Below are 215,933 nucleotides of genomic sequence, written 5' to 3' on the forward strand. Positions count from 1 at the left end.
TCAATACCACATAATGCAGCGGCTATAGTAATTGTAATGATATCTGTTAGTAGATGTTGCTTTTTTCTGTCAATGCGGAAGTCTTGCATTTCGCTAAAATAAGCGAAAATAGTACTTGTCTTATTTTTTGTATCCATCTGATTGTCAGATAAATATACATAAATACAATCACAAAAACAACATAAATATCTGACTATCAGGTGTTTATTTAATCGCCAATTAGTGAATCATTTTAATGCGTTTGCCCTGAAGAGTTTATGTACCAGGTGGCCCATATGGGTACGCATGTTACCTTCAGCAAAATGGATATCGAAGATAAATCGCTTGATTATCTATCGGCAAAGCTAAAACTCAACAGCCGTAAAGAACTGGTAGATCAGCAAAAGAAAGGAAAGGTAACCATCAAAAATCCGTTGAATGTGTTGCTGTTAAAAGACGATATGGTAGATGGGCAAATTGACAACCTTAAAATAGATGCTGCTGTTAAGTTCAGCGTAATTACCCTTAACTTTTATGAAAGCAATACCATCATCCAGGAAACCATTGCCAATGATGATCCGGCCGCGTATCAGCTTCCCCTTGGCAAACGCATGTTCAATTCGCTGTCAAACGGATGGTTTATGTTTACCGAGGTAATTTTAGCGATCTCCAACCTATGGGTATTTGTTTTAGCCGCTATCGGGTTTTGGCTATTGTTCAGGTATTATAAGCGAAAACACCCGGCATTTTTCGGCACTATAAAATCATAAAATTTTAGTAGCATTTTCGGTAAACATTTCTATTTTTGCGGTACAAAAAATATCGGTATCATGGAGTCAATGGAAAACGCTAACGCAGAGAAACATTACAAACTATTAGTTGTCGCAATCATCATAGGCATTTTTGGTGTATTTATCCGTTTTGCAGGTGATGAAAACTCAGCTTATTTCTCATGGATAGCCAACGCAGCATTGTTAATTGGTACCCTGATAGCTTTAAAAGCTGTTTTCGCAATTATGAAGTAAAGCCCCGGCCCCTGAAGAGGGAGTTGGAAGATATATACAAAGAAGCCCTGTCCATTTTGGTCGGGGCTTTTTTGGTTTTGTATGTTTTTAATTTTTAAAAAGCTGTTATATTCAGTTATAAGATTGTCGAAATACCAAAGCGGAAATGACATTCAAAAAATAAAAACCTGTCATGCTGAGTGGTAAAATTTCGCGAAATTATGAAGGTGAAATGACATTTTTTAAATAAAAGACTGTCATCCTGAGTTGTAAAATTTCGCGAAATTCTGAAGGTGAAATGACATCAAAAATAAAGACTGTCATGCTGAGGAACGAAGCATCTATTCGCGAACTTTTCTATCGGTCATGCAAGGCGTAGAATAGATTCTTCGTGCCTCAGAATGACAGGAAAATTGGATATGTCCTGGGTAGGAACGAAGCATCTATTTGCGAACTTTTCTAACGGTTATGCACAACTGATAGATCCTTCGTACCTCAGGATGACAGGGGAATTGGATTCGTCATGTATCCTATCGAAGCATTGCGGGCAATGGCCTCTCCGCGCGAGTCTTCGACAGGCTCAGACTGACAGGCGCTCTCTTTATCGCATAACACTTTCTTTATCTGCAAATCAAAAACTCCCCTTTCAGGGGGCCGGGGGGCTCGTCTTACTTTGGCCGGTACTTCGATTCGTTCAATATTTTTTGCGCATCCTTATTGGCCATCAACTGTTGCAGGGTAACTTCGGGATGTTTATCCATATAGGCGCGTACAATTTGCCAGCCCGTCCATACGGCAAGTTTTGGGGCCGATTCATTGCGCTCGCCAAGGCCGGGGGTAAAGGGGGCTTCGGTAAGGTATTTCTGAATTTTGGGATAGTCGGTTTCGTACAGCAGGTTTTCTTCCAAAAAGTAGGCCCATATCTTCGGCTCAAAATCGGCACACCATTTTAGCTGGTCGCGGGTATAATTTATTTTCAGGGTGTCGCCGGCATCGGGCAAAATCTTATCCATAAAATACATGATCTTACCATTGTAAATCATTTTTGTTAAAAGCGATTTATCGTCGTCGTTTTCGGGAAACATATCCTCGCGGGCAATGCCTTCAACCACACGCGGTGTAATATTCTCGGGCGTAAAATGCCTTGACAAATAATGCGGAAAAGCGCTGGTAATGGAAGGGTAAAACCGGGAATTGGCGCCGAGGAACAAATCGAGCCCGATTGCAAAATACCCGTCGCCTATAGATGTTTGCGCCTGGAAACCCGAAAAGTAGCTGTAAACCTTAGGTATTCTTTTCTGCGGATAGTAATATTTAATATGCTTGAAGGCATCGGTAAGTTCGGCCTCCTGTTTATCTAGTTTGGGGTATGTGGCTTCTACATCGTGCCTCAGGTCGTTATAGGCTTTGTTGGCAAACACGTTGCGCAGGGTTTTAAAATAGGCGGTATCTCCTATACTGCCTACCGGTAAAATACGCTCAATAAAATCCTGGTAAAATACCTTGTACTTATTATGCAGGTGAATAGCCTGCTGCGCCATGGGGTGGGTGCGCATGGCGTCGAAATCCTGGTCGAAGCGTTCAATCTTCACCTCAAGGTCAATATTACTTACATCAACCTTTTTGTTGCCGCGGCAGGCCGACAATATCATACCGATAAAAAAAATTAAGTAAATTTGTTTTGCTTTATACCGGGTAGTTATCATATTTATCCTTTGAGCAAAAATAATTTTTATTTGCATTAATACGTTACTATACCATCCATGAAAATTGCATTAGCCCAGCTTAACTATCATATAGGTAACTTCGAATCAAACACGGCCAAAATAATTGACCACATATTAAAAGCCAAACAAAACGGCGCCGACCTGGTGGTTTTTGCCGAGTTATGCGTGTGCGGCTATCCGGCGCGCGACTTTTTGGAATTTGACGAGTTTATTGGCCTGTGCGAGGAATCGGCAAAAAAAATAGCCGAAGTGTGTATTGACATCGCCTGTATTATTGGCCTGCCAACAGTTAACAATAAACCCGAAGGCAAGGATTTAAATAATTCGGCCTATTTTATTGAGGATGGTAAGGTTAAAGCTATTGTGAACAAAGCGCTGCTGCCCAACTATGATGTATTTGACGAGTACCGCTACTTTGAACCATCAACCGAGTTTAACTGTATTGAATTTAAAGGCAAAAAAATAGCGCTCACCATTTGTGAAGACTTGTGGAACACGATAGAAAACCCTTTATACATCACCCGCCCTATGGATATCCTGATCCATCAGCAGCCCGATGTAATGATCAATATAGCGGCCTCGCCGTTTGCTTATAATCATGATGAGGCGCGGATTGCTATTTTAAGCGATAACGCCAGCCGTTATAACCTGCCCCTGTTGTATATCAATAATATAGGCGCACAAACCGAACTCATTTTCGATGGCGGATCATTAGTATTTGACAATGCCGGCACATTGATAGATGAAATGCCTTATTTTGAAGAAAGTACGGCGTATTATACTTTAAACGATGATAACAGCATCAGCTTTGAGCACCCATCAACCATGAAAACCGACAGGCCCGGTGATATTGAACAAATTCACCAGGGCATCATATTAGGCATCCGCGATTACTTTTATAAATCGGGCTTTAAACAGGCAATTTTAGGCCTATCCGGCGGTATCGATTCTGCCGTGGTTTGCGCGCTGGCTGCCGAAGCCCTGGGCCCTCAAAATGTAATGGCCGTTTTGTTGCCATCCCGTTTTTCAACCGATCACTCGCTCAAAGATGCCGAAGACCTGGTGGCTAACCTCGGGTGCAAAAGCGAGACTATCGCCATAAAACATATTACCGAAGCCATTGAAACTTCGCTGCATCCGCAGTTTAAAAACCTGCCGTTTAATATTGCCGAAGAAAATATCCAGTCGCGTACCAGGGCGGTGTTGTTAATGGCCATGTGTAACAAGTTTGGCTATATATTACTTAATACCAGCAATAAAAGCGAAGCCGCCGTTGGCTATGGCACCCTATATGGCGATATGTGCGGCGGCATATCTGTTATTGGCGATGTATACAAAACCCAGGTGTTTGAACTGGCCCGCCATATTAATAAAGATAAAGAGATCATCCCGATAAATTCCATTGTAAAACCACCATCAGCCGAGTTAAGGCCCGACCAAAAGGACACCGATTCATTGCCCGAGTATGATGTACTGGATAAGATCCTGGAAGAATATATTGAGTACCGCCGCTCATCTGCCGAGATCATTAAAATGGGATACGATGAAGCAACCGTTCGCCGGGTGATCAAGCTCACCAACTCTGCCGAGCATAAGCGCTACCAAACCCCGCCAATTTTAAGGGTATCCCCCAAAGCGTTTGGCATGGGCCGCAGGATACCGATAGTGGGGAAATATCTTTCTTGAGACAGTATCAAGTAATTCGTTAGTATCAAGTAGCTAGTATCAAGACCGCTGTAGGTTTGCCTGCAAGCCCTTTGCTCAAAAGTCAAAATCTTGATACTTGATACCGGATAAAAAATCTTGATACTTGATACTAAATACTTGATACTAAAAATGCTATATTTCATGCCTATGAATAAGCGATACGCGGCGTTATGTACTTCTTTTTTTTTGCTGTGTATTGCAGTTCAAACATTTGCCCAGCAACCCCTGGTTAGTGATGCAAAAAAAGCCGAATTGAGCAGTTTTTCTTCGCAATTAAGGAACGCTTTCAATGTAAATAAGCAACAGGCCCTTTCATTGGCAGCGCAAAAAGGCTGGCCGGTTACACGCCGGTCGCGCAACGGTAACCACGTATTTTTACAAGGCATAAACAGCCTTGGTTTTCCGGTATACCTTACTACACACAACAATACAACGGCAGCGGCTACAACGGGTACCAACGCCGTGCAGCCAGGCGGCTCATTAGGGCTAAACCTTTCGGGATCGGGCAGCAACCTTGTTGGTAAGCTGGCCATTTGGGATGGTGGTTCGGTGTATGCCGCACACCAGGAATTTGCCGGTAAAGCCATCACCATAAAAGATGGCGCTTCGGTGCTTGACCATACCAGCCATGTGGCCGGCACCATGATTGCCAAGGGCGTTTACGCCCCGGCCAAAGGTATGGCGTTTAATGCCAGCAGCCTGTTGTCATGGGATTTTGATAACGATGTTTCGGAAATGAGCGGCGCAGCAGCGGGCCTATTGCTATCAAACCACTCCTATGGCGACGTTGCGGGCTGGGATTATAACAGCGATGCAAGCCGCTGGGAATGGTATGGCCTGCCGGGCGACACCGTTGATTATACTTTTGGATTTTACGATACCCGCGCCCAATCATGGGATAAAATAGCCTACACGGCCCCCTATTACCTTATTGTGGAATCGGCCGGTAACAGCCGGGCTACCAACGGACCGGCCATAGGAGCAACATACTACGGCTACCGCAGCCGCACCGATCAAACCATAGTTAACAAAGGCGCCCGCCCCTCCACCATAAGCGACAATAGCGGCTACGATATCATCAGCACTACCGGTAACGCTAAAAATACGCTGACGGTTGGCGCGGTAAACCCGCTGCCATCGGGCCCTACCAACAGCAGCGATTTGAGCGTTGCCTATTTCAGCGCCTGGGGGCCTACGGATGACGGCCGAGTAAAACCGGATATTGTGGGTGATGGGGTAAATGTAACTTCGATAGGGATAGATAACAGTTCATCGTACCTTACCTTATCGGGCACCTCGATGGCGGCACCCAATATCACCGGCTCATTATATTTATTGCAGGAGTATTACGCTCAAAAAAACAGCGGTAATTTCATGAAATCGGCCACGCTGAAAGGGCTGGTTTGCCACACCGCTTTTGATGGCGGCAATGTTGGCCCCGATTATATTTATGGCTGGGGATTGCTTAATATGCCAAGGGCGGCGCAAGCCATAACCAATAATGGCATTAAAAGCATGGTAAAGGAAAACTCGCTTGCCCAGGGGCAAACCCAAACTTTTAATGTGCTGGCATCCGGTGCTGATGCTTTGATTGCCACCATAGCCTGGACAGACCCACAAGGAACACCCTCGCCCGATGGTACCATCAACAGCCGCACGCCAAAGCTGGTTAACGACCTGGATATTAAAGTAAGCGATGGCACCACAACTTACAATGCCTGGGTTTTAGACCCCGGCCATCCATCAGCTGCCGCAACTACCGGCAACAACATCAGGGATAACGTGGAGCAGGTTTATATTGCCAATACCGTGCCCGGCAAGGCTTACACCATCACGGTATCGCATAAAGGCACTTTAGCGCCTGGCCCGCAGGCTTACTCGCTTATAGTTACCGGGATAGGTGGCACTGCATATTGCTCTTCGGCCCCCTCAAGCAATGCCGATTCGCGCATTGACAATGTTAAGCTGGCCAACATTGATAACAGCCCGGCAGCGGGTTGCAAAAGCTATTCTGATTATACCAACTTGACCGTTCAGCTGGAGCAGGATAAATCATACCCGCTTAGCCTTACACTGGGCACCTGTGGCAGCAACTTCAATAAAGCCGCCAAAGTTTTTATTGACTATAATGAAAACGGCGTTTTTGAAGATACTGAACTGGTAGCAACCACCGGCATTATAAATGGCACCGGCACCTACAACACAACCATCAAAATACCGGCAACCGTTGCGGCCGGAACCTATAGCCTGATGCGTGTAGTACTTAGCGAAACCACTAGTACCGCAAGCATTACAGCCTGCGGCAGCTATGCCAAAGGCGAAACACAGGACTACCGTGTACAGTTTTTACAAACCAGTATTGATGCCGGTGTATTGTCTATAGTTAATCCCGGTTCAAGCGGCGCGTGTTCGGCAAGTACGCCGGTTACTATAGCTGTTAAAAACTTTGGCAGTGCGGCTATCAGCAATATTCCGCTAACCGTAAAAATAACCGCTGCCGATAATACCGTAACTACATTTACCGGCACTTACACGGGTACCCTTGCCCCCGGCGATCAGGATAACTTTACCTTCGCCCAAAGCTTTAATGCCCTCGCCGGTGCCACTTATACCATCACGGCCATCAGCAATTTAACGGGCGATCCGGTAAAAACCAACGATACGGTTACCACAACTATTGTTATCAACACCCCATCGGCAATAGGCGATTTAAGTGCCTATTATTGCAACGATACCAAACAATACCAGCTATTGGGACAGGGCGATGGCACCATGCTTTGGTATCAAAACATTAATGACGCTGTGCCTATTGCGGCCGGTAGCCCTGCAAATACTACGGCAACACCCGTTAATAATACTTTTTACGCGGGTGTAAATGATTTTAAGGCAGCCGTTGGCCCGGCAACAAAAAATGTTTTTACGGGTGGCGGATATAACCAGTTTACCCCATCGGTAATTGTGAACACTAAAGTCCCGGTGGTTATTCAAACCGCGCGTTTATATATTGGCAATTCGGGCAAAATAACATTTAACGTAAGCAACAGCAGCGGGCAAATAGTGGCCACTACAACTATTAATGCCCAGGCAACCCGCACCACCCCACTGCCCGGCGCACAGGCTGATGACCCCGCCGACCAGGGCAAAGTATACGACCTTAACCTGGAGTTACTGGCAGCGGGTAATTACTTAATATCTATCGCCTATGACAACACAGCCACCATATACCGTAATAATGCTGGCGTAACAAGCTATCCTTTTAGCATCGGCAAAATCTTCAGCATCCTGGGGAATGATGCCACCGGTGATAACGCCGCCGACACCAATTACTACAAAGGCTTTTACTACTATTTTTATGATATGAAGGTACAAAGCCTGGGCTGCGCTTCGGCTGCGCGTAAGGCGGTTACCTTAACCAAACCGGTTATTGTACAAAGTAACAACACCTTAAACTCCAGCTTTACAACGGGTAACCAATGGCTGTTAAACGGCAAACCAATACAGGGCGCCACAGGCAATACCTTTGATCCGTTGCAGAGCGGAAACTACCAGGTGGTGGATACACTGGCCAGCGGCTGCGCGGTGATATCGGATGTGTTTGCCTATGCGCGCACGGCATCCAACGTTGATAAATCCACAGATATTGGCTTAACAGTTTTCCCCATACCGGCAAGCACCAACCTATATGTGGTGTTTAAAGCCGGTGCCGCTACCGATCTTAACCTTTCGCTTGTAAATTCGGTAGGGCAAACCATCGTTTCTGAAAAGCAAAGCATCCCGCAAGGCAATTTCAGTACGGTAATAAATGTAACAGGAGTGCAGCCCGGCGTATATATATTAAGGGCGATGCTGGGAAGCAAGGTGTATGCCAAGAAGGTGATTGTGGCGCATTAAGCCTCCAGCCCCACCCAAACCCTCCCCGGAAGGGAGGGCTTAAAAAATAACATCGTCAAAGTCTCCCCTACCGGGGGAGATTTAGAGGGGGCTTACTGAAAAGTATACTTCACCCCTACACCTGGCGCGATATCAAAAAACGGCCCGGTGGCTATTTCGAGGCGAGGGTTCAGATCAAGACTTACAGCAATGGGGCTGTTGGGTATTACCCATTCCAAACCTGCTACGCCGTCGGCACCAAATAAAAGGTGCCTGTCTTTATAATACTGGTCATCGCTACCAAAACGTTTGTAATAGCCGCTGCCTGTCGAGCCTAAGTGACCGCCAAAGCCATAAAAAAAGTTCAGTTTATCAACATTAAAAGCACGGGTATGAATCTCGTACAAACCGGTAATAACTATGCCATGATCGCGGATGCCCAGGATGCCTTCAATAGCGGTTGTCTGGTTTAAAAAGTATTTTCCCGAAGGGCCTATCTCATAAGCGCCAAACTTTAAGCCGGCTGCAGCTTTGTAATCCTGCGCCTGCGAACGCTGGTTTATCAATAAAAACGAAACCGATAACGACAGGATGTAGATGATTTTTTTCATGTAGTAGTTTTAGTAAATGAATTAAACAGGTAATACAATGACATTGGAATTTAACACAGGTTTAACCAATTTTTGTCCCAAATGTTCAGGTAAATAAACGCTCAAATATGTTTTTTATGCTATTTCAGGTCAAAATCGCCCGTGAATTACGCTCATTCAACTGATTTCCAATCCGAAATATTGAGCTTTCGATGTATTTATACCTTCAAATAGGCTATTTTAGTGAAAATAAATTTTGGTTATAATGACGTTACATTCCTTTAAAATAAAAAACAACAAACGCTTAACTCTTTTTTTGACGACACTTTTTTTTATACCTGCCGGATACGCGCAGGAACAACCCGGTGCAAACAACAATGGTCAATACAGCAACGGGATGGTAGTTTGCGCCTATCCCGATGCTTCGCAGGTGGGGGTTGATATTTTAAAGAAAGGCGGCAACGCTGTTGATGCCGCAGTAGCTGTACAATTCGCGTTAACCGTAACGCATCCACAGGCAGGTAATATTGGCGGCGGCGGCTTTATGGTTTTCAGGTCGGGCAAGGGCAAAACCAAAACGCTTGATTTCAGGGAAAAAGGCCCTGGTGCCGCCAGTGCGAATATGTATCTCGATTCTGCGGGGAATGTAATTCCAGAAATGAGCCTCTATACCCACCAGGCCACGGGAGTTCCCGGGTCGGTAGATGGCATGGTGACCGCTCACAAAAAATACGGCAAATTGAAATGGGCCGATCTGGTGCAACCATCCGTTGATATGGCCCGCAATGGTTTTAAAATAACCAAACACCTGGCCAGCGACCTGAACCACACTCAGGCGCAATTTATAAAACTGAACCCCGGCAAAAACTATCTTTTAAAACAAGGAGGCTGGAATGAAGGCGACGTGCTGGTGCAGGAAGACCTTGCCAAAACGTTCGAGTTTATCCGCGACAAAGGCCGTAAGGGCTTTTACAAGGGCGTAGTAGCCGACCAGATTGTTGCCGAAATGAAAAACGGCAACGGGCTGGTGACCAAAAAAGATCTTAAAAGTTATCATTCGGTTTGGCGCAAAGCCATTGCCGGCAATTACAAAGGCTATAAAATAATTACCATGCCGCCCCCTTCAAGCGGAGGAATTGCCTTATTGCAATTATTACAATCTGTAGAAAAATATCCGTTAAAAAGATGGGGCTATAACCAGGACTCGACTATCAGGTTAATTGTTGAGGCCGAACGCCGGGTGTATGCCGACCGCTCCAAATATCTTGGCGACCCGGATTTTTATAAAGTACCCGTTGATAGCCTGCTTAAACCGGCTTATATCACATCGCGCATGAGCACATTTAGCTGGGATGCAGCCACACCAAGCGCCAGCATACAACCCGGCACTTTTGTTGGGTACGAGAGCGACCAAACTACCCATTACTCGATAGTAGATAAGGATGGCAATGCGGTATCTATCACCACTACGCTAAATGATAGTTTTGGCTCTAAGATTTTTGTAAACGGCGCCGGCTTTTTATTAAATAATGAGATGGACGATTTTAGCTCGAAACCCGGCGTACCCAACATGTACGGCCTGGTTGGCGGTAAAGCCAACAGCATTCAGCCGGGCAAACGCATGCTATCATCCATGACGCCAACCATCATCGAAAAAGACGGCAAACTGTTTATGGTAGTGGGCACCCCGGGCGGATCTACCATTATAACCTCTGTTTTTCAGACAATATTGAATGTGATAGAATTTGATCAAAACATGCAGCAGGCAGTAAGCTCCAAACGCTTCCACTCGCAATGGCTGCCAGACGAGGTTACCATCGAAAAAGATGGGGTTGATAGCGCCACAGTTTTAAAACTGCAAAGTAAAGGCTACAAAATAACCAACCGAGGGGCAATCGGCCGCGTAGATGCCATCCTGAAAACCCAATCGGGTTACTACGAAGGCGGCGCTGATCCAAGGGGAGATGATACGACCGTGGGGTATTAGGTTGTACGTGATACGTTTTAAGTTGTACGTTTGACGTTCGCTAATTTTTGCCGGGGCTGAAACTTATAATCCAGTAGTTTAAAACTTATTACGTACAACGTATCACATACTACGTTTTACGTTCGCTAAACGTTGAAGAAAATAAGATGTACCTTCGTACCATTGTTTACATCTGCAGCCTATATTTGTTGGGCAAAAACTTATAAACCGGCAGCGTGAAGAAACGTATAACTTAAAACGTATCACGTACAACATATTACGTACAACTTATAAAAATGCATAAAAGCGTTAAACACCAGGAAACTATTGATTATTTTTTGAAAATTGTGTGGCAAACGGTGGCCAACAGGTATAACCAGTTGGTTACCGAATTTGGCATTACACAATCAATCGGTTACCTGTTAATCAATATCGACGAAAAAGAAGGTACTACCGTATCGCAGGCGGCGGCCTTGTTGGGCCTTAAATCAACCAGCTTATCAAGAATGCTCAGCCAGTTGGAAAAAACCGGGCTTATTTACCGGGAATCAAACCAGGGCGATAAACGCTCGGTAAAAATTTACCTGACAGATCTTGGTAAAGAAAAACGCCACCAGGCCCGCGCTGTAGTAAAGCAATTTAACAATTATCTCAACGAGCACATCAGCGAAGCTGACAAAGAATACCTCACCGAAATGCTCAAAAAAATCAACAAACTCACCATTAACTATAAGCCTTAATTGGTTCATTGGTTCATTGGTTCATTGTTTCATTGGTTCATTGGTTCATTGGAACGCGGGCATAGCGGGCCAAACAGGCAAATGCCTTTTTGGCTGAGTCCTTCCCATCTGGTAATCCCACCAGAAAAGACCAATGAACTAATGAACCAGTGAACTAAAAGCAGCTACAATGTCGATAATTTTATGAATAGTTAAGCGTTTTAAGTCCGAAATAAGCGTTGTGATACACCTTATTTGTAGCTGCTTTTTATTGATTGTGTTAAAAAATGTTAAGCTGCCGTTTTTCTATTATAAAAGAATAAATTTGCCTTTTGAAAAAATGAACAGGTTAGTGGTTTTGTTATTGGTTTTGATGGCTGGCTTGGGCGCATGTAAAAAAACTGTCGACCCGATGGTGCAGTATAATATTCAAAAGGGTATCGACGATAAGATCATAAGCGATTACATAGCAGCACACCCCGGAGACAGTGCCAAAAGAATTGATACTACGGGGGTATATTATATCATTAAAACAGGTGAAGAGGGTTCGGGTAATGATTTATTTACGAGCTCAACAACTATAACAGTGGGGTTTACCGGGCAAATATTAACTACAGGCTATGTATTTGCGCAAACCAGTAATTTTCACCCTTCATACACATTAGGAAGCGTGATAAAGGGATGGCAGTTAGGTGTGCCGCAAATAAAAAAGGGGGGCAAAGTACGCTTATTGATACCATCGCGCTATGCCTACGGGCCATATGCTCAGGATTCAATACATTTGCCGGCAAATTCGGTGCTCGATTTTAATATACAACTATATAATATAACTAATTAAAAGATACTAATGAAGGTAAAAGCCGCTACAACGGCCATTACCGGTAACAAAAAATATAAATGAGAAAAATTACTTTTGCGCTTCTGTTCCTGATTACCGCGGGCCTATTATCCTGCCGAAAAACTTCCGACGATCCTAATATTGCCCAATACGATAATACCAATATCCAAAACTATATTAAAGCCAATGGGCTTACCGGCATGGTACGCGATACTTCCAACGGCGATACCAGCGGCATTTATTATCAGATACTATCGCAGGGCGCAACTACTAACCCCATAGCCTACTCCGATACTGTGAAGTTTGTATTTACCCTAAAATCGTTTGATGGCAAGTACAACTCAGTAGATTCGCTCACCAATAACCACTTTGATGGTTTTGCCGGGCATATCAATCAAAGCGGCTATCCTAAAGGTTTACAATTAGCTATACACAATATTGTCAAATATAAAGGTACAAGGGCGCGTATATTGATACCATCACGCCTGGCGTATGGTGTTAATGGGTATGGATCAGGTAGCTCAAGTAACACCAATACCCGTATAGCGGGCAACCAATGTCTTGACTACTATGTTAATGTTATATCCGATCAAAATTTATATGACGATCAGATCATCAAAAACTACATGGCCGCCAATAGCCTAACCGGTTTTGCCAAGGCACCCGGCGGTTATTATTACAAGGTAACCATCCCCGGTACTGGCGCCGATCCTATTGATCAATATTCGGCTTTTACGGCAACCTATACCGGTAAATTTTTAACGGGTACACAGTTTGACGAAAGCACGACAGCTGTAAGTTTTGATATGTCGGGCACTACAGGTGGTCAACCAGTTTCTGGCGTAGTGCAAGGGCTACAAGGTCTTACCACTGGCACAGCAGTTACATTGTTATTACCATCAAGATATGCTTACGGCAGAGCTGGAAATACTAGTATTGCGGGGAACACCAGCCTGCGTTTTGATTTTACGATAGTTACCATAACAAATTAATATTATTAAATAGTATAAATTTGCTATAATAACCAAATATGGCGTTTTTAATGGCAAAAGTTAAATATATATCATTATATTTGAAAAAATATACCATGAAAAATATTTATCTAATCTCAGCAATCGCTTTAATTGCGCTATTCGCCTTTAAAGTCGACGTTAAATCAAACAAAATCAATAATAAAACACTTATTGGTAAAGCAAAAATAATAACCACAACTAATAAAAAAACTTTAAGCACATTAGCTTCGTTACCACCGCAGGCAACAGCTAACACCACGCCATTTTTACGATATTGGAACCCAATACTGAAGAGGCATTATTTTACTTCTAACCCGAATGAATTAGGCGCGGGTAAATATGATTGGGTATTTGAAAAAACGGTTGGTTGGCTAAGAATAGTTTCAAATGCCCCTTATGCTTTGAATTCCTTCTATAATCCTTCAACTAGTGGACATTATTTTTCTCTGACTACGGTTGCTCCGCCGGGATTTTCCATAGGAACAGTTCAAGGTGGCACTGCTCATCCACCTGATCTTGGACTAGCTGTTACAGAATACAAAACTCCGGATGGTAAGGATTACATGTATGTAACTACCACGCAAGATGAATTGTTAATCGGATGGGTAAATGATGGAGTTGTATTCAATGTATTGCCTCATTCGTTTTAAGAAAAAATTATCCAGCCAAAGCGGCTTTAAAAGCTTTTAAACAGCGATCGCGCGCAAAGGCGTGGTCGACAATGGGTTTAGGATACTTGCTGAAATCGGCATATTCCGGAACCCATTTTTTTATATATGCTAAATCCGGATCGAACTTTTTTGTTTGCGCATCCGGGTTAAAAATTCTGAAATAGGGTGCTGCATCCGTGCCGCATCCTGCCGCCCATTGCCAGCCGCCAACATTGCTGGCCATTTCATAATCCAACAGTTTACGGGCAAAATAGCGCTCGCCCCAACGCCAGTCAATCAGCAAATCCTTGGTTAAAAAGCTGGCCACTATCATACGTACCCGGTTGTGCATAAAGCCGGTGGCATTTAACTCGCGCATGCCGGCATCAATAACAGGGAAGCCGGTTTGTCCTTCACACCACGCCTTAAACTGCCCTTCATCATTAATCCATGTTATCCTGTCATATTCAGCCCTGAAGGCATGATCTGCGGTATGCGGAAAATGATATAATATCATCATATAAAATTCGCGCCATATCAACTCGTTCAACCAGGTTTTATCAGGGTAGCCATTTGCGGTTTTAGCCAGCTCACGAATGCCTACCGTGCCAAAACGGAGGTGTAAGCCTATACGCGACGTACCTTTAATTGCCGGAAAATCGCGCTTTTGGGCATAATCGCCAATCACATTTTTATATTCCTGTTTTGAAAAATGCGCTTCACTTTTTATGAAGCCCATTTCATTTAATGACGGTAGCGGCAGGTGATGGATTTTTACCAGATTGTCGAGGTATTTTTCGGTAGGGTAGCTTTTTAAATAAAACGGCTTAAGCCTTGCATACCATTTACGCTGATAAGGCGTGTAAACGGTGTAAGGCTTACCATCATCCTTGGTAACCTCATCTTTTTCGAAAATTACCTGGTCTTTAAAAGTATGGAAGACGATTCCGTGCTGTTTTAGCTTTTCCCTTACAACGTCATCGCGTTTCGTCGCGTAGGGTTCATAGTCATGGTTGGTATATACTGCTGCAACGGGATATTCTTTGATGATCTTGTCCCAGGCATTTGTTGCGTTATCATACACCACCAGCAAACTACTGCCGTATTTGTGTAATTGGCTGCGCAGGTTTTCGATGGCATTATAAATGAAAGTTACCTTTGCATCGTTTTTATCGTCCAGGTTGTCCAGTATTTCCTTATCAAAAATAAATATGGGCAAAACCGGGTTACCACTTTTCAACGCCCGGTACATACCGGCATTATTATTCAAACGCAAATCGCGGCGAAACCAGAATATGGTAACACCTGTTTTATTATCCATAAATATCGTTTAAAGCACCGGCCACTTCAGCATATTTAAAGCGGAAACCGGCATCTTCCATTTTTTGTGCCGATACTTTGGTGCTTCCCAAAACCAGTGTACTCATTTCGCCCAATAATAATTTCAGTAAAAAAGCAGGCACCCTTGGCGCCCATAATGGCTGGTGCAACTGGATGGCCACTGCTTTAATCATTTGCGCATTGGTAACCGGGTTGGGGGCTACCATATTGTAAACTCCTTTCAGTTCTTTATTTTCGATGCCAAAAAGATACATATCAATCACGTCCTGCCAATGAATCCAGGGGATCCATTGCTTACCGCTACCTATCGCCGAGCCAACAAATAATTTAACAGGTAAAGCCAGCATTGGTAATGCGCCGGCATCTTTATCCAAAACCACACCGGTACGGAGTTTCAACACCCGCAGGCCAAGTTTCTCGCCTTCATCAACAGCAGCTTCCCAATCAACACAACATTGGGATATAAAATCATGGGTAGGGGCGCTGGTTTCGGTCAAAAGTTCATCGCCACGGTCGCTGTAATAACCAATGCCCGATGCCGATATTACCGATGCAACCTTATTAGCCCGCCCCTTCAACAGGTTATAGATAAGCGCTATCGATTTGGTACGGCTTTCTACTATCTCTTTTTTGCGTTCATCCGTCCAGCGTTTATCGGCGATACCGGCGCCGGCAAGGTGAATAATGGTATCAACCCCATCAATACAATGCTCATCAATAGCGCCCTTATTTACATCCCACAAAAAGGTTTTAATATCCTTGTCTTTCCCCGGCGCCCGGCTCAGCACACTCACCTGGTAACCCTTGCCCAGCAAGTGTTTGCTCAGCTTTTTACCTAAGCCCCCGGATCCTCCTGTTATTAATATGTTCATTGGTTCTGATATGTTCATTGGTTCATTAGTTCATTGGTGAAGAGTTCATTAGATCTTGCATAATCCATTACTCAAATGATTTTGGCAATATAGATTAATTTTGGTTTAATGCCGCCAGTCAAAACAGGTGAACCTATCCACCAATGGCAAAGACCAATGAACTAATGAACCTGTGAACCAATGAACGTACAAGAACTAATGAACTCTTCATAAGTAAGACATTTACGCGGCACAATATCATCAATGTTATCATCGTGTATTATAGTTTGGTTTTTCATGTTGTTCACCAGGCTCCGGGCCAACGCGAAACCGGCAGATGTAACAAAATATAACCAGTATGACGAGACCTTGGGTGATAAAAAAGGGACAATAAATATATACCGCTTAAGTTTATGTACTTTGGCATATACCAGCATCATATCTTTAAATGATAAAGTATCCGGGCCGCCAATATCAAATGTTTTGTTAAAAGTTTTTTCATTCATCATCACGCTCTCCAGGTAACCCAATACATCGTAAATAGCTATGGGCCGGCAACGGGCATTTACCCAGCGGGGAGCCGGTATAACTGGTAATTTCTCGGTAAGGTCGCGAATAATTTCGAACGGTGCGCTGCCTAAACCAATAATAATGGCTGCCCTTAACACAGTAAGCGCGGCTTTACCTTCTTTCAGCACATCCTCTACATGCCTGCTCGGTTCCTGTTGTTTTGAAAGCTTATCATCATCGGTGGCTCCGCTTAAATATATAATTTGCCTGCAGTTGGTTTTATCAAGCGCCCGGATAAAATTATAGGCCGATAAGGCCTCCAACGCGGCAAAATTCGGAGCCTGCAACGTAGAATGCACCAGGTAGTAAGCCGCATCAATATCTTCAGGAAAAGCTTCAATGCCCGATTCTTTGAACAAATCGGCGGTAATTAACGTAACCTGTTTGCCAAAATCGCTATGCTGATGAAAGTGCCGCTTATCACGTACCAGGCAAATTACGTGATGGCCTTTTTCCAGCAAAACAGGGATCAGTCTTGTACCTATGTAACCATTAACACCCGCAAGTAACACTTTCATGTTACTTGCAACAACCAAAAAGGCGGTGTGTTTTACAACGCCGATTTTAAAACCGTGCCATAAGGGATACCGAGTAATCGCCTTAAAAATTACGTGCAAAAAAGGAGGCTTTGCTTTGGAGCCCAGCAGAAGTTTTAGGCTATAAAATCACCATAAGTTAAAAGATGTTAAAAGCACACGTTATATATAAATGGACGCCAAACACGTTATATATTAGCAGCTAAATAAATAATTGACTGATTTACATTAATCACCTATCTTTGCAAAATGTTTAAAAAACAACTAACGTTATTCGCCTGTGTTTTAGCCCTGTTGATTATTACATTGGGAAGTTGTAAAAGCAAATACGAAAAGTTAAAAGCAAGTAACGATTACGCCAAAAAATACCAGGAGGCTATTAAATACTATAATAAACAGGAGTACGAAAAAGCGCTTGGTTTATTTGATGTGCTGGTTGAACGTTACCGTGGCCGCAGCGCTGCCGAAGACCTGTTTTATTACTATGCTTTCACCAACTATAAGCTAAAGGATTATACGTCTGCAAGGTTTCATTTTAAAACATTTGCCGATACTTATCCATCAAGCCCAAGGGCCGAGGAATGCCGCTTCTTTTCGGCCTATTGCTACTACCTGGATTCGCCTACTTACTCGCTTGACCAGGAGAACACTTTAAAGGCTATTGAAACGTTACAGTTGTTTATTAACCTTTACCCTAAAAGCGACCGTGTTACCGAGGCAAGCAAGCTGATACAAAACCTGCGCGATAAACTGGAACAAAAGGCGTATGAAAACGCCAAATTATATTTAACCATCAGCGATTATCAATCGGCAGTTATTGCTTTTAATAATGTGCTGCGCGATTACCCGGATACCAAATATGGCGAAGAGATTGAGTTCCTGATCATAAAGGCACAATATGAATACGCCAGCCATAGTTTTGAAGCCAAACAGGAAGAACGTTTTGAGCAGGCTATAACCTATGCCGATCAGTTTACCGACAAGTTTCCTAAAAGTAAATATAACCACGAAATTGCCGGGCTAAAAAAAGATAGCCAAATAGGTATAGTGGATGCCAAACGCGTAATGGCCGAAGCATTGGCAGATGATAAACTGGCAAAAAAACTGGCAAAAAAAGATACCATCAAAACGCAGCCGCCATCAGAAAAGAATCAGAATCAGAGGATACCATAATTAAAAAAATTAAGATATGACAGCTAACAACACCAACAAACCAGCAGTAGCAAGCAGTACTGTAACCCGCGATTTACGCGAGCTGGACGTTAAAACCGATAACATATATGAGTCGCTTGTGATCATGTCTAAAAGGGCGAACCAGATATCAAACAATATTAAAGAAGAGTTACACCAAAAACTTTCTGAGTTTGCATCGTCGAACGATAACCTGGAAGAAGTTTTTGAAAACCGCGAGCAAATCGAGATCTCTAAATATTACGAAAAACTGCCAAAACCATCATTGGTTGCCGTTCAGGAGTTTTTAGACGATAAGATTTACTACCGTAACCCGGCTAAAGAAGCATAGGCTTCGTTAAGGCAAAATTCAAAAGTCAAAATTCAAAAGTGATCTGTATGGTTACTTTGGGTTTTGACTTTTGTTTTTTTAGCTATATTCACATGGTTATTTAAATTATCTTTTTTGAATTAGCCATATCGATGTCGTTGACTAAGTCATATTTTTTGACTTTTGAATTTTGAATTTTGAATTTAAAAAGTAAAAACATCATCCTGGGGGTTTGCGGTAGCATTGCTGCTTATAAATCGGCTTTGCTGGTTAGGTTATTAGTTAAAGCCGGGGCCAGCGTGCGGGTGGTGATGACACCTGATGCTGTTAATTTTATAACACCGCTTACCCTTTCTACCCTATCTAAAATGCCGGTATTGGTTGATTATTACAAAACAGAAACCGGCGAATGGAACAACCATGTGGAACTTGGCCTTTGGGCCGACATGGTCATTATAGCCCCTGCAACGGCCAATACCCTGGCAAAAATGGCCAATGGGTTTTGCGATAATTTACTAACAGCCGTTTACCTATCGGCCAAATGCCCGGTGTACTTTGCCCCCGCTATGGATCTGGATATGTGGCTGCACCCCGCAACCCGCCAAAATGTTGCCAGACTGCAATCTTTTGGCAACATCATGATAGCCCCCGGCAGCGGTGAGCTGGCCAGCGGGCTCTACGGCGAAGGGCGATTGGCAGAGCCTGACGAAATTGTAGACTTTTTATCGTCGGCAATTAAAAAAAAACTCCTTTTAGCGGGGCATAAAATTATTGTTACCGCCGGCCCCACTTATGAGGCCATTGATCCGGTACGTTTTATAGGCAACCATTCATCGGGCAAAATGGGGTTTGCTATTGCCGATGAACTGGCCGGTATGGGTGCCGATGTTACCCTGGTAAGCGGGCCAAGTGCCGAGGTAAGCAAACAAACATCCGTTAAACGGATAGATGTAACATCAGCAGCCGAAATGCTGGCTGCTTGTTTGTCGCTTTATAAAAATGCCAAAGCTTGTATCATGAGCGCGGCCGTTGCCGATTATACACCAGTTAATATAGCATCGCAAAAAATCAAGAAAAAAGATGCTTCGTTGAACATAGATCTTAAAGCCACCACCGATATTTTAAAAACCCTGGGCGAGCAGAAAGCCGATGGCCAAATACTGGTTGGCTTCGCGCTGGAAACCAACGATGAAGAAATGAATGCAATAACCAAGCTACAAAAGAAGAATTTGGATTTTATTGTATTAAATTCGTTGAATGATGCCGGCGCCGGTTTTAAGCAGGATACCAATAAGATTACCATTATTGACCGTAACCTGCAAAAAACAACCTTCGCGCTGAAAAGTAAGGAGGCTGTGGCGCATGATATTTGCCTTAAAGTTGCACAACTTATAACCGGATGAAACAACTATTCATTTACACCGTCCTGACTTTTTGGGGCTTTAGGTGCGCGGCGCAGGACCTTAATGCACGTGTATCGGTTGTTTCGCCAAAAATACAGGTGAGCAATAAGCGCGTTTTCCAGACACTGGAAACCGCCATGAAGGATTTTTTCAACGGCCGTAAATGGAGCGCCGATCCTATACTACCGCAGGAGCGTATTGATTGTAATTTTGTGTTAAACATTACCAATTGGGATGGCGGCAGCAATTTTAGCGGCGAGCTTCAGGTGCAATCATCAAGGCCGGTTTTTGGGTCATCATACAGCTCAACCCTGATTAATATTAACGACCGCGACGTTGATTTTACCTATAACGAAGGCCAGACCATTGATTACAGCGATCAGAATTTTCAAAGCAACCTAAGCTCGGTAATGGCCTTTTACGCCTATATCATTGTAGGGATGGACTATGACACCTTTTCGCGCTTTGGGGGCAGCCCCTATTTTGCAGCCGCGCAAACGGTGGTAAACAACGCCCAGGCCGGATCATACAAAGGCTGGAAAGCTTTTGACGGCAATACAAACCGCTATTGGTTATCCGAAAACCTGAACAATAAACTTTATACCCAGCTACGCGGCTTTATGTATGATTACCACCGCAACGGGCTCGATCAGATGGCCGATAATGTGAGTAAAGGCCGCAAAGCCATCTCCTCCTTTTTACCCGCCCTGCAACAGGTTGACAGGCAGCGCGTAGGCTCCATGTTCCCGCTTATATTTTATACCGCCAAAAGCGACGAGCTGGTATCGTTATACAGCAAGGCCGATCCGCAGGAACGCGTACAGGCCATGAACTTATTTTTACAAGCTGACCCGGCTAACGGGAATAAGTACCAGGCTTTAAAATAGCCCCCCAGCCCCCTGAAGGGGGAGTTTTTGATTCGTTTCGTCCTTGCCCAGTTCTTCGGTCTCAAATCTCACATCTAATGTCTCAAATCTCAATAATGGTGTTGCCTGCGGCCCGGGCTTTACGCTTATACTGCACGGGCATTAGCCACATGGCCGGTATTCGCTGCAATCCCTAACACATTTGTCTGAACCGGGATTTGTCAGATTAATGGATTATACAGGATTTTCTCTTATCAATTTATTCATCCACCTGCAATCAAAATCCAAAAAATCTGATAAATCTGTTTAATCCGGGTTCAGATAATTCACGCAACTCGCAACCCGATCCTCGCACCTAAAACTTTTTTCACAAATCTCTTGCATATACGAAATCTATCGTAGATCTTTGTACGAAGAAATTCGTATTTAAACAAAATGGATATAAAAGCAACAGAAAGCGAGCTCGAAATTTTACAGGTGATCTGGAGGATGGGGCAATGTACCGTACGTGATGTTCATGAAGAATTGGCCAAAACCAAAGATGCAGGCTATACTACTACCCTTAAATTAATGCAGATAATGCATGACAAGGGTATGGTTGAACGCGACACTACCTCGAAAACGCATTTGTACAAAGCTTTATTTACACAGGAGCAGGCGCAAAGCAACGCTTTGGATAAAATATTGTCTACTGTATTTAAAGGCTCCACATCCGATTTGGTGATACAGGCCCTTGGCCAGCACCGGGCTTCAAAGGATGAGATAGATGCCATTAAAAACTTTTTGAACCAGTTTGATCAGCATAAAAAATAAAACGTTATGGAAAGTGTGTTCTATAATATAAGCCAGGTATTGGGTATCACTATTATCCACTCCTTATGGCAGGGTTTATTGATTTGGTTTGCATTGCGCCTGTTATTTACCTGCGCGCCATCGTTATCAACCATAAAAAGGCATAATGTAGCTATGGCCGCTATGCTTATCATCAGCGTATGGTTTAGTTACACCTTTGTAAGCCAGTTACAGGCCCATGTATGGGTAAACTTATCGGCAGCAAAAGTACCTGCCTTGTTGCCCAATCTTAACCTTCCCCTGGTCAATATCCCTTATACAGCACAACACAACTATTACTATTATGCCATTGAGGGCTATCTGCCATATATATCGGCCATTTACTTTATCGGGTTAACATTCAACCTTTTAAAGATGGGCTTAAACTGGCAAAAAATAAGCCACATTAAACGTACCATGATGCCATCCGACAGGATGCAGGATTATGTGGATACACTTTGCCGCCAAATGAACATCAGCAAATATGTAAGCGTAAATATCAGCCGTTTTGTTGATGGCCCCTGCATGATTGGCTTTTTTAGCCCGATAATATTGCTGCCCATTTCGTTAACTACTTATTTATCTGCCGAAGAGATAAAAGCTATTTTACTGCATGAGCTATCGCACATCAAACGTAACGATTACCTGCTTAACCTGTTGCAGCAGTTTATGAGCGTATTGCTTTTCTTTAACCCCTTTGCCCAATTAATTAATAGGATAATAAACCAGGAACGCGAAAACCGGTGCGATGACCTGGTAGTACAAACAACCGCCCAGCCCTTAGTGTATGCGCATGCACTATTAAAACTGGAGCAAAAAAGGCAGGTAAACCTGCAAATGGCACTTGCCGCCACCGGAAAAAAATATCATTTATTAAACAGAATTGAACGGATCATGAAAACCCAAAAACCAATAGGCAACATACGCCACCTTTTAGTGGCTGTTGCAATACTAACCGCAGGCATCAGCAGTATTGCCTGGCTTAACCCTACCATAGCCGATGGTAAAATAGCCATCAAAAAGGTAAAAATTACCTATCCTGCTGCATTAAAGGAACTACTTGCCGATACCACCCGCAAAAAGGCCGTTAAAGCAAAAAAAGTTGTAGCCAATAAAACCGCCATAAGGAACAAACGGCTTGCCGAAGAACGTTACAGCAACTTTGATGATAAAGAGTTGAACAGGTTAACTGCCGAAGTTGATAAGTACGCAAAACAGATTGATAAGTACTACAACAACGCCGATTTTCAAAAACTGCAAAAGCTGATGGAAGAGAAAGGCGAAGCTATGGAGAAGTTTTACAACAACCCGGAGTTAAAGAAGATACAGGAAGAACAGGAGAAAATAGCCGAAGATTTTCAAAAAAACTGGGCCGAAACCGGTGAAACCACCAAAATGAGCGAGCAGATGGGCAAGCTGGGCGAAAAGGTTGGCGCCTACTATAACAGCCCTGAATTTAAACGGATGAATGCCGAGCTCAGAAAAAAATACGGTATAAAAGGCGAATACCATGACGACCGCAAAGACGAGAACTATCGCAAATACCAGGATGAGCTACAAAGCAAAGTATCGCCCGAGATAAAAGAACAAACCGAACAGCTGAAAAAAATGGGCGAGGAAATGCGCGGTCATTTTGATTCGCCGGAATTCCGCAAAAAACGCGATGAACTAAGGATAATGAGCGATAGTTTAAGAAAAGCCTTCCGCAACCCACAAATGGAAGAACAAAAGCAGGAGATGAGAAAACTGGGCGAACAGATGCGTACTTACCGGGATAATGCCGAAATTAAACAGGCAAAGGCGCAATTGCGTGAAGCCAGCAAGAAACTGCGTGAGTATACCAACAGCCCCGAGTTTAAAAAGCGCATAGCCGAAGCCCAAAAAGAGGCTTACAAAACCGAAGACGATAAAGAATAATTGAAGTCAAGTTATAAGTACTTAGTCTCAAGTCCTAAGTCTGAATTGTATTTTTTGACTTAGGACTTGAGACTTCCGACTAAAGACTATTCCTCATAACACTAAAATATTTAGCAATAATTTATTAAATTTTATTTTAAAGAAGCTTAATGCTTAATTTAGTATCCTTAATAAAATAAGGATACTTTTTTTATGCTTCAAAAGCTAACCATCAATAATTACGCGCTGATTGATAACCTGGAGATAAGTTTTGGCGAAGGCCTTAACATACTCACCGGCGAAACCGGCGCAGGTAAATCGATTATATTAGGTGCACTGTCGCTTATTTTGGGGCAGCGTGCCGAGAGCCGTTATTTTTTCAACCAGCAAAAAAAGTGCGTTATCGAAGGTTCATTTAAAATCAGCGGCTTTCATTTAAGCTCTTTTTTTGAAGAGAACGACCTGGACTACGAGGCAGAAACCGTTTTACGCCGCGAGATCTCGGCCGATGGTAAATCGCGTGCTTTTGTAAATGATACCCCGGTAAATCTTACATCGCTTAAGCAGTTAGGCGAAAAGCTGATTGATATCCATTCGCAACACGCTACGCTGGAAATTAACGACCCTGAATTTCAATTACTGGTGGTTGACTCAGTAGCAAAACATGATGATTTGCTGAACGACTACCGCGCTAAATACCGCGCATTTAAAAAAGACACCGGCAAGCTTACCCAACTGATTGCCGAAAGCGATAAGGCAAAAGCCGACCTTGATTATTACCAGTTTCAGTTTGATGAACTGGAAAAAGCAAGCCTGGCCGCCGACGAGCAGGAGCCGCTTGAAAAAGAACTGTACGCCTTAAATAATGCCGAAGAAATAAAACGCAACCTGTACGGCGCCTATTTCCTGGTACAGGAAAGCGAAACCGCCGCCCTGTCGCAACTACGCGAGGCCGGGCAACAATTAGGCGCGATCGAAAAATTTGATGCACAGATTGAAGAATTGCACCAGCGATTGAACAGCACCATTATCGAACTGAAAGACATTGCCGCCGAAGTAGAAGGCATCGAACAAAAAACGCATACCAACGATGCCAGGGTTGATGAAATTAACGCTCGTTTAAGCCTCATTTACAACCTGCAAAAGAAACACCGGGTGAATAGCAATGAGGAGTTGCTACAGATACAGGATGATTTGTCGGAGAAGATCCAGCAGGCTTTATTTGGTGATGAAACCATCGATAAACTACAAAGGCAACTCGCCGCCGACAAAGCCGAACTGGAACAACTGGCTGCCAAACTAACTACCAACAGGTTAAAAGCCATACCGGCCATTGAAAAACAGGTAATTGATACCCTGGCCGAAATGGGGATGGGAAGCTCGACGCTGAAGATTGAGCAAACGCCCCCCCCGCCCCCTAAAGGGGGAGCTTTTGATTTGCAGGGTGGTGGGGTACTTGGCGAGAATGGGGTTGATCATATACGGTTCCTTTTTTCGGCCAATAAGGGGCATGCTCTGGCCGAAATGAGTAAGGTAGCATCAGGTGGCGAGCTTTCCAGGCTGATGCTGAGCATTAAATCCATCATTGCCAAATACACTGCCTTGCCTACAATTATTTTTGATGAGATAGATACGGGCGTATCCGGCGAAGTTGCCAATAAAGTAGGCACCATTATGGAGCGCCTTGCCGATAATTTACAGGTGATAACCATAACCCACCTGCCACAAATTGCCAGCAAGGGCAAAAACCATTACTTTGTTTACAAGGATGATAGCGCGGCTACCACCTACACCCGCATGAAGCAACTGGATAACCACGAGCGTGTTTTGGAAATTGCCAAAATGCTGAGCGGTGATAAACCGGGTGAAAGCGCGCTGCAGAACGCCAGGGAGTTACTTGGCAGTTTGCAGTAGGCAGTTTGCAGTTTGCAAGCGTCTAACATGTTATGTTAAACGCGATGATCAATTTACTAACTAAAAAACGGGTATTATATACCGAAAACTAAAGTGCTGGAAACTGCCAATTCAAAGCTGCAAACTGATAACTGACAACTGCAAACTGAAAACTTCAAACTGAATAAAAATATTATAACTTTACGCCCAATTGTAAAAAATCAAAACATGGCTTATAATTTATTAAAAGGCAAAAAAGGTATCATATTTGGTGCCCTTAATGAGCAATCCATCGCCTGGAAAGTAGCGCAGCGCGCTGTACAGGAAGGTGCCGAAATAGTATTATCAAACGCGCCTATTGCATTACGCATGGGCGAGCTCAATAAGCTTGCCGAAGAATGCAATGCCCCTATCATAGGTGCCGATGTTACCAGCAATGATGATATCAACAACCTGTTTACCAAAACAAAAGAACATTTTGGCGGCGGTGTGGATTTCATTTTGCACTCGATAGGCATGAGTATCAACGTGCGTAAAAACATTCCTTACTACGAAAACAACTACGATTTCACCCATAAAGGTTTTGATATTTCGGCCTTAAGCCTGCACCGCATTTTACAGGCAGCCATGAAACATGATGCCATTAACGAATGGGGATCTGTAATAGCTTTAAGTTATATCGCCGGCCAGCGTTATTTCCCTGGCTACAATGATATGGCCGATAACAAGGCTGTTTTAGAAAGCATTGCACGTAACTTTGGTTACGAATATGGCGTTAGTAAAAAAGTACGTGTAAATACCATATCGCAATCGCCAACCCGTACCACTGCAGGTTCCGGCGTTAAAGGCTTTGATGGCTTTATTGATTTTGCCGAAAAAATGAGCCCGCTTGGCAATGCCGATGCAGACCAATGTGCTGATTATTGCATCACCCTGTTCAGCGATTTAACCAAAATGGTTACCATGCAAAATCTTTTCCATGATGGCGGTTTCTCCTTTACCGGTGTAACACAAGCTGTTATTGACCAGATGGGAAAATAAGAAATTTCATCAATCAAAAAAAGGAGCTTTGCGTTGCAAGGCTCCTTTTTTGTTAAAAATAAACGATGCTCTTTTAACTACCCTCTACCAACAAAACTTTTATAGTTGCCGCTCCTGGTTTAACCGGCGCTGAACCGGTACTTGTTTGAGCATCTATCTGAATAGATCCTTTTACATAGCTGAAGCTGTAAGCGGTACCGCCATAAACTTCCGGCACCTGCTCATAAGTTGTGCCGCCATCAAATGAGATGTAAACCAATACAGCATCGTGAGCAAGGGCATAACTATCAATTTCAGGAACATCCAACACAACTGAATAAGTTGCACCGTTGTTTCCCAAAGCCCAGCTAAATGTTCCAGAAGTGTTAACGTTGAAAATAATGGTCTGGGTAGTATTTGGCCCAACGATGGTTTCCTTTTTACATGATGTAGCTGCCAACAGTATAGTGCAGCAAATTAAAGTCAAGATTTTTTTCATAATGTTTCGATTGTATATACTGTAAGAACAATATAATTAAAAAAGGTTTAACGGGATTTAATTTATTTCAAAAATAGTATTAACTATTCGGCAATATATTTTTCCAGTTGTTTTTTCCATAAATAATAACCGTAGGGAGTAAGATGAATGCCATCGGTAGTTGCCATAGCATTTAGTTTATTATCAACTAAAAAATGATCATACATATCAATATATACAATATGATTACTTAAGCAGTAGTTTGCTACCCTTGTATTATATGCCCTGATCTTTAAATTAAACTGGTTGTTTAAAGAAGGCAATACCGATTGTACATACAGCTTTGTTGCCGGCGAGGCAGCTTTAGCTACTGTGCACATTTGCACAAAGTTATTATAGGCAGTTTCCATGCTTTTGCCGTTGCGTACATCATTTATCCCACCTTCCAAAAATATCTTTGGCGGCTTACGTACAATTATCCTTTTTAAGTTTTTTAGGATGCCATCCGTCTCCAATCCGCCAAAGCCCATGTTTTTAAGATGGCTGTTGTCGAAGCTGCTTCTTAATGCAAAGCCTTCGGTAAGGCTGGTACCAATAAATATAATTTCCTGGTTATCTGTTTGTGTGCTAAAAAGTGCATCCCATTTTTGCTTTTCAAACTGGTGGCGGCGGATCATCCCAAAAAAAATCTTCCTATCTATAAAATACCCGGCGGTGATAACATTCAGCGCTATTGAACCAATGAAAAGCCATTTATAGATTAACCTTTTATTTACCGGCATATAAATTATAGCTGTGCGTTACTATACGCCCTATCGGTCGTAAAGATACAACTAAGCCCTACGTTCGGGCTCTTACCATGTTCAATTAAAATCATTTTAAAATAACTAAAACTTTAGTTTAATTTGTATTATGCGAACCCTTATTCTTATAATATGGCTATTACTACCTGCCGCAGTTTTGGCGCAGGTAAAAATAACCGGCAAAATTATAAATGCCGGCGATAAAAAACCGGTTGCCAATGCCAGTGTATTTTTAAGCAACGCTATTGTTGGCGATAAAACTGCCGATGATGGCACCTTTACGCTTGGCAATGTAAAACCCGGCCAATATACTTTTATTGTTACCGCAATTGGTTTTGAAACCCATAGCATTACGCTAATGGCTGGGACAGCTAATATTACCTTACCCGAAATTTTGCTGGCCCCAAAAACCATCATGTTGCAGGAGGTGAACATCAAACCCGACCCAAACCGGCAGCGAAATTATGATGACTTTAAAAGGCTTTTCCTTGGCACTTCAGAAAATGCCACATTGTGCAAAATCCTGAATCCCGATGTTGTTGATGTAGATTTTGACCTCAAAACAAGGATCTTATCGGCCTCAAGCGGCGACGATTTTATCGAGGTTGAAAACAAGGCGCTGGGTTATTTGATCAGGTATAAGCTTTCACAATTCAGCTATGATGCTAAAGGGCTTTTTTACTATGAAGGTATCTCGGTGTTCCGGGAAATGACCGGAAGCAAATCGCAGCAACGTAAATGGGCAAAACAGCGACAGGCGGCATATCTTGGCTCATCCATGCATTTTTTACGTTCGGTAATTAGTGGCCAAACCGAAAAGGAAGGTTTTAAGGTATTAAGGTTGGTACGCAAACCCAATCCCGATTATAAAGAAGGACGGTTGGGTAATAACAATTATAAATACAGCCAATCGTTATACACCAAACCGCCGCTGGGTCCGCCAGACTTTGCACACCCTACAGATCAGCCGGGCTTATTTGCTGTTGGCTTTACCGACTGCCTTTATATCATCTATACCAAAAAACGGGAGAATACGGATATGTCGGTTTATCATCCGATTGAAATACCCAACTACCCCGTTACCATCCTTGCTTTTGACGAGCCTTATGCTTTTTTTGACAGCAACGGCATTATAGCCAATCCGCACAGTATTGTTTTTGAAGGCGATTGGGGCAAAAGCAGGATGGCGGAGTTGCTGCCGGTGGACTACGAAACGGAGTCAAATAAATAAGTTAGGCGCACTTAGCCGTCATTGTTGAGGAGCCCAATACTTCTTTATGATGGGATATAGCTCGATATCTATTTTAGGATCTTCCAACCTCAAACGCTGTAAAATACCACAAATCACGTCAACAACCTGGTTAGGATTGTAAAATATTTTTTGCCCATTTATGGGTTTACATATTTCTGAATTATCTATCGAAAAATAAAACGCCAATGAATGCACCTTAGCATCAATCTTTTCTCGAAACTTATATCCTATAATAAAATCAAAATTATATTTCATCGTATCGGGCAAACTACTTATGACTTTATATTTAGTGATTTTATGTTCCTTGTTAATGTCAACTTTCACTACCGCATACATCCACTCACAGTTAAATTTCAGCTTTTCAGGAAGTTTAAACCCTCTACCAACAAGATTACTGAATTCGCTATAATCCGGAGTTGATTGTGCTTTAACTGTTATAGAGCATAATAAGGCAGCTAAAATAAAGTAAACTTTGATTACGGACATGGGATACCTGATTTATCTATTTCTAAATACTTTAACACGCAGTAAAAATAAAGACATCATTGAATAAATATCTCAGTCCACTGAACTGCAACCATTATATGAAAGATTGATTTTGGGTGTTGTATTTTTCATGACGAGGTTAACAGACATTATTCATCTAATGTATTATTAACCAACGATATATACAATAGCAATCTTATATTAAATATTCCTAATAGCCAGCCAATAAAAAACCCCGCCTGCTTTTGCAAACGGGGCTTTATTTTTAAACCAGGCTTTGCTCATTTTGTTTCCTCTTCGGCTGGGGTTTTGCTTTCGCCTTTTTCGTCGATGATGGTAACATCCCGAGCACTATGCTGTTTGAAGGCGATTGAGGCAAAAGCCGGATTACAGAGTTGTTGCCGGTGGATTATGAGTTGGAGATAAAGTAAAACTATGAAATTTGTTTAATTTCATTTAATTTTAATAATGCTTAAGCCCTTATTGCTATTACTATTGTTGGTACCCGCTATGGTTGCGGGCCAGGTTAAAATTTCAGGAAAAATTGTAGCCCAGGCCGATAAAAAACCTATCAGCAGCGCAAGTGTATTTTTAAATAATTCGGTGGTAGGCAGTATAACGGGAAGCGACGGCACTTTTACGCTTGTAAACGTGAGGCCAGGACAGTATACGCTTATTGTTACCGTTGTTGGCTACGAGGCCCACAACCAGGTAGTGTTGATAAATGATAAAGATGTTATACTACCCACTATTGATTTAATACAAAAAACCATCTCGCTACAGGAAGTTGTAATAAAGCCTAACACTCATCACGACTTTGATTTTAGATTGTTTAAAGCTTTATTTTTAGGCCCGTCGGAAAACAGCCAAAAGTGCGACATTTTAAACCCCGAGGTAATTGATGTTGATCGCGAAACCGGCACTAATACATTAACAGCATCTTCCGATGAATTTATTAAGATTGAAAATAAGGCGTTGGGCTATCTTATCAAATATAAGTTGAACACATTTAGTTATACCTCGGCAGGGTTGCTTTATTTCGATGGTATTTCGACATTTGAAGAGCTAAAGGGAAGCGAATCGCAGCAACGACGCTGGAAAAGAAAACGACAGGAAGCCTATTTAGGTTCGACCATGCATTTTTTGCGCTCGGCCATTGCGAATAAACTGTCATCAGAAGGTTACCGGATAGTAAGGCTATCGCGAAAACTTAATCCGGATTATAAGCCAGGCACCAACAGCAAAATGATAGAAACCTTAAATATAAAGGACGATATCCCGCTCGATCAATATATGAATGCTACCGATGTTGACGGATTATTTGCCATGGGCTTTGCCGATTGCCTGTACGTAATGTATACCAAACGTCACGATTTTAATCCCGAATCAGCCATGTTCAGGCCAAAGGGAGCCCCTTCGTATGCGGCTACAATTGTTACGTTTCAGGACCCGCACTTGTTTTTTGATAATAATGGAACTATAGTAAACCCGCACGGTGCTTTACTTGAAGGTGTTTGGGGAGCCCATCGGGTAGCGGATATTCTGCCAGTTGATTATGTTCCGGAGGTACAAAAATGACACTCCGGTATTTAAATTTTCTCCCCAACAAAAAACCCCGCCTGCTTACACAAACGGGATTGTATTTTTAAATAAGGCTTTGCTTATTTGGTTTCCTCTTCGGTTGGGGTTTTGCTTTCGCCTTTTTCATCGATGATGGTGATCTGGCTGGTTTCTTTGTCGAAATCAACTTTCATAATATCACCTTCGCTCATCATCAAAGTTTTTGATTTAATAGTGATGTCTAATAAGGCGTATCGAGACATTTTAAACTGACATTAGTTGGATTTTTGATATCGAACTTCCAGATGCAATTAAGAGTACTTGTTGCAACAATGTATCCGTCTGCTACCGTAACTTTATGAAATGGATTTGATTCGGTAAAAAAAGCCATCCAAAGTAAGTCCTGTGTCATCATTTCAAAAACAGCTATAAATCCATCACTGCCCCAGCTGGCTTCTCCACATATAACTTTTATACCAGTTACAGCATCCATACATTCCCCCATGCTTGCGCAATCTGATATATCCAATTCTCCTTTCGCTTCAAGGTTTTTTATTGTTGTGGAAAGCGAAGGAGTTATAAAGTACTCATAAGGTCTTTCGGAAGTGCTTTCTACTTCAAGTATTTGTATTCTGTTATCAGAAAAAATAATTCCGTCTACTATGGGGCACTCTAAATGGTCGATAAACCTTTTTATATCTTTCATTCTTTAAATTTCGACAACAATATACATCAGTTTCTTTAAACGTTCCAGTAACACCGTGATTTGCATGCGGGAGACGCAAAATATTGCGTCTCTACAAAAGCAAAAAACCCCGCCTGCCTGCGCAAACGGGGTTGTATTTTTAAATAAGCCCTTGCTTATTTGGTTTCCTCTTCGGTTGGGGTTTTGCTTTCGCCTTTTTCGTCGATGATGGTGATCTGGCTGGTTTCCTTGTCGAAATCAACTTTCATAATATCACCTTCGCTCAACTCACCTTTCAGGATCTCTTCGGCAATCGGGTCTTCCAGGTATTTCTGGATAGCGCGTTTTAACGGACGTGCCCCGAATTGCGAGTCGTAACCTTTTTCGGCTATGAATTCCTTAGCGGCTTCAGTAAGCTCAATTTTGTATCCCAGGCCATTTACACGGCTAAACAGGAATGCCAGTTCGATATCGATGATCTTGAATATCTCGTCTTTACCTAATGAGTTAAACACGATAACATCATCGATACGGTTCAAAAATTCAGGGGCGAAAGCACGTTTCAACGCATTTTCTATAACGCCTCTTGAATGTGTGTCGGCCTGTAAGTTTTTAGCATTGGTGCTGAAACCTACACCCTGTCCAAAGTCTTTCAACTGGCGGGCGCCGATGTTCGAGGTCATGATGATGATGGTGTTCCTGAAATCAACCTTGCGGCCCAACGAATCGGTCAGCTGGCCTTCATCCAATACCTGTAACAATATATTAAATACATCGGGGTGAGCTTTTTCAATCTCATCCAGCAATACTACGGCGTATGGTTTACGGCGTACTTTTTCGGTCAGCTGTCCGCCTTCTTCGTAACCTACGTAGCCCGGAGGCGCTCCTACTAAACGAGAGACCGCGAATTTCTCCATGTACTCGCTCATATCAATTTGAATCAGCGCGTCTTCGGTATCAAACATAAAGCGGGCAAGCTCTTTGGCAAGCTCGGTTTTACCAACACCTGTAGGGCCCAGGAAAATAAACGAACCAATTGGCTTTTTAGGATCCTTTAAGCCGGCGCGTGTACGTTGTATAGCACGGGTTAACTTTTTAATAGCATCATCCTGGCCAATAATCTTGCTGGCAACGGTATCGCTCATATGCAATAGCTTTTGGCTATCGGCCTGGCCCACCCTTTGTACAGGGATGCCTGTCATCATGGATACTACTTCGGCAACATTATCCTCGGTTACGGTGTAGCGTTTTGATTTGGTTTCGGCTTCCCAAACGGCTTTGGCCTGGTCAAGCTCGGCAATCAAATTCTTTTCAGTATCACGTAACTGGGCAGCTTCTTCGTATTTCTGGCTGCGTACAACCTTGTTTTTCTCTATCTTGATCTGCTCAATTTTTTGCTCAATATCCAGGATATTTTGAGGAACATGGATGTTGGTTAAGTGCACGCGCGAACCCGATTCGTCCAAAGCATCAATAGCCTTATCCGGTAAAAACCTATCGGTAATGTAACGGGTAGTTAAGTTAACGCAGGCATTAATAGCTTCCGGAGTGTAAGTTACACCATGGTGCTCTTCGTATTTTTCTTTGATGCGGTTCAGTATCTCGATAGTTTCTACCGGGGTAGCCGGCTCAACCATTACCTTTTGGAAACGACGGTCCAACGCGCCATCCTTTTCGATGTATTGGCGGTACTCATCTAAAGTAGTTGCGCCGATGCATTGAATTTCGCCCCTTGCCAAAGCTGGCTTAAACATATTTGATGCATCAAGCGAGCCTGAAGCACCACCTGCGCCAACTATAGTATGAATTTCATCAATAAATAAAATTACGTCAGGTGATTTTTCCAGTTCATTCATCACCGCTTTCATACGCTCTTCAAACTGGCCGCGGTATTTTGTACCGGCAACCAATGAAGCCAGGTCAAGCGTTACCACGCGTTTGTTAAACAATACCCGCGATACTTTGCGCTGAATAATGCGGAGTGCCAGGCCTTCTGCAATGGCAGATTTACCCACACCCGGCTCACCTATTAATATAGGGTTGTTCTTTTTACGGCGCGAAAGAATTTGTGATACTCTTTCAATTTCTTTTTCACGGCCAACAATCGGGTCAAGTTTACCATCCTCGGCAGCGCGGGTTAAGTCGCGGCCAAAGTTGTCAAGCACCGGTGTTTTTGATTTAATGTCGGATACCTTTTTAGGCTGGCTGAATGATTCCTCTTCTTTAAAGTCGTCATCGCCACCGGTTGGCGATCCGGGCATTTCATCGGTTACATCGTTTTTATGTGATTCCACTTCACCTTTAAACACCTCGTAGTTTACGTTAAACTGTACCAATATCTGCGATGCGATATTATCTTCATCGCGTAATATAGATAGCAGCAGGTGCTCGGTTCCAATTACATCACTTTTAAATATTTTGGCTTCCAGATAAGTAATTTTTAATACTTTTTCGGCTTGCTTGGTCAGGGGGATGCTGCCTATGTGTACATTGGTTCCAATGGTACCTTTAACGGCATCTTCCACAGCACGGCGAAGCTTTGCAGTATCAACGTTCAAACCTTTCAGCAATTTAATTGCTACGCCATCACCATCCCTGATGAGGCCCAGTAAAAGATGCTCTGTTCCTATATAGTCGTGCCCAAGGCGTAATGCCTCTTCTCTGCTGTATTGAATGACATCTTTAACCCTCGGCGAAAATTTAGCTTCCATATATACCTTTCAATTATTATGAACGCCGCAATCTATAAATTTTGTTTTTACAAACCCGACGCGTGAATTAACTTTTATCAACAATATTGCCAACATTTAACACTTTGCAGAAACAGACATTGATATGATACGCAAGCTATTAAAGTTTGGGTTTAATCAATAATTTTTATCAAAAAATCCAACAATCACCTAATTTTTTTACAATATACGAACGAAACCCACCAGTTTGATACAAAAAATTCAAAATAGTTTAAACATTGTGTTAATAAATTATAACGATAACAACAAAACAGGCATTTCGTCATAACATATGCCATAAAGGCATTAACATAATATTTACGTTCTGTTCACCTATATGTACGCAAATACAAGCAAAACAGTTGCCATTTTACTGTGTTAAACGCAATTAAATACTTACAAGTATGTATAAATTAATATGGATTTGTATTTGGCAGTAAATAATTTTTCTGCCACCGGTTTTTTAACCGAATCCATCAATTTTACTCATATTTGTTGCGATACTTATTTATCGTGTGGATATAGTTCTTAAAATAAAGAAATGTTATTCGGGCGAGGAATTTTGGGGTGCGCTTCGAGAGCGTTAGCATGGCGGGGCAAACCAAGGAAAGACTCACCCGGCGAGGCTACGCCCGCCACCCTCTCTTCACCTGCGGTGGAAAGAGGGGCTTGAAGAGTTAAAAATTCTCCTGCGTCTTCTTTTCAGCTTTGCTGGAAGGTAGATTATGGTTATTTTTTAATTGCGCTTACCCTCTATGCGGCGAAGCCGGAGAGAGGGTCGACCGGCGAAGCCTGGTCGGGGTGAGTCGTCGCCTGCGTTCGGAATGACAATTCGTTTATTTATAGAGACATGCGCCAACACCATAAGATATTCATCAGCATTTCAAATCAATTATAATGGCAGACGAAAAGATCATTTTTTCAATGGCTGGGGTTAGCAAAGTTTATCCCCCGCAAAAAACAGTATTAAAAAACATTTACCTATCGTTTTTTTATGGCGCCAAAATCGGCGTTATCGGCTTAAATGGTTCGGGTAAATCGTCCTTATTAAAAATTATTGCAGGCATTGATAAAACCAATATAGGCGAGGTTGTTTTCTCGCCCGGTTATACTGTTGGTTACCTGAGCCAGGAGCCCGAGCTTGATCCTGAGAAAACCGTACGCGAAATTGTGGAAGAAGGCGTTGCCGAAACCACGGCCTTATTAAAGGAATACGAAGAGATAAACGAAAAATTTGGCCTGGAAGAATACTACAGCGATGCAGACAAAATGGACAAGCTGATGAACCGCCAGGGCGAATTGCAGGACCAGATTGACGCCGTAAACGCATGGGAGCTTGATACCAAGCTGGAACGCGCAATGGATGCCCTGCGCTGTCCTGAACCTGATACCAAAATTTCGGTACTATCCGGTGGCGAGCGCCGTCGCGTGGCTTTGTGCCGCTTATTATTAAAAGAACCGGACGTATTGCTATTGGATGAGCCTACCAACCACTTAGATGCCGAATCGATAGATTGGCTGGAGCAACACTTACAACAATATAAAGGTACCGTTATAGCCGTAACGCACGACAGGTACTTTTTGGATAACGTGGCGGGATGGATCCTGGAGTTGGACCGTGGAGAAGGTATCCCATGGAAGGGAAATTATTCCTCATGGTTAGATCAAAAAGCGAAGCGTTTGGCACAGGAAGACAAAACCGAGAGCAAACGCCAGAAAACCCTGGAGCGTGAGCTGGAGTGGGTACGCATGGGACCAAAAGGCCGCCACGCCAAATCAAAAGCCCGCTTGGGAAATTACGAGAAACTGGCATCCGAAGAAACCAAGGAACGCGAAGATAAACTGGAGTTGTTTATCCCCCCAGGCCCGCGTTTGGGTAATGTGGTGATTGAAGCCAACGGCGTAAGCAAATCATACGGCGATAAATTATTGTTCGATAACCTGAGCTTCTCGTTACCTCCCGCAGGTATTGTAGGCATCATAGGCCCCAATGGCGCGGGTAAAACCACGTTGTTCCGTTTAATTACCGGGCAGGACCAGCCGGATGCAGGTACCTTCCGCGTAGGCCCAACCGTAGCCTTAGGTTATGTTGACCAGATGCACGACGACCTTGACCCCAACAAATCTGTTTGGGAAAACGTTACCGGCGGTCTGGAAACCATTATGGTGGGCAACAAACCCTTAAATTCCCGTGCATACGTTTCCAAATTTAACTTTAACGGCGCCGATCAGCAGAAAAAAGTAGGCGTACTATCGGGCGGTGAGCGTAACCGGGTACACCTGTCTATCACCCTCAAAAAAGGGTCGAACGTATTGCTGCTGGATGAGCCGACCAACGATATCGACGTAAACACCTTACGTGCGCTGGAAGAAGCCCTTGAAAACTTTGGCGGCTGCGCCGTAGTCATCAGCCACGACCGCTGGTTCCTGGATAGGATTTGTACCCACATCCTGGCATTTGAAGGCAACTCGCAGGTTTACTTCTTTGAAGGTAATTATTCTGATTACGAGGAAAACCGCAAGAAACGTTTGGGTGATGTTGCGCCGAAGAGGATTAAGTATAAGAAGTTGACGGTGTAAGCCCCCTATAAATCTCCCCCGGAAGGGGAGACTTTTATATTGCTCACCGCTATGTCATTGCGAGGAACGAAGCAATCGCGAACTGTGCAGATCAACTTTAAAGGTTCGCAATTATCATATACATCCCAGACTTACGAAGTTTTAAAAACTTCGTAAGTCTTCGTCAAGCCCTAACCTGAATCTTCTACACATCAATGAGCCAGTTAAACTTTTTCATAACCCGTGACGAAACGATAGGTATATTGAATGCCCTTATCGATACAGGTGAAGTTGACGTCTTTATCGGAGGCGCTTTTGAACAAGAAAAGCCAGTCCCTGTTAGCAAGATCACCACGTCAATTGATGCTGACTACTTTACGCTTTGGTTAAAAAATGAATTTAGGGAAGCGAAAGGGGTAAAAATGAATCATGGATTTAATAAGGACCAGTATGTATTCAACAATTACAGAGACCCCATCATACAATTTACCGATTGTAAAAGAACATCATCATTAATTTCCCCTGGTCGTATTTTTTATAAGGCCGGATGGGTAGAACATGAGGCACTAAGGCAAAAGCATAAAAATTGGGGCATAAGAGTATCACGTTTAATTGATAAAAGGCTCCATAAATTGAACAGCATCTGGAGAATATCTGATAATGTAAAAGATTGGGTGATAAATGGCGGGAATTTAGAATTAGGGCCGGGTGGGAAGATTGTTTATAAAGATAACCTTACATCAATTAGGTAGGCACGGGGCAAATCAAGAACGATTAGCGCTGATCTCGATTTGCTATCTACAGAAAGTAAGTCCCTGCGCTTAAAATTAGAACTCTTCAATCAGTACTTATTTGTGAAAAAACACATTGCTCCTCTCAAACAAGTCGACAATCAACATAGTAAAATATTTTTTACTATACTATTTTTTATTGGATTGGCGTCAACCATATTTGAAATACATGTTTATCAAAAAACATTCATTCCAATATACATCCCTGTTTCCTTATATATTATTAGCGGGGTACTTTCAACACCGTTTTTTCTTAACACCCTTCGGCAAACTTTGGACGGAAGTGGATTACTCTGGCAATATGTGTTTAATACAATTTCCTGGGGAGGCGTAGTTGCCGCCCTTTTTATGGCCGTCAATTTTTACTGGGGCAAAGGAGACATATATTCTGTAACCTTGCCTATTTTACATTCAGAGCATTCCTATAGTAATAGAAATGGCTGTTATATCCTTAATATAAAAGTTGAATATGAAGAGGTGCAAAGAGATCTGGTATTTTCATGTGACACCTCAAACCTTAAAAATCTTGACATAGTCATACTCACGCTCGACAAAGGTTTACTTGGATATGATGTTATAAAAAATCAAAAGTTCTTAAAGAAGAATTAATAACTCTTCAACCCTCCGTCAAAAAAACACACTTAGTATCAATTCCTTAACTTAACTCATTAAAAAAATCCCTAACTTGCCGTTTTCTAATAAATAATACTTAAGGCCATGACAGAGACGCTGGACATCAAGATCACCAAGACCACGCATTCCCGTTTAGCAGAAACGGATTTTGACAACTTACCTTTCGGAAAAACATTTTCTGACCACATGTTTGTGGCCGATTATGCTGATGGTGAATGGAAAAACCTGCAGGTCATTCCCTACGGCGAGATTGGTTTAAGCCCTGCAATTTCGGCCCTGCATTATGGCCAGGCGTTTTTTGAAGGTTTAAAAGCCTACAAACATGCCGATGGAAAAGTAACCATTTTCCGTCCTGATAAAAACGCCATCCGTTTAAACAAATCGGCAGAAAGGCTTTGTATGCCTGCCCTGCCCGAAGAAATATTTTTGCAAAGCATGGCCGCCGTTGTCGACCTTGACCGCGAGTGGGTACCGTCAAAACCAAACCATGCTTTATACATCCGCCCGTTCATGTTTGCTACCGACCCTTACCTGGGTGTAACGCCATCGGCAACGTATAAATACATGGTATTGTGCGGCCCGGTTGGCCCGTATTTTTCAAAAACACTGCGCGTAAAAATTGAAACCTACTACACCCGCGCTGCCGAAGGCGGTATGGGCTTTGCAAAAGCAGCCGGTAACTACGGCGGATCGATGCTGCCCGCCCGCAAAGCGGCAGAAGAAGGCTTTGACCAATTGATATGGACAGATGCAAAAGAACATAAATACGTTGAAGAAATGGGCGCTGCAAACGCCATGTTTATGCTGGATGGCAAACTGATAACCGCCGAAGCAAAAGATACCATTTTAGATGGCGTAACCCGCGATACCGTTATCGCGCTGGCCAAAGAGTGGGGCATCCCGGTTGAAACCCGCAAAGTTTCTGTTGCCGAAATTATTGAAGGCGCCAAAACCGGCAAACTAACCGATGCTTTTGGCGCAGGCACTGCCGCAACAATAGCATCAGTTGGCTCGATAAGTGTTGATGGCGAAGAATATTTCCTGAGCGATCCAAAAACGCGCGAATTTTCGCAAAAAGTGTTGGCTACCCTTGATGCCATTAAATACGGCAGGGCCGAAGATACTCATGGATGGAATTATCTGGTTGGGTAAAGACGTTTGACGTGTTACGTTGTACGTTATACGTTTTAAAAAGTAAAAAGGGAGGAGCGCCATGGCGTTCCTCCCTTTTTTATTATATCTAAATTACTTTAATTTCCTCCCATTCCGGCAAACGTACAACGTCAAACGTACCACATACAACGTTAATCGACCGATACAGTCAGCCCTTCCTGCTGAAGAATTTTACGGAAAATCTCCATTTCGGTAAAGGAACCTTCCAGCACTGCGCACTTCCCTTCATTATGTACCTTCCAGGCTATTTTTTCCGCCTGTGGTTCGGAGTAATCGAGGTACTTCATCATACAATGGATCACATGGTCAAACGTGTTGAAATCATCGTTCCATAATATCAGGCGGTGAACTTCCTTAAGTCCTGCCAGTAATTCTTCGAGGGTAAATGTTTCTTCCTGTGTTTCAGTTGGCATACGTAACTACAAAATTACTCAAAAACAATAATAAAAACGGTAAAATCGTGTTCAATTCACTTAAAAATCATACCCCAACGGTGTGCCTGCTACACACCGGACAATCTAAACATCATGAAAAAAATCGCTGTTTACATTATCATCCCATTAGCAGTTCAAGTATTTGCCATGGCCACGGCAAACGCCCAGGCACCAAAAAACGGCCCGGTCAGGTTACAGCCCCCACCTCCAACCATCAAAGTAGATGGTGACGACAAGGACTGGGGCGATAGCCTGCGCTACTTTAACGAAGACAGGAAACTGAACTACGCGTTGGCTAATGACCCAACTACCCTTTACGCTGCCATCAAAATAACCGATAAAATGGACCAGATGCGTGCGCTTAATGCAGGCATTACCCTAAGCATTGATACCAAAGGCAAAAAGAAGGAAAGCTTCTCGCTCACCTTCCCCTTAGCCGAACCAGGCAGTAAACCCGATTTTGGCAAACGCCCCGACGACAATACCGAAGTTACCCAACAAGACCGCGACGATTTGCAGCGCGAGCGCATAACCAAGCTGCGCGATATTAAGGTGGTTGGCTTTAAAGATATTGAAGGCGACATGATCACCACCTCAAATACCTACGGAATTAAAGCTGCCATTGATTACGATACCGAAGGCAACCTCATTTATGAAATGGCCATACCCCTAAGTTTTTTCCATGCCGATGACCAGTTCAAAACCGAGTGGGCGTTCAATTTCAAAATAAATGGCATCCAAAAACCCAAAGGTGACGGAACGGAAAACAATGGTGAACGGCAAGGAGGCAGCATGGGCGGCGGCGGTGGTCGCGGAGGACGTGGCGGTGGTATGGGAGGTAGCGGCGGCGGTATGGGAGGTGGCGGCGGACGTGGCGGCAGGGGCGGTCGCGGAGGCGGCTTCAGTGGCGGCGGCGCAGAAGGCGGCCGCAGCGAGCTATCCAAATCAACCGATTTTTGGGAAAAGTTTTACCTCAATAAAAATTAAGGATTAGTTATCGGGTTTGGGTTTAAGTCGATTAAAACCGACCAAAACCCAGGCCTATTTTTTAAACTGCGCCAGTATCTCGGGTATAAGTTTTAATACCCACTGGTAGTACATTTTGGCAGATGGATGCAACCTGTCGTTAGCCAAAAGGCTGAGGTCAAACGCGGCCTGTTTTGATATGGCAGTAATATCAACGTAAATAACCCCTGCCTTTTTGCTCTCATCCAGGTTAATGGCATTAAACAGGTCTATTTCGGGACCGATAACGGCATCATTGCCATTGGCAAAGGGCGTTACACCGTAATCCGGAATAGATAAAACAAATACATGCTTTTTATTGCCTTTTGCAAACTTGATAGCCGTGTTTAAAACAGCTGCAAATTTTATACGATAGTTATCTTTGCTGTAGCCCCCATACTGGTCGTTAACGCCAATAAGCAGGGTCACAAAATCGTACGTTTTATCGTTAACGGCGCTGCTTTTAATTGCATCTATTAACTGGTCGGTTATCCAACCCGTACGGGCGATGACGGTAGGCTCGGCAATTTTAAACCCTGGCAGGCTGGCTGCAAGCTGATACGGGAATGACTCTGACGCCGTTACAGACTGGCCTATGGTATACGAATCGCCCAAGGCAAGGTAGCTCAGGGTATCTGTTACAGCTCCGGTTACCGGTACCGTATCTGTCGGCGACGGGATGGGGCCGCTATTAATATTTTGCATCGGGTCGGTCTTTTTTGAGCACGCGGTTAGCGCACTTATCGAAAATAAAATTAAAAGTAGTGCTTTCATGACAACATCTCCATATCAAACAATACGGAAATATGGTGCTTAAGGATTTCTTTTACTTCATTTATATTAACCTCGTAGCCAAGCTCCTGCTGCATGGAAGTTACGGCCTTATCATCAATACCGCAAGGCACAATGTTTTTAAAATAACCGAGGTTTGGGTTTACGTTAAATGCCAGCCCATGCATGGTTACCCAACGGCTGCAGCGCACGCCCATAGCGCAAATTTTGCGCGCCTTTTCGTTATCGGCATCAAACCAAACACCGGTGTAACCCGGGTAACGGCCTGCCTTTAAACCATAATCGGCCAGGGTTAATATCACAGCCTCTTCCAGCGTGCGCAGATAGAGGTGAATGTCGGTAAAAAAATTATCCAGGTCCAATATTGGGTACGATACTATTTGTCCCGGACCATGATAGGTAATATCGCCGCCACGGTTAATAGTATAGTAAACGGCCTGCTTTGCTTTCAGCCCGGCTTCATCCAATAGCAAGTGCTCTGGCTTGCCGCTTTTGCCTAAGGTATACACATGGGGGTGTTCGCAAAAAACAAGATAATTGAAGGTTTCATCGGCTTCAAAAGGTTCAAATGTGTTTGTGGGAACCAATACCTTAGCTGCCTCCCCGTAAGCCAGCTCGTTATTGCGGTTATCCAGCTTGGTTTTTACCGTTGCCGAAAAAAGGTCTTCCTGCCTGTCCCAGGCCCGCTGGTAATCTATCAGGCCCCAATCCTGAAAAAATACTTTTTTGTTTTTCATCACCTATCCCCTTTTACGTAGCCAATCATATAATCGGCGTATTGCATATAGCCAACCGTATAATCCAAATTAAGTTCATTTTTATGCAGGTTGGCATTTAGTACACCATGGTGTTCAAAGTTAAAAGGCGCCAAAAAAATATTATCAACAAATGATACCTCTTTTTGCCCGTTACATTTATAAACCGCTTCTTTGGCACACCAGCACACGTACAGATGTTCAATCTTTTTATCCTCGCCAATAAAAGCGAGTTCATCGGCACGCATAAATTTAGTGGCTATCCGTTCCACCTTTTCTTTTATCTGCTCAATGTCAATACCTACTTTATGGGTTTTGCTGATCATCACCGCGGCATAATCAAACGAATGGCTCAGCGAAATATGGTATGGCAGGTTTACCAGGTAAGGTTTACCATGCACGTCTACTTTGCAATCAATATATTCATCGGTGCTCAGCATTTTACGCAACAATACGCGGGTACCAAGCCAATGCAGGTACCGTTTACTGTGGCTTAGCTTTTCAACGTAAGCTTTCTCATCCTCATCCAATTGCAATTGCTTATACAGGTCATCTGCCTGCTCCTCTATTTTCCAGAGTGCAAACTCAGTATCATCATCAATACGCTGCCTGTATGCTATCGCCATAAAAGTAAAATTGCAAAATCGGACGCAAACTTATGCCAAATAAATTTAATTATAATAATTGCCACATCATATTCATAAACGATTGATTGTTAATTAACTGTATGCCAAAACCTATTCAACAATCAATTTCAACAATGTTTGGTTGTTTGTTGTTGCCTGTTGCGGTAATTAGTTATATTTTCGCCCCTCATCAAATATTACTATGATATTATCTGACAAGCGCATCCTCGAAGAGATAGAAAAAGGTACCATTATTATTGAACCGTTTGCCCGTGAGCAACTTGGTACCAATTCCTATGATGTGCATTTGGGTAAACACCTGGCTACTTACCGCGATAGGGTACTTGATGCTAAAAAACATAACGAGATTGATGCCTTTGAAATACCTAAAGAGGGCTTTGTACTACAGCCCAATACCCTTTACCTGGGCGTAACGGTAGAGTATACCGAAACCCATAAACATGTACCCTTTTTGGAAGGAAAATCGAGCACGGGGCGTTTGGGTATTGATATACATGCCACGGCCGGCAAAGGCGATGTTGGATTTTGCAACACCTGGACATTGGAAATATCATGCGCCCAACCCGTACGCGTATACGCCGGCATGCCCATTGGCCAGCTGATTTATTTTGCCGTTGAGGGCGAAATTGAAACCCTGTACAACACCAAAAACAACGCCAAATACAACAACCCCACTACCCGCCCGGTTGAAAGTATGATGTGGAAGAATAAGTTTTGATACGTTGTAGGTTGGACGTGGTACGTTTTACGTTTGTTAATAAAACAATTTAAGTTGGATGTTTACAGAAGCCAGAAAACTGCATTTAATTGAAGAGCTGATCCGTTTAAGAAGCGAAAAGGCATTAGGTCAAATTGAGCATATCTTAACTACCGCGGTAAATACGGAATCGGTTAGCCGTCCGTCTTCACATAATTTTCTTGGTAAAATATCAAAAAAAGATATCTTGCTTATGGAAAACGCAATACAGGCAGGCTGCGGTCAGATTCGTCGTGACTGAAACCAACCGTGGCAGGAATGTATAAAATACATCGAACAGCGACGGCCAATATTTTTTTTCTAAGCAATTAAACCTTTACCTAAACCGGCAGTCTAACTGCCAACCACAAAAACCTCTACCTATGAAAAACAAAAACCGTAACCTTAAGCACCGTTCTTTCAACGTAAAACTTATAACGTAACACGTAAAACCTGAGCCAGCTTTCGGCAATCCCCTCGTAACACACTTGTTATAATACTATTATAATATTTTCTGTAGATTGAAAATTATTTACCTGATGAAAAACAAACATCTTTTTGCCGGTTTATTGATAACTGTTATCGCTACAGCTATTTTGAGTTTCAAAGGCCCTGGCGAAGAACTGCTGCGTAAAATGGTCGACCAGCTCGATAAATGGCGGGCGGAGCATCCGCAGGAAAAAGTTTACCTGCAATTTGATAAGTCCAGCTATGCCATTGGTGATGATATCTGGTTTAAGGCATATGTAACTATCGGCAACAAACACCAGCTCTCGGCATTAAGCGAAATACTCAATGTTGACCTGATTGACGAAAACGACTCTGTAAAGCGAAGTATCAAACTACCATTAATCAGCGGCCTGGCCAATGGCGATTTTGCCCTAGCCGATTCGATGCAGGAAGGCACCTACCGCATCCGCGCCTATACCAACTGGATGCGCAACGAAAGCGAAGCCTATTTTTTTGATAAAACGATCACCATTGTAAATAGCATCAGGAATGATGTTTTTACTAAAACGGCGTTTACCTACACCACCCAAAACGGCAAACAAAAGATAGACGCGGTTATTACTTATAGCAATATCAACGGCGAACCTTACGTGGCTAAAGAAGTAAGTTACCACATACAACTCAATGGCAAAACTGTTTTTAAAGGCAAAGGCATTACCGACGATAAAGGCAATATTAATGCAAGCTTTATAAATACCACTAATGATTTGGCGCCCACCGGTCAAATTTTAACCACCATCAAATACGCCGACAAGAAAACGGCCGATAAAACAATTGCCATAAAGGCGGTATCTGATAAAATCGATATGCAGTTTTTTCCCGAAGGTGGCACCCTGGTTAATGGAGTAAACTCAAAAATTGCATTTAAGGCAATTGGCGCCGATGGTTTGGGGGTAGATATTAAAGGAACCGTAGTAGATGACCAAAACCAAATGGCTACCACCTTTAACAGCACCCACCTGGGCATGGGTGTTTTTAAATTTGTGCCATCTGCAGAAAAAACTTACAAGGCTCATGTTACCTACCCTGATGGCTCCGAAGGGGTATTTGATTTACCCCGGGCCGTTGATAACGGATATTCTTTAGATATAGATAATTCGGCCGATGATGATATAGATGTTACCATATTACCGGGTAAAGAGCTATTAAATAGCGCTATTCCGGCCGGCCGCCTTTTGCTGGTGGCCCAGGTAGGCGGCCAGATTTATTATGCGGGCAACAGTCCCGACGGAGGTAAAACATTTACTGCAACAATACCCAAAAGCAAATTCCCATCGGGCATTGTGCAGTTTACGTTGTTCTCTGACAAAGGCGAACCGCTAAACGAGCGCCTTGTATTTGTAAAAAACAACGATGATTTAAAACTTTCGGTAACCGCCGACAAGCAAAAATACGCGTCGCGCGAAAAGGTGACCATCAACCTGAACGCTAAAAATACAGAAGACAAACCAGTAAGCGCCAGTTTCTCGGCCGCGGTTATCGATCTGTCAAAAGTTTCGGTTGATGAAACGGCCGAAGAAACTATCCTATCAAACATCCTGCTTTCGTCCGATTTGAAAGGATATATCGAAAAACCGGGCTATTATTTTCACAACGCGAACGCAAATGCACAGGCCGATCTGGATATACTGCTCATGACCCAAGGCTATCGCCGTTTTGAATGGAAGAAAATACTGAATGATAATTTTAACCCAATAGTTTATAAACCCGAAAAAACGTTACAGATATCGGGCCATTTAAAAACGGTTTGGGGCAAACCTGTCGTAAGGGGTAAAGTAACGTTATTTACTACAGCGGGTGGCATTTTTATGATTGATACGGTATCTGACGACAAGGGTAACTTTGTTTTTAAAGACCTTGTTTTCAGGGACAGCATCCGTTTTGTGATACAGGCACGTACTGCCAAAGACCGTAAGAACCTTGAAATTGAACTGGATAATATTGCCCCGCAAGTCGCCGGTAAAAACAAAAACGCGCCTGATGTACAGGTAAACATCAGCGATGGCCAGGCCGGCTATCTTAAAAACAGCAAAAGCAAGTTTAACGAGGATATTAAATATGGAATTGGCAACCATACCATTGTGTTGAAAGAAGTGTTTATAAAAGACGTAAAGAGCAAAAAAGACCTTGTTAAAAACTCCAATAACTTAAATGGCCCCGGTAATGCCGACCAGGTGCTTACTTACAAAGATTTTGAAAACATGGGCGGTATGTTTGTCAATGCCTTACAGATGAAAATATTTGGGGTAACTTTTAGGAACGGCGTGCCATACTCAACCCGGAGCCAGGGCCAACCTATGACCGTTATGGTTGATGGGGTACAGATGGAAGGCGATTATTTAAATACCCTATCAGTAAATGACGTAGGAAGCGTTGAGGTTTTACGCTCTATAGGCAATACTGCAATTTATGGTTTTCGTGGCGGCGGCGGCGTTTTGGTTATTACTACTAAACGCGGTGGCGAGGGTTCTGTTTACAACCGTTACGCGCCGGGTGTTGTAACCTACGCGCCAAAGGGCTATTACAAAGCCCGTGAATTTTATTCGCCGGCTTATGACGATCCAAAAACAAACACTCAAATGCAGGACCTACGCTCAACCATATACTGGAAACCGAATATTATCACCGATAAAGACGGCAACGCAACATTCTCGTTTTTTAACGCCGATGCTAAAGCCACCTACCGCATTTTAATTGAAGGGATTGATGTTGACGGTAACCTTGGCCGGCAGGTTTATACTTATAAGGTAGAGTAAGCGGGTTTGTAGTATTTTGTTTATTGCGTATATTAATCCTGATATAGCGCTCATTGCTTTTTTATGAAATTTCGCCTAACCTTCATTTTCCTGGGTACTTTGCTTTACTCCTTAAACAGTTTTGCTCAAACTGATACCAGCATTTTAATCAGAACTGTCAATTCTATCGAAAAATATTCATCTGTAAATCCTATCGAGAAAGTGTACCTGCACCTTGATAAACAGCATTATATGCCCGGCGATACCTTATGGTTTAAGGCCTACGTGGTAACCGGCGAAAACCATGCCTTATCGGCAATCAGCAACGTAGTGCATATTGTATTACTTAACGCAAAAGATTCGGTAATAAGCCGGATGGCATTGCCTTTAAGCTTGGGCATAGGCTGGGGCGATATTGCCTTACCCGCCTTGTTAAAAACGGGTAAATATCAATTACGGGCCTATACTAATTGGATGCGTAACGATGATCCGGCTTATTTCTTTAGCCAACAGATAAGCATAGGTGATTTACAAGTTGTAAAGGCAAAAAAACAAAATATAACGGCTAAGCCCGATGTGCAGTTTTTCCCGGAGGGAGGCCTGCTCATTAACGGCCTGCGATCAAAAGTAGCTGTAAAGTCGGTAGATGAAAAAGGACTGGGCGAAGACCTGGAAGGATTAGTAACAGATAATGACGACAATGAAGTAGCGGAATTTAAAACCCATCATTTGGGGATGGGGGTATTTGCTATTACTCCAACAGCAGGCAAACTTTATAAAGTTAAAATAACGTGTAAAAATGGTAGCCGGTATAGCTTTGATTTACCAAAAGCACGTGACGATGGTTTTGCCATCGCCATTAATAATACCCAGGCAGATAGTTTAAGTGTGCGCATAGTTGTCTCAAATAAATTATTTGAAACTCAAAAAAGCGCAGGTTATTACCTGCTGGCACAGTCGGGTGGTAAAATTTGTTATACAGCCGGATTCAGGCTGGCAGCACAAAGTTTCAACGCGGTTATTGATAAAAAACGTTTTCCAACGGGGATAACACGATTTACACTACTTGCTGCTGACGGCGAGCCGCTTAATGAACGTGTAGTCTTTATCCAAAACAACGATGCGCTCAAACTCAACATAACATCGGCAAGCAAATCCTTAACAGCCAGGCAAAAGGTACAACTTAGCTTAGATGCCAAAACTGCTAATGGTAGCAATATTACCGGAAGCTTTTCGGTATCTGTGATCAGCGAAGATTTTATACCTGTGGATGAATTGTCAGAAAACACGATCCTGAACAATTTGCTACTTACTTCGGATATTAAAGGGTATATCGAGCAGCCCAACTATTACTCTACTGATATAACCGATAAAACCCGGGCCGACCTGGATATATTAATGCTTACGCAGGGTTATCGTCGTTTTGAATGGAAACAGGTATTAGCTAATAAGGATCAACAACCGCTATTTGAAGCCGAAAAATCACTGCAGATTTCCGGATACGTAAAAACCTTAGATGGCAAACCGGTACCTAACGGCAAAGTAAAGCTGTTAACAACCAAAGCGGGCATTTTTATGTTGGATACCGTAACCAATGAAAACGGAAAATTCAGCTTTAACAGGCTTCCCGAGGATAGTGCCCGGTACGTAATACAGGCCCGCACTGATAAGGATAAAAAAAATGTAATGGTTGTGCTTGATACGCCATCTGATTATAAATCATTGCCGTTTAGAAACACATCCGGCGAAAAGGATACGATAAAAGAATTATCTACCTACCAAAAGCAGGTTAAACAACAACTCAAACTAAGCTTAGATAAGCGCACTATACAGCTTAAAGAAGTGGTGATAAAAGACAAAAAGGATGCGCCAAAAGACATTTTTAGCCATGCAGAACACCCCGACCAGGTGATAAACGATTTCCCGAAAGAGCCGACCGGAGAAAGCCTGAGTACTTTTTTGGGCGTACGCCTGCGTGGTATCGAGATGAGGAGTTCGGCAGAAGGCGCTTCCTTTTATACTGCACGTTCCATAGCAAAATATTACCCAAACCCGCCACCGATGCTCGTAAAACTCGACGGCAGTATAATTGATCCTGCTATTTTCAGTACACTTTTATTAACAGATATTGAAAGTGCCGAAGTGATCAGAACAACCGGGCAAATGGATATGACAACAGGCGCAAGGGAAGTACTTTATTTAATTTCAAGGAAACATTCGGGCACCCCAATTAAACCATCAACACCCGATGTTATCACATACCAATCAAACGGATTATACAAGGCAAGGGAATTTTATTCGCCCAAATATGATAAAATCAATGAAAGCAGCTCAAAGCCCGATTTACGTACAACAATTTATTGGAACCCAACCGTTATAGTTGACAAAGCCGTTGCCGAATTTGAGTTTTTTAACGCCGACACCAAAGGCACTTACCGCGTAACCGTAGAAGGAATTGATACCGACGGTAATTTGGGCAGGATAGTTTACCGCTATAATGTTGAGTAACGAACACGCTATCAAAGCTCACGAAAAACCATTTTTTAATTCATCATCTGCATATCTGAAATCTGCACATTATTAGCTAACACTCCGGCAAGCTGATAGGGATATTGATAGCCAGCCCGCCATCGGATGTTTCTTTATACTTGGAATTCATATCCAGCGCGGTTTGCCACATGGTTTTTACTACAGCATCCAGGCTTACTTTGGCTTTCTCGGGATTACTTTGCAGTGCGAGTTGCGATGCGGTAATGGCTTTTATGGCCCCCATCGTGTTACGCTCGATACAAGGGATTTGTACCAGGCCGCCAATTGGGTCGCAGGTTAGACCAAGGTGATGTTCCATGGCTATTTCGGCAGCCATGAGTACCTGTCGCTGCGTCCCCCCCATGCATTCAGTTAAAGCGGCAGCAGCCATGGCAGATGACACGCCGATTTCGGCCTGGCAACCGCCCATGGCTGCGGAAATAGTGGCTCCTTTTTTAAAGATGCTGCCAATCTCGGATGCGGTCAGCAAAAATTGGATGACCTTTTCATCTGTGTTACCATCGCAAAAAACAATATAATATTGCAACACGGCGGGTATAACACCGGCTGCGCCATTGGTTGGCGCGGTAACTACCCTACCAAAAGAGGCATTCTCCTCGTTTACAGCCAACGCGAAACAACTCACCCAATCCAGTATATTTTTAAAGCTGTCGCCTGTTTGCCTTATGGCAGTGACCCATTCCTCGTAATTACTGTAAGGCCGGTTGTTTATTAGTTTTGCATTCAGTTTAAAGGCGCGCCTAGCCACATTTAAACCGCCAGGTAACTGGCCCGTGGTATGGCAGCCGCGGTACATACATTCTTTTAGCGCATTAAAAATATTGAGTACACCGACACGTGTTTCATGTTCGCTACGCCAGGCCAATTCGTTTTCCATTACCACTTCAGAAATTCGAAGGCCTGTTTTTATGCACCAGTGCAATAAATCGGCAGCTGTGTCAATCGGGAACGGCAGGTCGACCTCATGTTTTGATTGGGCGGACGCGCCATCTTTAACCACAAATCCTCCGCCTATGGAGTAGTATGTTTCAGATAAACCCTTGCCATTGCTCAAAAACGACTGGAAGGTTACGGCGTTTGGATGAAAAGGCAGGCTTTCGTTAAACAAAAACAACAGATCGCCAGTTACAGAAAATTCAATTTCTTTAATTCCACCCAAGATCAATTTATGCGACGTGGTGATATAATTAATTTTAGGCGTGATTTGGTCAACCTCAAAAGTTACGGGATCATCTCCGCTCAGGCCGAGCAAAATAGCAATATCGGTACCATGGCCCCGGCCCGTTTTGGCCAAAGAGCCATAAAGCAGTATTTGTACCTGGGATACAAGCGGCAATACATCCTGCTGCTGTAGCGATTGCACAAATTGCTGCGCAGCCCTCCATGGTCCAAGGGTATGCGAGCTTGATGGCCCTATCCCTATCTTAAACATATCAAATACCGAAATTTGCTCCCTTACCATTGGCGTCAAATTTAAAAATAATAAGCTAACCAAGCTTTGTAATAAATATGATGGAGTGCTTAATTTTTATTTAAAAAATTTATATTTTGCAGCAACTAAAACTTATAAAAACACTCAAACCTTAAAAAATGGAAACTTACGACGCTTCTTCCGGCTCACCCGCGGTATTTGCCGCCTTATTTGGAATTATAATGATCCCAGCTATTATCTCATCAGTAATTATAATTGTTGGTATGTGGAAAGTATTTGAAAAGGCCGGCAAACCAGGGTGGGCCTCATTGATTCCTATTTATAGTGCAATTGTATTTTTGGAAATTATTGGCAAGCCGATGTGGTGGCTAATACTATTTATCATACCCTGTACTTTACCCATTTTTGGCATTTGGGCTATTAACTTATTGAGTAAAAGCTTTGGCCAAAGTGAAGGTTTTACTATTGGCTTAGTGATTTTACCTTACATATTTTTCCCGATTTTGGGTTTCGGAAAGTATCAGTATATAGGCCCCGCGGGAGCAGGTTTTGCAGGCTTCCAACCATATGATCCTTCAAAAGATTATCAGGATCCGTTTAACCCTAATACACCACCGCAGGCTTAATGCTGCCAAATTATACCACATTACAAATATTTTGCAGCCGGTTTGTTTTTATCAACTGGCTGCAAAATCATTTAATACCCTGCCCGTTTAAATATTTAACAGGTATTGATTGCCCCGGTTGCGGTTTCCAGCGTTCTGTTATAGCCCTTGTGCAAGGTGATTTATCTAAAAGCTTAGCACTATATCCTCCTTCCATCCCCCTCCTTTTATTTTTTGCGTATGGCATCGCCGATAGTTATTTTAAGCTCGACACCAAAAAGTTCGCAGTAAAAAAAACCTTATTTATGATTGTTGGCAGCATAGTGCTTATTAGCTACTGTATTAAAATGTACAGCCTTTACCGGCATTATAGCACATCTGCCTGAGCTACGATGTGGCTGTAATCTTTTATAATGGTTTGCAAAAACAACATATCGTTCATTTCAGGTGGCGGAGTTATCCCTAAAAGATCTTTAATACGCTGCGCCATATTATATACCAGCACGCTGTTGCGGTTTTTAATGTAACTGTTTATTACTTCGTTTATCAGTTCAATATCTTTGTCGTTAAGGCCGGCTGCTGCTGCAAAAACCGGCTGATAATCATCAGCAGAAGGGCTAAAAGCTATATTATTAATTTTTGTACGCGGCGCGGTACGGATAAGCGTAGTACCGGCTACCATATCACCCAATCGCTGCGATTTATCAGACACCGCAATACAGATCAATCCGCACAAATTTGATGACAGGGCAAAATCAACAATCCTGAACAGCCAGCGTAATAAATATTGGCTAAATCGGGGCCGGGCGCCATCAAGGCTTATCACTTTTATTTTCATGATACGCTTGCCAACACTTTGCCCGTTCATAGCTATTTCGCAAGCTAAATCATAAAATACGTATAGCGATGCATATATAATCACCAAAACGCCGATCAGCGCCCCTTCGGAATTTAGTATGTTTAACATCGACATCACAATCATGGCAGCAATAAATATCACTATAAACATGGCCATGTCAATCAGGTAAGCAACAATACGTTCGCGAAGGCCGGCAACTTCGTAATCAATATCAATGTTTTGTGATGTGGTTATTCTTATAGTTTGCATATCATCAAATATAAACGCTAATTATGTTTTTTTTAGTTGTTATATATCACATTTGTAATTATTTTAACAAAATATTTCAATGTTGGATAACTGATGCGCGAACCCCTTTTTGTAAAACAAAACGCTGCCAAATGGAGCAGCTTTGAACAATCGCCAACGGACGATCCTGATGAGCTTGCCGAAAGGTTTATCCAAATAACCGACGACCTTGCTTATGCCAAAACATTTTACCCGAAATCAAAAACTACTGCCTACCTTAACGGGCTGGCTGCTGGTTTACATCAATCTATCTACAAAAATAAAAGCGAAAAAAGCAACCGTTTTTTAACTTTCTGGAAATACGAATTGCCCATCCTGTTTAAAACCTACCAAAGGCCGCTACTATACTCATTTATATTTTTTATCATTTTTTGTTCGATAGGCGCCTTATCGGCAAAATATGATGAAAACTTTGTGCGCCTTATTTTAGGCGACGGATATGTAGACATGACCAACGCCAACATTGCCAAAGGCGATCCGTTTGGCGTATACAAACAAGGCGGCGAAACCCTGATGTTTTTGGCCATAGCAACCAACAACATCTATGTATCGCTGGTTACGTTTGTAAGCGGCGTCATATTTTCTGTAGGATCTGTTTATTTTCTTTTCCGGAACGGACTGATGCTGGGCTCGTTCCAATACTATTTTTTTAGTAAGGGATTGGGTATAAAATCAATCCTTGTGGTTTGGATTCATGGCACCCTTGAAATTTCGGCCATCATGATAGCAGGTGCGGCAGGCATTATTTTAGGGAACAGCCTTTTATTCCCCAAAACGTATACCCGCATGGTATCCTTAAAAAGAGGAGCCAAAGATGGCATGAAAGTAGCCGTTGGCATAGTACCTGTTTTAATTGTTGCTGCCTTTTTTGAAGGCTTTGTAACCCGCCATACCGAAATGCCGGTTTGGCTTAGCGTTACCATTTTAACATCGTCATTATTGTTTATCATCTGGTATGTAATTATATACCCCAATAAAATTTATAAAACCCTAAACCACAATGCAACCAAAAATTGAATTAGCAAAAACCCGCGATTTTGGCGAAATAATAAGCGACACGTTTCTTTTTATGCGGCAAAACTTTAAACCGCTGCTCAAATACTTTTTCACTTTTGCGGGTATTTTCATAGTTGCCGGTGTTATCAGCAGCACCATATACCAGTTAAAAGTAGTAAATTTTGCCATTGCCGATGGGCAAGCGGTCGCCGGTGGCTTGCAATACAGGCCATCAATATGGAGAATGTTTGGTATAGAGTATTTTGCAGTCCTCATTTGCTCCATGTTAACTGTAATAATTTTACAACTTACAGTACTAAGCTACATGGCTCTTTATAAAGAAAAAGGGAACCAGGTGCCTACCAGCGAAGAAGTTTGGGGTTATATCAAATATTATTTTTTAAGAGGATTTGGAAGTTCCATCCTGCTCAATATATTAATGTGCATTGGCTTTGTATTTTGCTTTCTGCCAGGATTTTACCTGGCGCCAATATTTGCTTTGGTGTTGCCTATTATGGTAATGGAAAATACGTCTTTTGGCTATGCTTTTAACCGCAGTTTTGTACTTGTAAAAGATAACTGGTGGACAAATTTTGGCACCCAGGTGGTTATATGGATCATAGTTTACGTTGGTATTATGTTGTTTAGCTTACCCGCCAGCATTTTCACCATTATAAGTACTTTAACCCACGCGCAAAAAGGCGGCGCCACAACTGCCATAACTTCGGTGCCATTTGCTTTTGCCACCGCGTTGCTCAGGCAAATAGCTCATATACTCGTTATTATTCCCTGCATCGCCATAGGTTTTTGCTATTTCAACCTAACCGAAAGTAAAGATGGCACCAGCCTATTAAACAGGATAAACAAGGTGGGCACTACAACGCCCGACAATGATTTACCGCTTGAAGAATATTAATATGCTGCGCCTGCTCTGCTTTATATTTTTTTCATTTGCTGTTCCCGTTCATTCTGTTAAAGGTGTTGTTTCTGTTAAAAAGAACGCGAAACCTTTGATCCTGAAGCTGGACACCCAGCAAATAAATGTGCGCCAACTGGATAGCACAGCTATTAAAGCCTATAGCAAACTCCCCGAGTTTAAATACGACGAAGAAATACAAAAAGACCCATCATGGTGGACACGTTTTTGGCATTGGTTTTGGACCTGGCTTAAAAACCTGTTTAAACCGGCAAAAATTTCGGATAATAAAGTGAATCCATTTTTCCAGGTTCTGTTATATGTGTTGCAGTATCTTTTCATAGGCGCAGGGCTGGCGGCTTTGGTGTTCCTGGTTCTAAAACTGGCTGGTATCGATTTACTGCACGTTTTCAGGCGCAAATCGATGGGTGCAAATTTACCCTACCAGGAATCATTGGAAAATATCCACGATATCAATTTCGACGACGAGTTGGAGCGGGCTATCGCGCAGCATAATTACCGCCTGGCTGTACGGCTGCTATATTTAAAATGCCTGAAACAGCTTAGCGATGCCGACCTAATTAAATGGCAGATAGATAAAACAAACAATGCCTACATCAATGAACTAACCAACCCCGATCAGCGCCAGGTATTTAAAACCCTCACACTACAGTTTGAATATATTTGGTATGGCGAATTTGGTATTGATGCCTCCGTTTTTAAAAACATCAGCACGTTATTTACAGATTTTAAAAAGGAGATATCATGAAGGATTTTAAAATCTATATTTCAATTGCCAGCATCCTGCTCATAGTATACCTTGTTGCGCAGTACAATAAACCCAATGCTATCAACTGGCAGTCAACGCTTGCAAAAAATGATAAAATTCCGTTTGGTACTTATATTTTGCATAACCAGCTTGATAAACTTTTTCCCGACGCCGAAATTGCCAATACCAACAAATCTATTTACAATGTTTTCCATAATGATAGTCTGCAACAGGGCAATTACATCATTATAGCCAAAAGCATAAAGCTCAATAAATTTGATTTTGACGAAATGATGAAATACGTCAAAGCGGGCAACTCCGTGTTTATGTCGGCATTTAACTGGAGTGGCTACCTTGCCGATTCGCTAAAAATTGAGACCCAGGCCGAGTATGCTAAACATAATGTATCGTTTAATTTTGTTAACAGCAAATTACGGGCTCAAAGTAACTACCTGTTTAACCGTGATATTGCAAACCAATATTTTAGCAGCCTGGATACAGCTAAAGCGACCATTTTGGCGCAAAATTATGCCAATCACTGTACTTTTATGAGTTACAGCTTTGGCAAAGGACATCTGTATTTATGCGCTACGCCCGACTTGTTCACCAACTACAGCCTGTTAACCCGGCAAGGTACCAACTTTGTTGAAAAAGCTTTCTCTTACATGCCGGCTACCGGCCATTTGTATTGGGACCAATTTCAAAATGGCGATATACCCGAAGATCTTTCGCCATTAAGGGTATTTTTTGCTAACCCAGCTTTGCAATGGGCATACTACTTAAGCCTTTGCGGTATTTTAGTTTTCATTTTTTACGAAATGAAACGCCGCCAGCGGGTTATACCAATAGTAGAGCCCTTACAAAATTCGACCCTGGAGTTTGTAACCGTTGTAGGGCAGGTTTATTATGAAAAACGCGACAATGCCGACATAGCCCATAAAAAAGTAATTTATCTGTTAGAGCATTTCAGAGATTATTACCGCCTTAAAACCAACAAGCTTGATAGTGACTTTATAGACACGCTATCGAAAAAAACCGGTGTAGCCAACGCCTTTATTACCGACCTGGTGCATTCGGTAATTTTTGTAGGTGCACAACACCACGTTACCGATCATGAATTAATCAGATTAAATAAACTTATAGAGAAATTTTACAGCCAAACCGGACACAATGGAAAATGATTTTTTTGAACAACGAACTGATATGAGCAGGTTAAGCCTGGCGGTTGACCAGATAAAAGCTACACTGGGTAAAATTATTGTAGGGCAGCACGATTCTATCGATCTGTTGATAGCCGGCATACTGGCCGATGGGCACATCCTTATTGAAGGGGTACCTGGTGTGGCCAAAACACTTACCGCCAAACTTATTTCAAAAGCTATTGATGCCAGATACTCCCGCATTCAGTTTACTCCGGATTTGATGCCATCAGATATATTAGGTACTTCTGTATTTAACCCTAAATCAACCGAGTTTGAATTTAAGCAAGGGCCTATATTTGGCAATATCATCCTTATAGACGAAATTAACCGAGCACCCGCAAAAACACAATCGGCCTTGTTTGAGGTGATGGAAGAAAAGCAGGTTACCATTGACGGGCACACCTATAAAATGCAGGAGCCCTTTACTGTATTGGCTACTCAAAACCCGGTTGAACAGGAAGGCACCTACCGCCTGCCCGAAGCACAATTGGATAGGTTTTTATTTAAGATAGAAATTAAATATCCATCGCTGGAAGAGGAAATAGCTATTATTACCCAACAACATCAGCAAAAAACTACAGATCAATTAAACAACATTGCCTCTGTATTATCAGCTGGCGAGATTATTTCGTTAAGACAACAGGTAAGGGCCTTACATGTTGAGCGTAAGCTGCTGGAGTTTACGGCTAAAATTGTTCATGAAACCCGCAACCATAAATCATTATACCTGGGTGGTTCGCCAAGGGCTACGCTGGCTATGATCAATGCGGCTAAGGCATTGGCAGCTATTAAAGGGCGCGATTTTGTTACGCCCGATGATATTATTTATGCTGCAGCGCCGGTATTAAGGCACCGTGTAATGCTTACGCCCGATAAGGAAATGGAAGGCCTTAGTCCCGATGATGTAATTGGGCAAATTATTCAAAAAATAGAGGTACCACGATAACCCATTTTTTGTGAAAAAAATTTACGGCCTGTTTTATAAAGATCTTTTTTTAACCAACCGCCTGTTTACCGGTTTAGGAGTGAGCGTGGTAGTGTTTGTGCTATCATTCTTTTTTCCCTGGCTTGGCGTTATACCGGCATTGGTTTTCTGGGCGTTGGTATTGCTGTTTTTGATTGATGTGCTGATGCTTTATAAAACGGCTAAAGGTGTATTTGCTAAACGCCATGCCCCCGAAAGATTAAGCAACAGCGACGAAAACGAACTGGGTGTGTATGTTGAAAACTGGTATTCTTTTAATGTCAGCATCGGCATTATTGACGAGATCCCCTTTCAGTTTCAAAAACGCGACATCTGGTTTAAAACAACGCTAAAACCGCATGAGCGTAAATTGATCAGCTATACCTTACGGCCTACCAAACGCGGCGAGTATGAGTTTGGGGATGTACGTGTGTTTGTTAAAAGCGCATTAGGCCTTATCAGGCGACGCTACACTTTTCAGCAGGCCGAGACATTGCCGGTATACCCATCCTTCCTCCAGATGCGTAAATATGAGTTAATGGCTATCTCAAACCGGCTCACGGATATCGGCATCAAAAAAATACGCCGTATTGGTCACAGCCTGGAGTTTGAACAGGTAAAAAACTATGTTGCAGGCGACGATTACCGCACCATTAACTGGAAAGCCACTGCAAGGCAGGGCAACCTGATGGTTAACTCCTATACCGACGAGAAATCGCAACATGTTTATTGTGTGATAGATAAATCAAGGGCCATGAAAATGCCTTTTGAAGGTTTAAGCTTGTTGGATTATGCTATAAATGCCAGCCTGGTACTATCAAGCGTAGCGCTGATAAAAGAGGATAAGGCCGGTTTGATTACCGCATCTGAAAAAATTGGCGCTGTTATTCCTGCCGATAGAAAATCTTCGCAATTGAATAAGATACTGGAGGTTTTGTATAAGGAGCGTACCCGCTACCTGGAAACCAATATGGAGCTGTTATACAGCACCGTACGTACAGTAATAAAGCAGCGCAGCCTGGTGGTATTTTTTACCAATTACGAAAGCATGAACGCCCTTAACCGGCAATTGCCCTACCTGAAAAGAATAGCCAAATTTCACCTGCTGCTGGTTGTTTTTTTCGAAAACACCGAACTTAAAACCCTGAGCGAGAAACAAGCAACCGACCTGGAAGGCATCTACATAAAAACCATCGCCGAAAAATTTGCCTACGATAAAAGACTTATTGTAAAAGAGCTGGCCAAATATGGCATACAATCTATACTGAGCGCGCCACAAAATTTGACGGTTAATACTATTAACAAGTATCTGGAGTTGAAGGCTAAACAAAAGATATAAGACCATGATAGTTCAATTGATTAGATTACTTTTTTTCGGAGTAAGGGTTGCTACAAAGTATGCACAACATAATCAGGACGCTCCCGTTGAACAATTGGACAATGCCTTATTTACCAGAAGATCGACAAGTATTACACAATACATTGATATCGCAACCAAAGCAATGATCAATGATGGAAAAAAAGTAGACGATGTTAAAATTATTTTAATTAGCAGGGGCTTGCATGAAGATCATTTCGATGCGGTATTAAACAGGGCACAACGCAATTATAAAACATGGCTTAATGAAACCAGCGGCAAGTCGGCATTAACCGTTCTTGAAACAGATCAACAATTTGCGCAAACCCCTCCCACACCAAAGTCGTCAATTAAAATAATCACCCACAAGGGAGAAGATCATGCCATGCATTTTTGCGCTTTAACAGATCATCGCAGATACTATGAGTTGATCGGCCGGAGTATTTTACAAGCGGTTGTAGACCGGGCTGTATCTAATACCCCAAATGCGCTATCAAACGGAGAAACTGAAATAAGACAGGCCACTTGTGCAAGGGTGGGTAGGAATGCAGTTAACCCGTATTTACGGGCGGTAACTATTAATCAACAAATAGAAGCTGTTTACCCATACATATATACCGAAATAAAAACAGGTTTTTACACTAAGCAAATTGTGGAGTGGGTTAATGGCGAACCTATTGTGGAAGCCGAAGTAGAAGGTAATCTTAACGGAAGCATTCCGGTAAGCTTCTTTGCTACTGATTACGCGGTTAACAAGCACATTTACCAAACCCAGGCCAACATTGAAGTGCGATTATCTGCCCTGGTCCTGGAACTACTTAAAGCAGATAAAAACACAGATGAAGTAAGCAGGAAACCCCGGGAATTTTGGGCAAATAAGCGTTATAGCAATAAAAGCTATTTTTTGTTTGAAGCGGAAATTTTAGAAATAAAAGAAGCCCCGATAGATCGTTTGTCAACAGGTTGCATAATGACTTTAAAACTTAACCAAAGCAAGAGTGTCGACAATGACTTTATAGTTGACACCTATATCACCACCAATAACATAAAAACCGAAAGTACACACAAAGGAATGCTGGTGAGAGGCACTTTGTGGTTCCAAGGTGAAATAGCAGCAAATTAATCGTCTGCCGTTCTAGGACTCTCGTATCAACAGCGCACATATTCAAATCACTCCAAACAAAAAAGTCTTAAATCTTGATTCTTACATCTTGATTCTTATTCCTATCCGGCCTTCGGGAACGCAACACCATTAGCGCTGAAATCCTTAAATATCTTTTCCTGCAGGGCTATTTTCGCTGTTAAAAAGTTGGCCGGCTCTACCCACACATTTATGGTGATGCGTACCGAATCTATTTCCATACTGATGATTCCCACCCTTGCGGCCGGTTCTGTAAGCAGGTCTTGGGTTGAACTGATGGCCTGGTTAATGATAGTTTTCACTTTATCCAGATCATTGGCGTAGGCTATCTTAATCTCAAAATCCAGCCGGCGTTTACCCTCGCGGGTTACGTTTACAATTACTTCGTTAAAAAGCTTTCCGTTGGGAATAATTACCTGCTTGTTATCGGCAGTAATTAAAACCGTATAAAAAATCTGGATGGATACAACTTTGCCATCCTGACCCTGGGCTACTATGCTGTCATCAACCTCAAATGGCTTTAATAATAAAATGAGTACCCCACCCGCAAAATTTTGAAACGTACCCGAAAGGGCCAAACCGGCGGCAACGCTAAACGCGCCAATTATAGTAGTGAAAATAGTAAGCTGGAAACCAAAAATATTAATTACCGAAATTATCAGCAATATATACAGGCTGGTAATTGTAACACTAAGAAGAAAGGGCTGTAATGATGAGTGGACTTCCCTTTGAAGAAGCCGTTTGCGTATCCGCGACCTTAAAAATTTGATGAACCAGAGGCCGACGAGCAGAACTATTAATCCGAATGTATAGCGAATCCAATTATCTACTATCCATTTGTGCGTATCAAAATAAAAATCTTTTAACTCCATAACTGGAGGCAAAAGTAAAAATTAATTACTTACCGTAAATAGTTATAAATAATTCGGGTCCTTTAAACAGCAACCAATCTACTATGGCACTGTGTATTTGTTTTGATTTTTGTGTTATATTTTTCATATCATCCTATGCTATTCAAATCCTATGCCTAAGAAACTATCTTTCAGGATTGTTACGCAAAAATACTGCTTCGCTGTTAAGATAATTTTAAAAACTAATCAAATGATTAATTAATGACCATCCGTTTACGTTCAAATGACTATAACCGCTCTTTTAAAAAACGAAACCCTGTATACAAAAGCATACAGGGTTTCAAATAGTATATGTTTTAATACGCCCGTTAGCTAACGGGCCGGGGGGCTATTACATCATGCCGCCCATGCCGCCGCCACCCATTGGTGGGCCACCGGCTGGAGCATCTTCAGGATCATCAGCCAATACAACTTCTGTTGTTAACAACATAGCTGCGATAGAAGCTGCGTTCTCTAAAGCTACACGGCCAACTTTAGTTGGATCGATAACTCCTGCTGCAATCAGGTTTTCGTATTTATCAGTACGTGCGTTGTAACCGAAATCGCCTGTACCTTCTTTAACTTTTTGTACCACGATTGAACCTTCGATACCAGCGTTCTGGCAAATTTGACGTAAAGGCTCTTCGATAGCACGACGGATGATCTGGATACCAGTGTTCTCGTCTTCGTTATCACCTTTAAGATCAGCTAAAGCAGCTACTGCACGGATGAAGGCAACGCCACCACCTGCAACAATACCTTCTTCAACAGCGGCACGTGTTGCGTGTAAAGCATCATCAACACGGTCTTTTTTCTCTTTCATTTCAACTTCTGTAGCAGCACCTACGTAAAGTACAGCAACACCGCCAGATAATTTGGCTAAACGCTCCTGTAATTTTTCGCGGTCGTAATCAGATGTCGTTGATTCGATTTGAGATTTGATCTGGCCAACACGACCTTTGATCTCATCGGCAGAACCAGCACCATTGATGATAGTTGTGTTGTCTTTGTCGATAATGATTTTCTCGGCAGTACCTAAGTAAGTCAAGTCAGCATTTTCTAATTTGTAACCTCTTTCTTCAGAGATCAAAGTACCACCAGTAAGGATAGCGATATCCTCTAACATGGCTTTACGACGATCGCCAAAGCCAGGAGCTTTAACGGCAGCCACTTTCAGTGAACCACGGATTTTGTTAACTACCAAAGTAGCCAAAGCTTCGCCATCAAGGTCTTCGGCAATAATTAACAATGGTTTACCTGTTTGTACTTGTTTTTCAAGGATAGGAAGTAATTCTTTCATCGAAGAGATCTTTTTATCGTAGATCAGGATGTAAGGGTTTTCTAACTCAACTTCCATTTTATCAGCATTGGTAACAAAGTAAGGAGAAAGATAACCACGGTCAAACTGCATACCTTCTACAGTTTTAACTTCAGTTTCAGTTCCTTTTGCTTCTTCAACAGTGATAACACCATCTTTACCAACTTTAGCCATAGCCTCGGCAATTAACGAACCGATGATCTCGTCGTTATTTGCCGAAATTGCAGCAACTTGTTTTATTTTGTTATTGTCTTCGCCTACAGTTTGCGATTGAGCTTTTAAATCCTCAACAACAGCTGCAACAGCTTTATCAATACCACGTTTTAAATCCATTGGATTTGCACCGGCAGCTACGTTTTTAATACCTGCGGTTACAATAGCCTGGGCTAAAACGGTAGCAGTAGTAGTACCATCACCTGCAATATCAGCAGTTTTTGATGCAACTTCTTTAACCATTTGGGCACCCATGTTTTCTAAAGCATCTTTCAGTTCGATTTCTTTAGCAACAGTAACACCATCTTTAGTGATTGACGGTGAGCCGAATTTTTTATCAATAATTACGTTTCTGCCTTTAGGGCCTAATGTTACTTTAACCGCATTGGCCAAAATATCAACACCGCGTTTTAAGGCGTCGCGTGCTTCAACATTGTATTTAACTTGTTTTGCCATTTTTTTAGTTATTGAATTATTGAGTTAGTGAATTAGTGAATTAATTTTCACGCTCAATAATTGTTTTTCCGTTTTGTTTTTGATTATTCCAGTGATTTTTTGTTGATCAGCAAGTCAGGCATTCACTAACTCACTAATTCAATAGCTCACTAATTAATTTACAATACCGCGTAAACGTCAGATTCGCGCATGATTAGATACTCTTTTCCTTCGTAAGTAATTTCGGTACCGGCATATTTACCATATAAAACCTGGTCACCAACTTTTACTGTTAAAGGCTCATCTACTTTACCGTTACCTACTGCAACGATAGTTCCACGCTGAGGTTTCTCTTTAGCGGTATCAGGGATAATGATTCCCGAGGCGGTTTTCTCTTCGGCCGCTGCGGCCTCTACAACCACTCTGTCGCCGATTGGTTTAATGTTTAATGACATAGTTATAACTGTTTATTTATTTAAGTTTTTCAACCACCAAATCCTCATCAATTATGCCAAGGCCGGGCAATGGCAAATATTGACATACTTAACTGTTGTAATGGCAGCAAAAACGTTTTTTTATTTTTTACCCTTAACAGTATTTTAACCTTCCCGTGCCATCGTGTCAGTTAAGCAGGAACAAAAAAACGGCTTTGGATTGTTCCAAAGCCGTTTTTTTATTTATTAAGCCTAAACTTATTTTGTTTTATTGGGGGTTGGTGCCGCAGGTATATTCAATGGCGTTGCTGCAGGCGCGGTTGTTGAAGGTTTTGAAGCCTTATCAATCTGGTTTTGCAAAGGGTTTGCAGTACTTGCCGAGCTTCCTTTGGCTACCACGTTAATGGCCAATGCCAATACCATTACAGTGATGGCTAATACCCAGGTACCTTTTTCCAAAAAGTCGCCGGTTTTTTGAACGCCCATTAATTGCGATGAACTTGAAAAATTAGATGACAAACCGCCGCCTTTAGGGTTTTGGATCAACACGATTAGCCCTAACAGAGCGCATACAATAACGGTAAGGATAATTAAAATGATCATTTCTTTATTTTATATTAATTCGTTTTCTTTTCTAACAGTTCAATTTGGTGGGCAAAGTAACGGCTTTTTTCCGGAAATTTCAACATCAATTTTTTATAAGTGGCAATCGCTTTGTGATATAGCATCTGGTCGGCGTAAATCTGCGCCAGGGTTTCGCTCACCAGTTCATTTTTATCTTCCGAACTTTTTTTAGCCTTATTCTCGTTATCTATCTTGTTTATGGATGGTGGCCTTATCTGCGGCTCTTCCTTAATAAATTTTTCAATGATGATGTCTTCTTTGCGTTTCACCTCCGGGGTATCTGGTATTGGCGCATTTTCAAGATCCTGGAGCGATTTATCGTGAAATATATTTTCAAAATATTGCTGTTGAAGTTCGTCGGCAGCATGCTCCCGTTTTTCATCGGCGGTTATTTCATGCGATACCGGCCGCTGTGCTTGTCGCGAATACGGCTGATAGGTCCCGGCGTACTCTTTACGTGTTTTATCAAGCCACCACATAAAGGTATAAGGCATCTTTTCATCGTGATATTTTGATATCGTTTCGGCTTCGTGGGCAATATCTCCCCCTTTGGCAACCACAGGAAGTGCCTCTGCTGCAACCGGTATGGCCTTATCAGCACCTTTTTGATCGGCTATCGAATTATCAAACATAAAGTAATCGGTAGCAGCAATGCTGCCAATGATCCATTTTTCTGTTTCAAAATTGATATCTGCCGGGTTGTTCCTGGGTCCCGCAACAACTTGCTCACCCGCGCCGGGCTTTTCGGCAGAAATTGGCGCCTGTTCGGTTGCAATTTCATCATCAACCTCTTGCCCGGGTTTTATATCCGATGTACTGCCATCAAAGCTAATATTTTCAATGCCTACAATTTCGTCAAAAATCTCATCTTCTATATCATCGTCGGTTTTTTCTTCAGCTGTCGCCGGCTGTTCAGCAGGCCAAACATTTTCGCCGGCAGGTTCTTCCTCTTCAATTACCGCATCAGCTGCGTAATCTGTAGCAGGTTGGGGCTCCGGCGTTTCTGCCAATCCCTCAAATTGATTTACAGCCCCGTCAATATCCACCGGCTCTTCGGCTATTTCGACTACGGCGCCTATATTAAAATAGTTTTCATTTTCCCCGGGAGAAGGCGTAGCAGGTGCCTGCCCATTTTTAAAACCGGCAATTTGTCCGGCAGATACCACCGGCAAACTCTCGGGATCGTTAATAAGCTTGTGCAGCACCCTGGGGCTAAAATAAGCGGCGGCTTGTTTTAAATCGTTCCCGTTACCTGCATGCGCAAGCATAGCCCTTAACAGGCCACTTTGTGGAAATTCATCAACCAACTGCTGCAAATCATAGTTATGCACCTGGCCATTATCGGCCGGGTTGGCCAATAATTCCCATAATATCTCGTTTTGCCTGTTATTTAAATATTGATCCACGTGGTTGAAAGTACGAAATGCCTACCAATTAGAAAAGGCCCGGTTAAAAATATCTTCGGTTAATTGCTTTGTAATTTCCTGGATGAGTTTTTGCTCCTGCGAATTTATATCCCCCCTGTAATTAGCAAACCGCGTCATACTTTCCTCAAAGTTAAGATTTTTATCCTTCTTATCTTTCTCATAAACACATTTTACCCTCACAGTGATACTTAATTTATTGGCATCGGCAATTGGCGCGGTATTGTTATTAGTCGCCTGGATAGATACCGGCGCTATCTGGTAACCAATGATGGCCCCAGACATGATCACATCCCCTTCGTTCCTTACAATACTTAAGCGACTTTGCGTACGGATACGCTCTTTCAGGGCCTCGGTAAACGTTTGGCTCAGGTTGTTAACTACCAGCGGCGCGTTATTTTCAAAAAACTGAACATTGATGGTTTTCAGTTCAAGCGGTATCGCCGTGTTTTTGAGCGTATAACAAGAAGACAGCAAACCTAAACTTAAAACAACAATTGCACCGTATAACCTTTTCATCAACCTTATAAATTTAACTCTTTTATTTTTCTGTACAGTGTACGCTCGGATATACCCAGCTCGTTGGCGGCCAGTTTGCGTTTCCCTTTATGCTTCTTTAAAGCCTTCCGGATCAGGTCCGATTCCTTCTCAATCAGCGATAGCGATTCTTCTACCTCCTCTGCTTCGTGGGTTATATTATACGCATCGTTACTGCCTATATTGCTGCCATTATTATTTGTATTAACGGGCTGCTGCAAAGTAAATTGTCCCTCGGGGCTGCCCGGAATTTCGATATCGCGGTACAACTGGTTTATGGTTTGCGAGTGATTTGCATAATTGGCTGATACGCCGCCGTGTTCAATAATATCGGCCACCAGCTTTTTCAGTTCAACCATATCGCGTTTCATATCAAACAATACCTTGTACAATATATCCCGTTCAGAAAAATCCTCTTTACCCGGGTTACCTACACGCATAGGCAAATTACGGCCGCTGGCTTCATGCGGGATATAAGTTAGCAGTGTAGGGCCGGTAATTATACGGTCACGTTCTAAAACCGCCAGCTGCTCGGCCATGTTTTTAAGCTGACGCACGTTACCCGGCCAGCTGTAATTAATCAACACCTGTTGCGCCTCTTCATCCAACTGGATGGGAGGTGTACGGTATTTATCGGTAAAATCAGATGTAAACTTCCTGAACAGCAGGTAAATATCCTCTTTCCTGTCGCGCAGGGGCGGTATTTTTAATGGCACCGTATTTAAACGATAGTACAGGTCTTCCCTGAACTTCCCGCTTTTTACGGCATCGTAAACATCAACATTGGTTGCGGCTATAACACGCACATTGGTTTTCTCTACCTTTGATGAACCTACTTTAATGTACTGGCCAGATTCAAGTACCCTAAGCAAACGTGCCTGGGTGCCTAAAGGCATCTCGGCAATTTCATCCAAAAATATGGTGCCGCCGTTTACGGTTTCAAAGTAACCTTTACGTTCGCCAACTGCACCGGTGTAGGAACCTTTTTCGTGGCCAAACAGTTCTGAATCGATAGTGCCTTCCGGTATAGCCCCACAGTTTACCGCGATGAAAGGCCCATGCTTACGCGGGCTCATCTGGTGTATAATGTGCGAAAACACTTCCTTACCACTCCCACTCTCGCCGGTAATTAACACGGAGATATCTGTAGGCGCCACCTGGTTGGCTATATTTATTGCCCGGTTAAGCAATGGCGAATTGCCAATGATCCCGAAGCGTTGTTTTATTTCTTGTATTTCCATATTGAAGAAGAGTCAAGAGATTAGAGTCAAGAATTAAGATTTTGTTTCAGGTTTCAGTATGTGCTCTCTGAATGAAAAAATCATCCGCTGAACTTCTGCCACTAATTCCATGCAACTAAATAATTTATCCGTCGACCCATATTTCCGGCGCTCACATATTAATAACTGTGTTTCAAGTTCAAAAGATGATGACATCGAAATTGACAAAAACTCTGCAAAATGTTTACTCGTTGTTTTTCCAGATCCTTCGGCTATGTTTGAAGGAATGGAGCACGAGCATCTATTTATCTGATCAATCAAATTGTAGTGCTCAGTTACCGGTAAATCTTTACTATAATCAAATATCAAATCGGTTAGGTCCATTGCTTTTTGCCATACTTTCAAATTCTTAAAATTATGCCTCATACAAGTTCCTGTCTTATCTCTTGATTCTTATATCTTGGTTCTATTTCACAACCACGCCAATCAACGTAGCCGTAGTAGTTCTTTCAATCAAAACGTTTACGTATTGGCCGGGCTTGTAGTTGTCAGCTACGGGGAATATCACCATGGCGTTTTGATCGGAGCGGCCGCAATAGTCGTTTTTTGATTTTTTGGAGAAGCCCTCTATCAGCACTTTTTCTGTTTTACCAACGCGTGCCTGTGCGCGGTAGTAAGAGTATTCCTGCTGTTTTGCTACTATCTCGGTTAATCGTTTTTGCTTTACTTCCTCGGGGATATCATCAGCATAGCGTTTTGCGGCCAATGTTCCGGGGCGCTCGCTATACTTAAACATGTATGCAAAATCGTATTTTACGTAGTCCATCATGCTTACGGTATCGGCATGTTCCTCGTCAGTCTCGGTACAAAAACCTGTTATTACATCGGTCGAAATCGCGCAATCGCCAACAATCCTGCGAATGGCGTCAATCCTGTTGATATACCAATCGCGGTCATAAGTCCGGTTCATCATATCCAGGATACGGCTGTTACCAGATTGCACTGGAAGATGGATGTAGTTACAAATATTTTCGTATTTGGCAATAGTATATAAAACCTCATCGGTAATATCCTTTGGGTGCGACGTTGAAAAACGCACACGTAAATCGGGGTTAATAAGGGCCACCATCTCTAATAGGTTGGCAAAATTGGTAACAGGAGCCTCACCTAAATCCTCTCCAAAGGAGAGGACTTGCTTAGCATCTTGTCCATCCTGCTCATCAGAACCCTCTCCTTTGGAGAGGGCAGGGTGAGGCGTTTTCCACTTATACGAATCCACATTCTGCCCCAGCAAAGTAACCTCACGATATCCTTTATCAAACAGGTCGGTACATTCGGCTACTATTGATTGAGGATCGCGGCTGCGTTCGCGGCCACGGGTAAACGGTACTACGCAAAACGAACACATGTTATCGCAGCCACGCATAATAGATACAAACGCGTTGATGCCATTACTGTTTAATCGTACCGGACTTATGTCCGCATAAGTTTCCTCGCGGGACAGCAATACGTTCACGGCCTTTTGGCCGCTATCAACCTGGTCTATAAGATTAGGCAGGTCGCGGTATGCATCCGGGCCAACAACAACATCAACCAGTTTTTCTTCTTCTAAAAATTTCGATTTCAGGCGTTCGGCCATACAGCCCAATACACCAACTACCAGTCCTGGATTTTTTACCTTGGTAATAGCAAACTCCTTTAGGCGGTTACGCACACGGGTTTCGGCATTCTCGCGGATAGAACAAGTATTTATAAATATAACATCGGCTAAATTATGATCGCCGGTGGTTTCAAAACCTTGTTCTGATAATATGGATGCAACAATCTCGCTATCGCTAAAATTCATTGCGCAACCATAACTTTCAATATAAAGTTTGCGGCCGTTATTTTTACCCGTCACCGGCTGCTCTAAAACTAAAGCCTCGCCTTGCCTGCTCTCATCATGTACCTTATCCGGAAGAACCAAATCCATCATTCAATTAAAAATTAGTTTGCAAAAATACACAAAATTTAAATACACGGATGACATATTGTCAGTATTTAACAAAATCAAGATTTTATTGTTATATTTCTGATTCTATACGTATAAGCGTACCAGTAACACCATAAAAGTAAACGGATATCTATAAATGAAGCTTAAATTCTTAAGGCACAAATGGCAAAAAATAGCTTTTAGCTTTGTATTGGTACCGGTACTCATTGTATTTATTATAGCGCTTATACTTAACCATTACCTTGCGCCTATTTTGGCCACGCAGGTGCGGGAGGCTGTTTTAACAGGAAGCGATAGCCTGTACCATGCCAATTTTACCAAAGCCGAGCTCCATTTATTAGAAGGAAAAGTTACGATATATAATATCAGCCTTATTCCGGATACCGCGGTGTACAACCGCAAAAAGCAACAGCACGTGGCGCCAAATAACCTGGTAACCCTACATGTAAAGAAACTCATTTTAAGGCATATACACCCCTTCAGCTATTATTTCAGGCATAAACTAAACATCAGCGAAATTATTTTGAATGAGCCTGAATTAAATGTTAGCTACGCGCTTAACCATACACAGGATACCGTTTTAAAGGACCACCGCACAACCTGGCAAAAAATCTCCAAAAGCCTGCGTTCCATAAGCGTAGCGAATATTTACTTTAACGATGTAAAATTTAAGTACGAGGATTACTCGGGCCATAAGGTGGTAATATCTACCCTTAAAGAAATGAACCTGAGCGCTACCGACCTCCTGATCGACTCGGCGACCCAGACTGACAAATCGCGGCTGCTGTACTGCAAGGATATTGTTATGGAGCTTAATAACTATAGCGGCAAAACCGACAACGGGTTATACGATTATAAAATAAATTACCTTAGGCTATCAACTATGTACTCCAGGCTCAACATCAGGGGTCTGCAATTGCAGGCCGCAAAAAACGACCTGTTTTTTAACAAAAGCCAAAGCGACAGCTTTACCCTGGGGGTTGATTCATTAGAGCTCAACAACTTCGATTTTTTGAATTATCATAAATACCGGCGCGTAAGGGCATCAAGCCTTAACCTTGCCAATGGCACACTAAAGGTATTTGGTAACCCCAACAAAAGTAAGCAAGTGGCTATGGATCAAGTATCCACCTTCCCCAATGTACTGGTACGTAACACAGATGCCGACCTGACAATAGATACCATCCGGGTGAAACGCATCAATGTATCCTATTCCGAATTTAATGTAGAGACAAAAAAAACAGGATCGGTGGAATTTGACAATACCAGCGGCGAGTTCCATAATGTTACAACAAATAAAGCGGCTATTGCCAAAAACAACATTACCGATGTGCGGCTTACCAGCTATTTCATGAACCGGGGACGATTGGATGTACAGTTCCTGTTTAATTTAACTGATGCCGACGATACCTTTAGCTATAAAGGATCGTTGGGTAATATGGTGGCCAACAAACTTAACCAGGCTACTGTGCCATTGGCCATGCTGAAGATAACATCGGGCAACATCAGGCAATTTAATTTTGATATTCATGCCAACCGCAAGGCATTTAAGGGCCGGATAGCGTTGTTATATAACGATTTAAAGGTATCCATCCTGGAAGCCGACACAGCCAACAATCGTTTAAAGAAGCAGCAGCTGATATCCATATTTGCCAACCTGTTTGTTATTAAACACAACAACCCCGATGTTGCCGGCAAAGCGCCCCGTTTTGCCAATGTTAATTATTTGCGCCCCAAGGACTCGCCATTTTTTAAAACCGTTTGGCGAACCTTGCTACAGGGCATAAAAGAATGCGCCGGCCTGGATGAAAAATCACAGCAAGCCGCGATGGGGCGGTTAACCGAACATAAAAAAAATAAGCAGGAAAGATTGATAAGGAAAGCCGAACGCAAAAAACGAAGGGCCGATAAAAAAGCGGCAAAGGCGCTAATTTGAAAATTAATGGGGTTAACAATGCATTTTCAAATCTTCAAATCCTCAAATTTTCAAATCGGCTTTAATTTATTGAAGTAATAATTTTAGATTGATGCCAAAATTGGTAAACGCAGTATTAAACGTTTGCGAGGTGTATGGCCGGGTGATGTTTGAATCGTAAAACAGGTTGAGGTTAAAACGCTGGTTTATCACATAATCAATTGATGGTCTCACGGTAATGTTTTGTGCCCCGGATGAAATTTCCGCCGCTTCTACATCGGCACGATAGATGAGCGTTTTGTTATCCCGTAACGAGAAATCGAGCTTAAAGTTAACATCTTTAGGGCTGCCTCCCGGAAGCAATCCAAAGGGGAAGTGGAAGTTTTTGGTATGATAGCCGAAGCCAAAAACAACAATCCTTTCATTCTGCTGCGCCAGCTGGCTATTGAGCAGGCTCAAACTAAGTGTACGGCTCTGCCTGAACTCTATATTGGCGGTCATGCTGTTCTTAAACCGGGCGCTGGCGCCAAGCAAAGGCACAAACTGCTCAAATATGGTAACCTGCGAAAACTGGTAAAGCGGTAAAAAATCGTTATTTAAATCGCGCGCACTACTGGCGCCGGCGGCTTCGCGGTATTGCAGCAGGGTAGTAAAACCGTTTACGTTGTATGATGACCGGTAGCCATGGCTCAAATCAAAGGAATCAAAAACATCGGCAAAGAAAGGGATTTTAGCCAACCCGCTGTACCTGACATCCCAGTTGGGGATAGGTATTTTAGGAAACTGAGATGTGTTGACCTTCGCCGCTTTTTTACCGGTATATGCGGCCAAAAATGCCGGAACCAGTACATTTTGGGAATTTTGCCCATAACCGTCTCTAAGCCCAACCGAATCTACCAATTGCGTTGAATTGGGGTTTTGGGCGGCAAGCCTTTGCGATATAACAGCACGGTTGGCAAGCATTTGCTGAAACAACGGCGATTTGTTATCAATACCTGTAGTTTTTTTGAACGCCGTGCCAATGGTTAAATACGAGATACTATAATTGCCCGTTGTAACAGGGCTTAACGATTGGATGCTATTGGTTTCGGCCAGGTATTTAAAATTTGATTGGTAATTATGATCCTGTGTTTTAAAGGCAATGAGGTCGATCTTGAGGCCTTTAAATGGCTCAATAACACCCCTGAAATGCATATCCTCATTAAGCGATGTGGTATACAATTGATTTTGCAGGGTATCGGTAGTTATCCATCCATTGGCTACAGCTTTGGCCCGAATATCGGTTTGGCTACCCAATAAAAACCCGATGCCCGGAGCATTATAATCGGCGTTTTGCCCAAAAATTCCCGATTGCGGCAGATAACCCGGTAAATAGGTACCCTGCTTGCGCGAGTATGTAGCGCTTACATTTTTAACACTGGTAAGCAGGCCTATCAATACTTTACCTATTCCGTCGGGCGCATTTGGGTTAGCCGCCTTGCGGATGAACGGGAATTTGTTATACAACGATACCATATTAAACGTAGGGTTCACCTGGATTTCGCGCAGGTTGCTGATGCTGTTACCTACATCGTACGATGGGTCATTTATGGCAAACAATGGCTGGGTTTGCCAGTTAAAGTGTGTGCTGTACCGGGTGGTTACCGATGTCCAATCCAACCCCGGAATTTTGTTAATGGGGAGGGTATAATTTATGTTGATGGTATGATTGTAATTGGTGGTACGCCCCAGCTTTTTAAGGTTATCCCAAAGGGTATCGCGTTTTAAACCATTGATGCGTCCGGCAGGCTCATCAACTACCGATAGGTTGGTTGCATCAATATCTAACGATAAGGATTTGGATAAATTCCAGCCTATACCGTATACCCTGGTAATGTTAAAATACTTGTTAAATGTAGTTGTAGGTACAGGGATAAAGTTGTTAGGGTCATTATCCCGTAAGGTATTCTCCGAATAAAAACGATCAAAATTAATACTGAAGTTTAACCTTGATGGCAGTATGCTAAAATTGAAGTCGCGCGCCAGCGCCAATAAATTGCTTTTGATGATTTTGGCAAACGGGTTATAATATTTTGGCGCATTGGTATAGTTGTAAGCCAAGGTAAGGTGATAGGATTTCTCCAAATCACTTTGGGTGGTAAAATCGTGATGGGTAAATTGTGTAAATGCGTAACTGGCACTCAGGTTCTCAATATCCCAAACATGGTTTTTTGCCGTTGGATCAAGCTTTGTTTTATGTACGTTGGTAAAGTTGAAGCTCTTTCTGAAAGTATAATCAACCGACGCGTTCCTTATCGAGTCACGTTCTTTGGAGCTGGTGGCAGCCGCAAGTGATTGCTTCAGCTCAATATCGGGCGAACCCGGGTCATATTGAGGCATACTTGTTTGCGACGACACATTGATGTAGGCCGGAATACTGATCCCGCTTTTAACCGGGAAAAACTTACCTAACTCGGCAGTTGCCGATATATCGTAAACCTGGTTATCGCTCTGGCTCCTGTCATTCAGCCGCGAATCCAGCGTACCGAAACCTATGCTGGTTTTACTGCCCGATACGGTAACGTCGGCAAAATCGGCCAGTTTGGTATTCAGCCTGGCGGTGGCCGCCCAACCGCCGCGCTGGTCAAAATCGGTTAAGCGTAATTCATCAAACCAAGCCGTACCTGTTTTATCCAGCCCATCGTCCGCTCCCGAAGCCTGGCTCCCTTTTAAGGGATTGCGTACGCCTATCATAATGGTACGCAGGCGGCTCAGGTCGGGCTGACCTTTGATATAAACGGTTTGGGTACCTTCGGTATATTTAAAAACCTGGTTAAAGGCTACGTTGCTATGATTGCGGGCAAGCTTAGCACGGGTAAGCAGGCCAAGCTCCAGGTCGATGGCGTTGGCATCGGGCCATATCGCATCAGGACTGCTGGTGCCCGACTGGGTAATTTTCAAAGGCACCTCGTACTCATAATAGTTGTCCTGGTAATCAACGCCAAGGCGTAAAAAAGCGTTTAAATCATCATCTTTTAGCTGTTCGCCTTCTGCATGTACAAACATTTGTACGCGCTTATATTTGCGCAAATCGTTATAAAACGTACGGAAGGCTGCCCTTGAATATCCATCGCGCAAGCTTTTTACATTTAATGACAACGATTGCTCGTTCAGTTTGGTATTGGTTTGCAGGTTGTTGTAATTACGCTGGCGCTGAATACCCGGCGGCACTACATACGGGATAGGCGTACGGTTGCCATTTTCCTCGATATTTACCGCCTGTACATCAATCGTCGAGTTATCTAAAGGTGGGTTACTGATAGATGGATCGGCAATAACGTTAAGCGGATTTCTCTCGATGTTAAAAGCCCGCCATTCGCCGCGCACTAATTCTAATGTCGCAAAACGGAGTATTGCGGTGTCAGCAAAATTGGTCATGAACATCCGCATAAAACGAATGGCTTTAAAATCGCCGATATTGCCAACCTTGCTCTGGTAATCAGTAATCGGGATCCTGAACTGGTACCAGTTGACAGATTGTGTAGTACCATCGGGTAATTTTACATTGGCAGTTACCTTATCGCTGATGTTGTTTTGGCCAACAACCATATCGCCGGGACGGATAGAAACTTTGTATTGAAAATACGAATCTTCCTGGCTCATGTTATTATCGCGGTTAATATCCTCGCCATCGGGCAATGAAGTTGATGCCGAGTTTTGAATACCCAACTCGGCCTGCGATTGCTGCGATGTTTTGGAGTTGCCATCGGTACCATTGTACTTGCTATAGCGGTCAAGTATGCCCAATCTTGCCTGGTCAAGCGCCGAACCCTGGTAATACTGGTAATCATCAGACGATGGGTCATTAGCAAAATTGGTTGCCGCCTGCCCACTCAATTGCCCTTTAACCTGGTTAACTACCGGGGCAAATTTTTTCTGCTCATCGGCATCATTCATTCCATCCAAACCCACATCCTGCAAACGGCGCGCATCCGGGTTATTGTCAAAAGCATTTATAACCGGCTGCAGTTTGGATACCCTGCCCCAGTTGGTTTCATCTACCTGGGTAGCGTCGCCGTTTACAGGCAGGCTGTTCTCTAAACTTTTGCGGCCATCTTTTAATATATCTTCGGATACACTGCCCAGGTTAAAAAACAAATCGCCACCTGACGAGTTGGGTTTGTAAATAAAAGGATCGAGCACCCAAAATTCTATGTACGATACGTTTAACGATTCAAAATCATTTGTCTCCAGTTTCCTGAACATACCTCCCCACCGCGTTTTTGGGCTTTGTAAGGTACCATCGGGATTAAAACCGGTAGTTGCGTAATTGTAAGGCCCGCGAACGTTTGGATAAAAAGCCATGTTTAAGGTGGCCAGGGTTAATGGCTGCCCGGTGCTTGATTGCTTGTAAGGGAATACTTCCTGCTCCAACACCTGCCTTGCGTAGTGGTTGGACAGGTCGGCACGGGAAATGGCAATGTTATTCGAGTTGGTGTAAAATATAGGGTCGATATTATAAAATGCCAGTCGGGCACGGTTGTAGCCATAGCTCAGATCATCAAACCTGCCGGCCTCCTGGAACATTTGCGGCGTACCCGAAATTTGCCAGGCATTGGCGCTTTTAATATCGATGATGGATTGACTGTTTTCAAAATCATCCAGGTACGATGTGCCGTTTTTTGAACCGGCAAAATTCAACGCTCCCGGGCTACCTGGTAACAACTGGGCAAACTCGCCCGAGAAAGTAACCGATGAAGGCGCCTTGGTATGTATCAGCGGGATTTTATCAACCAGGCGTGTAAGCATCCGCGAATCTGAACTGTAATTAACATCAAAACCCCATATGGTGTTCGATATAGATTCTTCGCCGGCTGTTTCATTTTGGGTAATAGGCTGCTCGGTAAGGTGCATCATTGTACCGCCTAAATTCAGCTTATCGTTCACATGGTAATCAAACCTCGATCCGTATAGTGACTTTTGCTGAACGCCAAACAACTCATTATTTTCCAGCTTTACGCTGATGGTTTGGCCCGACGACAGCAGCGCCTGGTTCAATATTCTTATACGACCGGAGTTGTAATCGACAGTATAATCGGCACCCTCTGTCAGTTTAAGCTGACCAGCAGTTACGGTAACTGATCCTTGCGGAATATTCACAGCGTTCAGCTGGTATTCCGAGCCGCCTGTTGAGGTATAAGTGCCTTTGATTACATAGCGGTTTAACGCCGGGAAATATTGTTGCGCTATCGTTTTTGTAGAGTCGTACAACTGTTGGTATACATATCGTTTGGTCAGGTCAGTTTCGCCCGGCGCAAACTTAGCAGCCAGGTCTGATCCGAAAGGTTCAATGGTTGGAAACGAGATACGGCCGTTTTGCGAGTCAATGGTAACCCCTTCTAAAAAGTCAAAATACCCATCGGGCTGTTTAGCGCTTTGCTGGTTAAGATTATCAAGCCCTGCAACCTGCATCCACAATTTACCTTTCAGGCTGGCCCCCTCCTCCATCACCGTTTTTTCGATACCTGATTTGTCATCCAGCCGTGTTACCGTCAGCTTAAAGTTGGTCGGCGCAATCTGGAAGGCTCCCAGTGAATAGATGTTTTTCATCATCAAATCCCAGGATGGCAAATTGGTTTTCAACAGTTCGTTTTTCAGTAATTTTACAAATAATACTTTAGGGGTGTTTGGGTCAACAGCCACGTCGCTGCTAAACTCACCCACCTGGTATTGTACGCCGTTGATGGTGTACTGGTAAGCCACGGCCAAAACTTCATCGTTATTTAAAGGATAATTGAGGGAGATATAACCCAATTGCGGATGCAGCGTATATTCCTTATCTGTAAGCTTGCGCGCATATGTAAGTTTGGAATAGTTATCTGTATTACCGGTTGATTGAAAATAACTGGCTACAGCATTTGAATTAGTTTGCCTTGCATCGGCTGGCAAATTATTCAATAAAGAGTTGGACTGCTGCGCAAAGCCCGGACCTTTAAAACCGGCAGGCAAACCGCTAAAACCGGCCCCACCTTGTATCCTTGATGTGTTGTACGGCTTGTTTTCGCCTAAATCAAGGAAGGCCAAGATATCTCTTGAATCGGTGGTTACGTTGGTACGGTTGGTTGTCCAAACCTCAATTTTTGTGATGTTGATATTGGAGCTGATGATCGGGATATTAGCCAGCGCCTTGTTATAATTATTGCGGAAATACTGCGATAAAAAGAAGTGCTTATTAGCCTCGTAATCCGCAGGTGTTAGTCTGAACTCGCCCTGTTGGGAACCATTGGTTATGGTAATAGTTTTTGACTGCGACCGTTGTTGAGATAAAATACTGGTGATATCCAGCCGGCCAAATTTCAATTTGGTTTTTACACCGAAAAGCGCCTGGCTGCCGGTTATCAGCGTGGTAGGCAGGGGCATACTCACGGTACCTGCTTCTATTTTCTGGATGATCTCGTCGGGCGAGCCAGTGTAATCCAGCTTTACCTGGTTTTCAAACTGGAACTGCGCATCGGTATTGTAATTGGTAGTAATTTTTAATTTATCGCCTATATTACCGGTTACGTTTAATTGAATTTTTTGATCAAAATTAAAATTGAACTGCTTGCGCTGGCGGGTGTTAAATAACGGGTTTTCATTTTTGTTCACCTGCCCGGCCAAAATCATTTCTGCCGATCCCTGCGGACGGATATCAATGTTCTGGCTGCCGAAAATTTGCTCGAAAGTCCGGCTCCTTACTTTAATAACGGGAATAAATCCGGGCTGCTGCGAGTCATAGGCATAGTTGTCTGCCAGCTGCTTGTAGTAATTGCGCTGCTTTGATTTATCTGTAAGCTTTAAATACTCGGCAAAAGTAAGGTACTGTGGCGGACGGTAAAGCAGGTTACCCACACGCTCGTACAAAATATAGCGGTTTGATGCAGCGTCATATTCAACGGTACGCACAAGCCCCGGAGGATCGGAACTAAAAATACCTTCCCTGACCCTAACATTTTTGGGTTGGGCTAAGTCCAGTGGTGCGCTTTTTTGAGTCGTATCGGTCCTTATTTTCGGTATCTGCTGCTGCGCATAAGCGCCATTAAACATACCGAAAGCAAGAATTACCAATACACTTATAATAATATTATAAGTAAATATTCTAATCAAAAGTCAAGTCGAAATTTATACGTAATTATAAGGTTTTTAAAGCGAATTTAATAAGTTGTTCAACAGTTAAATCGCCGCTATTTTTATTCATTTCCTGTTCCAAAACCTTTTCGGCAGCATTGCGTGCAAAACCAAGCATTACCAATGCAGTAAGTGCTTCATCTTTAGCGGTTTTATTTACCGGCACTACAGTTAAGGTGTCAGGCCCTTCTTTACGTAGCTTATCCTGGAGTTCTAAAATGATTCTTTGTGCTGATTTAGGTCCGATCCCTTTTATCCGTTGAATGAGCGAAACATTCCCGCTCACTATGGCTGCCTGGATCTCGGCAGGTGTTATAGACGACAACATCATACGGCCCGTATTTGGCCCGATGCCAGATATCGATATCAGGTGCATAAACAAGCGGCGCTCACCATCATCGGCAAAGCCGTACAGGGTGAGCGCATCTTCTTTTACATGCTGCCATATGTATAGCTTGCAGCTCTCCTCAGCGCCAAGCCTTGAATATGTATTTACCGATATATTAATGTGATAACCTACACCGCCGGCATCAATAACAACATGCGATGGGTTTTTAGAAACCAGTTTACCACTAATATAATCGTACATAAATATTATTTTATTTTTAGTTTATCAAAAAGCTATTGGTTGGCTGCCTTAACCTGCGCAGTAATTACGGCTATGGTAACCATGTTAACAATTTCGCGGACTGAACTACCTAACTGTAATACGTGAACCGGCTTTTTCAAACCTAACAATATAGGCCCAACCGCTTCGGCGCCGCCTATTTCCTGTAACAACTTGTAAGCGATGTTACCCGATTCAAGATTAGGAAATATCAGCGTATTGGCCGGCTTTCCGTTTAACGTGGAGAATGGGAAATTATCGGCCAATAAATCTGAATTCAATGCAAAGTTTGCCTGCATATCGCCATCAACAACCATATCAGGATATTTTTCATGCAGTATCTTTACCGTCTCCCTCGTTTTTTCGGGAATTACGCCCTCGTTCGATCCGAAGTTGGAATAAGATAATAAAGCAACCCTGGGGGTAATGTTAAAGCGTTTTACCGAGCGTTCTATCAGTACGGTAATATCTACCAGTTCCTGCACTGTTGGGTTCACGTTTACCGTGGTATCGCCAAAAAATACCGGGCCCTTTGGTGTTATCATCATGTACATACCCGCCACGCGGTTTACACCTTCTTCGGTACCTATGATTTGTAAAGCCGGTTTTACGGTGCTTACATAATCTTTTGTTAACCCAGAGATCAATGCATCGGCCCGGCCAAACTGAACCATACTGGCACCGTAATAATTACGATCGACCATAAGTTTTTTGGCCTCGTATAGCGTAATACCGCGGCGCTGGCGTTTATTGTATAAATAATTAACGTATTCGTCCATGTTTTCGCAGCCCTCACGTGGATCGATGATCTGTACATCACCCAGGTCAAGCTCGTTTTCACGCATGATCCGTTTTATCTTTTCTATGTTGCCCAATAATATCGGGGTAGCAATGCCCTCATCTTTTACTATCTGGGCCGATCTTAGTATTTTATAGTTATCTGCCTCGGCAAACACCACCCTTTTAGGGCTCTGCTTGGCCTTATTGGTAAGGTTGCGCAGTAGTTTATCATTGTTGCCTAAACGCGACCTCAGCTCTTCTGCATAGGCATCCCAATCGGTAATTACCTTACGGGCCACGCCCGAATCAATGGCTGCTTTGGCAACTGCCATAGATACTTCGGTTATTAACCGCTGATCCATCGGTTTTGGGATAATGTAATCCCTGCCAAATTTAAGGTTGGTGATATTGTAAGCGAGGTTTACGGCTTCGGGTACCGGTTTTTTGGCCATTTCGGCAATAGCGTGAGTGGCGGCTATTTTCATCTCCTCGTTTATTGCGGTAGCCCTTACGTCAAGCGCGCCACGGAAAATGTAAGGAAAACCCAACACGTTATTTACTTGGTTAGGATAATCGGACCGGCCGGTTGCCATAATAATGTCTTCACGGGCGGCAGTTGCCAGGTCATAATCAATTTCTGGAACAGGATTGGCCATAGCGAAAACCACGGGCTTTTTGGCCATTAATTTCAGCATAGCGGGAGTAACCACATTACCTGCCGAAAGGCCGACAAATACATCGGCATCCTTCATGGCGTCTGTTAATGTTTTAACATCGGTGCGGTTGGTAGCAAACTCCATCCTGATATCGTCCAGATCGGTACGTTGCTGATCGAGCACGCCGTTGATATCAAACATCACCAGGTTCTCTTTTTTAACCCCTATGGAAAGGTACATTTTTGAACAGGATACAGCAGCGGCGCCCGCTCCGTTAACAACCAGCTTTATCTTATCCAGTTTTTTGCCCTGAATTTCGCAGGCGTTCATCAAAGCAGCGGCCGATATAATAGCCGTACCATGCTGATCATCATGCATTACAGGGATGTTCATTTCAGCTTTAAGCCTGCGCTCTATTTCAAAGCAGGTTGGGGCCGATATATCTTCCAGGTTTACACCACCAAATGTGGGCTCAAGCGCTTTTACTATCGCCACAAACTCATCTACACTTTTGGCATTCACCTCCAGGTCGAACACGTCAATATCAGCGTAAATTTTAAACAGCAGCCCCTTGCCTTCCATTACCGGTTTACTGGCTTCGGGGCCAATATTGCCTAAGCCCAATACGGCGGTACCATTACTGATAACCGCTACCAGGTTCCCTTTTGCAGTATATTTATATACGTCATCAACGTTTTCGGCTATGCGCAGGCAGGGTTCGGCAACACCTGGCGAGTAGGCCATGGTTAAATCTCTTTGCGAATTGGTAGGCTTGGTGGGCACTACCTGTATCTTACCAGGACGGCCCATGGAGTGGTAATTCAGCGCGTCCTGTTTACGGTTGTTCTTGTTCATCTTCTCAAAATTCAAGCGCTCAAAATTACAATTCTTTTTATGGTAACCTGAAATAAAAAAGCCCGGTTTTGAAACATGTCAAAATCGGGCTATATATTTAGCGGATATTATCCTGTGTTTACAACGTCGGTTTGGTATCGGCAGATACGCTTGCCGAAATATCGCCGCCGGCGGCAACCCTTATTGTTTTACCAACGGGCGCGCGGTTACTTTCCAGGTTGTTCCATACTTTAAGATCATGTACCTCGCAGCCAAACAAGTCGGCTATACCGGCCAGGGTCTCCCCTTTTTTTACTTTATGATAGGTGGTTATCTTACGATCAGACTTGGGAACATCCACATATGCGGGATGGGCCGCTACCGCATAAACCGGGGCAGGTTTGGCAAACTCCATAGGAGCCACCGCATCACCGGCACTATTTAATACATTGTATAAAGCCGCGAATTTTTCTTTTGAGGTTTGTGGCAGGATAAGCCTGCGCGGGGCCTTTGGCGAACCATTTACAATTAATCTGCGATAGGACGGGTTAAGGATGGTTATTTCGCCGATGCCCACATTTAAAGCACGGGCAACGTTACTTAACGACACAAACTTTTTAACCATAACGGTATCCGTTTTCAATGAAAAGTTACAGGCCTGCGCTATAATGTTGTGCTTGCCAAAATAGTTCATTACATAGTTCATGGCTATAAAGGCGGGTACATAGCCGCGTGTTTCGGCAGGCAGGTATTGGCGTATAGTCCAGAAATCGCTGCCGCCACCGGCTTTTTCCATGGCACGTTCCACGTTGCTTTTACCACAGTTGTATGATGCAATGGCCAGCAGCCAATCGCCAAATTCCTGGTAGGCGTCTTTCAAGTATGCGGCAGCCGCATAGCTGGCTTGTATCGGGTCGCGGCGTTCATCCACATACTCATTCATGTTAAGCCCATAAATTTTTGCGGTAGTGCCCATAAACTGCCATAAACCCGTTGCCCCTACCCTTGATACCGCGTTGGGGTCAAGTTTGGATTCAACAATGGATAAAAATTTTATTTCATCCGGGATCCCGGCATCGTGAAAAGCTTTCTCGTAAATTGGGAAGTAATACCTTGCAAGTCCTGCTACCTGGCCCATTTCGTCGCGGTTGTGCATGTACAGGTCAATGTAACTTTGTACATATTCATTATAATCAAGCTGGATATCTTTCCTGACCGAATCAAGCCGGCGCTTATAAACATTACCCTGCGCGCCTATGGGCAGTGGCTGGTTTATAACCGGCAAAACGGTGGTATCGGCATTAATTTCGCCACGAAAAGCAGAAAAATGATTGCTTTGTTTTACAAACGGAAGGGCATTGGCTTGAATAATTTGTAAAAGTGACAGACAGATGGTAAGCGTAAATAATCTCTTCATTAGTGGGATTTGATTAAGTAATGATGCTTCCTGCATCGGTTAATTTTACTAAAATATGGCTTTTTTATAGCTTTAAGAAATATTCAGCAAAATCTAACAGTTGTTGTTCGTTAAAATGTTTTGTTAATAATTGTAATCCTAACGGCAAACCCTGGCTATTATTGCCGGTTGGCAACGAAATGGCGGGCACACCTGTTAAAGATGCTTGTACGGTAAAAATGTCATAAAGATACGTTACCACCGGATCTTTTTCTTCGGCCCCTATCGGGAAGGCCGGTTCGGGGGCGGTTGGGATCAATATAAAATCGTATTCGTTCAGGATCTCGTTCGTCTTTTCCTTTATTAACCTGCGCACTTTTTGGGCCTTAGCGTAGTACGCATCATAGTACCCGGCGCTCAATACAAAGGTGCCCAACATAATCCGGCGCTTAACTTCTTTACCAAAACCTTCGGAGCGCGAACGTTTATAAGTTGATTGCAAATCATCGGCTGCCGGGCTGCGGTAACCATAATGCACGCCATCAAAACGTGCCAGGTTTGATGAGGCCTCGGCCGTGGCCAAAATATAATAAGTAGGCACCAGGTAATCCAATTGCTCAAAAGCGATGGGTTTTACGGTATGGCCTTCGGCACGCAATTTTTCGATGTATTGTACCAGTATGTCCTTGACCTCGGCATCAACGCCAGGGCTTGATAAGGCCTCCTGTAAATAGGCTATTTTTTTAGGGGTTGGCTTTTGGGTATCAACAGATATTGGCGGTACCGGTTGCTGTATCAAGGTGTTATCGTAATCATCGGGGCCTGCCATCACTTCATACAACAATGCAGTATCTTCTACCGAACGGGTAATTGGGCCAACCTGATCAAATGATGAGGCATAGGCTATAATGCCGTGCCTGGAAATACGGCCGTAAGTAGGTTTAAAGCCTATCACCCCGCAAAATGCCGCCGGTTGCCTTACCGAGCCGCCCGTATCAGTACCAATAGCCGCATGGCACATATTGGCCTGTACAGCAACTGCCGAACCGCCCGACGAACCGCCCGATACTCTTTTTTGATCGGCGTAGTTTTTTACCGGGCCATAAAATGAATTTTCGTTGGATCCTCCCATAGCAAACTCATCGCAATTACAGCGGCCTATAATCACGGCATCTTCGGCAAGCAGCCGCTCAACAATAGTTGATGAATATATTGAAGTAAAACCTTTGAGGATTTTGGACGAGGCGGTTACCTGGTGCCCTTTGTAGCAAATGTTATCTTTTATGGCTATCACCATACCTGCCAGCTTACCGGCAGTTCCATTTTTTATCCGTTCATCAACATTTTTTGCATTGATAAGCGCTTCTTTTTCAAATACTTCATTAAAAGCATTTAAATGGGCGTTCTTTTTAATTTCGCCCAAATAGCTTTTTACCAAACCCTGAACAGTAATTTCCGCACGCTGCAACCCGCTCTTTATTTCGGTTAAAGAGGAATAAAATTTAGCCATGGGGCTAAAATAAAAAACTTATCCGTTGAAATAACAAATTAATTCAACAGATAAGTTTATATCGTAAATAAGGTAGTAAAAAACAGCAGTCTAAAGTATTAAACTTTAGGTTTTTCTTCTGCAGAAGACGTGTTGCCTTCGTTGTTCTGTGCGTCTTTAAATTCTTTAACGCCTTTTCCTAAGCCTCTCATTAGTTCGGGTATTTTTTTACCGCCAAATAATAAAAGAATTGCCAGGATGATAAGAATAATTTCTGGTGCCCCTAAACCCATGATTTTTGATTTTTATATAAGTTAATATTATTATTAATGATAGAATGCTCTCTTTATTAAACTGCCAAGGCAGGTTTTTAGTGTTTATTAAGATCTATTTTCGACTCTGTAACCGGTTCCTGATCGTTACCTACGTGAAACTCGGCAGCAGGGATTGTATTTGGAACTTTATTTTCGGCAATCACCGGATTGGGGTGATGCTCTACGCTTTCGGCAACCGGAGTTTCATCAACCAGGGTTTCATCAACCGAATGTTCTTCAATAAGCGGTGTTGTATGTTCTTCAATTACTGGAGTAGTAGTTTTAGTTTCTGTTGGTTTCTCCTGGAAATTATTGATCTGGTTATTAATTTCGCGCTTAACATCTTCCGATGCATCTTTAAAATCGCGCAGGCCTTTGCCCAGCGTGCGCGCCATACCAGGAAGCTTTTCGCCTCCAAATAGCATTAATGCTGCAAAAAGTATCAGTACCATCTCGCCCGTACCAATATTTAAAAATAAAAAAACTGTACTTAGCATCGCATTTTTTTTAAGGTTACAAATATAAACAATTAATATCTTTATAATTAAGAATCAAGAGTTAAGAGTCAAGAATCAAGATAGCTGCAAAAAAGGTTCCAATATAAAATTACTACCTAAACTGCTTATTTAGCCAAGCTGGGCATAATTTGACTTATTATTTTATTGTTTTCTTTCTTGATTCCTGACTCTTAATTCTTGACTCTTATTCACGGTTTACAACTAATTAGGCGCCAGCCAAAACTTAGGGTTCTGCGCGTCCTTAGCTTTATATATATCAAAGTTAACTTCAGTTTCGCCCGTTGACGGATCGGTTGCAACAATACCTAAATTTTGTTTGGTAGTTACCTTTTGGCCGCGTGCCACAGTAACCGACCGTAAGTTTCCATACACTGTAAAGTACTCTCCGTGCTTTATCATCACCAGGTAAGTACCACTCACATCAACCACCCTGATCACTTCACCCTCAAAAACCGCCCTTACCGTGGCGCCTGCGTTCGTCCTGATGTCAACCCCGGTATTTTCGCTCCTGATACCTTCGGAAGTATAAGGACCAAACGGCGTAGTTATTATACCGTTGGCTACCGGCCATGGCAGGCGGCCTTTGTTGCCCAAAAAGTCGTTAGACAGCCTGGCCGCTTCTGGTGTTGCATTCAAATACCCAGAACTTGTTTTAGCAACTGCCTTACGCTCAACAGGTGCGGGCCTGTTTTCAGCTTTGGCTTTCGCAGCTGCTAATCTTGCTGCTTCCCGCGCCTCGGCTTCTGCCTTCCGTTGAGCTTCCTCTATCTCGCGGCGAATAGCGCTTGCAATCTCCCGGTTTGTCTTGGCCAGCTTATTCTGAACGTCTTTTTGCTGTTGTTTTAACAACCCTTCATGCTGCGACAGGTCTTTAACTACTTTAACCTGGTCGTTTTTTTGCGCACCCAGGGTTTTCTTTTCTTTTTCCTGGTCTTCAAGCAAATTGCTTTTTTCCTGCTTGGTTTTATCAAGCTCGTTTATTTTTACGTGCAGTTCCTTTTGCGTTCCTTGTATGTAACCGGCCTGGCGTTCACGGTAGGCGCCAAATTGCTGTAAATATTTTAAGCGTTTATAGGCCTGGTTAAAATCTTTTGATGCAAATAAAAACATCAGCTTATTGTAAGCGCTTTGGTTACGGTAGGCAAAAAGTATCATTCCCGCATACTCCTTTTTTAACTGATCTAACTGGCTTTGCAAGCTGTGTACAGTATTATTGCTTTCGGAGATTTGGCTATCCAGGTTTCTTACTTCGGAGTTAATGTTGCTTATCTTTTCCTCCCTCAGGCTTATCTGCGCCTTTAACAGGCTTAATTGTTTTAAGGTCGCCCTTTTATTACTTGAGGTCTCCTGGTAATCCTTATTCAATTGTTCAAGCTCTTCTGATAATTTATCGCGCCTGCGCTTTAGCTCGGCACTGCTTTGTGCATGTGCATCAACAGCGATAAGTACTGCTATAAAAAAGAGAATTGCTTTTAAAAATTTCATCAAACAAAAATAGGAATTATTTGGCCGGCTCATATCTATCCGGAATACTAAATGGATATTCCAGTTGCTGGTCAAAATCGACCTTAGTATAATGCAGGTTTATGTGTACTTTTTTATCTTTTACTACCGATGCAATATCTATCTGCGATGGCAGGATACGGTTGTTGGCCTGTATAAATGCGTTATTTTTTACTTCCAACGATTGCTCTTGGCTCGGATTAGCTAAGTTGGTTTGTGTAACCTTATTATCAGTCCCAAAAGTTAAGAGATAACGAAGGTCGTCAAGTTCACCTCTTAAAAAAGCATTGCCATTGTTACCAATAGAAATGTCGCTTTTCTCCACAAGCAACTCAGGTATCGCATTACCTATCAGCAATGATTCTAACGTTTTATAATTCACCTGTTTGCTGGCATACGCGTAAACATAGCTAAATGGCTTTTTCATGTAAACCCCCTCCAGCCTGTTTATGAGCAATATGCTATCGGGCGTAATCACGGCGCGGGCAACCTCTACACCCAATATCGCGGTGATAGATACCCAGATTTTTTTACCCTTATTTATACGAATATTAAGCGTAACATCGTTGCTGTTACCGTTAATATCCAGGTTTGTTTTGGCCTTGCCCGAAAATGTATTAAAATTTACCTGCTGCGCTTTTATGGCAACAAGTTTCGTATTTATTTTATTATCAGTCGTAGCAACAGTATCTGGTTTGCGGGTTACCATTACCTGCTTGCGCGCTTTACAACTTACTATTACAAGCAAACCGCAAACTATCAGTAACCTATTCAACGTATTTCTTTTCATTTATCTTTCGATCTAAAACCGGCGATTGCTCACCGTAGCCTTTAGCCTTTTTCCAGCTATCTACCGCTTCATCTGTTTTACCAAGATAAAACAAAATATCGCCGTAATGTTCATACTTAACCCCACTTTTATCTTTATCGTGCGTCAAGGCCTTTTCCATCCATACCTTAGCATCGGGATATTTCTTCTGCATAAACAATATCCATGCATAAGTATCTTCAAATGATGCCGTATTGGGCTGTAGCTGGGTTGACCGCGCCGACATTTGCGCCGCTTTATCCAAAGCTTCATTTCTTAACGATAAATAATAAGCATAATTGTTTAAGGTATATGCATTATCCGGATTAATGGCCAGGGCCTTATCATAAGCTTCGTCTGAACTTTTGTTGTTCTTCATATCATGATAACAATCGCCTAATAACGAAAAGCTTAGCGAAAGTAGTTCCTTATCCTGAATTTCTAATGAAGTTGCATTTTTAACATAACCCAGCGCTTTGTTAAAATCCTTTTTTTGCGCCCATGCCACGCCCACCAGGTAATTCATCCAGGCCTGGTTTGGGAACAGGGACAGCGCGTTCTCCCCGTCTTTAACAGCTCCGTCAATATCGTTCATACTTAATTCAATACGCACCAATTGTTCATGTACCTGGTATGTCTGCCCGTCCAGCTCTATTGATTTTCTGTAGGCTTCTTTTCCTTCCTTCAATTTATCGTTTTGCAGCAGCATATCGCCATACATGGCAAAAGCCTTGCTATCCCTGGCATGGGTAACTGTAAGTATCCGGCTCAATTCAAGCGCGCTGGCTCTGGCATTGGGATCCGGAAATTTAGGATAGTAACCGGTTATGATCCTTATTTTTTGATCGATGTTTATTTCGGGTATGGCGAAGGCCAGTGTAAGCTCCTTAAAACTCGCTTCGTTATTTTTCTTATCCCGGTAAATATCGGCAAGCGCCAGGTGCACCATGCCATTGCCAGGGTCAATTTTTTCGGCCTGCAGTAAGGTCTTTAAAGCTTTATCGCCAAATCCGTTCGAGTTATATATTTCTGAAAGTAACAGGTAATAACGTATCTGCCCGGGGTTGGCAGCTATAGCTTTTTCAATATCGGCCGCAGCCTGGTCAACCTTACCTTGCTTAAGGTATATTTTTTGGCGGCTACCTAAAAGGTCGTCGCTGGGGCCGGTAATTTGCTCTAACTGATCGTAAACTTTTAGCGCGTCATCATATCTTTTTAAAATGACCAGCGCATTGGCTTTATCAAAATAATACTCGGGCTTGCTGGGATTAAGGCGGATAAGCTGGTTAAACACATTCTCTAACTTGCCAATGTTGTTACTTTTTTCATAACTATCGGCAAGCGCGCTCCAGTACCATTCGTTATTGGGTTTTACGGCTACAGCACGTTCAAGCAATGGCTGCGCGCCGGTGTAATCATTTTGTATTTTTTTAAGATTGGCCAGTTCATACAGTGAGGCATCATTCGCCGGATCGGCCTGGATCACACGCTCAAACAACTCCGACGCGTGCTTCAGATTTTCGACCGTTTTCTCGCGCAAGGCCGAAAAAAACAACTGCCTGATCTCGCTGCTGTCCAGGGTACCCATTTGTTTCGGGGCCACTGCGGTTTGAGCGGTGAGTTGAAGGGGCAAAAACCAGGAAGCAAGCACCAAGACAGCTGCAATTTGCAAGTGCCATGTCTTGTTTATTGTATTTCCAGATCTTAAATTCCTATCCCTCATATTCAAATCTACACAAAAAAAATGCCCGTCTTTACCTTCCAGCCGATTTTCAAAAGTCTTAATTCTTGACTCTAACCTCTTGATTCTATTTTACCGCAGTGTGCCCAAACCCGCCTTCGCCACGTGTGGTATCATTTAATACCTCCACTTCGTTCCAGCTAACGGTTTCATGTTTGGCTATTACCATTTGCGCTATCCTATCGCCATGGTTAATCTCAAATGGTTCTGCTCCAAAATTAATAAGCAATACTTTTATTTCGCCCCGGTAATCGGCATCAATAGTACCCGGCGAATTAACGATGCCTATGCCATGCTTAAACGCCAAACCACTGCGCGGCCGTATCTGCGCCTCAAAACCTACAGGCAATTCAATATACAAGCCGGTTGGCACAAGCTTACGCTCCATTGGGTTTAACCTGATGGATTGTTCCAGGTTTGCCCTCAAATCCATACCTGCGGCGTGGACGGTTTCATAAGCCGGTAAGCTGTTGTTTGATTTGTTGATGATACGTATGTTCATTATCTTTTTAAAATAGCTAAAAGCGGTTTACGTTCAAAATAAAAAGCTGTGCCCGCAAACAAAAGGACTAAAGCGTTGCCTACAAATATATTTCGTTTAAATATAGTGAACGATATGTACACGAGTATTATTGATGCTACAATGTAAGCCAGATTTTTTTTGATATTATACGGGATAGGATAATTTTTTTGTCCCCATATGTACGATAATATCATCATAGTGGTATATGCCGCAAACGAAATCCAGGCAGAGGCTATATAACTGTATTTGGGTATAAGCAATACATTTAAAACAATAGTTAAAATTGCGCCTACGCCAGAAATATACAAACCATATTTGGTTTGATCGGATAGTTTATACCATACCGAAAGATTCATGTAAATGCCCAGACTTACATACCCGAACAGCAGGGGTGGAACCACCTTTAAACCAGTCCAATACAAATCAGTTTGCGTTTTATCGTGGCCCCTGACAAAGTACTTCAGGATTTCGATATTGGCCACCAGGGCTACAAATATTATACACACAGTAATTACAAAGTAATCCATAATGCGGGCGTAGGTTTGCCCTGCATTTTTATTTTTAGCATGACTAAAAAAGAATGGCTCGGCCCCCAGCCGGAACGCCTGTACAAAAATGCTCAGGAATAAGGATATTTTGGCGCAGGCAGCGTAAATGCCTACCTCGCGCACACTGATGTGCGGGTGCAGCAACTTGCCCAAAAGTATCTTATCTAAATTTTCATTAATCAGGAAAGATAAATTGGCTATAAGCACGGGCCAGCTATATTTAAACATTTCGGCAAACATCTTCCTGTCGAAATCGAAACTAAGCCTCAAAAACTCGGGTAACAGCATCAGCAATGAAAAAACACTGGCTATAAGGTTAGATACGAAAACATACCCTACCCAACCCGGCACATACCACGTATGTATCCAAGCCGCACCAACAAGGTTATGACTTAGCCAAAACGGCAGCACATAAATAAAAAGAAGATTGAAACCGATGAAAATGATGATGTTCAAAAACTTAATAGCCCCGTACCGGCCAGGGCGGCCATCAGCCCGCAATTTGGCAAACGGTACCGTACCCCAGGCATCTAATACCAATATGGCTATGAAGATTTTGATAAAGATTAAAAAATCTTCATGACTGGTAAGTTCGCCAACTTTAATAAAGCCAGTTATAAAATTTAAAAAAGGAAGCGTAATTAATAAAAAGAACAGTGTAACTGCAAAAATGGCTATAAAGGAATTATTGTAAACCCGTTTTTTATTTTCGGGGTACTTATTCAGGTACCTGAAAAAAGTTGTCTCCATCCCGAAAGACAATACCGCATTTAAGATAGAAACCCAGCCAAACATGGTGGTTAATATGCCGTAAACACCGGCGGCATAGGCGTGAGTATAAATTGGGGTGAGGAAAAAACTAAGCACTCGCCCGGCAATGGTGCTTAAACCATAAACGGCGGTTTGCCCTGCAAATTTTTTAGCGGTTGACAATGTTGATGTTCAGTGTAATTAATCTGCTTCCGTTACAATTACGGGCGCCTTTTTACAACTTCAAAATTACGATAGTTTTTTAATTCGCCCTCATGGGTTTCAACAGAAGTTACTTCGCCGTACTCGGGGCCTTCATTGCACCAGTCCATAAACATGCCCATGGCAAAATCATCGCCCTCGGCTTCAATATACACATCGCCGTTGGGCTCATTTAAAATAAAACCACGCACGCCCAACTGATCGGCCGTTGCCTTGGTTGATTTACGAAAGAAAACGCCTTGTACCTTACCTTTTACTGTTATATTGAGATGTTTCATTAGTTGGTGAGTGGTTGATTGAGTTGATTAGGTGAGTGGTTGCTTTTGCACCAGACCAGATGCCTGAATCAATTTTCTACATTGCAAATGTAACCTATTCTAATTTTTTTAACCAAATAAACTACTCACCCAATCAACCATTCACTAATTACTTTAAATCAACTTCTTAACTTTACTCTCAGGTGTTATCTTCAAACCATCAAGACCGGTTATCAGGTTTAGGCCCGGGGTTTTGCCAATTTGCAAGGATCCTTTCTCATCGTCGATGCCTAAAAACTCAGCACCGTTAAGGGTGCCCCATTTTATCAGTCTTTCGGTACTTAAAGCAGGAAATTTTTTTTGAATGACGCGCATTTCGCTCAATATGCATAAGCTATTGTTGGATGCCAGGCTATCGGTACCCAGGGTAATGTTAAAACCCTGATCGACAAAAAGTTCAATTTTAGGCAATTTGTCTTCAATATACACATTGGCATTGGGGCAAAAGCAAAAATTCACCTTGCGGTCAAAACGTTTAATAAAATAGATGTCCTTTAAATTGGTACAGGTATTATGAACCAACAGCACCTTTTGCTTATTGCTGAGCAAAGGAATAATTGATTGTACAGAGTTGCGCGCCTGCGGTTTAAAAAAACCGATATCAATACCAAAATGCTGGTACAGGTCTAAAAATCCACCGAGTTTATAGCGATAAAATTTATTTTCGTCTTCGCACTCCTGGTTGTGAATGCTGATAAGATTATGTCCTTCTTCGCTGTGTTTTCTTACCAGTTTAAATAGTTCTTTGGATACAGAATATGGCGCGTGTGGCGTTATCGAAACCGATTGCGGCTTAAACTCATTTAGCAAGGCTATAGCTTTGTCGAAAACGTCGGCGGCGTTTTGTGGCAAAAAGCCGAAGGTTTCTACAAAAGTGTGGTAATACAGTTTACTTTTAGCTTTGGTGTTTACACTTAAATTGGTATTTGAAATATCGCCAACAGCAACAATGCCATTGTCATACATTTCCTGATCGGCCTTTTCAATGGCCTCTGTCACCACCTGCTCGTCGGAATTTCTGAAAGCCTGAACATCTTTTATAAACGAAACCAGGCCTCCGCCTGTTTTAATTTTGTTTTTTAGATGCGAAAGTTCAATGTGGCAATGGGTGTTTACAAATCCGGGGCAAATAATACCGCTAACATTTTCTATCGGACCGCCTGGCGGGTTGCTTGAATCGGAAACTGAAATTATTTTACCAACATCATCAACGGTAACAATTCCATTCTTAATAGGATCGGCATAAACTGGAAAAACATAATCGGCTCTAAAACTTTTCATTCATCTGTAAAACTTTGGTATCTGTGTAAAAACGTTTTTCTAAAATATGCCCGGTTCAAATTAACACAATTAACTTTTAGTTATCGTTTTTTTACCGTCAAAAAGAATGACTTTAAAAAAAGAAAAACATTTTTTTAAATTAAGTACCTTTGCAACGTGAATATTGCAAAAAACAAAATAGACATCCGCAGCCTGAGTTTGAACGCTTTACAGGAACATTTTATCCGTATGGACGAAAAAAGTTTCAGGGCTAAACAAGTTTATGAATGGCTTTGGAAAAAATCATGTTTCTCATTTAATGAAATGAGCAATATTTCAAAAGAACTACGTGCTAAACTGGATGAAAACTTTGTAATTAACAACGTTAAGATAAATACATCACAGGTTAGTGCTGATAAAACTATAAAAAATTCTTTTATTTTACACGATACTCACCTAATTGAGGGTGTTTTAATTCCAACTCCCGGCCGGATGACGGCTTGTGTATCATCACAGGTGGGTTGCAGTCTTACCTGCAAATTTTGCGCTACAGGCTATATGGAGCGCAAAAGGAACCTTAACCCCGATGAGATTTACGACCAGGTAGTATTGATTGATCAGCAAGCCCGCGAAAATTATGGCATCCCGTTATCAAACATTGTGTACATGGGAATGGGCGAACCATTGCTGAACTACAAAAATGTAATGGATTCGATAGAGCGCATCACTGCCGAAGATGGCTTAAACATGTCGCCAAAGCGCATCACCGTATCAACAGCAGGCATAGCTAAAATGATAAAAAAACTGGGCGATGACGAGGTAAAATTCAACCTGGCGCTTTCATTACATGCCGCTAACGACGAGAAGCGTAACACCATTATGCCCATTAACGAGCAGAACTCATTAAAAGCATTGGCCGAGGCCCTTAAATATTATTACGCCAAAACCAAAAACCCGGTAACATACGAGTATATTATTTTTGACGGTGTAAATGATGGCATCCAGGATGCCATGGAGCTTGCCAAATTTTGCAAGCACCTGCCCTGCAAAGTGAATATTATTGAGTACAACCCCATTTCTTTCGCCAGCTATATTAATGCCGATGAGGATAAGGTAGAAGCTTTTGCCAGCTATTTAACAAAACAAGGCATTAATACACACCTGCGCCGCAGCCGGGGCAAAGATATTGATGCAGCCTGCGGTCAGCTTGCTATTAAAGAAAAAGCAAAAACTGTAGAAGTTTAAAAAAATCTGCCTTACATTAAGGCCATGAAATTACCGGGCGGCTACCTTGCCGATTTTGTTTCGCTGCTTTTCCCCCAATTATGTCCTGCCTGCAATGCCAGCCTGGTAGCCAATGAGCATATTATTTGTTCGGATTGCCGGTATAATTTACCATTTACCAACTTTCATACCCAGGCCGATAATATTGTTGCACAGCAGTTTTATGGCAAAATAAAGATTGAAGCAGCCTACGCCCTTTACTTTTTTAACAAAGGCGGCAATGTGCAAAACCTGATGCACCATTTTAAATACAGCGGCATGAAACAGATTGGTAACCTGGCAGGAAATATTGCCGGCACTCAATTAACGGAGAACCCCGTTTTTAATACAGTTGATTATCTTATTCCCGTACCCCTGCATAAAAAACGTTTAAAAGAGCGCGGTTACAACCAAAGCGCCTGCTTTGCCGAGGGATTGGCAGATAAGCTGTCGGCTACGGTTGAATTGGATAATTTGATACGGAAAGTTGCCACAGTTACCCAAACCCATAAATCGCGCTTTGCCCGTTTTGAAAACATGCAGGAAGTATTTGCAGTTGCCAAACCGGAAAGATTAACAGACAAGCATGTTTTATTGGTAGACGATGTTGTTACCACCGGATCGACGCTGGAAGCTTGCGGGATAGAATTATTAAAAGTGCCGGGGTTGAAGCTGAGCATTGCAACTATTGCGTATGCGGTTTAAAGTAACTGAAAAATAGAATCAAGAGTCAAGAACCAAGACACTTCACATAAGTTAATAGTTCAGCTCAAACTCATAGCGGTGTCAATATGTTAAAGAGCTGATAATCAATTATAAAAGTGTTCCGCGTTCCGTTTTAGCAAAATGCTAATTCATTGACTATCAGGAGCAATGCGTTCCACAGTGTTCCACTGTTCCGGTGGAACACCTCTGTACAGGAGCTCGCCTTTCGGGGTTTGGCACCACTTATTGGTGTTGATACCTGCTCAATTTTTCGAAAAGTATTTTTGGATCAAATGGTTTCAGGATATAATCATTCATACCGGCGTTATCTATTTCGCCCATTTGGTTGCTAAGCATAGATGCGGTTAAAGCGATGATAGGCAATTGCTGAAAATATGGTTCGGGATTTGAACGGATAACCTGGGTAGCTTCTAAACCACCCATTTCGGGCATGTGTATATCCATCAATACCACGTTATAATTTTGATTGGTTACTACCTTGTTTACTGCCTCCAGCCCGTTTTCGGCAAAATCGGCATCCGCACCCCATTTTTTAAGGATTTTATTGATCAACAACCTGTTTATCTGGTTATCATCAACTACTAAAACGTTAATTTTCAGTCCTTCTTCCACTTTGTTATTATTGCTATTTAGTTGCTTATCTGCTTTGTTGAAAGTAATGGTAAACCAAAAAGTTGAACCCTGACCTGGCACGCTATCCACATTAATACGTGAATCGTGTAATTCAATAAGGCGTTTACTGATGGCCAGGCCTAAACCTGTGCCCCCATATTTTCGTGTAGTGTCGGCTTCGGCTTGTTTAAACTGCTCAAATATCACATTTATTTTATCAGGCGCAATACCTATACCGGTATCTGTGATCGAAAACCTGATCCTTACATCCTTATCCGTTTCCTGGATAACTTTCAGATCAACATTAACGCCACCTTTTTCGGTAAACTTAACCGCGTTGCTCACCAGGTTTAAAATTATCTGGCTTAAACGGGTCCGGTCGCCTAAAATAATTGACGGCACATCGTCATCAATGCTTTTGCTAAGATATATATTTTTTTCGACTGCCTTGTATTGCAACGAACTGTTAATGCTCTGAACCATATCGCGCAGGTCCAACCGTACACGCTCAAGCTCCACATTACCTGTTTCCATCTTAGCAAAATCAAGAACATCGTTTATCAGCGTCAATAAATTCTCGGCCGAAAATTTAAGAATGCCCAGGTTTTCTTTCTGCGATTCCAGCGGATCTTCATCCAGCAATAAATGCGACATGCCAATAACCGCGTTCAACGGCGTGCGGATTTCATGGCTCATTACCGATATAAACATATCCTTGGCCCTGCTTAGTTGCAGCGCTTCTTCTTTGGCGGCAATTAATTGAATTTCGGCCTTCTTTTTCTCGGTGATATCAATAATTACCTCAACATATTTGTCAACTTTCCCTTTTGCATCTGATATCACCGAATTGATGACAGAAACCCATAATGGCTGACCGTCTTTACGGTATATAAGTAAATCAACCTCAAAAGACTGTTTATTCCGGGAAAGCTCACGGGCCCGTTCAATAATGGCAACATCAGTTAGCGCACCTTTTAATATATCGCCCAAATGTTTGCCGCTTACCTCTTTTATCCGGTAGCCTGTAATTTTTTCAAAAGCTTCATTAACCCACTCAACCCGGCCTTCGCTATTATTGATTACTATGCCACTGGTAACCTTGCTTGCCACGAGCGACAACAGGGTGAGTTCCTCTTCGGCTTTTTTACGTTCGGTGATGTCAACCATTACCCCTATCTGCCTGTCAACCTTACCGGTTTCGTTAAATATCGGGCTATTTGACAGCCAGGTCCATATCGGCGTGCCGTCTTTTTTGTACACTTTTATTTCAACCTCATACGGCCGGTTTTCTTTAACGGCCTGTACGGCGCCTTCAAAAACACTCAGGTCAGAGTCCTTTCCCAATAACGAGGTTCCAATCGCTTTGCCTTCCAGTTCGGCAAACGAATAACCTATTATATCTTCCAAAGCCTGGTTCATCCATAAAAACCGCCCTTCATTATCGCGAATAAATATCCCTCCGGGTGATTTCCTGGCAGCAAATGATAGTATCTCCAGGTCCTGTTCAATCTTCTTCCTGGCCGATATATCAATAATTACCCTGATGTATTTATCAACATCACCCTCGCTGTTACGTATTACAGAATTGATGACAGTGATCCAAAAAGGTTTGCCGCTTTTTGGCGTTACTAAAAGCTCAACCTCATACGATTCTTTATTTTTTATTGAGGCTATCAATTTAGCCTCGGCGGCAGCATCTGCAACAGTACCTTTGAGTGTAGCGCCCAGCCATTTATTTTCAACATCGGCTAAGGTAAAACCGGTAATGTGCTCAAATGCATCATTCACCCAAACAACCTCATCAGCGGCGTTGCTTATTACAACGCCGTTGCTAACCTTGCTTGCCACTAAGGCCAATTGTTCCAGTTCCTGCGAAATATGTTTCTGGTAGGTGATATCGCGGCCACTGGCAAACCATTTGCCGCCGTTGAATGTAACGGACCAGCTTATCCATTTAACATCCTCTCCGGCCGTTAACACACCAGTTTCGATGTCAAACCTGCGTTGCTGCCTGCTTAACCCTGTTTTAAGTAAATTTAATGATTTGAGCCTTTCTTCTTCAGGGAAAAAATTCCAGATGGGCTGGCCAATAGCCTTATCCGGGGCAACGCCCAAAACCGTGTTAGCCGACCGATTGATCTGTTCGATATTAAAATCCCTGTCCATAATACAATGAACATCGGGCGAGCTATCAAAAAGGTTGTAAAAATCCTGGTGAATTTGAAGGTTCTGTTCCAATTCGCGCCTTTGCCTGCGCAATTCAAGGTGCGAGATAACCTCTTTGGCAAGTGTTTTTAACGCATCTTCCTGTTCGGCGCTTAAATGCTTTACTTTTTGATCGAAGACGCAAAGGGCGCCTATGCGGTAGCCCTGCGGATTAACCAGGGGCGCGCTGGCATAAAACCTGATAGCCATTGGGCCTTTTACCATATCAGTGTCGGCAAACAAGTCGTTTTTAGTGGCATCAGGAACTATGATTGTCTCATCACCCAAAATGGTGTAGCGGCAAAAGGAATCTGTTTTGGGGATATAATCAATCGGCAGGCCTATTTTTGATTTAAACCACTGTCTGTGATCGTCAATAAAGGTAATAAAAGCAAAAGGCGCCTGGCATATATAGGATGCCAGGCGCGCTATAGCGTCATATTCTTCTTCGGGCAATGTATCAAGCACATGGTATGATTGCAGCGCGGCTAATCGCTCTTTCTCATTATCTATAAATCCATGCTGCTTTGTTGCCATTTATTCTGATCCTTCTTCGCGATACAATGGAAAATCGTGCATTAGTTTGTGCACCCTTTTGCGAATTTTCTTTATAGAATGCTCATTTTCAGGATCAGAAAGTACCGCATCTATCAATTCCACAATCTCTTCCATATGTTTCTCTTTCATATGGCGGGTGGTGATGGCCGCTGTACCCACACGAATACCTGATGTTACAAACGGCGACTTATCGTCATAAGGCACCATGTTTTTATTAACCGTAATATCGGCGCTAACCAAAGCATTCTCGGCTGCTTTACCGGTAATATTTTTATTACGAAGATCAATCAGCATCAGGTGGTTATCTGTACCCCCCGAAATGATCTGGTATCCGCGTTTTACAAATGCTTCGGCCATGGCTTCGGCATTCTTTTTAACCTGTACAATATATTTCATGTAGCTATCGCTCAAAGCCTCGCCAAAAGCAATGGCTTTAGCCGCAATGATATGCTCTAACGGACCACCCTGGGTACCAGGAAACACGGCCATATCCAGTAAGGACGACATCATCCTGGTTTCGCCTTTTGGTGTTTTTACACCAAAAGGATTTTCGAAATCTTTACCCAATAAAATTAAACCACCGCGCGGGCCGCGTAAGGTTTTATGCGTGGTTGTAGTAACAATATGGCAATGCGGAAGCGGATCTTTCAGCAAGCCACGGGCAATAAGGCCCGATGGGTGCGAAATATCGGCTAATACCAAAGCGCCAACCTCATCGGCAACTGCACGGATAAACTCATAATCCCAATCGCGTGAATAGGCAGAAGCACCACAGATGATCAGTTTTGGTTTTTGCTCCAAAGCGACTCTTTTAAGCTGCTCGTAGTCAATTAAACCGGTTTCTTTAACCACGCCATAAAAATGTGGCTCGTATAATTTACCCGAAAAATTCACCGGCGAACCATGTGTTAAGTGACCACCATGTGAAAGATCAAAGCCTAATATTTTATCGCCAGCTTGTAAGCAGGCCAGCATTACCGCAGCGTTGGCTTGTGCGCCAGAGTGCGGTTGAACGTTTGCCCACTCGGCATTAAACAATTGTTTAGCACGCTCAATGGCAATGGTTTCAATTTCATCAACCACCTCGCAGCCGCCATAGTAGCGTTTACCCGGTAAACCTTCGGCGTATTTGTTGGTAGCAACAGAACCCGCCGCTTCCATTACCTGACGGCTTACAAAATTTTCAGATGCTATTAGCTCAATGCCTTCCTCCTGGCGTTGCTGCTCTTCATCCAAAAGTTTAAATATCAGTTTATCTCTTTTCATTGTGTGTTTTTAACGCTGCTAAGTTAGCTAAAAAGATAGATTTGAGATGGGAGATATGAGATTTGAGACAGAAGTAATTTGAGATTTTACTTGTAAGGAAATTAGCACAATATAATTTGTTATACAAGCAGTTATAACTAATAAGTTTTTGCGACAAGCCTGTTCCCCATACTAACAATGACGGCGCCTGTATTAAAATAAACCGAAATTATTCCGTTTGCTCACAAGACAATCTTTTACCACCATCACCACCTGATAACCAGGCGCTACTTCGTCCCGGGTACAATAATTTTTAACTCTTTGGCAGCTTGTTTAATTTAGAGGAATAAATCCGTTCAAAAATCTTTATCGGCTACCTTTAATGAATGCATCCAAGCTTTCTTGTATAGCAAATTTTAAGGTTGAAGATGCCGGGTTTGCAAACGTCTTGTGCTCTCTATAGGCAACTTCAATATTTTAACAATGTTTTTGCATTATTTTATTGACAACAAAAAAGGCCCTACGAATTATCGTAAAGCCTTGATTATCTGTGGAGAATATCGGAGTCGAACCGATGACCTCTTGCATGCCATGCAAGCGCTCTAGCCAGCTGAGCTAATCCCCCGTTGCGGGTGGCAAATATATAATTTTAAGTATTAAAAAAGAATTTGATTTTAAAAAATTAGCTGCCGGGCCTAAAATCATTATCTAATATCAATTGCATAAATTTTAAATCGAGCCAACGATCAAACTTATAACCAACCTGCTTAAAAGTACCTATCTCTGTAAAACCAAACTTCTGGTGCAGTTTAATACTCGCCGCATTCCCGGCATCAATGCCCGCAATAATAGTATGTATTGGTTGCTGTTTTACTGTTTCGATGAGTTGGAGTAAAAGTTTTCCAGCTATGCCTTGTTGCCTGTAGGCTTTGTGAACGTATACTGAATGCTCAACGGTATACTGGTAGGCAGGCCACGCCCTGAAGGGCCCATAAGTTGCAAATCCGGCTACAATGCCATCAACCTCGGCCACTAAAACAGGAATATTGTGGTTACGCTTATCTTGCAGCCACTGCAGGCGCATATCTATAGTATGGGGTTCATAACTATACACGGCCGTTGTATTCAATATGGCATCATTGTAAATATCAAGTATACCATGGGCATCTTTGATTGATGCCAGCCGGATGGCCAAATCAGTATTTCTGTTTTCCATAGTATTTTAATCCATTATATAAACATAAACCCTGGAAGCAATCTTCAATAGTTTTAGCCGCTGAAGATTATATTGATTACGCCTCTCAATTTTCGTCAAAATTACTTAAATGATGGTTTAAAACTCAAGTCCTTAAAACAAGTAAAGCCCCTGATGGGCAGGGGCCTTTACTAACCAATTATAAACCTAAATTATGAGAAGACTTTTTTTGTTTTTGTATTACGGTGTAAAAGTAACACTAAGTTTTTATATTCTTTTAAATTATTTTGTAATTTTATTGTAACATTTATCAAAACAACTCAATATCCCTGTTTGATTCTCAAAAATACAAATAAATTATTATTAATGTGATAATTTATTTAAAATTTAATTTACATTTTAATAAAGAAGAAAACACCTATTAAATTATTAGATTTCAGTCATTTTTTTTGATCAAAAATCAAAAATTTAACTAAATTATACATTTATAAACACTCCAAATTCAATAAAAGAATGAATTTATAATGTTTTTTGTTCAAATTCTATTCCAAAAAAGACTTATTGAACAAAAAAAGTGATAAAATTTACTTTTTTATTCACTCGCCAATAAAAAAAGTACTTTTATATTGATGTTAGAACTCCTAATCTTTGCAGATATTGTAACCCGTGTACAAAAATTTACTTAAAATAAGCATGACTTTAAAATTGCTTCAGCATTTTTGCGGCCTATTTATGAATTTTTTTATACATGACAACTACCCTGCCTGCAAACATACACCCACATCTAACATTGTTCACTTTATGGGTCATGACTATTGCTACCTGCCTTGTAGTGGCCAATATTTACTACAATCAACCTTTGCTGGCCGATATTGCGCACACCGTTAAAATCTCTGACAAAAAACCCCGCAGGTTTCGCTATAGCGCTTGCCGCACACTTCATCAACTACCAAAAAAACGTACGGAATTAGAGCAAGTGTTCGGTTATTAAATAACAACCGGACACTTTTTTTGTCTGATTACACCATCAGCAGAAAAAAGCCAAAAATGTTTTATTTATTATAAACAACTTAAAAACAATAAGTTAAAAAGAATTACATACAAAAACCATGACATTAAAATGATTTTTTCTGGGGGATAATGTTTTTTTGGCACAGGATTGGAACTGTACCTACCAAACGTAACTGTTATGGCAACCAAAAAGAAAACGGTTAAGGAAGAAGAGAAGGAATGGGCTAATCCTGTAGAGCCTACAAAAATAACAGACGCACGCGATGAAGAGCAAATTTTAAGGCAATACAAAGAAGCAAAACGTCGCAAAGAAAACCTTACCGAAAACCAGGAAACTGAAAAGAAAGATTAAACTAAAAACATTTTAAACATAAAAGCTAAAAAACTATGAAGACTACAAGAAAACCATCAACCAACAAATTAGTAACACGCTTTGATAATGAATTGAAAATATTATTAATGAACGATCTGAAATCAGTTAAAGCTAAAGCAGCCCGGTTGGCAAGCGCGGCATAATTTACAATTCACCTACTTACCTATAAAACATTTAACTATGAAAGCAGCTAAAACAAACCCAGCCATCAGCAAATTAGTTGACCGCTTTGAAGACGAATTGCTAAATATTTTATTGGAAGATCTTAGGAACTTAAGCGTGAGAAATCAATTTATGCACAACAACAAGAAGGTAGCTTTACCAACAACACGTAAAGCTGCCTGATCATCATATATATCTACATCTACCTATTAAGTACAACATCACACCTATGAAAACGATAGAGCCCTGCTAAAACAGGGCTTTATTTTTTTGCGGCATATTTAACAATCAGACCTGCAGTTTTGGCCGATGCGCCCGGCTGCCCCATCCTTTGGTCAAGAGCATCATAATCTTTTAGCATTGTTTCACGATAAGTACCCTGGCTAACTATGGCAGTAAGTTCGGCAGCTATTTTTATTTCGTTGCAATCGTCCTGGATGAGTTCTTTTACTATCTCCCTGTTTACAATGAGGTTAACCAGCGATATAAATTTAATTTTTATCAGCATGCGGGCTATAGCGATGGTTAATGCGTTGCCTTTATAAACCACAACCTGCGGCACGTTGAACAATGCAGTCTCCAAAGTAGCTGTTCCGGAGGCAACAATGGCAGCATGCGCGTTGGTGAGTAAATCATAAGTAGCGTTAAATATTACCGGAATATTTGTATCCTTCACAAACTGACTGTAAAACTCAGGTTTAAATGATGGCGCCCCTGCTATGACAAACTGGTAATCTGTAAACTGCCCGGCCACGGCAATCATCTCTGGCAATAAATAGTTTATTTCTTGTTTACGGCTACCAGGCAACAGCGCAATTATTTTTTTACCCGATATATTATTCTGCTTTAAAAATTCGGGGTTAGCCTCAAACGCGGTTATGGCATCCAAAAGCGGGTTGCCTACATAATCAACGTCCATTCCCCAGCTTTTATAAAAATCAACCTCAAAAGGCAGTATGCAAAACAGGTGGTCAACTATCCGCTTGATTTTTAAAACCCGTTTTTGATTCCAGGCCCAAACTTTGGGCGAAATGTAGTAGTTAACCGACAGACCAATGGTTTTGGCGTATTCCGCGATCTTCAAATTAAAGCCGGGGAAATCTATCAGCACCAAAACATCGGGTTGGTATCCAGCAATATCATCCTTGCAGGCTTTCAGGTTTTTAAGGATGGTGCGCAGGTTAACAACAACCTCCACAAAACCCATAAAGGCCATATCGGCATAGTGCTTCACCAGGGTTCCGCCTTCGGCCAGCATTAGGTCGCCGCCAAAAAAACGAAATTCAGCCGCCGGGTCAAGCTCCTTTAGTGCCTTCATCAGGTTCGCCCCGTGTAAATCGCCCGAAGCTTCGCCGGCTACCAGGTAGTATTTCATCGGATGGGTTGTAATTTGAGTAAAAACACCGCTGCGGTAAATACAAAGGTGATCAATATCATCCCCGTGCCTGTGTTGTCTTTGCCTTGCTTAAAACAATACCTGATGATAAAAAGATTAAGCGCTATTGCAATCAAATAAGGTATGCCCGGCTTATTTAGTATCAAAAAGTTGCCTTTAAGCAGGTACAAGAAAATGAACAGGCTGATACCGGGCAGTACAGCCCCGGCAAGCAAACCAGTTACTAAACTATTATTTTTAAGCATGTATTTTATTTAGCACAGCAATTTACACATTAAATGCCCAGGTGTTTAAAAATGGAATGGCATGGTGGGCCGTCATATCAAACTGAACAGGTACTACCGATGCGTAATTATGCTCCAGGGCCCATACATCGGTATCCTCGCCGCCATCATTTAACTGAAAAACGCCGGTAAGCCAGTAATAGGGCCGTTTATGCGGATCGACCCTTTCATCAAACTCCTCGGCCCATTTGGCGTTGGCCTGGCGGCAAATTTTTATTCCCTTGATATCATGAGTATTCGGAAAATTTACGTTGAGGAGTGTGTTCGCCGGCAAACCATTAGCTAAAACCTGTAAGGCAAGTTCCTTAACATATTTAATGCAGTGGCTAAAGTTGGCATCCAGGTTATAATCATCTAAAGAAAAACCAATAGACGGAATACTTTCGATAGCACCTTCAACCGCGGCCGACATGGTGCCCGAATACAATACGTTAATGGAATTATTTAAACCATGATTGATGCCCGATACACAAAGATCGGGCTTTTGCCCTTTGAATACTTTATTAACGGCCAGCTTCACACAATCAACCGGCGTACCAGAGCAGCGGTACATTTCAATGCCTTCGTAAATGTCAACCTTATCTAAACGCAAGGGCTTGCCAATAGTAATAGCATGCCCCATACCCGATTGCGGACTATCGGGCGCAACAACCACTACCCTGCCTATACCGCTCATCGCCTCAATTAAAACTTTAATACCGGGAGCGGTTATACCATCATCATTAACAACAAGAATATTTGGTTTCGCTGTTTTCATTGTGCGAAATTAGTTATATTTGATTTATGCTCACTGCTGATAAGAAAAAGAAATACACCGTTGATGATTACCTGCTGCTGGAAGAAGGTGCACCTTTTCAGTTGATAAACTATGATTTGATTATGTCGCCATCGCCTCTTGCCATCCATCAACAAATATTATATGAATTATCAGAAATAGCGGTATTGCACCGCATAAGTCAGGGCCGAAAGGGTCAATGGCTTTATTCATCCATGGATGTGAAATTTGATGATGGAAATATTCTACAGCCAGATATGCTATACATTAGCGAAGAGCGAAAATCTGAGTTAATTAAAGATCGTATTGAAGGCGCTCCCGACCTTGTTATCGAGATCCTCTCTCCTTCAAATGCGTATTATGATTTAAGGCAGAAGAAAGACATATACGAAAAATACGGCGTAAAAGAATACATCATTATTGACCCGATAGCGCAAAACGCCGACCTTTACGCGTTGAGGGATGGCGCTTATTACCTTCATCAAAAAGCACAAAAAAGCGAAACACTCAACTCTTTAATCTTGCCCGGTTTTGCAATAGAACTTGCAAAGATTTTCAAATAAAAAGGCCCCGTTCCCGGAGCCTTTTCAATATTATAAACTGTTTATCCATTTCACCAGCTCATCGCGCGTTTTACCCGTTTTTTGCTGGAGTTTTCCTAATGTCTCATCGTCTTTGCCTTCTTCGTAGGCTAAGTCGTCATCCGTCAGGTCGCCATATGCTTGTTTTATCTTACCCTTCAATTCATTCCAGCTACCCTTAATTTGTAATTTGTCCATTATGTTTTTTATTTAGATGTATTTGTACAACACCCGGGGAACAATATGGTTTTTGAGGAAGAATCAAGAGTTAAGAATCAAGAATTAAGACAAAGCGCACATGGCTGATTAACATCAGCTGACAGAAAAAATCTTAACTCTTGATTCTTGCATCTTGACTCTATTGTACCACAAATTGCTTCAGCACCTTTCGTTCAAAATCATGGGATGGCCACAGCTCTATTTTGTAATGATCTGTACCCTCATCCGCTTCAGGGTCATTGTTGGCCAAATCGTACGAATAAACCCTGATGCGGTAGTAGCCCGGCGTTACTATAGCCTTTAACTGAATTTTGCTGTCGGGGTAATCAAGAACTTCCAATATCCCCGAACTTATCCTTACCCCGGCCTCAACTACGTGATCGTATTTTTTAAAATCCTTTTCCCTGCTTGCAGCATCCAGTATATCAAGCTGTGCTTTTACATGGCCAAAACTTTCAATGCTGATGCCCACTATATCCCTGTCCTTTGCAGTCGCCATTCTATCGGCATATGCCGACGACGTCCAAAAACCAGGGTCGCCGGTTTCGCCGGTAAAAGCCGAATCGCAAAGGTAAAACTGGTTCTCTTTGGTAAAAAAATCGAGCCTGTATCGTGCAGAAGGGCGGCCCGTAAAAGAAAAAAATGCCGTTGACACCGTTAAAAAAAGAAGCAATAATGTACGATGTAACTGTAGTTTATTGATGCAATAAGATAGCATGACGCAAGGTACTAAAAAAGCGCAAAGGGATAATCGTCATTATATAAAAGCAAAAAGCCAAGAACCAAAGATTTAACTATCTTGATTCTTGACTCTTAATTTTTGACTCTCTTCCCTACAAAGCTCCCGCCTTAATTTCTTCAACCACTGCTGGGTCAAGCAAGGTGGAGGTATCGCCTAAGTTGGATGTTTCCCCCTCGGCTATTTTGCGCAAAATACGGCGCATAATTTTTCCTGATCGGGTTTTTGGCAGTCCGGTCACAAACTGGATTTTATCCGGTTTGGCTATGGCGCCTATAATGCGGGCAACAGTCATGGTAATATCCTTACGTGCAAGTTCCGCATCGCCATGCTGGTTAGGGCATACCACAAAAGCATAAACGCCCTGCCCCTTAATGTCATGCGGATAACCCACAACTGCCGATTCCACCACGCTACTGTGCATATTGATAGCATTCTCTACCTCGGCGGTGCCAATGCGGTGACCAGATACGTTCAATACATCGTCAACCCGACCTGTAATGCGGTAGTAGCCATCATCGTCCCTTAAACAGCCGTCGCCGGTAAAGTACATGTTTTCGTAGGTAGCAAAGTAAGTTGTACGGCAGCGCTCATGGTCGCCATAAGTAGTGCGCAGCATACCCGGCCATGGAAATTTGATGCAAAGGTTACCGCTTACGCCATTACCTTCTATTACTTTGCCATTTTCGTCAACCAGAACCGGCTGTACGCCTGGCAAAGGTAAAGTTGCGTAACCTGGTTTAGTTGGGGTAATACCGGCAATAGGCGATATCATAATACCTCCGTTTTCTGTTTGCCACCAGGTATCAACGATGGGGCTTTTGCCGTGGCCGATCTTTTCATCGTACCAATGCCAGGCTTCCTCGTTTATCGGCTCCCCTACCGAACCCAATTTAGTTAACGAGCTCAGGTCTTTACCTTTCAGCGGCTCTTCGCCAAAACTCATTAATGAGCGGATAGCGGTTGGCGCGGTATATAATATATTTACTTTAAACTTATCTACAATATCCCAAAAACGGCCGGCATCCGGATAGGTTGGCACACCTTCAAACATCAAGGTTGTTGCGCCTTGCGATAACGGGCCATATACAATATATGAGTGCCCGGTTATCCAGCCGATATCGGCAGTACAAAAATATACCTCGCCTTTGTTGTACTGAAATACGTTGGCAAAAGTATAGCCGGTATAAACCATATACCCACCGGTAGTATGCACCACACCTTTAGGCTTACCTGTTGATCCGGACGTATACAAAATAAATAACATATCCTCGGCATCCATTACCTCGGCAGGGCAATCCGGGTTACCCTGGGTTTCTACCTTTTTAACTTCATCTTCCCACCAAACATCACGGCCTTTTATCATGGATACCGGTGTGCGGCTGCGGGTTAAAACGATTACTCTTTTGACCGACCGGCATTGCACCAACGCATCGTCAATAACGCTTTTTAATGGAATGGCTTTATTGGCCCGGAAACCACCATCGGCAGTAATAACTATATTACACTCAGCATCGTTTATCCTATCGGCGATGGATTGTGCCGAGAAACCGCCGAATACCACGGAATGGACAGCGCCAATACGGGCGCAGGCCAAAACAGCAATAGCCAGTTCGGGAATCATAGGCATGTAAATACAAATACGGTCGCCTTTTTTTGCGCCATTGTTTTTTAAAACATTGGCAAACTGGCAAACTTTATCGTGCAGCTGGCGATAGGTTAATATCCGGTGATCTTCCTGCGGATCATTAGGCTCCCAAATGATGGCCGGTTTATCGCCAATAGTATCGAGGTGACGGTCGAGGCAGTTTTCGGTTATATTAAGCTTAGCCCCTTGGAACCATTTTATTTTAGGCTCTTTAAAGTTCCAATCCAGCACTTTATCCCACTTTTTTTGCCATAAAAAGTTCTCGGCTATACCGGCCCAAAATTCTTCGGGCTGCTCAATACTTTGCTGGTATACCTGCTTGTATTCGTCAAATGATGTAATCTTCATAGTGTTTATAATGGAGGGCCTAATTTAATAATTTATATATGATGTAAATATTAATTCTGTAACTTTTTAAAATTATTTAAAAAGTACATAAAAGATTAACTTCTATGTTTTTCTGTATTCAATAAAAAAGTTATTTTTATAAGCGCTGCTGACTACACAAAACGAAGTATTAAAGAATTTCTTTCGTTTTAGGTAATGCGTAACAAACCTTAATCATGACATCCAAAATAACACTACCAATAATAGCAATTAGCCTACTAATATTTGCTTGTAAAAAACCAGCTCCAACACAAGTAAAGATTTACAGCAGCAGCGGGATAGAGACTTTGAACGGCCACGTGAAAGAAATATATTCCTCATCGTCATCTTCAAAACACAATTTCTCCAGACTGACATTTGATAATGAGGGCCGTATGTCTGCCTTGAGTATTAGCTGGTTGAATGTTGTTACAACAGACGATAAAACGGATTCCACAGTAGAAAAAGAAAATACTGTTTATAATTATCATTACGAAGGTGATAAGGTAACGTCAATAATTTGTGAAGTAGGTTCCGCCGGTTCGAATTTCTCATCAACATTGAAAATCGATGCTTTAGGCCGGTTAATGAATAACAAGGGGGATACAACAGCAGAGAGTTATGACGTAAACAGTTACAAATATGATAAGAAAAATAATCTAACAGAGTATGCAAACTATCAATCGGGAATAAAAGTTGAACCTACTATATTTAGATTCAAGTACGACAAGCAAGGTCGCGTTATTGAAGAGAGCTTATGTTCACCTTATGGTGGCACTTATCAAAGAAAAACCTATGAATACACAACCTTAGATTCAAAGAAAAACTGGATTAAGGCAATAGTTCGTTTTAAAAATTACATGACCTCAGAATCTGATTCAAGAACAGACACCATAACCCGTAAAATCACCTATTATTGAGACAATTAATGTCCCGAAAATCTTTTTGAATTATTTTTAATACCGCTATTGAATATTTGATTAAAAAGTCTGATATTTGCAAACTCTTTTTGAATAAAGGGTTGATAATTAAAAATATTTGTCATGTCAAGAATTTGTGATCTAACAGGAAAAGCATCTATAGTTGGTAACAACGTTTCTAACTCAAACGTTAAAACTAAACGCAGATTTCATCCTAACTTAAAACTTAAAAAGTTTTATATCCCTGAAGAGGATAAATGGATTACCTTAAAGGTATCTACTTCAGCAGTAAAAACTATCACCAAAAATGGTATTACTGCCTGTATCAATAAATTTGTAAAAAAAGGATACATTTAGTAGTTGTACGTTAACGGTTTTACGAATTGTAAAATTGACAACGTACAAGGTATAATTTGAAAAAATTACGTAAGCCGTGACGGTGACGCGTACAACATAAAAAGAAAATGGCAAAAAAAGGCAACAGGGTTCAGGTTATATTAGAGTGTACTGAACACAAAACAAGCGGTATGCCAGGCATGTCTCGCTATATTACCACCAAGAACAAAAAAAATACCACTGAAAGACTGGAAATGAAAAAATTCAACCCGGTTTTAAGGAAAGTAACTGTTCATAAAGAGATTAAGTAATTGGTTGATTAAGTTGATTGGTTGATTAGGTTTAGATCCCTGACCATCAGTTAACTCACTAATTCAATGATTCACTAATTCAATAATTAAAAGAAATGGCAAAGAAAGTAGTTGCAACACTGAAAGTAGCAGGTAAAGGCAAAGAATATTCAAAAGTTATCACAATGAACAAATCACCAAAAACAGGTGCTTATTCATTCAAAGAGCAAATTGTTCCTAACGACGCTGTTAAGGACATCATTGCGGGCAAATAATATTTGCTTAAACTTTTGATCAAAATATCGAAGCCGTCTTGTTTTTACGAGAGGGCTTTTTGTTTTGATATGCAAATTATACAGATGTGCAAATTTCAAATGTGCAAATATGCAGATGAGAAAAATATATCACTTATTACAGCATAGTGATTAATCTGCACATCTAAAATCTGCACATTTGCATATCAATTATCTGCACATCTGTAATCTAAAATCTGCACATCTAAAATGGGATTATTTGATTTTTTTAAGAAAAAGGAAAATACACAGCAAGAGCAGCAAGCCCTTGATACCGGTTTAGAAAAAACCAAGGATAATTTTTTTTCAAAGATAACCAAGGCCGTCGCAGGTAAATCAACCGTTGATGATGATGTGCTGGATGATTTGGAAGAGATCCTGGTAACATCAGACGTAGGTGTAAAAACCACGCTCAAGATCATCGAACGCATACAGGAACGTGTGGCCCGCGATAAATACATCGGCACCGGCGAACTGAATGTACTGCTCAAAGACGAGATCCAAAAACTCCTGGCCGAAAATAACAGTAACGATTTCCGCAATTTTGAATATGGCGATCATAAGCCCTATGTAATTATGGTGGTTGGTGTTAACGGTGTAGGTAAAACTACTACTATTGGCAAATTGGCCCATAAGCTAAAGCAGGCCGGCAATAAAGTAGTGCTTGGCGCTGCTGATACCTTCCGTGCCGCGGCCGTTGATCAATTGCAGCTTTGGGGCAAACGGGTTGACGTTAAAGTTGTTGCCCAGCCGATGGGGTCTGATCCGGCTTCTGTAGCTTATGATACCCTTCGCTCGGCTGTAGCTAATGGTGATGATGTAGCTATAATAGATACTGCCGGCCGTCTGCACAATAAAGTAGGCCTGATGAACGAGCTTACCAAAATTAAAAATGTGATGCAAAAGGTAATTCCCGGCGCACCACACGAAATATTATTGGTACTGGATGCATCAACAGGCCAAAACGCCATTGAACAATGCAAACAATTTACCGAAGCCACCAATGTAAATGCCCTGGCTTTAACTAAGCTTGATGGCACAGCCAAAGGTGGTGTGGTAATAGGGATATCAGATCAGTTTAAAATCCCGGTAAAATATATAGGTGTAGGTGAAGGTGTGGAGCACTTGCAATTATTTGACAGGCAGGCGTTCGTCGATTCCTTATTCAAACAGTAAAAATCATGTCATTGCGAAGAGGAACAACGAAGCAATCTCTTCTCTTGCAATTCAATCCTTTATAGTTCGCGATTGCTTCGTTCCTCGCAATGACAATTTTTTCATTGCAATGATTAGTGTGTTATGAAGACAAAAGAAATTTCCCGGCCAATTGCCAAACCCGTTAAACAACGTGTTAACGTGGTTACTTTAGGCTGTTCAAAAAACATATACGATTCTGAGATATTGATGGGCCAGCTGAAAGGCAACCAGTTTGATGTGGTGCACGAGGCCGAAAAAGTAGGTAAAAACGATATCATCGTTATCAATACCTGCGGCTTTATCGATAACGCTAAACAGGAATCCATTGATACCATCCTCCAATATAGCGAACTTAAAGAGCAAGGCAAAGTTGGCAAAGTAATAGTTACCGGTTGCTTAAGCGAACGTTACAAACCTGAACTGGAGGCCGAAATAACCAATGTTGATGCCTATTTTGGCACCAATGACCTGCAAAACCTGCTGGCTTCTGTAGGTGCAAACTACAAACACGAACTGATTGGCGAACGTTTATTAACCACGCCATCGCATTTTGCTTATTTTAAAATAGCCGAAGGTTGTAACCGCCCATGTTCTTTCTGCGCCATCCCTTTGATGCGTGGTAAACACCTGAGCACTCCTATTGATCAATTGGTTAAGGACGCTCAAAACCTGGTTAAAAACGGCACCAAAGAGTTAATTCTTATTGCGCAAGACCTTACCTATTACGGTTTGGATCTGTACGGTAAACGTAACCTGGATGAGTTACTACGCCGCCTGAGCGATGTTAACGGTGTAGAGTGGATCAGGCTGCAATACGCTTACCCATCCGGCTTCCCGATGGAGGTTTTGGATGTAATGAACGAACGTGATAACATTTGCAAATACATGGATATGCCCTTGCAGCACATCAGCGATGATATGCTTAAATCTATGCGCCGTGGTATCACCAAACAAAAAACAATCGATCTGGTAAACCAGATTCGTGATAAAGTACCCGGCATAGCCATGCGTACTACCCTCATCACCGGCTACCCGGGCGAAACCCAACAAGATTTTGAAGAAATGGCCCAATGGGTCGAGGATACTAAATTCGATCGTTTAGGTTGCTTCACTTACTCGCACGAGGAAAAAACACATGCCCATTCATTGGTTGATGATGTACCCGACGAAGTAAAACAAGAACGTGCCGACGCCATTATGGAGATTCAGCAGGGTATTTCTTTTGATAAGAACCAGGAAAAAATTGGCCACACATTTAAGGTTTTGGTTGATAAAAAAGACGGCAATTACTTTGTTGGCCGCACAGAATTTGATTCGCCCGAGGTTGATAACGAGGTTTTAATTGATGCCAGCATTGATTATGCGACCGTTGGCAGCTTTGTTAACGTGAAGATAGACAGCGCCGAAGACTTTGACCTTTATGGACAAATTGTAAAATAATATTAATTTGCGGCTTGCTGTTGAGTGATTTGAGATTAAAAATCTAATTTCGGCATCAGCATTTAATAATTGGTGCTGGCCTGGTGTTCGACATTTGATTTTTCTTAAATCCGAAATCGAACATCCGAAATCGCAAATCAAAATGGAAGCCTCCTGTATAAGTTATAAAGAAACCGGATTTTTTTCGCCCACTGTTATTGACTACATCGAAAACCGGGCCGATCTGCAACCTTTTTACGGCTACCGGCCCAATATGGACGGATTTGCCGAACTACTGAAAAACAAAAAAGTTGTTGCTGACCGCAAAATCTTACACCGCATTTTATCTAAACAATACGCGGAGAAGTCGGAAAGTCAGGAAGTCCGGAAGTCAGAAAGTGAAGCTAACGTAAAACGTATAACCTATAACGTTCAACCACTTACTGCTCAAAATTTAGAACTGTTAAAGCTTGACAATACGTATACCATTACAACCGGGCATCAACTTAACATTTTTGCCGGTCCGCTTTATTTTCTTTATAAAATTGCAACAGCTATTAAATTAGCACAACAGTTAAAGGCTGCCCACCCTGGTAAAAACTTTGTACCCGTTTACTGGATGGCCAGTGAGGATCATGATTTTGCCGAGATTAATTATACCAACATCGGCGGCAAAAAAGTACATTGGTGGTACGAGGCTTCAGGGGCAACCGGCCGTATCAATCCCGATACGATGCGGCAGGCGCTTAACCAGTACAAAGGTGTTTTAGGAATGGAAGGCCATGCCGTGGAGGTTGCCGAAATTGTAGAAACCGCCTATACCAAATTTGATAAACTGGCCGATGCTACCCGCTACCTGGTAAACGCGCTGTTTGGCCAATATGGTTTAGTGATCATCGATGCCGATGACCATGAATTTAAAAAGCAGTTTGCCCCAATTATGGAGCAGGATATCATCAATCAAAACAGCTTTAAAAACATCACGGCCACTAATGAGCAATTGCACAAACTTGGTGTGCACATCCAGGTTAATCCCCGCGAAATCAATTTTTTTTACCTGAAGGATAGCCTGCGCGAACGCGTAATATTTGAGCACGACAGCTACCAGGTAATGAATACCGAAATCCGTTTTACCGAGGCGGAATTGCAAAAAGAAATTGCTGATTATCCCGAACGCTTTAGTCCCAACGTGGTGATGCGTCCCTTGTACCAGGAATGCATTTTGCCAAACATAGCCTACATTGGCGGCGGTGCCGAGGTGGTTTACTGGCTGGAACTGAAAGCTAACTTCGATTTTTACAAAGTTGATTTTCCTATACTCATCCTGCGTAACTCGGCACTGGTTGTGAAGAAAGACCAGGCAGCAAAGGTTAAACACATGGACCTTACAGCTGCCGATTTATTTAAACCAAACGATACCCTTAAAACCGACTGGGTAAAAAAACATAGCAACCACAACCTGAGTTTGGAAGGTGAATGGCGCGAAATGAGTGCCCTGTTCGAAAAGATAAAACTGCGCTCTTATAAAATAGATCCCACCCTATCGCCATCGGCATCTGCTGTACAGGCAAGGTTAAAACACGCCATAGATAACCTGGAGAAAAAACTGATTAAAGCAGAAAAACGCAACTATGCTACCAGGCTTGAACAATTAGCTGTAGTTAAAGCCGAACTTTTCCCTAAAGACAGTTTGCAGGAGCGTACCGAAAATTTTGGTTTGATGTATGTAAGATGGGGGCAAACATTTATTGACGAACTCATCCGCCATTTTGAACCACTTGATTTTGAGTTTACAGTTTTAACAGAAGAATAATTCTGCAACAGAGCGATAAACTTCCGGATGAGCGTGTTTTTAATACCTCACTTTAAAATGTTCTTTTTCTTTCCTGTCTTGCTTAAAAAACACCAGGCCTATCCAAAACAGGTTGATAGTGAGGGTAACTTTGGGGTTTAGCTTAATTTTGTTCCAGGTTTGCTTCAGTTGATTATCCAGGTACATGCCGGTAAAAAGCATAATGGTATCCGGATGTATTTCGGGCAGATATTGATCGAAGTATCTTACTGTTTCCTGCCGTAAATTATCGCCATGAAGAATCACAAGAGCCGGTTGTGTTTTATCAAGGCACGCAAATTCAGCATCATTTTTTGGCAGAAAAAAATTAGCGTGGGGGGCTGCTTGTTGCAAATAAACACTTGCAGCACTCCCTTTTGTTCCTAACTCAACAATATTGGCCGGATTAAAATGCTTTGCCAGCCGGTAAATTAACCGGGCTACTTTGGGCTTTGCACCTAAACCTCTCTCTCCTGCTTTCTGCACAAATCCGGGTTCGTGGTATGCCTTTTGGTTGGTGTAATCATAAATTACGTGGTCAATCAGTTTGTATACAAATGGCGAGTGAATGCCATGCCGGTTGTTGGCCGTAAACCGGTGTTGTAAATAATCTTGAACAAATCTGAGATTCCACATCCCCGCAAAAGTAAAAAAGTTTAGTATTTTAGCATGATAGCATATGATAAATCCGACAGAAGTAAACTCTTTGATCCGATTGCTGGACGATCCCGATAACGAGATCTATGATCACGTGCACGAAAAACTGCTTGGTTACGGCAGCGAAGTGATAGCCTACCTGGAAACCGCTTTTGAGCAGGCTTTTGATGCTGTACAGCAGGAACGGATAGCCAACCTGGTACACGAAATTCAATTTGGATCGTTAAAAACCGACCTGCAGTTATGGCACCAAAGCGGCGCGTTTGACCTGTTACAAGGCATCCTGATCATCAACCGCTATCAATACCCCGACCTGGATGAGCAAAGGGTTATTAACCAGGTAGAATCCATTAAACGCGATATCTGGATCCAGATGATGAACGAGGCCAGCCCTAAGGAACAGATTAAGCTCATCAATCATGTACTTTATAATATCTATGGTTTCAGCGGCAATACCTCCAACCACCTCGACCCGCAAAACAGCTACCTGAGCCAGGTTCTGGAAACAAAAAAAGGTAACCAGATCTCGCTGGCCATCATCTACTCCATCATAGCCCAAAAACTGGATATCCCGGTATACGGCGTAAACCTGCCCCAACATTTTATATTGGCCTATGTTGACGAAAGCATGGAAACTAATTTTGAAGGCGGTATCCTGTTTTATATCAATGCCTTTAACAAAGGCTTTATTTTTGGCCGCCGCGATGTAGATATGTTTTTAAAACAGCTTAACCTTAAATTCGATAAGCAGTTTTATGAGCCCTGCTCCAACACCGATATCATTAAACGCGTTATCCGCAACCTGATAAGTGCCTACGAAAACTTAGGCTCGGCCGAGAAAGTAGGGGAGTTGAATGAACTGCTGGGGATATTGGGATAGGAAAGATCGCAGGGCTGCAAATCCAGTTAGATGTGAAGCCAATATTACAACCACCTGGCTAATCTTGAAGCTACCCAGCTCACAATAATCACAGCTATATTAAGCAATACACTTATTGAAACAAATATGCCATATAAGCTGGTTATACCAATTAAGTTTTCAATTCCAAAAGAAACCAAAGTGACCATTATACATAAAATTAATAAGGAGGCCATAGAAGCAAATAGCAATCGGATCCGGATATTTACTTCTTTATAAAAAAGCCAGGAATAAGGTAAAAGGCAAAATACGATAACAAAAATAATCCCTAATATTTCCATTGTTTTTTAAAAATTCAACTATAACCAAAATCTAAAGATCATAACCTCGCCCCTTCAACAGCCAATGCCGGCTCACTTTCATTTTTGAGTCTGTCAATAGCAGTAACCACATAAATATACGTTTTTCCTTTCTCAGCCGAAAGATCAAAATACATAGTATCGTGGTTATAGGCTATATGCAGGATATTTTCGGCATTATTGATATTTATCCCTGCGCCTGCCGCAAAACGATAAATTACATAGCCATAAATCGGTTCATTATCTTTTGCCATCAATGGCGTTTGCCACATCAGCTTAACCCCGTTGGCTTCCGGCTTCGCGATAAGCCCGACCGGCGCATTCGGCGCTATCGAATCGCGCCAGAGCATCACCGGTGGCAGGGCCAGGTAGTGGTAATAATTTGCCCGCAACGAATCTGTAAAGCCCAGGGGATTATTCATCAACGAGTTGGAACTAAAATATACGCTGCCCTGCACCCTTGTATTTTTACGCAGGTATTGTATTTGCCCCGGAAGTTCGCCCGGCAGCCGGAAGCCCGGCAATTTGTTTTCGATAATGCGGTACGGTGCCTGCCCAATGTACAAATGCCGGCCATAGGCATTATTACCCCACCAGTCAATCATGGTTTTAAAGGGCACCAGTTTGTCATCAATGGGGCGGTATAGCTGTGGGTTGATATAATCTACCCAGCCCTCCTGCACCCACCTGCGCGAATCGGCATAAAGGGCGAAATACGAATCGCCGCCATGGGTATCAGAGCCATCGGCCAACTGGGTTTTGTTGGCCCAGATGCTGAACGGGCTGATGCCAAACTTCATATGCGGGTTATGCCGGTGAATGCTATCGTTCAGCATTTTTATCAGGGTGTTTACATTGTCGCGGCGCCAATCGTCAATATTGGTAAAGCCCTTACCATATTGTTGATAAGCTTGTTGATCGTTTATTTGCTGACCGGCTACGCGGTAAGGGTAAAAATAATCGTCCATGTGGATACCGTCCAGGTCGTAGTTATCAATCAGGTCTAACACTACCTGTACAATGTATTCCCGTACCTCGGGCAGGCCGGGGTTGAACAATTTCATACCACCATAAGTAAAAAACCATTCGGGTTTAATGCGGGTAATATGCTGCGGACTAAGCTGGGAGTAGGCGCTATCTTTAGTTGCCCTGTATGGGTTTATCCAGGCGTGCAACTCCATGCCGCGTTTATGCGCTTCGGTAGCGGCAAATTCCAGTGGATCGTACAATGGGTTGGGAGCCAAGCCTTGCTTCCCGGTAAGCCATTTTGACCATGGTTCGCGGCTTTTGGCATAAAAAGCATCAGCCGCCGGCCGAATCTGGAACATAATAGCATTGATACCCGTTTTTTGATGAGCATCTAAAATGGTTATTAATTCCTGTTGCTGTTGGGCTGTAGTTTCATTGGGCGTAGCCGGCCAATCGATATTTTCGACAGTAGCTACCCAAACGCCGCGGAACTCGCGTTTGGGGTGAGTTATCGAAGTGCTATCAACAAGTTGTTGAGCGTTTGATTTAAGAAAAGCGAGAAGAAGGAGAGTTATAAAAGGTAGTTTGTTGGTCATGGTAGTTAAACCTGTCCAGACTTACGAAGTTTTAAAAACTTCGTAAGTCTTCGTTATCTTTATTTATTTCCCGTTCAAAAAGCCATTTTCTTCCAGCCAGTTTGCAGCCCAGTCAAACCATTTGCCTTTGTTTTTGGAATTATTCATGCCAAAACCATGGCCACCTTCCTGAAAAATATGCATTTCGGCCTTTACTTTGTTTTTCAATAAGCCTTCATAAAACATCAGGCTGTTTTGTACAGGTACTACGTTATCATCTTCGGCATGTACCAAAAATGTGGGTGGGGTGTTGGCGCTAATTTGTTTTTCATTGGAGTACAGATCAACCTGCGCCTGAGATGGCGTTTTGCCTATCAAATTTTCGCGCGAACCTACGTGGGCCTGCTCACCAAAGCTGATCACCGGGTATATCAGCATCATAAAATCGGGACGCAGGCTGATGTTGTCTTTATCCTCAATTACGGGTTTATCAAAATGCGTTCCTTCTGTTGATACCAGGTGACCGCCGGCCGAAAAGCCGATGATACCAATCTTAGCAGGGTTAATGCCCCATTCCTTAGCGTTTTTACGTACAGTATATATGGCCATCTGCGCATCCTGCAAAGGCCCAATCGACCTATCAACCATAATCTCATCGCTTGGCAAACGGTATTTCAGCAAAAACGCTGTAACGCCGATTTTATTAAACTCCTGGCATACGGCCATGCCCTCGTGTCCGTTGGCCAAACCGCCATAGCCGCCGCCCGGGCAAACTACTACTGCTGCACCATTAGCTTTACCTTTTTCGGGCAGATAGGCGGTTAGGGTTGGTACACTTACACCGGTAATCCAGTCGCCATTGGTTTTCTCCACGTATGTTGCCGGGGTTGGTTTTGAGTTGGGTATGCCCTTTGGATATAAAGGCATCGGTTTTTCCTGGCCGTAGGCTATAGTTGCTGCGATGGTCAAAATAAAGGCTGATAAAATGGTTTTCATAATTTGTTAGGTTTATGCAATTATAGGTTTTTTATTATAAACTTTTACCTAAGGCATCTTTTACCAATTCGCGGTTTTGGCGGGAGATGGGGATTTTGGTCTGATCATTCAGCAATAAGGTTCCGCCATCTTCTTTTAAATAACTTTTTACAAATTGAACGTTCACTAAATGTGATTGATGGGTACGTACAAAATGATGAGGTTTTAAAATATCAGCAAACTCCTTCAGTGTTTTACACACCAATACCAGTTCGCCGCTTTGCAGGTAAAATGTGGTATAGTTGTTTGATGCCTCACACCTGACGATGTCGGTAATTTTTACGTACCTGATCTCGGTTAGCGTGGGAAGCGTTATTTTGGGCGTTTCTTTTTGGCCGGCCTTAATGTACTCCAACAGGTTTTCGATGCTGTGATTTTGCTGCCTGCTGTTTATTTTTCGCGTCGCCTTTTCAATGGCCAGTTTAAATTCGGCAATGTCTATCGGTTTCAGCAAGTAATCCAGCGCCGAAAATTTAATGGCCTGGATGCCATATTTATCATAGGCAGTGATGAATATCACTTCAAAATCTATTTTTTCAAAGGCCTTCAACACATCAAAACCCGATTGTCCCGGCATCTGGATATCAAGGAACAGCAAAGCGGGTTGGTTGGCTTTAATGGCGGCTATCGCATCGCCTGCATTTGAAGCAGTTGCCACAACATCAATTTGAGGGCACCAGGTTTGGATGATCTGCTGTAAATTTTCGATATTGTTGGGTTCATCATCAACAATAATACTTTTGATACTCATCGGCATAAATTTTATATCCAGTTTGATAAACGGATACTGACAACAGTTCCCGGCCCTTGCTTATCAATATGTAAACTCACCGGCTGATCTTTATATAACTGGTTTAATAAAGCTACACGTTCCCGGCTTAATTTCAGGCCATATCCACTTATTTCGCCAGCATTGTTAACCTCTATCCATTCGCCGTTGTCTTTTATAGTTAAAATGATGTCCTGGCCTTGCCGGCTCACTGATACTTCAATCCGACCTTGCTCCTTTAAAATGGCTACGCCATGCTTAACCGCGTTTTCTACAAAGGGCTGCAGCAACATGGCCGGGATATCGATATTGGCTTTGTTCAAATCCGGATCTGCTATTATCTCATACTTAAAGCCAAAACGCAACTGTTCCATTTGCAGGTAATCATCTAAAATAGCAAGTTCTTGTTCCAGGCTTAATAATTCCTCGCTGCCGGTATCCAACACCTGGCGTGTCAAGCCCGCAAATTTAGACAGGTAATGATTTGCACCTGCAATATCATTTTTATTTACCAGGTTTTGGATAGATGTTAAAGCGTTAAACATAAAGTGCGGGTTAAGCTGGGCCCGGATGGATTGCAGCTTTAAGCCGGCCGTTTGCTTTTCCTGCGCGGCACGTAACAACTTTACCTGGTTGCGCCTATAGTAGCCCCCAAACAGCAAAACAACACCCGTGAGTGTTGCTATGATGTAAGGTAAGGCTTGTTTTAGGGAGACTTTTTTATCTGATACCGGGGGAGGCTCAACGTTAAACGGGATGCGCAACATTTGTTCTTCGGGCCACTTGCCAAGATCATTTGCTCGCTGAATAATTATTTCATATTTGCCGGGTTTGTTGTAAAACTTACTATCTATATCATAATAATTTTCCCGGTTGTAATATCCCATTTCGGTGGTGTCTTTTTTCCCATTCACATCTTTAACCAGGTACACCACATAGGGTATAGTTTCATGATGTTTATAGTACAAGCGTATACTGACAACGCTATCGGCCGGAAAGCTAAAATCTAACGGCACCCCGGTGTACTCTTTAAACTTTTTAGCATACCCATGATTAAGCTTTACATTATCCAGGTCAAAATAGTCTTTTAACCGGTTAATTTCCATCCGTGTTACAAAGGGTTTAAAGTTAGGTTTCCAGTCAAATACCACTCCCTGCCGTATATCGTAATTTTGGGTATTAAGCACCTCTACCAATAGTTGCTTACCGGGAGCTTTAAACTTGCCCAAAAAACCATAAGGTTCACTTGCCCCATATTTTTGCTGGAGCATTGGTATTGTTGACCATGGAACTAATTCAACACTATCATTTTCCACTACATGATAGCGATAGTCGTTAACGTTAGCCTTTGTAATGCCGTACGCTATTAAAATTGCTGCTGAAGTATCTGAAATGATATAACTTGGATACTCTTTAGACATCGATTTTACACTTGATGCAAAAAAATCAACAAGGTTGGGATTAAGCTTCACGCCCAGCCAAATAGGGTGTTTGTCATTTATCAATTTAAAGGATTTAACCATGGCCAAATCGGTGTCTTTAACGCCATAATACGCCCCTTTGTACTCGAAGGTAAAATGATTACCAAAGGATAGGTCCTGCTTTGGCTGCGCAGAGGAACGTAACGGGGAGATGAAACTAAGGATTAGCCCGGTTAATAATACTAAAATTCTCTTTTTCATGATGTGTGTTTAAGTTTACAATTATTATTTACATCACAAAAATGTATTTACGTGCCGGGGTTAACAACGCCCAATGAGTATGTGGTATTTTCGGGTGAGAATTTGGCGAAATATGCTTGAAAACAACAATAGCGATAGAATTGCCCCATCGCTATTGTTGTTTTCAAGATTGAGTGATTAACTATTCCAAAATAAAATGGAAAGCCATATGAGCATGGCCGTCAAATTAATGATGAGGAAATATTTATTTTGCCGGCTCTTTATTAACATTACTATTCCCACGAGGGTCAGTACAATTGATATCAACAATGCCAAAAAGAAACCTAAAACATCTAAATCTGGGGTACAAGGACCACTTTTAAAGTTTCCCGATTTCATAAAATAAACTACGGCTATGGCAGAAAACAAGTGGTATGCCACCAGTAACAAATCTCTTTTTTTAATACCCGTAATCGCTAGCATTCATCCTTAACTCTTCGGCCCGCCAAACTCCATCAGGTAAGCTTTTAAAAATTCATTAAGCTCGCCATCAAGTACGGCGGCGGCGTTCGAGGTTTCATGGTCGGTACGCAAATCTTTAACCAGCTTGTAAGGGTGCAAAACATAGTTGCGGATCTGCGATCCCCATTCTATTTTCTTTTTATTGCCCTCAATGGCGTTACTTATTTCCATACGTTTGCGCATCTCAATCTCGTACAACTGCGATTTCAGCAAGCGGATAGCATTATCCTTATTTTGCAACTGTGAGCGCGACTCCTGGTTTTTGATAATAATGCCCGATGGTTTGTGGTATAAACGCACGGCGGTTTCTACCTTGTTCACGTTTTGCCCGCCGGCGCCGCCCGAGCGGAAAGTCTCAAACTCGATATCAGCCGGGTTAATGTCAATCTCGATGGTATCATCAACCAGCGGATAAACATAAACCGATGCAAACGAAGTATGGCGCTTTGCATTGGCATCAAATGGCGATACGCGGACCAAACGGTGTACGCCGTTTTCGCCTTTAAGGTAGCCGTAGGCAAAATCGCCCTCCAATTGCAGCGTTACGGTTTTTACACCGGCCACATCGCCGGGCTGGTAATCCTGCTCGGTAACTTTGTAGCCGTTCTTTTCGCCCCACATAATGTACATGCGCATGAGCATACCGGCCCAGTCGCAGCTTTCGGTACCGCCTGCGCCTGCTGTAATTTGCAGTACGGCATTAAACTGGTCTTCCTCGGCCGAGAGCATGTTTTTAAATTCAAGCTCTTCTACGGCCTTTATAGCCATGTTATACTGCTCCAGCATTTCGGCCTCGGTAGCATCACCGCCCTGGTAAAATTCAAACAGCACACCGGTATCTTCAATTACCGCCAATACTTTTTGAAATTCGTCTGTCCAAACTTTTTTTACTTTGATGGATGCCAGCACCTTTTCGGCCTCTTTCGGGTGGTCCCAAAAATGCGGGCCAATAGTTATTTCCTGTTCAGCTTTTAGTAGCTCTAATTTCTTGTCGATGTCAAAGATGCCTCCTCAGGGAAGCTGCTCTATCCCTTAAATCCTGAATCTGTTCTTTAGTCATGTGGCAAATATATGCAATTAGATTATCGGCATAAATAAAAAAAGGCCTGCAAATTGTATTATCAATCTGCAGACCTTTTTTACAAGGTAGATGAATATTTTAAGCAACCATAGCGCGGTCAAGCAGCAAGCTTAAGTCGGCACGGTCACCATTTAGCTTGGTAAGCATATTTTTAAGGCCAAATTCTTTAACCTGCTCGCTTTTTGAAGCTTTTACCAGCTCGGTCATCACAGCCGGGATCAATGCCTTTGAGGCGATCATCGCCTGTTCAGGGTCGATATGATAAAAAGTATTGAGCCTGTTGGCAAACCTGCTAACCATACTGGATACCAATGATTGATTGTAAATACCCGACGAGCGAAAATACTTCACTAAATCTTTCAATTTACCGTTTTCCATTTGTCCTTTTAATACCTCGATGATAGCGCTCGATGCTTCAATAAGCACGCTTTCGTGGTGTTTTACAGGAATTGAGGGGTTGTTAATAACTGCCGTCCCGGCGTTATTTTTTACAAGCAAAAAAAGTTTTCCAAACATAGTAGCAACAATTTTATACTGAAATTTACAAATTGATGATAAATCACTCATTTGATTATCAACAATACAAAGATATCAAATAATAATTTTAAATCTCCAAACAATTTGCAAATATTTTTTAAAAATTCGCAATTTTAAGGTGTAAAATAAACACTATGTACGTAGTGTTAAAATAACACAGAGAATAGTAAGTTTGATAAATAATATCCATCTAACAATTAACTTGTTACTTTTGTCAAAAACACTTCAACTATGTTGCCAAATATAGATTTCACAACTACCCAGAGCTATAAATATTTAGCCGACCATTACATTGATATTGTATCAAAAAGCCTGAAAGAATTATTCGATGCTGACGATCAGCGATTTAATAAATTCTCTATCCAGTTTGAAGAGATCCTGTTGGATTACTCCAAAAACCGCATCGATGATGAAACTATAGCGTTATTGATACAGCTGGCAAAAGAATGCTCTGTAAATAAGGCAATAGAAGCTATGTTTGCCGGCGAAACTATCAACGTAACCGAAGGACGCCCTGTGCTGCACATTGCCCTGCGTAACCGCAGCAATACACCTATATATGTAGATGGCAAGGATGTAATGCCCGATGTGAACAAAGTGCTTGACCATATGAAAGAATTCAGCGAAGCCATTATATCTGGCAACTGGAAAGGCTACACCGGCAAACCTATTACCGATGTGGTAAACATAGGTATCGGGGGCTCTGATTTAGGTCCCGTAATGGTTACCGAAGCATTAAAAGCGTACAAAAACCACCTTAACCTGCATTTTGTAAGCAATGTAGACGGCACACATATAGCAGAAACGCTAAAGATTGTTGACCCCGAAACCACTTTATTCCTGATAGCATCCAAAACTTTCACCACCCAGGAAACTATGGGCAATGCACACAGCGCCCGCGACTGGTTCTTAGCAGCCGGCGCTACCGAGGCAGATGTGGCCAAGCACTTCGCTGCCTTATCAACCAATGCTGCCGCTGTCGAAAAATTTGGTATCGATACAAAAAATATGTTTGAGTTTTGGGATTGGGTTGGCGGCCGTTACTCGTTATGGAGCGCCATTGGCTTGTCAATTGCCTTAAGCATCGGCTTTGATAATTTTGCCGAATTGCTGGATGGCGCGCATGCTACCGACAATCATTTTAAAACAGCGCCGTTTGAAGAAAACATCCCGGTAACACTCGCTCTTTTAGGTATCTGGTACAACAACTTCTTCGAAGCCGAAACCAATGCCATTTTACCTTACGACCAATATATGCACCGCTTTGCAGCGTACTTTCAGCAAGGCGATATGGAGAGTAACGGTAAACATGTTGACCGTAATGGCAAACATGTGGAGTACTCAACCGGTCCAATCATTTGGGGCGAGCCAGGCACCAACGGCCAGCACGCTTTTTACCAATTGATACACCAGGGTACCAAACTAATCCCCTGCGATTTTATAGCTCCTGCGCAATCGCACAACCCGCTTGGCGAGCATCATAACATGTTGCTATCAAACTTCTTCGCCCAAACAGAGGCATTGATGAACGGCAAAACCGAAGAGGTAGTTATTGAAGAGTTAAAAGCCGCCGGCAAAACAGAAGCTGAAATTGCAGCTATTGCGCCATTTAAAGTGTTTGAAGGCAACCGTCCAACCAACTCATTCCTGCTTAAAAAGATCACCCCACACAGCCTGGGTTCGTTAATTGCCATGTATGAGCACAAGATCTTCGTTCAAGGCATTATCTGGAACATTTACAGCTTTGACCAATGGGGTGTTGAATTAGGTAAGCAACTTGCAGGCAAAATTCTACCTGAATTGAAGGACGATAGTGAAATAAGCAGCCATGATTCATCAACTAATGGTTTGATTAATTTGTATAAGGCGTGGCGGTAAGCCCCCCAGCCCCCTGAAGGGGGAGTTTTTGATTTAGCAACAAAGGCCCGTTTTTTTGATACCGACCTTTGTTGCTAATCTTTTTAAATTATTGGGCATAACTATGGAAGAAATTAATCTTTGTGCTCCTGGGTATGTGAATAGCCATCGTTAATTGTTGGCTTTTCCGGGAATGGGTTTTCATATTGCCGCGAATCATATAAACCATTATTTTTAGGGTTATCGCCATAGTCATTATCGTCAGCGTCACCTTCCTGGAATATTAACCAAAGAAAATAAAATGGAATTATTTGCCACCAGCCACTTTTCCCAATATCGTGGCAACGCTTTGCTCCCTGCGACCACATAAACCACAACAGGGGTATAAACCCGAGTAAAATCATTTTAGAGCCACCTGCGCCATCAGCTGAAAGCCTGATGATTACATAACAGATAACATAGACGATAAAGCTAATTCCGTATTCAGTTCTTCGGATACGGCCTTCAAATGAGAATAGATTTTTAAACATGATATTAGATTAGGTTAGCCCAAGGTACAAATTGTACAACTATTCCCGCCTATTTATTTGTTAAATCTTTTCTTAATCAGCTTTCTTCCTTTACATTCAACAAGTCACGGAACCTTCACAAACTTTACCTGGTACATTTTCGGCCATCTTTTCCCCGTTACAAAAATACGTTTGGTTGGAGCATCGTAAGCTATACCGTTAAGTACATTATTTCCCCAATCACGGCCAGCGGGCCTTTCCGAATCCGGGTATAGGTTTTTCATGTTGATCTTTTGCTCAACGGCTCCTGTTTTGGGGTTGATCACCAGTATATCATCAGTTTCGTAAACATTGGCGTATATTTTCCCCTCTATATACTCCAGTTCGTTGATCGAATCTATCTGGCCTTTGTCATCACAAACATTAATGGAACCCATTTCCTGGTAGGTGTCCTTGTTTAGGAACCATATTTTATTGGTGCTATCGTCCATGTACAGCTTATTGCCGTCAAAGCACATACCCCAGCCTTCAACACCAACGTTATTTGTAAAGGTATTAAGCAGTTTTAAGGTATTTTTATCGTAAACCAGACCCACCTTATTTTTCCAGGTAAGCTGGATAATCCTATCACCAACAACCGAAAGGCCTTCACCAAAATAGGTGCTGTCCTTTAACCTTACTAACTTTAAAATTTTACCAGTCTGCAAATCGGCTTTCAGCAAGGCCGAGCGTTGGTAATCGCCTGTACTTTCATACATTACGCCATCGGCATATTGCAAGCCTTCGGTGTATGAACTGGTATCATGCGGAAAGGTTTTCTCTACTTTAAAAGTAAACGCTTCGGGGGCTTTAGCAGCTAACAGCAATATATTGGTGCTTACATCCTGGCTTTTACCTCCCTGGTAAACTTTGGCAGTTATCAGTTTTATACCGAGGGGGATAGTGTCTGTTTTTACGCTGATAGCAGATGAATCTTTAGCCACACCTAAACGTAGGTTTTCCATCATGTACACTACCGAATCGGGTTTGGTATCTGCCGGCAGGCCTACCTTTACTTTTACCACATCACCTGCTTTATAAGTAGTACCAGCTTCCGGGCTGATGGTGTAATCGGCGCCGTTATCAGCCGGTTTTTGACGGCATCCATTACAGCCAAGCGCCAGTAATAAACCGGCAGCAAAAAATATCTTTAATGTGTTATTCATGTTTTTCATAATGTGCCCGACGGCCAAAACGCGTCTTCGATATGGTTTAGTATATAGTTTTTATCCCTGTCGAACAAAATAGCGATGATATCAAACCGCACTTCGCCCTGGTGGTTCATCAAATAAATATATTCATCAGCAGCATCGGCCAATAATTTTTGTTTGCGCGCATCTACAAAATCTTCTGGCATGCCAAAGCCGGTACCGGTGCGCGTTTTTACTTCGGTAAATATAATAACCTTGTCTTTATATGCAATCAGGTCAATTTCGGCTTTGCCGTGTGTCCAGTTTTCGTCAAGTATCTCGTAACCGGCATTTTCCAGGTGTGTTTTGGCTAAAGCTTCGCCCGCGCGACCAAGATCAAGGTGTTGGGCCATTATTTGATAATTACTGAACCTAAAAAGTCGGAGATACTTTTTTCAACCTTTTTCATGCGCATGTACTGGTTAAGCAGTATTTCCTGGTCGGCTTCAGACGCTGCATTTTTGAGTTCCAGCCGCAGATTGTCCAACATGCCTTCCACTTTATGTTTTTTAAGATGAAAAATAGCGCCCAGGATGGTAGCCTTCATATTATGCTGCTCGTCATGAATCATGATCTTGTGCATATCGTACCAGTTTTCGCTCAGGGTGTATTTGGAGCTCAGCAAATCAATGCTGATATCAACAATGCCTTTATCCTTGTGATGGATAAAATAGCTATCCTCTGGCAGTACACCATTCTCTACTTCCTGCCGGTATAGTTCAACAAAAAGTTTACAGGTTTCATCTTCAAAGGTAACATCGCCCAGCTCGGCTATCATAAAAGGACCAATGTAGGTATTGGCAATGCCATCCCAATCAATCATTTTACTTCCGTATAACAACAGCAGCCGGATGACCTCTTTTTCCTGGAAATATTCTTTTTTAGGGGCGCTTGGTGCCAGATCAGCCTCGTCGAAAAAATGAGGCTCGTCAGGCGGCATTTCCGGCTGGTACCGGTTATGATTTTGCTGCTGCTGGCCATCCTTTTTGGATTTGGCCTGCCGCATTTTGTTAAGCTCGGATAACAGCGCACGTTCATCAATCTGCAAAATGTAACTGCACTCTTTAATGAACACCGACGCCTTGATTGAATCGGGAATTTTGGCAATACTTTCTACAATCTCGCGGATAACACCGGCTTTTTTTATGGGGTCGTTCCCTGCATCTTTTAGCAGTGTATTGGCCTTAAAAAGGATAAAATCCTTTTTGTTTTCCTCGATATACTTTTTAAAAGCACTTGAGCCATTGGCCTGTACGTACGAGTCCGGATCGTGCCCGTCCAGGAACGTAACTACTTTTACGTTAAGGCCTTCCTCCAGGATCATATCCAACCCGCGGATGGCCGCTTTTATGCCCGCTGCATCGCCATCATATAAAATGGTAATGTTTTTGGTAAACCGGCTGATGAGCTTGATCTGCTCGACGGTTAACGATGTACCGGATGATGCCACCACGTTTTCGATACCGGCCTGCACTACCGAAAGCACATCGGCATAGCCTTCAACCAGGTAGCAATTATCTTCCTCGCGGATGGACTTTTTGGCAAAGTACAAGCCGTAAAGTACGTTTGATTTATGGTAGATCTCGCTCTCGGGCGAGTTTACATACTTGGGTACGTTTTTATCTTTTTTTAAGGTACGGCCACCAAACGCGATAACCCTACCGGTAAAATTATGTATCGGGAACATTACCCGGCCACGGTAACGGTCATACAAGGTGCCGTTATCCCGTTTTACAGACAGGCCGCTATCTACCAAAAATTGCTCTTTGTAACCCTCTTTTATGGCGCTCCCGGTAAAAGCCTCCCATTGATCGGGCGAGTAGCCCAGCTCAAATTTTTTGATGATATCGTTACTAAAGCCACGCTCTTTAAAATAGCTTAAGCCGATGCTTTTACCTTCATCAGTTTCAAGCAAACTTTCGTGAAAGAATTTAGCGGCATAGCCCGATACAATCATCAGGCTTTCGCGCCGCAGATCCTCTTCCCGGTTTTCAGGAGCTTCTACGGTTTCCTCTACCTCAATTCCGTACTTTTTGGCCAGCCATTTCAAGGCTTCGGGATAGCTGAATTTTTCCAGCTCCATTAAAAAAGTAACTGCCGAGCCGCCTTTACCAGTAGAGAAATCTTTAAAAATGCCTTTAGCGGGCGATACCGTGAACGATGGTGTACGCTCATTGGCAAATGGCGAAAGGCCCACATAGTTGGCACCGCGCTTTTTTAACTGCACAAATTCCCCTATCACCTCCACAATGTCGGTGGCTTCCATAATACGGTCGATGGTGGATTTTATGATCATGCGCTAAAATGCAAATGTAGGGCAAATCATCAATTGATGATTAACAAACGTTAAGATACAATTTTATTTGGTTGGTTATGTGGCTTTAAAAATGTTACTGCTATCCCTGCAAGCACAATGATGCTACCAATTATCTCGTTCAGCTGAAGCTTTTCGCCCAACAAAACTGCGGCAAGGAGGGCCGCAAAAACGGTTTGGCTCAGCAGGGTAATAGCCACTTTTGTCGATTCCAGGTAGCGTAACGAATAGTTGATGGTTAGCCAGCCCAACAGCTGGCAAATAATGCCCATACCAATAAAACACAGCCAAACCTTTAAAGGGAACACCAACAGGCTTCCGCCAACAAAGCTGTTTACTATAATCAGGAAAACACTCGCGCTCAGCATGCTGTAAAACATAAATGTAAAAACATCTATGCCTGCCATAATATTTTTGGTAATCATAATATAAGTGGCATAAAACAAACTGGCCAACACCGCCAATAATATCCCCGCGTTAAGTTCCAGGTGCAAAATATGCTGGTACCCTACCAATACCACCATCCCGCCTATGGCCACTAATGTGCCTGCCCAGAATAAAAGGCCACCACTTTTTTTGAAAAGTAAAAAGCTAAACAAGCCCACCCAAACAGGAGCCAGGTTGGCAATTAAAGTTGATACCGTGGCGCTGATTTTTAACAATGATAAGTTCCATACCGATACATCTGCCGCAAAAACAATCCCTGCTATAATGGCAATGATCAATTGCTTGCGCTCTACCTTAAGTTTCTTTTTGATGATGCAATAAGGCAGCAGGCACAGCCAGGCAAAAAACACCCGGTAAAACGCGCAGCCAATTGGCGATACCCCTGCAAGCTTCACAAATATTGGCGAAAACGAGATGCATAAAATGCCAATAACCAGGCTTACTTTTGGATTCATGATGGCGTATTTTGTTGAGCGGCAAACTTACACAAATAGCTTTTGAATAGGCCGGAGATATATGTTTTTGACACGGAATGTATCATATGGTAATTTGGCGCCGTAATGTATTTAAACCTCTTCCCTCATGAAAAAATATATCCTGCCCTTTATTATTTTAACAACGCTTTTAACTGCCTGCGGTAAAAAAATGTGCTGCGTTTTACCCAATATAGCGTATATGGTAGCCGATAAAAACAACGCCCAATGGAGTGCCGACCCATCAAGCAGTAATATAAGACAAGATACCATCGCTTTATTTGGCACCAATTTTAGCACACAGCTTGAAGAAACCCTTACCATGCAATTTAAAGCATCGGCACCGGGAACTTATAGCCTGAAAGGCAACCAGGCGTTATACTACAACACCGTAGGGCGCGATGTAATAACCAGCGAATATGGCTTAGACGATACTTATGCAAATACAGTTATTATTGCATCGTATGACAAAGTTGGCAAAGTTGTAACAGGCACGTTCAATTTAAAATTCAAACATACTTATCCTGCAGATAAACCCGCCTCGCTACAGTTTTTAAATGGACAATTTAAAGTAGCGCTACACTAATTTAAATTTGTAACTTGTTAAGCACCCGGTTTAATCAGGAATTTATTATTGTATCACGTCCGGGCTTTCACTGTATAATTACAAACCACTTATCTATATGAAAAAGGCAGTCCTGCTTTTGCTAAGCACCATTACCATATACTGTACGTCCTGTAGTCAAAAATGCTGCGTTATGCCTGTTTACAATTACTATATCAACGCGCAAAAAGACGGCGCCGCATGGCGTGCCAACCCGGCAAACAGCAAAATAAGCGCGGCAGGCGATACCGTAACCGTTATGGGCACTTCTGACGATATACCCCAAAAAGTAATGGGCTTCAGATTTAAATACACAGGTACCGGCAAATATGTACTTAAAGGCGAAAACGGCTTTTACTACTATTCCATTGGCCCATCCTCCTTCATGAATAATTTTACCATCGATAGCGCAGCCGCCGAAAGCTACGCCATAGTCGAAAAATTTGACAGGGCGGGCAATTCTGTTAGCGGTACTTTCAGTTTACGGCTGATCAGATCGCCGGATACCTTAGCCAATACCCTTAACCATGTAAGTTTTTTAAACGGCAAATTCAAAGTCACATTACATAATTAATTGTATTTTTGCGGCTCAAAAAAATACACACTTTTACACATAATTATACATTATGAGCCAGCGCACAAAGATCAAAGCATTGCTGCAAAGCCAGCAAACGGATATTGATGTAACAGTTAAAGGATGGGTTCGCGCCTTCCGGTCTAATCGTTTTATCGCTTTGAATGATGGCTCAACCAATAATAACATCCAGATTGTTGTTGACTTTGAAAACACCGATCCTGCGCTGCTAAAACGCATTACAGTTGGCGCCGCACTAAGCGTATCAGGAAAACTCATCGCTTCATTGGGCAAAGGCCAAACGGTTGAAGTTATAGCTCAGGATATCGAAATTTTAGGCGACAGCGATCCCGAAAAATATCCTATCCAGCCTAAAAAACACAGTTTGGAATTTTTGAGGGAAAACGCCCACCTGCGTTTCCGTACCAGTACTTTTGGGTCGATATTTCGCCTGCGTAACAGCCTGGCATTCGCGGTACACCAGTTTTTTCAGGAGCGTGGCTTTATTTACCTGCATACCCCGGTTATTACACAATCGGATGCCGAAGGCGCGGGCGAAGCTTTCCACGTTACCAACTTCGACCTGAACAATGTACCTAAAACCGATACCGGCGAGGTAGATTACAAACAGGACTTTTTTGGCAAATCAACCAACCTAACCGTATCCGGCCAGTTGGAAGGCGAACTGGGAGCAATGGCCCTGAGCGATATTTATACCTTCGGACCAACATTCCGTGCCGAAAACTCAAACACCACCCGCCACCTGGCCGAGTTTTGGATGATTGAGCCGGAAGTGGCCTTTAACGACCTGCACGACAACATGGACCTTGCCGAGGACATGCTGAAATATGTGATCAAATTCGCCCTTGATAAAAACCCGGATGATATTGAGTTTTTAACCCAGCGTTTACAGGAAGAAGAAAAACAAAAACCGCAAAACGAACGCTCTGACATGACCTTGTTAGAGAAGCTGAACTTTTGTTTAGATAACAATTTTGAGCGTCTTACCTATACCGAGGCTATTGAGATACTGAAAGAATCGACCCCGAACAAAAAGAAAAAATTTGTTTACCCGATTGAAGGCTGGGGTACCGATTTGCAAAGCGAGCATGAACGTTATTTGGTGGAGAAGCATTTTAAAAAACCGGTGATCCTGACCGATTATCCTAAAGAGATCAAATCGTTTTACATGCGACTGAATGACGATGGTAAAACCGTGCGCGCTATGGATATCCTTTTCCCGGGCATAGGCGAAATTGTAGGCGGTTCGCAACGTGAAGAGCGTTTGGATTTGTTAGAAAAACGCATGGACGAAATGGGCATCCCTAAAGACGAACTTTGGTGGTACCTGGATACCCGCCGCTTTGGCTCGTGCCCTCATTCAGGTTTTGGCTTAGGCTTTGAGCGCCTGGTGCTGTTTGTTACCGGCATGGGCAACATCCGCGATGTGATCCCTTTCCCAAGGTTCCCGAAGAATGCAGAATTTTAATTGAAGGATTCTGTCGAAAAACCCATGTCATTGCGAGGAGGTACGACGTGGCAATCGCAAACTTTGCATTTCCGCTTTGCAAATTCGCGATTGCTTCGTACCTCGCAATGACATGATGGTTTAAAGCTATTTACCATGCCCATTATCGAATTAGCCACCCACATTAATGCCCCCGTTGCCCGGTGTTTCGATCTGGCCAGGAGTATTGATATGCATTTAGATTCGATGCAGCAGAGCGGCGAAACTGCCGTAGCCGGGCGCACCAGCGGCCTGATTGAACTGGGTGAAACTGTTACCTGGCGGGCAAAGCATTTCGGCATCTGGCAAACCTTAACCTCGAAGGTTACCGAAATGGAATATCCCAATTACTTCACCGACGAAATGGTTCAGGGTGCATTTAAAGCCTTCCGCCACGAACATTATTTTTATCCCATCAACAACCAAACCCTGATGAAGGATATTTTTATGTTTGATGCTCCCTTGGGATTTTTAGGAATTATAGCTAACTTCCTGTTTTTGGAACGGTATATGACCCGCTTGCTGGAGCAACGCAACCAGGAAATTAAAAAAGCGGCGGAAGCCCCCCGGCCCCCTGAAGGGGGTGCTGGAACGCGGCATTAAATTTCAAAAAAAAGCAAAAATCCTGTTAATCCTGTAAAATCGTTAAATCGTGTTCAAATCAACTATCCTCATCATCCCCGGCCTTGGCAATTCCGGGCCGCAACATTGGCAATCGCTTTGGGAAAAGCAATTTGGTTTTACCCGTGTTGAGCAACAGGATTGGGAAACACCCGTTTGTGCCGACTGGATAACTACCTTGCAGGCTTATGTAGACAAACATGACCCTAAAGATGTGATACTGGTAGGCCATAGCCTGGCCTGCGCCACCATTGCCTACTGGGCAAAGGAATATAACGTAGCCATTAAAGCAGCCCTGCTGGTTGCCCCAAGCGATACCGAAGCCGAAAGCTACCCAACCGGAACAACCGGCTTTGCGCCTGTGCCGCTGATAAAGCTGCCGTTTAAAAGCACCACGGTAATGAGCACCAACGATTTTTATGTAACACCCGAACGTGCTCAACTATTTGCTGATGCCTGGGGCAGCAAACTGGTCAGCATAGGCGATGCCAGCCATATTAACGCGGCATCGGGCTTAGGACCCTGGGAAGCAGGCCTCGAGTTATTGCGTGAACTGGACGGGTAATTTTTAGGTGAAAGGTAAAGGGTAAAAGGCCAAACCTATTTAACATAACACCTTTCACCTTTCACCTTATCTAATAACGTTAAACAACCTGCTCCACCTGATTTTGTGCAGGAAGCCGGCCTGATCATCAATACTCATCCAGATAAACAGCGCTTTGCCCACAATATGATCTTCAGGAACAAATCCCCAGAAACGCGAATCTTCGGAGTTGTGGCGGTTATCGCCCATCATGAAATAGTAGTTCATTTTAAAGGTGTAGCTATCGGCCTTTTTACCATTAATCAGGATATCCTTGCCAACTACTTCAACTTTATTGCCTTCGTAAATTTCAATAGCGCGGCCGTATACCGGGAATGTTAAGCTATCCAGCTTTACTGTCCAGCCTTTTTTAGGCACGATGATAGGTCCGTAGTTGTCCTGGTTCCAGGTAAAAACGGGGAAACTTGGTGTAATTTTATAGTAAGGATACTTCAACGGGAAAACAGTGTAGCCATCTGTAGCGCCGGGCTTAGCCAAATCGGCGGTAACCGATTTAATATTTGCGTATCCTTTTAATGCATTGGCCGATGCTACCGTAGTGTTTGTTACAAATTCATTAGGCCTATCGGTTGTGGCAATATCAGCCAGGTGCAGCTCGCTTATCAGGTCGGGGTTAATTGGCGTCCCGTCGTATTGTACACGGTAAGTAATTTCGCCGTTTACAGGAGTTGTTTTGGCTTTACCATTAATAAACACCCGGGCATTTACCACGCTTAGCGTATCGCCTGGGGTGCCCTGGCAGCGTTTTATATAATTCTCGCGTTTATCAACCGGGCGAAAGTACGGCGAATCGGCATCCATGGGATAATTAAATACCACCACATCACCTTTTTTAATATCGCTTAAACCGGGCAGACGGTAATAGGGTAATTCAATACCATCCCAGTAAGCTTTGGTATTAATAAGCGGCATGGTATGATGCGCAAATGGAAAAGCTATGGGCGTCATAGGCAGGCGGGCGCCATAGTTTACTTTGCTCACAAACAGGTAATCGCCAATAAGTAAAGAACTTTCCATAGATGCACTCGGAATTACATAAGCTTCTATAAACAGCGTGCGGATCAATGTTGCGGCTATCACCGCGAAAATAATGGCATCGGCCCACTCGCGTACTGCGGTTTTTTTAAGCGCCTTTTTATATTTTTCCCTAAATTCCGGACTTGCCGATGGGCCTAAATATTTGGTATTTTTATCAAAACCCCATTTGGGCAGGTATATAAACTCCAACGCTACGCCGGCAAAATGTTCGGCAAGGGTAAACTTGCCGTACGATTTTATAAAATCGACCATCAGGCCAATAAACACCAAAAAGTTTACACCAGGAATAAATAGCAGCACCATCCACCATAGTGGCCTACCACTTATTTTTATTATCACGTAAAAATTATAAATTGGTATTATGGCTTCCCATCCCAGCCTATCGGCCTTTTCAAACAATTTCCACAGGCCCACATAAGGCAAAACAAACAGTATTATAAATGCAATTACAAATTCTACAACGTTCACTATAAGTTCTTTTTAGTTATTTTACTTTATACCCCTGAACAACCTGTTCCACCTTATTTTATGTACAAACGATGCCGTACTATCAATACTCATCCAGGTAAACAAGGCTTTGCCAACCACGTGATCTTCGGGCAAAAAGCCCCAATAGCGCGAATCGGTGGAGTTATGGCGGTTATCGCCCATCATCCAGTAGTAGTTCATTTTAAAGGTGTAAGTATCGGCTTTTTTTCCGTTTATAAAAATATCCTTTCCGTTAACTTTAACGGCATTATGCTCATAAACAGCAATGGCGCGGCCATATATCGGGAAGCTGAGGCTATCCAGCTTAACCGTCCAGCCTTTTTTAGGGATGATAACCGGGCCAAAGTTGTCTACATTCCAACCGTAGCGCGGCATGGAGCCTATTTTATAGTCGGGGTGCGATAAAGGGTAAACCGGGTTAAAATCATCAACCAGGTCTTTAATAGCGATATTTGGGGTTACCGATTTTACATTGGAATAGGTTTTTAACTGCTTGATTGATTCAATAGTAGCATTAGCTGTAAAAGTGATGTTGTCAACAGCACCAAAATTTTCTAATTGCAGTTCGTTAACCAAATCAGGATTTATCCCGCTACCATCCGTTTTTATGATATAAGCCATTTTACCGGCTTCAACCGCCGGCCTGGGTTTGCCATTAACATATACCAGTGCATTAACCAAACTCAATGTATCGCCCGGGGTACCCTGGCATCGTTTGATGATATTTTCACGGCGGTCTACCGGCCGGTATAACGGCGAATCTGCTTCCGTGGGCAGGTTAAACACTACAATATCGCCCTTTTTTATATCGCTTAAACCCGGCAGGCGATAATAAGGCAATTGCACATCCAGGTACGATTTGGTTTCGGTAAACGGTATGGTATGGGCTGTAAATGGCACAGCCAATGGCGTTATGGGCATACGTGCGCCATAGTTAACCTTACTTACAAACAGGTAATCGCCAATAAGCAATGAGCCCTCCATCGATCCGCTGGGAATCACGTACGCTTCAATAAAAAGCGTACGAATCAGGGTAGCTGCTATAACTGCAAACAAAATAGCATCGGCCCATTCGCGGACGGCCCCTTTTTTCTTTTTTGGCGTGGTTTTATCTTTTTTCCAGAATTTCCAGTTCATTTTTGATCAGATGTGCAAATTTCAAATTCAGATGTGCAGATGATTAAGGTTAATGCGCACTCTTACTTCACAAATTTGTTTATTTTTTGATGAATATCTTATTAATTATTTCCCTATGACTATCATGTAAGCAATATGTTACCCGCTTGGCGGTGCAAATATGCAATTTCAAAAAGGCAATATGAAGATTAAGTCCGAAAGTCTTTTGTCGGGAAGTCGGAAAGTCGAAAAAAAAATTCAATCGTTTCAAAATCCGGCACTTGGCAGTACTACTCAGGCGAATAGACCCGCACTAAGTCAAGCCGACATGTGGGATACTGAAACAACCATGACATATTTAATAAGCTACGCCTTTTTCATGATTCATTCTGAGTCCCTCCTCCCCTTTGTAACAAAACTTTAACCTATTTTAACTATTATAAGTTTGGTGGTTTGCGTTTGCTTTCTTTATTTTATGAAATTAATGCTGACATTGTTATATCCATCCAAAACCGGTAAGCTATTGCTGCTTACATGCTTTTTAGTTTTCGTGTTTCCCGCGGTTGTTTGCGCGCAAAATCTTTTTTTACAAAAGATTGAGCTATGCAGCGCCGAAAATTACTGTATCGACTGCGGCAGCCCCAAAGCTACCTGCAGTCAGTTTACACTCGACCAGCTGTGCGACCGTATCAACCGTAAATATTCGTTTAAAGATGCCAACGGCTCTCTCACTTTCCAGGTACTGGTTGAGCCTTCGGGTTTTAGCTGTGTGCTAAGCCATACCGACGTTACCAACAGCCCCCTTACGGCCGATATCATTCGCCTGCTGAACGGCAGCCTGTGGAAGGCGGCTGTTGACCATGGCAAACGTGTGGCATCATCGGTAAATGTGCAGTTTAAAATAGCTTTTGGCCGTATTTCGGCCCAGATGCTGCGGATAGACCTGGAGCAGATGAAACCGGCCGGTCCGCCAACAATTTATAATACCAGTACCAAATATACCAACCCATCGCTCAACAGCTATGAGTTTACCAAGTGGACCAAATATGATTCGCCGCTGCCCGATAACGTAAGCCAATCGTGCACTATTGACAACACCGATGTGTTATGGTACGCTACCGCGCACGGGCTCACCCGCTTTGATGGCACCACCTTTAACCCGGTTAATGAGTACAACTCTCCTTTTACATCCGAAACGGCTGTCCAGGAAATTACTGTCGACAAAGAGAACGCCAAATGGGCCTACATTGATAATGGCATTTACAAGTGTACGGATGCAGGCTGGCAGGTGTACGATTTTAAAAAGTTTATAAAAAGCCCGGTTACCCATGTTTTAAAAAGCCGCAACGGCGAATTGCTTTTTACCACCAAAGATGGCATGGTAGTGGTTCGTAAAGACAAAGTGGTGGTGCTCAACAAAAAAACCATCCCGCTGCTGCCCTCAAGCAACGTAACCTATGCTTATGTAGATAGCCGCAAACGTCTGTGGATTGGCACCTCAAAGGGCACCATCCTCATCGAGAAAGACCTGCTGCCAACCACCTTTACCACAGCCGATTCGCCATTGAAAAACGCCAGCATATCAGGCGCTGCCGAAGATGAGCAGGGCAACATCTATTTTTCATTGGTAAGCACCGCCAAAGCCGCTACCGACGATGATAACGAGGGCATTGCAGTACTACGCCCCGACGGCAGCTGGCTGCATTTAACCGACAAAAACTCGGGCATGCCATCAAACCATGTAACCAGCATCATGTACGATAAGTTTGAACGCGTACTATGGCTCGGCACCGATCAATCGGGCCTGGTGCGGTACGATTTAAAAAACAGTTGGGAAAACTACAACAATGCCAACTCGCCCGCCCCCGGCTATAAAATTTACCAGGTGGTGCAGGATTCCAAAGGGGTTATTTATGTTACAACAGCTAACGGTTTGCTAAGGATCAGGAAAAGAGGAACGTTTTGAGGTTCGGGTTGCGAGTCGTTACGGGGAGGCAAAACGGCCGGGCAGCGTATTAAAAGAATAGGGTAATAGGAACGTGAGTGTCAAATACTTGCCCCCCGAACCTCGCAACCCGAACCTCGAACCTCGCAACCCGAACCCTACCCCCGCAGCCTCACCTCATCCGCCACAATCCGCTCAATCATTACACTGCGTGTGCCGGTGGTATTTTCGTCAAAAGCATTTACATCTATAGCGCCGTAATTGTTAAGTGCGTCAACAGCTTCCTGGGCCAGCCGGGCCGAAGGGGCGTGTACAGTTACAATTGTGCCATTACGGCCGGCGGTGGCATGGGCTTCGGCGTCGTGCCTGTTATCAAAAAGGTGGTTAAAAAACGTGGCAATACGGTCAATGGCGCCGGGCTCGTGCGCATCGTGGCCGGGTAGCGATTTGTGGGTGTGCTGGTCTAAACTATCGGCGTCAAACTCGTTGCCCAGCAGGTACTCGCACACATCGTCGGCAAGGTTAATATCTTCAAAAATGCCTATTACTGTAATCATAGGTTAGTAATATGTGGCGGGGCTAAATTGTTTGCGGGGTGAAGTCGGAAAGTCCGGAAGTCGGGAAAGTCCGGAAGTTTGGGATCGAGGTCCGGGGAGCGGGGTTCGGGAGCCGGAAAGTCAGAAAAAGGTTTTTGTCTATGACCGTGTTGGCCCCTATGCAGGCAATTCAAAAGTCTCAAATCTCATATCTAACATCTAACATCTAAAACAGGGCGTTTCCCGCTGGTAGAAGCGGGCCGGGCTTTCCCCTCATACGTGCACATGGCCTTAGCCACGGCCTACCCTTGTGCCTCCCGCTCGGCCGGTATCCGGTACAATCCCTAACGCTGAGGTTGGGGTGGGCGTAAGCTTTATGCTTTATAAATACCTCGTTGGCGCAGTCTTGTGTATTGGGGCTGGTAGTAACCTAACTGCCATGACTTTTTTAAATTGAAAATCACAAGTCATCTATCTACATTTCCGGCCCATATGGCCCGCCTAAGTGCAACTTTACTTCTACCCTTTGAATTTCCATTATTTTTCCGTATATTATAATAAAAGAAGCCGGATGGACCGGTTTCTCAAAACAAATAAAATGAAATAATAAATTATGGAAACAACAAATGAAATTATTATCGTCGACCTCGAGGCCACGTGCTGGGAGGTGGACGGGGATTATCAAAAACAGCAAAGCGAGATCATTGAAATTGGCATTTGTAAATTGAATACAGAAACCGGCAAAATATCCGCGAACGAGGGTATCCTGGTAAAGCCCGTTAAATCCACGATCAGTGAATTTTGTACAAGGCTTACTTCCATTACTCCGCAGATGGTTGAAGAAAGTGGGGTATCATTGAGAGAAGCCTGCAATGCTTTGGAAAAACGATTCAATTCGAAACAGCTTACCTGGGCCAGCTATGGCGCTTATGACAGAAGCATGCTTAAAGAACAATGCGCGAAATTTGGAATAAGTTATCCTATGTCGGGGCAACACATCAATGTGAAGGTACTTTTTTCTGAAGTACATGGACTAACTAAGGGCATAGGCATGGCGCGTGCTTTACGTATGTTAAAGCTGCCTTTAGAAGGAACACACCATCGTGGCGTCGACGATGCCAAAAATATCGCAAAAATCCTCCACAGCCTCGTAGCGGCTTAAACACTCCACTTATACCGCAACACATCTGTTTGCAGGCATTTCCTCATTAATGTATTGATCTTGTATTACTATTAACAGTTCCTAACCTATAGGAATGGTTAATCTTCTTACTTTGTTAAAAAGGCCTTCTAACAGATTTTCTCTAACTCCCCAAATCAAGCACGTACCAAATATGGCGTCATCTTTTGTGGATTCTTTATAGAATTATATTATCGCCTTTAAATAATTGAATTATATTCGGTGTATGCCAAGAACATTTGTTGTAGGAGATATACATGGTTGTTATGACGAACTTATCGGTCTTATCAAAAAGATAGGTTTGGACGCTGAAGACACCCTTGTTTCGGTTGGAGATATAGTTGATCGGGGTAATAAATCGAAGGACGTATATGAATACTTTATTAACCGGCCAAATTCCAAAGTAATAATCGGCAATCACGAGAGAAAACATATAAATGGTGTATTAAGCTATGCCCAGGAAATTGTTAAAGTGCAATTCGGCCAGGATTATCAATCATTTTTAAACTGGCTAAATACGCTTAGTTATTATTATGAAACAGAAGAAGCAATTATTGTTCATGCTGCTTTTGAACATGACAAATCATTGAGGGATCAAAAGGATGAGGTACTTAGCGGATCAACCTCCGGGGAACGCTATTTAGAGAAAAAATACGGAACGGAAACATATTGGAGTGATTATTATAATGGAGAGAAGCCTATTATCTTTGGTCATCATGTAGTGGGCGAATTTCCAATAATAAAAAACAACACTTACGGAATAGACACAGGATCGTGTCACGGCGGTTTTTTAACGGCCATTGAATTGCCCGGCTTTATAATTCACCAGGTAAAATCTAATGGCGATTACTGGAAAAATGAGCAAAAACTTTGGCAAACTACTGTTTTAAAGTCAAAGGATTGGCACAACATGGAATTTACAACAATTAGAAAACAGTTGGAAAAGCTTTCCTTTGTAGAAGATACAGATGCAAGAACCTTTTTAAACAAACTCGAAAATTGGATCACAGAGCTCGAAAATTTACTTACATCGGTAAAAGATAAATTAGATTTATTTACAATAGATTTAATAAGCAGGCATCGGGAAGGATTTAGTATAGCGGCAAGTAAGTACGATTTTAAAACATTTATTTTTAAGAGTAAAGCAGATAATTTAAAATTTGAAGATCTCAAAAAAAGTCTGAATACCCCTCAAAAAATCATCGAAATTGCTAAACAGCTAAATTTAGATCATACAGCTGCGCTATAAAAAAACATTTATAGCCGGTTTGTTGAACATCTTAAATTCTATTATGATTCATTAAAGATATCTTTTATTATATAGAAGCTTAAAGCCAACACATTGATTTTCTATTTGATAAAAGGAATATGTGTAAATCAATTTATAGATTCTATATAAATCAAAAACCCCACTAAGGTGTTCTAATCGGCTCCCGTTCACCCCACCAACATCCTCAAAATAAAAAAGCCCGCAAACAATAATTTACAGGCTTTCTTATTCTCCTTAAATTCTATCGAGCTACCCGTTGTAGGCCTGTTGCAAAGCTGCAACATCAACTTTTTTCATTGTCATAAAAGTTTGCGTAACGCGGGCAACCTGTTCTGGGCTGCCATGCTTAAGCGCCTCAAACATTACGGTTGAGGTAACCTGCCAGGATACACCGTATTTATCCTTCAGCCAGCCGCATTGCCCCGGCTGGCCGTCGGCCGTAAGGGCACTCCAGTAGTAATCAATCTCTTCCTGTGTTTCGCAGGCGATCAGTAATGATACCGCGTCGTTAAAAGCGAACCCGTGCGGATGCGCGCTATCCATAGCCGCCAGCCAGGTATGGTTTACGTAAAAATCAGCAAACATCAGCGTACCTGCCTTGTCGGGTCCCATGTCTTCAGGGCGCGGGGCTGTGATGCCACGTTTGCCATCCTTAAATACCGAGCAATAAAAGTCGATTGCCTCATTGGCTTTACCGGCTACACCGCCCGTATACAACAGCGATGGAACGATCACGGGCCTTTCGTCGCCATCTGGGTTGGTCAGGATCAACTGCCACGATACGCCGTATTTATCGCTTATCCAGCCGTAGCGTTCGCTAAAGGGATAGCGGTCAAGCGGCATCATCACCTTTCCGTTTGGTAACAGCTTGTTCCAAACCTCGTCTATATGTTTGGCAGCATCCGGGTCGCGCGAGGGATCAAAATTGATCATAAAAGATATGGCAGGGCTGATATTTAAGCCAGGCCCTGCACTGATGCCCAGGAAGGGCTGTCCGGCTACAGTAAATTCAACTGTTTCGCATTCGCCGCCGCCGGGCATAGCAAAATGATTGACATAATTTAAGGCCGAACCGGGCAATAATGATGCGTAGAATTCGGCAGCTTCTCTGGCTTTATCCTGGTCGAACCAGATGTGTGGTTTAATGGGGAACATAGGTAAATGGTTTTAGTGTAAATACTAGTCAAAAATAACGCCAAAACGCGGGGAGGCGCAAGGCATACTCCGGACATTTTAGGGGCGTAATTGCGACAAATAACTATTGTTAAGTTTATAGTACTAAAAACCTCATAAATTTGATTTAGATGTTTATGTATCATATAAAAATCATTGCCGTTGACTTTAGTCAACGGAATAATGACTAAAAGCCGGCAATGATGCTTTCTTTTACCGTTGACTAAAGTTAACGGCAATGAATAAATCTCATATTTAGACGGTCTCTGAGAGGCTGTTTAAATTTTGTTTATTAATGTTTTATACTTCTAATGAAGCACATATCCACACGTAATTGATTGTAAGTGATAAAATTCACGAAACTCAGACATTCAAACAGCGGAGGGATGTAGAAATATACCCTGGCCGGCCAACGTTCGAATTACCTGATCCCCCGCTACAACTTACCGCTTCAGCCTGATCACGCGGCACACTTCGACAGGCGAGCGTGGTCGACTTATAAGTTTATCCTAATTCACCCTGATAAACGTTGTGGTGTCAACGAACGTTGAATAGTTAGCTGTTACTTTAGTGGTGTAAGAGCTGTCTGTCGTTTTAATGATCTCGGATGTCAGCACAGCGTACTTGGGGATGTGCGGAGCCTTCTTAAGGGTTTCTTCGGTCGGCGCAAGCGTATAGGTACAGTCGCTAATCCATTTCACATGCAACGTCGAATTCCTGGAATCAGTGGCGCCCAATACCCATTCGCGCTGCAAATCCCCATTACGCTCTATAAAGTAGGGCGCTCCTTTAATTGTTGCTTTAAATTTGCCGTTTCTGAAACGGCTGCAGTCGTTAGGCTGTAGTATACAAAAAAGTAGCGGCCATGCAAGTAAAATCAGTTGTTTCATCGTTTGAGTTTGAAAAACCTAATCTAAAAAAAATTTATGGCCTTAAGCTCTAAGTCAAAAAAAACTAAAAACTTAGTACGCTTAACGCCACTATAAAATGTCATGTGATTCCCGCAGATAAAGAAACAATTGAGGCCGCAGGTCATCCAGCAAGGCAATACGGATGTAGTTTTCAAACTTATTGCCCGAAGCCACACTTTTGAGCACCGGTTTTTCAGGATGGGGAGCTTTCGAGTAAAACTTAATATCCAATTCCTTTTTCATCGGCCGGATTACCAGGAAGGTCAGTCGCCGTGTAAAAACGATACAGTTCGGGGTAGTACCAACCAGCACATCCTCCCAACCGGCTACCTCGGCCAGTATTTTATCAAACACCAGCACAAGTTCAGGCGGGCGGCCATGAAACAAACTGTCGAGGCTAACCCGGGCGCAATAATGCCCCTGTTCAGGTTTCGGCAGTTCGCGTTCACATTTGGGGCAGGTCCAGCTCATTATTCATTTTTTGCCTAAATTTACCAAAATGCGCCCCACATCATGAAAAAAACTGTGCCTTTTGATTTCCTGTTGGGTTACCTTCCGGCCAGTACCATTGTAAAGCCGGCGGTTGGCATGTTCTACATTTATTTTGATCGGAAGATAGTGCTGATCTTCCGGAAAACCGGCAAAAATGCACAGCACAACGGCATTTGGGTTTGTACCAGGCGGGAACATCACGCCGGTTTAAAAGCAGAGATCCCCGCAATTGCCAATTTTCAGTTTGATGAAAACGAGGTATTTGATACCGCCTGGTTGCTGCTGAGCGATAGCCAGGATGATTTTGAAAGCGCTGCGATACAGCTGTGTGAACTGATATCAAACAAAGATGAAAGGATTGGCAAGGTAACACCTAAAAGCGTAGCCTTATTTACCGGCCTTTAAAACAAACCCTTCCGGCGATTTCCCTCTCCGGCAGCGCGTTTTTTTCAGGCGATGTGACTACCAGGCCGGGCTCAGCTAACTAAGCCCGTTTTGCGACGCTGCTGCATTTATTTTAGAAAATCTTACCCTCACGTTGGTACATAATATTATATTTGCGCCCTCAAATAGCTAATGTAGCAATACGGAGAGGTGTCAGAGTGATCGAATGTGCCTGATTCGAAATCAGGTGTACTGTTACAGGTACCGGGGGTTTGAATCCCTCCCTCTCCGCTAAGAAAATGCTGCCCGGCAATTACCGGACGGCATTTTTTATTTTCTACATAAATTAACTCCAACAATCAAAATGGCTATGGCGAATTTACCGCGCCTCCCGGTTTCAGGGATTAAACAGATTCCAGTGTCCCTCGCTAATAACCTCAATGCTGTCGTCAGTTACTTTTATGGCTGTCTGATCGTCAATCGCGTATGAAGGCACTGCTATCGTAGCGGCCAGTTTTTGAATATTTCCCATGGAATTGTCCGGGAACCATTCATGATCTAAATGGGGGTGTAGCGCAAAATCGACCAGGTTCAGCGACTTATCGCTTCCGGCCGGCAAATTATGGTTCCCGTAGGTGGTCCCGAAGCGGGTCATGATCATGCTCCCGGCGCTTAAGCCCACATAAACTATCTTTTGCAACAACGAGGGCAAAAGTTTTGCCAGGCCCGATTGCTGCATCCAGTAACACAAATACTGACAATCGCCCCCTCCAACCAGCAAGGCGTCAGTTTCCTGCAACATGGGCAACCAAAGTTCTTGTTTGATGCTTGGCAGTGCAGTAAGTTCCAGTATTCCTAAGGATTTCCAACCCAGGTCACAGAAAGGGTCGCCTAACTGTCCGCAAATTACTCTGCGTGATATATCGGCACCGCCGGCTATGGCGTATATGGCGGTGGGGATAAAAATGGCACGGGCTTCGGCAACAGGTTTCCCCAGTAATTCAATAAGCGCGTTATGGATACTCGTATTGCTTATACCGGCCGAAGTGAGAAGCAGCTTCATGATGTTTCAAATTAATGGGTTAAAATAATTATATAAAATTAAAATGAAGGAAGTAAACACATGTGGGGCAATCGCGCCAATATAGAGGTGTTTTGCGGCGATGTGCGGTGATTTAGAGCTATTTAATGTACTTTAAAGAATGGCCGGTAATACCTGGCTTAAACCCCGTAGGTTAAATGAGAGAAAATGATTTCGCAGTACTTGTCCAATTCCAAAAACCTCAATTGTTATCGGGTTATAATTCATAAATTCAGTAACAATTAAAGCTTAAGAAAATGAACGAGTACGCATTAATTATGAGACACGAGGATGGCACAAAGATAGCCTCGCCGGAGCAAATGCAAATATGGATGAAACAAACCATGGACTGGATTGGTAGTATTGCCGCCCAAAACAAATTTGTGAGCGGCACGGGCCTGCCTTTTGATGATGCCCGTGTGGTACATTCCAACAAAATGGTTACCAACGGCCCTTTTGGCGAGATCAAAGAAACTATAGGCGGTTTTATTGTGGTGAGGGCCGAATCTGCAGACGAGGCTGCTGAATTTGCTAAAGGCTGCCCGGTTCTGCAAGGCGAAGGCAATACGATGGAAGTGCGCCGCATTGCCAAAAATGATGGAACACACTAAAAGCTAAAAAAGCCTCTGTACATTTACAGGGGCTTTTCAACTTGTATGGAACAACAAGAGTTAATACCACATTTATTCAGGTCGGAATACCGGAAGATCGTCTCGGTATTGTGCAGGCGCTTTGGGTTCGATCGAATGGAGATAGCCGAGGATATTGCCAGCGAAACCTTCCTCACCGCTGCGCAAACCTGGGGGTTTAACGGCCTGCCTCAAAACCCCGTCGCCTGGTTGTATCGCGTTGCCAAAAACAAAGCAAAAAATTACCTGCAGCGCGATTTAACCTTCGAAACTAAGGTTGCGCCGCAAGTCAAAAGCAATTTTTCAGAATGCTACGAAACTGAGATAGATTTATCGCCGCAAAACATCAGCGATAGTCAGTTACAAATGATGTTCGCCATTTGCCACCCGTCCATCCCTCCCGAGGCGCAGGTAGGCCTATCGCTCCGCATCCTTTGCGGGTTTGGTATTGACGAGATATCCGAGGCTTTTTTGAGTAATAAGGAAACTATAAACAAGCGTTTATACCGGGCCCGGGAAAAGTTACGGGAGGAACAAATCAAAATAGAACTTCCTGGCCCGGCGGAGATAAATAAGCGGCTGGACGCTGTACTTACAACCATTTACCTGCTTTTTAACGAGGGGTACTATTCAATCAGCCAAAACCAGGTGCTTCGGCAAGACTTATGTTTTGAGGCCATCAGGCTTTGCCAAATGCTTGCCGACAACGAGCATACCCATAAGCCCCCGGTTGATGCCTTGCTTGCGCTGATGTATTTTCATGCCTCGCGGTTTGATGCGCGGGTAAATAAAACCGGCGAAATTATTTTATATGACGACCAGGACACAATCCTCTGGAACGCGGATATGATCCTCAAAGGCGGATATTATTTAAACAGGTCGGCCGTTGGCAGCACACTTTCAAGATATCACCTGGAGGCCTCCATAGCCTATTGGAGTACGCAGAGTGCGGATACCAAGGAGAAATGGGAAAACATATTACAGCTTTACAACCGGTATTTGCAGGTTGCTTACTCGCCTGTGGCGGCGCTTAACCGTACCTATGCCTTGGCCAAAGCCAACGGTAAAGAGGAAGCCATTGTTGAAGCCGAAAAATTGAACCTGACCGGCAATCAATTTTATTTTGCGCTACTGGGCCAGCTTTATACCGGCATTGATGACCAGAAAGCAAAAACAAATTTTCAAAACGCCCTTGCTATTGCCAGGACCCCGGCAGATAAAAAAATCATTCAGAAAAAAATAGATGAACTTAAGGAGTGACGGGCATACTGCTCCGCTGTCCGAAGTAATTATGTAATAAAGCATAGCGCAGTATGAGCGGTCATTCGCCAAAGGCGAAGCCGCAATTAATTAATTTAGTGGCGATAACTGAAGGTTTCGCAATTATTAACAATTAAAAACTGCACTATGCTTTATTACATAATTACTTCGTACAGCGGAGGTAAAGCAGGGTAATCGCAAAATACCTGCTTAATCCGGCGCATTATTTATGCTATCCGGGCTTTCCAGCTTATGGATTAAATTTCCAGAAATCGCTGAAGTACGCCGGATACGTGGCTCCGCCCGCTATTTTACTACCTGCTCCAAGGCCGAAATATGCGGTGTCGCCAATTACGAATCCAACAGCTGCCGACCTTTCCTGCCCTTTAAAATCTTCGGCTTTAGTCCATTGATCCGTCGCCGTATCATATATCAGTACAGCTTTACGGAATTTCAGATTTTGGCCAATTCCGCCAATAACATAAATTTTGGTACCCTTGGCAAAGGTAACCGGGTTATAAAGCGGCTCAATAACATCGGCCTTTTTTGTCCATTTATCTAAAGCTGGGTCGTATTCCCAAAAATCACCCACAACCTGGTCCATGCTGGTACCAGCCCCCACATAAGCCTTGCCATTAACAGAAGCACTGATCATTTCGGCAATGCCCGTTCCGGGATAATCTGCCATCTGGAGCCATTGATCGGTAGCGGGCGTATATTTCCACAGATCCTGTTTTGTTCGCAAAAGGCTGCCAAGTAAGTATCCATAACCACCTATTGAAAAGGAAATCGAGCCTTGTCTTTTGCCGCCGGGAAAATCTGCTTTTTGTATCCATGTATCGTTGGAAGGATTGTATTCCCAAAAATCGCTGTATAAAAGATTTGTACCATAGTTAAACCCGGTACCCATATACGTTTTGTTGTTTATCGAGAATCCGGCCATCAGCCCCATTCCTTTCCCGGGATAGTCATTTAGCTGATGCCATGTATCAGTCGAAGGATTGTACTGAAATACATTGGCGGTGTTATGGCCAGAAGATTCCTCATATTGCCCACCAACAACATATCCTTTATTAGCGCCGGAAAATCCAAACGTCCAGCGAAGTGCGGTACCCGGATAATCCTTTAACTGAACCCAGCCCTTCGACTCTATTTTTGTTGTATCAACTTGCGTTGTATCCACTTTTGTTGTATCGGAATTATTACCCTTATCCGGCTTAACACTAAGTTTTTTACATGAGGTGATAACGAAAAGCAATGAGATTGCAATTATCGTCAAATTTAATTTCGGCATGGCAATTCAAATAGGTTTACTATATAAAGTTATAAAAAAAAATCATAAAACCAAACGAAAAATTCCCCGCTGTCTGAAGGATCCAACGGACGATTATATCTGTAGTCTGCAACTACTGTAACCACTTCATATCCTTATGTTAAAAGATACGATATCCCCCCTCTATGAGCCTCATATCAAAGCGACATGGCATAGTGTTTACGAGACCTGCTACCGGTTTAATTTGGCAAAACATCCATTTAATCCGGTGCATTATTTATGTTATCTTTAATGATAATATTATTGCTGATGAAAAAAATCACACTCGTCGCTTTATTGTCGGTTGCCTTTTTGCTGGGTTATGGTTTCAATCAATTAACCCGCCCATCTATCACCGGCCCAAGGGTAACAGGGCTTGGCGGAATTTTTTTTAAAGCTAAAAACCCGGCAGCCCTAAAGGCGTGGTACGAAAAAAACCTGGGCATGCGTATGGTGGGCAGCGGCACCAACTTCGAATGGCACCAGGGGATGGACAGTACAAAAAAAGGCTTTACGTTATGGGCGCCATTTAAAGAGACTACCAAATATTTTCAGCCCTCAGAAAAGCAATTTATGATCAATTACCGGGTAGAACAGCTGGATGCGCTGCTTATCAAACTGAAAGCCTCCGGCATCTTACCTACAGATTCGGTGGAAAGAGTCAGTTATGGCAATTTTGTCCATCTAATGGATCCGGAAGGCAACAAGATTGAACTTTGGGAACCCAATGATGTGGAATATGCCAAAATGGGGACGATTACTACGAAATAGCGTTAATGGGTACCAAAATACTCCTAACTTTCTATTTTCCCGGTTTCAGCATGCGCATTCTATAGCAGTTTATGGCGGTTTCGCCCAATTGCGCTATTAGCTGGTAGTTGGCAATAGCGCCTACGGCAGCTCCAATTACGGGTATTAGCTGGGCCATTTTTGCAAGGTCAATATAGTCGCGGTATTCCTGCTGAAAGGTGCGCCAATCAAACTCATCAGCATTGGCAGGCAAAAGAATGCTATAGTCTTCCCAGTTTTGTAATAAATGGTAAATCTCATTTCGCCGTTGCTGACTGGAGTAGGTAAGCTGAAAAATGTAAAGTATGTATAGCCTTTCTTTATAATCCATTACATTAAAACCATACAAAGCCGCAATATTAAAAAGCAATTTCATTTTAATACCAATAAGGATAGGGAACTCGGCAAATCCCATTAGTATACCTCCTGCGCCTGTAACGGCCCCTTCTACCGTGGCCGTTTTCTGATAAAAGCTTATTTGCTGTTTTATATAACTTTCTCTTAATTGAAAAGAAGCATCGGTAGCAAGCTTCTGGGTGGTTGTGTATTTGGCGCCGAAAAGCACTGCCTTAACCATTTTTTCGATGGTTACTGTTATCACCTTGTGTACCTTCTCGGGTATAAAATTATTGACCCTGTTCTGGATACCCTTGGCTATCCGGTTAGTAAAAGATGGCTTCTTTTGCATCTTTTGCTGCCAGTTGTTCAATAGCAAATAAGCGTTTTCTTCGTAGGCGGTCATACAGTTAAAACTACTTTAAATGGTAGATGGTTATTTATAAAAGCTAAAAGCAGAATGCACAAGGCGAAAAGCTAATACTTTGATTATGTGAAGTTATTTAATAGACATCATATAAACGGTTATGTTACTATCAACAATAAAAAGCCGCGTTGTTAGATGAGCGGATTGAATATTATTTATTTAAAGCATTTTTTAATGCTGGTGAGTTGCATAACTTTTAAAAAAAATTACAGATCTGGTTTTGTTCCGTTAATTTTATCACTCCATATGAAAACAGCACAAAAACCAATTCATTCGGGATTTAATGCTAGCAGCACAGCGGCCGAAGTTGCCGCCGGCCACAATTTAACCGGGGAAATAGCTTTAGTAACCGGTGGAAATTCGGGAATAGGTTATGAAACCGTTAAAGCACTTGCCGGTACAGGAGCGCATGTTGTAGTGGGCGCCAGGGATGCGGGCAAGTCAGCAGAGCGGCTTGCCGGTTTTAAAAATGTATCCTTTATCCCTCTTGACCTGGCCGACCCCGCATCTGTGGATGCCTTTGCCAAACGCTTCCTGGCTGAATATAACAGCCTGCATTTACTCATTAACAACGCAGGGCTGTATCGTCCGCCACAATTCATGAAAGACAAGCGGGGCTATGAACTTCAGTTTGGTGTAAACTACCTGGGGCATTTTCAACTAACCGGACGGCTATGGTCAGCCTTGAAAAATGCCGACGGGGCGCGGGTAGTGGCGCTATCTTCCATAGGCCACCGGTATATGGGCCTGCAACTGGATGATCCAAACTTTGAAAAACATCCTTTTGATAAATCGAAAGCCTATGGGCAATCTAAAACCGCCACCTCACTTTTTGCCGTCGAGCTGGACAGGCTTGGGCAGGAACACAACATAAGGACATTTGCCGTACATCCCGGCGCCATACTTACCGATGCTTTCCGCTACATGACTGCAGAAGAAGTGCAGGCCTGGGCCCAACGGGTAAAAGGCATTAAAACCACGCAGCAGGGTGCAGCCACATCCATTTGGTGTGCCCTGAGCCATCAGCTTAACGACATGGGAGGCGTTTATTGCGAAGATTGCGATATCGCAGAACTGGTACCCGACGATTTACAGGCAGGCTACGGCGTACGTTCCTTCGCCATCGATCCGGACCAGGCGACCGCCTTATGGCAGTTTAGCGAAAAAGTTACGGGTGTTATTTATGGCTGAATATCCTCGTTATACCTGCCTGTGCCAATAATAGAGAAAAAGGTTGCCGATGCAAGTACAGGTATGTTGAATTATTATTATTTTTGATTTATGGAAACTTTAATTGTACATCCTAAAGATCAGAAGCAATTAATAGCGATTAAAGCATTTTTAAAGGCATTAGATGTTTCTTTCAAAAAAGAGCCTGCAAGCCCTTATAATCCTGATTTTGTCGCAAAAATTAAAAGAGGCGAGAAAGCGTCTAAAGCCGGCAAAGGAGTAAAGGTTGATGTTGATAATCTATGGAAATAGAACTTTACGGGGATGCCGTCAAGGATTTTACATTTTGGAAGAAGTCGGGAAATATAGCTGTACAGAAAAAAATACAGCAACTCTTTGCTGCAACAATTGCAAATCCATTTGAAGGAATTGGCAAACCAGAGGCCTTAAAATATGATCTTTCTGGAAAGTGGTCCAGGAGAATTAATGAAGAACATCGCATGATTTACGATGTTCAGGGCGAGGTAATCAAGGTTTATTCATTAAAAGGCCACTATTTATAACCCAAGGCCCAATTGGCACATTTTACCTATAACCTTATTAAATTTCCAATCCCAAACCTAAACCCCCACCGCCTTAAAAACATGTATTATCCCTGCCGGGTAGCCTGCAACGGTAAGCGCGTCCAGGTCGGGTTTTAAATTGGGCACCGTAACTTTAAGTGTTTTTTGTTGAAAATGGGTGGCTTTTAAAGAATTTTCCGCATCGCCTGTAAGTATTTTAAGCAGTTTGTTGGTTTCTGATAAGACTATAACAGATTGGCCGATAACAGACTTTTCGCCCAGGTTTAACATTCTTTTTGCCTCCTGGTTTACAAACAAAATCTCCTGGTTTTCGCTGATGCCGATTACTGCATCGGGCATCTCTTCTACCAATGTTTTTATCCGTAATTCGGCCGCTATGAGTTTGGTAAGGCCCGCATTTTCCTGTTCGGAAAGTTTGGTTGCCATGGTATTAAATGTTTCGGCCAGGCTGGCAAACTCGTCACTTGTTTTAAAATACAGCCGGGTATCATAATTTTTTACACTAACCTGCTGCAGGCCGTCGGCCAGTTCCTCCAATGGGTTGAGTATAAACCCCGGGAAGTTAACAATTAATACAAAAAGGATCAAAAAGGTGATAAATACCATACCGCCAAGGTACAGGGTAGATTTGTTGACGGTGTAATGGGTGTAATTATTTTTAAGCTCGATAGCATGCATGTTTAAGCCCTCGATATTTTTCAGTTGCAGGCGTGCATCCCGCTCGGCCAGTTGTTGCTGATTTAAGGATAGCGAAGGATTGCTTAACAAAACAAAGGCTTTGCGCAACTGGGCTGTCGCGGCGCTTTCGCCCGGTTCAGTTATGTTGTTTTCTTGTTTTTTTAGCGCCTGGTTAAATGCCTCGGCTACGGCCGACTTTAGCGGCAAGTCGTTTTCATCCAAAACAGCGCGCATTTGGCGGGTATAGGTTAACGTTGCGTAGTTGTTTTTTAAGGTAATACCGGAGGTTTCGGATATTACTTTAATGTAATATATAGAAACAATGCCAAAAACAACCACCACTATAAACAAAAGGCCAAAGCCCAACAACAGCTTTTTTTTGATTTTCATAGCTATACAATTAGTTAAAATGTAATAGTACCTTGAGCAGGAGATAGATTATAAGTAAAGTTAGTTAAAAATACATCGGGATTATAAGGTTTCGAAGCAAGAAATACTATTTGATTTTACTCGGCACTTCAGCCTGTAGAATGGAAAAATTGGGGCAAGACCAATTTTTTTCATGCTATATTACCTTTCTGTTAAATAATCCCCGGCGAGGTAAAATTCCCGTTTTAGTGGGTTAACTTTGCATCGGTTACCATGTGAAAAAGGTATACCGCTGCGTAGGGCGCCGGACGGCGGCATATGAGAGGTTCGAGCCCTTTCCCTACATCTACCTAAAGAATTGAATGCCGGAAATCAAGAGTTACTTTTGGGGAGCGGGTGTTTACAGCAGAGATTGATGAGATGAAAACCTGCCCGTTGGCTACATGTGCTTGTAAAACCTTGTTTATGAACAATATAAATTACCTTGAAGTAAGTTTAGCGGTGCTCATAGTGGCCGCGTTGGTGGTTTGGCTGGTGCGCCGCAACATAAAGGACGAGAAGAAATTTGAAAAGGACATGATCCAGTCGGAAATGAAGCCCGACACGGAGGAGCAGGACGAGCGGGGCGATCCGTTGGTTTAATATTAAGTTAAAAGTACAAAGTCTTAAGCTCTAAGTCGAATTTGCTTTTTTGACTTAGAACTTAAGACTAAAGACTAACAGTAGCATCAGATTAAATTTTACGTTTAAGAATGCAGAGAAGAGCAGCATTAAAAAACATTGGCGGCCTGTTGTTGGTCCCGTCGATTGGGTTGAGCCAGGGTATTGATCCCAAAAGAAGAGCGTTAAGAGTAGCGCATGTTACCGATATTCACCTGAAAGATAAGTTTGGCGCCCCTGCCAAATTTGTGAAATGCCTGCACCACCTGCAACAGCAAAAGCCCGACCTGGTACTGAACGGCGGCGATATTGTGTTTGACATGAACAAGGAAAACCTGGGCACCATTAACACGCAATGGCAGCTGATGAAGGGCATCCTGAAAGCCGAAACCAGTATACCCACCCATTTTTGCCTGGGCAACCATGATATTTGGTGGACCGAGGATAATAAAAGCCAGGCGGTTTACGGCAAGCAATACAGTATGGACCAATTGCAACTGGCCAGGCCTTATAATAGCTTTATACAGGGCGGCTGGAAGTTTATTTTGCTCGATAGCGTTCACCTGGATGTTGATGGTACCTGGTACATTGGCAAACTGGGCGATGAGCAATTTGCCTGGCTGGAAAACGAACTCAAAACTACCGATGCGGCTATGCCGGTGCTCATCATGTCGCACATACCTATCCTAAGCGCCACGGTGCTGATAGCCGATAATATTATTAACAAATGGGAAATACTTGGCGGCGACATGCATACCGATAGTACCCGTATCATTAACCTGTTTGCCCAATATCCCAACGTAAAGCTATGCCTGGCCGGCCACATACACCTGCGCGACAAGGTGGTATATAATAACGTTACCTACATTTGCAACGGCGCGGTAAGCGGCGCCTGGTGGGAGGGCAACCTGCGCCAAACCGTCCCCGGCTACGGCCTTATCGACCTGTATAGCGATGGCACCTTTGAGGAGCAATATGTAAGTTACCTGGGGTAGTGCCGGTTAGCTCGGTATTAAGATTGAACTGCTGGCCTGCATAATGTGTTGTGTTGCGCAACAAGTGAAACAGGCAAAGTAATATTCATTTGATAATCAATTAATTACGAATTGTCATAAAATAAAAACCGCAACAGTGATACTAAAATCCTCTCGGCAGCCTGTCAATGCTATTATTAAGTAATAGAAAAATATTAAAGTTTCAGTTTCACGCCCACATCCTAACAAAAAATAAGCAAATCACTTCGTGCCTCTGTGTATTTTGAAAAACACCACCGAAAATATCATTAAAATTTATTTCTGCTAACCCTTGCTTTTCTTAAATTCGATTGCATACATTTGTAGTGCACTATCTAACTAGTGCACTTGTTATGGTAAAGATTAAAGAACTGCATTTCGGGTATCAAAAAAACAAGCCGCTTTTTAGCGGGCTAAGCCTTTCATTGAGCAAAGGCCATATTTATGGCCTGCTTGGTAAAAACGGGGCAGGTAAATCAACCCTGCTAAAAAACATGACAGGCCTTGCCTACCCGGCAAAGGGCGCCTGTTACTATAATAACAAAAATGTTTTCGGCAGGCCGGTTTCTGTTTTGGAAGATATATACTTTTTGGCCGAAGAGCTTTTTGTACCCGATCTTACTCCAGCCCAATATGTTAAAGGCACCGCGGTGTTTTATCCTAATTTCAGCAAAGCCGATTTTTACCGGTACCTGGGCGCTTTGGATGTTGATATGGATGCCGTGATGGATAAGCAAAGCTACGGCCAGCAAAAAAAGGCCATGATCGCCTTCGGCCTTGCCACCAATACAGGTTTGATGATCATGGATGAGCCTACCAACGGATTGGATATCCCTTCAAAAGTACAGTTCCGCAAACTGATAGCATCTGTACTCACCGAAGACAGGTGCATCGTGATATCTACCCACCAGGTACGCGACCTGGACAGCCTGATTGATACCCTGCTCATTTTACACAACGGCGAAATAGTGGTTAACCAATCAATGGACGAGGTGGCCGAAAAAATAACTTTCGGCAGCTATGCCGATACCGAAGGCCTGCCCGTACTATACGAAGAAAAAGGCCAGCGCGGCAAAAACGTTATTATGCGAAACACAACCGGCGAGTATAATAAAGTAGATCTTGAACTGCTGTTTAACGCCATTATAACCGGCAATCACCCCGTTTTACAAACCTTAAAAGCAACAGCGCATGAACGAGATATTTAACCTGAAACGCTTTGGCAGGCTGTTTTATAAACATACTACCGAACATTATAAAAGCTACCTGATGTTAATAACGGTACTTACCTGTGTACTGTTGCTGGGGGGAAGCTTCATGGTGTTTCTGCTGGATGTGCACATGGAACTTTCATTGCAATTAGTATTGCTGGGCTGGGTTATACTATTTACCGGCACCATATTTACCAGCACCATATTTGCCGACCTGGGCGACAATAAAAAAGCGCTTGGTACACTTACCCTGCCTGCTACCCATTTTGAAAAATACCTGGTGGCCTGGTTGTATTCATTTGTTATTTTCCTGGTGGTTTCCATCAGCTGTTTTTACCTGGTGATGTTGTTTTTATTGCATGCCAAACATTTCTCCGGCCCGCAGTTAGAAATTTTCAATCTTTTTTACCACCTGCCCGGGTTTGGTGGTAATGTGGCATTCATCATTCTTATTTTATATTCTCTATTTCATTCCATCGTTTTTTTGGGGGCTATCTACTTCAAAAAACTTCATTTTGTAAAAACTGCGCTGTTGTTTTTTATCGTGATAGCTATACTCATCACTTTTAACAATATAGCTATGGCGTATATGATACGCCGGGAAATTATCCAGGTGGTACCATTCACTTCGGTGGGTTTTATAGAAAAGGGGAAATACTTTGCTGTTAACACGGAAAATTTTGGATGGACAGGCCAGCTGGTATATATCGTGATGGCATTTATTTTATGGACGGCTGCTTACTTTCGCCTCAAAGAAAAACAGGTGTAATGCATTATGGAATTTAAAGATAAGGATGCCATATACCTGCAGATAGCAGCTTATGTGAGCGAAAATATATTATTAGGCAAATGGTTGCCCGAAGAAAAGATCCCCTCCACGCGCGATCTGGCCGTCGAACTGGAGGTAAACCCCAACACGGTTATCCGGTCATACGAGTTTTTGCAATCGCAGGAGGTGGTGATCAATAAACGGGGGCTAGGCTTGTTTGTAGCACCCGATGGCCCGCAAAAGGTAAAAGCTTACCGCAAGCAGCGCTTTATTCAGCAGCAACTGCCCGATTTTTTCAGAAATATATACCTGCTGGATATCGATATAAAAGACCTGGGGGATATGTACAAGGAATACACGGCCGGTTTAACCCAGCCTAAAGCAGACGAAAACAAATGAAAACAAGTACAAAAATATTTATGGGGGGAATAGTGTTCCTGGTACTATGTATCGGCGGATACGACCTGCTGCTAAAAAAAGAGTTTTTAACCGGCAGGTACAAAAACATTTATTCGCATTATACCACACTTCAGTACAAAAACTTTGACGCGTTAGAGATAAATGCCTCCCAAAAGGCAAGCATTTGCGTGGTGCAGGGACCTTTTAGTATTAAGATAGACCCCAACACCGCGGAATATATTCACTTCACCCAAAACGGCCGTCAGCTGCAAATGGACGTACAGTATACTGCAGAACGATTTTACAATGGCGATGGCTACCGGGTTATAATCTCATGCCCATATTTGTCAAGCGTAAAAACCAACGCCTTTGTTACCCTTAATAAGCAAAAGCTGATTGATACGGTATCAAATGATAACTGGAATTATGGCAAACTATTAATTGACGGCTTTAAACAGGATAGTTTAATAATTACCCAGGATTATGGCAGCCAGGTTATATTGGCCAATAACAACATCGGCCTGCTAAACGCTGCAGTGGGTATAAGCCCTTTAAGTGGTGCCCGCCTTAGCATCTTAAAAAGCAACCGCTTTGATGTGGCCATGCTACAGCTGCTCAACAAAAGTATCCTAACCCTTAACGAAGCTAAAATAAACCACCTGGACTACCATGCCGGCGATAGTACCCGGCTCATTATAAACGGGGCTGCCAAAAACAGCCTGTTACCCTATATCCACCTTAAACAATAGTAACTTATGAAATTACAAATCAATTCCCTTTCAAAAACCTACGCCAATGGGGTACATGCTTTAAAAGATGTATCCCTCACCCTAAATAACGGTATGTTTGGTTTATTAGGCCCAAACGGGGCCGGTAAATCATCATTGATGCGCACTATTGCCACTTTACAGGAAGCCGATAAAGGCAGCATTTTCCTGGATGATTTGGATGTGCTGAAAAACAAAACACAGGTAAGGCAGCTGCTTGGCTACCTGCCGCAGGAGTTTGGCGTGTACCCTAAAATATCGGCCGAACGCATGCTTGACCATATTGCCCAGCTTAAAGGTATAGGCAACGCCGCCGAACGCAAAGAATTAGTGGGTAGCCTGCTGGAGAATGTGAACCTATCTAAAGACCGCAAAAAGCACCTGGGTACCTTTTCGGGCGGGATGAAACAACGTTTTGGCATTGCACAGGCGCTGATAGGCAACCCTAAACTCATCATTGTTGATGAGCCAACCGCCGGCCTTGACCCTGCCGAACGTAACCGCTTTTACAACCTGCTAAGCCAGCTGGGCGAAAATACGATAGTGATACTATCCACCCATATTGTTGAGGATGTGAGCACACTCTGTGCCAACTTCGCCATTATTTGCCAGGGCGAGGTATTGTATGCTGGCCAGCCCGATACCGCCGTAAACGAGCTGGAAGGAAAAATTTACAGCAAAGCCATCAACAAGGCCGATCTTGATTTTTACAAAGATGATTTTTCGGTTATCTCTACCCAGTTAAAAACCGGCCAGCTGCACATTCGAGTTATACAGGATACCGAACCGGGGAACGGCTTTATCGCTGCTACCCCAAACCTGGAGGATGTATACTTTAGCAATATTGCCACCCGCGTAGATGTAAACACCATTTAACCCGCTTAAAAACAAAATATTATGTTTCGGAAAATATTCATTTTCGAGGTGCAAAACCGCCTCAGAAGGCCCGCGGTTTATCTTTATTTTGCCGCCATTCTTGTATTTACCATCACAACATTTGCCCACGGGTGGTTACCCCTGGGCGATAAGGAGCACATTAACGCGCCGTTTGTATTGACTTTATGGTGTGCGGGTATTACCATGTTTATGATGCTGGTAAGCTCATCAATTATGGGCGAACCGCTTTATCGCGATATTGAAAACAACACTAAAGATTATTACCTCACCTACCCCATTACCAAGGCAGGTTACTTTTGGGGCAGATACCTGGGCAGCTTTGTTTTTATGCTTTTTATAGCCAGTTCCATTATTATCGGGGCTTACATAGGCACAAAGCTTGGCCCGGCCATGGGCTGGAAAGACGCGAAAGAATACGGCCCAAATAAATTAAGCTATTACCTGCACCCTTTTTTGGTGATGGCCCTGCCCAACCTGTTTTTTACCTCGTCGTTATTTTTTGGCCTGGTAGCACTTACACGGAATGTAAAGGTGATTTATACCGGTGGCATCCTGCTGTTTTTAGGATATTTTATTTCTGTTTTCTTTCTGCAAAATACCAGTAATGCCACAGTAATTATTAATGCCGATCCCTTTGGTATCAGCGCCGTGCGCTTCATGTCCAACATTACCACATCGGCTGAAAAAAACACGATGCTGTTCCCGGTTACCGGTGCTTTTTTGGCCAACAGGTTGATATGGACAGGAGTTGGCCTGGTTATTTTGATATTTACCTACGTACGGTTCAGCTTTGAAAGGTTTTTTAGCGGCAAGCGCGATAAAGCAGCCATTGACGATGTGGTTTCAAAAACAAAACGGGCATTGGTATTAAAGGCCAATATTAGTTTTACTGGCTCCTACAACCGCAAAACCTTGTTTAGCCTTGCACGGGTAGAACTTACCAACATCATCCGCGATAATTATTTCTGGATAATTTTACTGGCCGGAATGGGCTTCCTGGGTTTTGTATTCTGGCTGGGTATGAATGATTATGGGGTTGCCTATTTCCCGCGCACGGTAATTTTAATGGCCATATTTAATGATGTTTTCCCCTTTTTCATCTTCTTCATCATCATATTTTACACCGGCGAAACCTTGCACCGCGACAAAATTACCCGTTATGCATTTATCAACGATTCCTTACCGCCGCCAAACTGGGTGCTTAATGGTTCAAAACTCCTGGCTTTGCTGGTACTTGGTTTCGGGCTATCGCTGGTACCGCTGATAACGGGATTGGTTGTGCAAACCATAAAGGGCTTCCATCAATATAACCTGTCGTTCTTTTTAATGTACGTGTTTACGGTAATTATGCCGCGCTTCCTGGAGATGGTGATTTTTGCATATGTGGTACATGTGGTCATCAATAACAAGTTTGTGGCGCATGGCGCTGGGGTAGCTATTTGGGTGTTGGTTTTCTTTTTAAATACTACCGGGATATTCAATTATAACCTGCTCATTTACTCATACACTCCCTGGTACGGTGTATCAGACATGGATGGCATTGGCCACATGCAGGCACCTATATACTGGTTTAACCTGTATTGGCTGTTATTTGGCGGGCTGCTTATCATTATAGCCGCTTTGTTTTATTACCGTGGCGTTACCAGTTCATTTAAAGAAAGGCTAAAATTAGTTGGTCAACGCTTTGATAGCAAAACAAAACTTTTTACCGCAGTTGTGGGCATAGCTTTTTTGGCTGTAGGCGCTTACAATTACTACAACATTAGCTACCTGAACAACTTTTTAACCCAGGGCGAAAACGAAGACAGGGCTATTATTTACGAAAAATCTTTAAAAAAATACGCCAGCCTGCCATTACCAAAGGTTACCGGGATAAAGCTGTTTGCAGATATTTATCCTGATAAGCAGCAGGAAATTGTAAAAGCCTTTGTAACTGTTTTTAACCCTACCGATAAACCAATTGAAAAACTATTGTTAGATGGCGATGACGTTACCGGTTATAGTATAAAAATAGCCGGCAAGCCCGTGCCCTTTACCTATCCGCTGCTGTACAAACGGGGTATGTTCAATTGGTTCAGGCCCAAACAGGATACGGCCGACTTTAGGTTATACCAGTTTGAAAAGCCTTTGGCCCCCGGCGATTCGGCCGTGTTCGAGGTCAATTCATACATTGCACATAAAGGCTTCGAAAATGGCTTGTACGCTCAAAACCTGCTGCACAACGGCACATTTTTTAACGGCGGCCTCCCTGGCATGGGGTATGATGATGACGACGAGGAAAACAGCAACTACGTGCGCAAAAAAAACGGGCTGCCCGAGAAGCAAGAGGAGGAAATAGCGCAAAACGACCCGGTAGGTATCAGCACCCTTAAATCGGGCAAATCATCCGGCTTGCTAAATCTTGATATTACTATAAGTACATCGGCCAATCAAACCGCCGTAGCCCCTGGCTACCTGCAAAAACACTGGCAGCAAAATGGCCGTAACTATTACCACTACACCGGCAATAATTTTTATGCCCCGCTGGCCATCCTATCGGCAAGGTATGCAAACCGGCATGATAGCGTACAGCTTGACCATAAGGTTAATGTAGATATTTATTACCACCCGGCGCATAATACCAATATCAACCGCATAATGGCGGCATATAAAGATGGCCTGCATTATTTTTCAAAGGCATTTGGCCCTTACCCTTTCAATGATATCCGCCTGGCCGAAACCAGTGATTTTGGTCCGCATGATGCTTCGTTAAGCACGCTTGATACTTATGCCGAGCGCTATGCCTGGAATGCCAATTTTGAAAACCCCAACCAGTTTGATTTTGTATATTTTAATACCAGCCGCCAGCTGGCACAGCAATGGTGGCGCTACCAGGTTGCACCAAACGCAACCGTAGGCTCATTAGTAATACCCGAAGGCCTGGCCAGCTATAGCGCCCTGCTGTTGGCCGAGCAAAAGTATGGCAAAGACAATATGAAATGGATATTGTATGACCAGGTGAGCTTTTACACCTTTATCAGGCACCGGATGGAAGACAAGGAACATCCCCTGATAAAAGCCGACAAGTGGTACTTATGGGGCGGCAAGGCCGGCCTGGTATTATACACCCTAAAAGACCTGATGGGCGAAGACAGCCTGAACAACGCGCTGCGCGAATTTAAAAATGCCTACGCATTTAAAAGCAAGCCGCCTTATGCGGGTAGTAATGATTTGTACCGCTATCTGCAAAAGCATGTGCCCGATTCGTTACAATATTACCTGACGGATAGCTGGCAAAAAATAACGCTTTACGATAATAAACTGATCGATTTAAAATCGGCGCCAACCGGCAACAAAAACGAATATAAGGTTACCCTTACCGTAAACGTAGGTAAAGTTTGGATTGATAGCAAAGGCAATGATATCGAGGCCAAAAACATGAACGACTATATAGATATCGGCGTGTTTGGGGCCAATACAACCAACAAGGAAGGCCGGTTGGTAACCAGCCCCCTTTACCTCAAACGGCACAAGCTTACCGCCGGTAAGCACACTATAACCACGATTGTAAAAGGTAAGCCCGTAAACGCAGGCATCGACCCTTATAATAAACTGATAGACCGTTTAATGGGTGATAATTCAAAAGATTTTTAACCCGCCAATTTTAAAAACTTAAAAATGAAAAACTTAAAGGTAACAATCAAAACCTTTGTAACCACGGTTGCAGTATTAACCTTTATGCGGGGTATTATTACAATTGCCCCCGTAATGGCCACACCGATAAAACAACAAGCCCCAATTATGGCTGATACGCCGTTAAAGGCCTTTGAAGGAATTTATCAGCTTAAGGAAAACGAGTATATGAGCTATCAGATTTATATTTATAACGGTAAACTGGTGGCAAAAATGTTAAACAATAAAACCGCGCTTTTACTCTCCCGAAAATCCGACCTGAGTTTTGAAGTAACCGATGCCGACGGTGACGAAACATCGACAATTGTTTTTTCAAAAAACGAAGCAGGCGAAATAACCCAGGCTGTATTGGCCGGCCGGCAATATTTTGCCAGGGTTAAAAATGTACCGCCAATAGTTGAGGTTAAACTGAGCGCCGCGCAACTAAAAGCAGTTGAAGGCAAATACCGGCCGGAAGGCAAAACAAATTTATTTTTACAGCTTACGGCAACAGAAAATGGCTTGCTGCTAAAGCAACTTTGGGATAACCAGGAGATTAGTTTTATGCCGCTTAACGATCTGCTGTTTTTAAATAAAGAGCGCGGGTTTCCGCTTAAATTCAGTAAAGATACTGCCGGTAACATTGTTAAGGTAGTAGCCTTTAACCGCGATGCCTGGGACAAAGTAAAGCCATAGGCCCTTATTATTTAGCAAATTACTGCTCAGGTTATGCACCAAAAACAACTCCTAAACCTTACTATTAAAAAGCACATCGGCGAGGCAACTGCCGATGAGCTTTTAACACTTGAAAGCCGGGTAAAAAGCCACAAAGCCGATGCATTTTATGTAAATACCATAACCGCCTGGTTTAACACTGATAACGAGACTGACGCTGGGCAGAGCGAGCGGCTATTTAAACGCATCAGGGATAAAATAGCCCGATAAACCGTTAAAATGAAATGAATGAGCCTGTCTAAAAATAAAAAACTACAGTCGTTGTTTTTACACAGAGAACCAAAATTGCACACATAGTGTAAAGTTACTTCACACTATGTGCGCAAAAACAGCAAAAACTTGCCCATCATACACTTTATGGTTATTTTTAATAGAAAACCGGTTAACTGGCTTCCATAAATATTAAAAAAACAGCCATGAATTTATTTAATCAAAATGATCCTGATGAGCTGAACGACGATGCTGACAGTGCCTTGCCTGAAAGCGAATTTACAGGCAACTCGTTTGATAACGATTTGCCTGACGGTCTTAAAAAGAATGAAGAAAACGAGGGAGAGCAGCTTGGCTTTACTTCGTTGGTTGGTGGCAAAAACACCCCGATAGGTTAGGTTGAAACTTTCCCTGCGGGATGCAAAATTCAATACCTGTCATACATGATGGGCCATGCACTTTTGTGCCCCCTTAGCCAATAAGTTTTCATAAAGGTTAAATTTCAACAAGGAATCGACAATAATATTGAGCTTTTGTTAGCCCCCAGGTGATGCAAATACAGTCCGTTGTTAAAATTGCACTGATAGGCTTACTGACAGCCAGCATGTCATTTTCCTGCGGGCAACATCAAAGTAATAAAGCGTTTACGCTATCTGCAGAAAACAGCAAAACCGACACCAGCCAAATTGCGCGGTTAGTTAAGAAAAGTTTATTGGTGCAGGCAACTAATGCCGATAGTGCTTTAATATATGCCGGCCAGGCCCTTGCTATTGCAAAAAACATCGGTTATAAAACGGGCGAGGCAAATAGCTTAAACCGGATGGGCGTTGTGTTATGGAAAAACGGCAAATATGACCGTGCGCTTGAACTGTTGCTGGGCGCCTTAAAAATAAGGGAAGAAAAAAAAGACCAGCCGGGCGAGCTGGCCTGCCTCAATAACATCGGCATCATCTATTCCGATCAAAATGATGATGAGAAAGCCCTTACCTACCACTTTAAGGCAAAGGCCATTGCCGAATCAACACATAACAACAAATTTTTAAGCACCATATTATCTAATATAGGCAACAGCTATATTAAATTGAATAAAGTGAACCTTGCCCTGGGGTACGAGATGCAGGCCTATGCGCTGCAACAAAACCTGGGCGATCAGGGTTCTTTATCAAATACCTTATCAATATTGGGCGATATTCACTATAAAATGAACCACCGGTCGCTTGCAATTGAATACTACCGGCTAAGCTTAAACAATGCTGAGAAAAACAACGATCAGGGTGGCCTGGCAGATACCTACAACAGCCTGGCTGCGCTATATAATGATATAAACCAACCAGATTCAAGCGCGCTTTATGCAAAAAAAGGGTTAGAAGCAGCGCAAAAAGCCCATTATCCAATCGCAATATTTACCGCAAGCAGTTTACTCACAAAAATATACCAGGCATCAAATGAGCACCTGGAACTGCTTTTTTTAAAAACGGCAATGGCCGCAAAAGACAGCATGTTTAGCATCGAGAAAATTAAGCAGGTACAAACACTAAGCTTTAACGAAGCATTGCGGCAGCAGGAGATTGCTGAACAAAAAAGGCATGAAGCCGAAGAAAGACTTATCAACCTGCAATTAGTAGGCATCGCCATTTTTATACCGGTTTTCTTTTTGGTGCTCCTTTTTCTTAGTAAGGGCCGTACCCACCGTAAGGTTATTGAATTTATGAGCGTGTTATCCCTGCTGCTTGTTTTTGAGTTTATTACCCTTTTTATCCATCCCTTTGTTCAACGTATCAGTAATCATTTACCTGTGCTTGAGTTAGCTATACTTGTAGCGCTTGCTGCAGTGCTGGTGCCGTTACATCACCGGCTTACCAACTGGCTCCGTTTAAAATTAGTACACGCCGAAGCGCACGCGCACCTGGTACAAGGAAAGCCCCGCGAGCCGGCAAAAAAACCGGTATCAAGAATCCACCGCTCGTCGTGACATGTACCCTGGCATTAACTTCCGGCAAAGAAACCGATAGACCTGGCTTCCTGCTCCTTGCCGGCAAGGCCCTGTATAAAAAGCTGCCCATCCTCAATTTTAAACTGAAGGCTGCGTTCGTCAAGCTTAAAACCATCTGCTTTTAAAATATCTTTTATCTTCTCAACAAGTTCCTTGCGATCAAACACGGGGCTTAACTTCAGCTGGTCGTCTACAGGCTCCAGCACAATACCATCGGCTTTATAGGAGAATATTTTTGAATCCATGCAATAAATATCGCGATTATTATGCCGCAGATACTTTGGTTAATGTCATGTTTTATTTAATCTGTTTCTGGCGATAAATTGACCTAAGATATTTTAGCTACCAGTTTCACCGACGGGTATGCGCTGCTATCACTACGCATTCTATCGGCGTAAAGCATAACAATAACCGGGGCATTACTTTACATCAGGGAAGTACCTTTGCCAAATGAGTTTGATCAGCAAAAATGACATGATAAAAGCAACCGGCACCGCCAGGGTTCCCGCTTTGGCAGCGCTTTTAATGAGGCTGATAAAAATAGATGCCTTTAACAACATGATGCAACAGGCAGGTACGTTAACGGGTGTTGAGTTTACCGGTTTTGTGCTCGATTTTTTGGGTATTACCATCCGGGTTGATGAAGAGGACCTGGCCAATATACCTGCATCAGGTGCATTTATCGCGGTTGCCAACCACCCTTACGGCGCCGTAGAATCATTGGCGCTGCTTAATTTATTGGTGTCGCGCAGGCCCGATACCTTGTTTATGGGTAACTTCCTGCTTAAACGGGTGCCCAACCTGGCCGATTATATTATAGCGGTTAATCCATTCGAAAAAATTAGAGACAGTTCAAGCATCAGCGGACTAAAAAACACGTTGGGCCAGCTACGCAATGGCACCCCTGTTGCCATTTTCCCGGCAGGCGAAGTTTCGGCATTTGATTTTAAAACGCAACGCGTTACAGACAGGGAATGGCATCCTGTTGTTGGAAAACTTATTGCCAAAGCGGGAGCCCCGGTGCTGCCCATATATTTCCATGGTGACAATGGCTTAGGCTTCAGCTTGCTGCGTTACATCCACCCTTCGCTCCAAACCGCCATGTTACCCGCCGAACTTTTTAATAAAAAAGGAATGGTGTTGCGCGTGCGCATAGGTAAACCCATATCGCCCTGCAATTTTCAGACACAGCAAAAAAACGAGGAACTATTGCCGATACTAAGGGCCAAAACTTATGGGCTAAAAGAGGAGGCTGCATAATGTCATCTTCTCAAATAACCAATTTCGCCCCTTCGCGGTTATCACTTTAATCCATCAATAGAGTTATTTATGATGATACCGATAGAATAGATAATTTATGGTGTATTTCTGGATTAAACAGCTTTTTTAATTATTATATTTAGCTGTTTCACCAAAATCTTACACACTAAGTATGCGGACAAGAACTATACTTTTTTTATTTATTTCCGTTATCTGCTGTGCCTGTAATCAAATAGATCAAAAGGATTTATCGGGTCAGTGGCTTATTAATAAAGCATTTTTTAAGGGTGCCCCCATTAAAATAAACAGCAAAAGCTTTCGGGTGGCTTTCGTTCCTGTTGGATACGAAGCCAATTATAATTTGAATTTTAACGTCAAAGATTCTACCGTTAGTTTCCCCGGAATACTTACCGAGGATATTCCCTGCAAATGGGTGATTGATGATAATAAACTGACGATCAACTTTGATGCGGCAACATTTAACAACGATGCCTTGTTCCCGATTGATAGTCTCAAACAAGAGTCTTTGCTAAAACACGATTCTGTCTTAATAAAAACATATGCTTTCAAACGCGACTCTATTTTAAAAAAGAAAAATATCGATTCGCTACTTGAGCCGATAAAAATTTATACCGGAACCTATAATATTGAGAAAATACGGGGAGGCCTGATCCTTACTTCGGCAACTACAAAATTCGAATTATATAATCTTGACTATATAACCAAACAACAAATAGATGGGATGTTTAAAGGATTGTGAGTGATACTGTCGTTAGATAGCCGGGATTAAACAAATTTAGATATCATCCCTTAATTTTAATTATTTATTGATAAATGGTTTATGAGTTATTGAAGCTTTGCTGGTAGCTTGTTGTATTTTATATAAACGGGTAGCCATTTCAAAACGCCCTTTATAGCTTCGCTTTAAACCTTCTTTTAAAAGTTCTAATTCGGCCTGATCAAATGATTGCTTCGCTTTTTCCATGACTTAAGGCATTAAATATCTTTATCAAATTTAAGGAAAATACCAGTGAAATATTTAACACAGGCATTTAAGAAGTTAAAGTAATTGTAATGCTGCTCAAGGTGATAAAAATATGCTATCTGAATATTAAACTCGTTTCATTTCAGTAAATTTGTATTAAATGCAAAAAGTTTATTACGCAAATACTTGAAATAAATGTACCGGATAATAAAACCCGTCTTGTTAAGCAATTTTTAAAGGAACTTGGAGTGACTGTTAAAGTAAAAAAACAATCCGGTACTCCAAATGCGGATACTATTGCTGCTATGGCGGAACTCAAAGCCGGAAAAGGACGGAAATATAAAAGTGTAGATGAATTGTTCGGCAGTATCTGATCAAGGAAAATGTTTGAAATAGTTACTTCCACAAAATTCTTAAAAGATCTGAAACTGCTTAAAAAACGATCTGTTAAAGATTTACAGTTATTGCAACAGGTTATTACTACGCTTGCTGAAAAAGGGCACAGCGGACTATCAAAAAAACACAATGCCCATAAACTCAGCGGCGACTATAGGTTATTGGGAATGCCACGTGAAACCAGATCTGCTGCTTATTTGGGACGAAAATGAACAAATAATGCTTCTTGAACTGGTGCGCACCGGCACACATTCCGATCTTTTTTAACCGTAGCCTACTTAACCTTCTTCACCCCCTCGCTTGTCATCACCACTCTTTTTATTGTACCGTCTTTATTGTAATACAAATAATCGATACACACCGAGCGATGGAAGCTGCCGGCATCGGGTACCAGGGCGCCGTTATGATATATAAAATAATCCTTGCCTTTAAAGTTGATGATAGCCTGGTGGTTGGTGTTGGAGTTACCGGCAATTTCGTTGATGATGCCTTTATAAACCCAGGGGCCATTGATATTGCGGCTCATGGCGTAGGCTATCTTCTCCGGAAACTCGTAGGCATACGAAAGGTAATACCAGCCATTACGTTGATGGATCCACGGCGCTTCGGTATAATGCGGCAGGGTGATGGTTTTAATTTCACCCTCCAGTTCGGTCATGTTGGGTTTTAGTTTGGCGTAATAGCAAATGCCGTTACCCCAAAACAGGTAAGCCTGTCCATCTTTATCAATAATAACCGAGGGGTCAATATCGTCCCAGGAGTGTTTAACGGTTTTGGTCATATCGTTGGTAACCAGGGCCGTTCCGCGGGCGTCTTTAAAGGGGCCGGTTGGGCTGTCACTTACACCTACACCAATGGCTTTGCCGTGTATAGTGGCATGCTCAACCGCTACATACCAGTAAAACTTGCCATTGCGCTCAATCACCTGCGATGCCCAGGCATCATCCCGCGCCCAGGTAAAATCTTTCACGTTCATCGGCGATGGATGCTCCGTCCAGGTAACCATATCTGGTGACGAGAAGCACGTCCAGTTATGCATTACGTAGCCGTTATGGTTGGTTGGGGCCTCGTCGTGCCCGGTATACAGGTATACTTTGCCTTTGTATACCATCGCAGCGGGATCGGCCGTAAACTCGTGGCGGATGATTGGGTTGCCATCGGCATGGATAATCGTATCTGATTTTACGGTTTGGGCTTGTGCCGAAGCAAGGCAGCATAATGTTAATGATAATGCCAGCAGGTATTTTGATGTCTTCATAATGTGTTACATGAAGCGTCATTGCGAGGCACGAAGCAATCCCCGATATGCTAAGTCTCACATAGTTCGGGATTGCTTCGTACCTCGCAATGACGGTAGTTTAGAACATTCGTTTAACTATATTCGTTACACGTCATAACGTTTTTTTTCAGGTTTTACCTGGTAGATACTCGCAATGACGCTACTTCTTATTTAGCGTTTTTTACTATTCCCCCATCACCGGCCATCCATCAATCCATTTCAACTTTTTTAATTGCAATTTGGATATGCCCCTGTCTGCCGCGTCGTAGCCATGGTATATGATATAGTCGTCGCCATCAAAGTGCGCAACGCCGTTATGGCCTACGCCATACCAGTTACTATCGCCTTGTAATAAAATGCTGCCGCCGCCTTTGTTCATGGCCAGGCCGGTTTTATCAAGGTAAGGGCCTTTTAACGTTTTTGAACGGCCGATGATCATTTTATAAGTGCTTTTTGGCCCCTTGCAGCAATAATCTATCGATGCAAAAAGGTAAAAATATTTATCGTGTCTGTAAATAAAAGGGCCCTCAATGGCGTTACCGCCGGCATCAACCGGGTTGCCGTCCACAGCGGGCAGGTTTTCGCTAACTGATTTTCTGCGCGTTGCAATGGTTGGGATATTATCTATATTTTCGGCAACGCTTAACCTGTCGTTATTAAGCTTTACCAATTTCAGTCCATCCCAAAACGAGCCGAATACCAGGTAAGGCGTGCCATCTTTATCCGTAATTAAATTAGGATCGATAGCATTCCAGTTGGTCTTCCCGGGGATGGATTGGACCACCTTACCATGATCAACCCATTTATAGGCAGGATCATTGGGATGTAAAGTGGTATTAGTAGCCACGCCAATGGCCGACGTATTTTTTCCAAATGCCGATACCGAATAAAACAGGTAATACAGGCCATTGTAATACGAAATATCCGGTGCCCATATGTGCCCTTTAAACCCGGGGACGGCATCAACCGCCCATTGTGGCGCACTTGCAAACACGGGCTGCTCCCGTTTCCAATGCACCTTATCTGCCGACGACCACATACCAATACCCATGCCGGTGCAAAATATGTAATACGCGCTATCCTGCTTCATGATCACCGGATCATGCACCGATATATCGGTTTTTAACTCCTGCGCATGGGTGATAATGCAGGAGGTTATTAAAAGGATGGCTATGGTTAGTTTTTTCAAAATAATGTTTGTTAACCCCACAAATACATTATGTCATTGCGAGGAGGAACTACGCGGCAATCGCGAACTTTGCCTAATGGACCTGCATAGTTCGCGATTGCTTCGTACCTTATAATGACATAATCATCATAACCGGTTTTACTTATTCTTCAACCTAATTATCTTAAACGTATTTGGCTCCACGTTAACATTTACCGCTTTACCGTTCACAGCCATGGTACTTTGCACCGGACTTATTGCTGTTGGGTTATCCAACGAGTTTTCGTCGCTGCCTTTTTCGCTGTGCAGTGTTATCACGGTAGCTTTTTTCTGGTAGTTTCCGCCGTTTATTTTAAAGCTTACATTTTGGGCAGTAGCGGCAGTGTTCACAAATTTGATGATCAGCTCATTGGTGTTTTTATCCAAACTGGCGGTAGCATAACAGCCATCCTGCCCGGCAACAGATTCATTGCCCAGCATCAGGGGCACTACATCGGTACCTTTATTTAGCGAGAACAATTGTTGTACATAGTAGTTTGGCGTACCGTAGCTTTTCAGGTTATCAAACCAGATCAGGTCGGGTGTCCATTGCCAGCCATCAACATGGGCAAAAAGCGGGGCGTATGAGGCCATGCTCACTACATCGGCGTTACGCTCCAGGCCGGTCATAAAGGCTGCTTCGGCCAGGGCGCATTCCCAGGTATTTTTGTTTAGGGGGCTGCCGGTTTGTACACTTTGCGCGGCATATTCGCCGGCAAATATTTTTGGCCCTTTGCGGTCGTAGTTATCATAACGGCGGGCATTATCCCTGAACCATTTTGGCGACGCATAATAATGCTCGTCCAATATATCCGCACCCAGGCTGCGGAAAGTTTTATTCAGCAAATCAAACTCTGGTCCTTTAGGGAAAGGGCCTAAGGCCGATACAATTTTCACATCGGGATATTTTTCTTTAATGGCTTTGGTAAATATTTTCCACCTGTCAATATACTGCGGGCCCCATTGCTCATTACCCACACCAATCAATTTCAAATTAAAGGGGGCGGGGTGACCAAGATCGGTACGCAGCTTGCCCCATTGGGTAGTTGCATCCCCGTTGGCAAATTCAATTAAATCAAGCGCATCCTGCAAATAAGGATCAAGCTGATCCAAGGGAACCATTTCGGATGTGTTAAACTCACAGGCCATGCCGCAGTTCAGGATAGGCAGCGGCGATGCGCCAATGTCTTCGGCTGTCATGAAATATTCCATAAAGCCAAGACCAAAAGTCTGGTAATAATCAGGCGCCGGGCGATGCGCAAATTCGGTGTTCCAGCGGTTAATAATGTTGGTACGTTTATCAATATCACCAATACTTTTTTTCCATTGGTAACGGGTACTCAGCTCGCGGCCTTCTACAATACATCCGCCGGGGAAACGCAGGAAGCCTGGTTTAATATCGGCCAGTTTTTGAACCAGGTCGGCGCGTAAGCCTCCCGGCCTGTTTTTCCAGGTATGCTCGGGGAACAACGAAATCATGTCCAGGTCGATAACGCCTTTGCCTGTTAGCCAAACATAAACCTTAGCTTTTTTTGCTGTGGCCGACGCGGTGAATTTTACGCTGTAACGGTTCCAGGCCTTATCGGGTGCATTCAGTTCGGCTTTGCCTATGATGGCATCGTTATCGCCATGCAATTCTATATTGAGCTTTACATTGTTGTCGCCATCTTGTTTGGCCATAACCGAAAAGCTGTAGGTTTCGCCTTCTTTAATGCCGGTGCCACCGCGGAAACCTTCATTTTCCAAACCAAAAGATCCTGTTTCTGATGTTACGTAAGCTTTTATAAAGTGCGGGTTTTCCGGCCTTTCTGTAGCGCGGTTAATTACTTCTACCCGGCCGTCGCCGCCGTCTTTTTTATGTTCTTCCCAGGCCATCATCGGCATGTTAAACTCAAACGAACGGTTCTTTATTAATTCGGCATAAACACCGCCATCGGCGCCCTGGTTAATATCTTCAAAAAAGATACCGTACATGGTTTTTTGTATGGGTGTTTTAATTTTATCGGCCTGTATGGTATAAACCCGGGGCGTTTGCGCCTGTGCCGATAAAAGCATGCCTGCACCGCAAAAAGTAAAAAAAGCTTTCCTGATCATTGTTGGTTTGTATTGGTACGCTAAAACTACAAAAAAATATTAATAAGTGTAATTTTCACAATCATTATTTTAAAAAAGAAAAAAGTATCATTTCGAATTGTAAAATCCGCGATTCTGACGGAGGAAATGACATTCAAAAATAAAAGACTGTCATCCTGAGGAACGAAGGATCTCCTATTCGCGAACTTTTCTATCGGTTATGCCCGGCTGACAGATCCTTCGTTCCTGCCATTGACACATTTGTAACTAACTGACTATCAATTGCAAAAAAAAAGTGTCATTTGCAATGCAATTGTTTGTGCGCAAATAAAGGTTACTCAGGATGACAGGAAAATTGGTAAACGAGTTATAAGTGAGAATGACTATGTCCTACAACTTGTTACTACCTACCTCTTCTTCCCCCAAACAGCCGTACCTGTATTATCCAGTCCCGTAAATATCAGGGTTGATGCAACTTTGTTTTCCCAGTCGCGTTCGCGTTCAACTTTTAATTTGTAGGTGGCGCCCGTAGCGTATTTTAGGGTGATGTATGGCGATGCATAAGTCCAGGTATCGGTGGCGCTGCCATCTATGGTACCGGCTGCATCCAGTTTAAAGGTGGTAGCTACCTGGAAATCGGGATTGGTTTGCTCGGTGCCGTAACCCGGAACAATGTGGTAACCTAAAGTTATCTTTTCATAGGTACCTGCAATATCGGCATTGGCAATAGCTGTTTGGGCAACATTGGCATAACGCTCCGGCGATACCACCGGCCAGCCATCAGGTGTCCATGATATTTTGCGAACATGAAGGTCCATGAAATAGGAGTTAACGCCCGGCCGGCCCTGGTGCGCCATAAAATATTGCCCGCTGCCATTATCAAATACGGCACAATGCCCCGTTCCCTGCCAGCCGCCGTGGCCGTTAAACTGATATGGCGCCAAAATCATTGGCCCATGATCAACATTGGTATTGATATCCTGCCCGTTATAATCATAAAACGGACCGGTTGGGCTATCGCCCCTGCCTACCCTTACATTGTATTTGGTTTGCAGCCAATCATAGGAGATGAAAAGGAAGTATTTTTTTAAATCGGCATTGTAAATTACCTCGGCGCCTTCGATATTGCCGTTGTATTTGCCGCCTGTAAAACCACGGTTGGCAATACGTTTGCCCTTATCGCCTGCCGACGCTGCCAAACCCGTTGAGGCGTTAAGCTTTAGTATATAGATACCATCCCACGCCGAACCGTAATACATATACTGTTCTCCCGCGGTTGTAGTTACCACCGTTGGATCGATAGCGTTGGTTTGAATGGATGCGTCATTGGCCGATGTTACCACTACGCCCTTTTCGGTCCATGGCCCCTCAGGCGATGTGGCGGTCGCCATGCCGATAACGCTTAACCGTGCTACGGCCGATGACAAGGAATAATACAGCCGGTATTCTGATCCTACCTTCATTACATAGGGTGCCCATAGCGAGTTAAACGGCGTACCGCCCTTGCCAGTGATATATGCCGAGCCCTGCCCTGGCAATGTTGAAAACACCCAGCCCACAAACTCCCACTGCACCAAATCCTTAGACCGGCGGATTTGCAGGCCCGAACGAACATCGATCCCAAAACCAACATCGGTACTGTAGCAATAATAGTAATCGCCAAATTTTTTGATGGATGGATCGTGTACATTGTATACTGTCCATTTTGGATAATAAGTAAAAGCCGAGATATCGGCATAAGTATCCGTTATGGAATTGATATCAAAGGCAACCGGCGTTACCGGTGTTGTAGTTGTATCCGTTTTGGTTGGCGTAGGCGTGTCCTTTTTTGAGCAGGATAACATTACTGTTGCCAGGCCTGTTATCGCCAATAGGTATTTTGCTTTCTTCATCATGCTATTTCCCGGTTTTGTTATTGTTTAATGTTCAGTTCAAATAGTGTTACGCTTAAAGGCTCGGTGCTGAGCGACTCGCCGGCATTTTTAACTGCCAATGACACAATGCCGATAGTTGGTTTAGCACCCGGTACGTTGATGGCTTTTAAGTCGCTGCCTGCTATAGTCCATTTTTGCCCATCGGCACCAATGCTTATATTTTTATATCTTATTTGTAGTGTTTGTGTTTGCCTTGTAGGGTTAACAACCGCGATGGTTATTTTTTTTCCATCGTTAGTTAGCGCGGCCATTACATCTAATGGATAAGTGCTGCTACCAGATGATATAGCCGGCCTGTCGGCACCGGTAGTACCGGCAACCTGTGGCTGATTGGCGTTGCCGCTTACCATCACAGGTATACTGCCAAAATGATCGGTATATAGTTTTATCGTGAGACCATTGGGCTGCATAGCGCTTGCAGTCGCGTTGTAAAGCAAACCCAGCGGCGCGCTTGTCGATGTATAGGCCGACATTTTGATAATATCGGTGTGCCTGGCTATCTCATTAAAACCTTCGGCAGTTGCCAGCGCGTCTTCCAGTCCCCAGCCATCTTTCATACGCCATTCGTCCATTGCCATCAGGATATTCCTGCTTTTTACCTCGGGAATAGTTTTTATGTATTGCTCAAAAGCTTCAGCAGCGCCTTTGATGCGGTTGGGCAGGCGCCTGATGCGCTGTGGCAGCGAATCGTTTACATGATCAAACCGCTGCGTTTTTTCGTTGTAGGCCGAATCGGATATGGGGTATAAATGTTCGGCTATAAAATTCATGTACCTGGCATCGTGGGCCAGCAAATTGCCCGACCAATCCTGCTCCGAGCCGTAGCTATATGGCACATGTGCAATTTCGGGGTGGCTAACATATACCGATGTAGCGCCCATTTCAAAGGGCGATGCACCGGATGCCACCAGGATAATGGATGGGTCCTGTTTTTTCATTTCACGGGCAAAAATCTCGTGTTTTATCGCATAGTATTTTATAGGCATGTGGCCCAGCTGCCACTCGCCATACATCTCGTTACCTATACCCCACCATTTTACATTATAGGATTGCGGATGCCCGTTTTGAGCTCTCAGTTTACCCATCGGCGTTGATGCAGATCCATTAACATATTGTACCCATTGAGCAGCTGAATATGCCTCGCCAAAACCGGCATTCACGCCTATGTAGGGTACCACATTCAGTAACTTGCAAAGGGTCATATACTCATCTGTACCCACATCGTTTGATTCCATGGCGCCCCAGGCGTAATCATATTTGGGGGCTCGTTTGTCCCTATCGCCGATGCCATTTCGCCAATCATAGCCAGATGAAGCATTACCGCCCCAGCGGATGATGCCCAAATTCATCTCCTTTAAATCCCGTAAAATATCGGCCCTGAAACCTTGTACATTATCGGCAGGCATTAAAGAAACCGCGCCGATATTAAAAAAACCATTGCCTTTTGCCGATACCTGAAAAGTAGCTTTGCCCGTAGTTGCCCTAAACTTAAAGGAGTATTTATGAAACCCACTGGCTATCACCGGAAGGGCGATGTTCAGGTTACCTAAGTTATCATCAGCAACAATATCAATATTTATTATTGTGCCTTTTTTGGCTTTAACAATTACATAACCGGCATAAGCCTTATTTTTTAAAAAGGTGAGCCCGCCCTGCCGGATACCGTGCGCTGCTTTAGCATCCATAACAACTTTAACCGAATGCTCGCCGGTGTAGGCGTTCGTGCTATCCATTTTTACAAATGCATCGGGGCCAAGCGGCTTCCACCGGCCTAAATAATTACGAGAGTTGCCGGGTGTTAATTTTTCGTTGGAGTTTACCGGGTAAAAGAATTTCCTGTCGCCCAGCATTTCGGCCCATAGGCCGCCTTCAAAATAATTAAACAGTAATTCAATAAACTGCCCGTATACCAGTTTTGATATTACCTGTCCTTTTTGGCCTGCATCAATGGTAACATCAACAACGGCTTCCTTTTGATTTACCAACTGCGCTTTGGCCTGTTGTTGTAACAGGAGGCATAGGCAAACCATGTAGCAAAGTTTTTTTATCACCGCAAAAATTTTGTTTGGAGTTAAATAAGCTGCACCGTTTATAAAAAACGGCACAGCTGTAACCTGATCTCAATTCTTTATTTTTTTGCAGGGGCGCAAAACAAGTGCCCCTGCAAAACTCTTAATCTTGCTTAATAAGTAGCGTTTTGTTTAAAACCAGGATTGTTGTCAATTTCTGATTGCGGGATAGGATAATATTCCCTGCCGGCCTGGTATGTATTAAACTCGGCATCGCGCGATTTTAATAAAGCGAGCTTGGCAGGATCCTGCAGCCATCCCCAGCGGCGGATATCATCAAAACGGTGACCTTCCAAACAAAACTCCAACAACCTTTCATGTGCAAGCTGATCGCGCATCTGGGCCTGGTTCATGCCTGGTTTGGTAGTTGCCAAATTGGGCAGTTTAGCCCTGGTGCGTACCATCTGGATGTACGGATAAGCCTGTGCTGTTTGGCCGGTCTCGTTCAGGCACTCGGCATACATCAGCAGCACATCGGCGTAGCGCATAATCCTTTCGTTAATGCCCGAACGCCAGTCAAATTCATCGGCACGGGTATCACCGTTTTCATATTTGCGGCAAAATATGTCGTTCAAATCGGCAGGGTTATTCTTGTACCTGTCAAAAAACGATTGGCCATATAAGGTCTCGCCGGGCTTGTTGTAATAAATGGTGGCATCAACCCTTGGATCAACGTTGCCATCTACCGTTTTTTCGATCAGGTATTCGTTCAATGCCGAAAACGTTGGCTGCACGTCGGTCCACCCAAAACTACGCGGTGCAAATGTAATGGCCCTTGCCGATGTACGGCCCCAGGTTGATACCGGCGCACCGCCCCAGCCAAGGTCTGTACCCCCGGCATCGCGCGAAAACTGCACTTCAAATATCGATTCTGAATTATTTTCGTTCGCTTCGGTAAAGTTGTCCTTATAGTTTGCAACAAGGCTATACACGTTTGCGTCGATAATTGCTTTAAACTGCGTAGCGGCACCGGCAAAATCTTTGTTAAACAATAAAGCTTTGCCCAGGTATGCCATAGCTGCACCTTTGGTGGCGCGGCCAATTTGCCCTGCATCGGGGCCGTTGGTTGATGTGTAGGATGCCGGCAGTAAAGCAGCAGCCGCGGTAAAATCATCTTCTACCTGTTTCCATCCTTCGGCCTCGGTTGATTGTTTTACAAAATAATCGGCCGAGGTTTTTACGTAATGGGTGGGCAACGATACCTTGCCAAAAAAGTTAACCAGGTGAAAAAAGTATAATCCCCTCAAAAAATGGGCCTGGCCAAGTATGCGGCTTTTTAAGCCGGCATCCATTGTAATGTTGGGCACATTATCCAGCACCTGGTTGGCACGGGCAACGCCTTCGTAATAAGCGCCATATGCCCATCCGTAGCCTGCGCCATCAGCGGTGCCTAACGCAAAACGGCCAATATTATAAAATGCTGTCCATGGGCTGTTACTGCGTACGTCATCGCCCCTGATATCCAGCATAGCCGGTGTAAAACGCATATAAGTACCATCAATAATTAAACTGCCATAAGCGGCATTTAGACCCGCGATTGCATCGGCCTGCGTTTTCCAGAATGACGCTGCAGTTTGCTGATTTGGGTTTACCTGGTCTAACTTCTTAGTACAGGCGCTAAGGCATACTACAGCTGCGAATGCCCATATAAAATATTTTGTGTTTGTTTTCATGACTCTGTTTTTAATAAATTTTACAATCCTACCTGTACACCTAACATAACCGTTCTTGGATTTGGAAACGATCCATAATCATAGCCACGGCTAAATAAGCCATCGCTTATAAAATCAGGGTCGTAGCCACGGTATTTAGAAATGATCAATAAATTCTGACCAGACAGGTACACTCTTAAGCTGCTGAAAACATGTGTTTTATTTAAAATATTTTTAGGTATGGTATAGCCTAACTGGGCGTTTTGTAATTTGATATAGCTACCGCTTTCCACAAAACGATCAGAGAAACGCGAGTTGCCGTTAGGATCGCCAATGATTGGTCTTGGTATGTTGGTATTGGTATTAGTGGGCGTCCAGAAATTCAGTTCGGCAGTTGATGAGTTTCCGTACTGACCAACCATTAGATCATGATATACACCGTTGAATACTTTATTACCAGAGCTACCTTGCAGGAAAAATGATGCATCAAAGTTCCCATATGACGCACCCACATTCAGGCCATAATAAACTTTGGGTATAACAGATCCGAGGTATACCCTGTCAGCATCTGTTATAGCGTGGTCGCCGTTAACATCTTTAAATTTAACATCACCGGGCGCTGCCAATGTTTGGGTAGCGTGGCTGGTAATATCGGCCTGGCTTTGGAAAATGCCTTCGGTAACAAAGCCATACAGTTCGCCCACTTCGCGGCCAACTTCTGTTTTACTGCCCGCGCCGTATATAGGGTTGTTGGTACCGCCCAATTTCAACACTTTGTTTTTAAGCGTGCTGACATCGGCTTTAATATTTAACTGTAGTTTACCAATATTTTCGTGATAGTTCACCGTAAACTCAACGCCCTTGTTTTGTGTAGATGCCGCATTGGTTACTACTGAATTAGGAACCGAACCCACCGATAAAGGCAAAGGAATACTGGCTAAAATATCAGTTGCTTTTTTATAAAAATACTCCGCTGTAAATGTAAGCTTCTCTTGAAAAACACCTAAGTCAATAGCAGCGTTGGCTGTAGTTGTTGCTTCCCATTTAACATTTGGATCGGCCACTGCAATAACAGCCGCTCCTGGGGCCAATGTATTACCAAAAACATAGCTGGCATTGCCGTTTACATAACCTGTATTAAGGTAGTTACCAAAATTTTGATTCCCTAATGAGCCGTAACCGCTCCTTAGTTTTAAACTACTGATAAATGATGGCAGATGGAAAGCCTTTTCGTTACCCACATTCCATGCTACGGCAACCGAAGGAAAATTACCATAATGATGAGCGGACCCAAACCGAGATGAGCCATCCCGCCTGAAGTTTACAGTTAACAGGTAGCGGCTATCATAATTATAGTTTAACCTGCCAAAGTACGATAGTAAGGTACTGGCATCTTTATAACCAGCTAAACCTTTTGAGGTTGGATCGGCAATGGAACCGAAGGTGAAAAATTGAAGGCTGCCCGCTGCCGAAGCAGTACCGGTAACAAACTGGTTATGATCTTCCTGGTATGATGTACCCGCTAAAACATCCAGCTTGTGTTTGCCTGCGGTTAACTGGTACGATAAGGTATTTTCAACCAGGCCGGTATGTGCGTTACCGTTTTGGTCATTAAGGTAATATTTGGTATTCAGGTAGTAAAAACCAAGGTCGTATGATGGCTCGTAGTGAAAATTCTCATAATCGGTACGGTCGTAGCTTACGTTAACCTTGTATTTAAGGTTTTTTACCAGCTCCAATTCGCCCCAAAAATTGCCAAACATTCTGTTACGGTTGCTATAATCGGTTACCAGGTTATTCATACCTATAACGTTAAGGGTAATAGCCCTTTGGGTTACATTATCGCTGCCGCCGTAGCCGCCCAGCCTGTTAGGGTCATAAACCGGCATGGTAGGTATAGCAGTTAACATGCTGGTAAGGCCGCCGCCAAATACCGCGTGCGAACTTGTAATAGCCGGGTTATTTTTGTGCGATTGGGTATAGGCCGTTTTACCGCCAAAGCTAAATATGCCTTTTTTACCCTGGAAATTGCCTGTAAAGTTATAGCGTTTGTAGCTTTGCGGACCCGATAATGTACTGGTGTTATCAAAATAACCAAGGCCAACGTTGTAGCTTACCGCATCGCTCCCGCCGGATAAGCTCAGGTTATGATCCTGTATTTTGCCGGTTTTAAACATCTCCTTTTGCCAGTCGGTATTGGTTTTACTAATGAATGCTGCATTTGAAGGGTCATTTGCCGGGGCTATGGTTAAGCCGGCATTTAGCTCGGCTGCCGTGGTTATTTTTTGATAACCTACCCTATCGGTAACATCCATCCGTTTGGCAATATTTTGCAGGCCGTAATAACCGTTATAATTGACTTTTAAAGGGCCGGCTTTCCCTTTTTTAGACGTGATGATAATAACACCTGTTGCGGCGCGCGAACCATAAATTGCAGCCGCGGATGCATCTTTTAATACCTGTATGGTTTCTATATTATCGGTTGGGAAATCAAACGGGGCATCAACGGGTACGCCGTCAATAACAAACAGCGGGCTGTTGTTACCAAATGTAGATATACCCCTGATTTTGATTTGTACAAAACCACCCGGCTCGCCAGATCCCTGTACACTTACACCGGCTGCCTGGCCCTGTAATAACTTGGCTACATCATACGATGCTGTTTTTTTGGCATTGTCAACATTTACCACCGATACCGAACCTGTAAGGTCTTTCTTTTTTACAGATCCGTACCCAACAACAATAACCTCGTTCAATGAATTTGACGATGCTTTAAGCTGAACATTAAGCGACGAGCCGCCGTTTAATGGCACTTCCTGCGTGGTATATCCCACAAACGAAAATACCAATACCACATTACTGGCGCTGGCATCAGGTATATTGAGTACATACCTACCCTGAACATCAGTTTGCGAACCCGCGTCTGTTCCTTTTACTTTGATGCTTACACCGGGCATAGGCAGGCCAGCCTCGTCGGTAACTTTCCCGGTTACGGTAAGTACCGATACTGTGGCGCCTTTTTCTGACAGTATCACCAGGTTATTTTCGCTTAACTTGTAAACCAGGTTGGTTTTGGCAAGCAGGGCGGCCATAGTCTCGTCTAACGACGCATTGGCAACGTTAAGGCTGGCGGGTAATTCATTTTTTGCCAGTATATCGTCATTATACAAAAAGCGGTAGTCAGATTTTTTTTCGATCTCCTTGAACGCCTTTTTTAAGGTAACATTCTGGAAATTAACATTGATAACTGTCTGGCCATATCCTTTTGCAAAAACCTGAAATGACGATATAATCACCAGGGCAAGGATAAATTTAAACATAAGAAATATCTTCAAAAATTGGTTTAACCGCACTTGGTTAATGCGGGGTACATTTTTTTTCATAATTTAGCATTAAGGTTGTTTTAACTATTTGGTTTTCAAAAGGGCTGGTAGTTAACTTTTACCGTATTAGCGGGGGAATGGTGGAACATTCTTCCGCTTTTTGGTTTTCAGTTTAGATACTTATTTAAGCATAGGCTATTTAATTAATGGTTTAATGGTTAATAAATTAAAACTTGATTATTGTCGGTTTTATAATGAAAGTAGGTGGTGGCTTTCAGGGATTTTAAGGCTATACCTATTGTTTCGTTTTTAAACTTTCCGGTAAACCTTAGTTTTTTAAGGTTGTCGTTTTTAAAAACAATGGTAACATTATAGCGGCGTTCCAGTTGTTTGGCCAGGCTTTCAAAGTCTTCGGCATCAAAAGCAAGCTTGTTTTCAACCCACAGCGCCTCCGAAGGCAAAGTGTCTTTTTTAGCCTGATGAATTTGGCCTAAAACCATTAATGGAGTTTCTTCAGTTATATTTTCGGCAGGCGCTAAAGCTTTGCCGGCCACAACAGGCTGCTCATTATTAATGGTAAGCTTATCAGCTGTTTTTAAAATAATCTTTTTCTCGGGAGTCTTTAAAATAGTTAACTCTATACGGCCATGTATTAAGGATGCTTCGGATGTTTTATCGGTGTTATACGCCCTCACATTAAACCGGGTACCCAGTACTTTAATGCTGATTGTTGATGTGGTAACTATAAACGGATGCTGAGGGTCTTTAACCACATCAAACAGCGCCTCGCCCTGTAGCGAAACTTTTCTTTGTTCAAGCCCGTAGCTGGCATCATAAACCAGTTTACTGCCGGCGTTTAGCCATACCCTGGTGCCATCGGATAGCTGAATTTTACTAATCCCGTTTTGTGGAGCGGTTATTTGGTTTGACTTAACAGGACCTGTTACATCTTTTTTATTTATCACAAAAAACACCAACGCAAAACAAGCGGCAACTACCATCGAAAAAAACTTAAGAAACTTAATAATGCCCGATTTGGATTTACCGTGCTCCAGGTTTTCTGACTGGGCCAACTCCTCGGCTTCTGCTTTATCGGCTACATCAAGTTTATCTTCAAAAGCAGCCCATTTGGCTTCCAGCTTGTCGTCGGCTTTTGATTTATTTTCTTCTCGCCATAAATTTTCCAGTAAATCAACCGGATATAAATCGGTACCGCCTTGCCGCAAAAGTTCTTCAAGTTCGGCCAGCTCTTCGGCGGTAGCCTCCCCACTTAACTTTTTACCAATAAGTATCCAGATATTGTTGATCATTATTTACGTCTCTCTAACTGTAAAGACTGTAATTAATGGAAACACCCTGGCGGGAAATGAAAATTATTTTAAAAAAAGATTATCGTGAGACTTTTGTTGCCCGCATCTATCATTAGGTATAATGATTCTTAGTAGTTTTGACATAGCAGCATATAAAAATGAGATCAAAGAACAATCCCTTCCCACTTTTTGAAAATATTAAAACCATAATAGCCGAAACGCAGCATTATATTGTCAGGAATGTTAACGCTGCTATGATCCTTGCTTATTTTCAAATAGGTAAAATGATTGTAGAAGATGAGCAACATGGAAGCCAACGAGCCGGTTATGCTAAAGAAACTATTGCCCGCCTGAGTAAGGAATTGAACAGAGAATTTGGAAGAGGCTATTCCATTTCAAACATGGAGTATATCAGAAGCTTTTATATTATTTACCGCCATCGAATTCCCCAATCGGTGATTGGGGAATTCGATCAGCTATTAATTTCCCAGACAGTGATTGGGGAATTAACCATACCCTTTCATTTAAGCTGGACTCATTACATCCAGCTCCTTAAAATTAAAAATGAAGATGAACGCAATTTTTATGAAATAGAAGCTGCGGCAAATAACTGGTCGGTAAGAGAATTGCAGCGGCAATACAATTCGGCGTTATTTGAAAGATTAGCTTTAAGTAAGGACAAAAATGGCATAAAACAACTTGCGGCTAAAGGCCAAATAATAGAAAAGCCTACCGATGCGCTTAAAAGCCATTACGTGTTAGAGTTTCTTGGGTTGAAAGAAGAAAGTAAATACTCTGAAAATGATTTTGAAACCGCCATTATAGATAAGTTAGAGCATTTTATGTTGGAGCTTGGTAAAAAGGTTTCCTGTTTGAAGGGCGGCAACGCCGGTTCACATTTGAAGGTGATAGCTTTTTTGTCGATCTTGTTTTTTATAACAGGCTTTTAAAATGCTTTGTACTTTTCGACTTAAAGATTGGAAAGTTAACCCACCAGGATATCGGGCAAATGCAGATGTATGTAAATTATTACGACAGAAAAATAAAAACCAAGGATGAAAACCCAACAATAGGTATTATTCTTTGCAAAGAGGAAAACAGAACAGTTATAGAATTCACTCTCCCGCAAGATAACAATCAAATATTTGCCAAAGAGTATAAAGCGGTATTACCAAGCAAAGAAGCCCTCAAAAAGCAGTTGGAATAAAAAGATTGATAAGTATTATTCAATACTAAGCCTTGCTATGTTGTTCTGTCAGCTCAATAAACAGACTTAATTCTTTAAGAAAGTTATCCAGTTCATTGGCCGAAAGCTGGAGGTATACATAAGATTTCTTTAAATCATCTGCCGAAAAATCGGCATTGACATCATTTAAACTTTCAATCAGTCCCATTATGTTTGCAACCGGCTTTCGCACTTTATGCGATGTTATAAACAGCATTTCTTTCAGGTCTTCTAAATGTTGCTTTTCTTTAAGCCTGCCTGCCCGGTTTAATTTTCCGTAAAGTATAGAGATATAAGAAACAACTGAAATAGCCAATACCGATATCCCCCGGTTAACCCAGTCGGATAACTCAAATTTCCCATTATGGTTAAAAAATAGGGCATCAATAAAAATCAAGACACAGGCAATTGTACTGAAGCTTATAATTGTTTTGTTGGTTTGCCTGTATACAAGGAGGATACAGCAGATATATAAAATATCAACTACAAATGCCTGGGGAGTAATAATATCAATAATAAAAACAATCGCGAGGCTGGCGGAAGCTACATTCCTTGTTGTTTTTATAGAGGCATTTAACATATAGGATACTCTAACTTGGGGTGACTTTATAAAGCTACACTTATATATTAGTTAATGCTAAAGCTATAATAAATAAAAAATACAAGCTCGAATATTGCTACTACAATAAAAATATTACTGGAAATAACAAACACCCAGCAGTGTGTTAGCCTGCTAAACATTCGCATTGTTTTATAAGTGAAGTTGCGTATGATGGTCTTTTTGTATACGTTAGCAATCAAATAATTAAAAAGTCCGTATTACTATTTATAATGAGCTACATAGACCGTATAAAACCAATGACTAACGATATTAAGAACCTGATTGACAGTAGCAGGCTTGATGTAGCTTTGGCCGTAAACAGCGAAATTACATTGCTTTATTGGAAAGTTGGCCGGCGGATTAGTGAATAGGTTCTGCAAAATTCAAGAGCTGAGTATGGCAAACAAATTGTTGTTATGCTATCTCAGCAATTGACTGAAGTTTTTGGTAAAGGCTGGGGCGAAAAACATTTAAAGCTTTGTATCCAGTTTGCCGAGTCCTTTCCCGATATAGAGATTGTCTACGCGCTGCGTAGACAATTGAGCTGGACACATCTAAGAATGCAGCTATTAAAATCCCAAACACTGCCTGGGAAATCTCCCATCTGTTTTAACAGGGCGGTCGCATTTTTTTAAGCCGCAAGGTATTCAAGTTAAATTCACCAAAAAATCACCAGTTCCCCGGCCAATGAAGCAATCATATAACACCCCTAAACTGATAGATCTTAGCCACGTTATTTTTAACGGACTGATTACCTATAAAGGCTTGCCGGCTCCCATTATTTGTGATTATTTAAGCCGTGAAAAATCAAAAGGACTTTATGAAGCCGGTACCGAATTCCAGATAGGGAAAATTGAAATGGTAACCAATACGGGCACTTACATTGATTGCCCCTTCCACAGGTTTGAACATGGCGCCGACATGGCCGAAGTTTCCCTGGAACAATTTGCCAACCTTGATGCCATTACCATAAATGCCTGCAATGTAACAGCAATTGACGCCGATTTTTTTCGTGATAAGGACGTTCGGGGTAAGGCCGTAATTGTATTTACCGGCTGGAGCAAACACTGGAATACCGAGGCCTATTTTGAAAACCACCCCTACCTTACAGCCGAAGCTGCTCAATATTTAAAAGACCAGGAAGTAAAACTGGTTGGTATTGATAGCCATAACATCGACAATACTACGGGCAAAAGCCGGCCGGTACATACCACATTATTGGGTGCCGGCATTTTGATAGTAGAACATTTATGCAATCTCGACAAACTCCCCCTGGGCAACTATAAATTTAACGCCGTGCCACCTAAGTTTAAAGGTGTGGGCACTTTCCCGGTAAGGGCTTACGCGATGGTGGCGGGTTAATCAGGAAGCATCACGGTTTTAACAAAGCAATTTTCAATAGCTTATTTATGTTTATATACCAGATATTTGATTAAAAAATCACCAAATGACCAGGAAGATAATATCGGTTATTGCTGGCTATGCTGTGTTTGCAGTCAGCTCGGTTTTGCTGTTTAAGTTAATGGCCCAGCCCCCTCATCAGGATGCACCAATCACTTTTAAAATATTGACCATAGTTTATGGTACATTTTTCTCGGTTTTAGCCGGATTTATATTGCAATTGATAGCCAGGCAAACAAAACTTACACTGAATTTCATTTTAGCTTTGGTTATCTTTTTGCTGGCGGCCATATCAATGCTGACATCTGCCGGCAGTCATTGGACGCAGCTATTTGCTATGTTTATTTTTGCGCCGGTATCTGTTTTAGGCGGGTATTTAAAGCTGCGGTCGGTGAAGTAGGGGCTGAAAAACTAAAGAAATTAAAAGCCAAAACAATCACATTGCCTTGTATAAATGTATTTTTTTAGTTAATATTGCCTTGTATAAATGTAAATTAAATCGCAAATTGCCTTGTATAAATGTACTTATCCAGAAATATAGATAAAGAACTAACCTCATGGGGTAAAGAAAAAGAAGGTAAACCTTTGTTGTTGCGAGGAGCACGGCAGGTGGGCAAATCCACTGCTGTCAGGGATCTATCCAAACAATTTGATTATTTTTTAGAAATTAACTTTGAAGAGCAACGACGAGTTCATCAACTTTTTGAAGGCGACTTAAATCCTGAAGAGCTTTGTGAAAACCTGTCAATATTATATAACGTTCCTATTATCCCTGGCAAAACACTATTGTTTTTTGATGAAATACAGGCTTGCATACCCGCCATATCTTCTTTGCGTTTTTTTTATGAAAAATATCCCCGGCTACATGTAATAGCAGCAGGGTCGTTATTAGAATTTGCCCTGGCCGAGATACCATCTTTTGGAGTAGGCAGGATCAGGTCGCTTTTTGTATATCCGCTGTCGTTTAATGAATACCTTGAAGGCATTGGCGAGCGTCAACTTTTAACTGCAAAAAAAAACGCATCCATTAAAAAACCATTGGCTCCTCCCATCCATCAAAAATTACTGGCTCATGTTAAGCGCTTTTTGGTGTTGGGTGGCATGCCCGAGGTTGTTGCAGCTTACGTAAAGAATGGTAACCTCAACACCTGCGGACAAGTACTGGATGACCTGATAATCTCCTTGAAGGCTGATTTTGCGAAGTATAAGAAGAGGGTTCCTTTTTTACGTATTTCAGAAGTTTTCGACTCTGCAATACAACAGTCTGGAGGCAAATTCATATATAACAAAGCCGCAACCGAGGCCAATCACAAACAAATTAAAGAAGCAACAGACCTGCTCATCATGGCCGGATTAGTTACCCCGGTAACCCATACATCAGCAAACGGGCTGCCTTTGTGGGCCGGAGCAGACCCTAAAAAACGTAAGATGCTATTGTTAGATACAGGCATTTTTCAACGTTTACTGGGTTTGCCTATTTCAGAAATATTGTTTGAAGACGATTTTGACACCATCAACAAAGGGGCTATTGCCGAGCAATATGTGGGATTAGAGCTACTAAAATCATCTTCATGCTACCGGCAGGAGAATTTGTATTTCTGGCACAGGGAAACAAAAAGCAGCAACGCCGAGATCGATTATGTTATTCAACAAAATGAAAACATTATACCCATTGAAGTAAAATCGGGCAAAAAAGGGTCAATGCAAAGTTTGTTTCTTTTTTTGAGCGAAAAAAACGTACCATTTGGCGTCCGTTTTTCGCTGGAAAACTATGCTGCTTATGAAAATATTCAAGTATATCCAATCTATGCCGTATCGGAATTAAATCCATCGGCATAAACAGATGCTATCCCTCATCATTTTTCAGAAAGCACCTTCCCGTGAGCAGCCACCTGGTCTTTTTGCGAATTAACTATCCCAACAGAAATCTGCCGCAGCGCGTTCCCCATGTGGTATTCTACCGTTTTTATTGAGAGATTTAATAGCTCGGCAACTTCACGGTATTTCAGGCCATCTTCTTTTACCAGTTTAAAAACCAGCTTGCATTGGTCTGATAATTTACTAAGCGAGTTATTGATAAGCGCTGTAGTATCACTACAGATCAGTTTGTCTTCGCCTGTAGCAGCCGAATCGGCAATCTCTACCTCAACATCATCAATATTCACCTGGTTCAGCTTCGCTTTTGAAACATGTGTTAATGATTTATTTTTAACCGACATGTAGCAATAGTTACTAAAGTTACCAATATCGGTTAGCCTCGCGCGCTGCATCCACAGGTTTAAAAACACATCGTCTATGATCTCCTCGGCGGCTTCATCCGTTTTTACAAATGATTTGGCAAACCAAAATAACTTGCTGTAATAAAACAGGTACACCCTTTTAAAGGATGCCCTGTTGTTATTTAAAGCAATATCATTTAGCAGATATTTTATTTCGGTATCCAACATCTCAATTCGGGATAATAATCATCAAACGATAACACTGATTAGCTTAAACAACCTTATTTATTGGTGAATTTGTAGATTGTTGTAGTATGATAAGTTTGTCCCGGCTTTAACACGGTTGATGCAAATGCAGGCTGGTTTGGCGCATCAGGAAAATGCTGCGTCTCCATACAAAATGCCGAACGGTGCGGGTACGCTTTACCGCCTTTACCATCGTTGGTTGCGCCGGTTAAAAAGTTACCGCTATAAAACTGCAGGCCCGGCTCGTCGGTGTATATGTCCATCACAATCCCGGTTTTAGGGCTGCTTACAGTAGCTATAGATTTGGTGATGTCGTGCTTATTAAGCGCGAAGTTATGGTCGTAACCTTTACCGTTTTTCAGTTGGTCGTCTTTATCGTTAATATTGGCACCAATAGCTTTTGCCGTGGTAAAATCAAAAGGGGTACCTTTTACCGCTTGCAATTTTCCTGTTGGGATAAGCGTGGTATCAACCGGGGTTATGTTATCGGCGTCAATTTTTACAACGTTATCTAATATAGTTGAATCGCCGGCGCCGTTCAGGTTAAAATAGGCGTGGTTGGTAAGGTTTACTATGGTAGTTTTATCTGTTGTCGCGGTGTACTCTATTTTTAGCGCGTTATCAGCGGTTAAGGTATACGTTACTTTACTTGTAAGCGTACCGGGGTAACCGCCTTCGCCGTCTGTAGATACGTAAGTAAGGTTAAGGGTACTATCATTTGGTTGCGCGGCATCAAACACCTGTGCGTAAAAACCTTTAAAGCCGCCATGCAATGTATTAACGCCATCGTTTATATCCAGCTGGTAAGCTTTGCCATCCAGGCTAAATTTCCCTTTGCCTATGCGGTTACCGTAGCGGCCTATAATGGCGCCAAAAAATGGTTCTTTTGGTTTTTGATACGTTTTTACGCTATCATAACCCAAAACCACATCGGTTAAAGCTCCTTTATTATCGGGTACCAATAAGCTTACAACGCGGCCGCCATAATTGGTGATGGCTACGCTGGTGCCCTTGCTGTTTTTTAATGTGTAAAGTTTAACAGCCTTACCGTTTATGGTAGCCTCAAAGTTTTTGGCATCAGGTGCTGCGGCGGCTACTGTCGATGTAGAATCTCCTGCTGCTGTCTTTTTTTCTGCCGGACCACTGCAGCTTACCAATAGCGATAATGCGAAGCTGTAAAATAAGTACTGGTTTTTGTATACTTTTTGCATAATTCCTGAAAGTTTTTGTCGCTTTTTTAAACTTTTTTGAAGTTTTTGAGCGGTTTAACTGGTTATAATTTGGTGTTTGGTTTTATGATCGGGGCAATTGGCCACCCTAATTAAAATCTAAGGTAGAATAAAATTTATTTAATTGTGAAAAAAACAATTAAAATATTTTTACTTTTATTGGTGTAAGCCAAACACCAATAAAGTCCGCTAAATCAATTTTAATGCTGTTTTGCCAGTAAAATGGCATTGCATTTAGTTTTTTTAGCGGTCAAAAAAATTACATTTGCGCTTTTTTTACCCCATCACATGCAAAAATATTCGAAACAAACGCGACTTTTACTGGCAGTTGACTGCATTATCTTTGGATTTGATGGCGATACTTTAAAAATTCTACTGATTAAAAGGGGCTTCCAGCCCGAGAAAGGGAACTGGAGTTTGATGGGTGGTTTTGTGCAGGTAGACGAAAGTTTAGACCAGGCCGCCAACCGCATTTTAAAACAGCTTACCGGGCTCGAAGGCGTCTACTTAGAGCAATTACATACATTTGGCAGCACAAAACGCGATCCTATAGAACGCACCGTATCAATAACCTATTTTGCATTAATAGATATTAACAAATACGAAATTCAGCTTAGTAAAGACTACGATGCCGATTGGTTCCCGCTAAAACGAGTACCCAAACTTATTTTCGATCAGCAGGAAATGGTGGAGGCAGCCAAAAAGCGCATCAGGTACAAGGCTGCAATGCATCCTATTTTGTTTGAACTTTTGCCGGCCAGGTTTACCATTCCGCAATTGCAAACACTTTACGAAAGCGTTTTTAACACGCAGATTGATAAACGGAATTTTAGCAAACGGGTTTTGGCCACGGGTTTACTCATCAAGCTAAACGATAAAGATAAAGCCGGTTCAAAACGCGGTGCGTACTACTACCAGCTGAACATGCAAAACTATTACGCTAAATTTCAATCATTTATGAATTTTATTCCCAACCCGGATACACTTTAAACTAAGCTTTTAAGCCCCTTGTTTCAGTAACAATTTAAATGTTTTTTAATAAAAATTTTTTATTGTAAAAAAATAAGTGTTACTTCAACACGAATTATTTAACCAATATGAGAGAAGACCAATTTGTGATTGGAGTGGACTATGGTTCCGACTCCGTTCGCTCCGTGTTAATCAACGCACACAACGGCGAAGAAATAGCCTCATCTGTATTCAATTATCCGCGCTGGCAGCAAGGCTTATTTTGCAAACCGGCCGAAAACCAGTTCAGGCAACACCCCCTTGATTATATAGAAGGATTAGAAACTACTATAAAAGATTGCCTTGCAAAAGCAGGTGGCGCCGGAGTTGCCAAAGCGGTAAAAGGCTTATCTATAGATACTACAGGATCAACCCCTATTGCGGTTGACAAAACAGGTACGCCATTAGCTTTAACACCCGGTTTTGAGCAAAACCCCAATGCTATGTTCATTTTATGGAAAGACCATACTTCGGTATTGGAAGCTGCCCAGATCAATGAACATGCTACAAAATTTGACACCAATTATTTAAAATATGTGGGCGGCATCTACTCATCCGAGTGGTTTTGGGCCAAATTGCTGCATATTGTAAGGGTTGACGCCCAGGTAAACGAAGCCCTGCACTCCTGGGTGGAGCATTGCGACTGGATCCCCTTCCTGTTAACAGGCGGTACCGATGTTAAAGAAATTAAACGCGGTCGCTGCTCTGCCGGTCATAAAGCTTTATGGGCCGAGGAATTTGGCGGCTTACCGCCCGATGAATTTTTCTCGTCGCTTGATCCATTATTGACAGGCATCACTGATAAGCTATTTAAAGATACCTATACTGCCGATGAAGCCGCAGGAACGCTGAGCGCAGAATGGGCCGAAAAATTAGGCTTGTCAACCGATGTTATTGTAGGTACCGGTGCTTTTGATGCGCACATGGGCGCTGTAGGTGGCCAGATTGAGCCTTACCACTTAAGCAAAGTAATGGGTACATCAACCTGCGATATTTTGGTTGCACCATCTGTTGAGGTTGAAGGCAAACTGGTGGCCGGCATTTGCGGGCAGGTAAATGGCTCGGTTATACCAGGAATGACGGGTTTAGAAGCCGGTCAATCGGCCTTTGGCGATACTTATGCCTGGTTTAAAAATGTGCTGTTGTGGCCTTTGAATAACCTGTTATCGCAATCAACCATTATAGACGCAGCCACCGCCGAGGCTTTAAAAGCCGAAATGGCCGAGCTGATCATCCCTGAATTAAGTCGCCAGGCCGATTTGTTGCCTTTGGATTTTGATAACGAACTATCTATCGATTGGTTTAACGGCCGCCGCACACCGGATGCCAACCAGGAGTTAAAAGGCGCAATAACCGGTTTAGGCTTAGGCAGCGATGCACCGCGCGTATTCCGCTCATTGGCCGAAGCCACCTGTTTTGGCGCTAAAAGCATTGTAGAGCGTTTCATCAGCGAAGGTATCCCTGTTAAAGGAATCATTGGTATTGGTGGGGTGGCCAAAAAATCGCCGTTTGTAATGCAGATGATGGCCGATGTATTGGGGATGCCTATCCGTATTCACCAGTTTAAACATACCTGTGCTTTAGGCGCGGCCATGTTTGCGGCTGTAGTTGCGGGCATTTATCCAACGGTTGAAGATGCCATGCAGGGTATGGGCCGCGGGTTTGATGTAGAGTATTATCCAAATAAAGAAAAAGAGGCCTTATACCTGGCCCGTTACAATAAATACAAAACCTTAGGCAGTTTTATCGCGCAGCAAATAGCGGCACAATCTACCCTGGGCGTTCATGATAATTCTGTTTTGGCATGAGTAAGTATCAACACATAAAACAAGCGGCTTATGAAGCCAATATGCAGCTGCCCAAATTGGGCCTGGTGCTGTTCACCTTTGGCAACGTAAGCGCTGTGGATAGGGAATTGGGCGTTTTTGCTATAAAACCAAGTGGTGTGCCTTATGAAGATCTGTCGCCCGAGAAAATGGTGATCGTTGATTTTGATGGGGTTACTGTAGAGGGCGATCTGCGCCCGTCGTCAGATACCAAAACACATGCTGTGCTGTACAAACACTGGCCAAACATTGGCGGTATTGTGCATACACACTCCACTTATGGCACTGCCTGGGCGCAATCGCAGCGTGACATTCCTATCTTCGGCACTACACATGCCGATCACCTGACAGCCGATATCCCTTGTGCGCCGCCTATGAGCGATGAAATGATTGAGGGTGACTATGAATACCAAACCGGTTTCCAGATCATGGATCATTTTACAGCCGCCGGCCTGGATTATAACGAAGTAGAAATGGTGTTAGTGGGCAATCATGCGCCATTTACCTGGGGCAAAACCGCGCACAAAGCGGTTTACAACAGCGCCGTTTTAGAGGCGGTTGCCCAAATGGCCTACTTAACCGAGCAAATTAATAACCAGGCGCCACGTTTAAAGGACTCGCTTATCAAAAAACATTTTGAGCGTAAACACGGACCAAACTCATACTACGGCCAATAAATTATGAAATCATTACGCTATATCATTATACTGGCAGCCGGTCTGCTGGGAGCACAGGCATCATCGGCACAAACCGTTGCTGCTACCCCGCCTATGGGCTGGAACAGCTATAACTGCTTCGGCTCGGCCGTGCATGAAGATGAAGTAAAGGCCAATACCGATTATATGGCCCAAAACCTGAAGCAACATGGCTGGGAATACATTGTGGTCGATTTTTTATGGTCGTACGATAACCCTCCGGGCAGCAACATCGGTAATCCTTTTCAATTGCGCTTGCAGGATGGCTCCTATGTGCCCTGGCTTACCATGGATAAATGGGGCCGCTTAACCCCTCAGCCTACCAAATTCCCTTCGGCCTTTGGCGGCAATGGCTTTAAACCTTTAAGCGATTATGTACATGCCAAAGGATTGAAATTCGGCATCCACGTAATGCGCGGTATCCCGAGACAAGCATACTGGTCTAAATCACCTGTTAAGGGAACCAACGGTATAACTGCCGATATGGTGGCCGATACCAACAGCAAATGCCCCTGGATGAACCACATGTACGGCCTGGATATGAAAAAGCCCGGTGCACAGGAATATCTGAACTCGATTTTAGAATTATATGCTTCATGGGGGGTAGATTTTATTAAGGTAGATGACCTGGCGCGCCCATATAGCAATGCCGAGGTGGAAGGTTATCAAAAAGCCATCCAAAATTGTGGCAGGCCTATTGTATTAAGCCTTTCGCCTGGCGAAACTCCTGTAGCGCAAGCAGCCCATGCGGTTAAATATGCCAATATGTGGCGCATGGCCGATGATTTTTGGGACAATTGGAAAGAGATACTGCATATGTTTGATTATGCCAAAAGCTGGGAAGGCGTAAGCGGTCCCGGTCATTGGCCCGATTGTGACATGATACAGATTGGTAAGCTAAGCAAACGCGGCCCCGTTGGGCAGGAACGTTTTAGCCGCTTTACCGAAGATGAAGAAATTACTCATATGACTTTTTGGAGCATTTTCCGCTCGCCTTTGATGATAGGTGGTAACATGCCCGAGAACCGGGAATTTGAACTGAAGCTTTTTACCAACGACGAAGTTTTGGCAGCCAACCAAAAAGGGGCCAATCCAAAACAGTTGTATAAACAAGATGGCGCTATGGTGTGGTATTCCACCATCCCTGGCAGTAAAGACATTTATGTAGCCCTTTTCAACATCGGCGATGTAAATAAAGGTGTTGCCGTCAACTTTGCGGCTCTGGGCCTTAAAGGCAAAGTAAAGGTGCGCGACCTGTGGAAAAAACAAGACGTTGGCCAGTTTAATAAAACTTACCAGCAAAACATTAACCTGCACGGCGCAGCGTTATTAAAACTGTCGCCTGCAAAATAATAATTATTGAATTATTGATTGACTGAATTATTGAATATAAAAACCATCAACAAGAATGTATCGCGATTTTAATTTTTAATTCAACAGTTACTTCAATCACTAATTTGATAATCCACTAACTCAATAATTCATTAATTCAATAAATCACTAATTATAAAAATGATCGATCTTAAAAAATTTGAAGTTTGGTTTATTACAGGAAGCCAAAACTTATACGGGGAAGAAACGCTAAAAAAGGTTGCCGAACATTCGCAGGAAATAGCTGCCGGCATTGATGCTACCGGTAATATCCCCGTTCGTGTGGTTTACAAACCTGTAGTAAAATCGACTGAAGAAATTTATGAAACCCTGCAGGCTGCCAACGTAGCCGAAAACTGTATCGGTATCATTACCTGGATGCACACATTTAGCCCGGCTAAAATGTGGATCCGCGGATTAAGCATCCTTAAAAAACCGATGCTACACCTGCACACCCAATATAACCGTGATATTCCATGGAGTTCGATAGATATGGATTTCATGAACCTGAACCAAAGCGCCCATGGCGACCGCGAGTTTGGTTTTATGGTATCGCGTATGCGCATGAACCGTAAGGTAGTTGTTGGCCACTGGCAGGATCCTGAGGCTTTGGCCCAGATTGAAACCTGGACCCGTGCCGCTGCCGGCTGGTACGACTGGCAAGGCGCCAAATTTGTACGCTTTGGCGATAACATGCGCTTTGTAGCTGTTACCGACGGCGATAAAGTAGAAGCTGAGCTAAAATTCGGTTTCTCGGTAAACACTTACGGTATTGGCGACCTGGTTGCGGTAATTAACGCGATAAGCGAAGAATCCGTTAGCGAACTGATAGAAGAATATGAGGCTACCTACACCATGGCCGATGACCTTAAGAAAGGCGGTGCTAAACATCAGTCGGTATATGATGCCGCTAAGATTGAGTTGGGCTTACGCAAATTTTTGGTTGACGGTGGTTTTAAAGGCTTCTCGGATACGTTTGAAGACCTACATGGCATGATCCAGCTGCCAGGTATTGCCGCCCAGCGCCTGATGGCCGATGGCTTTGGCTTTGCCGGTGAAGGCGATTGGAAAACTGCGGCCCTGGTACGTGCATTTAAAGTGATGGGTGCTGGCCTACCGGGCGGTAACGCTTTCATGGAAGATTACACCTACCATTTTGACCCTAACAATGCTTTGGTATTAGGATCGCACATGCTGGAGGTTGACGCGTCATTGGCTAATGGCCAGGCAGCGTTAGAAGTTCACCCGCTGGGTATTGGCGGTAAAGCCGATCCTGCGCGTTTGGTATTTAACGTGGCCGGCGGTGCAGCGCTTAATGCATCAATTGTGGATATGGGCAACCGTTTCCGCCTGCTGGTGAACGAGGTTGAAGCCGTTGAACCGGTTGAAGACCTGCCAAACCTGCCTGTTGCCCGTGTACTTTGGAAACCACTGCCCGACATGAAAACCGGCTGTGCAGCCTGGATTTACGGCGGCGGCGCACACCATACCGCTTACAGCCAAAATTTAACAGCCGAGCATATGCAGGATTTTGCAGATATGGCGGGCATTGAGTTTTTAAGGATTGGCAAGGACACAACCATACCACAATTCAGGAATGAGATTTTGTGGAACGAGGTGGCTTATAAATAAGAAGAAGCCTCACCTAAATCCTCTCCAAAGGAGAGGACTTTTGATTTGCAGCTTTAGTTTTTAGTTCCCCTCTTGAGAGGGGGCGCGGTGGAAAAGTGCGGGAGCAGGGGTGTGTTTTACGAGCGATAAAACGAATGATGTCATTGCGAGTACATATCGGGATGATCCTGAAAAAAAAGGGATGACATGTCGGCTTTAGAGCCTCACAACAACCATGTCATTGCGAGCGTAGCGCGGCAATCGCGAACTGTGCAGAGCCGCTGTGCATGCGACGAGGTTGCCGCGCTACGCTCGCAATGACATAATTATAATGAAGCTTCCGCGTTAGGGATAGCAGCGGATACCGGCCCGTGACTAAGGCCTGTGCAGTATGAGCGGATAGCCCGGGCCAAAGGCAACGCCCCGGGAAAAGAGTCAAGAGATTAGAATCAAGAGTTAAGATTTTTGAGGATTGGTGGATAACGACGGAAGAAATAAATAAAGCGAGACTTACGAAGTTTTAAAAACTTCGTAAGTCTTTATGTAACAAAAAACTATGTCATTGCGAGGAACGAAGCAATCGCGAACTGTGCAGAGCCGCTGTGCATACTACGAGGTTGCCACGCTACGCTCGCAATGACATGATGTATTTGTTATGAGTACCAAGCAATGACAAAGAGTTTAAAAACAATAATACCAAACGCACAACCCACGATGGGATTCCGGTTGTGTGTTTTATATAAAAAAAGCAAAAGAGAGAACGAATACAATTAAACTAATTTAAACCCAATTTATGAACAAATTTTCAACCATTGATTACGTCATATTCGTGATCTATTTTATTGTGGTATCCAGTTATGGTTACTGGGTGTACAGCCGCAAAAAAAAGGCCAGTATATCGGCGAGTCATGATTTCTTTTTGGCCGAGGGTTCGCTTACCTGGTGGGCCATCGGGGCTTCGCTTATTGCATCTAACATATCCGCCGAGCAGTTTATTGGCACCAGCGGACAGGGTTTCGCGGTGGGTTTAGCTGTGGCGGCTTACGAGTGGGTGGCGGCTATCGCGCTCATTATAGTAGCCGTATGGTTTATCCCGGTATACCTGAAGAACAAGATTTTCACGATGCCGCAGTTTTTGCATACGCGGTATAACGAGACGGTAAGTTTTATTATGGCCATCTTCTGGCTGTTTTTATATGTGTTTGTTAACCTTACCAGTATACTATACCTGGGCGCACTGGCTATTAATAACCTGATTGGCGGCGACATCAGTTCGATGCACAATATTATTATAGCGCTGGCTGTGTTTGCCTTATTTATTACCCTTGGCGGCATGAAGGTTATTGGCTTTACCGATGTAATACAGGTATTGGTGCTTGTAATAGGCGGCCTGGCTACCACTTATATTGCTTTAACGCTGGTAAGCGAGCATTTTGGTTTAGGCAAAGATGCTATAGCCGGTTTAAAAATGATGTTTAAGGACTCGCCTGAGCACTTTAAAATGATGATGGCTAAACCAAAACCAGACGCACCACAAGCCGAAATTACCAAATACCTGGCGCTGCCGGGCATAGCTATGTACTTTGCTGGTCAATGGATTGTGAACCTGAACTATTGGGGCTGTAACCAATACATTACCCAACGTGCTTTAGGGGCCGATTTAAAAACCGCCCGTACAGGTATCCTGTTTGCCGGTTTGATGAAACTGGCTATGCCTATCATCGTGGTAATACCGGGTATTGCAGCTTATGTATTATACAAAAATGGTGGCTTACAGCATGAAATGGCATCGGGCGGTCACTTTAATTCAGATAATGCTTACTCGGCTATATTGGGTTTTTTGCCTACCGGGCTTAAAGGGCTTTCGGTAGCGGCACTTACCGCGGCTATTGTAGCTTCATTGGCTGGTAAAGCCAACAGTATCAGCACCATTTTTACGCTTGATATTTACAAAAAGCATATGGTTAAGGATGCCGACGAGAAAAAGATGGTTTGGGTGGGCAAGCTCACTATTTTAGCCGCCCTGGTGTTCTCCATCATCCTTACCTGGAAAGATCTTTTGGGTATTGGCGGCGAAGGTGGTTTTACCTTTATCCAAAAATACACCGGCTTTATCAGCCCGGGGATCTTCGCTATATTCATTTTAGGTTTCTTCTGGAAACGCACTACCGGCGCGGCAGCTATTGCGGGGATACTTACAGGCTTTGCTATGTCGGTACTGTTTAATAACTATGCACCGGCTTTATTTGGCCACGAAACCATCCTGTACACAGCCTTCCCTAATGGTAAAGGTGGCTGGGAAATTCCATTCCTGATCTGTATGGGCTTATCGTTTATGTTTACCATTATTGTGATGGTGATCATCAGCCTGGCTGGTCCTAAAATAAACCCGAAAGCTTTTGATATTCCGAAAGCCATGTTTAAGGTTGATAAACAAACCCTGGCATTAATTATAGTAACGCTTTTATTGCTTACCATGCTTTATGCCAAGTTCTGGTAGTACAAAAATTTGTTATAGGTGTACGTTGATTGAATCCCCACGGCTTAATTGCCGGGGGATTTTTTATTGCCACGTTCACATCCGCACGGAGGCTGTAACGAATCCGAACACTTCTTTGAAGCAAGAAAGATCGCAAAGTATTGATAATCAGATTTTTTTAAAACTGGCATAGTTATTAACGGTTTACACATATATTGTAATGCAACGTTATTAATATCAACCTATTAACTGATATCACGATGATCAAAAACTACATCAAAACAGCCTGGAGAAATTTGCTGCGCAGCAGGGTTTATTCGCTTATTGCCGTTATTGGCCTGGCTATAGGTCTTTCGGTAAGTATTTTACTTTTTTGGGGTGTTAACGATGAAATGGTTTACGATACGCAATTTGCAGATGCGCCCAATATTTACCGGCTTAACGCCAAAATTAAAATAGGAGATAACAATTACGATACCTGGACAAGCACACCGGCACCGATAGCCGCTACGGCGTTAAGTAACTTTCCGGGTATTGAAAAGGCTGTGCGTTACAGTACCAGGAAACTACTGGTTACTGCCGGCGAGGCTCATTTGGTAGAAAAAAACGTTGCTTATACCGAACCATCATTTTTCGATATTTTTCATAGTAAATTTATAAAGGGAAACGCCGCTTCGGCCTTAGCCGAGCTTAATAATTTGGTGCTGAACAATAGCACTGCTATAAAATATTTCGGATCGGCAGACAAGGCCCTGGGCAAAACCATGTCACTGGGCGAAAAGCAAGAGGCTTATACCGTAGCTGCAATTATAGAGGATATGCCGCAACGCAGCAGCGTGCGTAAAGATATTTTGCTATCGTTAAACGTAGTACGTAAAAATTTTGGCGGCAATGGTAACTGGAAAACCATTGATGAAGACTGGGGCAGCTTTGACTTCAGTACATTTTTTAAGTTAAGCCCCGGTACCAATGTAGCTTTAATAGCAAAACAACTATCAGATATCCACCTTAAAAATAATGGCTTCGTTAAAAAAGGCGATGTTACCTACCTGTTTCAACCGCTAAACAAGTTACGGCTGTATAATCCCGACATGACGCCGTCGGGTATAAAAACTGTTAAAATTTTTACGCTGATTGGTGTCCTTATTTTACTCATAGCGGTTATCAACTATGTTAACCTGTCAACAGCCCGGGCAACAAAGCGTGCCAAAGAAGTTGGCCTAAGGCGGGTGGTTGGCGCCGGCAGGCCCCAATTGATTATCCAATTCGTAACCGAGTTTGTGCTCATATTTATAGTTTCGCTGGCGCTGGCGTCGCTTATAATACCTATGCTGGTGCCGCTTTATCAAAGCATCAGCGGAAAAGATTACCCTATTGATTATTGGAATACCTCCACTTTACAAATTATAGCCTGGGTTGGCCTGGGCACTATTGCTTTGGCCAGCATTTACCCTGCCTGGGTATTATCGTCATTCAACCCTACAGCAGTACTAAAGTCGGCCATCAGCCAATCGGCCCGGGGCGGCTGGTTACGTAAAGGGCTGGTGGTGCTACAGTTTTCTTTTTCCATAATGCTCATCATCTGTACTGTAGTGGTATCCAAACAACTACATTTTATCCAGACTAAAAACCTGGGCTATAACCGCGAGAATGTTTTCCAGGTGCAGATGAACGCAAATATGGGCCAGCACCTGCAAACCGTAGTAAACGATTTAAGGACCAATAAACACATAGCCGAAGTTACCTTTGCAACCGACGACATCATGCAGATGGGCTCAAGTACTGATAACATTAAATGGCCGGGTAAGCTGACCACCAATACCGAAGCACACATTAGCCCTATGCAAATTGCTGCAGATTTTACCAGGGTAATGAAAATGCAGTTTGCAAGCGGCGATGGTTTTACAGGGACACCTGTAGACAGCGCTTATTACCTGGTGAATGAGGCCGCAATAAAAATGATGGGGCTGAAACATCCTGTTGGTACGATAATTAGCCTTTGGGGGCGATCTGGCCAGATCAAAGGCGTGCTAAAGGATTTTAATAACAACACGCTGAAAACAGATATAGCGCCTACTATTTTCAGCGCCGCAAAATCGGCCGAGTATGGTGGTGTACTATATATTAAGGCACAATCTGAATATATTAAAGACGCGGTTGGCCAAACCGAAAAGATTTACCATAGCTACAACCCAGTTCACCCCTTTGATTACCAGTTTATGGATGATAATTTTGATGCTATGTACCGCAAAGAAATCCAGACCGGCAAGTTATTTACTGCCTTTGCCGGCGTTGCCGTATTACTAAGCTGCTTAGGCCTATTTGGACTGGCTGTGTTTACCGCAGAGCGCCGCACAAAAGAAATCGGCATACGTAAGGTATTGGGTGCAAGCGTTCAAAATATTTCGGTATTAATTTCGCGCGAATTTGCCTGGCTGGTAATAGTTGCCAATCTAATAGCCTGGCCGGTAGCCTGGTACCTTACTCATCAATGGATACAGGAATTTGCTTATCGAACAGCTATCAACTGGTGGATCTTCGCTATATCGGGCTTCATATCCCTGGCATTGGCATTGCTTACCGTAAGTTCGCAGGCCATTCGTGCCGCTATGGTTAATCCAATAAAAAGTTTAAAGGTAGAGTAGTTATTGGTCTCTTCGCTGCGCTGTCATTGGTCTTTAGCGTCGTATCATCAATAAATTAACGAAAAGGCTTTAGCCCAAATCCTGTTGGACCTGGAGAAAGGCAGGCTGTTCATTTATATGGTGTCAGGCATTAATCAGGGGCCGCTAATCGTTGTTTACGCAAGATGGGGTAAAAACTCCTCGATAAAGCCTTATTACGATAAATCAACAGCATCATTAATTTTACTGTGAATTTGATGAACAATGCCGTCCATCTCGTTGATAGTAACTTTCAGCAATTCAAATGCTTCTTCCTTCTCTTCATTACTGTCGGCTATATCTACCAGGTACATCAGGCCCAGCATTGTAGCAACCGGCCGCCTTATCTCGTGCGAGCTTAGCCATGCCACCTCTTTTAAAAACTCATTCTGCCGCTTATTTTCCTGTATGGATTGTTTTAAATCGTTAATATCCTTAATAACACCAATCAGCCTTACAGGTTCCTTTTGTTCGTTATAAATAAAGTACCCCTGGTCCATAATATATTTATACACGCCATTGCCGCAATTTATGCGGTACTCGCAGGCCCAGTTGGTTTTGCCTTCGTTTTTAATTTTTTGCTGGCTTTGCACCACTTCCACAACATCATCAGGATGGATCAAACTGCGCCACCACTCCAGGTTATAGGTTATTTGCTCATAAGCAACATCTATCAGCTGGGTTAAGCTGGCATTATAAACAATGTTATCGGCAGGTATATTTAAATCATAAATCACATCCTTGGTAGCCTGCGCCAACAGCTCATACCGCTCTACGGCTTCTTTAAGTTTAATATCTTTTAATTTATTTTCGGTTATGTCCGAAAAATAAACCGCTACACCTTCGTCTATCGGGTAGGCGGCCAGCCTGATCCATTTGTTCAATACCAGCGAATAATCTTCCATCCGTACTATCACCCGCTCTTCCAGCGCTTTTTGGTAATAAGGGTACATCCGGTTCATTTCCTTAGGGAATAGGGTAAAAATACTTTCGCCAACAATTTTGGTGAACCGGTTGCCAACAATGTCATTAAAGGCCTGGTTAATACGGATCACGCACATATCATAGTCCAATGCAAAAAAGGCATCGCTAATGCTGTTCAGGGTATTTTCCAGGTTACTTAAATGCCTGTTTTTTTCCACCTCCAGTTCCTTAAGTTCGGTAATGTCCTGCATCGAGCCAATTACTTTCGGCGGCATGCCCGGCACGGCCTCTAAACGGGCCAATTGCCGCATATACCTGGTATCGCCGTTTAGCGCCTTGGTGCGATGGGTAACATCAAGGGTTTTGCCATTGGTCATTAAATCATTAAGCCCGGCAATCATCATCGGCCTGTCTTCCGGAAAAATATGTTCCAGGTAAATATCAAAGGGCTCACGTTCATCATCCTTACTAATGCCTGTAAGCGCATACAACTCATCCGACCACAGCAGCTTACGAGTATCCGGAAAATACTCCCAACCGCCCACTTTTGATATCAGCTGTGTTTCTCTTAAATTTCGCTTCTTGCTTAAAATCTCCTGGTTTATCTTTTCTAACCGCTGCTCAAATAATAGCTGTTCGGTCATATCGCGTACCATCACCAGTACATTGGGGCTGTTGTTGAAAGTTATTTTACGCGATGTGACACTTACCTGGATAACGCTGCCATCCTTTTTAATATGCCGCCACGTACCGCTTAAATCCAGGTTGGACGATAAGCCCCCGGCCGCTTCAATCACCTTTTCGGCATCTTCGCGCGGGCGGATATCCAGGATACTTTTTGTTAAAAACTCGGCCCTGCTATAACCATATGTACTAACGGCGGCATCATTAACCGAAACTATATTAAGGGCTTCGTCATATATCCACATTGGCATCGGGTTAGCCTCGTACATATTACGGTACTGGGTTTCGCGTTGCTGAAGCTGCCTGTCGTTCCTTTTTATCAGGTAGTATAAAAACAATCCGCTGGCAACTACAAAAAAATACCCCTTGCTGCTACTAATAAGTAAAACCTGCTCCCGGGTAAAATTATCCTGCAGGCGAAACAGCAAACGATCGCCAAAAGTGATCCAGAGCAAACTGATAATGACGTAAATAAGGGCTATCCGTAAAGCTCCGTGCCGCATTAGCTTCGGGTTAAATTATTTAATTAGATTAAACGTTTAAATACATTATTGGTTACAACAAATATCTATACGTATCAACCACCCTGAAGTACGGCCTGTAAAAAGGCGGCACAAAAGCATGTTGTTAATTTAATGAATATAAGGCTTCCAATATTAAAGGCATCCATAAAACATCTGCAAGCAGGAAATTTCATGTAAAATAATTGTGACGAAAGGCCTGGCTGTTTGTAGCTCCTCATTCTTTTCATGCCGTTGCCTGCGGCCCGCGCTATCTGCTCATACGCCTCCAAGGCGTTACACACGAGCCGGTATCCGCGCCTATCGCTAACGGGGAGAACTGCGGGAGTTAAAAGATTAGAAGTACAACTAATTTCTTACTTAGCATGTGGGCTACATATTAGGAGTGGTACCGGAAGTTAAACCAAAATTGTTTAATTCTTATTAATTTATCATTTTCAAACCAAACCTGAAAGCCATCATTTCCATTCTTTATCTGTGAGTCACTTTGTGGAAGCTCCCTGTACTTGTTGTAAAATAATCTCTATCGCATTTCTACGTAGTTTTATAGCTAAATTTAATACCCTCTCTTTATGGGAATTTGGATCGCGAGAATAAAAAATAAATACTTTAGGAATTTGCATTATAGCATTTCTATTTTATTTTCGAGGTAAAAGAGTTATTAATTTATCAGTTATTATACTCACTGATAAATCACTCATGTTTAAAACAAGATGTCATTTACTAAATCATTGATGTCGATTTTATATTTAGATATTAAAGTTAGAAATCTTTCATCAAGAAGATATTTCTGATAAACATCGAATGCAGCATTTAAATCATCAACTTTGAGACCTTTAGACAAAGCAATAGAAAAATTTAGATAAAATTCATCTGTTTTGCCCAAATCTGAATACACTTCCGATAACGTTGCAAAATATAATGGAGCATTTGAATTAAGCTCGATAGCTTTTGTTATGTCAATTAGAGCTTCATTAAAATTACCCAACATTCTGTGAACATCTGCCCTTGCATTCAAAAGCTTGTCATTAAACGGCGATTTTAATAGGGCTTCATTGTAAGTTTGAAGTGCATCGTTAAATCTATTAGTTCTCCTATATATAACCCCTTTGTTCATTAAAGCGTCGATATTATTATTTCCAGCTTTTTTAAAATAAGCGAGAGCTGTTTCGTGATTTTTTAAAGTAAAATAAATTTTCCCCAAGTTGTTGTTAACATGTGAATTATAAGGAGATAGTTCTAAAGCATTCAAATGATCATTTAATGATTCGTCTATTTTTCCTAAATAAAAATTAACAACGCCTCTCTCGAGATAATAAATGTATTTAGTGTTATCGATGGATATTGCCTTGTTAAGCAATGACAATTTCGCATTTTGATTATCCTCGTTAAATGACTTAACATATTCTATTTCAGCCTTTCTCGAGGTTAAGAATCTTTCATCTAAATTTAATATATCATATGTTAATTTCTCAAATAGTTGTAGGTAATCTTTACTTACTGAGCCTGGTTGGTTTTCATAAAGCGAGCCTTGCAACTGCCCCTCTTCTTGTTCAATATTACGATCTGAATGTATAATGGATACATCAAATTGTTCAACATTAAGAATTTCTTTAAAATCGCTCCTAATTTTTTCAACAATTATATATTCCTTTTCATAATCTATGACTTCCCGTTCTTTTTCTTTATCAAATTTATTATAAGCCACCCTTGTAAGCACAAAGTTTACAGGCAACGCTTTGCCGAATAGATTATTCTTGGGGTTAAGTAGGCTTTTAATAATTTTCTGACATCCAAAAAGATTTTCTTGGTTATTTATGCCAAGCACAACAACTTGATCTGCAAGCAATCTAAGTGTAACACCAGATATATCAGTAATACCCGTACGGGAATCAATCAGCAAAAAATCAGGGTTAAATTGCTCTTCAATTTGAGCTTTCAGATCAAGGAAAAACTCTACGCCCTGGGGCTCTTCGCTATAAAACAATTCATACCATCTTATCATCGATAGTTTTTTCCAGTAATCATCACTATGAATATTTCCGGCCGAAATAAATGTAATATTTTCAAAATAATGATTGGCGGATTCAGCCTCTACTGCATAATCACTAATATTCCCAATCGTTCCGTTAGCCGAAAACTCATATATGTAATCCACAATCCCTTTAGTAATATCGGGAAATGTATAGTTCTTGAATTTGAACCGAAGTCCGGGCGCGTCTAAATCAAAATCAATAACGCAAACTTTTTGACCAAGTTCTGATAGTCGCGTTGCCATGTCGCTTAATGCCAACGATCTCCCAACGCCTCCTTTATATGAATAAAATGTTATCGTTTTCATTCTGCGAAATGTAAATTCTTGTTTTGCCTTAAAGCGATCTTTGCTTTTATTATACCCTCTGAATTACAACCACTTGGCACTCTGAAATTGGGCTTATTTTGATGTAAAAATGTAGGCTTAAATTCAAACTTTAATCCGAGAGCAAAAGCAATTTCCTGTATTCTTGTCCAAGTTGCCGACTCGTAATCAGTAGCTTCATACCTTTGAATTTGCTGCTCTTGTGTATCCAACATGGCAGCTAGGTTCTTTTGCGAAATTTTCTTAGCAATTCTTGCAGCAATCAAAATTTTATTAATATCACCGAGTTCTTTTGCTTGTAGGCTATTTATATCGCCTTTTAGCAAAAGGTCATATTTATGGATATCATTCTGAAGTTCTTCAATTATGTAGTTCAACGAATTAATTCCCAACTCATACTCCGCTGATGACAAGTTCTTTTGTTTCGCCTGCAATTCGGTTAATGATTTGTTTAATTCTGCCAATCGCTCCCTGGCAATGGCAGCTTGTTTTTGGTTCTTAATCATAATTATATATCTAATGCTATGATACCTTTCTTTTCAGTTGAATATTTAACCCGTTGAAAGAAGTCAATAAATAAAATTCCTGAACTTGACTCCATGTACCTTGCAGGAAAAATATCCAACCCATAAAATGCTTTGGCAAATGGAGGATCAAATAATATGGGCAATCCCCCCTTTTCCAAATTATAATTACTTCCCGTACCTTCTTCCCAACACACATCAATATCATTGGGTTTTAATTTAGTTGTAATGAAACTGCCGTCAATATAAATCCGGTTGCATTTAATACGTTTCAAATCGTCGATTAACACTAAAAGTTTATTAAAGAGCGTTTTTCGAAAAATATTGTAAGTGTATCTCTCCTTGATTTCTTCAAGCGACGATGACCAAATCCCTATAGGAAGAAAACCATCCGGTCTATATTCTGGTACCATAAATATTTTAGCATACACAAATATAAAGTTATTTTTATTAACACAGCAAAATTGTTTTGTTAATAAAATATTAAATGAACTGTGGTTTAGCTTCTTTAGCTGACAGCATCTAAATTCTCGGTCCAAGATATTTTGCCAGTCTACCGTTGATAGATAAACTCCCGCTACTACAAGAGTCCACCCTGTCGTCCAGATGTTAAGTACACGCCACTCCATTATACCGCGTATCTATCGACCAAACACTCATTTGTGCCGATGAAGCCTCCATTGCCATGCTTAATAGCTCCCCGTCCCGTTGATTTGCCCCGTGGTCGATTATTTCTTTACGCCCGTCTATCGCGTTTTAATAGCCGGGCGAGGTGGTTTTAATTTGCGGCATGAAACTAAAAGTACAATTCCTGCTATTGTTCCTTTTGCCATTCACTATGGTAAAGGCCGCTACCATAATTACCGATGCAGGTACCGGCATTACCGGTATTGTTATTGATTCGGTGAGTCAGAAACCGGTGGATTATGCTACCGTATCTGTTTTTGACCAGGCAAGCAACAAGGTGGTAAACGGCACAATAACTGCCACCGATGGTAAATTCACCATCGACAAGTTACCGGCAGGTATTTACCGCCTAAGGATAAACTTTTTGGGCTATGCCAATAAAACCATTGCCAATATTAAGGTAGATGGCGGCATGCTTAAACTGGGCCGTATATTACTCAGTCCCGATAGTAAGCTATTGAAAGAAGTACAGGTTACCGGCAAAAAAGCATTGATTGAAGAAAAAATAGACCGCACTGTATATAACGCCGAAAATGATTTGACTGCCCGCGGCGGCGATGCAACCGACGTGATGAAACGCGTCCCCATGGTATCTGTTGACCTTGACGGCAATGTGAGCGTACGTGGCAGCTCGAACATTAAAGTGCTCATCAACGGCAAGCCTTCGGCCATGGCATCGGCCAGCGTGTCTGACGCGTTAAAGCAAATCCCTGCCGATTTGATCAAAAGCGTGGAGGTGATCACTTCGCCATCGGCCAAATATGATGCCGAAGGATCGGGCGGAATCATCAACATTATCCTGAAGCAAAATACGCTGCAGGGACTCACACTCAACCTTAACGCCGCAGCCGGCACGCGCGGCGCCGACCTGGGCCTTAACGGTGGGTACAAAACAGGAAAGCTCAGCTTTTCGCTGGGTGGTTTTGGCCGTACAGGCTACAATATCCCCGGTGAGTTTAACAATAGCCAAACCATAACCAGCCTTACCACAGGCGATGCCTTGCTTACCACACAATCGGCCAATACGCATAATAAGTTTTTGTTTGCCCGGTACAACGCGGGGGTCGATTATGATATTAACGAGCATAATTCGCTTAGCCTTGGCGTGGTGTTTGGCGCCAACAATCACCCTACCGTGCAGGACAACTTTTTAACCAACAGCTACCTGAATGATGTGCTTACCGGTTCGTCGCTGCAAAAAAACAATATCACCAACAACTCCAACTCGGTTGATGCCACGTTAACCTATACTCTCACCGGCAAAAAACCCGAGCGCGAGTTCAGTTTCCTGACCGAGTACAGCCAGAATAACCGCCACAATAATTTTGAAAGTATTTTCCTTGATCAAGGTGATGGTTCGTCAACAGGGGGACTAAAAAACAATAACAACAGCATCAATAAGGAGCTTACCCTGGAGGCCGACTACCAAACACCACTTGCCAAAAACCAGCTACTTGAATTTGGCGCCAAGGATATTATAAGAACGGTAACCAGCGATTACACGTACCTTTCGGCGGCTGATGGTTCGCTCAATTATCAGCCGGTATCATCGGCCAGCCTGTCAAATGCGTTTAACTATAAGCAAAATGTGGCATCGGGATATGTATCTTTTACCTTTAACCCCTTTAAAAATTACACCATTAAAGCAGGTACCCGGTACGAGTATACCTCTATCAGTGCCGATTTCCTGAGCGGGCAGGCAGTTACCATTCCCAACTATGGCATACTGGTACCCAGCCTCAACATCAGTAAAAAGTTTGATAATGGCGATATGATTAAATTGGGCTACAACCGCCGCATTCAGCGCCCATCTATCGAGTTTTTAAACCCCAACATACAGGCATCCAACCCACTGAACATAACCAGCGGTAACCCTGGCCTGCAGCCCGAGTTTACCAACAACTTTGAACTGGCCTATAGCACCAATATTAAAAGTAACCATTTCAATATTTCGGCATTTATGCGCAATACCAATGATGCTATCCAAACCATCCGGACAAGCAGCGGCGATACGATAAAAACCAGCTATCAAAATTTGGGCAAGCAAAATGCTTATGGGATGAGCTTATCGGCCAATCTTACGCTCACCAGCAAGCTGAGCCTTAATGGCGGCCTTGATATGTACTACCTGGATTTGGATAACCAGGACCCCGACCCGCTTTTCCGCGCCTCGAACCATGGCTGGGTGGCCAACTACCGCATATTTGGCAGCTATGACCTATCCGATAAATATGCTATCCAGGCATTTGCATTCCGCCGTTCGCGTCAAATACAACTACAGGGTTACCAGGGCAGTTTCGGTGTGTATAATTTAAGCTTTAACAGGAAGTTTGCCAATAAAAAAGGTAGCATTGGCATTGGTGCAGATAACTTTCTGACTAACGGTTTCAGGATACCTACCGTTGTTAATTCGGGCAACATTAACCAGAATGCTGTAAACATAATGCACAACCGCAGCATCGAGGTAACGTTTACTTACAAGTTTGGCGGCATGTCTGTTCAAAAGCCCAAGAAACCTAAAAAAACCATCAATAATGATGATTTAAAGGAAGGCAGCAGCAATAACAATAATTAATAAAAAAACCGCCCTCGCCCGGGGTATTATGCACCGGCGGCGGGCGGGTAGCCAGCAACTACACCTTACCTTTTAATTTAATCCCCCGGCCGCGGGCCGCGGGTTGGGTTTCAGGATTAAGATTTACTTCTTTTTATATACTTCCTGTACAGGTATTCGACATATCCAACGCTAATATAATCCGGAAATTTCCAGGTAGGATAATACCGTCTTTGAATATATTTTACGCCGCTAAAAAACAGAATAGCCGCTATTAATAAAATACCTAAACCCAATAGTACGGCACCCAATATTACAACAATATCCATAATTTATTCATTTTGGGTTTGTACGCACTGCTTAAACAAAGGTTACATTTGTTTTATTAATTAATTTAGCCAAAGCGGCCATTGTTAATAATTTAAATAAGCCTGTTTATAAATCCCTCCCTGTTATAGCCCGCCTGTGCTAAAAATGCAAACAATAACAACAAGTTGCGCTTAACCTGCGTAAAAAAGGCAGAAGCCAATTAGTAAACGAACATACCGAATGCCTGCCGAACAGCATTATTTAAACTTTGAGCAAATTGTTGATACCATAAACAGGGGTATCTATGGCATTGATACCCAAGGCAATTGTATGTTTATTAACCAGGCTGCCATACAGATGCTTGGCTACCCACGCGAGGCCTGCATTGGCAAAAACATGCATTACCTTATCCATTGCCATCCTGCCGAGGGCAGCATATGCCCCGAAAGCGAGTGTGCCATATGCAAGGCAAATAAAGTTGTCAACGGGCAGCACAACCTTGACCATGTTTACAGGAGGGCCGATGGATCGGCGTTCAATATCAGGCATTCCTCAAGTCCGATTATTGATAATGGCATTTTTAAAGGAATAGTTATTGCTTTTAGCGACATATCCGACCAAAAAAACAAGGAAGCTGCCTTAATTGAATCCGAAAAAAAATACAAGCTCCTGTTTGATAACAATCCATCGCCCATGTTTATCTGGGATTTTGAAACCCTGCAGATAGTGGATTGCAATGAAGAAGCATTGATAAAATATGGCTACAGCAGGGAGGAGTTTTTAAAGTTAAACATCAGGCAGGTACGCCCCCCGGAAGATATCGCCCTTATTAATGAAGCCACAAAAAACGAAGCATCCTACGGCGCTATCCACAAAAAAAACTGGCGGCACCTGAAAAAAAATGGCGATCTGATACACGTTGAAGTTACCGGCCATGTTATTGAGTTTAACGGCCGCCGAGCTTCACTGGTGCTTATAAACGATATAACAGAGAAAGTAAAAGCCGAAAACGAACTAAAAAACTCGGAAGAGAAGCTGCGCATTGCTACAAAAATTGCCGGTTTAGGCTATTGGCAGGTGCAATTGGATGGCAAAAACAGGTACTGGTCTGATGAGGTATACACCATTTGGGGGGTTGCCAGGGATTCGTTCGCGGCCGACTACAGCCTGTTTTATGAAACTATTCATCCCGATGACAGGGAGCGGTTTACCCGCGAGCAGGCTTTTGCCGTAAATGGCACAAAAGAAATTGATTTTGAATACCGCATCATTTTGCCCGATGGATCGATGAAATGGGTACATGAAATTGGTAAACTGGTTGATGGGGAAAAAAACCAACCGGCGGTTTTCCAGGGAACGGTACAGGATATTACGCCCCGGAAGCTATTGTCGCTATCCCTTGAAGAAATTAACCTGCGCTATAACTATGTAACCAAGGCTACCTCAGATGCTATTTGGGATTGGGATTTAACAAATGACCAGTTATATTGGGGCGAGGGGTTCGAAATTATTTTTGGATATAACTGTAAAAACGTTCAGCCCAATATTAATTCATGGTCAAAACATATACACCCGGAAGATATAGATCAATTAATAAAAGGCATTTACGCAGTAATTGACGGCACCGAAACCAAATGGAAAGACGAATACCGCTACCTGAAAGCAGATGGCACTTACGCCTATGTTGTTGACAGGGGCTTTGTAATACGCAATGCCAAAGGTAAGGCCATTAGGATGGTGGGCGCTATGCATGATATTACCAAACGTAAAACAGAAGTACACCGTTTAAAACTAATAGAATCTGTAATAACACACACTACCGATGCTGTTTTAATTACTGATGCCGACGTATTTGATGGTTTGGGGCCGCGCATTGTTTATGTAAACGAAGCATTTACCAGGATGACAGGCTATAACGCCGACGAGGTAATGGGTAAAACGCCCCGGATGCTGCAAGGCCCAAAATCAGACCTGGCCGAATTGCAGCGCCTGGGCACAGCATTGCGCAAAAGCCAGCCCTGCGAAGTTACCACCATTAACTATAAAAAAAATGGCGAAGAGTTTTGGGTGAATTTTTCTGTTAATCCGGTAATGGACGACAAAGGCGTTTTAACGCATTATGTGGCCATTCAGCGCGATGTTACCGAACGCAAAAAGGCGGAACTGGAACTAAAACTGTTTGCCAACGATTTATACGAACGTAATAAGGAACTTAACCAGTTTGGGTACATTGTATCGCATAACCTACGGTCGCCGGTGGCCAATATTATGGGATTAGCCAATTTATTGGAACTGGATAGCGACGACCCCGATACGGTAGCCAGGTGCACACACGATTTAAAAATTGTAGTAAACAGGCTGGATAGCGTTATAAAGGACCTAAGCCAGATAGTATCCATCACCGATGGCTCAATTGCCCTCACCAAAGAAAAAATTGATTTAAATGCGTTGATAGCGCAGGTAGTTGCCGACCTTGAAGAGTGCATAAGCCATACGGGGGTCCGGGTTACTATTCCCGGCGGATCGCACATCCTTTATTCGCATAAGGCTTATTTATACAGTGTATTTTATAACCTGGTAAGCAACGCAATTAAATACCGGTCAGACAATTCGCCGCAGGTAACTATCACTATTGTTGATGATGTTACGGGCACCATAGTTACGGTAGAAGATAACGGCATCGGCATTGACTTAATAAAACACCGGGACAGTGTTTTCAAGCCTTACAAAAGGTTCAATTTAAATATTGAAGGTAAGGGGTTGGGCTTATTTTTGGTTAAAAGCCATGTAGAGGCCCTTGGGGGCTATATTGCTATTGATAGCAAAGAAGGCCGCGGCTCTGTTTTTACTATCAGCCTGCCCGCATCCGGTCAATTAGCGCTTGAAGCCATACAAGCAAGCGAATATCGTTAACAGCAATACCAAATTGCTTGTACCGTATAACAAAACGCAGCAGGAAATACCTGATTCTCCTGTCATCCTGGGTAGTAAAATCCGCGGATTCTGAAGGAGAAATGACGTATATCGCGCGAGTCGACTCACCCCGACGATCCGTTAGCTAACGGACGTCTGCCCCTCTCTCCGCTTCGCGCATAGAGGGGCAATAAAACCAAAATTGAGCTTAACCCTCTTTGCGGCTTCAGCCGGAGAGAGGGTGGTCGGGCGCAGCCTCGACCGGGTGAGTAGTGGCCAGCGTTCAAGCCAATGTTTATCCAAAACCCAATATGTCATGGGTAGTTATCAAATTTAGGTAAACTCTGAAGGAGGAATGACAACGATTTAATCCCCCAATGTCATGCTGAACTTGTTTCAGCACCCCACATGCAAGGTGTACAACATGTCGGCTACCTGTCCTATGGGATCCTGAAACAAGTTCAGGATGACTTCCGCCTTTCAATTTGTAATAGGTAGGTACGAAAGATCTATCAGCTTTGCATAACCGATACAAAAATTCCCGAATAAATCCTTTGCACCTACCATGACATGTCGACTTTTCGAGCTGCGGAGGCTCTATACAAGATTTTGTAACAATCTGGTAACGCCGCATCCGTCAAAATAATAATCCTTAAAGCCAGGCGTTTCTACATCATTATTTACAATACCCCTATTGATAATGAATATACAAGTTAACCTTGCCCAAATCCGTTTTAATACCGAAAGCAACGGCCATGACAAATGCTGGCGGCTGGTGCTGGATGGCGAAGAAATCCTGGTAGAATCTGTAAACATCCTGGCCCCCGTTTTTACCTCGCGCGATTGGATTGAACCCATCGGTAAATTCAAACACCATATTTCTGTTGCCGATTGCCGCGTACACATCGACGAAGCCGGAGCGGCGCTGATTACGGCTGTTTGATAGCACCAGCTATTGATAATAGATAGCACTCAAACAATATTTTTCTCCTCAGGCTCTTTTTGAAAAGAGATCCCCGCGAGGCCGCATGCAAGCGAATGGCATCCTCCCCGGCACTTTATGTTTCCAAATTCAATCTGTTATGCTCAAATAATAAAAAACTGTATCTGTTATGCTTTTAAATATTTGCTCAAATTTGTTGCGATAATTTAAAACCCGCGATCATGAAAAACCACACCATTACGCTATTGCTTTTATTGGCAATATCCTTTGGCAGCAACGCACAAAATACAACTATGAGCACTACACAACAATCAGAAAAAACAGTAAGGGATTTTTTAGAAATCGTCCGTTCCGGAAAATCACCCGAAAGGGCTTCAGAATTTATGGCAGATTCGGTAAAAGCGCACCAGCTTAATGCCGAGCACCCGGAAACCGTTGTCAGAACACCGGAAAACTACAGGCAGCATGTCAATGAATTCCTGCAAAGCTATGGCCGTTACCAATTTGAAGTAACTGAACTTATTGCGGGTAACGACAAAGTTTATGCCCGCTGGAAGCAAACCGGCAATCAAATTGGTGATGTGGACGAATTTAAATCTACAGGGTTGCCTGTAACTGAAATAGGGAGCGCGGTTTACAGGGTTTCCAACGGAAAGATAGTTGAATACTGGATACAGATTGATAGGAAAGGCACAGAAATTCAGCAACAGAATAATGGAAAGGCTAAATCCGGCGAAATTAAAACAGGCTTACCTTTTTCTGATGCTTATATTTCCGGTGATGCATTGTATATATCCGGCCAAATTGGGATTGATAACACCGGCAAACTGGTAAACAACGGATTTGAAGCAGAAGCAACGCAGGTAATGGAAAACCTTGGCAAGGTATTGCGTAAAAATAAACTTAACTACCAGGACCTGGTCAATGTAACTATCTATCTTACAAGTATGGATAACTACGCTGCCGCTAACACTATTTACAGCAAATACTTCCACCATAAATTCCCCGCCAGAGTTTGCATAGCCGTTAAGGAATTGCCATACCAGGCGCAGATTGAGATTGCGGCGGTTGCAGGCTTTAATAACTAATTATAGCATGATGTCCCCTCAGGGTCTCTTTGAAAAAGGACCCTGAGGTTGCATGCAAGGCGATGAACTATTTCAATACAACAGGCATCCTCCCTCAGGTTCCTCTCCTTGAAGCTATTAAGTTAAGAAATTGACAGGCTGCTCCATCGGAGCAAAACATTTGTAGCACTTTGTAATTTAAGATTTTTGCGTGCCGTAGGTACGCCACATAAGTTCCGTACCTACCTTTGGTCTTACAAAGACAATTTATCAGTAAATATTGTTGTTGTTGAAATGGGGGGTCTGGGGGGTGTTAAAAACTAAAAACTTTGTGGAAAACGTTATTATAAAAGGCAGGGTGAACTTTCGTACCTCCTATGTTTTTGAGAACTAAGTGCCGTATTAGTCCCTGCCTTTTATGATTGCCCAAGGCCCAGCTAGAATACTCTCTTTGCTTCAACAAAGGTAATTGGCAAA

Annotated in this window: 190 protein-coding genes, 2 tRNA genes and 1 pseudogene; 102 read left to right on the forward strand and 91 right to left on the reverse strand. The window is 42.8% G+C overall.

Annotation, left to right across the window (positions count from 1 at the left end; genetic code table 11):
• Positions 1-137 (reverse strand): transposase family protein (locus AC1DXF_RS06560; RefSeq protein ID WP_477447689.1); only part of this gene is annotated, 137 nt, incomplete at its 3' end.
• 120 nt (positions 138-257) lie between these two features.
• Between AC1DXF_RS06560 and AC1DXF_RS06565 the strand changes: the two genes are divergently transcribed.
• A complete protein-coding gene (locus AC1DXF_RS06565; RefSeq protein ID WP_477447349.1) occupies positions 258-749 on the forward strand; it encodes a hypothetical protein in 492 nt (163 codons plus the stop codon).
• Positions 750-809: 60 nt separating this feature from the next.
• Positions 810-1,004, forward strand: a complete 195-nt coding sequence (locus AC1DXF_RS06570) for a hypothetical protein (RefSeq protein ID WP_090651678.1) — start codon at positions 810-812, stop codon at positions 1,002-1,004.
• Positions 1,005-1,651: 647 nt separating this feature from the next.
• Here the strand turns inward: AC1DXF_RS06570 and gldB are convergent.
• Positions 1,652-2,689, reverse strand: a complete 1,038-nt coding sequence (gene gldB / locus AC1DXF_RS06575; RefSeq protein WP_477447351.1) for a gliding motility lipoprotein GldB — start codon at positions 2,687-2,689, stop codon at positions 1,652-1,654.
• 57 nt (positions 2,690-2,746) lie between these two features.
• Between gldB and AC1DXF_RS06580 the strand changes: the two genes are divergently transcribed.
• Entirely contained in the window at positions 2,747-4,396 is a 1,650-nt protein-coding gene (locus AC1DXF_RS06580; RefSeq protein WP_477447353.1) for an NAD+ synthase, read from the forward strand.
• Positions 4,397-4,564: 168 nt separating this feature from the next.
• A complete protein-coding gene (locus AC1DXF_RS06585; protein WP_477447355.1) occupies positions 4,565-8,308 on the forward strand; it encodes a S8 family serine peptidase in 3,744 nt (1,247 codons plus the stop codon).
• Between the two features lie 92 nt (positions 8,309-8,400).
• On the opposite strand, the gene AC1DXF_RS06590 is transcribed toward AC1DXF_RS06585, so the two are convergent.
• On the reverse strand, positions 8,401-8,898 hold the full coding sequence (locus AC1DXF_RS06590; protein WP_477447357.1) for a hypothetical protein: 498 nt from the start codon (positions 8,896-8,898) through the stop codon (positions 8,401-8,403).
• 244 nt (positions 8,899-9,142) lie between these two features.
• Here AC1DXF_RS06590 and ggt point away from each other — a divergent pair, with 244 nt between their 5' ends.
• The 5 genes from ggt (at position 9,143) to AC1DXF_RS06615 (ending at position 14,063) form a co-directional block, all read left to right on the forward strand.
• The gene (ggt, locus tag AC1DXF_RS06595) at positions 9,143-10,864 is read left to right on the forward strand and encodes a gamma-glutamyltransferase (protein WP_477447359.1); all 1,722 of its coding nucleotides are present in this window, start codon (positions 9,143-9,145) and stop codon (positions 10,862-10,864) included.
• A gap of 275 nt (positions 10,865-11,139) precedes the next feature.
• Positions 11,140-11,583, forward strand: coding sequence for a MarR family winged helix-turn-helix transcriptional regulator (locus tag AC1DXF_RS06600; protein WP_477447361.1), 444 nt, complete (start codon positions 11,140-11,142; stop codon positions 11,581-11,583).
• Between the two features lie 319 nt (positions 11,584-11,902).
• A complete protein-coding gene (locus AC1DXF_RS06605) occupies positions 11,903-12,400 on the forward strand; it encodes an FKBP-type peptidyl-prolyl cis-trans isomerase (RefSeq protein WP_477447363.1) in 498 nt (165 codons plus the stop codon).
• 59 nt (positions 12,401-12,459) lie between these two features.
• A complete protein-coding gene (locus AC1DXF_RS06610; RefSeq protein ID WP_477447365.1) occupies positions 12,460-13,392 on the forward strand; it encodes an FKBP-type peptidyl-prolyl cis-trans isomerase in 933 nt (310 codons plus the stop codon).
• A 50-nt stretch (positions 13,393-13,442) separates the two neighbouring features.
• Positions 13,443-14,063, forward strand: a complete 621-nt coding sequence (locus AC1DXF_RS06615) for a hypothetical protein (protein WP_477447367.1) — start codon at positions 13,443-13,445, stop codon at positions 14,061-14,063.
• Positions 14,064-14,070: 7 nt separating this feature from the next.
• On the opposite strand, the gene AC1DXF_RS06620 is transcribed toward AC1DXF_RS06615, so the two are convergent.
• The 3 genes from AC1DXF_RS06620 to AC1DXF_RS06630 all read right to left on the reverse strand — a co-directional run bounded on the left by AC1DXF_RS06620 (position 14,071) and on the right by AC1DXF_RS06630 (position 17,343).
• A complete protein-coding gene (locus tag AC1DXF_RS06620; protein WP_477447369.1) occupies positions 14,071-15,384 on the reverse strand; it encodes a cryptochrome/photolyase family protein in 1,314 nt (437 codons plus the stop codon).
• On the reverse strand, positions 15,377-16,276 hold the full coding sequence (locus tag AC1DXF_RS06625; RefSeq protein WP_477447371.1) for a TIGR01777 family oxidoreductase: 900 nt from the start codon (positions 16,274-16,276) through the stop codon (positions 15,377-15,379). Before AC1DXF_RS06625 ends, AC1DXF_RS06620 begins: the two co-directional genes overlap by 8 nt.
• A 161-nt stretch (positions 16,277-16,437) precedes the next feature.
• Complete coding sequence (locus AC1DXF_RS06630) at positions 16,438-17,343, reverse strand: NAD(P)H-binding protein (RefSeq protein ID WP_477447373.1); 906 nt, start codon at positions 17,341-17,343, stop codon at positions 16,438-16,440.
• 267 nt (positions 17,344-17,610) lie between these two features.
• Between AC1DXF_RS06630 and AC1DXF_RS06635 the strand changes: the two genes are divergently transcribed.
• The 8 genes from AC1DXF_RS06635 to AC1DXF_RS06670 all read left to right on the forward strand — a co-directional run bounded on the left by AC1DXF_RS06635 (position 17,611) and on the right by AC1DXF_RS06670 (position 26,792).
• On the forward strand, positions 17,611-18,534 hold the full coding sequence (locus AC1DXF_RS06635; protein WP_477447375.1) for an outer membrane protein assembly factor BamD: 924 nt from the start codon (positions 17,611-17,613) through the stop codon (positions 18,532-18,534).
• Between the two features lie 16 nt (positions 18,535-18,550).
• Complete coding sequence (locus AC1DXF_RS06640) at positions 18,551-18,883, forward strand: DNA-directed RNA polymerase subunit omega (RefSeq protein ID WP_090651667.1); 333 nt, start codon at positions 18,551-18,553, stop codon at positions 18,881-18,883.
• 176 nt (positions 18,884-19,059) lie between these two features.
• Complete coding sequence (gene coaBC, locus AC1DXF_RS06645) at positions 19,060-20,265, forward strand: bifunctional phosphopantothenoylcysteine decarboxylase/phosphopantothenate--cysteine ligase CoaBC (protein WP_477447377.1); 1,206 nt, start codon at positions 19,060-19,062, stop codon at positions 20,263-20,265.
• Positions 20,262-21,152: a type IX secretion system protein PorD gene (gene porD / locus AC1DXF_RS06650; RefSeq protein ID WP_477447379.1), complete on the forward strand. Its 891-nt coding sequence runs from the start codon at positions 20,262-20,264 to the stop codon at positions 21,150-21,152. The genes coaBC and porD overlap by 4 nt, the downstream gene beginning before the upstream one ends.
• 414 nt (positions 21,153-21,566) lie before the next feature.
• Positions 21,567-21,944, forward strand: coding sequence for a BlaI/MecI/CopY family transcriptional regulator (locus AC1DXF_RS06655; RefSeq protein ID WP_477447382.1), 378 nt, complete (start codon positions 21,567-21,569; stop codon positions 21,942-21,944).
• Positions 21,945-21,950: 6 nt separating this feature from the next.
• Complete coding sequence (locus tag AC1DXF_RS06660) at positions 21,951-23,879, forward strand: M56 family metallopeptidase (protein ID WP_477447384.1); 1,929 nt, start codon at positions 21,951-21,953, stop codon at positions 23,877-23,879.
• Positions 23,880-24,071: 192 nt separating this feature from the next.
• Entirely contained in the window at positions 24,072-25,772 is a 1,701-nt protein-coding gene (gene recN / locus AC1DXF_RS06665) for a DNA repair protein RecN (protein WP_477447386.1), read from the forward strand.
• A gap of 207 nt (positions 25,773-25,979) precedes the next feature.
• Positions 25,980-26,792 carry an enoyl-ACP reductase FabI gene (locus tag AC1DXF_RS06670; RefSeq protein WP_477447388.1) on the forward strand — a complete coding sequence of 271 codons (813 nt, stop codon included), beginning with the start codon at positions 25,980-25,982 and terminating at the stop codon, positions 26,790-26,792.
• Positions 26,793-26,865: 73 nt separating this feature from the next.
• On the opposite strand, the gene AC1DXF_RS06675 is transcribed toward AC1DXF_RS06670, so the two are convergent.
• Together AC1DXF_RS06675 and AC1DXF_RS06680 are read right to left on the reverse strand one after the other, a co-directional pair.
• A complete protein-coding gene (locus AC1DXF_RS06675) occupies positions 26,866-27,270 on the reverse strand; it encodes a hypothetical protein (RefSeq protein WP_477447390.1) in 405 nt (134 codons plus the stop codon).
• A gap of 83 nt (positions 27,271-27,353) precedes the next feature.
• A complete protein-coding gene (locus AC1DXF_RS06680) occupies positions 27,354-28,031 on the reverse strand; it encodes a GDSL-type esterase/lipase family protein (protein WP_477447392.1) in 678 nt (225 codons plus the stop codon).
• 130 nt (positions 28,032-28,161) lie between these two features.
• Here AC1DXF_RS06680 and AC1DXF_RS06685 point away from each other — a divergent pair, with 130 nt between their 5' ends.
• Positions 28,162-29,283: a carboxypeptidase-like regulatory domain-containing protein gene (locus AC1DXF_RS06685; RefSeq protein WP_477447394.1), complete on the forward strand. Its 1,122-nt coding sequence runs from the start codon at positions 28,162-28,164 to the stop codon at positions 29,281-29,283.
• 18 nt (positions 29,284-29,301) lie between these two features.
• Here AC1DXF_RS06685 and AC1DXF_RS06690 read toward each other — a convergent pair whose 3' ends face one another.
• Positions 29,302-29,790, reverse strand: a complete 489-nt coding sequence (locus tag AC1DXF_RS06690) for a hypothetical protein (RefSeq protein WP_477447396.1) — start codon at positions 29,788-29,790, stop codon at positions 29,302-29,304.
• A gap of 468 nt (positions 29,791-30,258) precedes the next feature.
• On the opposite strand from AC1DXF_RS06690, the gene AC1DXF_RS06695 reads away from it, so the two are divergent.
• Positions 30,259-31,368, forward strand: coding sequence for a carboxypeptidase-like regulatory domain-containing protein (locus tag AC1DXF_RS06695; RefSeq protein ID WP_477447398.1), 1,110 nt, complete (start codon positions 30,259-30,261; stop codon positions 31,366-31,368).
• An 83-nt stretch (positions 31,369-31,451) separates the two neighbouring features.
• Here AC1DXF_RS06695 and AC1DXF_RS06700 read toward each other — a convergent pair whose 3' ends face one another.
• The 3 genes from AC1DXF_RS06700 to AC1DXF_RS06710 all read right to left on the reverse strand — a co-directional run bounded on the left by AC1DXF_RS06700 (position 31,452) and on the right by AC1DXF_RS06710 (position 34,746).
• Complete coding sequence (locus AC1DXF_RS06700; protein WP_477447400.1) at positions 31,452-31,613, reverse strand: hypothetical protein; 162 nt, start codon at positions 31,611-31,613, stop codon at positions 31,452-31,454.
• Positions 31,592-32,056 (reverse strand): hypothetical protein, encoded by a 465-nt coding sequence (locus AC1DXF_RS06705; RefSeq protein ID WP_477447402.1) that lies wholly within the window; start codon positions 32,054-32,056, stop codon positions 31,592-31,594. The genes AC1DXF_RS06700 and AC1DXF_RS06705 overlap by 22 nt, the downstream gene beginning before the upstream one ends.
• A 155-nt stretch (positions 32,057-32,211) precedes the next feature.
• Positions 32,212-34,746: an ATP-dependent Clp protease ATP-binding subunit gene (locus AC1DXF_RS06710; protein ID WP_477447404.1), complete on the reverse strand. Its 2,535-nt coding sequence runs from the start codon at positions 34,744-34,746 to the stop codon at positions 32,212-32,214.
• Positions 34,747-35,661: 915 nt separating this feature from the next.
• Here AC1DXF_RS06710 and ettA point away from each other — a divergent pair.
• The 4 genes from ettA to AC1DXF_RS06730 all read left to right on the forward strand — a co-directional run bounded on the left by ettA (position 35,662) and on the right by AC1DXF_RS06730 (position 39,899).
• Positions 35,662-37,344, forward strand: a complete 1,683-nt coding sequence (gene ettA / locus AC1DXF_RS06715; RefSeq protein ID WP_477447406.1) for an energy-dependent translational throttle protein EttA — start codon at positions 35,662-35,664, stop codon at positions 37,342-37,344.
• A gap of 194 nt (positions 37,345-37,538) precedes the next feature.
• Positions 37,539-38,075 carry a hypothetical protein gene (locus tag AC1DXF_RS06720; protein ID WP_477447408.1) on the forward strand — a complete coding sequence of 179 codons (537 nt, stop codon included), beginning with the start codon at positions 37,539-37,541 and terminating at the stop codon, positions 38,073-38,075.
• Positions 38,076-38,177: 102 nt separating this feature from the next.
• Complete coding sequence (locus AC1DXF_RS06725) at positions 38,178-38,723, forward strand: hypothetical protein (RefSeq protein ID WP_477361050.1); 546 nt, start codon at positions 38,178-38,180, stop codon at positions 38,721-38,723.
• Between the two features lie 108 nt (positions 38,724-38,831).
• Entirely contained in the window at positions 38,832-39,899 is a 1,068-nt protein-coding gene (locus tag AC1DXF_RS06730; RefSeq protein ID WP_477447410.1) for a branched-chain amino acid aminotransferase, read from the forward strand.
• 152 nt (positions 39,900-40,051) lie between these two features.
• Here AC1DXF_RS06730 and AC1DXF_RS06735 read toward each other — a convergent pair whose 3' ends face one another.
• A complete protein-coding gene (locus AC1DXF_RS06735; RefSeq protein WP_477447412.1) occupies positions 40,052-40,333 on the reverse strand; it encodes an ATP-dependent Clp protease adaptor ClpS in 282 nt (93 codons plus the stop codon).
• Positions 40,334-40,447: 114 nt separating this feature from the next.
• On the opposite strand from AC1DXF_RS06735, the gene AC1DXF_RS06740 reads away from it, so the two are divergent.
• Positions 40,448-41,341, forward strand: a complete 894-nt coding sequence (locus AC1DXF_RS06740; protein WP_477447414.1) for a hypothetical protein — start codon at positions 40,448-40,450, stop codon at positions 41,339-41,341.
• Positions 41,342-41,395: 54 nt separating this feature from the next.
• Here AC1DXF_RS06740 and AC1DXF_RS06745 read toward each other — a convergent pair whose 3' ends face one another.
• Genes AC1DXF_RS06745 through AC1DXF_RS06755 form a run of 3 tightly spaced genes read right to left on the reverse strand, consistent with a single transcriptional unit; the run spans position 41,396 to position 43,532 of the window.
• A complete protein-coding gene (locus AC1DXF_RS06745; RefSeq protein ID WP_477447416.1) occupies positions 41,396-42,133 on the reverse strand; it encodes an SGNH/GDSL hydrolase family protein in 738 nt (245 codons plus the stop codon).
• Positions 42,130-42,888 (reverse strand): lipoyl(octanoyl) transferase LipB, encoded by a 759-nt coding sequence (gene lipB, locus AC1DXF_RS06750; protein ID WP_477447418.1) that lies wholly within the window; start codon positions 42,886-42,888, stop codon positions 42,130-42,132. The genes AC1DXF_RS06745 and lipB overlap by 4 nt, the downstream gene beginning before the upstream one ends.
• Entirely contained in the window at positions 42,888-43,532 is a 645-nt protein-coding gene (locus AC1DXF_RS06755) for a 4'-phosphopantetheinyl transferase family protein (protein WP_477447420.1), read from the reverse strand. Before AC1DXF_RS06755 ends, lipB begins: the two co-directional genes overlap by 1 nt.
• Before the next feature lie 202 nt (positions 43,533-43,734).
• Here AC1DXF_RS06755 and dcd point away from each other — a divergent pair, with 202 nt between their 5' ends.
• The 4 genes from dcd to AC1DXF_RS06775 all read left to right on the forward strand — a co-directional run bounded on the left by dcd (position 43,735) and on the right by AC1DXF_RS06775 (position 50,042).
• Positions 43,735-44,271 (forward strand): dCTP deaminase, encoded by a 537-nt coding sequence (gene dcd / locus AC1DXF_RS06760; RefSeq protein ID WP_477447422.1) that lies wholly within the window; start codon positions 43,735-43,737, stop codon positions 44,269-44,271.
• Positions 44,272-44,329: 58 nt separating this feature from the next.
• Positions 44,330-44,551, forward strand: coding sequence for a hypothetical protein (locus AC1DXF_RS06765; protein ID WP_477447424.1), 222 nt, complete (start codon positions 44,330-44,332; stop codon positions 44,549-44,551).
• A 277-nt stretch (positions 44,552-44,828) separates the two neighbouring features.
• Positions 44,829-47,555: a TonB-dependent receptor gene (locus AC1DXF_RS06770; protein WP_477447426.1), complete on the forward strand. Its 2,727-nt coding sequence runs from the start codon at positions 44,829-44,831 to the stop codon at positions 47,553-47,555.
• A gap of 63 nt (positions 47,556-47,618) precedes the next feature.
• Entirely contained in the window at positions 47,619-50,042 is a 2,424-nt protein-coding gene (locus AC1DXF_RS06775; RefSeq protein ID WP_477447428.1) for a carboxypeptidase-like regulatory domain-containing protein, read from the forward strand.
• Between the two features lie 76 nt (positions 50,043-50,118).
• On the opposite strand, the gene AC1DXF_RS06780 is transcribed toward AC1DXF_RS06775, so the two are convergent.
• On the reverse strand, positions 50,119-51,546 hold the full coding sequence (locus AC1DXF_RS06780) for an L-serine ammonia-lyase (RefSeq protein WP_477447430.1): 1,428 nt from the start codon (positions 51,544-51,546) through the stop codon (positions 50,119-50,121).
• Positions 51,547-51,674: 128 nt separating this feature from the next.
• On the opposite strand from AC1DXF_RS06780, the gene AC1DXF_RS06785 reads away from it, so the two are divergent.
• Together AC1DXF_RS06785 and AC1DXF_RS06790 are read left to right on the forward strand one after the other, a co-directional pair.
• Positions 51,675-52,142: a DUF5684 domain-containing protein gene (locus AC1DXF_RS06785; protein ID WP_477447432.1), complete on the forward strand. Its 468-nt coding sequence runs from the start codon at positions 51,675-51,677 to the stop codon at positions 52,140-52,142.
• Complete coding sequence (locus tag AC1DXF_RS06790; protein ID WP_477447434.1) at positions 52,142-52,507, forward strand: DUF2752 domain-containing protein; 366 nt, start codon at positions 52,142-52,144, stop codon at positions 52,505-52,507. Before AC1DXF_RS06785 ends, AC1DXF_RS06790 begins: the two co-directional genes overlap by 1 nt.
• On the opposite strand, the gene AC1DXF_RS06795 is transcribed toward AC1DXF_RS06790, so the two are convergent.
• Positions 52,489-53,229: an RDD family protein gene (locus tag AC1DXF_RS06795; RefSeq protein ID WP_477447436.1), complete on the reverse strand. Its 741-nt coding sequence runs from the start codon at positions 53,227-53,229 to the stop codon at positions 52,489-52,491. The two genes, AC1DXF_RS06790 and AC1DXF_RS06795, sit on opposite strands and share 19 nt — an antisense overlap.
• 93 nt (positions 53,230-53,322) lie before the next feature.
• Between AC1DXF_RS06795 and AC1DXF_RS06800 the strand changes: the two genes are divergently transcribed.
• From AC1DXF_RS06800 to AC1DXF_RS06830, 7 genes are all read left to right on the forward strand, one after another.
• Positions 53,323-54,285, forward strand: coding sequence for a stage II sporulation protein M (locus tag AC1DXF_RS06800; protein ID WP_477447438.1), 963 nt, complete (start codon positions 53,323-53,325; stop codon positions 54,283-54,285).
• Positions 54,269-55,180 carry a hypothetical protein gene (locus AC1DXF_RS06805; RefSeq protein WP_477447440.1) on the forward strand — a complete coding sequence of 304 codons (912 nt, stop codon included), beginning with the start codon at positions 54,269-54,271 and terminating at the stop codon, positions 55,178-55,180. Before AC1DXF_RS06800 ends, AC1DXF_RS06805 begins: the two co-directional genes overlap by 17 nt.
• Positions 55,167-55,949, forward strand: a complete 783-nt coding sequence (locus AC1DXF_RS06810) for a DUF4129 domain-containing protein (RefSeq protein WP_477447442.1) — start codon at positions 55,167-55,169, stop codon at positions 55,947-55,949. Before AC1DXF_RS06805 ends, AC1DXF_RS06810 begins: the two co-directional genes overlap by 14 nt.
• Positions 55,946-57,130, forward strand: coding sequence for a DUF4350 domain-containing protein (locus AC1DXF_RS06815; protein WP_477447444.1), 1,185 nt, complete (start codon positions 55,946-55,948; stop codon positions 57,128-57,130). The genes AC1DXF_RS06810 and AC1DXF_RS06815 overlap by 4 nt, the downstream gene beginning before the upstream one ends.
• Positions 57,120-58,097, forward strand: a complete 978-nt coding sequence (locus AC1DXF_RS06820; RefSeq protein ID WP_477447446.1) for an AAA family ATPase — start codon at positions 57,120-57,122, stop codon at positions 58,095-58,097. Before AC1DXF_RS06815 ends, AC1DXF_RS06820 begins: the two co-directional genes overlap by 11 nt.
• Positions 58,098-58,107: 10 nt before the next feature.
• Positions 58,108-59,454, forward strand: a complete 1,347-nt coding sequence (locus AC1DXF_RS06825) for a DUF58 domain-containing protein (protein WP_477447448.1) — start codon at positions 58,108-58,110, stop codon at positions 59,452-59,454.
• Positions 59,455-59,617: 163 nt separating this feature from the next.
• Complete coding sequence (locus tag AC1DXF_RS06830; RefSeq protein ID WP_477447450.1) at positions 59,618-60,595, forward strand: hypothetical protein; 978 nt, start codon at positions 59,618-59,620, stop codon at positions 60,593-60,595.
• A 101-nt stretch (positions 60,596-60,696) separates the two neighbouring features.
• On the opposite strand, the gene AC1DXF_RS06835 is transcribed toward AC1DXF_RS06830, so the two are convergent.
• From AC1DXF_RS06835 to AC1DXF_RS06875, 9 genes are all read right to left on the reverse strand, one after another.
• Positions 60,697-61,278, reverse strand: coding sequence for a mechanosensitive ion channel family protein (locus tag AC1DXF_RS06835; protein ID WP_477447452.1), 582 nt, complete (start codon positions 61,276-61,278; stop codon positions 60,697-60,699).
• Positions 61,279-61,855: 577 nt separating this feature from the next.
• Positions 61,856-63,490, reverse strand: a complete 1,635-nt coding sequence (gene groL / locus AC1DXF_RS06840) for a chaperonin GroEL (protein WP_090641444.1) — start codon at positions 63,488-63,490, stop codon at positions 61,856-61,858.
• Between the two features lie 158 nt (positions 63,491-63,648).
• A complete protein-coding gene (gene groES / locus AC1DXF_RS06845) occupies positions 63,649-63,924 on the reverse strand; it encodes a co-chaperone GroES (protein WP_090641441.1) in 276 nt (91 codons plus the stop codon).
• 237 nt (positions 63,925-64,161) lie between these two features.
• Positions 64,162-64,506 (reverse strand): preprotein translocase subunit SecG, encoded by a 345-nt coding sequence (secG, locus tag AC1DXF_RS06850; protein ID WP_477447455.1) that lies wholly within the window; start codon positions 64,504-64,506, stop codon positions 64,162-64,164.
• Positions 64,507-64,520: 14 nt separating this feature from the next.
• Positions 64,521-65,933, reverse strand: a complete 1,413-nt coding sequence (locus AC1DXF_RS06855; protein ID WP_477447457.1) for a hypothetical protein — start codon at positions 65,931-65,933, stop codon at positions 64,521-64,523.
• Between the two features lie 21 nt (positions 65,934-65,954).
• Entirely contained in the window at positions 65,955-66,470 is a 516-nt protein-coding gene (locus tag AC1DXF_RS06860) for an LptE family protein (protein WP_477447459.1), read from the reverse strand.
• Between the two features lie 5 nt (positions 66,471-66,475).
• The gene (locus AC1DXF_RS06865; RefSeq protein ID WP_477447461.1) at positions 66,476-67,729 is read right to left on the reverse strand and encodes a sigma-54 interaction domain-containing protein; all 1,254 of its coding nucleotides are present in this window, start codon (positions 67,727-67,729) and stop codon (positions 66,476-66,478) included.
• 33 nt (positions 67,730-67,762) lie between these two features.
• Positions 67,763-68,134, reverse strand: a complete 372-nt coding sequence (locus AC1DXF_RS06870; RefSeq protein WP_477447463.1) for a four helix bundle protein — start codon at positions 68,132-68,134, stop codon at positions 67,763-67,765.
• Between the two features lie 40 nt (positions 68,135-68,174).
• Positions 68,175-69,683 carry a MiaB/RimO family radical SAM methylthiotransferase gene (locus AC1DXF_RS06875; protein ID WP_477447465.1) on the reverse strand — a complete coding sequence of 503 codons (1,509 nt, stop codon included), beginning with the start codon at positions 69,681-69,683 and terminating at the stop codon, positions 68,175-68,177.
• Positions 69,684-69,837: 154 nt separating this feature from the next.
• Here AC1DXF_RS06875 and AC1DXF_RS06880 point away from each other — a divergent pair, with 154 nt between their 5' ends.
• Positions 69,838-71,637 carry a hypothetical protein gene (locus AC1DXF_RS06880; RefSeq protein ID WP_477447467.1) on the forward strand — a complete coding sequence of 600 codons (1,800 nt, stop codon included), beginning with the start codon at positions 69,838-69,840 and terminating at the stop codon, positions 71,635-71,637.
• Between the two features lie 66 nt (positions 71,638-71,703).
• Here AC1DXF_RS06880 and sov read toward each other — a convergent pair whose 3' ends face one another.
• The 14 genes from sov to AC1DXF_RS06950 form a co-directional block, all read right to left on the reverse strand.
• A complete protein-coding gene (gene sov / locus AC1DXF_RS06885) occupies positions 71,704-78,681 on the reverse strand; it encodes a T9SS outer membrane translocon Sov/SprA (RefSeq protein WP_477447690.1) in 6,978 nt (2,325 codons plus the stop codon).
• 85 nt (positions 78,682-78,766) lie between these two features.
• Positions 78,767-79,351, reverse strand: a complete 585-nt coding sequence (ruvA, locus tag AC1DXF_RS06890; protein WP_477447469.1) for a Holliday junction branch migration protein RuvA — start codon at positions 79,349-79,351, stop codon at positions 78,767-78,769.
• A gap of 32 nt (positions 79,352-79,383) precedes the next feature.
• Complete coding sequence (locus tag AC1DXF_RS06895; protein WP_477447471.1) at positions 79,384-81,660, reverse strand: NADP-dependent malic enzyme; 2,277 nt, start codon at positions 81,658-81,660, stop codon at positions 79,384-79,386.
• Between the two features lie 118 nt (positions 81,661-81,778).
• Positions 81,779-83,056: a lytic transglycosylase domain-containing protein gene (locus AC1DXF_RS06900; protein ID WP_477447473.1), complete on the reverse strand. Its 1,278-nt coding sequence runs from the start codon at positions 83,054-83,056 to the stop codon at positions 81,779-81,781.
• A 64-nt stretch (positions 83,057-83,120) separates the two neighbouring features.
• Complete coding sequence (gene gatA / locus AC1DXF_RS06905) at positions 83,121-84,545, reverse strand: Asp-tRNA(Asn)/Glu-tRNA(Gln) amidotransferase subunit GatA (protein WP_477447475.1); 1,425 nt, start codon at positions 84,543-84,545, stop codon at positions 83,121-83,123.
• Positions 84,546-84,643: 98 nt separating this feature from the next.
• On the reverse strand, positions 84,644-84,817 hold the full coding sequence (locus AC1DXF_RS06910; protein WP_477447477.1) for a Sec-independent protein translocase subunit TatA/TatB: 174 nt from the start codon (positions 84,815-84,817) through the stop codon (positions 84,644-84,646).
• Between the two features lie 77 nt (positions 84,818-84,894).
• Complete coding sequence (locus tag AC1DXF_RS06915) at positions 84,895-85,335, reverse strand: Sec-independent protein translocase subunit TatA/TatB (RefSeq protein ID WP_477447479.1); 441 nt, start codon at positions 85,333-85,335, stop codon at positions 84,895-84,897.
• A 222-nt stretch (positions 85,336-85,557) separates the two neighbouring features.
• Positions 85,558-86,841 (reverse strand): murein hydrolase activator EnvC family protein, encoded by a 1,284-nt coding sequence (locus AC1DXF_RS06920; RefSeq protein WP_477447481.1) that lies wholly within the window; start codon positions 86,839-86,841, stop codon positions 85,558-85,560.
• Between the two features lie 16 nt (positions 86,842-86,857).
• Positions 86,858-87,649 carry a lipoprotein insertase outer membrane protein LolB1 gene (gene lolB1 / locus AC1DXF_RS06925; protein WP_477447483.1) on the reverse strand — a complete coding sequence of 264 codons (792 nt, stop codon included), beginning with the start codon at positions 87,647-87,649 and terminating at the stop codon, positions 86,858-86,860.
• On the reverse strand, positions 87,627-89,270 hold the full coding sequence (locus AC1DXF_RS06930; RefSeq protein ID WP_477447485.1) for a tetratricopeptide repeat protein: 1,644 nt from the start codon (positions 89,268-89,270) through the stop codon (positions 87,627-87,629). Before AC1DXF_RS06930 ends, lolB1 begins: the two co-directional genes overlap by 23 nt.
• 205 nt (positions 89,271-89,475) lie before the next feature.
• On the reverse strand, positions 89,476-89,910 hold the full coding sequence (dut, locus tag AC1DXF_RS06935) for a dUTP diphosphatase (RefSeq protein ID WP_477447487.1): 435 nt from the start codon (positions 89,908-89,910) through the stop codon (positions 89,476-89,478).
• On the reverse strand, positions 89,910-91,412 hold the full coding sequence (locus AC1DXF_RS06940) for an oligosaccharide flippase family protein (protein ID WP_477447489.1): 1,503 nt from the start codon (positions 91,410-91,412) through the stop codon (positions 89,910-89,912). The genes dut and AC1DXF_RS06940 overlap by 1 nt, the downstream gene beginning before the upstream one ends.
• Positions 91,413-91,450: 38 nt before the next feature.
• Positions 91,451-91,729, reverse strand: a complete 279-nt coding sequence (locus AC1DXF_RS06945) for an acylphosphatase (protein ID WP_477447491.1) — start codon at positions 91,727-91,729, stop codon at positions 91,451-91,453.
• Between the two features lie 153 nt (positions 91,730-91,882).
• Complete coding sequence (locus AC1DXF_RS06950; protein ID WP_477447493.1) at positions 91,883-93,049, reverse strand: amidohydrolase family protein; 1,167 nt, start codon at positions 93,047-93,049, stop codon at positions 91,883-91,885.
• Between the two features lie 162 nt (positions 93,050-93,211).
• Between AC1DXF_RS06950 and rlmN the strand changes: the two genes are divergently transcribed.
• The gene (rlmN, locus tag AC1DXF_RS06955) at positions 93,212-94,273 is read left to right on the forward strand and encodes a dual-specificity RNA methyltransferase RlmN (protein ID WP_477447691.1); all 1,062 of its coding nucleotides are present in this window, start codon (positions 93,212-93,214) and stop codon (positions 94,271-94,273) included.
• Between the two features lie 24 nt (positions 94,274-94,297).
• Positions 94,298-94,996 carry a ComF family protein gene (locus AC1DXF_RS06960; protein ID WP_477447495.1) on the forward strand — a complete coding sequence of 233 codons (699 nt, stop codon included), beginning with the start codon at positions 94,298-94,300 and terminating at the stop codon, positions 94,994-94,996.
• 243 nt (positions 94,997-95,239) lie between these two features.
• Here AC1DXF_RS06960 and AC1DXF_RS06965 read toward each other — a convergent pair whose 3' ends face one another.
• The 4 genes from AC1DXF_RS06965 to AC1DXF_RS06980 all read right to left on the reverse strand — a co-directional run bounded on the left by AC1DXF_RS06965 (position 95,240) and on the right by AC1DXF_RS06980 (position 100,853).
• Positions 95,240-98,371: a PAS domain S-box protein gene (locus AC1DXF_RS06965; RefSeq protein WP_477447497.1), complete on the reverse strand. Its 3,132-nt coding sequence runs from the start codon at positions 98,369-98,371 to the stop codon at positions 95,240-95,242.
• A complete protein-coding gene (gene glyA, locus AC1DXF_RS06970; protein WP_477447499.1) occupies positions 98,372-99,658 on the reverse strand; it encodes a serine hydroxymethyltransferase in 1,287 nt (428 codons plus the stop codon).
• Positions 99,659-100,188: 530 nt separating this feature from the next.
• Positions 100,189-100,262, reverse strand: a tRNA-Ala gene (locus AC1DXF_RS06975).
• Between the two features lie 57 nt (positions 100,263-100,319).
• Positions 100,320-100,853: an N-acetyltransferase family protein gene (locus AC1DXF_RS06980; RefSeq protein WP_477447501.1), complete on the reverse strand. Its 534-nt coding sequence runs from the start codon at positions 100,851-100,853 to the stop codon at positions 100,320-100,322.
• Positions 100,854-102,021: 1,168 nt separating this feature from the next.
• On the opposite strand from AC1DXF_RS06980, the gene AC1DXF_RS06985 reads away from it, so the two are divergent.
• The 3 genes from AC1DXF_RS06985 to AC1DXF_RS06995 are packed head-to-tail and all read left to right on the forward strand — an operon-like array spanning position 102,022 to position 102,561.
• Positions 102,022-102,195 (forward strand): hypothetical protein, encoded by a 174-nt coding sequence (locus AC1DXF_RS06985; RefSeq protein WP_477447503.1) that lies wholly within the window; start codon positions 102,022-102,024, stop codon positions 102,193-102,195.
• A gap of 35 nt (positions 102,196-102,230) precedes the next feature.
• A complete protein-coding gene (locus tag AC1DXF_RS06990; protein ID WP_477447505.1) occupies positions 102,231-102,359 on the forward strand; it encodes a hypothetical protein in 129 nt (42 codons plus the stop codon).
• A 37-nt stretch (positions 102,360-102,396) separates the two neighbouring features.
• Positions 102,397-102,561, forward strand: coding sequence for a hypothetical protein (locus AC1DXF_RS06995; protein ID WP_477447507.1), 165 nt, complete (start codon positions 102,397-102,399; stop codon positions 102,559-102,561).
• 79 nt (positions 102,562-102,640) lie between these two features.
• Here AC1DXF_RS06995 and lpxB read toward each other — a convergent pair whose 3' ends face one another.
• Genes lpxB through surE form a run of 3 tightly spaced genes read right to left on the reverse strand, consistent with a single transcriptional unit; the run spans position 102,641 to position 104,815 of the window.
• A complete protein-coding gene (gene lpxB, locus AC1DXF_RS07000) occupies positions 102,641-103,753 on the reverse strand; it encodes a lipid-A-disaccharide synthase (protein ID WP_477447509.1) in 1,113 nt (370 codons plus the stop codon).
• Positions 103,750-104,019, reverse strand: a complete 270-nt coding sequence (locus tag AC1DXF_RS07005; RefSeq protein WP_477447511.1) for a hypothetical protein — start codon at positions 104,017-104,019, stop codon at positions 103,750-103,752. Before AC1DXF_RS07005 ends, lpxB begins: the two co-directional genes overlap by 4 nt.
• Before the next feature lie 22 nt (positions 104,020-104,041).
• Positions 104,042-104,815 carry a 5'/3'-nucleotidase SurE gene (gene surE, locus AC1DXF_RS07010; protein ID WP_477447513.1) on the reverse strand — a complete coding sequence of 258 codons (774 nt, stop codon included), beginning with the start codon at positions 104,813-104,815 and terminating at the stop codon, positions 104,042-104,044.
• Between the two features lie 26 nt (positions 104,816-104,841).
• Between surE and AC1DXF_RS07015 the strand changes: the two genes are divergently transcribed.
• The gene (locus AC1DXF_RS07015) at positions 104,842-105,396 is read left to right on the forward strand and encodes a Uma2 family endonuclease (protein ID WP_477447515.1); all 555 of its coding nucleotides are present in this window, start codon (positions 104,842-104,844) and stop codon (positions 105,394-105,396) included.
• Between the two features lie 30 nt (positions 105,397-105,426).
• Here the strand turns inward: AC1DXF_RS07015 and AC1DXF_RS07020 are convergent, their stop codons facing one another.
• The 3 genes from AC1DXF_RS07020 to acs all read right to left on the reverse strand — a co-directional run bounded on the left by AC1DXF_RS07020 (position 105,427) and on the right by acs (position 108,368).
• A complete protein-coding gene (locus tag AC1DXF_RS07020; RefSeq protein ID WP_477447517.1) occupies positions 105,427-105,612 on the reverse strand; it encodes a CsbD family protein in 186 nt (61 codons plus the stop codon).
• A 160-nt stretch (positions 105,613-105,772) separates the two neighbouring features.
• Complete coding sequence (locus tag AC1DXF_RS07025) at positions 105,773-106,351, reverse strand: hypothetical protein (RefSeq protein ID WP_477447519.1); 579 nt, start codon at positions 106,349-106,351, stop codon at positions 105,773-105,775.
• Between the two features lie 115 nt (positions 106,352-106,466).
• On the reverse strand, positions 106,467-108,368 hold the full coding sequence (acs, locus tag AC1DXF_RS07030; protein WP_477447521.1) for an acetate--CoA ligase: 1,902 nt from the start codon (positions 108,366-108,368) through the stop codon (positions 106,467-106,469).
• A 215-nt stretch (positions 108,369-108,583) separates the two neighbouring features.
• On the opposite strand from acs, the gene AC1DXF_RS07035 reads away from it, so the two are divergent.
• From AC1DXF_RS07035 to bshC, 7 genes are all read left to right on the forward strand, one after another.
• A complete protein-coding gene (locus AC1DXF_RS07035) occupies positions 108,584-109,306 on the forward strand; it encodes a hypothetical protein (protein ID WP_477447523.1) in 723 nt (240 codons plus the stop codon).
• 123 nt (positions 109,307-109,429) lie between these two features.
• Positions 109,430-109,663, forward strand: coding sequence for a 50S ribosomal protein L28 (gene rpmB / locus AC1DXF_RS07040; protein ID WP_090641306.1), 234 nt, complete (start codon positions 109,430-109,432; stop codon positions 109,661-109,663).
• Positions 109,664-109,770: 107 nt separating this feature from the next.
• The gene (gene rpmG, locus AC1DXF_RS07045) at positions 109,771-109,953 is read left to right on the forward strand and encodes a 50S ribosomal protein L33 (protein WP_067063463.1); all 183 of its coding nucleotides are present in this window, start codon (positions 109,771-109,773) and stop codon (positions 109,951-109,953) included.
• A gap of 95 nt (positions 109,954-110,048) precedes the next feature.
• Complete coding sequence (locus tag AC1DXF_RS07050) at positions 110,049-110,207, forward strand: DUF4295 domain-containing protein (RefSeq protein ID WP_090641302.1); 159 nt, start codon at positions 110,049-110,051, stop codon at positions 110,205-110,207.
• A gap of 228 nt (positions 110,208-110,435) precedes the next feature.
• Positions 110,436-111,401: a signal recognition particle-docking protein FtsY gene (ftsY, locus tag AC1DXF_RS07055; protein WP_477447525.1), complete on the forward strand. Its 966-nt coding sequence runs from the start codon at positions 110,436-110,438 to the stop codon at positions 111,399-111,401.
• Positions 111,402-111,524: 123 nt separating this feature from the next.
• Positions 111,525-112,862 carry a 30S ribosomal protein S12 methylthiotransferase RimO gene (gene rimO / locus AC1DXF_RS07060; RefSeq protein ID WP_477447527.1) on the forward strand — a complete coding sequence of 446 codons (1,338 nt, stop codon included), beginning with the start codon at positions 111,525-111,527 and terminating at the stop codon, positions 112,860-112,862.
• A gap of 142 nt (positions 112,863-113,004) precedes the next feature.
• Positions 113,005-114,654, forward strand: coding sequence for a bacillithiol biosynthesis cysteine-adding enzyme BshC (bshC, locus tag AC1DXF_RS07065; protein WP_477447529.1), 1,650 nt, complete (start codon positions 113,005-113,007; stop codon positions 114,652-114,654).
• Positions 114,655-114,693: 39 nt separating this feature from the next.
• Here the strand turns inward: bshC and AC1DXF_RS07070 are convergent, their stop codons facing one another.
• Positions 114,694-115,308 (reverse strand): hypothetical protein, encoded by a 615-nt coding sequence (locus AC1DXF_RS07070; RefSeq protein ID WP_477447531.1) that lies wholly within the window; start codon positions 115,306-115,308, stop codon positions 114,694-114,696.
• A 43-nt stretch (positions 115,309-115,351) separates the two neighbouring features.
• On the opposite strand from AC1DXF_RS07070, the gene AC1DXF_RS07075 reads away from it, so the two are divergent.
• Positions 115,352-116,209: a transglutaminase family protein gene (locus tag AC1DXF_RS07075; protein ID WP_477447533.1), complete on the forward strand. Its 858-nt coding sequence runs from the start codon at positions 115,352-115,354 to the stop codon at positions 116,207-116,209.
• 358 nt (positions 116,210-116,567) lie between these two features.
• On the opposite strand, the gene AC1DXF_RS07080 is transcribed toward AC1DXF_RS07075, so the two are convergent.
• The 6 genes from AC1DXF_RS07080 to AC1DXF_RS07105 all read right to left on the reverse strand — a co-directional run bounded on the left by AC1DXF_RS07080 (position 116,568) and on the right by AC1DXF_RS07105 (position 123,675).
• Positions 116,568-118,112 carry a glycoside hydrolase family 10-like protein gene (locus tag AC1DXF_RS07080; protein WP_477447535.1) on the reverse strand — a complete coding sequence of 515 codons (1,545 nt, stop codon included), beginning with the start codon at positions 118,110-118,112 and terminating at the stop codon, positions 116,568-116,570.
• A 63-nt stretch (positions 118,113-118,175) separates the two neighbouring features.
• Positions 118,176-119,087, reverse strand: coding sequence for an alpha/beta hydrolase (locus tag AC1DXF_RS07085; protein WP_477447537.1), 912 nt, complete (start codon positions 119,085-119,087; stop codon positions 118,176-118,178).
• Positions 119,088-119,121: 34 nt separating this feature from the next.
• Positions 119,122-119,877, reverse strand: coding sequence for a LytR/AlgR family response regulator transcription factor (locus tag AC1DXF_RS07090; protein WP_477447539.1), 756 nt, complete (start codon positions 119,875-119,877; stop codon positions 119,122-119,124).
• Positions 119,878-119,888: 11 nt separating this feature from the next.
• Positions 119,889-121,577 (reverse strand): sensor histidine kinase, encoded by a 1,689-nt coding sequence (locus AC1DXF_RS07095; protein ID WP_477447541.1) that lies wholly within the window; start codon positions 121,575-121,577, stop codon positions 119,889-119,891.
• A 468-nt stretch (positions 121,578-122,045) separates the two neighbouring features.
• Positions 122,046-123,138, reverse strand: a protein-coding gene (gene prfB, locus AC1DXF_RS07100; RefSeq protein ID WP_143065359.1) for a peptide chain release factor 2 whose coding sequence is annotated in 2 segments (ribosomal slippage) — positions 122,046-123,077 and positions 123,079-123,138 — 1,092 coding nt in all. Because the reading frame shifts where the segments join, the coding sequence is not laid out codon by codon here.
• Positions 123,139-123,237: 99 nt separating this feature from the next.
• Positions 123,238-123,675, reverse strand: coding sequence for a hypothetical protein (locus tag AC1DXF_RS07105; protein ID WP_477447543.1), 438 nt, complete (start codon positions 123,673-123,675; stop codon positions 123,238-123,240).
• A gap of 252 nt (positions 123,676-123,927) precedes the next feature.
• Here AC1DXF_RS07105 and pgi point away from each other — a divergent pair, with 252 nt between their 5' ends.
• Positions 123,928-125,574, forward strand: coding sequence for a glucose-6-phosphate isomerase (gene pgi, locus AC1DXF_RS07110; protein ID WP_477447545.1), 1,647 nt, complete (start codon positions 123,928-123,930; stop codon positions 125,572-125,574).
• Between the two features lie 113 nt (positions 125,575-125,687).
• Here the strand turns inward: pgi and AC1DXF_RS07115 are convergent, their stop codons facing one another.
• The 5 genes from AC1DXF_RS07115 to AC1DXF_RS07135 all read right to left on the reverse strand — a co-directional run bounded on the left by AC1DXF_RS07115 (position 125,688) and on the right by AC1DXF_RS07135 (position 130,507).
• Positions 125,688-126,083 (reverse strand): DUF805 domain-containing protein, encoded by a 396-nt coding sequence (locus tag AC1DXF_RS07115; protein WP_477447547.1) that lies wholly within the window; start codon positions 126,081-126,083, stop codon positions 125,688-125,690.
• A gap of 104 nt (positions 126,084-126,187) precedes the next feature.
• Positions 126,188-127,267, reverse strand: coding sequence for a glutaminyl-peptide cyclotransferase (locus AC1DXF_RS07120; protein ID WP_477447549.1), 1,080 nt, complete (start codon positions 127,265-127,267; stop codon positions 126,188-126,190).
• A gap of 5 nt (positions 127,268-127,272) precedes the next feature.
• Complete coding sequence (locus tag AC1DXF_RS07125) at positions 127,273-127,644, reverse strand: YraN family protein (protein ID WP_477447551.1); 372 nt, start codon at positions 127,642-127,644, stop codon at positions 127,273-127,275.
• Complete coding sequence (gene dnaG / locus AC1DXF_RS07130) at positions 127,644-129,587, reverse strand: DNA primase (RefSeq protein WP_477447553.1); 1,944 nt, start codon at positions 129,585-129,587, stop codon at positions 127,644-127,646. Before dnaG ends, AC1DXF_RS07125 begins: the two co-directional genes overlap by 1 nt.
• 50 nt (positions 129,588-129,637) lie before the next feature.
• Positions 129,638-130,507 (reverse strand): DMT family transporter, encoded by an 870-nt coding sequence (locus tag AC1DXF_RS07135; protein WP_477447555.1) that lies wholly within the window; start codon positions 130,505-130,507, stop codon positions 129,638-129,640.
• Positions 130,508-130,634: 127 nt separating this feature from the next.
• On the opposite strand from AC1DXF_RS07135, the gene AC1DXF_RS07140 reads away from it, so the two are divergent.
• The 5 genes from AC1DXF_RS07140 (at position 130,635) to AC1DXF_RS07160 (ending at position 134,396) form a co-directional block, all read left to right on the forward strand.
• Complete coding sequence (locus tag AC1DXF_RS07140) at positions 130,635-131,111, forward strand: DUF6252 domain-containing protein (RefSeq protein WP_477447557.1); 477 nt, start codon at positions 130,635-130,637, stop codon at positions 131,109-131,111.
• A 97-nt stretch (positions 131,112-131,208) separates the two neighbouring features.
• Positions 131,209-131,703 carry a DUF6252 domain-containing protein gene (locus AC1DXF_RS07145; RefSeq protein WP_477447559.1) on the forward strand — a complete coding sequence of 165 codons (495 nt, stop codon included), beginning with the start codon at positions 131,209-131,211 and terminating at the stop codon, positions 131,701-131,703.
• Positions 131,704-131,755: 52 nt separating this feature from the next.
• Positions 131,756-133,192 (forward strand): asparagine--tRNA ligase, encoded by a 1,437-nt coding sequence (gene asnS, locus AC1DXF_RS07150; RefSeq protein WP_477447561.1) that lies wholly within the window; start codon positions 131,756-131,758, stop codon positions 133,190-133,192.
• A gap of 135 nt (positions 133,193-133,327) precedes the next feature.
• Positions 133,328-133,813, forward strand: a complete 486-nt coding sequence (locus AC1DXF_RS07155) for an SRPBCC family protein (RefSeq protein WP_477447563.1) — start codon at positions 133,328-133,330, stop codon at positions 133,811-133,813.
• 49 nt (positions 133,814-133,862) lie between these two features.
• Positions 133,863-134,396: an RBBP9/YdeN family alpha/beta hydrolase gene (locus tag AC1DXF_RS07160; RefSeq protein ID WP_477447566.1), complete on the forward strand. Its 534-nt coding sequence runs from the start codon at positions 133,863-133,865 to the stop codon at positions 134,394-134,396.
• Positions 134,397-134,462: 66 nt separating this feature from the next.
• Here AC1DXF_RS07160 and lepB (AC1DXF_RS07165) read toward each other — a convergent pair whose 3' ends face one another.
• Positions 134,463-135,941, reverse strand: coding sequence for a signal peptidase I (lepB, locus tag AC1DXF_RS07165; RefSeq protein ID WP_477447568.1), 1,479 nt, complete (start codon positions 135,939-135,941; stop codon positions 134,463-134,465).
• Positions 135,942-135,962: 21 nt separating this feature from the next.
• Entirely contained in the window at positions 135,963-137,099 is a 1,137-nt protein-coding gene (gene lepB, locus AC1DXF_RS07170; protein ID WP_477447570.1) for a signal peptidase I, read from the reverse strand.
• A gap of 454 nt (positions 137,100-137,553) precedes the next feature.
• Between lepB (AC1DXF_RS07170) and AC1DXF_RS07175 the strand changes: the two genes are divergently transcribed.
• Complete coding sequence (locus AC1DXF_RS07175) at positions 137,554-139,044, forward strand: ligand-binding sensor domain-containing protein (RefSeq protein ID WP_477447572.1); 1,491 nt, start codon at positions 137,554-137,556, stop codon at positions 139,042-139,044.
• Between the two features lie 137 nt (positions 139,045-139,181).
• On the opposite strand, the gene AC1DXF_RS07180 is transcribed toward AC1DXF_RS07175, so the two are convergent.
• A complete protein-coding gene (locus AC1DXF_RS07180; RefSeq protein ID WP_477447574.1) occupies positions 139,182-139,580 on the reverse strand; it encodes a hypothetical protein in 399 nt (132 codons plus the stop codon).
• A 592-nt stretch (positions 139,581-140,172) separates the two neighbouring features.
• On the opposite strand from AC1DXF_RS07180, the gene AC1DXF_RS07185 reads away from it, so the two are divergent.
• Entirely contained in the window at positions 140,173-140,721 is a 549-nt protein-coding gene (locus tag AC1DXF_RS07185) for a 3'-5' exonuclease (RefSeq protein ID WP_477447576.1), read from the forward strand.
• Positions 140,722-140,965: 244 nt separating this feature from the next.
• A complete protein-coding gene (locus AC1DXF_RS07190; protein WP_477447578.1) occupies positions 140,966-141,988 on the forward strand; it encodes a metallophosphoesterase in 1,023 nt (340 codons plus the stop codon).
• A 270-nt stretch (positions 141,989-142,258) separates the two neighbouring features.
• Here AC1DXF_RS07190 and AC1DXF_RS07195 read toward each other — a convergent pair whose 3' ends face one another.
• The 3 genes from AC1DXF_RS07195 to AC1DXF_RS07205 all read right to left on the reverse strand — a co-directional run bounded on the left by AC1DXF_RS07195 (position 142,259) and on the right by AC1DXF_RS07205 (position 144,564).
• Positions 142,259-143,164 (reverse strand): VOC family protein, encoded by a 906-nt coding sequence (locus tag AC1DXF_RS07195; protein ID WP_477447580.1) that lies wholly within the window; start codon positions 143,162-143,164, stop codon positions 142,259-142,261.
• A gap of 527 nt (positions 143,165-143,691) precedes the next feature.
• Positions 143,692-144,072, reverse strand: a complete 381-nt coding sequence (locus AC1DXF_RS07200) for a hypothetical protein (protein WP_477447582.1) — start codon at positions 144,070-144,072, stop codon at positions 143,692-143,694.
• A gap of 90 nt (positions 144,073-144,162) precedes the next feature.
• Positions 144,163-144,564, reverse strand: coding sequence for a DUF5655 domain-containing protein (locus AC1DXF_RS07205; protein WP_477447584.1), 402 nt, complete (start codon positions 144,562-144,564; stop codon positions 144,163-144,165).
• Positions 144,565-144,606: 42 nt separating this feature from the next.
• Between AC1DXF_RS07205 and AC1DXF_RS07210 the strand changes: the two genes are divergently transcribed.
• Positions 144,607-144,990, forward strand: coding sequence for a hypothetical protein (locus AC1DXF_RS07210; RefSeq protein WP_477447586.1), 384 nt, complete (start codon positions 144,607-144,609; stop codon positions 144,988-144,990).
• Positions 144,991-145,173: 183 nt separating this feature from the next.
• Positions 145,174-145,260: transfer RNA gene (locus tag AC1DXF_RS07215), tRNA-Ser, on the forward strand.
• Between the two features lie 106 nt (positions 145,261-145,366).
• Here the strand turns inward: AC1DXF_RS07215 and AC1DXF_RS07220 are convergent.
• A complete protein-coding gene (locus tag AC1DXF_RS07220; protein ID WP_477447588.1) occupies positions 145,367-146,032 on the reverse strand; it encodes a Type 1 glutamine amidotransferase-like domain-containing protein in 666 nt (221 codons plus the stop codon).
• 275 nt (positions 146,033-146,307) lie between these two features.
• Between AC1DXF_RS07220 and AC1DXF_RS07225 the strand changes: the two genes are divergently transcribed.
• Complete coding sequence (locus AC1DXF_RS07225) at positions 146,308-146,661, forward strand: YciI family protein (protein WP_090641868.1); 354 nt, start codon at positions 146,308-146,310, stop codon at positions 146,659-146,661.
• 45 nt (positions 146,662-146,706) lie between these two features.
• On the forward strand, positions 146,707-147,939 hold the full coding sequence (locus AC1DXF_RS07230; RefSeq protein ID WP_477447591.1) for an RNA polymerase sigma factor: 1,233 nt from the start codon (positions 146,707-146,709) through the stop codon (positions 147,937-147,939).
• 250 nt (positions 147,940-148,189) lie between these two features.
• On the opposite strand, the gene AC1DXF_RS07235 is transcribed toward AC1DXF_RS07230, so the two are convergent.
• Positions 148,190-149,122 (reverse strand): Kelch repeat-containing protein, encoded by a 933-nt coding sequence (locus AC1DXF_RS07235; protein WP_477447593.1) that lies wholly within the window; start codon positions 149,120-149,122, stop codon positions 148,190-148,192.
• Positions 149,123-149,521: 399 nt separating this feature from the next.
• On the opposite strand from AC1DXF_RS07235, the gene AC1DXF_RS07240 reads away from it, so the two are divergent.
• Positions 149,522-150,022: a VOC family protein gene (locus AC1DXF_RS07240; RefSeq protein WP_477447595.1), complete on the forward strand. Its 501-nt coding sequence runs from the start codon at positions 149,522-149,524 to the stop codon at positions 150,020-150,022.
• A 31-nt stretch (positions 150,023-150,053) separates the two neighbouring features.
• Here the strand turns inward: AC1DXF_RS07240 and AC1DXF_RS07245 are convergent, their stop codons facing one another.
• Positions 150,054-150,782, reverse strand: a complete 729-nt coding sequence (locus tag AC1DXF_RS07245) for an EcsC family protein (RefSeq protein ID WP_477447597.1) — start codon at positions 150,780-150,782, stop codon at positions 150,054-150,056.
• A 267-nt stretch (positions 150,783-151,049) separates the two neighbouring features.
• Here AC1DXF_RS07245 and AC1DXF_RS07250 point away from each other — a divergent pair, with 267 nt between their 5' ends.
• From AC1DXF_RS07250 to AC1DXF_RS07260, 3 genes are all read left to right on the forward strand, one after another.
• Positions 151,050-151,994: an SDR family NAD(P)-dependent oxidoreductase gene (locus AC1DXF_RS07250; RefSeq protein WP_477447599.1), complete on the forward strand. Its 945-nt coding sequence runs from the start codon at positions 151,050-151,052 to the stop codon at positions 151,992-151,994.
• A gap of 90 nt (positions 151,995-152,084) precedes the next feature.
• A complete protein-coding gene (locus AC1DXF_RS07255) occupies positions 152,085-152,285 on the forward strand; it encodes a DUF2683 family protein (RefSeq protein WP_477447601.1) in 201 nt (66 codons plus the stop codon).
• Positions 152,276-152,536: a Txe/YoeB family addiction module toxin gene (locus tag AC1DXF_RS07260; RefSeq protein ID WP_477447603.1), complete on the forward strand. Its 261-nt coding sequence runs from the start codon at positions 152,276-152,278 to the stop codon at positions 152,534-152,536. The genes AC1DXF_RS07255 and AC1DXF_RS07260 overlap by 10 nt, the downstream gene beginning before the upstream one ends.
• Before the next feature lie 57 nt (positions 152,537-152,593).
• On the opposite strand, the gene AC1DXF_RS07265 is transcribed toward AC1DXF_RS07260, so the two are convergent.
• The gene (locus tag AC1DXF_RS07265) at positions 152,594-153,625 is read right to left on the reverse strand and encodes a HAMP domain-containing protein (RefSeq protein WP_477447605.1); all 1,032 of its coding nucleotides are present in this window, start codon (positions 153,623-153,625) and stop codon (positions 152,594-152,596) included.
• 444 nt (positions 153,626-154,069) lie between these two features.
• Between AC1DXF_RS07265 and AC1DXF_RS07270 the strand changes: the two genes are divergently transcribed.
• The 12 genes from AC1DXF_RS07270 (at position 154,070) to AC1DXF_RS07325 (ending at position 165,888) form a co-directional block, all read left to right on the forward strand.
• Positions 154,070-154,246: a FeoB-associated Cys-rich membrane protein gene (locus tag AC1DXF_RS07270; protein WP_477447607.1), complete on the forward strand. Its 177-nt coding sequence runs from the start codon at positions 154,070-154,072 to the stop codon at positions 154,244-154,246.
• Between the two features lie 110 nt (positions 154,247-154,356).
• Entirely contained in the window at positions 154,357-155,259 is a 903-nt protein-coding gene (locus AC1DXF_RS07275; RefSeq protein ID WP_477447609.1) for a metallophosphoesterase family protein, read from the forward strand.
• A 371-nt stretch (positions 155,260-155,630) separates the two neighbouring features.
• Entirely contained in the window at positions 155,631-156,485 is an 855-nt protein-coding gene (locus tag AC1DXF_RS07280; protein ID WP_477447612.1) for an ABC transporter ATP-binding protein, read from the forward strand.
• Entirely contained in the window at positions 156,469-157,257 is a 789-nt protein-coding gene (locus AC1DXF_RS07285; RefSeq protein WP_477447614.1) for a hypothetical protein, read from the forward strand. The genes AC1DXF_RS07280 and AC1DXF_RS07285 overlap by 17 nt, the downstream gene beginning before the upstream one ends.
• A 6-nt stretch (positions 157,258-157,263) precedes the next feature.
• The gene (locus AC1DXF_RS07290; RefSeq protein WP_477447616.1) at positions 157,264-157,656 is read left to right on the forward strand and encodes a GntR family transcriptional regulator; all 393 of its coding nucleotides are present in this window, start codon (positions 157,264-157,266) and stop codon (positions 157,654-157,656) included.
• On the forward strand, positions 157,653-158,405 hold the full coding sequence (locus tag AC1DXF_RS07295; RefSeq protein ID WP_477447618.1) for a hypothetical protein: 753 nt from the start codon (positions 157,653-157,655) through the stop codon (positions 158,403-158,405). The genes AC1DXF_RS07290 and AC1DXF_RS07295 overlap by 4 nt, the downstream gene beginning before the upstream one ends.
• A 6-nt stretch (positions 158,406-158,411) precedes the next feature.
• Positions 158,412-159,299, forward strand: a complete 888-nt coding sequence (locus tag AC1DXF_RS07300; RefSeq protein ID WP_477447620.1) for an ABC transporter ATP-binding protein — start codon at positions 158,412-158,414, stop codon at positions 159,297-159,299.
• Between the two features lie 21 nt (positions 159,300-159,320).
• Positions 159,321-162,953, forward strand: coding sequence for an ABC transporter permease/M1 family aminopeptidase (locus AC1DXF_RS07305; protein WP_477447623.1), 3,633 nt, complete (start codon positions 159,321-159,323; stop codon positions 162,951-162,953).
• A gap of 24 nt (positions 162,954-162,977) precedes the next feature.
• On the forward strand, positions 162,978-163,667 hold the full coding sequence (locus AC1DXF_RS07310) for a hypothetical protein (protein ID WP_477447625.1): 690 nt from the start codon (positions 162,978-162,980) through the stop codon (positions 163,665-163,667).
• Between the two features lie 33 nt (positions 163,668-163,700).
• Positions 163,701-163,916 carry a hypothetical protein gene (locus AC1DXF_RS07315; RefSeq protein ID WP_477447627.1) on the forward strand — a complete coding sequence of 72 codons (216 nt, stop codon included), beginning with the start codon at positions 163,701-163,703 and terminating at the stop codon, positions 163,914-163,916.
• A gap of 206 nt (positions 163,917-164,122) precedes the next feature.
• Positions 164,123-164,314 carry a hypothetical protein gene (locus AC1DXF_RS07320; protein ID WP_477447629.1) on the forward strand — a complete coding sequence of 64 codons (192 nt, stop codon included), beginning with the start codon at positions 164,123-164,125 and terminating at the stop codon, positions 164,312-164,314.
• A 152-nt stretch (positions 164,315-164,466) separates the two neighbouring features.
• On the forward strand, positions 164,467-165,888 hold the full coding sequence (locus tag AC1DXF_RS07325) for a tetratricopeptide repeat protein (protein WP_477447631.1): 1,422 nt from the start codon (positions 164,467-164,469) through the stop codon (positions 165,886-165,888).
• Positions 165,889-165,902: 14 nt separating this feature from the next.
• On the opposite strand, the gene AC1DXF_RS07330 is transcribed toward AC1DXF_RS07325, so the two are convergent.
• Entirely contained in the window at positions 165,903-166,154 is a 252-nt protein-coding gene (locus tag AC1DXF_RS07330; RefSeq protein ID WP_477447633.1) for a hypothetical protein, read from the reverse strand.
• 205 nt (positions 166,155-166,359) lie between these two features.
• Here AC1DXF_RS07330 and AC1DXF_RS07335 point away from each other — a divergent pair, with 205 nt between their 5' ends.
• A complete protein-coding gene (locus AC1DXF_RS07335) occupies positions 166,360-167,169 on the forward strand; it encodes a lysophospholipid acyltransferase family protein (protein WP_477447635.1) in 810 nt (269 codons plus the stop codon).
• Between the two features lie 361 nt (positions 167,170-167,530).
• Positions 167,531-167,929 carry a hypothetical protein gene (locus tag AC1DXF_RS07340; RefSeq protein WP_477447637.1) on the forward strand — a complete coding sequence of 133 codons (399 nt, stop codon included), beginning with the start codon at positions 167,531-167,533 and terminating at the stop codon, positions 167,927-167,929.
• 60 nt (positions 167,930-167,989) lie between these two features.
• On the opposite strand, the gene AC1DXF_RS07345 is transcribed toward AC1DXF_RS07340, so the two are convergent.
• The gene (locus AC1DXF_RS07345) at positions 167,990-168,154 is read right to left on the reverse strand and encodes a hypothetical protein (RefSeq protein ID WP_477447639.1); all 165 of its coding nucleotides are present in this window, start codon (positions 168,152-168,154) and stop codon (positions 167,990-167,992) included.
• A 383-nt stretch (positions 168,155-168,537) separates the two neighbouring features.
• Between AC1DXF_RS07345 and AC1DXF_RS07350 the strand changes: the two are divergent.
• Positions 168,538-168,817 (forward strand): annotated as a pseudogene (locus AC1DXF_RS07350) (type II toxin-antitoxin system YafQ family toxin).
• Between the two features lie 7 nt (positions 168,818-168,824).
• Here AC1DXF_RS07350 and AC1DXF_RS07355 read toward each other — a convergent pair.
• The 8 genes from AC1DXF_RS07355 to AC1DXF_RS07390 all read right to left on the reverse strand — a co-directional run bounded on the left by AC1DXF_RS07355 (position 168,825) and on the right by AC1DXF_RS07390 (position 183,397).
• Positions 168,825-169,808 carry a glycoside hydrolase family 43 protein gene (locus tag AC1DXF_RS07355; protein WP_477447641.1) on the reverse strand — a complete coding sequence of 328 codons (984 nt, stop codon included), beginning with the start codon at positions 169,806-169,808 and terminating at the stop codon, positions 168,825-168,827.
• A 205-nt stretch (positions 169,809-170,013) separates the two neighbouring features.
• The gene (locus AC1DXF_RS07360) at positions 170,014-171,018 is read right to left on the reverse strand and encodes a family 43 glycosylhydrolase (RefSeq protein WP_477447643.1); all 1,005 of its coding nucleotides are present in this window, start codon (positions 171,016-171,018) and stop codon (positions 170,014-170,016) included.
• A gap of 138 nt (positions 171,019-171,156) precedes the next feature.
• Entirely contained in the window at positions 171,157-173,130 is a 1,974-nt protein-coding gene (locus AC1DXF_RS07365; protein WP_477447645.1) for an alpha-L-arabinofuranosidase C-terminal domain-containing protein, read from the reverse strand.
• Between the two features lie 386 nt (positions 173,131-173,516).
• Complete coding sequence (locus tag AC1DXF_RS07370) at positions 173,517-175,004, reverse strand: family 43 glycosylhydrolase (RefSeq protein ID WP_477447647.1); 1,488 nt, start codon at positions 175,002-175,004, stop codon at positions 173,517-173,519.
• A 17-nt stretch (positions 175,005-175,021) separates the two neighbouring features.
• The gene (locus tag AC1DXF_RS07375) at positions 175,022-177,073 is read right to left on the reverse strand and encodes a hypothetical protein (protein ID WP_477447649.1); all 2,052 of its coding nucleotides are present in this window, start codon (positions 177,071-177,073) and stop codon (positions 175,022-175,024) included.
• Positions 177,074-177,225: 152 nt separating this feature from the next.
• On the reverse strand, positions 177,226-178,785 hold the full coding sequence (locus AC1DXF_RS07380; protein ID WP_477447651.1) for a RagB/SusD family nutrient uptake outer membrane protein: 1,560 nt from the start codon (positions 178,783-178,785) through the stop codon (positions 177,226-177,228).
• Positions 178,786-178,805: 20 nt separating this feature from the next.
• Positions 178,806-182,084, reverse strand: a complete 3,279-nt coding sequence (locus tag AC1DXF_RS07385) for a TonB-dependent receptor (protein WP_477447653.1) — start codon at positions 182,082-182,084, stop codon at positions 178,806-178,808.
• A 221-nt stretch (positions 182,085-182,305) separates the two neighbouring features.
• The gene (locus AC1DXF_RS07390) at positions 182,306-183,397 is read right to left on the reverse strand and encodes a FecR family protein (RefSeq protein WP_477447655.1); all 1,092 of its coding nucleotides are present in this window, start codon (positions 183,395-183,397) and stop codon (positions 182,306-182,308) included.
• 254 nt (positions 183,398-183,651) lie between these two features.
• Here AC1DXF_RS07390 and AC1DXF_RS07395 point away from each other — a divergent pair, with 254 nt between their 5' ends.
• A complete protein-coding gene (locus AC1DXF_RS07395; RefSeq protein ID WP_477447657.1) occupies positions 183,652-184,347 on the forward strand; it encodes a PDDEXK nuclease domain-containing protein in 696 nt (231 codons plus the stop codon).
• On the forward strand, positions 184,266-184,604 hold the full coding sequence (locus AC1DXF_RS07400; protein ID WP_477447692.1) for a PDDEXK nuclease domain-containing protein: 339 nt from the start codon (positions 184,266-184,268) through the stop codon (positions 184,602-184,604). Before AC1DXF_RS07395 ends, AC1DXF_RS07400 begins: the two co-directional genes overlap by 82 nt.
• A gap of 25 nt (positions 184,605-184,629) precedes the next feature.
• Here AC1DXF_RS07400 and AC1DXF_RS07405 read toward each other — a convergent pair whose 3' ends face one another.
• Positions 184,630-185,202: a hypothetical protein gene (locus AC1DXF_RS07405; RefSeq protein ID WP_477447659.1), complete on the reverse strand. Its 573-nt coding sequence runs from the start codon at positions 185,200-185,202 to the stop codon at positions 184,630-184,632.
• 251 nt (positions 185,203-185,453) lie between these two features.
• Here AC1DXF_RS07405 and AC1DXF_RS07410 point away from each other — a divergent pair, with 251 nt between their 5' ends.
• The 5 genes from AC1DXF_RS07410 (at position 185,454) to AC1DXF_RS07430 (ending at position 188,463) form a co-directional block, all read left to right on the forward strand.
• Positions 185,454-185,594, forward strand: coding sequence for a hypothetical protein (locus AC1DXF_RS07410; RefSeq protein ID WP_477447661.1), 141 nt, complete (start codon positions 185,454-185,456; stop codon positions 185,592-185,594).
• Between the two features lie 3 nt (positions 185,595-185,597).
• Positions 185,598-185,858 carry a DUF1016 N-terminal domain-containing protein gene (locus tag AC1DXF_RS07415; protein ID WP_477447693.1) on the forward strand — a complete coding sequence of 87 codons (261 nt, stop codon included), beginning with the start codon at positions 185,598-185,600 and terminating at the stop codon, positions 185,856-185,858.
• A 52-nt stretch (positions 185,859-185,910) separates the two neighbouring features.
• Positions 185,911-186,585: a cyclase family protein gene (locus AC1DXF_RS07420; RefSeq protein WP_477447663.1), complete on the forward strand. Its 675-nt coding sequence runs from the start codon at positions 185,911-185,913 to the stop codon at positions 186,583-186,585.
• Between the two features lie 85 nt (positions 186,586-186,670).
• Entirely contained in the window at positions 186,671-187,024 is a 354-nt protein-coding gene (locus AC1DXF_RS07425; RefSeq protein WP_477447665.1) for a hypothetical protein, read from the forward strand.
• 119 nt (positions 187,025-187,143) lie between these two features.
• Entirely contained in the window at positions 187,144-188,463 is a 1,320-nt protein-coding gene (locus AC1DXF_RS07430; protein WP_477447667.1) for an ATP-binding protein, read from the forward strand.
• 17 nt (positions 188,464-188,480) lie between these two features.
• On the opposite strand, the gene AC1DXF_RS07435 is transcribed toward AC1DXF_RS07430, so the two are convergent.
• Positions 188,481-189,071, reverse strand: a complete 591-nt coding sequence (locus tag AC1DXF_RS07435; RefSeq protein WP_477447669.1) for an RNA polymerase sigma-70 factor — start codon at positions 189,069-189,071, stop codon at positions 188,481-188,483.
• Positions 189,072-189,124: 53 nt separating this feature from the next.
• On the reverse strand, positions 189,125-190,300 hold the full coding sequence (locus tag AC1DXF_RS07440; RefSeq protein WP_477447671.1) for an aldose epimerase family protein: 1,176 nt from the start codon (positions 190,298-190,300) through the stop codon (positions 189,125-189,127).
• 306 nt (positions 190,301-190,606) lie between these two features.
• Here AC1DXF_RS07440 and AC1DXF_RS07445 point away from each other — a divergent pair, with 306 nt between their 5' ends.
• From AC1DXF_RS07445 to AC1DXF_RS07475, 7 genes are all read left to right on the forward strand, one after another.
• Positions 190,607-191,308 carry an NUDIX hydrolase gene (locus AC1DXF_RS07445; RefSeq protein ID WP_477447673.1) on the forward strand — a complete coding sequence of 234 codons (702 nt, stop codon included), beginning with the start codon at positions 190,607-190,609 and terminating at the stop codon, positions 191,306-191,308.
• 107 nt (positions 191,309-191,415) lie between these two features.
• On the forward strand, positions 191,416-193,134 hold the full coding sequence (locus tag AC1DXF_RS07450) for a ribulokinase (RefSeq protein WP_477447675.1): 1,719 nt from the start codon (positions 191,416-191,418) through the stop codon (positions 193,132-193,134).
• Positions 193,131-193,829, forward strand: a complete 699-nt coding sequence (locus AC1DXF_RS07455; protein WP_090640978.1) for an L-ribulose-5-phosphate 4-epimerase — start codon at positions 193,131-193,133, stop codon at positions 193,827-193,829. Before AC1DXF_RS07450 ends, AC1DXF_RS07455 begins: the two co-directional genes overlap by 4 nt.
• 3 nt (positions 193,830-193,832) lie before the next feature.
• Positions 193,833-195,200 (forward strand): glycoside hydrolase family 27 protein, encoded by a 1,368-nt coding sequence (locus AC1DXF_RS07460; RefSeq protein WP_477447677.1) that lies wholly within the window; start codon positions 193,833-193,835, stop codon positions 195,198-195,200.
• A 159-nt stretch (positions 195,201-195,359) separates the two neighbouring features.
• The gene (araA, locus tag AC1DXF_RS07465) at positions 195,360-196,850 is read left to right on the forward strand and encodes an L-arabinose isomerase (protein ID WP_090640973.1); all 1,491 of its coding nucleotides are present in this window, start codon (positions 195,360-195,362) and stop codon (positions 196,848-196,850) included.
• 772 nt (positions 196,851-197,622) lie between these two features.
• On the forward strand, positions 197,623-199,329 hold the full coding sequence (locus AC1DXF_RS07470; protein WP_477447678.1) for a sodium:solute symporter family transporter: 1,707 nt from the start codon (positions 197,623-197,625) through the stop codon (positions 199,327-199,329).
• A gap of 239 nt (positions 199,330-199,568) precedes the next feature.
• Positions 199,569-201,953: an FtsX-like permease family protein gene (locus AC1DXF_RS07475; protein ID WP_477447679.1), complete on the forward strand. Its 2,385-nt coding sequence runs from the start codon at positions 199,569-199,571 to the stop codon at positions 201,951-201,953.
• Between the two features lie 194 nt (positions 201,954-202,147).
• On the opposite strand, the gene AC1DXF_RS07480 is transcribed toward AC1DXF_RS07475, so the two are convergent.
• The 4 genes from AC1DXF_RS07480 to AC1DXF_RS07495 form a co-directional block, all read right to left on the reverse strand.
• A complete protein-coding gene (locus AC1DXF_RS07480; RefSeq protein WP_477447680.1) occupies positions 202,148-204,082 on the reverse strand; it encodes a PAS domain-containing protein in 1,935 nt (644 codons plus the stop codon).
• Between the two features lie 721 nt (positions 204,083-204,803).
• On the reverse strand, positions 204,804-206,441 hold the full coding sequence (locus tag AC1DXF_RS07485) for a KGGVGR-motif variant AAA ATPase (RefSeq protein WP_477447681.1): 1,638 nt from the start codon (positions 206,439-206,441) through the stop codon (positions 204,804-204,806).
• On the reverse strand, positions 206,438-206,965 hold the full coding sequence (locus tag AC1DXF_RS07490) for a hypothetical protein (RefSeq protein ID WP_477447682.1): 528 nt from the start codon (positions 206,963-206,965) through the stop codon (positions 206,438-206,440). Before AC1DXF_RS07490 ends, AC1DXF_RS07485 begins: the two co-directional genes overlap by 4 nt.
• A 2-nt stretch (positions 206,966-206,967) precedes the next feature.
• On the reverse strand, positions 206,968-207,612 hold the full coding sequence (locus tag AC1DXF_RS07495; protein ID WP_477447683.1) for a DUF6932 family protein: 645 nt from the start codon (positions 207,610-207,612) through the stop codon (positions 206,968-206,970).
• 161 nt (positions 207,613-207,773) lie between these two features.
• Between AC1DXF_RS07495 and AC1DXF_RS07500 the strand changes: the two genes are divergently transcribed.
• A complete protein-coding gene (locus AC1DXF_RS07500) occupies positions 207,774-210,245 on the forward strand; it encodes a TonB-dependent receptor (RefSeq protein WP_477447684.1) in 2,472 nt (823 codons plus the stop codon).
• Between the two features lie 116 nt (positions 210,246-210,361).
• On the opposite strand, the gene AC1DXF_RS07505 is transcribed toward AC1DXF_RS07500, so the two are convergent.
• Complete coding sequence (locus AC1DXF_RS07505; RefSeq protein ID WP_477447685.1) at positions 210,362-210,553, reverse strand: hypothetical protein; 192 nt, start codon at positions 210,551-210,553, stop codon at positions 210,362-210,364.
• A gap of 220 nt (positions 210,554-210,773) precedes the next feature.
• Here AC1DXF_RS07505 and AC1DXF_RS07510 point away from each other — a divergent pair, with 220 nt between their 5' ends.
• From AC1DXF_RS07510 to AC1DXF_RS07520, 3 genes are all read left to right on the forward strand, one after another.
• A complete protein-coding gene (locus AC1DXF_RS07510; protein WP_477447686.1) occupies positions 210,774-213,446 on the forward strand; it encodes a PAS domain-containing sensor histidine kinase in 2,673 nt (890 codons plus the stop codon).
• Between the two features lie 700 nt (positions 213,447-214,146).
• Positions 214,147-214,389 (forward strand): hypothetical protein, encoded by a 243-nt coding sequence (locus tag AC1DXF_RS07515; protein ID WP_477447687.1) that lies wholly within the window; start codon positions 214,147-214,149, stop codon positions 214,387-214,389.
• Between the two features lie 221 nt (positions 214,390-214,610).
• Entirely contained in the window at positions 214,611-215,477 is an 867-nt protein-coding gene (locus AC1DXF_RS07520) for a Rid family detoxifying hydrolase (RefSeq protein WP_477447688.1), read from the forward strand.
• Positions 215,478-215,933 lie beyond the last annotated feature (456 nt).

This window comes from Mucilaginibacter sp. P2_A5, assembly GCF_056404995.1.

What these genes read in the sequence shown, in the direction of transcription:
- AC1DXF_RS06565 (WP_477447349.1), top strand. Translation starts at nt 258, where the DNA reads ATGTACCAGGTGGCCCATATGGGTACGCATGTTACCTTCAGCAAAATG.
- AC1DXF_RS06570 (WP_090651678.1), top strand. Translation starts at nt 810, where the DNA reads ATGGAGTCAATGGAAAACGCTAACGCAGAGAAACATTACAAACTATTA.
- gldB (WP_477447351.1), bottom strand. Translation starts at nt 2,689, where the DNA reads ATGATAACTACCCGGTATAAAGCAAAACAAATTTACTTAATTTTTTTT.
- AC1DXF_RS06580 (WP_477447353.1), top strand. Translation starts at nt 2,747, where the DNA reads ATGAAAATTGCATTAGCCCAGCTTAACTATCATATAGGTAACTTCGAA.
- AC1DXF_RS06585 (WP_477447355.1), top strand. Translation starts at nt 4,565, where the DNA reads ATGAATAAGCGATACGCGGCGTTATGTACTTCTTTTTTTTTGCTGTGT.
- AC1DXF_RS06590 (WP_477447357.1), bottom strand. Translation starts at nt 8,898, where the DNA reads ATGAAAAAAATCATCTACATCCTGTCGTTATCGGTTTCGTTTTTATTG.
- ggt (WP_477447359.1), top strand. Translation starts at nt 9,143, where the DNA reads ATGACGTTACATTCCTTTAAAATAAAAAACAACAAACGCTTAACTCTT.
- AC1DXF_RS06600 (WP_477447361.1), top strand. Translation starts at nt 11,140, where the DNA reads ATGCATAAAAGCGTTAAACACCAGGAAACTATTGATTATTTTTTGAAA.
- AC1DXF_RS06605 (WP_477447363.1), top strand. Translation starts at nt 11,903, where the DNA reads ATGAACAGGTTAGTGGTTTTGTTATTGGTTTTGATGGCTGGCTTGGGC.
- AC1DXF_RS06610 (WP_477447365.1), top strand. Translation starts at nt 12,460, where the DNA reads ATGAGAAAAATTACTTTTGCGCTTCTGTTCCTGATTACCGCGGGCCTA.
- AC1DXF_RS06615 (WP_477447367.1), top strand. Translation starts at nt 13,443, where the DNA reads ATGGCAAAAGTTAAATATATATCATTATATTTGAAAAAATATACCATG.
- AC1DXF_RS06620 (WP_477447369.1), bottom strand. Translation starts at nt 15,384, where the DNA reads ATGGATAATAAAACAGGTGTTACCATATTCTGGTTTCGCCGCGATTTG.
- AC1DXF_RS06625 (WP_477447371.1), bottom strand. Translation starts at nt 16,276, where the DNA reads ATGAACATATTAATAACAGGAGGATCCGGGGGCTTAGGTAAAAAGCTG.
- AC1DXF_RS06630 (WP_477447373.1), bottom strand. Translation starts at nt 17,343, where the DNA reads ATGAAAGTGTTACTTGCGGGTGTTAATGGTTACATAGGTACAAGACTG.
- AC1DXF_RS06635 (WP_477447375.1), top strand. Translation starts at nt 17,611, where the DNA reads ATGTTTAAAAAACAACTAACGTTATTCGCCTGTGTTTTAGCCCTGTTG.
- AC1DXF_RS06640 (WP_090651667.1), top strand. Translation starts at nt 18,551, where the DNA reads ATGACAGCTAACAACACCAACAAACCAGCAGTAGCAAGCAGTACTGTA.
- porD (WP_477447379.1), top strand. Translation starts at nt 20,262, where the DNA reads ATGAAACAACTATTCATTTACACCGTCCTGACTTTTTGGGGCTTTAGG.
- AC1DXF_RS06655 (WP_477447382.1), top strand. Translation starts at nt 21,567, where the DNA reads ATGGATATAAAAGCAACAGAAAGCGAGCTCGAAATTTTACAGGTGATC.
- AC1DXF_RS06660 (WP_477447384.1), top strand. Translation starts at nt 21,951, where the DNA reads ATGGAAAGTGTGTTCTATAATATAAGCCAGGTATTGGGTATCACTATT.
- recN (WP_477447386.1), top strand. Translation starts at nt 24,072, where the DNA reads ATGCTTCAAAAGCTAACCATCAATAATTACGCGCTGATTGATAACCTG.
- AC1DXF_RS06670 (WP_477447388.1), top strand. Translation starts at nt 25,980, where the DNA reads ATGGCTTATAATTTATTAAAAGGCAAAAAAGGTATCATATTTGGTGCC.
- AC1DXF_RS06675 (WP_477447390.1), bottom strand. Translation starts at nt 27,270, where the DNA reads ATGAAAAAAATCTTGACTTTAATTTGCTGCACTATACTGTTGGCAGCT.
- AC1DXF_RS06680 (WP_477447392.1), bottom strand. Translation starts at nt 28,031, where the DNA reads ATGCCGGTAAATAAAAGGTTAATCTATAAATGGCTTTTCATTGGTTCA.
- AC1DXF_RS06685 (WP_477447394.1), top strand. Translation starts at nt 28,162, where the DNA reads ATGCGAACCCTTATTCTTATAATATGGCTATTACTACCTGCCGCAGTT.
- AC1DXF_RS06690 (WP_477447396.1), bottom strand. Translation starts at nt 29,790, where the DNA reads ATGTCCGTAATCAAAGTTTACTTTATTTTAGCTGCCTTATTATGCTCT.
- AC1DXF_RS06695 (WP_477447398.1), top strand. Translation starts at nt 30,259, where the DNA reads ATGCTTAAGCCCTTATTGCTATTACTATTGTTGGTACCCGCTATGGTT.
- AC1DXF_RS06700 (WP_477447400.1), bottom strand. Translation starts at nt 31,613, where the DNA reads ATGTCTCGATACGCCTTATTAGACATCACTATTAAATCAAAAACTTTG.
- AC1DXF_RS06705 (WP_477447402.1), bottom strand. Translation starts at nt 32,056, where the DNA reads ATGAAAGATATAAAAAGGTTTATCGACCATTTAGAGTGCCCCATAGTA.
- AC1DXF_RS06710 (WP_477447404.1), bottom strand. Translation starts at nt 34,746, where the DNA reads ATGGAAGCTAAATTTTCGCCGAGGGTTAAAGATGTCATTCAATACAGC.
- ettA (WP_477447406.1), top strand. Translation starts at nt 35,662, where the DNA reads ATGGCAGACGAAAAGATCATTTTTTCAATGGCTGGGGTTAGCAAAGTT.
- AC1DXF_RS06720 (WP_477447408.1), top strand. Translation starts at nt 37,539, where the DNA reads ATGAGCCAGTTAAACTTTTTCATAACCCGTGACGAAACGATAGGTATA.
- AC1DXF_RS06730 (WP_477447410.1), top strand. Translation starts at nt 38,832, where the DNA reads ATGACAGAGACGCTGGACATCAAGATCACCAAGACCACGCATTCCCGT.
- AC1DXF_RS06735 (WP_477447412.1), bottom strand. Translation starts at nt 40,333, where the DNA reads ATGCCAACTGAAACACAGGAAGAAACATTTACCCTCGAAGAATTACTG.
- AC1DXF_RS06740 (WP_477447414.1), top strand. Translation starts at nt 40,448, where the DNA reads ATGAAAAAAATCGCTGTTTACATTATCATCCCATTAGCAGTTCAAGTA.
- AC1DXF_RS06745 (WP_477447416.1), bottom strand. Translation starts at nt 42,133, where the DNA reads ATGAAAGCACTACTTTTAATTTTATTTTCGATAAGTGCGCTAACCGCG.
- lipB (WP_477447418.1), bottom strand. Translation starts at nt 42,888, where the DNA reads ATGAAAAACAAAAAAGTATTTTTTCAGGATTGGGGCCTGATAGATTAC.
- AC1DXF_RS06755 (WP_477447420.1), bottom strand. Translation starts at nt 43,532, where the DNA reads ATGGCGATAGCATACAGGCAGCGTATTGATGATGATACTGAGTTTGCA.
- dcd (WP_477447422.1), top strand. Translation starts at nt 43,735, where the DNA reads ATGATATTATCTGACAAGCGCATCCTCGAAGAGATAGAAAAAGGTACC.
- AC1DXF_RS06765 (WP_477447424.1), top strand. Translation starts at nt 44,330, where the DNA reads ATGTTTACAGAAGCCAGAAAACTGCATTTAATTGAAGAGCTGATCCGT.
- AC1DXF_RS06770 (WP_477447426.1), top strand. Translation starts at nt 44,829, where the DNA reads ATGAAAAACAAACATCTTTTTGCCGGTTTATTGATAACTGTTATCGCT.
- AC1DXF_RS06775 (WP_477447428.1), top strand. Translation starts at nt 47,619, where the DNA reads ATGAAATTTCGCCTAACCTTCATTTTCCTGGGTACTTTGCTTTACTCC.
- AC1DXF_RS06780 (WP_477447430.1), bottom strand. Translation starts at nt 51,546, where the DNA reads ATGGTAAGGGAGCAAATTTCGGTATTTGATATGTTTAAGATAGGGATA.
- AC1DXF_RS06785 (WP_477447432.1), top strand. Translation starts at nt 51,675, where the DNA reads ATGGAAACTTACGACGCTTCTTCCGGCTCACCCGCGGTATTTGCCGCC.
- AC1DXF_RS06790 (WP_477447434.1), top strand. Translation starts at nt 52,142, where the DNA reads ATGCTGCCAAATTATACCACATTACAAATATTTTGCAGCCGGTTTGTT.
- AC1DXF_RS06795 (WP_477447436.1), bottom strand. Translation starts at nt 53,229, where the DNA reads ATGCAAACTATAAGAATAACCACATCACAAAACATTGATATTGATTAC.
- AC1DXF_RS06800 (WP_477447438.1), top strand. Translation starts at nt 53,323, where the DNA reads ATGCGCGAACCCCTTTTTGTAAAACAAAACGCTGCCAAATGGAGCAGC.
- AC1DXF_RS06805 (WP_477447440.1), top strand. Translation starts at nt 54,269, where the DNA reads ATGCAACCAAAAATTGAATTAGCAAAAACCCGCGATTTTGGCGAAATA.
- AC1DXF_RS06815 (WP_477447444.1), top strand. Translation starts at nt 55,946, where the DNA reads ATGAAGGATTTTAAAATCTATATTTCAATTGCCAGCATCCTGCTCATA.
- AC1DXF_RS06820 (WP_477447446.1), top strand. Translation starts at nt 57,120, where the DNA reads ATGGAAAATGATTTTTTTGAACAACGAACTGATATGAGCAGGTTAAGC.
- AC1DXF_RS06830 (WP_477447450.1), top strand. Translation starts at nt 59,618, where the DNA reads ATGATCAATGATGGAAAAAAAGTAGACGATGTTAAAATTATTTTAATT.
- groL (WP_090641444.1), bottom strand. Translation starts at nt 63,490, where the DNA reads ATGGCAAAACAAGTTAAATACAATGTTGAAGCACGCGACGCCTTAAAA.
- groES (WP_090641441.1), bottom strand. Translation starts at nt 63,924, where the DNA reads ATGTCATTAAACATTAAACCAATCGGCGACAGAGTGGTTGTAGAGGCC.
- secG (WP_477447455.1), bottom strand. Translation starts at nt 64,506, where the DNA reads ATGATCATTTTAATTATCCTTACCGTTATTGTATGCGCTCTGTTAGGG.
- AC1DXF_RS06860 (WP_477447459.1), bottom strand. Translation starts at nt 66,470, where the DNA reads ATGAAAAGGTTATACGGTGCAATTGTTGTTTTAAGTTTAGGTTTGCTG.
- AC1DXF_RS06865 (WP_477447461.1), bottom strand. Translation starts at nt 67,729, where the DNA reads ATGGAAATACAAGAAATAAAACAACGCTTCGGGATCATTGGCAATTCG.
- AC1DXF_RS06870 (WP_477447463.1), bottom strand. Translation starts at nt 68,134, where the DNA reads ATGAGGCATAATTTTAAGAATTTGAAAGTATGGCAAAAAGCAATGGAC.
- AC1DXF_RS06875 (WP_477447465.1), bottom strand. Translation starts at nt 69,683, where the DNA reads ATGATGGATTTGGTTCTTCCGGATAAGGTACATGATGAGAGCAGGCAA.
- AC1DXF_RS06880 (WP_477447467.1), top strand. Translation starts at nt 69,838, where the DNA reads ATGAAGCTTAAATTCTTAAGGCACAAATGGCAAAAAATAGCTTTTAGC.
- sov (WP_477447690.1), bottom strand. Translation starts at nt 78,681, where the DNA reads ATGTTTAATGGCGCTTATGCGCAGCAGCAGATACCGAAAATAAGGACC.
- ruvA (WP_477447469.1), bottom strand. Translation starts at nt 79,351, where the DNA reads ATGTACGATTATATTAGTGGTAAACTGGTTTCTAAAAACCCATCGCAT.
- AC1DXF_RS06895 (WP_477447471.1), bottom strand. Translation starts at nt 81,660, where the DNA reads ATGAACAAGAACAACCGTAAACAGGACGCGCTGAATTACCACTCCATG.
- AC1DXF_RS06900 (WP_477447473.1), bottom strand. Translation starts at nt 83,056, where the DNA reads ATGAAGAGATTATTTACGCTTACCATCTGTCTGTCACTTTTACAAATT.
- gatA (WP_477447475.1), bottom strand. Translation starts at nt 84,545, where the DNA reads ATGGCTAAATTTTATTCCTCTTTAACCGAAATAAAGAGCGGGTTGCAG.
- AC1DXF_RS06910 (WP_477447477.1), bottom strand. Translation starts at nt 84,817, where the DNA reads ATGGGTTTAGGGGCACCAGAAATTATTCTTATCATCCTGGCAATTCTT.
- AC1DXF_RS06915 (WP_477447479.1), bottom strand. Translation starts at nt 85,335, where the DNA reads ATGCTAAGTACAGTTTTTTTATTTTTAAATATTGGTACGGGCGAGATG.
- AC1DXF_RS06920 (WP_477447481.1), bottom strand. Translation starts at nt 86,841, where the DNA reads ATGAAATTTTTAAAAGCAATTCTCTTTTTTATAGCAGTACTTATCGCT.
- lolB1 (WP_477447483.1), bottom strand. Translation starts at nt 87,649, where the DNA reads ATGAAAAGAAATACGTTGAATAGGTTACTGATAGTTTGCGGTTTGCTT.
- dut (WP_477447487.1), bottom strand. Translation starts at nt 89,910, where the DNA reads ATGAACATACGTATCATCAACAAATCAAACAACAGCTTACCGGCTTAT.
- AC1DXF_RS06945 (WP_477447491.1), bottom strand. Translation starts at nt 91,729, where the DNA reads ATGAAACATCTCAATATAACAGTAAAAGGTAAGGTACAAGGCGTTTTC.
- AC1DXF_RS06950 (WP_477447493.1), bottom strand. Translation starts at nt 93,049, where the DNA reads ATGAAAAGTTTTAGAGCCGATTATGTTTTTCCAGTTTATGCCGATCCT.
- AC1DXF_RS06960 (WP_477447495.1), top strand. Translation starts at nt 94,298, where the DNA reads ATGAAATTACCGGGCGGCTACCTTGCCGATTTTGTTTCGCTGCTTTTC.
- AC1DXF_RS06965 (WP_477447497.1), bottom strand. Translation starts at nt 98,371, where the DNA reads ATGGCAACAAAGCAGCATGGATTTATAGATAATGAGAAAGAGCGATTA.
- glyA (WP_477447499.1), bottom strand. Translation starts at nt 99,658, where the DNA reads ATGAAAAGAGATAAACTGATATTTAAACTTTTGGATGAAGAGCAGCAA.
- AC1DXF_RS06980 (WP_477447501.1), bottom strand. Translation starts at nt 100,853, where the DNA reads ATGGAAAACAGAAATACTGATTTGGCCATCCGGCTGGCATCAATCAAA.
- AC1DXF_RS06985 (WP_477447503.1), top strand. Translation starts at nt 102,022, where the DNA reads ATGGCAACCAAAAAGAAAACGGTTAAGGAAGAAGAGAAGGAATGGGCT.
- AC1DXF_RS06990 (WP_477447505.1), top strand. Translation starts at nt 102,231, where the DNA reads ATGAAGACTACAAGAAAACCATCAACCAACAAATTAGTAACACGCTTT.
- AC1DXF_RS06995 (WP_477447507.1), top strand. Translation starts at nt 102,397, where the DNA reads ATGAAAGCAGCTAAAACAAACCCAGCCATCAGCAAATTAGTTGACCGC.
- lpxB (WP_477447509.1), bottom strand. Translation starts at nt 103,753, where the DNA reads ATGAAATACTACCTGGTAGCCGGCGAAGCTTCGGGCGATTTACACGGG.
- AC1DXF_RS07005 (WP_477447511.1), bottom strand. Translation starts at nt 104,019, where the DNA reads ATGCTTAAAAATAATAGTTTAGTAACTGGTTTGCTTGCCGGGGCTGTA.
- surE (WP_477447513.1), bottom strand. Translation starts at nt 104,815, where the DNA reads ATGAAAACAGCGAAACCAAATATTCTTGTTGTTAATGATGATGGTATA.
- AC1DXF_RS07015 (WP_477447515.1), top strand. Translation starts at nt 104,842, where the DNA reads ATGCTCACTGCTGATAAGAAAAAGAAATACACCGTTGATGATTACCTG.
- AC1DXF_RS07020 (WP_477447517.1), bottom strand. Translation starts at nt 105,612, where the DNA reads ATGGACAAATTACAAATTAAGGGTAGCTGGAATGAATTGAAGGGTAAG.
- AC1DXF_RS07025 (WP_477447519.1), bottom strand. Translation starts at nt 106,351, where the DNA reads ATGCTATCTTATTGCATCAATAAACTACAGTTACATCGTACATTATTG.
- acs (WP_477447521.1), bottom strand. Translation starts at nt 108,368, where the DNA reads ATGAAGATTACATCATTTGACGAATACAAGCAGGTATACCAGCAAAGT.
- AC1DXF_RS07035 (WP_477447523.1), top strand. Translation starts at nt 108,584, where the DNA reads ATGACATCCAAAATAACACTACCAATAATAGCAATTAGCCTACTAATA.
- rpmB (WP_090641306.1), top strand. Translation starts at nt 109,430, where the DNA reads ATGTCAAGAATTTGTGATCTAACAGGAAAAGCATCTATAGTTGGTAAC.
- rpmG (WP_067063463.1), top strand. Translation starts at nt 109,771, where the DNA reads ATGGCAAAAAAAGGCAACAGGGTTCAGGTTATATTAGAGTGTACTGAA.
- AC1DXF_RS07050 (WP_090641302.1), top strand. Translation starts at nt 110,049, where the DNA reads ATGGCAAAGAAAGTAGTTGCAACACTGAAAGTAGCAGGTAAAGGCAAA.
- ftsY (WP_477447525.1), top strand. Translation starts at nt 110,436, where the DNA reads ATGGGATTATTTGATTTTTTTAAGAAAAAGGAAAATACACAGCAAGAG.
- rimO (WP_477447527.1), top strand. Translation starts at nt 111,525, where the DNA reads ATGAAGACAAAAGAAATTTCCCGGCCAATTGCCAAACCCGTTAAACAA.
- bshC (WP_477447529.1), top strand. Translation starts at nt 113,005, where the DNA reads ATGGAAGCCTCCTGTATAAGTTATAAAGAAACCGGATTTTTTTCGCCC.
- AC1DXF_RS07070 (WP_477447531.1), bottom strand. Translation starts at nt 115,308, where the DNA reads ATGTGGAATCTCAGATTTGTTCAAGATTATTTACAACACCGGTTTACG.
- AC1DXF_RS07075 (WP_477447533.1), top strand. Translation starts at nt 115,352, where the DNA reads ATGATAAATCCGACAGAAGTAAACTCTTTGATCCGATTGCTGGACGAT.
- AC1DXF_RS07080 (WP_477447535.1), bottom strand. Translation starts at nt 118,112, where the DNA reads ATGACCAACAAACTACCTTTTATAACTCTCCTTCTTCTCGCTTTTCTT.
- AC1DXF_RS07085 (WP_477447537.1), bottom strand. Translation starts at nt 119,087, where the DNA reads ATGAAAACCATTTTATCAGCCTTTATTTTGACCATCGCAGCAACTATA.
- AC1DXF_RS07090 (WP_477447539.1), bottom strand. Translation starts at nt 119,877, where the DNA reads ATGAGTATCAAAAGTATTATTGTTGATGATGAACCCAACAATATCGAA.
- AC1DXF_RS07095 (WP_477447541.1), bottom strand. Translation starts at nt 121,577, where the DNA reads ATGAAAAAGAGAATTTTAGTATTATTAACCGGGCTAATCCTTAGTTTC.
- AC1DXF_RS07105 (WP_477447543.1), bottom strand. Translation starts at nt 123,675, where the DNA reads ATGTTTGGAAAACTTTTTTTGCTTGTAAAAAATAACGCCGGGACGGCA.
- pgi (WP_477447545.1), top strand. Translation starts at nt 123,928, where the DNA reads ATGTTGCCAAATATAGATTTCACAACTACCCAGAGCTATAAATATTTA.
- AC1DXF_RS07115 (WP_477447547.1), bottom strand. Translation starts at nt 126,083, where the DNA reads ATGTTTAAAAATCTATTCTCATTTGAAGGCCGTATCCGAAGAACTGAA.
- AC1DXF_RS07120 (WP_477447549.1), bottom strand. Translation starts at nt 127,267, where the DNA reads ATGAATAACACATTAAAGATATTTTTTGCTGCCGGTTTATTACTGGCG.
- AC1DXF_RS07125 (WP_477447551.1), bottom strand. Translation starts at nt 127,644, where the DNA reads ATGGCCCAACACCTTGATCTTGGTCGCGCGGGCGAAGCTTTAGCCAAA.
- dnaG (WP_477447553.1), bottom strand. Translation starts at nt 129,587, where the DNA reads ATGATCATAAAATCCACCATCGACCGTATTATGGAAGCCACCGACATT.
- AC1DXF_RS07135 (WP_477447555.1), bottom strand. Translation starts at nt 130,507, where the DNA reads ATGAATCCAAAAGTAAGCCTGGTTATTGGCATTTTATGCATCTCGTTT.
- AC1DXF_RS07140 (WP_477447557.1), top strand. Translation starts at nt 130,635, where the DNA reads ATGAAAAAATATATCCTGCCCTTTATTATTTTAACAACGCTTTTAACT.
- AC1DXF_RS07145 (WP_477447559.1), top strand. Translation starts at nt 131,209, where the DNA reads ATGAAAAAGGCAGTCCTGCTTTTGCTAAGCACCATTACCATATACTGT.
- asnS (WP_477447561.1), top strand. Translation starts at nt 131,756, where the DNA reads ATGAGCCAGCGCACAAAGATCAAAGCATTGCTGCAAAGCCAGCAAACG.
- AC1DXF_RS07155 (WP_477447563.1), top strand. Translation starts at nt 133,328, where the DNA reads ATGCCCATTATCGAATTAGCCACCCACATTAATGCCCCCGTTGCCCGG.
- lepB (WP_477447570.1), bottom strand. Translation starts at nt 137,099, where the DNA reads ATGAACTGGAAATTCTGGAAAAAAGATAAAACCACGCCAAAAAAGAAA.
- AC1DXF_RS07175 (WP_477447572.1), top strand. Translation starts at nt 137,554, where the DNA reads ATGAAATTAATGCTGACATTGTTATATCCATCCAAAACCGGTAAGCTA.
- AC1DXF_RS07180 (WP_477447574.1), bottom strand. Translation starts at nt 139,580, where the DNA reads ATGATTACAGTAATAGGCATTTTTGAAGATATTAACCTTGCCGACGAT.
- AC1DXF_RS07185 (WP_477447576.1), top strand. Translation starts at nt 140,173, where the DNA reads ATGGAAACAACAAATGAAATTATTATCGTCGACCTCGAGGCCACGTGC.
- AC1DXF_RS07190 (WP_477447578.1), top strand. Translation starts at nt 140,966, where the DNA reads ATGCCAAGAACATTTGTTGTAGGAGATATACATGGTTGTTATGACGAA.
- AC1DXF_RS07195 (WP_477447580.1), bottom strand. Translation starts at nt 143,164, where the DNA reads ATGTTCCCCATTAAACCACACATCTGGTTCGACCAGGATAAAGCCAGA.
- AC1DXF_RS07200 (WP_477447582.1), bottom strand. Translation starts at nt 144,072, where the DNA reads ATGAAACAACTGATTTTACTTGCATGGCCGCTACTTTTTTGTATACTA.
- AC1DXF_RS07205 (WP_477447584.1), bottom strand. Translation starts at nt 144,564, where the DNA reads ATGAGCTGGACCTGCCCCAAATGTGAACGCGAACTGCCGAAACCTGAA.
- AC1DXF_RS07210 (WP_477447586.1), top strand. Translation starts at nt 144,607, where the DNA reads ATGAAAAAAACTGTGCCTTTTGATTTCCTGTTGGGTTACCTTCCGGCC.
- AC1DXF_RS07220 (WP_477447588.1), bottom strand. Translation starts at nt 146,032, where the DNA reads ATGAAGCTGCTTCTCACTTCGGCCGGTATAAGCAATACGAGTATCCAT.
- AC1DXF_RS07225 (WP_090641868.1), top strand. Translation starts at nt 146,308, where the DNA reads ATGAACGAGTACGCATTAATTATGAGACACGAGGATGGCACAAAGATA.
- AC1DXF_RS07230 (WP_477447591.1), top strand. Translation starts at nt 146,707, where the DNA reads ATGGAACAACAAGAGTTAATACCACATTTATTCAGGTCGGAATACCGG.
- AC1DXF_RS07240 (WP_477447595.1), top strand. Translation starts at nt 149,522, where the DNA reads ATGAAAAAAATCACACTCGTCGCTTTATTGTCGGTTGCCTTTTTGCTG.
- AC1DXF_RS07245 (WP_477447597.1), bottom strand. Translation starts at nt 150,782, where the DNA reads ATGACCGCCTACGAAGAAAACGCTTATTTGCTATTGAACAACTGGCAG.
- AC1DXF_RS07250 (WP_477447599.1), top strand. Translation starts at nt 151,050, where the DNA reads ATGAAAACAGCACAAAAACCAATTCATTCGGGATTTAATGCTAGCAGC.
- AC1DXF_RS07255 (WP_477447601.1), top strand. Translation starts at nt 152,085, where the DNA reads ATGGAAACTTTAATTGTACATCCTAAAGATCAGAAGCAATTAATAGCG.
- AC1DXF_RS07260 (WP_477447603.1), top strand. Translation starts at nt 152,276, where the DNA reads ATGGAAATAGAACTTTACGGGGATGCCGTCAAGGATTTTACATTTTGG.
- AC1DXF_RS07265 (WP_477447605.1), bottom strand. Translation starts at nt 153,625, where the DNA reads ATGAAAATCAAAAAAAAGCTGTTGTTGGGCTTTGGCCTTTTGTTTATA.
- AC1DXF_RS07270 (WP_477447607.1), top strand. Translation starts at nt 154,070, where the DNA reads ATGAACAATATAAATTACCTTGAAGTAAGTTTAGCGGTGCTCATAGTG.
- AC1DXF_RS07275 (WP_477447609.1), top strand. Translation starts at nt 154,357, where the DNA reads ATGCAGAGAAGAGCAGCATTAAAAAACATTGGCGGCCTGTTGTTGGTC.
- AC1DXF_RS07280 (WP_477447612.1), top strand. Translation starts at nt 155,631, where the DNA reads ATGGTAAAGATTAAAGAACTGCATTTCGGGTATCAAAAAAACAAGCCG.
- AC1DXF_RS07285 (WP_477447614.1), top strand. Translation starts at nt 156,469, where the DNA reads ATGAACGAGATATTTAACCTGAAACGCTTTGGCAGGCTGTTTTATAAA.
- AC1DXF_RS07290 (WP_477447616.1), top strand. Translation starts at nt 157,264, where the DNA reads ATGGAATTTAAAGATAAGGATGCCATATACCTGCAGATAGCAGCTTAT.
- AC1DXF_RS07295 (WP_477447618.1), top strand. Translation starts at nt 157,653, where the DNA reads ATGAAAACAAGTACAAAAATATTTATGGGGGGAATAGTGTTCCTGGTA.
- AC1DXF_RS07300 (WP_477447620.1), top strand. Translation starts at nt 158,412, where the DNA reads ATGAAATTACAAATCAATTCCCTTTCAAAAACCTACGCCAATGGGGTA.
- AC1DXF_RS07305 (WP_477447623.1), top strand. Translation starts at nt 159,321, where the DNA reads ATGTTTCGGAAAATATTCATTTTCGAGGTGCAAAACCGCCTCAGAAGG.
- AC1DXF_RS07310 (WP_477447625.1), top strand. Translation starts at nt 162,978, where the DNA reads ATGAAAAACTTAAAGGTAACAATCAAAACCTTTGTAACCACGGTTGCA.
- AC1DXF_RS07315 (WP_477447627.1), top strand. Translation starts at nt 163,701, where the DNA reads ATGCACCAAAAACAACTCCTAAACCTTACTATTAAAAAGCACATCGGC.
- AC1DXF_RS07320 (WP_477447629.1), top strand. Translation starts at nt 164,123, where the DNA reads ATGAATTTATTTAATCAAAATGATCCTGATGAGCTGAACGACGATGCT.
- AC1DXF_RS07325 (WP_477447631.1), top strand. Translation starts at nt 164,467, where the DNA reads ATGCAAATACAGTCCGTTGTTAAAATTGCACTGATAGGCTTACTGACA.
- AC1DXF_RS07330 (WP_477447633.1), bottom strand. Translation starts at nt 166,154, where the DNA reads ATGGATTCAAAAATATTCTCCTATAAAGCCGATGGTATTGTGCTGGAG.
- AC1DXF_RS07335 (WP_477447635.1), top strand. Translation starts at nt 166,360, where the DNA reads ATGAGTTTGATCAGCAAAAATGACATGATAAAAGCAACCGGCACCGCC.
- AC1DXF_RS07345 (WP_477447639.1), bottom strand. Translation starts at nt 168,154, where the DNA reads ATGGAAAAAGCGAAGCAATCATTTGATCAGGCCGAATTAGAACTTTTA.
- AC1DXF_RS07355 (WP_477447641.1), bottom strand. Translation starts at nt 169,808, where the DNA reads ATGAAGACATCAAAATACCTGCTGGCATTATCATTAACATTATGCTGC.
- AC1DXF_RS07365 (WP_477447645.1), bottom strand. Translation starts at nt 173,130, where the DNA reads ATGATCAGGAAAGCTTTTTTTACTTTTTGCGGTGCAGGCATGCTTTTA.
- AC1DXF_RS07370 (WP_477447647.1), bottom strand. Translation starts at nt 175,004, where the DNA reads ATGATGAAGAAAGCAAAATACCTATTGGCGATAACAGGCCTGGCAACA.
- AC1DXF_RS07375 (WP_477447649.1), bottom strand. Translation starts at nt 177,073, where the DNA reads ATGGTTTGCCTATGCCTCCTGTTACAACAACAGGCCAAAGCGCAGTTG.
- AC1DXF_RS07380 (WP_477447651.1), bottom strand. Translation starts at nt 178,785, where the DNA reads ATGAAAACAAACACAAAATATTTTATATGGGCATTCGCAGCTGTAGTA.
- AC1DXF_RS07385 (WP_477447653.1), bottom strand. Translation starts at nt 182,084, where the DNA reads ATGTTTAAATTTATCCTTGCCCTGGTGATTATATCGTCATTTCAGGTT.
- AC1DXF_RS07390 (WP_477447655.1), bottom strand. Translation starts at nt 183,397, where the DNA reads ATGATCAACAATATCTGGATACTTATTGGTAAAAAGTTAAGTGGGGAG.
- AC1DXF_RS07395 (WP_477447657.1), top strand. Translation starts at nt 183,652, where the DNA reads ATGATCCTTGCTTATTTTCAAATAGGTAAAATGATTGTAGAAGATGAG.
- AC1DXF_RS07405 (WP_477447659.1), bottom strand. Translation starts at nt 185,202, where the DNA reads ATGTTAAATGCCTCTATAAAAACAACAAGGAATGTAGCTTCCGCCAGC.
- AC1DXF_RS07410 (WP_477447661.1), top strand. Translation starts at nt 185,454, where the DNA reads ATGAGCTACATAGACCGTATAAAACCAATGACTAACGATATTAAGAAC.
- AC1DXF_RS07420 (WP_477447663.1), top strand. Translation starts at nt 185,911, where the DNA reads ATGAAGCAATCATATAACACCCCTAAACTGATAGATCTTAGCCACGTT.
- AC1DXF_RS07425 (WP_477447665.1), top strand. Translation starts at nt 186,671, where the DNA reads ATGACCAGGAAGATAATATCGGTTATTGCTGGCTATGCTGTGTTTGCA.
- AC1DXF_RS07430 (WP_477447667.1), top strand. Translation starts at nt 187,144, where the DNA reads ATGTACTTATCCAGAAATATAGATAAAGAACTAACCTCATGGGGTAAA.
- AC1DXF_RS07435 (WP_477447669.1), bottom strand. Translation starts at nt 189,071, where the DNA reads ATGTTGGATACCGAAATAAAATATCTGCTAAATGATATTGCTTTAAAT.
- AC1DXF_RS07440 (WP_477447671.1), bottom strand. Translation starts at nt 190,300, where the DNA reads ATGCAAAAAGTATACAAAAACCAGTACTTATTTTACAGCTTCGCATTA.
- AC1DXF_RS07445 (WP_477447673.1), top strand. Translation starts at nt 190,607, where the DNA reads ATGCAAAAATATTCGAAACAAACGCGACTTTTACTGGCAGTTGACTGC.
- AC1DXF_RS07450 (WP_477447675.1), top strand. Translation starts at nt 191,416, where the DNA reads ATGAGAGAAGACCAATTTGTGATTGGAGTGGACTATGGTTCCGACTCC.
- AC1DXF_RS07455 (WP_090640978.1), top strand. Translation starts at nt 193,131, where the DNA reads ATGAGTAAGTATCAACACATAAAACAAGCGGCTTATGAAGCCAATATG.
- AC1DXF_RS07460 (WP_477447677.1), top strand. Translation starts at nt 193,833, where the DNA reads ATGAAATCATTACGCTATATCATTATACTGGCAGCCGGTCTGCTGGGA.
- araA (WP_090640973.1), top strand. Translation starts at nt 195,360, where the DNA reads ATGATCGATCTTAAAAAATTTGAAGTTTGGTTTATTACAGGAAGCCAA.
- AC1DXF_RS07470 (WP_477447678.1), top strand. Translation starts at nt 197,623, where the DNA reads ATGAACAAATTTTCAACCATTGATTACGTCATATTCGTGATCTATTTT.
- AC1DXF_RS07475 (WP_477447679.1), top strand. Translation starts at nt 199,569, where the DNA reads ATGATCAAAAACTACATCAAAACAGCCTGGAGAAATTTGCTGCGCAGC.
- AC1DXF_RS07480 (WP_477447680.1), bottom strand. Translation starts at nt 204,082, where the DNA reads ATGCGGCACGGAGCTTTACGGATAGCCCTTATTTACGTCATTATCAGT.
- AC1DXF_RS07485 (WP_477447681.1), bottom strand. Translation starts at nt 206,441, where the DNA reads ATGAAAACGATAACATTTTATTCATATAAAGGAGGCGTTGGGAGATCG.
- AC1DXF_RS07490 (WP_477447682.1), bottom strand. Translation starts at nt 206,965, where the DNA reads ATGATTAAGAACCAAAAACAAGCTGCCATTGCCAGGGAGCGATTGGCA.
- AC1DXF_RS07495 (WP_477447683.1), bottom strand. Translation starts at nt 207,612, where the DNA reads ATGGAGTGGCGTGTACTTAACATCTGGACGACAGGGTGGACTCTTGTA.
- AC1DXF_RS07500 (WP_477447684.1), top strand. Translation starts at nt 207,774, where the DNA reads ATGAAACTAAAAGTACAATTCCTGCTATTGTTCCTTTTGCCATTCACT.
- AC1DXF_RS07505 (WP_477447685.1), bottom strand. Translation starts at nt 210,553, where the DNA reads ATGGATATTGTTGTAATATTGGGTGCCGTACTATTGGGTTTAGGTATT.
- AC1DXF_RS07510 (WP_477447686.1), top strand. Translation starts at nt 210,774, where the DNA reads ATGCCTGCCGAACAGCATTATTTAAACTTTGAGCAAATTGTTGATACC.
- AC1DXF_RS07515 (WP_477447687.1), top strand. Translation starts at nt 214,147, where the DNA reads ATGAATATACAAGTTAACCTTGCCCAAATCCGTTTTAATACCGAAAGC.
- AC1DXF_RS07520 (WP_477447688.1), top strand. Translation starts at nt 214,611, where the DNA reads ATGAAAAACCACACCATTACGCTATTGCTTTTATTGGCAATATCCTTT.